Source organism: Streptomyces sp. NPDC002886 (assembly GCF_042888445.1).
Classification (GTDB): Bacteria; Actinomycetota; Actinomycetes; order Streptomycetales; family Streptomycetaceae; genus Streptomyces.
The window spans coordinates 57,227-281,018 of the sequence record NZ_JBIAPV010000010.1; the positions used below are offsets into that span (position 1 = coordinate 57,227).

Annotated in this window: 206 protein-coding genes, 1 tRNA gene and 14 pseudogenes (1 of these 221 only partly in view); 113 read left to right on the forward strand and 108 right to left on the reverse strand. The window is 69.5% G+C overall.

Annotated elements, in window-relative coordinates:
• Nucleotides 1–238: 238 nt before the first annotated feature.
• Both ACFYYB_RS32905 and ACFYYB_RS32910 read right to left on the reverse strand, forming a co-directional pair.
• Nucleotides 239–637 carry an STAS domain-containing protein gene (locus ACFYYB_RS32905; RefSeq protein WP_389440082.1) on the reverse strand — a complete coding sequence of 133 codons (399 nt, stop codon included), beginning with the start codon at nt 635–637 and terminating at the stop codon, nt 239–241.
• A gap of 79 nt (nt 638–716) precedes the next feature.
• Nucleotides 717–1,382: an HSP18 transcriptional regulator gene (locus ACFYYB_RS32910; protein ID WP_389440084.1), complete on the reverse strand. Its 666-nt coding sequence runs from the start codon at nt 1,380–1,382 to the stop codon at nt 717–719.
• Nucleotides 1,383–1,510: 128 nt separating this feature from the next.
• On the opposite strand from ACFYYB_RS32910, the gene ACFYYB_RS32915 reads away from it, so the two are divergent.
• The 3 genes from ACFYYB_RS32915 to ACFYYB_RS32925 all read left to right on the forward strand — a co-directional run bounded on the left by ACFYYB_RS32915 (nt 1,511) and on the right by ACFYYB_RS32925 (nt 2,958).
• Entirely contained in the window at nt 1,511–1,945 is a 435-nt protein-coding gene (locus ACFYYB_RS32915) for an Hsp20/alpha crystallin family protein (protein WP_389440086.1), read from the forward strand.
• A 113-nt stretch (nt 1,946–2,058) separates the two neighbouring features.
• Nucleotides 2,059–2,454: a DUF2267 domain-containing protein gene (locus ACFYYB_RS32920; RefSeq protein WP_389440088.1), complete on the forward strand. Its 396-nt coding sequence runs from the start codon at nt 2,059–2,061 to the stop codon at nt 2,452–2,454.
• Nucleotides 2,455–2,550: 96 nt separating this feature from the next.
• Nucleotides 2,551–2,958, forward strand: coding sequence for a DUF2267 domain-containing protein (locus ACFYYB_RS32925; protein WP_389440090.1), 408 nt, complete (start codon nt 2,551–2,553; stop codon nt 2,956–2,958).
• Between the two features lie 144 nt (nt 2,959–3,102).
• Here the strand turns inward: ACFYYB_RS32925 and ACFYYB_RS32930 are convergent, their stop codons facing one another.
• The 4 genes from ACFYYB_RS32930 to ACFYYB_RS32945 all read right to left on the reverse strand — a co-directional run bounded on the left by ACFYYB_RS32930 (nt 3,103) and on the right by ACFYYB_RS32945 (nt 6,052).
• Nucleotides 3,103–3,459, reverse strand: coding sequence for an STAS domain-containing protein (locus ACFYYB_RS32930; protein WP_389440092.1), 357 nt, complete (start codon nt 3,457–3,459; stop codon nt 3,103–3,105).
• Between the two features lie 6 nt (nt 3,460–3,465).
• On the reverse strand, nt 3,466–4,755 hold the full coding sequence (locus ACFYYB_RS32935; protein ID WP_389440094.1) for a PP2C family protein-serine/threonine phosphatase: 1,290 nt from the start codon (nt 4,753–4,755) through the stop codon (nt 3,466–3,468).
• Nucleotides 4,755–5,558 (reverse strand): alpha/beta fold hydrolase, encoded by an 804-nt coding sequence (locus tag ACFYYB_RS32940; RefSeq protein WP_389440096.1) that lies wholly within the window; start codon nt 5,556–5,558, stop codon nt 4,755–4,757. The genes ACFYYB_RS32935 and ACFYYB_RS32940 overlap by 1 nt, the downstream gene beginning before the upstream one ends.
• A 101-nt stretch (nt 5,559–5,659) precedes the next feature.
• A complete protein-coding gene (locus ACFYYB_RS32945) occupies nt 5,660–6,052 on the reverse strand; it encodes an ATP-binding protein (RefSeq protein WP_389440098.1) in 393 nt (130 codons plus the stop codon).
• An 898-nt stretch (nt 6,053–6,950) separates the two neighbouring features.
• Here ACFYYB_RS32945 and ACFYYB_RS32950 point away from each other — a divergent pair.
• Nucleotides 6,951–7,288, forward strand: a pseudogene (locus ACFYYB_RS32950) (MerR family transcriptional regulator).
• A 718-nt stretch (nt 7,289–8,006) separates the two neighbouring features.
• Here ACFYYB_RS32950 and ACFYYB_RS32955 read toward each other — a convergent pair.
• Nucleotides 8,007–8,480: an ATP-binding protein gene (locus ACFYYB_RS32955; protein WP_389440100.1), complete on the reverse strand. Its 474-nt coding sequence runs from the start codon at nt 8,478–8,480 to the stop codon at nt 8,007–8,009.
• A gap of 182 nt (nt 8,481–8,662) precedes the next feature.
• Here ACFYYB_RS32955 and ACFYYB_RS32960 point away from each other — a divergent pair.
• The 3 genes and pseudogenes from ACFYYB_RS32960 to ACFYYB_RS32970 form a co-directional block, all read left to right on the forward strand.
• Nucleotides 8,663–8,979 (forward strand): annotated as a pseudogene (locus ACFYYB_RS32960) (DUF664 domain-containing protein); the annotation flags it as partial.
• 324 nt (nt 8,980–9,303) lie between these two features.
• Nucleotides 9,304–9,831 carry a hypothetical protein gene (locus tag ACFYYB_RS32965; protein WP_389440102.1) on the forward strand — a complete coding sequence of 176 codons (528 nt, stop codon included), beginning with the start codon at nt 9,304–9,306 and terminating at the stop codon, nt 9,829–9,831.
• 254 nt (nt 9,832–10,085) lie between these two features.
• The gene (locus ACFYYB_RS32970) at nt 10,086–10,661 is read left to right on the forward strand and encodes a hypothetical protein (RefSeq protein ID WP_389440595.1); all 576 of its coding nucleotides are present in this window, start codon (nt 10,086–10,088) and stop codon (nt 10,659–10,661) included.
• A 111-nt stretch (nt 10,662–10,772) separates the two neighbouring features.
• On the opposite strand, the gene ACFYYB_RS32975 is transcribed toward ACFYYB_RS32970, so the two are convergent.
• Nucleotides 10,773–11,066 (reverse strand): hypothetical protein, encoded by a 294-nt coding sequence (locus ACFYYB_RS32975; RefSeq protein WP_389440104.1) that lies wholly within the window; start codon nt 11,064–11,066, stop codon nt 10,773–10,775.
• Between the two features lie 371 nt (nt 11,067–11,437).
• Here ACFYYB_RS32975 and ACFYYB_RS32980 point away from each other — a divergent pair, with 371 nt between their 5' ends.
• The 5 genes and pseudogenes from ACFYYB_RS32980 to ACFYYB_RS33000 all read left to right on the forward strand — a co-directional run bounded on the left by ACFYYB_RS32980 (nt 11,438) and on the right by ACFYYB_RS33000 (nt 18,168).
• On the forward strand, nt 11,438–11,659 hold the full coding sequence (locus ACFYYB_RS32980) for a hypothetical protein (protein ID WP_389440106.1): 222 nt from the start codon (nt 11,438–11,440) through the stop codon (nt 11,657–11,659).
• A 473-nt stretch (nt 11,660–12,132) separates the two neighbouring features.
• The gene (locus ACFYYB_RS32985; RefSeq protein WP_389440108.1) at nt 12,133–15,066 is read left to right on the forward strand and encodes a hypothetical protein; all 2,934 of its coding nucleotides are present in this window, start codon (nt 12,133–12,135) and stop codon (nt 15,064–15,066) included.
• An 833-nt stretch (nt 15,067–15,899) separates the two neighbouring features.
• Complete coding sequence (locus ACFYYB_RS32990) at nt 15,900–16,379, forward strand: transthyretin-like family protein (RefSeq protein ID WP_389440110.1); 480 nt, start codon at nt 15,900–15,902, stop codon at nt 16,377–16,379.
• 753 nt (nt 16,380–17,132) lie between these two features.
• Nucleotides 17,133–17,312, forward strand: a pseudogene (locus ACFYYB_RS32995) (transposase); the annotation flags it as partial.
• Between the two features lie 574 nt (nt 17,313–17,886).
• Nucleotides 17,887–18,168 (forward strand): hypothetical protein, encoded by a 282-nt coding sequence (locus ACFYYB_RS33000; RefSeq protein ID WP_389440112.1) that lies wholly within the window; start codon nt 17,887–17,889, stop codon nt 18,166–18,168.
• 140 nt (nt 18,169–18,308) lie between these two features.
• Here the strand turns inward: ACFYYB_RS33000 and ACFYYB_RS33005 are convergent, their stop codons facing one another.
• The 4 genes from ACFYYB_RS33005 to ACFYYB_RS33020 form a co-directional block, all read right to left on the reverse strand.
• Nucleotides 18,309–18,617, reverse strand: coding sequence for a hypothetical protein (locus ACFYYB_RS33005; RefSeq protein WP_389440114.1), 309 nt, complete (start codon nt 18,615–18,617; stop codon nt 18,309–18,311).
• 873 nt (nt 18,618–19,490) lie between these two features.
• A complete protein-coding gene (locus ACFYYB_RS33010) occupies nt 19,491–19,904 on the reverse strand; it encodes a hypothetical protein (RefSeq protein WP_389440116.1) in 414 nt (137 codons plus the stop codon).
• Between the two features lie 441 nt (nt 19,905–20,345).
• The gene (locus tag ACFYYB_RS33015) at nt 20,346–20,519 is read right to left on the reverse strand and encodes a CsbD family protein (protein WP_389440118.1); all 174 of its coding nucleotides are present in this window, start codon (nt 20,517–20,519) and stop codon (nt 20,346–20,348) included.
• 195 nt (nt 20,520–20,714) lie between these two features.
• Nucleotides 20,715–20,903, reverse strand: coding sequence for a hypothetical protein (locus ACFYYB_RS33020; RefSeq protein ID WP_389440120.1), 189 nt, complete (start codon nt 20,901–20,903; stop codon nt 20,715–20,717).
• Between the two features lie 176 nt (nt 20,904–21,079).
• On the opposite strand from ACFYYB_RS33020, the gene ACFYYB_RS33025 reads away from it, so the two are divergent.
• The 3 genes and pseudogenes from ACFYYB_RS33025 to ACFYYB_RS33035 all read left to right on the forward strand — a co-directional run.
• On the forward strand, nt 21,080–21,460 hold the full coding sequence (locus tag ACFYYB_RS33025; RefSeq protein ID WP_389440122.1) for an STAS domain-containing protein: 381 nt from the start codon (nt 21,080–21,082) through the stop codon (nt 21,458–21,460).
• 70 nt (nt 21,461–21,530) lie between these two features.
• Entirely contained in the window at nt 21,531–21,953 is a 423-nt protein-coding gene (locus ACFYYB_RS33030; RefSeq protein ID WP_389440124.1) for an ATP-binding protein, read from the forward strand.
• 409 nt (nt 21,954–22,362) lie between these two features.
• Nucleotides 22,363–22,729 (forward strand): annotated as a pseudogene (locus ACFYYB_RS33035) (transposase); the annotation flags it as partial.
• Between the two features lie 15 nt (nt 22,730–22,744).
• Here ACFYYB_RS33035 and ACFYYB_RS33040 read toward each other — a convergent pair.
• Nucleotides 22,745–23,290 (reverse strand): MOSC domain-containing protein, encoded by a 546-nt coding sequence (locus ACFYYB_RS33040; protein WP_389440126.1) that lies wholly within the window; start codon nt 23,288–23,290, stop codon nt 22,745–22,747.
• Between the two features lie 887 nt (nt 23,291–24,177).
• Nucleotides 24,178–28,644, reverse strand: coding sequence for an AMP-binding protein (locus ACFYYB_RS33045; RefSeq protein ID WP_389440128.1), 4,467 nt, complete (start codon nt 28,642–28,644; stop codon nt 24,178–24,180).
• Nucleotides 28,645–28,882: 238 nt separating this feature from the next.
• Between ACFYYB_RS33045 and ACFYYB_RS33050 the strand changes: the two genes are divergently transcribed.
• Nucleotides 28,883–29,428 carry an EF-hand domain-containing protein gene (locus ACFYYB_RS33050; protein ID WP_389440130.1) on the forward strand — a complete coding sequence of 182 codons (546 nt, stop codon included), beginning with the start codon at nt 28,883–28,885 and terminating at the stop codon, nt 29,426–29,428.
• A gap of 1,333 nt (nt 29,429–30,761) precedes the next feature.
• Entirely contained in the window at nt 30,762–31,091 is a 330-nt protein-coding gene (locus ACFYYB_RS33055) for a hypothetical protein (RefSeq protein WP_389440597.1), read from the forward strand.
• A gap of 1,021 nt (nt 31,092–32,112) precedes the next feature.
• On the opposite strand, the gene ACFYYB_RS33060 is transcribed toward ACFYYB_RS33055, so the two are convergent.
• The 3 genes from ACFYYB_RS33060 to ACFYYB_RS33070 all read right to left on the reverse strand — a co-directional run bounded on the left by ACFYYB_RS33060 (nt 32,113) and on the right by ACFYYB_RS33070 (nt 34,931).
• Nucleotides 32,113–32,565, reverse strand: coding sequence for a hypothetical protein (locus tag ACFYYB_RS33060; protein WP_389440132.1), 453 nt, complete (start codon nt 32,563–32,565; stop codon nt 32,113–32,115).
• A 775-nt stretch (nt 32,566–33,340) separates the two neighbouring features.
• On the reverse strand, nt 33,341–33,628 hold the full coding sequence (locus ACFYYB_RS33065) for a DUF6973 domain-containing protein (protein ID WP_389440134.1): 288 nt from the start codon (nt 33,626–33,628) through the stop codon (nt 33,341–33,343).
• Between the two features lie 472 nt (nt 33,629–34,100).
• Nucleotides 34,101–34,931: a helix-turn-helix transcriptional regulator gene (locus ACFYYB_RS33070; protein ID WP_389440136.1), complete on the reverse strand. Its 831-nt coding sequence runs from the start codon at nt 34,929–34,931 to the stop codon at nt 34,101–34,103.
• 347 nt (nt 34,932–35,278) lie between these two features.
• On the opposite strand from ACFYYB_RS33070, the gene ACFYYB_RS33075 reads away from it, so the two are divergent.
• Nucleotides 35,279–36,058: an SDR family NAD(P)-dependent oxidoreductase gene (locus ACFYYB_RS33075; RefSeq protein WP_389440138.1), complete on the forward strand. Its 780-nt coding sequence runs from the start codon at nt 35,279–35,281 to the stop codon at nt 36,056–36,058.
• Nucleotides 36,059–36,110: 52 nt separating this feature from the next.
• On the opposite strand, the gene ACFYYB_RS33080 is transcribed toward ACFYYB_RS33075, so the two are convergent.
• The 9 genes from ACFYYB_RS33080 to ACFYYB_RS33120 all read right to left on the reverse strand — a co-directional run bounded on the left by ACFYYB_RS33080 (nt 36,111) and on the right by ACFYYB_RS33120 (nt 50,373).
• Nucleotides 36,111–36,821: a 4'-phosphopantetheinyl transferase family protein gene (locus ACFYYB_RS33080; protein ID WP_389440140.1), complete on the reverse strand. Its 711-nt coding sequence runs from the start codon at nt 36,819–36,821 to the stop codon at nt 36,111–36,113.
• 11 nt (nt 36,822–36,832) lie between these two features.
• Nucleotides 36,833–38,101 carry an MFS transporter gene (locus ACFYYB_RS33085; RefSeq protein ID WP_389440142.1) on the reverse strand — a complete coding sequence of 423 codons (1,269 nt, stop codon included), beginning with the start codon at nt 38,099–38,101 and terminating at the stop codon, nt 36,833–36,835.
• Between the two features lie 35 nt (nt 38,102–38,136).
• The gene (locus ACFYYB_RS33090; protein ID WP_389440144.1) at nt 38,137–38,430 is read right to left on the reverse strand and encodes a hypothetical protein; all 294 of its coding nucleotides are present in this window, start codon (nt 38,428–38,430) and stop codon (nt 38,137–38,139) included.
• Nucleotides 38,431–38,570: 140 nt separating this feature from the next.
• A complete protein-coding gene (locus tag ACFYYB_RS33095) occupies nt 38,571–39,869 on the reverse strand; it encodes a glutamate synthase-related protein (protein WP_389440146.1) in 1,299 nt (432 codons plus the stop codon).
• The gene (locus ACFYYB_RS33100; protein WP_389440148.1) at nt 39,866–40,849 is read right to left on the reverse strand and encodes an asparagine synthetase A; all 984 of its coding nucleotides are present in this window, start codon (nt 40,847–40,849) and stop codon (nt 39,866–39,868) included. Before ACFYYB_RS33100 ends, ACFYYB_RS33095 begins: the two co-directional genes overlap by 4 nt.
• Before the next feature lie 131 nt (nt 40,850–40,980).
• Nucleotides 40,981–42,411 (reverse strand): methylaspartate mutase, encoded by a 1,431-nt coding sequence (locus ACFYYB_RS33105; RefSeq protein WP_389440150.1) that lies wholly within the window; start codon nt 42,409–42,411, stop codon nt 40,981–40,983.
• On the reverse strand, nt 42,408–42,848 hold the full coding sequence (locus ACFYYB_RS33110) for a cobalamin B12-binding domain-containing protein (RefSeq protein WP_389440152.1): 441 nt from the start codon (nt 42,846–42,848) through the stop codon (nt 42,408–42,410). The genes ACFYYB_RS33105 and ACFYYB_RS33110 overlap by 4 nt, the downstream gene beginning before the upstream one ends.
• Before the next feature lie 167 nt (nt 42,849–43,015).
• The gene (locus tag ACFYYB_RS33115; RefSeq protein ID WP_389440154.1) at nt 43,016–43,222 is read right to left on the reverse strand and encodes an MbtH family protein; all 207 of its coding nucleotides are present in this window, start codon (nt 43,220–43,222) and stop codon (nt 43,016–43,018) included.
• Nucleotides 43,219–50,373: an amino acid adenylation domain-containing protein gene (locus ACFYYB_RS33120; protein ID WP_389440156.1), complete on the reverse strand. Its 7,155-nt coding sequence runs from the start codon at nt 50,371–50,373 to the stop codon at nt 43,219–43,221. The genes ACFYYB_RS33115 and ACFYYB_RS33120 overlap by 4 nt, the downstream gene beginning before the upstream one ends.
• Before the next feature lie 190 nt (nt 50,374–50,563).
• On the opposite strand from ACFYYB_RS33120, the gene ACFYYB_RS33125 reads away from it, so the two are divergent.
• Entirely contained in the window at nt 50,564–50,950 is a 387-nt protein-coding gene (locus ACFYYB_RS33125) for a DUF4440 domain-containing protein (protein ID WP_389440159.1), read from the forward strand.
• Between the two features lie 80 nt (nt 50,951–51,030).
• Here ACFYYB_RS33125 and ACFYYB_RS33130 read toward each other — a convergent pair whose 3' ends face one another.
• From ACFYYB_RS33130 to ACFYYB_RS33155, 6 genes are all read right to left on the reverse strand, one after another.
• Nucleotides 51,031–56,382, reverse strand: coding sequence for a condensation domain-containing protein (locus tag ACFYYB_RS33130; RefSeq protein ID WP_389440161.1), 5,352 nt, complete (start codon nt 56,380–56,382; stop codon nt 51,031–51,033).
• A 12-nt stretch (nt 56,383–56,394) separates the two neighbouring features.
• A complete protein-coding gene (locus ACFYYB_RS33135; RefSeq protein WP_389440163.1) occupies nt 56,395–58,272 on the reverse strand; it encodes a non-ribosomal peptide synthetase in 1,878 nt (625 codons plus the stop codon).
• A 5-nt stretch (nt 58,273–58,277) separates the two neighbouring features.
• Nucleotides 58,278–59,318 (reverse strand): TauD/TfdA family dioxygenase, encoded by a 1,041-nt coding sequence (locus ACFYYB_RS33140; RefSeq protein WP_389440165.1) that lies wholly within the window; start codon nt 59,316–59,318, stop codon nt 58,278–58,280.
• A gap of 51 nt (nt 59,319–59,369) precedes the next feature.
• Nucleotides 59,370–60,197, reverse strand: a complete 828-nt coding sequence (locus tag ACFYYB_RS33145) for a thioesterase II family protein (protein WP_389440167.1) — start codon at nt 60,195–60,197, stop codon at nt 59,370–59,372.
• The gene (locus tag ACFYYB_RS33150; protein ID WP_389440169.1) at nt 60,194–66,595 is read right to left on the reverse strand and encodes an amino acid adenylation domain-containing protein; all 6,402 of its coding nucleotides are present in this window, start codon (nt 66,593–66,595) and stop codon (nt 60,194–60,196) included. Before ACFYYB_RS33150 ends, ACFYYB_RS33145 begins: the two co-directional genes overlap by 4 nt.
• Before the next feature lie 148 nt (nt 66,596–66,743).
• On the reverse strand, nt 66,744–68,141 hold the full coding sequence (locus ACFYYB_RS33155) for a helix-turn-helix domain-containing protein (protein ID WP_389440171.1): 1,398 nt from the start codon (nt 68,139–68,141) through the stop codon (nt 66,744–66,746).
• 304 nt (nt 68,142–68,445) lie between these two features.
• On the opposite strand from ACFYYB_RS33155, the gene ACFYYB_RS33160 reads away from it, so the two are divergent.
• Nucleotides 68,446–68,628 (forward strand): hypothetical protein, encoded by a 183-nt coding sequence (locus ACFYYB_RS33160; RefSeq protein ID WP_389440173.1) that lies wholly within the window; start codon nt 68,446–68,448, stop codon nt 68,626–68,628.
• Between the two features lie 287 nt (nt 68,629–68,915).
• On the opposite strand, the gene ACFYYB_RS33165 is transcribed toward ACFYYB_RS33160, so the two are convergent.
• Complete coding sequence (locus tag ACFYYB_RS33165; RefSeq protein WP_389440175.1) at nt 68,916–72,218, reverse strand: BTAD domain-containing putative transcriptional regulator; 3,303 nt, start codon at nt 72,216–72,218, stop codon at nt 68,916–68,918.
• Nucleotides 72,219–72,490: 272 nt separating this feature from the next.
• Between ACFYYB_RS33165 and ACFYYB_RS33170 the strand changes: the two genes are divergently transcribed.
• Nucleotides 72,491–72,823: a nuclear transport factor 2 family protein gene (locus tag ACFYYB_RS33170; RefSeq protein ID WP_389440177.1), complete on the forward strand. Its 333-nt coding sequence runs from the start codon at nt 72,491–72,493 to the stop codon at nt 72,821–72,823.
• A 114-nt stretch (nt 72,824–72,937) separates the two neighbouring features.
• Here the strand turns inward: ACFYYB_RS33170 and ACFYYB_RS33175 are convergent, their stop codons facing one another.
• On the reverse strand, nt 72,938–74,257 hold the full coding sequence (locus ACFYYB_RS33175) for an amidohydrolase family protein (protein WP_389440179.1): 1,320 nt from the start codon (nt 74,255–74,257) through the stop codon (nt 72,938–72,940).
• A 968-nt stretch (nt 74,258–75,225) separates the two neighbouring features.
• Here ACFYYB_RS33175 and ACFYYB_RS33180 point away from each other — a divergent pair.
• From ACFYYB_RS33180 to ACFYYB_RS33210, 7 genes are all read left to right on the forward strand, one after another.
• Entirely contained in the window at nt 75,226–75,519 is a 294-nt protein-coding gene (locus tag ACFYYB_RS33180; protein ID WP_389440181.1) for a hypothetical protein, read from the forward strand.
• A 9-nt stretch (nt 75,520–75,528) separates the two neighbouring features.
• Complete coding sequence (locus tag ACFYYB_RS33185; protein WP_389440183.1) at nt 75,529–75,672, forward strand: hypothetical protein; 144 nt, start codon at nt 75,529–75,531, stop codon at nt 75,670–75,672.
• Nucleotides 75,657–76,052 carry a hypothetical protein gene (locus ACFYYB_RS33190; protein ID WP_389440185.1) on the forward strand — a complete coding sequence of 132 codons (396 nt, stop codon included), beginning with the start codon at nt 75,657–75,659 and terminating at the stop codon, nt 76,050–76,052. Before ACFYYB_RS33185 ends, ACFYYB_RS33190 begins: the two co-directional genes overlap by 16 nt.
• A gap of 452 nt (nt 76,053–76,504) precedes the next feature.
• A complete protein-coding gene (locus tag ACFYYB_RS33195; protein WP_389440187.1) occupies nt 76,505–77,203 on the forward strand; it encodes a hypothetical protein in 699 nt (232 codons plus the stop codon).
• 561 nt (nt 77,204–77,764) lie between these two features.
• Nucleotides 77,765–78,148, forward strand: a complete 384-nt coding sequence (locus ACFYYB_RS33200; protein ID WP_389440189.1) for a hypothetical protein — start codon at nt 77,765–77,767, stop codon at nt 78,146–78,148.
• Between the two features lie 84 nt (nt 78,149–78,232).
• Nucleotides 78,233–79,216 (forward strand): ISL3 family transposase, encoded by a 984-nt coding sequence (locus tag ACFYYB_RS33205; RefSeq protein ID WP_389440191.1) that lies wholly within the window; start codon nt 78,233–78,235, stop codon nt 79,214–79,216.
• 57 nt (nt 79,217–79,273) lie between these two features.
• Nucleotides 79,274–79,397 (forward strand) — tRNA-OTHER (locus ACFYYB_RS33210).
• Nucleotides 79,398–79,529: 132 nt separating this feature from the next.
• Here ACFYYB_RS33210 and ACFYYB_RS33215 read toward each other — a convergent pair.
• The gene (locus tag ACFYYB_RS33215) at nt 79,530–79,754 is read right to left on the reverse strand and encodes a hypothetical protein (RefSeq protein WP_389440193.1); all 225 of its coding nucleotides are present in this window, start codon (nt 79,752–79,754) and stop codon (nt 79,530–79,532) included.
• A 186-nt stretch (nt 79,755–79,940) separates the two neighbouring features.
• On the opposite strand from ACFYYB_RS33215, the pseudogene ACFYYB_RS33220 reads away from it, so the two are divergent.
• The 3 genes and pseudogenes from ACFYYB_RS33220 to ACFYYB_RS33230 form a co-directional block, all read left to right on the forward strand.
• Nucleotides 79,941–80,147: pseudogene (locus tag ACFYYB_RS33220) on the forward strand (MerR family transcriptional regulator); the annotation flags it as partial.
• 681 nt (nt 80,148–80,828) lie between these two features.
• Complete coding sequence (locus ACFYYB_RS33225; protein ID WP_389440195.1) at nt 80,829–81,041, forward strand: hypothetical protein; 213 nt, start codon at nt 80,829–80,831, stop codon at nt 81,039–81,041.
• 695 nt (nt 81,042–81,736) lie between these two features.
• On the forward strand, nt 81,737–82,171 hold the full coding sequence (locus ACFYYB_RS33230; protein ID WP_389440197.1) for a DUF6892 domain-containing protein: 435 nt from the start codon (nt 81,737–81,739) through the stop codon (nt 82,169–82,171).
• Nucleotides 82,172–82,255: 84 nt separating this feature from the next.
• On the opposite strand, the gene ACFYYB_RS33235 is transcribed toward ACFYYB_RS33230, so the two are convergent.
• Entirely contained in the window at nt 82,256–83,065 is an 810-nt protein-coding gene (locus ACFYYB_RS33235; RefSeq protein ID WP_389440199.1) for a class I SAM-dependent methyltransferase, read from the reverse strand.
• A 185-nt stretch (nt 83,066–83,250) separates the two neighbouring features.
• On the opposite strand from ACFYYB_RS33235, the gene ACFYYB_RS33240 reads away from it, so the two are divergent.
• Nucleotides 83,251–83,439 (forward strand): hypothetical protein, encoded by a 189-nt coding sequence (locus ACFYYB_RS33240; RefSeq protein ID WP_389440600.1) that lies wholly within the window; start codon nt 83,251–83,253, stop codon nt 83,437–83,439.
• Between the two features lie 688 nt (nt 83,440–84,127).
• On the opposite strand, the gene ACFYYB_RS33245 is transcribed toward ACFYYB_RS33240, so the two are convergent.
• Nucleotides 84,128–84,466 (reverse strand): STAS domain-containing protein, encoded by a 339-nt coding sequence (locus tag ACFYYB_RS33245; RefSeq protein WP_389440201.1) that lies wholly within the window; start codon nt 84,464–84,466, stop codon nt 84,128–84,130.
• A gap of 74 nt (nt 84,467–84,540) precedes the next feature.
• Here ACFYYB_RS33245 and ACFYYB_RS33250 point away from each other — a divergent pair, with 74 nt between their 5' ends.
• Nucleotides 84,541–85,404, forward strand: a complete 864-nt coding sequence (locus ACFYYB_RS33250; protein ID WP_389440203.1) for a hypothetical protein — start codon at nt 84,541–84,543, stop codon at nt 85,402–85,404.
• Between the two features lie 114 nt (nt 85,405–85,518).
• On the opposite strand, the gene ACFYYB_RS33255 is transcribed toward ACFYYB_RS33250, so the two are convergent.
• Both ACFYYB_RS33255 and ACFYYB_RS33260 read right to left on the reverse strand, forming a co-directional pair.
• Nucleotides 85,519–85,959: a hypothetical protein gene (locus ACFYYB_RS33255; RefSeq protein ID WP_389440205.1), complete on the reverse strand. Its 441-nt coding sequence runs from the start codon at nt 85,957–85,959 to the stop codon at nt 85,519–85,521.
• A gap of 142 nt (nt 85,960–86,101) precedes the next feature.
• The gene (locus ACFYYB_RS33260; protein WP_389440207.1) at nt 86,102–86,956 is read right to left on the reverse strand and encodes a helix-turn-helix domain-containing protein; all 855 of its coding nucleotides are present in this window, start codon (nt 86,954–86,956) and stop codon (nt 86,102–86,104) included.
• 192 nt (nt 86,957–87,148) lie between these two features.
• Here ACFYYB_RS33260 and ACFYYB_RS33265 point away from each other — a divergent pair, with 192 nt between their 5' ends.
• From ACFYYB_RS33265 to ACFYYB_RS33280, 4 genes are all read left to right on the forward strand, one after another.
• Nucleotides 87,149–87,412, forward strand: a complete 264-nt coding sequence (locus tag ACFYYB_RS33265; RefSeq protein ID WP_389440209.1) for a hypothetical protein — start codon at nt 87,149–87,151, stop codon at nt 87,410–87,412.
• Nucleotides 87,413–87,566: 154 nt separating this feature from the next.
• The gene (locus ACFYYB_RS33270) at nt 87,567–87,959 is read left to right on the forward strand and encodes a DUF6193 family natural product biosynthesis protein (RefSeq protein WP_389440211.1); all 393 of its coding nucleotides are present in this window, start codon (nt 87,567–87,569) and stop codon (nt 87,957–87,959) included.
• 1,146 nt (nt 87,960–89,105) lie between these two features.
• Nucleotides 89,106–91,739, forward strand: a complete 2,634-nt coding sequence (locus ACFYYB_RS33275) for a CHAT domain-containing protein (protein ID WP_389440213.1) — start codon at nt 89,106–89,108, stop codon at nt 91,737–91,739.
• Nucleotides 91,736–92,131 (forward strand): hypothetical protein, encoded by a 396-nt coding sequence (locus tag ACFYYB_RS33280; RefSeq protein ID WP_389440215.1) that lies wholly within the window; start codon nt 91,736–91,738, stop codon nt 92,129–92,131. Before ACFYYB_RS33275 ends, ACFYYB_RS33280 begins: the two co-directional genes overlap by 4 nt.
• On the opposite strand, the gene ACFYYB_RS33285 is transcribed toward ACFYYB_RS33280, so the two are convergent.
• Nucleotides 92,128–92,265 carry a hypothetical protein gene (locus ACFYYB_RS33285; protein ID WP_389440217.1) on the reverse strand — a complete coding sequence of 46 codons (138 nt, stop codon included), beginning with the start codon at nt 92,263–92,265 and terminating at the stop codon, nt 92,128–92,130. The two genes, ACFYYB_RS33280 and ACFYYB_RS33285, sit on opposite strands and share 4 nt — an antisense overlap.
• A 135-nt stretch (nt 92,266–92,400) precedes the next feature.
• Nucleotides 92,401–92,721, reverse strand: coding sequence for a hypothetical protein (locus ACFYYB_RS33290; protein WP_389440219.1), 321 nt, complete (start codon nt 92,719–92,721; stop codon nt 92,401–92,403).
• 263 nt (nt 92,722–92,984) lie between these two features.
• Between ACFYYB_RS33290 and ACFYYB_RS33295 the strand changes: the two genes are divergently transcribed.
• Both ACFYYB_RS33295 and ACFYYB_RS33300 read left to right on the forward strand, forming a co-directional pair.
• Nucleotides 92,985–94,580, forward strand: coding sequence for an ISL3 family transposase (locus ACFYYB_RS33295; protein ID WP_389440221.1), 1,596 nt, complete (start codon nt 92,985–92,987; stop codon nt 94,578–94,580).
• 44 nt (nt 94,581–94,624) lie between these two features.
• Entirely contained in the window at nt 94,625–95,431 is an 807-nt protein-coding gene (locus ACFYYB_RS33300; protein ID WP_389440223.1) for a hypothetical protein, read from the forward strand.
• Between the two features lie 97 nt (nt 95,432–95,528).
• Here ACFYYB_RS33300 and ACFYYB_RS33305 read toward each other — a convergent pair whose 3' ends face one another.
• Nucleotides 95,529–96,815 carry an MFS transporter gene (locus tag ACFYYB_RS33305; protein ID WP_389440225.1) on the reverse strand — a complete coding sequence of 429 codons (1,287 nt, stop codon included), beginning with the start codon at nt 96,813–96,815 and terminating at the stop codon, nt 95,529–95,531.
• Between the two features lie 4 nt (nt 96,816–96,819).
• A complete protein-coding gene (locus ACFYYB_RS33310) occupies nt 96,820–98,721 on the reverse strand; it encodes a WD40 repeat domain-containing protein (protein ID WP_389440227.1) in 1,902 nt (633 codons plus the stop codon).
• A 412-nt stretch (nt 98,722–99,133) separates the two neighbouring features.
• Between ACFYYB_RS33310 and ACFYYB_RS33315 the strand changes: the two genes are divergently transcribed.
• From ACFYYB_RS33315 to ACFYYB_RS33335, 5 genes are all read left to right on the forward strand, one after another.
• Nucleotides 99,134–99,913 (forward strand): flavin reductase family protein, encoded by a 780-nt coding sequence (locus tag ACFYYB_RS33315; RefSeq protein ID WP_389440229.1) that lies wholly within the window; start codon nt 99,134–99,136, stop codon nt 99,911–99,913.
• Nucleotides 99,910–100,794, forward strand: coding sequence for a carbon-nitrogen hydrolase family protein (locus tag ACFYYB_RS33320; protein WP_389440231.1), 885 nt, complete (start codon nt 99,910–99,912; stop codon nt 100,792–100,794). The genes ACFYYB_RS33315 and ACFYYB_RS33320 overlap by 4 nt, the downstream gene beginning before the upstream one ends.
• A 1,139-nt stretch (nt 100,795–101,933) precedes the next feature.
• Nucleotides 101,934–102,143 carry a hypothetical protein gene (locus tag ACFYYB_RS33325; protein WP_389440233.1) on the forward strand — a complete coding sequence of 70 codons (210 nt, stop codon included), beginning with the start codon at nt 101,934–101,936 and terminating at the stop codon, nt 102,141–102,143.
• An 85-nt stretch (nt 102,144–102,228) separates the two neighbouring features.
• The gene (locus ACFYYB_RS33330) at nt 102,229–102,933 is read left to right on the forward strand and encodes a restriction endonuclease (protein ID WP_389440235.1); all 705 of its coding nucleotides are present in this window, start codon (nt 102,229–102,231) and stop codon (nt 102,931–102,933) included.
• 164 nt (nt 102,934–103,097) lie between these two features.
• Nucleotides 103,098–104,144 (forward strand): hypothetical protein, encoded by a 1,047-nt coding sequence (locus tag ACFYYB_RS33335; protein WP_389440237.1) that lies wholly within the window; start codon nt 103,098–103,100, stop codon nt 104,142–104,144.
• 30 nt (nt 104,145–104,174) lie between these two features.
• Here ACFYYB_RS33335 and ACFYYB_RS33340 read toward each other — a convergent pair.
• A pseudogene (locus tag ACFYYB_RS33340) lies at nt 104,175–104,648 on the reverse strand (Tn3 family transposase); the annotation flags it as partial.
• Between the two features lie 16 nt (nt 104,649–104,664).
• Between ACFYYB_RS33340 and ACFYYB_RS33345 the strand changes: the two are divergent.
• Complete coding sequence (locus ACFYYB_RS33345) at nt 104,665–104,826, forward strand: ATP-binding protein (protein ID WP_389440239.1); 162 nt, start codon at nt 104,665–104,667, stop codon at nt 104,824–104,826.
• 34 nt (nt 104,827–104,860) lie between these two features.
• Here the strand turns inward: ACFYYB_RS33345 and ACFYYB_RS33350 are convergent, their stop codons facing one another.
• On the reverse strand, nt 104,861–106,159 hold the full coding sequence (locus ACFYYB_RS33350; protein WP_389440241.1) for a helix-turn-helix domain-containing protein: 1,299 nt from the start codon (nt 106,157–106,159) through the stop codon (nt 104,861–104,863).
• A 432-nt stretch (nt 106,160–106,591) separates the two neighbouring features.
• Between ACFYYB_RS33350 and ACFYYB_RS33355 the strand changes: the two genes are divergently transcribed.
• The 3 genes from ACFYYB_RS33355 to ACFYYB_RS33365 all read left to right on the forward strand — a co-directional run bounded on the left by ACFYYB_RS33355 (nt 106,592) and on the right by ACFYYB_RS33365 (nt 113,426).
• Complete coding sequence (locus tag ACFYYB_RS33355; protein WP_389440243.1) at nt 106,592–107,737, forward strand: DUF6183 family protein; 1,146 nt, start codon at nt 106,592–106,594, stop codon at nt 107,735–107,737.
• A 257-nt stretch (nt 107,738–107,994) separates the two neighbouring features.
• A complete protein-coding gene (locus ACFYYB_RS33360; RefSeq protein WP_389440245.1) occupies nt 107,995–112,749 on the forward strand; it encodes an RHS repeat-associated core domain-containing protein in 4,755 nt (1,584 codons plus the stop codon).
• Nucleotides 112,746–113,426, forward strand: a complete 681-nt coding sequence (locus tag ACFYYB_RS33365; RefSeq protein ID WP_389440247.1) for a histone-like nucleoid-structuring protein Lsr2 — start codon at nt 112,746–112,748, stop codon at nt 113,424–113,426. The genes ACFYYB_RS33360 and ACFYYB_RS33365 overlap by 4 nt, the downstream gene beginning before the upstream one ends.
• 366 nt (nt 113,427–113,792) lie before the next feature.
• Here the strand turns inward: ACFYYB_RS33365 and ACFYYB_RS33370 are convergent, their stop codons facing one another.
• Complete coding sequence (locus ACFYYB_RS33370) at nt 113,793–114,134, reverse strand: hypothetical protein (RefSeq protein WP_389440249.1); 342 nt, start codon at nt 114,132–114,134, stop codon at nt 113,793–113,795.
• Between ACFYYB_RS33370 and ACFYYB_RS33375 the strand changes: the two genes are divergently transcribed.
• Together ACFYYB_RS33375 and ACFYYB_RS33380 are read left to right on the forward strand one after the other, a co-directional pair.
• Nucleotides 114,124–115,107, forward strand: coding sequence for a relaxase domain-containing protein (locus ACFYYB_RS33375; RefSeq protein ID WP_389440602.1), 984 nt, complete (start codon nt 114,124–114,126; stop codon nt 115,105–115,107). The genes ACFYYB_RS33370 and ACFYYB_RS33375 overlap by 11 nt on opposite strands.
• A gap of 77 nt (nt 115,108–115,184) precedes the next feature.
• Entirely contained in the window at nt 115,185–115,328 is a 144-nt protein-coding gene (locus tag ACFYYB_RS33380) for a hypothetical protein (RefSeq protein WP_389440251.1), read from the forward strand.
• Nucleotides 115,329–115,543: 215 nt separating this feature from the next.
• Here the strand turns inward: ACFYYB_RS33380 and ACFYYB_RS33385 are convergent, their stop codons facing one another.
• Nucleotides 115,544–115,978: a hypothetical protein gene (locus tag ACFYYB_RS33385; RefSeq protein ID WP_389440253.1), complete on the reverse strand. Its 435-nt coding sequence runs from the start codon at nt 115,976–115,978 to the stop codon at nt 115,544–115,546.
• Nucleotides 115,979–117,152: 1,174 nt separating this feature from the next.
• On the opposite strand from ACFYYB_RS33385, the gene ACFYYB_RS33390 reads away from it, so the two are divergent.
• From ACFYYB_RS33390 to ACFYYB_RS33405, 4 genes are all read left to right on the forward strand, one after another.
• Nucleotides 117,153–117,380, forward strand: coding sequence for a hypothetical protein (locus tag ACFYYB_RS33390; protein ID WP_389440255.1), 228 nt, complete (start codon nt 117,153–117,155; stop codon nt 117,378–117,380).
• A gap of 346 nt (nt 117,381–117,726) precedes the next feature.
• Entirely contained in the window at nt 117,727–117,867 is a 141-nt protein-coding gene (locus tag ACFYYB_RS33395; protein WP_389440257.1) for a hypothetical protein, read from the forward strand.
• A complete protein-coding gene (locus ACFYYB_RS33400; RefSeq protein ID WP_389440259.1) occupies nt 117,845–118,000 on the forward strand; it encodes a hypothetical protein in 156 nt (51 codons plus the stop codon). The genes ACFYYB_RS33395 and ACFYYB_RS33400 overlap by 23 nt, the downstream gene beginning before the upstream one ends.
• A 109-nt stretch (nt 118,001–118,109) precedes the next feature.
• Nucleotides 118,110–118,412, forward strand: coding sequence for a hypothetical protein (locus ACFYYB_RS33405; RefSeq protein ID WP_389440261.1), 303 nt, complete (start codon nt 118,110–118,112; stop codon nt 118,410–118,412).
• Between the two features lie 520 nt (nt 118,413–118,932).
• Here the strand turns inward: ACFYYB_RS33405 and ACFYYB_RS33410 are convergent.
• Entirely contained in the window at nt 118,933–119,427 is a 495-nt protein-coding gene (locus tag ACFYYB_RS33410) for a hypothetical protein (protein ID WP_389440263.1), read from the reverse strand.
• Between the two features lie 312 nt (nt 119,428–119,739).
• Here ACFYYB_RS33410 and ACFYYB_RS33415 point away from each other — a divergent pair.
• Nucleotides 119,740–119,939, forward strand: a pseudogene (locus ACFYYB_RS33415) (IS5/IS1182 family transposase); the annotation flags it as partial.
• A gap of 511 nt (nt 119,940–120,450) precedes the next feature.
• On the opposite strand, the gene ACFYYB_RS33420 reads toward ACFYYB_RS33415, so the two are convergent.
• Nucleotides 120,451–120,705 (reverse strand): hypothetical protein, encoded by a 255-nt coding sequence (locus ACFYYB_RS33420; RefSeq protein ID WP_389440265.1) that lies wholly within the window; start codon nt 120,703–120,705, stop codon nt 120,451–120,453.
• Nucleotides 120,706–120,916: 211 nt separating this feature from the next.
• Here ACFYYB_RS33420 and ACFYYB_RS33425 point away from each other — a divergent pair, with 211 nt between their 5' ends.
• Complete coding sequence (locus tag ACFYYB_RS33425; RefSeq protein ID WP_389440267.1) at nt 120,917–121,042, forward strand: hypothetical protein; 126 nt, start codon at nt 120,917–120,919, stop codon at nt 121,040–121,042.
• A 264-nt stretch (nt 121,043–121,306) separates the two neighbouring features.
• On the opposite strand, the gene ACFYYB_RS33430 is transcribed toward ACFYYB_RS33425, so the two are convergent.
• Nucleotides 121,307–122,347 carry a hypothetical protein gene (locus ACFYYB_RS33430; RefSeq protein WP_389440269.1) on the reverse strand — a complete coding sequence of 347 codons (1,041 nt, stop codon included), beginning with the start codon at nt 122,345–122,347 and terminating at the stop codon, nt 121,307–121,309.
• Nucleotides 122,348–122,458: 111 nt separating this feature from the next.
• Between ACFYYB_RS33430 and ACFYYB_RS33435 the strand changes: the two are divergent.
• Both ACFYYB_RS33435 and ACFYYB_RS33440 read left to right on the forward strand, forming a co-directional pair.
• Nucleotides 122,459–122,764: pseudogene (locus ACFYYB_RS33435) on the forward strand (hypothetical protein); the annotation flags it as partial.
• A gap of 197 nt (nt 122,765–122,961) precedes the next feature.
• Nucleotides 122,962–123,228 (forward strand): hypothetical protein, encoded by a 267-nt coding sequence (locus ACFYYB_RS33440; RefSeq protein ID WP_389440629.1) that lies wholly within the window; start codon nt 122,962–122,964, stop codon nt 123,226–123,228.
• Here ACFYYB_RS33440 and ACFYYB_RS33445 read toward each other — a convergent pair.
• The 4 genes from ACFYYB_RS33445 to ACFYYB_RS33460 form a co-directional block, all read right to left on the reverse strand.
• The gene (locus ACFYYB_RS33445) at nt 123,132–123,671 is read right to left on the reverse strand and encodes an STAS domain-containing protein (protein ID WP_389440271.1); all 540 of its coding nucleotides are present in this window, start codon (nt 123,669–123,671) and stop codon (nt 123,132–123,134) included. The genes ACFYYB_RS33440 and ACFYYB_RS33445 overlap by 97 nt on opposite strands.
• Nucleotides 123,672–123,774: 103 nt before the next feature.
• On the reverse strand, nt 123,775–123,975 hold the full coding sequence (locus ACFYYB_RS33450) for a DUF6233 domain-containing protein (protein WP_389440273.1): 201 nt from the start codon (nt 123,973–123,975) through the stop codon (nt 123,775–123,777).
• A 95-nt stretch (nt 123,976–124,070) separates the two neighbouring features.
• Nucleotides 124,071–124,457 (reverse strand): hypothetical protein, encoded by a 387-nt coding sequence (locus ACFYYB_RS33455; RefSeq protein WP_389440275.1) that lies wholly within the window; start codon nt 124,455–124,457, stop codon nt 124,071–124,073.
• Nucleotides 124,458–124,677: 220 nt separating this feature from the next.
• The gene (locus ACFYYB_RS33460; protein ID WP_389440277.1) at nt 124,678–126,042 is read right to left on the reverse strand and encodes an NAD(P)/FAD-dependent oxidoreductase; all 1,365 of its coding nucleotides are present in this window, start codon (nt 126,040–126,042) and stop codon (nt 124,678–124,680) included.
• A gap of 285 nt (nt 126,043–126,327) precedes the next feature.
• On the opposite strand from ACFYYB_RS33460, the gene ACFYYB_RS33465 reads away from it, so the two are divergent.
• Nucleotides 126,328–126,735: a DUF4190 domain-containing protein gene (locus ACFYYB_RS33465; protein WP_389440279.1), complete on the forward strand. Its 408-nt coding sequence runs from the start codon at nt 126,328–126,330 to the stop codon at nt 126,733–126,735.
• A 135-nt stretch (nt 126,736–126,870) separates the two neighbouring features.
• A complete protein-coding gene (locus tag ACFYYB_RS33470; protein WP_389440283.1) occupies nt 126,871–127,326 on the forward strand; it encodes a ubiquitin-conjugating enzyme family protein in 456 nt (151 codons plus the stop codon).
• 462 nt (nt 127,327–127,788) lie between these two features.
• Here ACFYYB_RS33470 and ACFYYB_RS33475 read toward each other — a convergent pair whose 3' ends face one another.
• The 3 genes and pseudogenes from ACFYYB_RS33475 to ACFYYB_RS33485 all read right to left on the reverse strand — a co-directional run bounded on the left by ACFYYB_RS33475 (nt 127,789) and on the right by ACFYYB_RS33485 (nt 131,676).
• A complete protein-coding gene (locus ACFYYB_RS33475; protein WP_389440286.1) occupies nt 127,789–128,877 on the reverse strand; it encodes a hypothetical protein in 1,089 nt (362 codons plus the stop codon).
• Nucleotides 128,867–129,337, reverse strand: a pseudogene (locus ACFYYB_RS33480) (acetate kinase); the annotation flags it as partial. The gene ACFYYB_RS33475 and the pseudogene ACFYYB_RS33480, both read right to left, overlap by 11 nt.
• A complete protein-coding gene (locus ACFYYB_RS33485) occupies nt 129,319–131,676 on the reverse strand; it encodes a phosphoketolase (RefSeq protein ID WP_389440288.1) in 2,358 nt (785 codons plus the stop codon). The gene ACFYYB_RS33485 and the pseudogene ACFYYB_RS33480, both read right to left, overlap by 19 nt.
• 290 nt (nt 131,677–131,966) lie before the next feature.
• Here ACFYYB_RS33485 and ACFYYB_RS33490 point away from each other — a divergent pair, with 290 nt between their 5' ends.
• Complete coding sequence (locus ACFYYB_RS33490; protein ID WP_389440291.1) at nt 131,967–132,509, forward strand: type 1 glutamine amidotransferase domain-containing protein; 543 nt, start codon at nt 131,967–131,969, stop codon at nt 132,507–132,509.
• Nucleotides 132,510–132,594: 85 nt separating this feature from the next.
• Here ACFYYB_RS33490 and ACFYYB_RS33495 read toward each other — a convergent pair.
• The 3 genes and pseudogenes from ACFYYB_RS33495 to mscL (ACFYYB_RS33505) all read right to left on the reverse strand — a co-directional run.
• Nucleotides 132,595–132,803: pseudogene (locus ACFYYB_RS33495) on the reverse strand (metallophosphoesterase); the annotation flags it as partial.
• Nucleotides 132,804–133,119: 316 nt separating this feature from the next.
• Nucleotides 133,120–133,518, reverse strand: a complete 399-nt coding sequence (locus ACFYYB_RS33500; RefSeq protein ID WP_389440605.1) for a DUF1622 domain-containing protein — start codon at nt 133,516–133,518, stop codon at nt 133,120–133,122.
• A 168-nt stretch (nt 133,519–133,686) separates the two neighbouring features.
• Complete coding sequence (gene mscL / locus ACFYYB_RS33505; protein WP_389440294.1) at nt 133,687–134,130, reverse strand: large conductance mechanosensitive channel protein MscL; 444 nt, start codon at nt 134,128–134,130, stop codon at nt 133,687–133,689.
• 513 nt (nt 134,131–134,643) lie between these two features.
• Between mscL (ACFYYB_RS33505) and ACFYYB_RS33510 the strand changes: the two genes are divergently transcribed.
• Nucleotides 134,644–135,000, forward strand: a complete 357-nt coding sequence (locus ACFYYB_RS33510) for a PRC-barrel domain containing protein (protein WP_389440607.1) — start codon at nt 134,644–134,646, stop codon at nt 134,998–135,000.
• Between the two features lie 523 nt (nt 135,001–135,523).
• On the opposite strand, the gene ACFYYB_RS33515 is transcribed toward ACFYYB_RS33510, so the two are convergent.
• Nucleotides 135,524–135,859 carry an STAS domain-containing protein gene (locus tag ACFYYB_RS33515; RefSeq protein ID WP_389440297.1) on the reverse strand — a complete coding sequence of 112 codons (336 nt, stop codon included), beginning with the start codon at nt 135,857–135,859 and terminating at the stop codon, nt 135,524–135,526.
• Nucleotides 135,860–136,170: 311 nt separating this feature from the next.
• Nucleotides 136,171–136,584, reverse strand: a complete 414-nt coding sequence (locus ACFYYB_RS33520) for an ATP-binding protein (RefSeq protein WP_389440301.1) — start codon at nt 136,582–136,584, stop codon at nt 136,171–136,173.
• Nucleotides 136,585–136,921: 337 nt separating this feature from the next.
• Between ACFYYB_RS33520 and ACFYYB_RS33525 the strand changes: the two genes are divergently transcribed.
• The 3 genes from ACFYYB_RS33525 (at nt 136,922) to ACFYYB_RS33535 (ending at nt 139,097) form a co-directional block, all read left to right on the forward strand.
• Entirely contained in the window at nt 136,922–138,169 is a 1,248-nt protein-coding gene (locus ACFYYB_RS33525; RefSeq protein WP_389440304.1) for a PP2C family protein-serine/threonine phosphatase, read from the forward strand.
• Between the two features lie 7 nt (nt 138,170–138,176).
• A complete protein-coding gene (locus tag ACFYYB_RS33530; RefSeq protein WP_389440307.1) occupies nt 138,177–138,590 on the forward strand; it encodes an STAS domain-containing protein in 414 nt (137 codons plus the stop codon).
• 174 nt (nt 138,591–138,764) lie between these two features.
• Entirely contained in the window at nt 138,765–139,097 is a 333-nt protein-coding gene (locus ACFYYB_RS33535; RefSeq protein WP_389440310.1) for an STAS domain-containing protein, read from the forward strand.
• 307 nt (nt 139,098–139,404) lie between these two features.
• On the opposite strand, the pseudogene ACFYYB_RS33540 reads toward ACFYYB_RS33535, so the two are convergent.
• Nucleotides 139,405–139,644, reverse strand: a pseudogene (locus ACFYYB_RS33540) (ATP-binding protein); the annotation flags it as partial.
• 217 nt (nt 139,645–139,861) lie between these two features.
• On the opposite strand from ACFYYB_RS33540, the gene ACFYYB_RS33545 reads away from it, so the two are divergent.
• The 5 genes from ACFYYB_RS33545 (at nt 139,862) to ACFYYB_RS33565 (ending at nt 142,930) form a co-directional block, all read left to right on the forward strand.
• Entirely contained in the window at nt 139,862–140,485 is a 624-nt protein-coding gene (locus tag ACFYYB_RS33545; RefSeq protein ID WP_389440312.1) for a flavodoxin family protein, read from the forward strand.
• Nucleotides 140,486–140,590: 105 nt separating this feature from the next.
• Nucleotides 140,591–141,547 carry a TIGR03557 family F420-dependent LLM class oxidoreductase gene (locus ACFYYB_RS33550; RefSeq protein WP_389440315.1) on the forward strand — a complete coding sequence of 319 codons (957 nt, stop codon included), beginning with the start codon at nt 140,591–140,593 and terminating at the stop codon, nt 141,545–141,547.
• A 20-nt stretch (nt 141,548–141,567) separates the two neighbouring features.
• On the forward strand, nt 141,568–141,786 hold the full coding sequence (locus tag ACFYYB_RS33555; RefSeq protein WP_389440317.1) for a hypothetical protein: 219 nt from the start codon (nt 141,568–141,570) through the stop codon (nt 141,784–141,786).
• Between the two features lie 168 nt (nt 141,787–141,954).
• Entirely contained in the window at nt 141,955–142,185 is a 231-nt protein-coding gene (locus tag ACFYYB_RS33560; RefSeq protein ID WP_389440320.1) for a DUF5133 domain-containing protein, read from the forward strand.
• 457 nt (nt 142,186–142,642) lie between these two features.
• Complete coding sequence (locus tag ACFYYB_RS33565; protein ID WP_389440322.1) at nt 142,643–142,930, forward strand: hypothetical protein; 288 nt, start codon at nt 142,643–142,645, stop codon at nt 142,928–142,930.
• Between the two features lie 348 nt (nt 142,931–143,278).
• Here ACFYYB_RS33565 and ACFYYB_RS33570 read toward each other — a convergent pair whose 3' ends face one another.
• The gene (locus ACFYYB_RS33570) at nt 143,279–143,914 is read right to left on the reverse strand and encodes an MFS transporter (protein WP_389440324.1); all 636 of its coding nucleotides are present in this window, start codon (nt 143,912–143,914) and stop codon (nt 143,279–143,281) included.
• A gap of 611 nt (nt 143,915–144,525) precedes the next feature.
• On the opposite strand from ACFYYB_RS33570, the gene ACFYYB_RS33575 reads away from it, so the two are divergent.
• Nucleotides 144,526–146,163, forward strand: a complete 1,638-nt coding sequence (locus ACFYYB_RS33575; protein WP_389440326.1) for an ABC-F family ATP-binding cassette domain-containing protein — start codon at nt 144,526–144,528, stop codon at nt 146,161–146,163.
• 88 nt (nt 146,164–146,251) lie between these two features.
• Nucleotides 146,252–147,090 (forward strand): IS5 family transposase gene (locus ACFYYB_RS33580; RefSeq protein WP_389440328.1). Its coding sequence is split into 2 segments (ribosomal slippage): nt 146,252–146,612 and nt 146,612–147,090, totalling 840 coding nucleotides; the frame shifts between segments, so codons are not numbered across the junction.
• Here ACFYYB_RS33580 and ACFYYB_RS33585 read toward each other — a convergent pair.
• The 3 genes from ACFYYB_RS33585 to ACFYYB_RS33595 all read right to left on the reverse strand — a co-directional run bounded on the left by ACFYYB_RS33585 (nt 147,087) and on the right by ACFYYB_RS33595 (nt 150,076).
• A complete protein-coding gene (locus ACFYYB_RS33585; protein ID WP_389440330.1) occupies nt 147,087–148,646 on the reverse strand; it encodes an oxidoreductase in 1,560 nt (519 codons plus the stop codon). The two genes, ACFYYB_RS33580 and ACFYYB_RS33585, sit on opposite strands and share 4 nt — an antisense overlap.
• 72 nt (nt 148,647–148,718) lie before the next feature.
• Complete coding sequence (locus ACFYYB_RS33590) at nt 148,719–149,243, reverse strand: hypothetical protein (RefSeq protein WP_389440332.1); 525 nt, start codon at nt 149,241–149,243, stop codon at nt 148,719–148,721.
• Between the two features lie 119 nt (nt 149,244–149,362).
• Nucleotides 149,363–150,076, reverse strand: a complete 714-nt coding sequence (locus ACFYYB_RS33595) for a transposase family protein (protein WP_389440610.1) — start codon at nt 150,074–150,076, stop codon at nt 149,363–149,365.
• Nucleotide 150,077: 1 nt separating this feature from the next.
• On the opposite strand from ACFYYB_RS33595, the gene ACFYYB_RS33600 reads away from it, so the two are divergent.
• Nucleotides 150,078–150,269 (forward strand): hypothetical protein, encoded by a 192-nt coding sequence (locus ACFYYB_RS33600; RefSeq protein WP_389440334.1) that lies wholly within the window; start codon nt 150,078–150,080, stop codon nt 150,267–150,269.
• 145 nt (nt 150,270–150,414) lie between these two features.
• Here the strand turns inward: ACFYYB_RS33600 and ACFYYB_RS33605 are convergent.
• Nucleotides 150,415–150,688 (reverse strand): annotated as a pseudogene (locus ACFYYB_RS33605) (HNH endonuclease); the annotation flags it as partial.
• A gap of 375 nt (nt 150,689–151,063) precedes the next feature.
• A complete protein-coding gene (locus tag ACFYYB_RS33610; RefSeq protein WP_389440338.1) occupies nt 151,064–151,669 on the reverse strand; it encodes a hypothetical protein in 606 nt (201 codons plus the stop codon).
• 96 nt (nt 151,670–151,765) lie between these two features.
• Between ACFYYB_RS33610 and ACFYYB_RS33615 the strand changes: the two genes are divergently transcribed.
• Nucleotides 151,766–151,990, forward strand: a complete 225-nt coding sequence (locus ACFYYB_RS33615; RefSeq protein ID WP_389440341.1) for a hypothetical protein — start codon at nt 151,766–151,768, stop codon at nt 151,988–151,990.
• A gap of 191 nt (nt 151,991–152,181) precedes the next feature.
• On the opposite strand, the gene ACFYYB_RS33620 is transcribed toward ACFYYB_RS33615, so the two are convergent.
• Both ACFYYB_RS33620 and ACFYYB_RS33625 read right to left on the reverse strand, forming a co-directional pair.
• Nucleotides 152,182–154,377 carry a SpoIIE family protein phosphatase gene (locus tag ACFYYB_RS33620; RefSeq protein ID WP_389440344.1) on the reverse strand — a complete coding sequence of 732 codons (2,196 nt, stop codon included), beginning with the start codon at nt 154,375–154,377 and terminating at the stop codon, nt 152,182–152,184.
• Nucleotides 154,322–154,765 carry an STAS domain-containing protein gene (locus ACFYYB_RS33625; protein ID WP_389440347.1) on the reverse strand — a complete coding sequence of 148 codons (444 nt, stop codon included), beginning with the start codon at nt 154,763–154,765 and terminating at the stop codon, nt 154,322–154,324. Before ACFYYB_RS33625 ends, ACFYYB_RS33620 begins: the two co-directional genes overlap by 56 nt.
• A gap of 351 nt (nt 154,766–155,116) precedes the next feature.
• Between ACFYYB_RS33625 and ACFYYB_RS33630 the strand changes: the two genes are divergently transcribed.
• Complete coding sequence (locus ACFYYB_RS33630) at nt 155,117–155,437, forward strand: isoamylase early set domain-containing protein (RefSeq protein ID WP_389440350.1); 321 nt, start codon at nt 155,117–155,119, stop codon at nt 155,435–155,437.
• 67 nt (nt 155,438–155,504) lie between these two features.
• Nucleotides 155,505–155,867: a hypothetical protein gene (locus ACFYYB_RS33635; protein WP_389440352.1), complete on the forward strand. Its 363-nt coding sequence runs from the start codon at nt 155,505–155,507 to the stop codon at nt 155,865–155,867.
• Between the two features lie 75 nt (nt 155,868–155,942).
• Here the strand turns inward: ACFYYB_RS33635 and ACFYYB_RS33640 are convergent, their stop codons facing one another.
• Both ACFYYB_RS33640 and ACFYYB_RS33645 read right to left on the reverse strand, forming a co-directional pair.
• Nucleotides 155,943–156,704 (reverse strand): hypothetical protein, encoded by a 762-nt coding sequence (locus tag ACFYYB_RS33640; RefSeq protein ID WP_389440355.1) that lies wholly within the window; start codon nt 156,702–156,704, stop codon nt 155,943–155,945.
• Between the two features lie 185 nt (nt 156,705–156,889).
• On the reverse strand, nt 156,890–157,210 hold the full coding sequence (locus tag ACFYYB_RS33645; RefSeq protein ID WP_389440358.1) for a nuclear transport factor 2 family protein: 321 nt from the start codon (nt 157,208–157,210) through the stop codon (nt 156,890–156,892).
• A gap of 464 nt (nt 157,211–157,674) precedes the next feature.
• On the opposite strand from ACFYYB_RS33645, the gene ACFYYB_RS33650 reads away from it, so the two are divergent.
• Nucleotides 157,675–158,115 (forward strand): hypothetical protein, encoded by a 441-nt coding sequence (locus ACFYYB_RS33650; RefSeq protein WP_389440361.1) that lies wholly within the window; start codon nt 157,675–157,677, stop codon nt 158,113–158,115.
• 217 nt (nt 158,116–158,332) lie between these two features.
• Nucleotides 158,333–158,677: a hypothetical protein gene (locus ACFYYB_RS33655; RefSeq protein ID WP_389440364.1), complete on the forward strand. Its 345-nt coding sequence runs from the start codon at nt 158,333–158,335 to the stop codon at nt 158,675–158,677.
• On the opposite strand, the gene ACFYYB_RS33660 is transcribed toward ACFYYB_RS33655, so the two are convergent.
• Nucleotides 158,674–159,126 carry a lamin tail domain-containing protein gene (locus ACFYYB_RS33660; RefSeq protein ID WP_389440366.1) on the reverse strand — a complete coding sequence of 151 codons (453 nt, stop codon included), beginning with the start codon at nt 159,124–159,126 and terminating at the stop codon, nt 158,674–158,676. The two genes, ACFYYB_RS33655 and ACFYYB_RS33660, sit on opposite strands and share 4 nt — an antisense overlap.
• Between ACFYYB_RS33660 and ACFYYB_RS33665 the strand changes: the two genes are divergently transcribed.
• The 3 genes from ACFYYB_RS33665 (at nt 159,094) to ACFYYB_RS33675 (ending at nt 160,189) form a co-directional block, all read left to right on the forward strand.
• Complete coding sequence (locus ACFYYB_RS33665) at nt 159,094–159,570, forward strand: HNH endonuclease family protein (RefSeq protein ID WP_389440368.1); 477 nt, start codon at nt 159,094–159,096, stop codon at nt 159,568–159,570. The genes ACFYYB_RS33660 and ACFYYB_RS33665 overlap by 33 nt on opposite strands.
• A complete protein-coding gene (locus ACFYYB_RS33670; RefSeq protein WP_389440370.1) occupies nt 159,567–159,899 on the forward strand; it encodes a hypothetical protein in 333 nt (110 codons plus the stop codon). The genes ACFYYB_RS33665 and ACFYYB_RS33670 overlap by 4 nt, the downstream gene beginning before the upstream one ends.
• 95 nt (nt 159,900–159,994) lie before the next feature.
• Nucleotides 159,995–160,189: a hypothetical protein gene (locus ACFYYB_RS33675; RefSeq protein ID WP_389440372.1), complete on the forward strand. Its 195-nt coding sequence runs from the start codon at nt 159,995–159,997 to the stop codon at nt 160,187–160,189.
• 158 nt (nt 160,190–160,347) lie between these two features.
• Here ACFYYB_RS33675 and ACFYYB_RS33680 read toward each other — a convergent pair whose 3' ends face one another.
• A complete protein-coding gene (locus ACFYYB_RS33680) occupies nt 160,348–161,424 on the reverse strand; it encodes an RNA ligase (ATP) (protein WP_389440375.1) in 1,077 nt (358 codons plus the stop codon).
• Nucleotides 161,425–161,692: 268 nt separating this feature from the next.
• Here ACFYYB_RS33680 and ACFYYB_RS33685 point away from each other — a divergent pair, with 268 nt between their 5' ends.
• Entirely contained in the window at nt 161,693–162,259 is a 567-nt protein-coding gene (locus ACFYYB_RS33685) for a hypothetical protein (protein ID WP_389440378.1), read from the forward strand.
• Nucleotides 162,260–162,481: 222 nt separating this feature from the next.
• Here the strand turns inward: ACFYYB_RS33685 and ACFYYB_RS33690 are convergent, their stop codons facing one another.
• The 4 genes from ACFYYB_RS33690 to ACFYYB_RS33705 are packed head-to-tail and all read right to left on the reverse strand — an operon-like array spanning nt 162,482 to nt 165,174.
• Nucleotides 162,482–162,997, reverse strand: a complete 516-nt coding sequence (locus ACFYYB_RS33690) for a hypothetical protein (protein ID WP_389440381.1) — start codon at nt 162,995–162,997, stop codon at nt 162,482–162,484.
• A 34-nt stretch (nt 162,998–163,031) separates the two neighbouring features.
• Nucleotides 163,032–163,532 carry a hypothetical protein gene (locus ACFYYB_RS33695; protein ID WP_389440383.1) on the reverse strand — a complete coding sequence of 167 codons (501 nt, stop codon included), beginning with the start codon at nt 163,530–163,532 and terminating at the stop codon, nt 163,032–163,034.
• A 29-nt stretch (nt 163,533–163,561) separates the two neighbouring features.
• Nucleotides 163,562–164,899 carry a hypothetical protein gene (locus ACFYYB_RS33700; RefSeq protein WP_389440385.1) on the reverse strand — a complete coding sequence of 446 codons (1,338 nt, stop codon included), beginning with the start codon at nt 164,897–164,899 and terminating at the stop codon, nt 163,562–163,564.
• Nucleotides 164,900–164,910: 11 nt separating this feature from the next.
• Complete coding sequence (locus ACFYYB_RS33705; RefSeq protein ID WP_389440388.1) at nt 164,911–165,174, reverse strand: hypothetical protein; 264 nt, start codon at nt 165,172–165,174, stop codon at nt 164,911–164,913.
• A 184-nt stretch (nt 165,175–165,358) separates the two neighbouring features.
• On the opposite strand from ACFYYB_RS33705, the gene ACFYYB_RS33710 reads away from it, so the two are divergent.
• Entirely contained in the window at nt 165,359–165,586 is a 228-nt protein-coding gene (locus tag ACFYYB_RS33710; protein ID WP_389440392.1) for a hypothetical protein, read from the forward strand.
• A 42-nt stretch (nt 165,587–165,628) separates the two neighbouring features.
• Here ACFYYB_RS33710 and ACFYYB_RS33715 read toward each other — a convergent pair whose 3' ends face one another.
• The 3 genes from ACFYYB_RS33715 to ACFYYB_RS33725 all read right to left on the reverse strand — a co-directional run bounded on the left by ACFYYB_RS33715 (nt 165,629) and on the right by ACFYYB_RS33725 (nt 167,715).
• A complete protein-coding gene (locus tag ACFYYB_RS33715) occupies nt 165,629–166,078 on the reverse strand; it encodes a lamin tail domain-containing protein (protein WP_389440394.1) in 450 nt (149 codons plus the stop codon).
• A gap of 328 nt (nt 166,079–166,406) precedes the next feature.
• Nucleotides 166,407–166,922 (reverse strand): DUF6086 family protein, encoded by a 516-nt coding sequence (locus ACFYYB_RS33720; RefSeq protein WP_389440396.1) that lies wholly within the window; start codon nt 166,920–166,922, stop codon nt 166,407–166,409.
• Nucleotides 166,885–167,715 (reverse strand): tetratricopeptide repeat protein, encoded by an 831-nt coding sequence (locus tag ACFYYB_RS33725; protein ID WP_389440399.1) that lies wholly within the window; start codon nt 167,713–167,715, stop codon nt 166,885–166,887. The genes ACFYYB_RS33720 and ACFYYB_RS33725 overlap by 38 nt, the downstream gene beginning before the upstream one ends.
• A gap of 247 nt (nt 167,716–167,962) precedes the next feature.
• Here ACFYYB_RS33725 and ACFYYB_RS33730 point away from each other — a divergent pair, with 247 nt between their 5' ends.
• The 5 genes from ACFYYB_RS33730 (at nt 167,963) to ACFYYB_RS33750 (ending at nt 171,498) form a co-directional block, all read left to right on the forward strand.
• Entirely contained in the window at nt 167,963–168,232 is a 270-nt protein-coding gene (locus ACFYYB_RS33730; protein ID WP_389440401.1) for a hypothetical protein, read from the forward strand.
• Nucleotides 168,233–168,432: 200 nt separating this feature from the next.
• A complete protein-coding gene (locus ACFYYB_RS33735; RefSeq protein ID WP_389440403.1) occupies nt 168,433–169,131 on the forward strand; it encodes an HNH endonuclease family protein in 699 nt (232 codons plus the stop codon).
• Nucleotides 169,128–169,460 (forward strand): hypothetical protein, encoded by a 333-nt coding sequence (locus ACFYYB_RS33740; protein ID WP_389440406.1) that lies wholly within the window; start codon nt 169,128–169,130, stop codon nt 169,458–169,460. Before ACFYYB_RS33735 ends, ACFYYB_RS33740 begins: the two co-directional genes overlap by 4 nt.
• A gap of 347 nt (nt 169,461–169,807) precedes the next feature.
• The gene (locus ACFYYB_RS33745; RefSeq protein ID WP_389440408.1) at nt 169,808–170,164 is read left to right on the forward strand and encodes a hypothetical protein; all 357 of its coding nucleotides are present in this window, start codon (nt 169,808–169,810) and stop codon (nt 170,162–170,164) included.
• 863 nt (nt 170,165–171,027) lie between these two features.
• A complete protein-coding gene (locus ACFYYB_RS33750) occupies nt 171,028–171,498 on the forward strand; it encodes a DUF5956 family protein (RefSeq protein ID WP_389440412.1) in 471 nt (156 codons plus the stop codon).
• A 27-nt stretch (nt 171,499–171,525) separates the two neighbouring features.
• Here ACFYYB_RS33750 and ACFYYB_RS33755 read toward each other — a convergent pair whose 3' ends face one another.
• The 3 genes from ACFYYB_RS33755 to ACFYYB_RS33765 form a co-directional block, all read right to left on the reverse strand.
• On the reverse strand, nt 171,526–172,356 hold the full coding sequence (locus ACFYYB_RS33755) for a hypothetical protein (RefSeq protein WP_389440414.1): 831 nt from the start codon (nt 172,354–172,356) through the stop codon (nt 171,526–171,528).
• A gap of 33 nt (nt 172,357–172,389) precedes the next feature.
• Nucleotides 172,390–173,145: an HNH endonuclease family protein gene (locus ACFYYB_RS33760; protein WP_389440416.1), complete on the reverse strand. Its 756-nt coding sequence runs from the start codon at nt 173,143–173,145 to the stop codon at nt 172,390–172,392.
• A 239-nt stretch (nt 173,146–173,384) separates the two neighbouring features.
• On the reverse strand, nt 173,385–174,236 hold the full coding sequence (locus ACFYYB_RS33765) for an aminoglycoside phosphotransferase (RefSeq protein WP_389440419.1): 852 nt from the start codon (nt 174,234–174,236) through the stop codon (nt 173,385–173,387).
• Between the two features lie 625 nt (nt 174,237–174,861).
• On the opposite strand from ACFYYB_RS33765, the gene ACFYYB_RS33770 reads away from it, so the two are divergent.
• Nucleotides 174,862–175,191, forward strand: coding sequence for a hypothetical protein (locus ACFYYB_RS33770; protein ID WP_389440422.1), 330 nt, complete (start codon nt 174,862–174,864; stop codon nt 175,189–175,191).
• Between the two features lie 2,248 nt (nt 175,192–177,439).
• Nucleotides 177,440–177,733 carry a hypothetical protein gene (locus ACFYYB_RS33775; RefSeq protein ID WP_389440425.1) on the forward strand — a complete coding sequence of 98 codons (294 nt, stop codon included), beginning with the start codon at nt 177,440–177,442 and terminating at the stop codon, nt 177,731–177,733.
• A gap of 415 nt (nt 177,734–178,148) precedes the next feature.
• Here the strand turns inward: ACFYYB_RS33775 and ACFYYB_RS33780 are convergent, their stop codons facing one another.
• The 4 genes from ACFYYB_RS33780 to ACFYYB_RS33795 all read right to left on the reverse strand — a co-directional run bounded on the left by ACFYYB_RS33780 (nt 178,149) and on the right by ACFYYB_RS33795 (nt 181,913).
• Nucleotides 178,149–179,246 carry a hypothetical protein gene (locus ACFYYB_RS33780; protein WP_389440427.1) on the reverse strand — a complete coding sequence of 366 codons (1,098 nt, stop codon included), beginning with the start codon at nt 179,244–179,246 and terminating at the stop codon, nt 178,149–178,151.
• A 219-nt stretch (nt 179,247–179,465) separates the two neighbouring features.
• Nucleotides 179,466–179,603 carry a hypothetical protein gene (locus ACFYYB_RS33785; RefSeq protein WP_389440429.1) on the reverse strand — a complete coding sequence of 46 codons (138 nt, stop codon included), beginning with the start codon at nt 179,601–179,603 and terminating at the stop codon, nt 179,466–179,468.
• 484 nt (nt 179,604–180,087) lie between these two features.
• A complete protein-coding gene (locus tag ACFYYB_RS33790; protein WP_389440431.1) occupies nt 180,088–180,624 on the reverse strand; it encodes a GNAT family N-acetyltransferase in 537 nt (178 codons plus the stop codon).
• Between the two features lie 11 nt (nt 180,625–180,635).
• Nucleotides 180,636–181,913 carry a hypothetical protein gene (locus ACFYYB_RS33795; RefSeq protein WP_389440434.1) on the reverse strand — a complete coding sequence of 426 codons (1,278 nt, stop codon included), beginning with the start codon at nt 181,911–181,913 and terminating at the stop codon, nt 180,636–180,638.
• 236 nt (nt 181,914–182,149) lie between these two features.
• On the opposite strand from ACFYYB_RS33795, the gene ACFYYB_RS33800 reads away from it, so the two are divergent.
• The 4 genes from ACFYYB_RS33800 to ACFYYB_RS33815 all read left to right on the forward strand — a co-directional run bounded on the left by ACFYYB_RS33800 (nt 182,150) and on the right by ACFYYB_RS33815 (nt 184,313).
• Complete coding sequence (locus ACFYYB_RS33800; RefSeq protein WP_389440437.1) at nt 182,150–182,407, forward strand: hypothetical protein; 258 nt, start codon at nt 182,150–182,152, stop codon at nt 182,405–182,407.
• Nucleotides 182,404–182,610 carry a hypothetical protein gene (locus ACFYYB_RS33805; RefSeq protein WP_389440439.1) on the forward strand — a complete coding sequence of 69 codons (207 nt, stop codon included), beginning with the start codon at nt 182,404–182,406 and terminating at the stop codon, nt 182,608–182,610. The genes ACFYYB_RS33800 and ACFYYB_RS33805 overlap by 4 nt, the downstream gene beginning before the upstream one ends.
• Nucleotides 182,611–182,873: 263 nt before the next feature.
• Entirely contained in the window at nt 182,874–184,055 is a 1,182-nt protein-coding gene (locus ACFYYB_RS33810; RefSeq protein ID WP_389440441.1) for a protein-L-isoaspartate O-methyltransferase, read from the forward strand.
• A gap of 12 nt (nt 184,056–184,067) precedes the next feature.
• The gene (locus ACFYYB_RS33815; protein ID WP_389440443.1) at nt 184,068–184,313 is read left to right on the forward strand and encodes a DUF6087 family protein; all 246 of its coding nucleotides are present in this window, start codon (nt 184,068–184,070) and stop codon (nt 184,311–184,313) included.
• A gap of 100 nt (nt 184,314–184,413) precedes the next feature.
• On the opposite strand, the gene ACFYYB_RS33820 is transcribed toward ACFYYB_RS33815, so the two are convergent.
• Nucleotides 184,414–185,664: a tetratricopeptide repeat protein gene (locus tag ACFYYB_RS33820; RefSeq protein WP_389440446.1), complete on the reverse strand. Its 1,251-nt coding sequence runs from the start codon at nt 185,662–185,664 to the stop codon at nt 184,414–184,416.
• A gap of 593 nt (nt 185,665–186,257) precedes the next feature.
• Between ACFYYB_RS33820 and ACFYYB_RS33825 the strand changes: the two genes are divergently transcribed.
• Both ACFYYB_RS33825 and ACFYYB_RS33830 read left to right on the forward strand, forming a co-directional pair.
• On the forward strand, nt 186,258–188,423 hold the full coding sequence (locus ACFYYB_RS33825) for an NACHT domain-containing protein (protein ID WP_389440449.1): 2,166 nt from the start codon (nt 186,258–186,260) through the stop codon (nt 188,421–188,423).
• A gap of 97 nt (nt 188,424–188,520) precedes the next feature.
• Nucleotides 188,521–188,688 (forward strand): hypothetical protein, encoded by a 168-nt coding sequence (locus tag ACFYYB_RS33830; protein WP_389440451.1) that lies wholly within the window; start codon nt 188,521–188,523, stop codon nt 188,686–188,688.
• 243 nt (nt 188,689–188,931) lie between these two features.
• On the opposite strand, the gene ACFYYB_RS33835 is transcribed toward ACFYYB_RS33830, so the two are convergent.
• Nucleotides 188,932–189,771, reverse strand: coding sequence for an IS5 family transposase (locus tag ACFYYB_RS33835; RefSeq protein WP_389440453.1), 840 nt, complete (start codon nt 189,769–189,771; stop codon nt 188,932–188,934).
• 368 nt (nt 189,772–190,139) lie between these two features.
• Here ACFYYB_RS33835 and ACFYYB_RS33840 point away from each other — a divergent pair, with 368 nt between their 5' ends.
• A complete protein-coding gene (locus ACFYYB_RS33840) occupies nt 190,140–190,616 on the forward strand; it encodes a DUF6924 domain-containing protein (RefSeq protein WP_389440455.1) in 477 nt (158 codons plus the stop codon).
• A gap of 65 nt (nt 190,617–190,681) precedes the next feature.
• Here ACFYYB_RS33840 and ACFYYB_RS33845 read toward each other — a convergent pair.
• A pseudogene (locus ACFYYB_RS33845) lies at nt 190,682–191,103 on the reverse strand (transposase); the annotation flags it as partial.
• 365 nt (nt 191,104–191,468) lie between these two features.
• On the opposite strand from ACFYYB_RS33845, the gene ACFYYB_RS33850 reads away from it, so the two are divergent.
• Nucleotides 191,469–192,710 (forward strand): IS110 family transposase, encoded by a 1,242-nt coding sequence (locus ACFYYB_RS33850; RefSeq protein WP_389440612.1) that lies wholly within the window; start codon nt 191,469–191,471, stop codon nt 192,708–192,710.
• A gap of 409 nt (nt 192,711–193,119) precedes the next feature.
• Here the strand turns inward: ACFYYB_RS33850 and ACFYYB_RS33855 are convergent, their stop codons facing one another.
• The 4 genes from ACFYYB_RS33855 to ACFYYB_RS33870 all read right to left on the reverse strand — a co-directional run bounded on the left by ACFYYB_RS33855 (nt 193,120) and on the right by ACFYYB_RS33870 (nt 196,333).
• Nucleotides 193,120–193,839 carry a class E sortase gene (locus ACFYYB_RS33855; RefSeq protein ID WP_389440457.1) on the reverse strand — a complete coding sequence of 240 codons (720 nt, stop codon included), beginning with the start codon at nt 193,837–193,839 and terminating at the stop codon, nt 193,120–193,122.
• Nucleotides 193,840–194,010: 171 nt separating this feature from the next.
• Complete coding sequence (locus ACFYYB_RS33860) at nt 194,011–194,643, reverse strand: sortase domain-bontaining protein (RefSeq protein ID WP_389440459.1); 633 nt, start codon at nt 194,641–194,643, stop codon at nt 194,011–194,013.
• 357 nt (nt 194,644–195,000) lie between these two features.
• Nucleotides 195,001–195,849 carry a restriction endonuclease gene (locus ACFYYB_RS33865; protein WP_389440462.1) on the reverse strand — a complete coding sequence of 283 codons (849 nt, stop codon included), beginning with the start codon at nt 195,847–195,849 and terminating at the stop codon, nt 195,001–195,003.
• A gap of 175 nt (nt 195,850–196,024) precedes the next feature.
• On the reverse strand, nt 196,025–196,333 hold the full coding sequence (locus ACFYYB_RS33870) for a hypothetical protein (RefSeq protein WP_389440465.1): 309 nt from the start codon (nt 196,331–196,333) through the stop codon (nt 196,025–196,027).
• Here ACFYYB_RS33870 and ACFYYB_RS33875 point away from each other — a divergent pair.
• The gene (locus ACFYYB_RS33875) at nt 196,317–196,559 is read left to right on the forward strand and encodes a hypothetical protein (RefSeq protein ID WP_389440467.1); all 243 of its coding nucleotides are present in this window, start codon (nt 196,317–196,319) and stop codon (nt 196,557–196,559) included. The two genes, ACFYYB_RS33870 and ACFYYB_RS33875, sit on opposite strands and share 17 nt — an antisense overlap.
• A 392-nt stretch (nt 196,560–196,951) precedes the next feature.
• Here the strand turns inward: ACFYYB_RS33875 and ACFYYB_RS33880 are convergent, their stop codons facing one another.
• Entirely contained in the window at nt 196,952–197,101 is a 150-nt protein-coding gene (locus tag ACFYYB_RS33880) for a hypothetical protein (RefSeq protein WP_389440470.1), read from the reverse strand.
• Between the two features lie 296 nt (nt 197,102–197,397).
• On the opposite strand from ACFYYB_RS33880, the gene ACFYYB_RS33885 reads away from it, so the two are divergent.
• The 8 genes and pseudogenes from ACFYYB_RS33885 to ACFYYB_RS33920 all read left to right on the forward strand — a co-directional run bounded on the left by ACFYYB_RS33885 (nt 197,398) and on the right by ACFYYB_RS33920 (nt 204,744).
• Nucleotides 197,398–197,634, forward strand: coding sequence for a hypothetical protein (locus tag ACFYYB_RS33885; RefSeq protein ID WP_389440473.1), 237 nt, complete (start codon nt 197,398–197,400; stop codon nt 197,632–197,634).
• 469 nt (nt 197,635–198,103) lie between these two features.
• Nucleotides 198,104–198,511, forward strand: a complete 408-nt coding sequence (locus tag ACFYYB_RS33890; RefSeq protein WP_389440475.1) for a PPOX class F420-dependent oxidoreductase — start codon at nt 198,104–198,106, stop codon at nt 198,509–198,511.
• Between the two features lie 142 nt (nt 198,512–198,653).
• Nucleotides 198,654–199,171, forward strand: a pseudogene (locus tag ACFYYB_RS33895) (hypothetical protein).
• Between the two features lie 589 nt (nt 199,172–199,760).
• Nucleotides 199,761–200,417, forward strand: coding sequence for a 2Fe-2S iron-sulfur cluster-binding protein (locus ACFYYB_RS33900; protein ID WP_389440615.1), 657 nt, complete (start codon nt 199,761–199,763; stop codon nt 200,415–200,417).
• Nucleotides 200,414–201,439, forward strand: a complete 1,026-nt coding sequence (locus ACFYYB_RS33905; RefSeq protein ID WP_389440477.1) for an FAD binding domain-containing protein — start codon at nt 200,414–200,416, stop codon at nt 201,437–201,439. The genes ACFYYB_RS33900 and ACFYYB_RS33905 overlap by 4 nt, the downstream gene beginning before the upstream one ends.
• Nucleotides 201,440–201,471: 32 nt before the next feature.
• Nucleotides 201,472–203,580, forward strand: coding sequence for a xanthine dehydrogenase family protein molybdopterin-binding subunit (locus ACFYYB_RS33910; protein WP_389440480.1), 2,109 nt, complete (start codon nt 201,472–201,474; stop codon nt 203,578–203,580).
• A gap of 582 nt (nt 203,581–204,162) precedes the next feature.
• Complete coding sequence (locus ACFYYB_RS33915) at nt 204,163–204,492, forward strand: hypothetical protein (protein ID WP_389440483.1); 330 nt, start codon at nt 204,163–204,165, stop codon at nt 204,490–204,492.
• A gap of 51 nt (nt 204,493–204,543) precedes the next feature.
• Complete coding sequence (locus ACFYYB_RS33920) at nt 204,544–204,744, forward strand: cold-shock protein (protein WP_389440486.1); 201 nt, start codon at nt 204,544–204,546, stop codon at nt 204,742–204,744.
• 105 nt (nt 204,745–204,849) lie between these two features.
• Here the strand turns inward: ACFYYB_RS33920 and ACFYYB_RS33925 are convergent, their stop codons facing one another.
• The 3 genes from ACFYYB_RS33925 to ACFYYB_RS33935 form a co-directional block, all read right to left on the reverse strand.
• Nucleotides 204,850–205,011 (reverse strand): hypothetical protein, encoded by a 162-nt coding sequence (locus ACFYYB_RS33925; protein WP_389440488.1) that lies wholly within the window; start codon nt 205,009–205,011, stop codon nt 204,850–204,852.
• 197 nt (nt 205,012–205,208) lie between these two features.
• Entirely contained in the window at nt 205,209–207,602 is a 2,394-nt protein-coding gene (locus ACFYYB_RS33930) for a SpoIIE family protein phosphatase (RefSeq protein ID WP_389440618.1), read from the reverse strand.
• Nucleotides 207,603–207,645: 43 nt separating this feature from the next.
• Entirely contained in the window at nt 207,646–211,947 is a 4,302-nt protein-coding gene (locus ACFYYB_RS33935; protein WP_389440491.1) for a HAMP domain-containing protein, read from the reverse strand.
• 167 nt (nt 211,948–212,114) lie between these two features.
• On the opposite strand from ACFYYB_RS33935, the gene ACFYYB_RS33940 reads away from it, so the two are divergent.
• Together ACFYYB_RS33940 and ACFYYB_RS33945 are read left to right on the forward strand one after the other, a co-directional pair.
• The gene (locus tag ACFYYB_RS33940) at nt 212,115–213,089 is read left to right on the forward strand and encodes an NAD(P)/FAD-dependent oxidoreductase (RefSeq protein ID WP_389440494.1); all 975 of its coding nucleotides are present in this window, start codon (nt 212,115–212,117) and stop codon (nt 213,087–213,089) included.
• Between the two features lie 26 nt (nt 213,090–213,115).
• Complete coding sequence (locus ACFYYB_RS33945; protein ID WP_389440497.1) at nt 213,116–213,340, forward strand: Rieske 2Fe-2S domain-containing protein; 225 nt, start codon at nt 213,116–213,118, stop codon at nt 213,338–213,340.
• Between the two features lie 235 nt (nt 213,341–213,575).
• On the opposite strand, the gene mscL (ACFYYB_RS33950) is transcribed toward ACFYYB_RS33945, so the two are convergent.
• The 8 genes from mscL (ACFYYB_RS33950) to ACFYYB_RS33985 all read right to left on the reverse strand — a co-directional run bounded on the left by mscL (ACFYYB_RS33950) (nt 213,576) and on the right by ACFYYB_RS33985 (nt 218,711).
• Entirely contained in the window at nt 213,576–214,019 is a 444-nt protein-coding gene (mscL, locus tag ACFYYB_RS33950) for a large conductance mechanosensitive channel protein MscL (RefSeq protein ID WP_389440500.1), read from the reverse strand.
• A 254-nt stretch (nt 214,020–214,273) separates the two neighbouring features.
• Nucleotides 214,274–214,588 (reverse strand): hypothetical protein, encoded by a 315-nt coding sequence (locus ACFYYB_RS33955; protein ID WP_389440502.1) that lies wholly within the window; start codon nt 214,586–214,588, stop codon nt 214,274–214,276.
• A gap of 135 nt (nt 214,589–214,723) precedes the next feature.
• Nucleotides 214,724–215,188, reverse strand: coding sequence for a DUF3618 domain-containing protein (locus tag ACFYYB_RS33960; protein WP_389440505.1), 465 nt, complete (start codon nt 215,186–215,188; stop codon nt 214,724–214,726).
• Entirely contained in the window at nt 215,185–215,607 is a 423-nt protein-coding gene (locus tag ACFYYB_RS33965; protein ID WP_389440508.1) for a phage holin family protein, read from the reverse strand. Before ACFYYB_RS33965 ends, ACFYYB_RS33960 begins: the two co-directional genes overlap by 4 nt.
• Before the next feature lie 92 nt (nt 215,608–215,699).
• On the reverse strand, nt 215,700–216,293 hold the full coding sequence (locus tag ACFYYB_RS33970; protein WP_389440511.1) for a phosphatase PAP2 family protein: 594 nt from the start codon (nt 216,291–216,293) through the stop codon (nt 215,700–215,702).
• A 24-nt stretch (nt 216,294–216,317) separates the two neighbouring features.
• Complete coding sequence (locus ACFYYB_RS33975) at nt 216,318–216,497, reverse strand: hypothetical protein (RefSeq protein WP_389440513.1); 180 nt, start codon at nt 216,495–216,497, stop codon at nt 216,318–216,320.
• A 40-nt stretch (nt 216,498–216,537) separates the two neighbouring features.
• On the reverse strand, nt 216,538–217,581 hold the full coding sequence (locus tag ACFYYB_RS33980) for a YihY/virulence factor BrkB family protein (RefSeq protein ID WP_389440515.1): 1,044 nt from the start codon (nt 217,579–217,581) through the stop codon (nt 216,538–216,540).
• A 125-nt stretch (nt 217,582–217,706) separates the two neighbouring features.
• Nucleotides 217,707–218,711, reverse strand: a complete 1,005-nt coding sequence (locus ACFYYB_RS33985) for a magnesium and cobalt transport protein CorA (protein ID WP_389440518.1) — start codon at nt 218,709–218,711, stop codon at nt 217,707–217,709.
• Between the two features lie 120 nt (nt 218,712–218,831).
• Between ACFYYB_RS33985 and ACFYYB_RS33990 the strand changes: the two genes are divergently transcribed.
• The 4 genes from ACFYYB_RS33990 to ACFYYB_RS34005 form a co-directional block, all read left to right on the forward strand.
• Nucleotides 218,832–219,236: a DUF1622 domain-containing protein gene (locus ACFYYB_RS33990; protein ID WP_389440521.1), complete on the forward strand. Its 405-nt coding sequence runs from the start codon at nt 218,832–218,834 to the stop codon at nt 219,234–219,236.
• Between the two features lie 380 nt (nt 219,237–219,616).
• The gene (locus tag ACFYYB_RS33995; RefSeq protein WP_389440523.1) at nt 219,617–220,462 is read left to right on the forward strand and encodes a hypothetical protein; all 846 of its coding nucleotides are present in this window, start codon (nt 219,617–219,619) and stop codon (nt 220,460–220,462) included.
• 505 nt (nt 220,463–220,967) lie between these two features.
• Entirely contained in the window at nt 220,968–222,926 is a 1,959-nt protein-coding gene (locus ACFYYB_RS34000; protein ID WP_389440621.1) for an amino acid transporter, read from the forward strand.
• A gap of 857 nt (nt 222,927–223,783) precedes the next feature.
• On the forward strand, nt 223,784–223,792 hold the 5' end (the start) of the coding sequence (locus ACFYYB_RS34005; protein ID WP_389440526.1) for a hypothetical protein. Its footprint extends 207 nt past the window's final position; 9 of the gene's 216 nt are visible here — the first part of the coding sequence; its start codon is at nt 223,784–223,786; the stop codon falls past the right edge of the window.

Genomic DNA, 223,792 nt, shown 5'->3' on the forward strand with positions numbered 1-223,792 from the left:
GGTGGGGCTGGCTAGGCGGTCTCGGGGTGGACCGGGTCCTGGCCGGGGCGCCGCATGCGCTCTTGCTCTTCGCGGCCCTTGCCCGGCTCCTGGCGCTTGTCCTTCATGCCGCCCATGACGGTGACTCCCTGATGCGTGGCGTGGGGGTTCCTCCTGCCCCCACACTGACACGGAGTGTGACGTCTTGCACCATTTTAGCTACCGTCCGTGGTGGCCTGGTGGTGCTGAGGATGTGCCGCTACTGCGGGAGCTCGTCCAGTCGTGGCGGGGGAAGGGCATCGGCCGGCGGCGGGTCCTGGTCCTGGGGGAACAGGGGGAGCGTGCCGGTGATCTCCAGGATGCGCTGGAGTTGGGCGTTGGGGGCGGCGAGGCGGATGACGGTGTTGGTCTGCTGTGCTTGGCGTCGTACCGCCAGGAGCGCGTTGAGTCCGGAGGAGTCGCAGAACGTGATGCCGCTGCAGTCGAGGACGACGTCCTTGGCGGGTGTGGCGTGGGCGAGTGCTTCGGTGAGGGCGAAGTGCAGGGCGGGGGCTGTGTCGATGTCGATTTCGCCGGTGGGCCTGACCGCGACGGCCTGGTCCAAGACTTCCACGGCTATGCCGCTGCCGGCGGTTCCCCGGTCTGGGTGTTCGGCCATGACGGTTCACTCCTTGGCTCTGCGGGTGTGCCCTCGGCCCCCCGGCTCGACGCCGGCGGCCGGCCCTAGGGGGAGTGGGTCAGGTGTTGCGCTGGTTGTGGGTGTCCTGGCGGAGCTGGTCGGTGTGCCGGGTCAGGGTGTCGATGCGTTCGGCGAGGTCGGCGTCCTTGGAGCGCAGGTGGGGCCGGGTGTCGGCCAGTGGGCGGACGAGGCGGGCGGCGTCGTTGTCGGCGAGGGCCTGGTTCAGGTCGCTGACCGCGCTGTCGGCGCTGGCGGGGAGGCCGGTGAGGGAGGTGACCTGGCCGGCGAGCCGTCGCAGGTCGGCCGCGTTGTCGCGGGCCCAGGCGGTCACGGTGCGGTCGGCGGCGCGGGTCGTACGCGTTGCCTGGACGCGCTGGTCGCCGGTGCTCCCGGCGGTGCCGGGGCGCAGACGCAGGTAGCGGCGTTCGGCGGCCTGGCGGCTGGCGACCCCGAGGGGCCCGGCGAGATCGGCCCAGCTCGCTCCGTGTTCGCGGGCGGTTTCGATCAGTCCGCTTTCCCAGCCGGCGAGCTCCTCGCGGATCTCGCGCAGCGTGAGCAGTGCGGCCAGAGCCGGGTGGTGGCCCGAGTCCGGCGTGGTCATCGCCGCGGCCGGGGTTCTCACGGAGGGATGCTGCGCGTCCTTGACGGCCTGCTGGATGGCCGCCAAGGCCGCAGCGGCGGCCAGGAAGGGGACTGATTCGGTCGGCTCGGCGGCCTCGTTCATGACACTCTCCCCGCTCCGTCACCCTCCAGGTGACATCCTGCTTGTCATCGTTTAGATGACATGTTACAACGGATGCACGTTGAAGCGCATTGGCAGTTTCTGCCTGAACCAACTGGAGGTGTTTCGCGATGTTGATGCGCACTGACCCGTTCCGCGAGATGGACCGGATCGTCCAGCAGCTGTCCGGCACGTCCGGCACGTGGTCGAAGCCGTCCGTGATGCCGATGGACGCCTACCGCGAGGGCGAGGAGTACGTGATCGCCTTCGACCTCCCCGGAGTGAGCACCGAGGCGATCGACATCGACGTCGAGCGGAACATGCTGACCGTGAAGGCCGAGCGCCGCCCGGTCGCGAAGGCCGACGGCATGAAGATGGAGCTCTCCGAGCGGCCCCTGGGTGTCTTCTCCCGCCAGATCATGCTGGCCGACACCCTCGACACCGAGCGCATCGCAGCCGACTACGACGCGGGTGTCCTGACCCTGCGGATCCCGATCGCCGAGCGCGCCAAGCCCCGCAAGATCAGCATCGGCGGCGAGTCCGGCCGCAAGCAGATCTCCGGCTGACCCTCCGCACCAGCCGACAGCGGAGGGCGGGGAGCCCCGATTCCCCCCTCCGGCACCCCGCCCTCCGCACCCCCCCTCTTTGACCCTTCACTCCTCTTCTCGGAGGTGACGTGATGTCGATGCGCAGGGAAGCGTTCCTGGCCCATGTCCAGGAACGAGGCGAGTACGAGAACACGGAAGAAGCCGACCGCGTTGCCCGCGTCGTCCTGGCACTGCTGGGCGCCCACCTCGTCGGCACCGTCCGCGCCGACCTCGCCGCCCGCCTCCCCGAAACGTACGCCCTGATCCTCCTCAACCCCCTCCAAGCCGCCGAACCCCTCTCCCCTGAGCGGTTCGTCCGCGCGACCGCGGCCTGGATCGAGGGCGCCACGGAGAAGACGGCCTTGTGGGACATCGGCGCTGTCCTGTCCACCGCGGCCGCCGCCGCGGGCGACGTCCTCACCCGCGAGGTCCTGCTCCAGCTCCCGCCCGGATACGACCTCCTCTTCGGCCACCCCCAGCCCACCTGACCGCACACCACAGCCGAGCCCCCGCCCCGACTTGATGGAGAAAGGCCAGCCCCCGTCATGTACGCCCAGACCAGTCCGGAACGCTCCCTGACGGCCATGACATACGACCAGCTCCTCGAACGTGTCCGTTACGAGGGCGTCTACCCCACCCGCGAACGCGCCGCGGAAGTCGTCCACCATGTCCTGGCGGCCCTCGGTCGCCAGCTCACCGGCGACGAGCGCTTCGACCTCGCCCAGCGTCTGCCCGTCGAGGCCGCTCTCACCCTGTCCGCGCAGATCCCGGATACCGAGCACCTCACCGGCTGGGGCTTCGTCAAGAACCTTGCCGCCCGTACCGGAGCCACCCCCGCCACCGCCCGTTGGGACACCGGCGCCGTCCTCGCCGCCGTCGCCCGCCTCGCAGGCCCCGACCTCCTCGCCCGCATCCTGCGCCGCCTCCCCGGCGGATACGCCCTCCTCTTCGGCCAGGCCGAACTACTCCAGCTCCAGCCGGCTTCCGCCTGACCCCTATGAACCGGGTTCTGGCTCGACCTGAGCCAGAACCCGTTCTCGTGAACGGAGCCACCCCAACGACCAGCTCGAAACGGAGCTGCTTCCGGACCGTCAGGTCCTTCCGAAGGGTCGACTACTGGCCGGGGCCGGGCCGGGTCAGCAGGCGGCGGAGCTGCGGGGGGTCGTGGCCGTCGAGGTGTCAGGGTGCATGGTGAAGACGCGGTCGAGGCCGACGATGCGCAGGATGCGGGCGGTGTTGTCGGGGACCGAGGCCAGGGCCATGGCGGCGTCCTGCTCGGTGGCCCTGTTGCGGGCTGCCAGCAGGGCGCTGATGCCGCTGGAGTCGCAGAACTCCAGACGGGCCAGGTCCACTACCAGGAGTTGCCCTGCGGGAACGATCAGGGCGTCTACCGCTGTGCGGAGTTCGGGTGCGGTGGCGTAATCGAGGTCACCGGTGATCTCCAGTACGGGACCAGTGGCGGCGTCTCGGAGGGCGATCGTCAGCGGGCTCATCAGGTCTCACTCCGCGGTGGGAAGGGCGGGCACGCCGAGGGCGAGCAGCGCGGTGTCGTCGTCGAGTCCGTCGCCGAACCCGGTCAGGAGTTTGGTCAGGGAGGTGATCAGCGCCTGCGGGCCGGCAGGCGGCAGGCCGGTGGTGAATGTGTGCAGGGCGTCCTCACCGTAGAGCTGGCGATCGGGTCCGGTGCGGGCTTCGGTGAGGCCGTCGGTGTAGAGGAGCAGGGTGTCGCCGGGTAGCAGGCGGGTGCGGGCGTCGGTGAACTGGACCTCGGGCAGAACGCCGATGAGCATCCCTCCGGGGGTGGGGAGGTAGTCGGCGCTGCCGTCGGCACGCTGGATCAGCGCGGAGGGGTGTCCTCCGGAGGCCAGGTGAACTTCCACATGATCGCTGCCCGGTTCCAGGGTGCCGAAGATGGCGGTGCAGTAGCGGGCGTCGCCGCTGGAGTACCGCTCGTGGAGGACCGTGTTCAAGGTGGTCAGCACGGTGACGGGGGCAGGGTCGTGGAGGGCGGCGGCGCGCAGGGTGTAGCGGGTGAGCGAGGTGACCGCTGCGGCCTGGGGGCCTTTGCCGCAGACGTCGCCGAGGAAGAACGCCCACCGGCCGGTGTCCAGGGGGAACAGGTCGTAGAAGTCTCCGCCGAGCAGGTCCGGCGAGGCGGTGTGGTAATAGGAAGCGGCATCCAGCCCCGGCACCGCCGGCAGCTGGGCGGGCAGCAGGTTCTGCTGGAGGACGGCCAGGGCTTCCTGGAGCCGTTCACGGTCGGCCTCCGCCTCACGGCGCGCGGCTTCGGCCTCACGTTGGGCTTCCTCGGCGGCCTGGCGGCCGCGCAGTAGCTCTACCTCGTAGGCGCGGCGGTCTCGGGCGTCGAAGACGGTGGTGCGGATCAGCAGCGGTTCGCCCTCGTCGCTGGTCTTCACCTTCGAGGTGACCAGCACCGGCATCCTCTGCTTGCCGGCCGCCTTGATATCTAGGGCGATACCGCTGATCTCGCCGTGCATCTGCAGCATCGGGGCGAAGTGCGTCTCGTGGTAGAGCTTGCCGCCCACCGTGAGCAGGTCAGTGAACCGCATCCGCCCCACCACTTGGGAACGCTCCAGCCCCAGCCAGTCCAGCAGAGTGGTGTTGATCTTCGCGATGGTGCCGTCCGTCAGCGTCGACAGATACCCGCACGGCGCCTGCTCGTACAGCTCCTCGGCGCTGTCCTCCAGCAGCGCGGTGAACGCCGCGTTGGTGGCGTCCACGTCCTGCTCCTCATCCGGTCCGGGCGCCGCCTGGTCGGTGCGGCACATCAGCGGGCCGCTCCGATGAAGTCGATGACCGCCTCCGCGGTGGCCTCCGGTGCGCTCAGCTGCGGGCAGTGACCCGTCGCCTCAAGGGTCACCAGCCGGCTGCCGGGGATCGCGGCGTGGACATAGGCGCCGACCTCGCGCGGGGCAATCACGTCCTGCCGGCACTCCAGTACCAGCGTCGGCACCGTCACCGTCTTCAGGTCCTGGCGGCTGTCGGACAGGAACGTCGTACGCGCGAAGACGCGGGCCATATCGGGGTCGGTCGCGCAGAACGACGCAGTCAGCTCCTCGCCGAGTTCGGGCCGGTCCGCGTTGCCCATGATGACCGGGGCCATCGCCGCCGACCAGCCCAGATAGTTCGAATCCAGCGACTCCAGCAGTTCGCCGATGTCCTCGGCGCTGAATCCGCCCCGGTAGTCCTCGTCGTCGATGTACCGGGGCGAGGGGGCCACCATCACCAGCCGGGAGATCCGCTCCGGCGCCTTCGCGGCTGCGAGCACGCCGACCATTGCGCTGACCGAATGCCCCACGAACGTCACGTCCCGCAGGCCCAGCTCCTCGCAGATTTCCAGCACATCTGCTGCGTAGCCGTCCAGGGAGCCGTAACGGCTCTCGTCCCACGCCGAGAGGTCCGCCCGGCCCGAGCCCACGTAGTCGAAGAGCACCACCCGGTAGCTCGCCGTCAGGGAAGGGGCCATCAGGCGCCACATGTTCTGGTCGCAGCCGAACCCGTGCGCCAACACGACCACGGGCCCGTCTGGGCGGCCGGTGACGGTGACGTTGTTCCTGCGACGGATATCCATACACGCCAGTTTCCCATCCCTCCCCGCGCCCCCGGCAGGGGCCCGGCGCCGCGCTGCCTCCTGCGGCTTCCTCGTGGCAGGTCCGAGATCACATGGGGGCTCTATCGGGGGAGGAGGGCGCGGACGGTCTTGCCGCCTTCGGGACCGGGCGTGACGACGACGTGGTGGGCGAGGTCGTTGACCATGTGCCAGCCGAATCCACCCGTCCCCTCCAGGAGGTCGGGAGTCCGCGCCCGCGGCATCCTCGGGCTGGGATCCTCCACGGCGACCTCGATGGCGCCGGGGCGGGCGGCGAGGCGCAGGGTGTAGGCGCCGCCACCGTGGCGCAGGGCATTCGTCACGAGCTCGGAAACGACCAGGACGACCGTATCGGCCTGCTCCCGGCCGATGGCCGGCTGCCCGAGGGCTGCGAGGAATGCCCGGGCGGCCCGGCGTGCCTCGGCCACGGCGGACAGAGGGCGAAGGGCTGTCGGCTCGGCGTGCATCGTGGTCATCGCGCGCTCCGTTCTGTTGTCGGTGTCCGGCCCTGCCTGCCCGGTCGTTGTGCCCGCGCCCGCAACAGTTCAACCCGACCGCACTCGATTACCTCCGAGACGCGCACACGAAAATCTGTGATGGCTGGAGTAGACATTGCGCTGTGACGTGGTTATGGTTTCTCTCGTGACCCAGTGAAGAAGGGCCCGGCAGGGACGAACTGCCGGGCAGCAGTACCCGCAGTTGCAGTGCGCAGGACGGTGCGGTGGTGGAGTCCCGGAGCCAAGTGGGTTGCATGGCGGCGACGGGACTGACGACCGGACCGGGTGGCCCGCAGTGATCAGGGGCCGCCGCAGGCATTACCGCAGTGAACGCAGTGATGCAGTACCCGCAGGTGAATGTGGTTCGCAGTACCCAGCAGTGAAGTAAGCGAGCGGTACCTCGGTGAGCGCGTCGAAGTATGGGCGCACCCACCGGGAGGTTCGGCAGTGGGGTTCTAAGCCAGAGCAGTTGCAGGACGGGCGACGGGGCTGGCTGCCGGAGCGTGGCGCTCGGACAGGCCACGAGCAGTACCAGCAGTGCGCAGTACCAGTAGTTGAGTGGAGTAGTACCCGCAGTTCGCAGTACCAGCAGTTCCCAGTGGTATGTAGTTGATCATCCGAGGGATGAACGGAGGGATTGGGCGCCATCAGGATCGCCCGGGCCGGCAGGTTGAAGCCTGGGTACCGCAGGACATCGAGATATGAGGTGGTCTCCGGTCAAGCAACCGCGATCCCCGCGAATCCCGTCCCCGATCGGACGGGCCAGCGGAAACAGAAGGCCGGCGCAGTTCCAGGGCCGGCAGATGGTGTAGTCAGTTCCTTCGGGGCCCTGGTGCCATAGGCACCAGGGCCCCTCCGCGTTCCAGAAGGAGGTGCGATGACCACAGACGACTCCTTCGGCCGTCTCGATGACGACGACTACCCCGCCTACACCATGGGCAGGGCCGCAGAACTGCTCGGCACCACCCAGGCCTTCCTCCGCACCATCGGAGACGCCCGCCTCACCACCCCGCTGCGCGCTCCACCGGCGGCCACCGCCGCTACTCCCGCTACCAGCTGCGCATCGCCGCCCGCGCCCGCGAGCTCGTCGACCAGGGCACGCCTATCGAAGCCGCATGCCGGATCGTCATCCTCGAAGACCAGCTCGAGGAGGCCCACCGCATCAACGCCGAGGCCCGCACCGCGGCCGCTGCGGTCCCCAAGGACATGGGCTGAGACCGTGTGGTCGTCGTTGCTCCGTTGCCAAGATGCGGCGGGGACGCAACGGAGCTCAGTTCCCTGGTGACGGTGGTGGCGTCTGGCTGCTGTGGCCGTCCTTCTGCGCTTGCGGCAGCGTCTTTATGAGGACATTCCCTGCTGGCCGAATCTCTGGGGGTGATGTCTTCGCTGCTCCTGTCCTGGCCGGTCCGGTTGTCGCGACCGATCAGGCTTGTTCCTGGGGACAGACCTCGGCCAAGAGCTCCAGAAGATGGGCGGTCACCAGCTCAGGCTCGCCCCGCCGTACCCAGGTGTAGACGGCAAGCCGCGATGCGGCGTCGGAATGCCGCAGAACGTACCCGTCCACCAGCCCACGCGAGCGGGACTGCCGTACATGGATCTGCCGGGGCTTTACGTCCCCTTCAGCCAGGACCTCGACGACCTGACGCTCCGGGCCATCCCGGAACTGGTACACCCAGCACGTCCGCATGCGGACCATTGTTTCCGGCACTCTCGGCCGCCGGGCGCCCGACACCCTCCGGCCCGCGCCGGACCACCGTCCTGGGGCTCGCGGCCACCGGACAGATGCCCCGATGGCCAGGGGCGCCCGGCCCCTCGGTTACCAGGAGGTCCTCCTGCGGCCTTCCCCTGACCGGGAGGGGAATCGCACACCAGAAACAGGGCGCGACCGGGTGGCGCGCTCCCCGCTTGTACGGCGAGAGCCTGGTCGGCAGCGTCAGGCAATACGGCCGGCTGGATGCCCGCCGGGGTCGTCGGCCAGCCCTATGGTCACTTTCACCCGCTTGCCCACCGGCTCGCGGCGCACCTCGAAACTGCGGCACACCGCCATCGCGATCTCCAGGCCGTGCCGCCCGATCCGGCCCGCGTCAGCCGGGCTTGCCGCGGGCAGCTGCGCGTCGGTGTCCCACACGCTGATCTCCACGGCGCCGTCGCGGACCTCCAGGTCCACCAGGCACGGCCCGGGCGCGTATTTGTAGGCGTTGGTCACCAGCTCGCTGACCACCAGCTCCACCATGCTCATCGCACGGTCCGACACCGGAATCCCGTGCTCGGCCTGTACCGCGGTCATGAAACCGCGGGCACAACGCCTGGCCCCGGCGATCGGCTCACTGCCGTCCAAGGCCATCGACGCCACGATCGGACGGCCGACCAGCGACTCGCACTCGTCTTGGGGCACCACAGCAGCCATACGTCACCCTCATCCTGAGCAAGCCACACGCGGCTGCTTCCAGCCTGATGCCCCCAAACGCTAGCCATATTCGGGAATACAGAACGAAGATCTGACCGCCTGGTGACGCGGAACAGCAGTACGGCTCCCAGCTCCCCCTCACCTGAGGGGGCGTACTGCTCGGGACAGGTGCCGGGTCGGTACGTGACCAGATCGTCGGGTTCTATCGCGCGTGTGGGAGCTCTCGGACGCGACGATCAGCGAGCTTGCCCTCGATGCCTCCGGCCCACGCGCCCTGGTGGTCGGAGCCTTCTCCCAAGACGAACCCGTTCGCCATCATGGTCCATGTCCTCGGCGAGACCATCCGCATGCCGGGCACGCCGACATCCTGCGCGAGGGCGTAGACGGCCGGACCGGGATGCGCGCCGCAAACGAGCAGCCGGTCGACGAGGAAGCCCGCGCAGCCTACTCCGCGAAGACCGAGCAAGCCGCCAGGACGGCCGCATCAACCATGGCTTAGGCCAGCGCTGCCTACGGGCTCAGGGGGTGAGCGTCGGGCTCCGCGGCGAACTCGCCCAGGGGTGTCCACGTCTGCAGCACACGCCTGGCCCGTCGGTCTCCCGGATGAGCCGGACAACCGCGGCCTGGCCTCCGTACAGCCCGACCCATCGCTGGTAGATACACCGCGGGGTGAGAAGGAGGTCGACGCCGCCGGTGGCACGAACCTACTAATGATCAATGGCCTGGGGAACTGCTCTCTTTTGAGCGACGCCGCATCATGCCGGTCGAGCCGGTGAAGGTAGGTTGACCACCAGTTGGCTCGAGGTCGCGGAGAGGAGCTGCTGTGACAGAGATCGAGGTCCCGGGGCCTGAGCCCGACTGGCAGCCTGCCACACGGCCGCCGTACTACACCGGGAAGAATCCCGCCTCCCAGTACAGCGTCTGGGAGCACTCCGCTCCGCTGTTCCAGATGATCGGAGCGCTGGCGCTGCCGGTGCAACCCGTGGCTCAGCGGCTACGTCTGCACGTGGAGCGGTCGTGGGACGGGCTGGACGAGCTCGATGTCGTTCTGTTCCGGCTGGAGGGTTTCAGCTTCGCGATCAGCAAGCACGATGGCAATCCGCTGGGCGTTTCGTATGTCTGGCTCACTCAGCCGCACGAGCGAGCAGACAAGGCCCTGGACACCCTTCTGGACGTCGTCGGGATCGAGGAGGACTCCGTCACGTTCCGCGGAGACGCTCACGATTTCCGAGCAGAGCGGATCGCCACACGAGAGACCGGCTCACCTGGCGAAGTTCCCAGCGGCACCTTGCCGATCTCTCTGTGGGCACGGCTCCGCAGTGCCGTCGGCATGACGTCAGCCACTTCGTAAGTACCCTCCACGCTTGACAGCGGGCGCTGGTGACAGCGGCCAAGATCTTTTCCCCGCGTACGGCCAGCGGTTCCCCGCTCGCGGTCCCCACCGGTGGCGAGTCGCACTCCCCGACGTAGAGGGACTAGTCACGCACCGTCACGGGAGTGGAGCGTCACGCCTTCTCCTTGGCAATCATCGAGACGGGCGCGGCGTGTGAGGCTCACCAAGGAAACCGGCCTGCGTTCGGGCGGGCCGACCGGCAATATGACGGGATGCCGGATCTGTTGTGGGATGACGTCAGGAACTTCTTCGACCCTGACCTGATGGGTGCTCTGCCGGACGTGTGCGTGCCTGACGCCTCGGCCGCCGACTGGGAGGCCGTGTTCGACCTGATCCGATCGAGCGGATGGACGTGGGAGTACTCGGAGGGCGGAGTCGCCGGGCCGCTGCCGTCCGCCGCAGAGGTGCTGTCACGTCCCGCCGATGCCGACACCGTCGAGCTGCGGGTCTGGCCGGTCCCGGACGTGCTGGCGATCTTCCGCCCGATGTCCGCCGACGAGATCGACTTTGACGTCGACCTCAACGAGCTGCAGGGCCAGGCCGGGGTGGACACTCTGTGCGACTTCTTGCGGGCGATCGGCCGGCGGCTCGGCAAGCCGGTGGTCATGACCGGTGAAGGCGACTACGCGAATCCGGTGCTCGGCTTCGACCCCACTGCCGACTGCGTGGTGCTGCTGGCAGATCCTCGGCTCATCGAGTTGGCCGGCCCCCCTGCGGGCCACCTGGACTCGGACGAAGCAACGTGCGCGGCCGAAGTCACGGAGCCGAACCCTGGTCAACCACAGTGATCACTTTCATGGTCGGTTGACTCCCCATCAGGTGGCCGCAAGGCGGGGAGATTCAACTGGCCACCGACAGTCGGGAATCAGTCAGCAATGTTGGGGGTCCTCCGACCTTGCTCAGCCGGTGAGCCTGATCTTGACCTGGTGGTTGTGCTCGGTATGCCAGATGACCTCGCCCGACACTCGCATCCCCACCAGAGGAAGGGTTTCGCATGGGGGCATAGCGATGACCTCGGCCAAGCCAATCGCCTCGGGATGACCGTCGAGGCGGATGAAGACACCGAAGGGTTGGCGCCCGATGACTTCACCAGCGACGCGAGTTCCGACCGGCAGTTCGGCAGCCGTACGGTCCCATGCGGTCCGGGCTCGGGCAGCGATCTGGGGGTAGTCGGGCCAGGAGTACTCGCTCATGGGTTGATGATGGCAGGTGCCTCGCGCACGCGTCAGGAGGGCTGAACTGTTCCGCGATGGTCGGCGCTGACGGCTGCTGAACCGGGGGCAAGCCGCAGGACGGCCTGCTGGAGCTCAGGCGTTCCCTGCATCTGTTTCATGGGGTTCAGCCGACATTGAACCTTCGGCGAAGCGGATGTGGAGCATCGTGATGGACGACATGGTCAGCCAGGTGCCGTGGTGGTCAAGGAATGAGCGCCATGACTCCGTGGGTCTAAGGCCCTGCATGTAGTGGTCCTGGATCCTTCGATAGGTGTCCTCGGACATGTGGGAGCGCGGGGCGGGCCGCGCATCGGTGGACTGCGGACTGGGACAACCCCGACACCCTGGCCTTGGCCGCGATCCACCTCGCCGACGGCCGCACCCTGCTCGCCTCCGGCGACCGGAGCGGCGTCCGCATCTGGGACCCCCTGACCGGCGAACTCCGGCACACCCTGCTCACCGGCGCCCCCGTCCACGCCTTGGCCGTCGGCACCGGCCCGACGGGCCCGGCCCTCCACGTCCACGGCCCGTCCGGCCTGGCGATACTGACGCTGGATCAGCGAGTGCTGTGACCGGCCGCGCCCTTGCCGTGCCAGGCCTGTCGGGCCGGCCGTACAGTGTGTCGGCCATGTGGGTGTCACATGGCCGACATCGCTCCGGGGGGAACGAGATGTTCAACTCCGCGCGCTCGCGCGCACGGTTCAGATCCGCGAGAACGCTACTGGTCCCCGCTCTGCTGGCGGCGCTGCTGACGTCCGTCGTCCCGGCCGGGAACGCGTTCGCCGCGACGCCACCACCGGCCACCACGGGCACGAGCGCGGTATCCGCAACCGCACTCACACCCGTTCCCGCGCCGCGGGCTGATCTGGTGCAGCGCCCTGCGAGGCCGGTCCGCGCGGACAAGGCCCCAGAGTCGGGACCGGCCCCGGCAGGGCCGGCCGCCGAACCCTGCGCGCCCCTCGCGCTCGCGCCGCTCGGCGATCCCGGGAGCGCGGTCGGCAGCGCCACGATCGAGCCCCGGGGTAGCGCCTGCTTCACGGTCGTCGTGACGAAGCGGGGCCTGCACCGGCTCCTCGTCTCCGACCAGCACGCCTACCCTTCGGTGAAGTCCGGTGGGAAGCAGGTCGACTGCGAGGCACCGCAGGGCTCCTGGTGCGAGCTCGCGGCCGGAACCTACACGCTCACGGTCTCCAACACCGGCTGGGCCACCATCACGAACCGGGTCACCCTCGTCCCGCTGATGGCCGCTCCCGGATGTCCGGCCGTCGCCGGCACCCGCTACGACTCCGCTCCGACCACGGGACTCGCGGCGGACCGCGTGCGCATCATCTGCTACACGTTCGCCGCCACTGCCGGCGAGCGGATCTCCACCGATTTCCGGCTGACCGAGTACGGAGACTACTGGCACTGGATCACCGACGGCACCGGCAAGCGCATCTGCGACAGGGCCGAGTGCGTCCTGCCCGCCGGAGTGGGCGGCTACCGCATCCTTGCCGAGGTTCGCAGCGGAGAGTTCCCCGCCGCGTACAGCCTGAAGGTCCGGCGCCTGTCGAACCCCGAGGGCTGCGTGCCGGTCACCCAGACCGCCTACGGCTCCGCGCCCGCGCAGGCCGCCCCCCAGACCGCGTGCAGGACGTTCACCCCGACCGTGACCGGCCGCTACGACGCGGACAGTCTCGATGCCGAGGGCCGCGTCTCCGGCATCGCGGTGCACGCGGCGGACGGCTCCGCGGTCTGCGCGAACGGTCAGGACTGCCCGCTCGCCGCCGGCGTTCCGTACACCCTGCTCACGGATGGCGCCGTGCGGATCCTCTCCCGGACCGCCACGGAGAGCTGCGAGAACGGGGTCGTGCTCGCGCGTGACCACAAGGGCACGTTCGCCGCCTCCGGTGAGGTCGATTGCCTCAACCTGCCGGTACCCCGAGGTGCCCACATCGCCGCCCTGTCCGACGGCGCCGCATCGATCACCATCGTCGACGCCAAGGGGGCCACCTTCTGCGAGCGCGAGAACGTCCTTAATGAGGGCACCTGTGTCCTGGGCGGCACGGCCCCGTACCGCGCCCTCGTCTCCAAGACCGACCCGTACGACAAGGAGGACGTCTACCGTCTCGTCGTGCACCGCACGGACGCGCCCAGTGCCTGCCGGACCTTCCTGCCCGGCGACTTCTCGGGGAAGCCGGCCCGGATGAGCGTGAAGACCGGCACGGAAGTCTTCGCCGACTGCCTGACCATTCCGGCCGGCGACCACTCCGCGCACGAGATCGTCCAGATCCAGCGGATCTCGGGCGACCCGGACGCCCGCGTCAGCATCCTCGACGAGAAGGGCAAGCAGGTCTGCTCCCTCAGCGCGGACTACGGCTCCTTCTCCACCTGCCCCCTGACGCCCAAGGCCGCACACAGCGTCCTCGTCCGGAGCCAGAACCTGCCCGCCGAGTTCGCCCTGACCCGCCTCGACGTCACCTCCACCGCGCGCGGCTGCCTCCCGACCGCGGCCACAGCGGTGGGCGGCCCGTCCACCAGAGGCGTGCCGGCCAAACCGGGCACGTTCCTGTGCCACCAAGTAGCCACGACCGACGCCACGGACACCCTGCACCTCAACGTCCGTGACACGCAGGGCTCCGCCCGGCTCCTGGCGTACACGGCGAACGGCGACGGCGTCTGCGACTACTTCGACGCGGGCTGCGCCGCCACCGGCTCCGCCCGCTACCAGGTCCTCATCCAGGTCCAGGAGGACAAGACCGCGGCATCCGCCTACCACCTCGACGCCCTGCGCATCGGCACGGCGGCCGGGCCCGCCCCCGAATGCGTCAAGGTCCCGAACGTCAGCTACGGATTCGGTCCCCTGACCGCCACCCTGAGTGAGAAGAAGACGGCGATCTGCGCCGTGCTCCCGACGGTGACAGGGGACTACTTCGACCTGCGGTTCACGCCTGCCGGGACCTTCGAGCAGTCGCCGACGCCCTGGCTGTACGACCGAGCCGGACTGAAGAACGGCTGCGGTGGTTTGTACTCCAGCGAGGGCGAGACCTACGAGTGCTCTCTCCCGAACGCCTCCCCGAAGGCCTCCCGGCCGAGCACGCTCGTGATCGGCCTGCCGGAGAACCCCGCGAAGGCTTCCACCGCGGTACGGGCCGAAGCGACGTGCACCATGTCCCTCTGCGGTCGGGAGGACCTGACCATCGGCACGGTGGGGCCGTCCACGGTAGGCCGGGGCAAGGTCACCATGACCGTCACGGGCACCGCTCTGCGTGAGGACACCGTGGTCGAGTTGGCCAACGACACCTTCAGCGTCCGCTCGACGACCGTCTCCGTCGCTTCCGACCGGCGCAGCTTGACGGTCGCCCTGGACGCCTCGAAGGCCCCGCTCGGACGGCTGTCCGTGAGCGTGCACACAAGCGGCTTGGAGTACGGCAAGGGCTCGGTCACGGTGGTCGCTCCGATCCGTTCCACCGCCGCCCCGACCGTGAAGGGCACCGCGGTCGTCGGCGGCAAGGTGACGGCGACGACCGGCTCCTGGTCCCCGGCCGCCGACTCCCACACCTACCAATGGCAGGCCGACGGGAAGACCATCGCCGGAGCCACGGCAGCCTCGTACACCCTGCCCTCCACGCTCCAGGGCAAGAAACTCACCGTGGTCGTGACCGCCCGCAAGGCGGGGCACCCGAAGGTGAAGGCCAGCAGCGCAGCCGTGCTCGTCAAGGGGGCCGCACCCAAGGCGACGAAGGCCCCGTCCATCACGGGAACGGCCAAGGTCGGCAGTGTGCTGACCCTTAGCCGCGGAACCTGGACCCCGGCCCCGACCTCGTACGACTACCAGTGGTACGCGGACGGAAAGGCCATTACCGGCGCCACCCGGACCACCTTCACCCCGGCCAGCGCGCAGCGCGGCAAGCGGATCACCGTGAAGGTGACGGCCCATCGGACCGGCCACCTGGCCGGCACCGCGACGAGCGGCGCACGGGGGCCGGTCACCGGTTGACCCCCTCCGCTCGAGGGAAATGCCCCACGAGGCAGCCGAACAGGCCGCCACGTGGGGCATTTTCGTCAGACGACGTACGAGCAACTCTTGCTGACCGCGACATTCCGCCTACTCCAGATAGAGGGCTGCTCAGCGGGGGAGTCGGCGAGTCATCTCGTCGCGGTCATCGAAATCGAAGTTCCAGGCGGGGGTCAACTTCGGGAAGCGGATGGTGCGTGGGCTCGTGGGGAGCTGATCACCGGTCGCCGCGATGTGTGCGTTCCAGGTCGTGACCAGTACGACCTCGCCCTCCAGATGGTTGACCGCCCACTAAACCCGGCGGTCAACCACTACAGCCCCAAATTAGGCAGTCACCCTCAGGCTGTGGGATTCAAGTTCAAACCCTGCCACTCCGTTGACTGCCCGAGAAATTCCCACAGTAACTCTGGAACAAGCAACCAGTGACGCGCTGGAACCGCCACTCAAAGACAGGACCAGGAGTCGGCGCCCCCTATTCTTCATGGCCTCGATTTCGGGAATCTCAGGCACATCCGCGAGAGCAATATAGATGCCATGAAATGTTTCGTCACTTGACCATCGAACGTTCTCATCCTCGACTTCACTCAAAAGGGTTCGACTCCTCTCTTCCGTTTCGATACCAAGTCACCCGATCCCACGCTCCACCTCGCAGTCTCTCCCCACCATTCGACCTCGTCGGAACCCGCGGGAACCGCCCCACCCCGCCCGTTCGGTCCACTGGGCTGGCACATGACTGAGGGGGCAACAGACTGGGAGCGGTACGAGCGAACCCCTGGTCAGGTGGTCGTCACCGTCGAGCCCGAAGGACATGGGAAATGAGCTTTGCACTCCGCCGTGCGGTCACTGTCGCAGCCGTCCTGCTGCTGCCGTGCATCCCTACAGCCGCCGCTGCGGCCGCCGAGTCCTCAGCGGCCATGCCGGACACCGCCAAGCGTGTCCAATCGGTCGGGGCCAGAGGAACCCTGCTCTGTCAGGGCCGACCTGCGGCGAATATCAAGGTGAAGCTCTTCGATCGGGACCTCGTCCTGATCGATGATCTGCTGAGTGAGACGCGCACGGACGGCCAAGGGCGATTCGAGCTGAGCGGCGCCACGGACGAAGTCGCAACGATCAACCCGCACTTCGCGATCTATCACGACTGCAACGACGGTGTTCGTCCGTGCCAGAGGAAGTTCTCCACCGACATCCCCAACGCGTACATCACCAATGGCCCGACCCCCTCCATGGTGTTCGACGCCGGAACGCTCGAACTGGAAGGGCGGCGCGCAGGCGAAACCCGGGACTGCCTGGGCTGAGCTCCTGCGGCGAGCGGTAACGAGCACTGGCCGGGCGCGATGTTGCGCCCGGCCTTCTCGACGATTTAGGCCTGCGCCCGGGTGGCCGCCGGGATTGAATCCGGCAGTGCCCGCGCTGCCAGGTCTGCACCCTTCTGAGCGGGCGAAGAATGCCTGGGCGAGGAACGTCGTGACCAGCATCGTCACGACGACCGCGAGGACCAAGCGCACGGGCACTTCCGTAGGCAAGGACCGCTGCAACGTGCCGGCCCGGTGCCGTCCTCCGGGCGCCGGGCCGGGGCGGTCCGCTGTCGGACGGCCCGTCGGATGGATCGGGGTACCCGCGGTGATGTGCCTGTTGGGGCGGGAGTATGCCCATCTGGCAGCGATTATCGGCCCCTTGTCGCTCTTCACCCCTGCCCACCACCGCTCGGTGGGTCCGGAGGGGTGGGTCCGCATGCCGCGGACACCGCGCGGAGATTGCTAAGCGGCTTCGGGACCGAGGCGGTGGGAAGGTGACCGGTCTCTTCTGCCCGCCCGCACGGTGTGCGCGGATGCTGCAGACCCCTTGGGAGCCTTCCGGAACGTGGTGACCTGTCCGTGATCCGCCAGCCCGGGCACCGGTCGGGCCGTGGCCGCTACGCGGTCGGCCGGCTGACCGGCGGGATCCCGGCGTTCCTCGCCATATATGGGTTACCGCTTTGGCCTGCCTCCCGCCGGCGCGCCTCGTCCAGCTGACCTCCCGGCCTCAGGTGTGTCACCCTGTTGCCCTTGTTCGACGCGGAGATCCGCCGGATCGTCTGCACGACGAACGCGATCGAGTCCGTCAACGCCAGGAACCGCCGGGCGGTCAGCGGCCGCGGCCATTTCCCTTCGGAGAACGCGGCCGTGACGTGCGTCTACCTCGCAGTGGTGTCCCTGGACCCGACCGGCGCTGGCCGCAAGCGCTGGACCACGACATCGCCGTCGAGGCCGGACGCTTCGCGCAAGGCGGTGAAACGCCAGTCGAGTAGATCCATGCACTCATAAATCCCCGGCCTCAGGCCGTCGGCGCACTCTCGCATCAGCAAGAGGGCCTGCACGTCGCGACCAGCGGTGATGAGGCGGTCCACCTCCCGCTGGCCCTCGACCGATAGCCGGCCCCATAGAGAATCGTTCATTCCTGTATTGAACCGCTCGACCCAACCGGCGGTTGCACCGCCGGCTTCGTCAGGTCAGAAGGGGGCGACGCTGGCGGATGCAGGACAGGCGGCTGTGGTGACGTACCCGAGGATTCCTGGTGCTAGGGGAGGGCTGTTACGTCCTCGTTGTCGCGGAACCCCTGCTGCGGCTGGCATATAGCCAGTGCATACAGGTGTCCAGCCGTGGCACGATGGCCTCATGTTGATCCGAAAGGGCGATGCCGCGTAGGCGTCCCAAAGCCGTCCGTGCAGAGCGGTGGCGGCCACGATGGCAGTATCCGGTTCTGAAGGTCCCCGATGTCTCCGCGCGAACGCGTGCCGCAATCCGCCGGGTCGAAGACCAGGAGATGTGGCTCAACGCGGTCGCCGAAGCGCTCTCGTGCTTCGAGCGATCCTTCAAGCGGCCAGGACGCTACCTGGATGCCTCTGAGTTCGAATCGCCCGGGGTGGGAGATGCGCGTGACGCCCTTGAGTGGGCGATGCTGCACCTTCCGCCCGGAGCCAAACAGGATTTGGGCCGCTTGATCACGCGTATCGATGAAGAATTCGAGCGCCGCACCTTGCCGGAGCCCAACGAAAACGAGTGGGCGACGACGCGCTGGTGGTGGACCAAAGTGCGTGAACGCTGACGGTCCCCCTGCCGCCGCCCCCTGTAATCGACAGGGTCTGTCACTCTCCGCGACGACTCCCCAAGACCTCGCTCTGTCGCATACTTGGGGGTCGCGGTCTCTTGATCATGCGCAGCAGAGTCCCCGGTGCTGGCCGGAATTCAGTACTCCTCGTCGGGATAGCCCCACTGAACCTTCCCGCTCGCACCGGCAGCCACCTCTGCGACGGTCGCTGCGAAGAGCCCTTCGAAATGCGGCCGCCACAGGTAGAAGCGGCTGATCCCCAGCGGAAAGTCGGATTCGCCGGACACGAAGAACGCGCCGTCGTCGTCCACCGCCACTCCCAACGACACCTGGAGGATGAGGGACTCCTCACGCAGCAGTTCCTCGAGAGCACGGACGATCTCCCAGGCCTGCGGCTCATCTGTGACACCGGTAACGGTGAAGGCGAGATCAATGTTGACTGACATGGAAGGAAGGGTAGAAGACGCCACCGACAGTGCCAGACGACGGTCCGACATATGACCTCAGCCGTCGAGGGGAAACGGGCAGCTCTGCTCCCGCCGTGATCGAGAAGCCACGACCTCCAAATGTGCGACAGAGCCCAAGACCTGTGCCAGAACCCACAACTCGCCGACAAAGCCAGCGAGAGCAGCGGCTGGAGGCAGCTGAGGGAGCGTCACCTACGGCTGTCGGACAGCAAGGCGTACGCGGTCTCACCCGAACCAGCGTCGTCGAGCGGAGCACACAGCCCACGACCGGGGCCCGCACACACTTCCAGGACCGCGCACCTGGCCTTCACCCTGCTCCTGCTCCTGGTGGTGGTCCGGGGCTACTGGGCACCGAAGGTTGCCGAGTGGCAGCGCTGGGCCGGCGGGGTGGTCGAGAGGTTCGCCGCCCGTCTGTCCGGGAGCTAGGCCGTACGTACACGGTCGGTCGAGACCGGCCCGACCGGGACCGAGGACTTTCGGAGCCTGTCCGAGAGGGTCTGACACACAGGCTGTGCAGGTAGACGGACCGGAGCACGTAGATAGTGCGGGCCCGTGCCCCCCTTCAGGGAGCGCGGGCCCGACGCGTTGGGGGAGGCCGGTGTCAGTTGGTGGTGCGGGCCTTGGCGAGCAGTCGTTCGGCGGTGCGGGTGCTGACGGCATAGCGAGCGGCGAGTGAGGCAGGGGTGACGGCCGGCCCGTCGCCGGTCTGTGCGGCGGTGATTTCGGCGATGCGGGAGTCGGGTGTGGTACGCCGTGGTCGCCGGTCGGTGGCGCCGGGGTGCGGCCTTTGTGCTGTGCGGGCCGCACGGTGCGGGCTTCGGCGGTCTCGCGCTTTCACCACAACCAGGTGCCTCACTGGGGTGTGATCACGATGTTGGCGGTGGTGGGCCGGACTGCCGGTGGGCCGCCGGCGTCGTAGAGAACTTTTCCGGTGACGGTGTTCACTGTCGTCGCGAACAAATGCTCGCGACCGCTGACCGCCGCCCTGACGAAGTACGCTCCGCTGGAGTCACGCTCTAGCGCGATGAACGTGATGTCGGCGCCTCCGGATACTTCAATTACGTCGTCGGCGCCGAAACTACCTCCGGCGTCGTGTTCGGTCGGCACGGACACGGCGGGCGCGACCGCTTCGTACACGGCCACGATCCGTCCGGACGGATCCACCACGCTGAGCTGGGCGGGAATCGACGTCCCGCCCAGCGCCACAAGCACAGGCCGCTCGTCGCGGTAGTAGAGAGCCAACGTCGCCACGCCATTGTCGGACACAGCTGCACCCCTCGGCAGTCGGGTAATCACGGGTAGATCCTGTCAACCGCTCGAACTTGGCTGGGCGCGCCCCACACGCCTACGCGCCCCCTGTCGGACCGCCGCTGACGGCTGGCCCGGATGCAGGTGTCGTCCGGTTGATGTCTGTTGTGCTCTGCTGCCCGCCGGCTTGATGTTCAACCGCCTTCGAGGCGTTTCTACGGCCATTATCGTGCTGGCATGGCCCGGTGCTGTTGGCGTAAACAGAAGCGCTTGGCTGAGCACTTCTACGAGTACGCCGACCATGCGCACGCGGACCCCCGGCCGGTGCAAGGCCGTACCTGAGGGGCCGGCGGCAGCTGGGTGCACGCACGGTCTTCCGCTCCTGCACGTGGCTGGGCCCCGACTCCGGGGGGAGGGGGTCGGGGCCCAGCGGGTGACGGTGGTCCGTCGTGGGTGTGGTTAGTGTCGGAAGGTGTCCTTGACGTCTTCCTTGGCCTGGCGGGCGTTGCCCTTGGCCTGGTCGGCGTGGCCTTCGGCGGTCATCCGCTTGTTGCCGGCGATGCGGCCCATGGCTTCCTTGGCCTTGCCCTTGGCCTGTTCGGCCTGTGCCTTGGCCTTCTCCGTGCCCGACATCGGGACCTCCTCGTGTAGTACCGGATTGGTCGTGACGCTCTTCTGCTCCCGATCCCGGACCGCAAACCCCGCCGTCTGTCATCGGCCTGTGCTGGCCGGCGGCTGGAGGTCGATGGCGCGGCGGCGGGCATCGGACGCTGTTGCTTCCGGCGCTCAATCCACGGATGAAGTGGGAAAGCAGTCTGGGGGCCGTGGTCAGCGGGCGTGGTGGTTGAGGCCTCGCTGGTGGGGGAGGCCTCCGGGGCGCGGTGTGGTGCCGCGGTGGGTGGCGCGGTGGCGTCGGCCGAGGAAGGGGTTGCGTCGGGCGGGCTGGCGGGGGGCCAGTGCCAGCAGGGTGACGAGGATGGCGACCGCGACGAGGATGAGCACGGTAACGAGGGTCATATTCCAGCCTTCCGTCGGGTTCTGACTGCCTGTAGCTACTTGCTGTTACCGGAATGAGGCCTTCTAAACACATTGGGTGATGGTGGCTCGGGTGGCGCTCTGAGCCGCACGGGGCGGCCAGGCTGGAGGCCGTCAGCTGCCGACGGGCCGTGTGATCGGGTCACTCGCCCGATTCCGTGGACGCCGTGGAATGTAGGAAGATGCCTGCTGTGATGGGAGACGAATCGGTGGTCATCACGGCCACGCATGAGGACATAGCGCTGATCCGTCTGCGCGGAGCCATCGACGAGGACAGTGCCCCCGGCCTCACCCGGGCGCTCGCGGAGGCCGCGGCAAGCGGTAAATCGCGTACGGTTGTCGATCTCTCGGAGGCCAGCTTCGCGGACTCCCATGCCCTGCATGCGCTGCTCGATGCCCAGAACCTGCACCGGGCGGCGGGGGTGTCCCTGGTCCTGGCGGGCCCGCTGCAGGCGGGCATCCGCCGCCTGTTCGAGGTGACCGGTACCGCGGCCGCGTTCCGGATCACTGACAGCCTGGAGAGCGCGATGACATGCTGACCACCACGCGCTTCCTTCGAACTGGAGTGTGTCCGCATGCCGTGTCCACGCCCGGGCAGGCGATGAGGCGATGAACCCGACCTCCGCCGACACCGCCGAAGGATCCACCCGCCGCCGTAGCAGCAGCGCTACGGCAGCCACCGCGCCGCGCTCCGCCGCCGAGGCCCGCGAGGAGGTCGGTGCCCTGCTGCAGCACGCGGGCATCGCCCTGGACAGCGTCACCGCCGCGGACGCGCTGCTCGTGACCTCGGAACTGGTCACCAACGCGATCCGGCACGGTGGCGGCCTCACCGCCTTCCGCACCGAGATCACCGGCGAGGCCCTGCGCGTAGATGTCAGCGATACGAGCCCGCACACTCCCACGGCCCGGGCGGCTGCCCCGGAGCAGCCTGGCGGGTTCGGCTGGCCGCTCATCCAGCGGCTCGCGGCACACGTGGACATCCACAGTCACTCCCGCGGCAAGACGATCACGACCGTTCTGCGTCTCACCTGATCCACCCCCACCGTCCTCCCAGGGCGCGAGCAGGCCGGCCCCGGGATTCCGCAGCCCTGCTCCGGCCCCCGTGCTGCGGCGCCGAACGAGCAAGCGTCCTGCCCCGCGGCCTCGCCTTCAGGGCCCGCGGACCTCGTTGGCCCCGGACGGCCCCCCACCACCTCCGACTTCCTGGCCGGCGCACTCACCACCGCCCGTCCATCCCCTGATCCGAACCCGGGCGTCGCCGACATGATGAGCACCGACGCAGCAACCGCGCCGCGAAGCTGCGCCTCGACCCAGCCGGCACGCAAGAGCCGCCCACCACTGCGTAGACCCCGCGTCCCTCGACCAGGCTTGGGCTCGCCCCGGGGGCTGATCAGGTGGGCTGTGGACGGCACCTGGGAACGTATCCTCGCCGCGGTCCTGCCGCCCCCTCGCCCTTTGCGTCACCGCAGGCCAGGCTGGCGACGCCCCGGCCTTCGCGACCGTCATGGCCTGCATCCGTGTTCCGCGAAGCGGGCCGGGAAGACCGAGGACCCGGCCGGATGCCGCCCTGGCGGACCGCGCGTACTCGTCCCGCGCGATCCGGAAACACCTCCGCCGACGTGGAATCCGCGCTGTGATCCCCCAGCCGTCCGACCAGGTCGGCCACTGTCTGCGGCGAGGACGCGGTCGAGCGATGCATCAACCGGCTGAAGCAGTGGCGCGGCCTGGCCATGCGAACGGACAAGCTCGCCAACGCCCATCAGGGCGCACTCCACCTCGCCGCCATCCTCAGCTGGGCACGCCGATGACCACGGAACAACAACCTAGACCCGTTCCAGCGGGCGGTGAGGGGGTGGCGGGAGCTCGACCTGGATGGAATCGCCGGGGCGGACGGTCCCTCCACGGCGGACCACAGCCATAACGCCACACTTGAACGTGAACTCGCCGGACAAGGGGTCCATGGCGAAGACCTCACCGAGCAGCCCCTTGCGGAAGTCGTTGATCTTCGAGCATGGGTTGCGCAGTCCGGTCACCTCAAGCACTGCCTGCTCCCCGAGATGGAGCAGGGCGCCGGCAGGCAGGCCCAACAGGTCCATCCCGCATGTGGTGATGTTTTCGCCGAGCTGGCCCGCAGAAACCTTGTAGCCCTTGAGCGCGAGTTCGTCGAAGAGTTCCTCGTGCATCAGGTGGACCTGGCGCAGGTTGGGCAGGTTCGGCTCGTAGGTCATGCGGAACTGGTGGCGGATCGTCTCACCTGCGTGAACGTCTCCTTCCACCCCGAGCCCCGTGAGCAGCCTGATGGAATCGCGATGGGGCTTGCTGAACGAGTACCCCTCGTTACGGCATACTGCGGTCACCTGACCAGGCATCACGCCCTCCACCTGTCGTCTTTCTGCGGCCGGTCGATCATAGAGGCGCTGCGAGCAGCCTTGTGAGGGAAGCGTGCAGCGAGCGAACCTCATCGGGCGGATGGGTCATGTCCGGATCCTGATCGACACCCTCCCGTCAACGAACACCAAAGAGACAGCTCCTAGCGCCGCTGCTCCGGGTGGAGGGAAGCCGCCGCGGCCGAGCGTGCAGTACAGGCGGTCACGCCGATGAATGGCAGATTCCAGTTTGCTGGTGCCGTGCCTTCCCCGGCGCCCGACAGCCCTTCCCGCCCCGGGCCGCCCACACCCGTCCACTACTGGTGTCGTTCCTGCCATCAGCCCCTCTACGCCACCGGCTCGTCGACGGCCGCGGCTGACTGGGGCTGGGAGGTCGATCACCAGCAGCCCCGAACCTGCGGCAACCAGCACCTGATGCCCCTGACCGGCACCGCACCAGCCCTCGAGAACCTCCGCGATGCCTCACGCGTCCTGCGTCACTTCGGCTCCTGACCGGTTTCACCGAGCTTGCCCGCCGACGGCGTGGGAGTGCCGCGCGCACGGCACCCGCGCGACGCCTGTGAGGTGACAGATGGATCACGGACCGCCACGGTGTCCCGTGGCGGGTCGTTGGGCTGGTCATGGACCAGAGAACCGTTCCAGCACCCAGGTGTTCCACGGGGCCGGGTGGTGGGTTGGTGTCGGATTCGCCGATCTACGATGCCGTGGAACGGCAATGGCTTCAGGAGGGGCGGGAGGTTCCCGCTCTGGGAGGATCCAGTGGGCTGGCGACAGGCCGGCACCGCTCACGCGATCCCGACCTCTTCCACCGCGGCTGACCAGGCTCCTGCTCGTTGGACCGCGACGACCTCTTGCCCGACACCGTGCGGTCACACCCTCCGGGACGTGACGTGACTGCGTTCGCTCTCCACACGGAGACCGCTGGGCGCATCGCAGTCGTTCGCATGGTTGCCTGGTTCAGGTTTCGTTTCCTGGTGGTCGGCTTCGGTGAGTGCGGTTTCGAGGGTGTGGCCGATCTGCTGGACGGGTCCGGGTTGGAGCATGTCGACGTGGGCGCAGTCGACGTCATGCGATGTGACCCGGCCGGCGATGTAGGGCTTCCACGCGGCCTCGGGACTGCCGCTGGTGAAGAGGCGGTCGGCCGCGGTGAAGTGCAGCAGGCCGCCCTGAATTCGGGGCGGGCTCCAGATGTCCTGCAGGCGGATGCTGTTGCGCATGACCTGGACCAGGGCGTCCACGCCGTCGGTGCCGAGCCCGGTCAGGGCACTGCCGGCGCCCTGCAGGAGTGAGGCGACCTCGGAGCGGCTGATCCGTGCGCCGGGCTGTGCACCTGCCGCGTCGGCGCATCCGGCGTCGCGGAGCAGGACACGGAGCAGGAGCTGCTCCAGGTGATCCGGGGACGGTCCATAGCCCGGGGAGGGCGGCCAGGTGTCGAGGACCGCGAGTACCCCGGTTCGGCGCCCTGCTTGTTGGAGGAGGCTGGTGATGGCGTGGGCGACGAGCCCGCCGAAGGACGCGCCCAGCAGGTGGAAGGAGCCGTCGGGGCGTACGGAACTGATAGCGGCGGTGTAGTCGGCGGCCATCTCCTCGATGGACGAGGCGAGGGTCTCGTGGCCGGTCAGGCCGCGGGCCTGGAGGCCGTAGAGGGGCCGGTCGGGTGCGAGGGTGTCCAGGAGGGCGGCGTAGGACCAGGCGGTGCCGCTGGCGGGGTGGATACAGAACAGCGGGGGCAGTGACCCTTCGGGGCGGATGGGCAGGAGTACGCCGCCGGGATCGCGTCCGGTGTCGGCCAGGTGTCGGGCCAGGCAGGCGACCGTGGGGTCCGCGTACAGGGCCTGGAAGGTCAGCTGGATTCCGAGGTGTTCGCGGATTTGAGCCAGCATGCGGGAGGCGAGCAGGGACTGCCCGCCCAGGGCGAAGAAGTTCTCGTGCGGTGCGATGTGCTCGCGGTTCAGCAACGCGCACCAGATCCAGGTCAGTGTCCGCATCGTCCCCGCGGCGGCCGCCGTGCTGGTGCCAGGGGCGGCCGCAGAGGCGGGTGTGGGTGCGGCCTCCTTGATCCGTGCCGACCCCGGCCGGTGGGGGTCGGCACCGATCAGGACGTGCGGTACGCCGGTGCGGATCGCGGGCTCGAGCATCTTTACAGCCATGGCGGGGGACAGGATGCGGTGGCCGCGGGCTTCGACGAGGTCGCGGAAGGGGTAGTCGCGGCTGATGCCGAGGTTGTCCCACATGCTCCAGGCCAGGCTGGTGGCCTGCATGTGGCATTGGGTGCGCTGGTGCACGGCGAGGGCGTCGAGGAAGGCGTTGGCCGCGCTGTAGGCGCCGATGCGCGGACCGCCGAGGAACCCGCCCGTCGAGGAGAACGACAGGAACAGCGCATCGGGGGTGGCCTGCAGGAGCTGGTGCAGGACGAACGCACCGCGGGTCTTGGCGTGCAGCACGATGCTCCGCTGCTCGAGGGTCTCTTCGTTGAGGGGGAATTCCTCGTAGTGGCCGGCCAGGTGCAGGGCGCCGGAAAGCCGGATCTGACAGACCTCCTCGGCAGTGGCCACGGCGGCGCGGACCTGATGTGCGTCGGTGATGTCGGCCGCGGCGTAGTGCACGTCTCCCAACGCGCGGAGCCGGCGCAGGGATGCGAGTTTCCTGCCGAGCTCGGTTCCTGCTGCGATGTGCTCGTCCCAGGTGGCCGCTGGCGGGAGCTGGGTCCGCCCGAGCAGCAGCAGCCTCACACCATGGGCGCCCAGCAGGTGGCGGGAGGTCTCCATCGCGAGAGCGCCGAGGCCGCCGCTGACCAGGTACAGGCCGCCCTCCCGGAAAACCGGCCCCGTCGGCGCGGACACTTCGTGGGCTTGAGAGCCGGTGGTGTCGATCGGGGTGAGCCGCCGGACCAGTCGCCAGCCCGAGCGGTGGGCGAACTCCACGCCACCTTCTCCTGTGACGGGGGTGCGGAGCTCTTCGAGGACGGTGAGGGCATCAGCGCGCGAGTCCGTGTAAGGCAGGTCGACGTGGCGGCAGGAGAGCCACGGCACCTCCTGGGCGAGGCTCTTGACCATGGCCGTGGCGGGTGCACGTTCGTACGCCAGCAGGTCACCGTCGTGGACGTACTGGCTGTGGCTGCCGATCACGAAGAGTCCGCGCGGCGCCCGCCCCGGGTTGAAGCGAGCCAGGGCCGCGGCCAGTTCCGCCAGGCAGTGCACCGACTCATCTGTGACCCTCTCAAGGTCCGCCTCGGTGGGCTCACCCAGATAGGGGCCGTAGGTCCGCAGATGCAGGACACGGGTGACCCTCTGGCCGCGGCCGGCGAGGACCTCCAGCAGGTGCTCGTACGCGTCGCGGTGGCCGGACGGCAGAATGAACCGGTCAGGCCCCAGGACGGCGAAGCCGGGCCCCGCAACAGCGACCGCGCACGCCTCGCCGCGCTCCCGCAGCGCTCGGGCCAGGGTTTCCGCCAGTCCGTGCTGGTCGGCGAGCAGCAACGTCATCCCCCGCTCCGGGCACTCTGATTCGATAACCGTCGGCGGGGGAGACTCGGCCGGCTCCCAGCTCTGCCGATGGAATCCGCCTTCACCGGAGGACGGGTCGACCACGACCCTCCCGGCCGCTCGCCGTCCGGCACGAGGCGGACGTACCGAGAGTGCGCCGGTTTCGAAGAGCTCCCGCAGCCGTGCCCGTTGGATTTTGCCGAGTTCGGTCTTGGGCACGTCTTCGCGCGGGACCGGGATCAGGTGGGCCGGGTTGATCCCGGCCTCGTGCAGGACCGTTTCGCGGATGCGAGTCAGGGCGCGGTCGGGGTCGGCGTCGTTCTTGAGGTGGAAGAACAGGGCGAGTTCGTCCGTGCTGCTGTCCGGGGTTCGGACCGCGCAGGCCGCGGTGAAGGAGCGTTCCACCTCGTCGAGGTCTTCGACGAGTGCCTCCAGGTCATGGCAGGCGTGGTTGACGCCGTTGACGATGATGATGTCCTTGGCCCGCCCGGCGAGCGTCAGCTCGCCCTCCTGGGTGAGCCCCAGGTCACCGGTGTCGAGCCAGCCGTCCTCGGTGAACGCGGCGCCGGCCGGCTGATCGTGGTATCCGAGAGTGACCGCGGGGCCGCGGACCTGGAGGGCTCCGACCGTCCCCTCCGGCACCACGTTGTGCTGCTCGTCCACGATGCGCAGGGCGAAGCCCGGATAGGGCCGCCCCACCGAGACGGCACCTGCCTCCCGCCCGCCCCGGCCGGCGCCGCTGTCCTCGCGGGTGAGTACGCCGTCGATCTGACCGGAGGAGGTCTCGGACATGCCCCACACGGGGCGCATCGCCGTCACCAGCAGACCGTGGGGACGCAGGAGTTCGGTGAACCGCCGGGCGGTGCGGCCGACGACCGCTTCCCCGCCGTTGAGGACGACCCGCACGCAGGAGAGATCCCAGCCGCGGGAACCCGCCTCCTGCGTGAGGCGGTCACTGACGAGGCCGAACGCGAAGTTGGGGGCCCAGGTCATCGTGGCCCGGTGCTCGTGCAGGGCGTCGAGCCAGCGCAGCGGATCAGCCAGCACCCAGGCGGTGGGGGCGTGGATCTGGCGGCAGCCGACGACGACGTTCCGCAGGTGGGACATGATCACGCCGCCGGCGTGATCGAGCGGCAGCCAGTTGAACCAGATGTCGCCGGCCGTCTGCTCGTGGTGCTGACGGCCCGCGGCGGCGTGCGTGAGGATGTTGCCGTGGCTGAGCCGCACCCCCTTGGGCACGCCGGTGCTCCCCGAGGTGAGCAGCACCAGCACCGGATCCTCCGGGACCGCCCGATGCCACTCCTCGCTGCTGTGACCGTCATGGCGTGCCAGGAGCTCGTCGAGGACGGCGATCCGAAGCTCCGGCCGGCCACGGTGCGCTGTGAGGGCGCGCAACCCGTCGGCCTCGTCCGCACCGGCTAGTAGCCAGGGGTCGCCCAGCAGCCGCCAGGCCGCCTCCAGCCTGCCGGTACCCGCCCGGTCGGTGCCGTAGTCCGAAGGCACGGCGACGGGCACCGCGACCAGCCCGCCCAGGACACAGGCCCACAGACCGGTGACGAACGCCCGCTGGCTGGCCAGCTGCAGGACCACATGGTCACCAGCTCGGGCTCCTGACCTGCGCAGGCCACCCAGAACGGTCTCTGCCTCAGCGCGGAGTTCGGCGTATGACTGCCGATCGATCCGCCCGCCCTCGCCGAGGAAGACCGTTTCACCTCGTCCGGGCCACCTGAGGTCCGTGCACAGACCGTGGGCAGGGTGGGTGACGCGAAGCAACGCGTCGCCGAGCGTCCGCGCCCGCTCATCCTTCAGGGACGGACCCTCAACGCGTGCGGGGTTGATCGGCTCGTGCAAGGTCTGGCAGTCCTTCCGTCCCCGTGCGTGGAGCTGCCGAGTATGCCGACGTCGGCGACCCCCGCGGACGACACCTCACACGATGGGATGATCTCCTCCCGGACAATGAGCCGAACGAGTGACAAGGAGGTAAGGCCGCCCTGGTGACGTCTGCGATGGTTCGTGCCGTCGATCGACCCCCGAGTCCCGCTCGGCCCTCGGCAGGCCCGGGCGGACACGGTCAGCGAAGGAGCACCGCATGCCCAACGTCATCCACGACAAGTGCGACCGTCTGTTCGCCCTCTACGACACCGACGGCAACGGCCGCCTCGACCACACCGATGTCGAGCTGATGGTCGGAAGGATCCTGGCCGGCAGCAACGTGCCCGCCGACTCGCCCAAGGCCGCTTCCGTCCGCGCGGACTACGACGCATGGTGGAAGGCACTCCTCGACCACGCCGACGACAACGGCGACGGAGTCATCACCCAGGACGAGTTCCGCGCCGCGATGACCGGCCTGTCGCCCGACGACCCGGCCATCAAGAGCACCGCCCGCAAGGCCGTGGACGCAGCATTCACCGCCATGGACTCCGACGACGACGACCAGATCCCCGTCGCCGCCCTGGTCGCCATGTTCACCCGCGGCGGCGTGCGCGAGGACGACGCTGCCGAAGCCGCGCGCGTCTTCGACCTCAACGGCGACGGCACCATCACCCGCGAGGAATACGCCACCGCCTGGCTCGAGTTCTTCGCCACCGAAGACCCCGACGCCCCCGCCAGCCGCATCCTCGGCAAACTCTCCTGACCAAGACGACCGCTGCCCCGGCTGCCCGCCACGGGCACCCGGGGCCGAGTCGCGCGAGTATGGACACGAAGCGCTCTTGAGGCCCGCTGACCCGGGGCCTGGCGATCCCCCCGCGACCTTGACCTCGGCGACCGCGCGAAGAGTCTGGAACAACCCGACGTCAACCGGCTCGCGCACGCCGCGATCGTGGGAATCGTCAAGGGTGTCCTGCGGGAGATGGAGGCGGGCACGCTGGTGGGCTCCCGCCAGCGGCCCCTGCTCGCGGCCCGCAAGGACGGGATCCGCGACCAAGGCGGCACCGGCCTCCCTAACGCGCACCTGGCCCGCATGGGCATGGGCATCTCCTGGAAGCGGGGTCTGGCCTTCGCGCTGGTGGGACGCCTGGTCGAGCAGACACAGCATGCTCTGGCCAAGCCGCCGCCGGGACCGGTCTCTGGGGTGAGGGTGTCCTTGCCCCGGCCGGGTGCAGCGTCGACGTCCTGTAGAACGTGCAGGAGAACTTGCTCCAGGCCGTGCTGCAGGGAGGCGGACGATCCGGGGCGTTCTTCCTCGGGGCCTTTCTCGGGGCCACGGGTGTCGAGGCCCGCCCGGAGAAGGTGGTGCGCGGAGCGAGCGGCCGGCACCTCCTGGCCGAGGATCGGCGACGGGGAACGCTTCGGCATCACAGCCGACGCTGCCGGCAAGCAATGAGGCTGTGCCGCAGGTGGGCACCATCATGGTCACGCCCTCGACGGTTTCAGGAGGGCGTTCCAGCCACCTAGTCGTTGCAACAAACCATGAAACGCGATCGCCGCAGGTGGACCTCTGGGTCATCCGCGCAGGCATCAACATCCCCTCCTGACAGGCGACCCCGATACGTGCACTGAGCGCCGTACTTGGTTCTGACCGCGCTTCCGTGACGGGCACGCCAAATGGGTGACCGCACAAGTCGAAGGGGAATCTCCCGGCCTCCCCGGCCGCCTGGTCCGCGTTCATCACGTCGACCAGGGCACTGTGCTTTCACCTGCTCCGACACGGCCCGCAGTACACGGGTTGGACTCCACGAAGAGCCCCCTCCCGACTTCGGTCAGAGGGGGCTCTCCACGCACCAGGCGGAGACCTTGATCCTGCGGTCGGTAAAGCCAAAGGTCCTACCGCGGTGCCGATCGTGTTCCCTCGGTTAGCAGGGTCCCACCTGGACGCTGTAGCCATTACCACTCCTCAAGGGCGGTCTTCCGTCCCAGCAGCAAGCCGGGACGTGATCCCCATGCGCCGAAGCTGACACCATCCGACGGGAATCGGCACGACACGATCAGCCGCTATTCACTACAGTCACATGGGAAGGGACGTGGACATGGCACTGGTCAAAAAGGGATCGCGGCTCATCACCGTGGACGGGACCACCTACCGGTGGCGGCTCCGCGGCCGGCCGACCTACGACCAAGCACTGGTCTGGGCCCCCCTCTCCTATGCGGTCGAACACGCCGAGACGCCCGGCACCAAACTGGTGATCACCACCAACCAGCCGCACCCGAGTAACTGGTTCGGAACACAAGGCAGCCCGATCCTGCCCGCCCAGGTCGCTGACAGCATCCGCACCGCGCTCACCGCCGGCTGGAAGCCCGAGAACCCGGGCTCACCGTTCCACCTCGACCAGTCAGCTGGCTTCGTCTCCTCCGATTGACCCCCAGACCTCCAGGACTCACCGGCCCAGCCATCGGTGAGTTCTTCTGCTTTACCCTCCCCACATTCCTCAGTTGGTTCACTCCGTGAACCAACTGAGGCGAAGAGCCGCAGTGAGGAAAATTCGGGATCTGACCGCAGTTCCGTGATTGATCTTGAGTGGATGCCTCGGTTTCCCGGTGTGCAAAGGTGTGGCGGCACGTCGTCACACGCGCTATACGAGCGATCTTGCTAAGGGCCCAGGGCCTGCGTGCGGCCGACGAGGCGCCGCGCCAGCTCACCTTCGACCCCGACGTCGACAAGTTGCTGGCCATCGAGGCCGTCACAGACCGAGCCCGAACCCGCTCGGGGATGGCGCAATCAAGCCCGCCAGCCTGGCGCACGCAGCGCGCTCAACTTCTTGGTCACCTGTATGGCCCGTGGCAGAGCTGCGTGATGGCCGGACTCGTGACCCCGTGCGAGGAGCGGCACAGCTCGGCCATGGAGACACGACCCCGATCCGGGACCGCAACCGGGCGGGAGCGCTGAGAACCGCGGGCTTCGACGTCCGCACCTTGCGCGGCTTCACCTTCACTTTGGCCTTCACCTTGGCTTTCGAGGCCGGGCGCTGCTGGCTGAACTGCTTTGCTTTCACCGGCCGCCGTAGCGTCCGCGTTCCCGTGCCCGATCCGTCGGCCTTCGTCGTGCGGAGCTGTTCCCGGCGAGGGGGCACGGCCGACGGGCTCTCCTCGGGCGCGATCACCACGGCAGAAGCGGGCGGCCGGCTGGCGGGCAACGGCGTCATCGGCAGCGCCCCACCGGTCCCACGCTGGGAAGCGTGGGCCGGGGCCTTCGTCCGGTCCTGCGGGGGCTTGTTGTCGACGGGGGCGACGGAGACGCACCCCGCCCTGGCCAGGAGGACAGCGAGGAGCGGGGGGAGGGTCCGGCGGTTCACATGATCACTGTCGCGCACACCGGACCCGGTACCACCGAAGGCACGCCCGGCCTCGCCCCCTACGACGGCCGCCAGCAGCGGCACACTGTCACCATGGCCGCGACCTGACTGCCCGCTCAGGCCGAGGCCCGCGTGGCCAGAGCGATGACGGCGGCGGAGGCCGCCCGGTCCAGGGCGGTCGAAAGGTCTTCGCGACGATCGCTGCCTCCGCGCTCATGGCCGCGAACTCCGCTACGGCCAGAGCGTCGGCCGCGGTACGGGCCAGAAGGTCGAGCTCCACCAGGCGCTGGATCTGCGGGAGTTCCCGGTAGCGCAGGTCGGCCTCGCAGACCTGCGCGGCGTAGTCCTCCAGTGCCGCGATGTGCTGCTCGACGCCGCCCCGGCTCACGCGCAGCGCCTGGCGGCGTGCTGCCTGCAGAGCGACGATCTTCGCGTCGCTGTCCGCCGCCGTGCTGTCGGACAGACGGCTGTACTCGCGCAGGGCGCTCGCGATCTCATCAGCTACCCGCCCGGACGAGAGGGCGTGAACCGAGACTCGCAATTTCGGTACCGGAAGTTCGTCCGCACTCTCGACCGCCCCTGCCGCCGCACAACGGCGGAACGGTCCGCCAGCATATCCGGCGGACCGTTCCTAAGATCCTAGGTTTGGCCTAGTGTAAATGTGGTTTGTTTTCGCGCATCAAAATTGAAGCGGTCGACCCTTTGTCTCCACATTTTGCGGCCGCGGGCTGCGTTAGCCTGACTGCCCTGGTGATCTCGAGTACTGCATACCTGTGTTGCTGTCGAGAAAGCCCTTACCGGCATTCCTTTCAGGGAATACTGTGAGGTAAATCTTGCATGATTTGACGGGGTTTGGTATTTGGAAGTCAAATCTTATCCCAGGCGCCTCGTCGGGGAAAGTGTCGAACTCCCAGGTAGCTGGGCCGCTGTAAGCATGGAAGGATGGCTCGACCGACATTCCGCAGTTTTCCTGGATGTCCCTAACGCCTAGCAGCTCCGCGGACCCATCTGAGCGGACCGTGAGGCGCTCTCCTGTGGCTGCGGACCAAGTCCCCTCTACGTCGGAAATCTGCAGTTTACGCCTGTGGCCATCTTCGGATCCGATAATGACAGCCGCCAGAGCCGTCAGAATTCCTAGAGATGCCGCCAGTATCCAAACGAACTTACGCAAGGGCATTTCCTGTCCCTTCTCTCACTTACTGGTCATCTCTTTTTTCCGAAGTCGAACTGTGTGGAAAAATCTGTTGCGGATCTCGCATACGTAGCCGATTTGTTTATGATTACCATCTGTAGGGCCTTTGGGCTCAGGATGCTGATCAGGTTTTTGCTACTCTCTCTGCCGATTTCTCTACCCTTTGCATTATTGTAGAGAGGTCTGACTTGTGATCCCTCTCCTGTCCGGCAAACAGGTATGCTTCGTGTGCATCGGCCCATGCAATTGCCCTGTTTTCGCCGAGTTCGGCTGTTAGTCTTGCTTGCCATAGTGTGTGTCGGTAGGTGTTTGTGTCGATTCCAGTTCTTTCGTGTTCGGCATCCGATATCCGCGTAGCCCAGTCTTTTATGATCATTGCTTGCACGCATTCTCTCGCGTTATTTACGCACAAGGTTCGCTCGGCAAGGTTCGGCTTTTCAATGACCGCCGCCCGCGCTTACTACGAGTTCCACGGGACGCTGGCCGCACCGGGCCATACTGTCGCCCTCGACCGCCCGGTCGGGTAAGGGCTGACGAGCCTGCGCCGCCCCGGCGCATGCGGGCGGACGGTGGACTGGCAGCGCCACCACGCCCAACTCTCACAGCTCCTCGCCGAAGGCGCGCGCCTCAGCGCGATGCTTCCGGGGTGACCCGGTATGAAGAGGACATCGCGGCATCCAGGGAGTGGGGACTCAAGCCACTGACCGGGGCCCAGCGGGGTTCTGCGGCGCCGGCCGGACGGAGCAGCCTGGGCGCCTCTCACGGACCGTGGTGTCCGCGCGCGCAGCGCCAGGGGCAGGGGCAGAGTGCTCGCCGCGCGGAGAAGCGCGGCCGGCACCCGTCTCGACTCCGAGGCACAACCGGAGCTCCGTTCAGGGCTCGCGTCAGCCGACGAGGCTTTGTGTCCCTACGACCGACAGGAGTGCGAGGCGTTCGGCGTCCTCGGTGCCAGGTTCGGCGGTGTAGATCATGATGTGCAAGTCGTTGCCGGTGACGTGGAGGATGTCGCAGTCCAGAGTGATCGCGCCGACCTGAGGGTGGTCGATGGTCTTCTGAGCGCCCGGCTGCGCCGTGGCGGTGCCCGATTCCCACAGCTGCTCGAAGAGGGGGCTGCGGGTGCGCAGGGTGGTGATGAGGTGCTGGAGCCTCGGGTCGGCGGGGTAACGGCTGGCCGTTGCGCGCAGATAGGCGGCCTGCTGGGCGCGGAGGTTGCCGAGGGAGTCGGGGGTGTGGCGCACGCGGGTGCCATTGCTGAGGAAGTTGCGCCAGACGGCGTTGAGTTCATCGCCGTGCCACTCGCCCATGAGCGCGGTGTAGAGCGCGTTGGCCGTCAGCTGGGTCCAGGCGGCGTCGAAGACGGCGACGGGGGTGTTGGTCAGCCGGTCGAGCATCCGCTGGACGCCGGGGGTGATGTACGCGGAGATCGTTCCGGGGCCGGGGACGGCGAGGCCGGCAAGCTCGAAGAGGAGTGCACGGGCGTCGGTGGGCAGGCGCAGGGCGCGGGCGAGGGCATCGACGACCTGGGCGGAGGGGTTCGTGGCGCGGCCCTGTTCGAGGCGGGTGATGTAGTCCACGGAGATCCCGGCGAGCTGGGCCAGTTCTTCGCGGCGCAGGCCCGTGGCCCGTCGGTGGCCGCCGGTGGGCAGGCCGACGGCGTCGGGTGTGATCTGGTCGCGCCAGCGTCGCAGGGCTACACCGAGTTCTGTCGTTGCCATGGCAGTCAGTGTGGCTTACGGGCGGGATGGTATGCCTGGTACTGGTAGTCCTATGAAGGCGGGTCTACTCCTTGATGTGGCGGTTTGTCGCCAGACTGGGGGCATGACGGAATCAGGAACGGCCCCACCTGTAGTGGGCTGGTTCGGGCTGGGTGATCAGGGCTGTCGGCCCCGTCGCCGCAACTGTGCGTTCCACGACCCAGCGGTCGGTGAGAACCGGGCCCTCCTCGCCGCCGTCCCCGCGGCCATCCGTCCGTAGCCGATCGTCCACCCCCCAACGAGTACACCGACCGTCTCAGCAGAGTCGATTGCGACCGTCCGAGCCGGACGAAGTAAGGACTTCCCTCATGAGCAGCCTCGCCCTCGTCACCGGCGCCACCTCCGGCATCGGCCTGGCCTTCGCCGAACGCCTCGCCGCCGACGGCCACGACCTGATCGTCGTCGGCCGTACGCAGGACAAGCTCGACGCGTTCGCCGACGCCCACCCCCACGTAAAGGTCCGCACCGTCGCCGCCGACCTGTCCACCCCGCAGGGAATCGACGCCGTCGCCGCGTACTGCGCCGACGAGCCCCTGGACCTGCTGATCAACAACGCGGGCGTCGCCCACTACATGCCGCTCGCCGACCTGCCCGCCGGCAAGGCCCGCGAAATCGTCAACGTCAAGGTCCTCGCCCCCACCCTCCTCATGAACGCCGCCGTCGGCGGGATGCAGGAACGCGGCAAGGGCACGATCGTCAACATCGCGGGCATGATCGCCTTCAGCGGCCCCGCCGGGCCCGAGGTCATGCCGCGCCGCGCCGTCTACGCCGGCACCCTCGCGCACCTCGTCACCATGTCCCAGACCCTCGCCGCCGAACTCGAAGGCACCGGAGTCACCGTCCACGTGGTCTGCCCCGGCATCGTCGCCACCAACTTCCACGCCGCCCAAGGCATCGACGCCAGTGCCATCCCGCGCATGAGCACCGACGACTTCGTCACCGGCACCCTGCGCGGGCTCGAACTCGGCGAAGTCGTCATCGCGCCCGGCATCGAAGACCGCACCCTCCTCCACGCCGTCTTCCAAGCCGACCTCGCCGCCTTCGCCGGCCAGAGCCCCACCCTCGCCACCCGGTACCAGAGCAACTGAGCCGTAGCCGTAGCCGTCCGCCGCGTCACTCAGGAGCGGGTGGCCGGGCCGGTCACGGCGTGCGCAGGGCGAGCGCCGCGCAGTGCCCGGTCGGGACCAGGACGTCGCTCAGGGTCCATCCCGGCAGACGGGCCGGTGCCGGGCCGGAACCGACGTAGTCCGCCGCCGGATTCTCCGAGAGGCCGACCCCCAGGCCCTTGAGGTAGGCCTCCTTGCGGGTCCAGACCCGGGTGAAGGCCTCCGAGCGCTCCCCCGGGGAGAGAGCCGCCAGTTCGGCGGCCTCCCGCGGGTGGAGTACGTCGGCCAGCTCCGGGATGGTGCGGGGCGCCACCAGCTCCTCGACGTCCACCCCGACCGGGGCCGTCGCGAACGCCAGCAGACTGATGTCGGTGCAGTGGGAGAGCGAGAAGTGCAGGGACCCGCCCGGGAGTACGGGGCGTCCGTGCGGCTCCTCGCAGTGTGCGCACGGAGCCCGCTCGACGGTGACCTCGCGCGGGACGATGCCCAGATAGGCGCCGAGGAGCCGCCGCAGCGCGACGTGCGCGCAGACGTACGCGTCACGGTCGGCGGCCTGGACGAACTCGGCGGCTCGGGCCAGTTCCTGGGCGTCCAGGGTGCCGGGGGCGTGCCGGGCGGCATGCACGCGGTACTCCGTCGTGTCCACGAGCCACAGTTGCGGGCTCGCGGCCACCAGGACGGCCTGTGCCGGGCCGGGGTCCGACAGCCTTTCCGGGAGCAGGAGCTGCCGGGTCAGTACGGACATGGGGAACCTCCTCAGGCGGCCGCGGGGACGGGGAGCTGCTCCACCGGCGCCGGCTCCTCGGCCCGCGCGGGGTGGCGCAGTGCCAGGACCGCCGCCACCGGGGAGACGAAGGCGATCGCACCGCACAGCAGCCACGTGGTCTGGATGCCGAGGACGAGCGAGAGCGAGCTGAAGACGGCGATGGAGATGGGGGCGGTGCCGATTCCGGCCAGGGCGAGGGTGGACATCGCCGCGCCCATCCGGTCCTCGGGGGCCGACTGCTGGTACAGGGTGACGATCGCGGGACCGTTGAGGCCGGACAGCAGCCCCACCCCGGCCGCGACGGCGGTGAGCGAGACCACGGACGGCATCAGGGCCATCACGAGGATTCCGGCGGCGAGCCCGGCGCCGGTGACGACGAGCCGTACGAACATCGGAATGCGGTGCGCCATCGCGGCGCCCACCGCGCTGGAGCCGAGCGCGCCCACGCTGAAGGCCGCCAGGACCACGCCGACCGCGCTCACGCCCCAGCCGCGTTCGGAGACCAGCAGCGGCAGCGCCACCTCCGCCGGCCAGCTGAAGGCCAGGTCGAGGCAGAGGGCGGCGACGAACATCCAGCGGAGCCGGGGGTGGGCGGCGAGCAGCCGGAAGCCGTCGCCGGAGCGCTTGACCAGGGAGACGCCGGGCTCCGGCGCGGGGCGGACGAAGCCGTGCGTGACGTGGAGCAGGCAGCCGAGCCAGATGGCCCCGGTGGCGGCGCCGACCAGCATGGCCAGCCACAGCTCCCCGACGCTGATCAGGAGCGCTCCGGCCGGTGAGCCGAGGATGGGGGCGACGCGCAGCACCATCGAGTAGAGGGAGTTCGCGCGGGCCAGCTGGTCGCCGCGGGCGAACATCGGGAGCAGGACGCCGGACGCCGGCCCGGCGAGGCCCAGGAGGATCCCCTCGATCAGCGCGATGACCACCAGCGGCCACAGCTGGTGGGTGGTGGCGGTGACGGCGGCGCCAACGGCCAGTAGGACGACGCGGGCGGCCGTGGTGCGCAGCAGGATGAAACGCGGCCCGAGGGTGTCGGCCACCGCCCCGCCGAAGATCAGCATCAGGGCGCGGGGCACCGTGGCGGCGAGCATCAGCAGGGTGACCGCGCGGGTCCCGCCCAGCTCGACGGCGGTCCAGTTCATCGCGATGAGCAGGGCGAAGCTGCCGAGCTGCACGGAAGCCTGGCCGCCGACGAGGGAGCCGACCCGGCCCCACTGGACCGGCTGTCCGGGCCGAGGAGTCTGCTGTACGGGGGTGTCCATGGTGCACCTGTTCTCTGTGGGAGGGGTGGGGTTGTTCATCGGTGATCGCCGTGCACATCGCCGTGCAGGTCGCCGTGTACGTCGCCGTGGTGGTGGTGGTGGTGCTGGCGCTCGGCCAAGGCCGCGGAGACGGCACGCCGTGCGGCGTTCGCCAGGTCGAAGCTGCGGGGAACGCCGCCGTACGTCCGCAGTTCCAGGCGGCCGCCGAGGTGGCCGAGGCCGGCTGCTCCGAGTGCCCGGTACGCGGCCGTGGCCGCGGCGGCGGTGGCGGCCGGTCCCGCCTGGGGGACGGCGGCCGCGCTGACCCCCGGTTCCTCCGAGAGCCACAACCGCGCCCGGACGCACGCCGCCCGTCGACGGCGCCCGGACGGCCCCGTGAGTCGGCCGCCCGGCACGGGCCGCAGGGCGGCCCGACCGGATGCCGGACCGACTACCGCGGGAACGACGGGCCGGGCCGGACCGGCCGGCCTCATGACGGGCTCCCGAGCGCGACGGCCGCCACGGCCCCCGGCACCGGGGTTTCGGGGGACCACAGGTCGGTTGGGTCCAGATCGGCGACGCGGTACTTCCCGAGGGCGCTGACCAGCAGCCGCAGCTCCAGCGCCAAGGCCTCGACCAGCCGGACCAGCCCCGCCTCGGGGTCCTCGTCCACCGCCAGCAGCGCCGCCCGGCCCAGGCCCACCGCGGTGGCCCCCAGGGACAGGGCCCGTGCCGCCCGGCCCCCCTCCCAGATCCGGCCCGTCGCGAGCAGGTCCCCGGCCGGACGGCCGATCCGGCGCAGGCACTCCCCGAGCGGCAGCCCCACCTGGTCGAGGAACACCCGCGGGGCCCAGCCGGTGCCCCCCTCGGCGCCGTCCACCGTCACCGCGTCGGCGCCCGCGGTCCAGGCGGTGGCGGTGGCCGCCGCGATGTCCCGGCCCGGGTGGAACTTCACCCAGGTGCGCGCCAGCGGGAAGTTGTTCCGCATGAAACGCAGTTGCTGGCGGACGATCTCCTCGGTGAAGGTGCCGGGCGTCGCACACCGCAGCCGGCTGCCGCCGGCCCCGCCGGCCTCGCCCAGGAGGTCCCGTACGGCGAACCGCCCGGCCAGCCGCTGGGCTTCCGCCGCCCCCACCACGGTCATTCCGCCGAGCCCGGGCTTGGCGCCCTGGCCCACCTTGAGTTCGAAGCCGAGGCGGCCCGAGTCGCGCAGCGCCCGGGTCCCCGGGTCGCTGTAGAGCAGGTTCCAGACTTCGGAGTCGGCGTCCTCGGTGGACTGCTGCACGACGACCCCGCCGACCCCGTCCGGGAGGGACTCGGCGTAGGCGGCGATCCGTTCCAACAGGGCGGAGCGGGTGGCGCCGCCCTCGCCGCCGCGGGCGTAGCCGTGGACCGGCACCATGTTCTCGCCGATCACCATGGGGATCCCGAGCCGCGCGGCCTGGCGGCCGGCCGCCACCCCGAGATCGCCGCTCCCGGCGCGGGTGGATCCGAACGCCGAGAGGTACAGCGGCAGTCGGGCGGTGAAGCCGCCGATCGAGGTGTCCAGGTCCACGTCCTCGTACGAGGGCTCGCGGCCCAGGTCGATCAGCTTCTCCAGCCGTCGCGGCATGAACACCGGCGGTACGATCCGCAGCGCGTCCAAGGAGTCGGGGGCGCCCTCCGGGGTCCCGGCCCCGAAGAGCTCCGCCCCGTACGCGTCCGCCGCCGGGAACACCTCGGCCGTGCCCGAACGGGCCCTCGCCCGTACCGCCCGCTCCGGGAAGCCCGGCGCACCCAGGGGGCTCATGGCGCGATCACCCCCGGCAGCTTCGGGTAGGCGCTGACCTGCCAGAGGGCGTCGAGCCCGGTCAGGAACCGCACGAGGCGCTGCAGCCCCATGCCGAAGCCGGCGCTGGGCTCGATGCCCTCACGGGCCAGTTCCAGGTACCAGGCGTACTTGGCCGGGTTCTCGCCGCTCTCCCGCATGCGGGTCACGATCGCCGCATACCCCGATTCCCGCTCGCTGCCGCTGACCAGCTCGCCGAATCCGCCGTGTGCGATGAGATCGAAGTTGCGCAGCACACCCGGGCGTTGGGGGTCCTCGCGGTCGTAGAAGCCGCGCGATCCCTTCGGGTAGTCGTCGATGAAGAACGGCCGGTCGGCCTCCAGGGAGAGCACCTTCTCGCCCTCCCAGTCGATCTCCGCGTCCGCGCTCTGCGGGTGCCCCGCGCCGATCAGCCGGGCCACAGCCTCCTCGTGGGTGCAGGAGTCGAACTTCCCGGACCGCAGTTCGGAGAAATCAAGCTCGTCCCGGCCGAGTTCACGCAGAACCTCGGGGACGGTCGTCCACACGTGATCCACCACGGCGGTCAGCAGGCCGGCCGCGATCTCCTGGGCGTCGGCCCGGCTGCCGCCGGCCATCTCCACGTCGATCTGGTGGAACTCCACCAGGTGACGGCCGGTGCCCGCGGTCTCGGGGGGCTCCACCCGGACGTTCGGGGCGATGTAGAAGAGGCGCGGAAAGCCCTTCAGGGAGGCTTGCTTGTAGAGGATCGCGCTCGTCATCAGCTTGTACGGCTGCCCGTAGTAGTCGACGTCCAGCGCCTTCGCGCCGCGTCCGCCCGGGTCGGTGACCGGGCCCACCAGGGGCGGCAGCAGTTCCACGAAGCCCTCGCCGCGGAGGAACTGCCGGGCCGCGTGGAGGGCTTCCTGCTGGACGATCATCGCGGAGCGGAGCTGCGGCGAGCGCAAGTGTTCACCCAGCGGGGGAGGGGTCGAGAGACTCATGTCGGGTCCTGCTCCTGTTCCTGGTCGTGTTCCTGGTCGTGGTCTTGGTCGTGTTCCGGGTCGTCTTGCCCGTGATGAAGGGGGGGCGCAGGTGCGGCGCAGAGGTCCGGGTGTTCCCCGGTCGGAGCGGCTCAGGCAGGAGCCCGGGCCGCTCGGGCACCCGCCCGGGCTCCGGCACCGGCAACGGCCGCGGAACCGGGGGGCGCCGACGGGCCGTCGTACTGGGAGGCCACCCGGCCCAGCGCCGCCAGCAGTCCGTCCGAAGTCATCGGCCGTACGGAAGCGCGTACATGACCACCCGTCATGCGATGGGGGGTGACCGGCATCGCGCCCGTATCGGACCAGCGGAGCCGTCCGCTCGCGTCGACGAAGCTGCGCGAGCGCCCCGCGTTGTCCGGGTGGAGGCAGTACGGGACGTCCAGGACTCCCCGCGCGAAGGCGGTCCGCAGGGCTCTCCCGAGGTCGTCGCCCAGTTCGAGGACGGCCTCCACGAAGGCCCGGGCTTCCCGGTAGACCTCGCTGTCCGCCGGCCGCGCCGCCTCGTGAGGCGGCGCGGCCAGTGCCGCCGTCGCGGCGGCCGTCTCCAGTGCGCGGACGTTCTCCAGCACGCTGGGGATCCGGTGCGCCTCGGCGGCCGTCTTGACGATCAACCGCTGCGCCCCCGAGGTCACGGCCAGCCGTGCCGAGGCCTCCAGCAGCCGGGTGGCGCCGCGCTCGGTGTGCGGGAAGACCCCCATGTAGGTGTAGAGGACGACGTGCCGGTCCACCTCCGCGGGCAGGAACTCCGCGGCGAGCCGGTGCAGGGCCCGCACTGCCTCAGCGTCCTGCGCGGGGTCGGTCTGCTGCGCGTAGCTGAGGGAGACGCTGCGGATGCCGTGCCGGGTGAAGAACAGTGCCTCCAGCAGGCTGATGGCCACCAGCAGCCCGGGCGGGCAGAGCTGGCCGAGCATGCAGCCTCCGAAGCTCTCCACGTGAGCCACCCGCGGCGCCCGGACGAGCGAGGCCAGCAGTTCGCAGCAGTGCGCCCAGTTCTCCACGGACTCGGCGAGCGGGGTGCGCCCGTAGGGCAGGCAGTACGAGACCGGTCCCCCCTCCGTGGCGTCCAGCCCGGCGGCGGCCAGCGCCCGGACGATGGCCTCCGGCCGCGACGAGCCGTGCCGCACCTGGACGGGGAACCCGGCGTCGAGCACGCCGGTGAGGAGGCCGCGGGTGAGCTCGGTGGAGTGGGTGGCGATCGGGTAGCCGTTGAGGGGGGTGCCCTCGGCGAGGGCTTCGCGTGCCGCGGCGTGGTCGCCGACCCGGGTGTAGCTGTCGATGGTCAGGGTGCCGACGGTGGTGGCCACGGCGGCCTTGGTGCGTTCCAGGCCGGCTCGCATCCGTTGCGGATCACCGAACCCCATTCGGGGCTGGACGACCAGTTGTCCGGAGGCGGCGGCGGCCGTGACGAACGCGCCGAAGGAGGTCGTCGAGGCGGACGGGGAGCGCGTGTCCGGGGCGGTCGTGTCCGGCGCGACCGGGTCGGTGGCGGCCCCGTGCGGTGCGGAGAGCGTGGCGGCGGTCATGCGACGGCCAGCGAGGCGGCCCCGAGGGAGGCGGCCCCGAGGGAGGCGAGGAAGGACTTCAGGGCTTCGATGTCGCCGTCGTCGAAGACGGCGTCGCAGCCCGCGTCGAGGAGCCGTGCCCGCTGCTCGGGGTCGGCCGAGCCGGCCACGCCGAGCTTGCCGCCGATGACGACGGGAAGGGACAGCCCGGTCCGGCGCAGCGCGCGCACCGCGCTCAACCCGTCCCGGTAGCCGTGCCCGTTGACGCTGCTGATGACCACGAGGCCGGGTTCCTCGGCCGTGCAGGCCGCGATCAGCAGCTCGTCCGTCACGCAGGGACCCAGATTGCGGACCGGGTGCCCGAGCTCCTCCAAGAGCAGCTGCAGATAGACCAGGTTCCATGTGTGGGAATCCGATGCCGTACCCGTGAGAAGGATGTTCACATTCCGTCGTCGCATACGGACGAATATAGATAGCGACAGGGCTGTCGAGGGGAAGTTGAACCGGCAGTTGGACGGTGCCCAAAGCGCCGCTCGGAGTATGGTCGGGGAAAGTGGAAAACCGTGCCCCGCGATGCGGGGCACGGTTTTCCTGAGACTGTTTTTCTGTGCTGCCCGCAAAGGGGTCAGGCGTATTGGGCCACCAGGCTCTTGGGGCGGATGTCCGTCCAGTTCCGCTCCACGTAGTCGAGGGCGTCCGCGCGCGTGCCGGCGCCCCAGACCACGTCCCAGCCTGCGGGAACCTCGGCGAACACGGGCCACAGGGCGTGCTGCCCCTCCGTGTTGACCGCGACGTGGAACGTGCCCTCGGTGTCATCGAAAGGATTGGTCATGACAGGCTCCTCAATTTCTCGGAAAGGATACGGCCGATCAGGGCGAGCGGTTCGGGTTCACCCATTCTGGTGTGCGGGACCCCGATGATGTGATTCTCGACGCTGCCTTCCACAAAGGGAATCCAGTGCTGCGCGAGAGTGTTTTCCGTTTCCCCGTCCTCGATGGCCGCCAGGAACAGCATGTCGGTGGCGACCGGACGCGGGGCGTACAGGTTCATGATTTCGGCGTGGTTGATGGAGGCTCCGATCACGGAGCGGATCTCCCCGTTCGAGAAGGCCCCGAGCACCGGGTCCTTGAGCCGTACGAGGCCGATCAGGGCGTCCACGTCGAACGGCGCGTCGGCCGGCTCGTCCGAGGCGTCGCCGACCAGCATGTCCCGCTTCTGCGCCGGGGTCATCGCGCGCCGCACCGGTTCGGTGGGCAGCAGGTGGACGTCCATCATCGCCAGCAGCTCGGTGCGCTCACCGAGTTCGGCCAGGCGCACGGCGAGCGCATGGGCCACCGTGCCGCCGAAGGACCACCCCAGGAAGCGGTACGGGCCCTGCGGCTGGACCTCCCGGATCAGCGGGAGGTAGTCCGCCACCATCTCCTCCACGGAGGCGGGGGAGTGGCCCAGCTCGCTCAGCGCCCTTGCCTGGATGGCGTACAGGGGCTGGTCCGGCCCGAGGTGCTGGGCCAGGCCGGCGTACGGCCAGCCGACCCCGGTTCCCGGGTGGATGCAGAACAGCGGCGGCCGCGTTCCGCGGGTGCTCAGCGGAAGCACCACGCCCATCGGGTCGAAGCCGCTGGGTTCGTCGCCCAGCAGCCCCGCGACGGTCGGGGTGCGGAACAGGTCCCGGACCCCGCGCTCCAGCCCGAGCACGGTGCGCATCCGGCTCACCAGCCGGACCCCGAGCAGTGAATGACCGCCCAGGCCGAAGAAGTTGTCGTCGATGCCGACCCCCTCCACGCCCAGCACCTCCGCGAACAGGCCGCAGAGGACCTCCTCGCGCGGGTTGCGCGGAGGCCGCCCGGCGGGGCGCGCGGCGAGAGCGGGCGCCGGCAGCGCCTTGCGGTCCGGCTTGCCGTTGACGGTGAGCGGAATGGAGTCGAGCAGCACCGCCGCCGACGGGACCATGTGCTCGGGGAGCTCGTCCGCCGCCCAGCGCAGCAGCGCCTCGTCCGTCAGGCCGTGGCCCGCGCGGGGCACGGCGTACGCGACGAGCCGCTTGCCGCCGGGGCCGTCCTCGAAGACGACCACCGCGATCTGCCCGACGCCGGGGTGGCGGGCCAGCGTCGCCTCGATCTCCCCGGGCTCGATGCGGAAGCCGCGCAGCTTGATCTGCCCGTCGGCCCGTCCCACGAACCGCAGTTCGCCCTCCGGCGTCCAGTGGACGAGGTCGCCGGTGCGGTACATCCGGCCGCCGTCGGCGGCGAACGGGTCGGCGACGAACCGCTCGGCAGTCAGCCCCGGCCGCCCGAGGTACCCGCGGGCCACCTGGGTTCCGGCGATGTACATCTCGCCGGCCACCCCGATCGGGACGGGGCGCAACCGTTCGTCGAGGACGTGGACCCGGGTGTTGTCCAGGGCTGAGCCCAGGAACACGCCGGGGAGCGTGCGTCGTCCCGCCGGGATCCGCTGCTGGTGCGAGGCGAAGGTGGTCTCGGTCGGGCCGTACGAGTGGACGAGCACGGTGTCCGGGCAGTGGTCCAGAACCCGCTGGAGAGCGCTCGGGGAGGCCACGTCACCGCCGGTCCAGACCTCGTCGAGGAGCTTGAGGGTGTCCAGGCCCTCGTCGGCCATGATGTGGAAGAGGCCCATGGTGAAGTAGGCCGCGCTCACTCCGTAGGTACGGACCGTGTGGTCGAGCTCGGCCACGTCGGTGCCGTCGCCCGGGGCGATGACCAACTGGCCGCCGTTCAGCAGCGGCACCCACAGCTCGTAGGTGGAGGCGTCGAAGCCGATCGCCGAATGGACCAGCATCCGGCGGTGGTTGGCACGGTTCCAGCAGCGGTCGGTGACCAGTTCCACCACGTTGCGGTGCGTGACGCCGACACCCTTGGGGCGGCCGGTTGAGCCCGAGGTGAACATCACGTACATCAGGGCGTCCTCGCCGACGGTGATCCCCGGATCGGAGACGTCCTCGTCGGCACCGTCGGCGTTGCGGTCCGCTGCTCGGTCCGCCGCCAGCACCGTCACCCCGGCCGCCGCCTCCTGGATCACGGCGGGCCGCTCCAGGTGCGACTCCTGTGTCAGGAGCACCCGCCCCGCCACGTCCTCCATGACCATGCGCACCCGTGCGTCGGGCAGCCGCGGGTCCAGCGGCACGTAGGCGGCCCCGCACTTGAGCACGGCGAGCGCCGCCACCAGCAGGTCCGGCGTGCGGTCCATCAGGACGCCGACCGCCCCGTCCCGGGCCACGCCGGCCGCGAGCAGCCGGTGCGCGAGGGCGTTGGCGCGGGCGTCCAGGGCCGCGTAGGTCAGGGTCTGCTCCTCGTACGAGACCGCGATCCGGTCCGGGGTGCGGCGGGCTTGGGCGGCGAACCGTTCGTGCACCAGCCCGCAGGCCTCCCGCGGGGTCGCCGTGTCGTTGTACTCGGTGAACAGGCGGAACTCCTCCTCGGCCGAGAGCAGGGGGATGTCTCCGATGCGCTGCCAGGGGTCGTCGGCGACCGCCCGCAGCGTGCGGGCCAGGTGCGCGGCCAACTGGGCCGCCGTCCCCTCGTCGTAGAGGTCGGTCGCGTACTCCAGTACCCCTTCCAGCCCCTCCGGTGCTCCGTCCGCCGTGCGCGTCTCGCGCAGCGACACGGTCAGGTCGAACTTCGTGAAGCCGGAGGCCGTTCCCAGCGGGGTGCCGGCCAGCGCCGCGTCCGCCGGAGCCGGCGCCTCCGCGGGATGGACCTGGACCATGACCTGCACCAGGGGGTGGTGGGCGGTGGAGCGCGCCGGGTTGAGCTGCTCCACCACCAGGTCGAAGGGGAGGTCCTGGTGGGCGTACGCGGCGAGGTCGGTCTCCTTGACCCGTTCCAGGAGGTCCGCGAACCGGGGATCGCCGGAGGTGTCGCACCGCAGCACCAGCGTGTTGACGAAGAACCCGACCAGGTCGTTCAGCGCCTCGTCGTCCCGTCCGGCCACGACTGTGCCCAGCGGCAGGTCGGTGCCCGCGCCGTGCCGGGTCAGCGTGGCTGCCAAGGCCGCCTGGACCACCATGAACACGGAGACGCCGTGCTCCAGGGCGAGGCGCTCCAGCAGGGCGTGAGTGGCGCGGTCCAGGGCGAGAGGTGTCGCCGCGCCCCGGTGGGTGGCCTCCGCGGGCCGGGTCCTCGCCGCCGTCAGCTCGAGGACAGGGGGCGCACCCGCCAGGGCCTCCTTCCAGTGCGCGATGTGTGCGGTGGCGCCCTCGCCGTCGAGGGCGGCCCGCTCCCACAGGGTGTAGTCCGTGTACTGCACGGGGAGCGGCGACCAGACGGGGGTCCGCCCGTCCTGCCGGGCCGCGTACGCGGCGGCCAGATCGGCCAGCAGCGGGCCGGTGGACCAGCCGTCGGCGGCGATGTGGTGGACGAGCAGCACCAGCACCTGCCCGCTCCCGCCCGGCTCCCTGCCGGCGTCCGTGTCCGCGTCCGTGGCCGCGGGGGCGATCAGCGTCGCCCGGAAGGGAAGGTCGACCGCCAGGTCGAAGACGTGTCCGGCCGCCGCGTCGACGGCCGCCTCCAGACCGCCGGGCGGAGCCGAGACCTGCTCCAGCACCGGTCGCGCCGAGTCCAGCACGTGCTGGTACGGCTGCCCGTCCACCGCCGGGTACACCGTGCGCAGCACTTCGTGGCGCCCGGCCACGTCGGCGAGGGCCTCGGCCAGCACGGCCGCGTCGAGCGGCCGGTCCAGGTGCAGGGCGAACGGGATGGTGTAGGAGCGGCTCGGCCCCTCCAACTGGTCGACGAACCAGAGTCGGCGCTGGGCGTACGAGAGCGGTACCCGCTCCGGCCGGTCGGCGTCCGCCACCGGGACCAGGGGCGCCCGGCCGATGCCCGCGCCGCCGTCCCGGGTGAGGCGCAGCGCCAGCCCTGCCGGCGTGGGGGCGAGGAACAGGTCGCGGATCCGGGCCTCCAGGCCGAGCACGGCACGGATCCGGTTCACCAGCCGCACGCCCATCATGGAATGGCCGCCGACCGAGAAGAAGTTGTCGTCCGGGGACACCTGTTCGATGCCTATGACCTCGGCGAACAGCGAGCAGAGCACCTTCTCCGGTGCCGAGTTCCCGGCGGGCCGGTCCTGCGCGGCGCGCACCGCCCGGGCCTCGGCCTCGGCCTCGGTGGCCCGGGCGAGGGCGACCCGGGCCCGACGCTCGGCGAGACCGCGCAGCTCCGCCCCGTCCAGCAGCGGGCTCGCGGAGGGCGGCCCGTACGGGTCGGCCGCGGCCCGGGCCAGGGCCCGTACGAAGACGTCCAGCAGCAGCTGCGCCGTCTCCTCGTCGAAGAGGTCCGCCGCGTACTGCCACCACACCTCCAGCGTGCCGTCCGACGCGGCGACGCAGGCGGCGCTGAGGTCGAACTTGGCCGCCGTCAGACCAGGTTCCACGAACCGGCCGGTGAGAGCGCCGGCCGGCTCCTGAGCCTGACCGTCCCGCGCGTCCTGCTGCTGGGCCGTCAGCATCACCTGGAAGAAGGGGTTGACGGCGAGCGCGCGGTCCGGGGCCAGGTGTTCCACGAGCAGGTCGAAGGGCAGTTCCTGGTGGGCGTATGCGGCCAGGTCCACGTCCCGGGCCCGGTCCACGAGCTCCGCGTACGGGACGTCGCCCGATACGTCGGTGCGCAGCACCAGGGTGTTCACGAAGAAGCCCACCAGGCCGTCGAGGGCCTCGTCGCCGCGACCCGCGACCGGGGTCCCGATCGCGATGTCCTCTCCCGCGCCGAGCGCGGCCAACGCCTGGGCGAGCGCGGGCTGGAGGAGCATCAGGAGGCTGGCGCCGCGTTCCTCGCCGAGCGCGGTGAGCCGTCCGAACGCCTCGGCGTCGAGCCGCGCGAGGAGATCGCCGCCCCGCCCGGTCGGCTCGGCGGGCCGGGGCCGGTCGGCCGGTAGGTCCAGCACGGTCGGCATCCCCTCCAGGGCGGGCCGCCAGTGCTCCAGCAGTGCGGTCGGGTCCTCCAGCAGCTCGTGCTGCCACAGGGTGTAGTCGGCGTACTGCACGGGCAGCGGCTCCCAGTCGGGTGAGGCGCCGGCCGCCCTCGCTTCGTACGCCCGGCCCAGGTCGCCGAGCAGCGGGCCGACCGACCAGCCGTCCGTGGCGATGTGATGCGTCAGCAGGGCGAAAGTGGCTCCGCCGTCATCCGTGATGAACAGGCATGCACGGATGGGGAGTTCGCAGGTGAGATCAAAGGTTCCGGCGTTGAACCGTGCGACCAGCGCGTCGAGTTCGCCGGGTCCGCATTCCCGCACCGTCAGCGGGACCGTCAGCGGGTCCAGGACGTGCTGGTAGGGCTCGGAGTCGACGGCCGGGTACACGGTCCGCAGCACCTCGTGGCGTTCCACGAGGTCGCCGAGCGCCGCCGTCAGCACCTCCCGGTCGGGTACGGAGTCCAGTCGCAGGACGAGCGGCAGGTTGTAGGTCGTCGAGGGGCCCTCCAGCCCGGCCAGGAACCACAGTCGGCGCTGCGCGAAGGACAGTGGGATCCGGTCCTCGGCGGGCAGCACCTCCCCGTCGAACACCGCCGCGGAGGGCAGGCGTTCACCGGCGGTCGCTGCCCGCAGCAGTTTCCGGTCGATCTTGCCGGAGGAGGTGCGGGGCAGGGCCTCCACGAGGGCCAGGACCGACGGCACGGCGGCGGCGGGCAGGTGCTCCCGTGCCCGGGCGCGCAAGGCGTCGGCGTCCACCCCCGGGTCCGCGACGACGAAGGCGGCCAGCCGCTTCACGCCGTCCGCGGTCTCCTGGGGCACCACGGCGGCCTCTCGGACCCCCGGGTGGGCGGTGAGCACCGACTCCACGGACGCCGGGTCCACCCGATGGCCGTTGATCTTGACCTCGTCGTCGGCCCGCCCCCGGAAGCCCAGCTGCCCGTCCTCCCGTACGAACACCACGTCGCCGGTGCGGTACGCGCGCTCGGGGCCCAGTACGGCGAAGCGCCGCCCGGTCAGCTCGGGCCGGCCGAGGTAGCCGAGGGCCAGACCTCCGCCGAGCAGCCAGAGCTCACCGTCCACCACGGCCGCGCGCACCCCCGGCAGCGGCTCCCCGATCGGCACCGGACCGCCCGGGTGCCGGGAGAGGTCCGCCACGGTGGCGACCACGGTGGCCTCGGTCGGGCCGTAGGTGTTGAGCAGCCGCACCCGGTCCGGGTCCACGGTGGCGCACCACTGCGCGACCCGCTCGGGCAGCGCGGCCTCGCCGCCGATGACGACCGTGCGTACGGAGAGCGGCAGTTCGGCGATCCCGGCGCTGAGGGCATGGGTCAACTCGTGCCAGTAGGCCGTGGGGAGGTCCAGAACGCTCACTCCGTGCGCGGCGCATCCCGCCAGCAGCCCGGGGACGTCCAGCATCTCCTCGTCCCGCAACACGAGGGTGGCGCCGGCCCCGAGGGTGAGGAACACCTCCTCGACGCTCGCGTCGAAGTGCAGCGGCGCGAACTGCAGGACCCGGTCCTCGGCGGTGATGCCGTAACGGACGGTCGCCCCGGCCGTGAAGTGGGCCAGGGCGTCCTGCCCGACCACCACCCCGTTGGGGGTGCCGGTCGAGCCGGAGGTGTAGATCACGTAAGCGGCATCCCGCGGCACCCCGGGCCCGGGAAGGGTGAAGTCACCCTCCACCGGGCGCACTTCCTGTCCGGCGCAGTCCGCGAGGATGGCGGCCGTCCGGGCGGCCGGGGCGGCGGGGTCCAGCGGCAGGTAGGCGGCGCCGGTCCGCAGGGCGGCGAGCAGCCCCACGATCGCGTCGATCCCGCGCGGCCGGTGCACGGCCACCAGCCGGCCGGGCCCGGCGCCCTCGGCGGCCAGCTCCTCGGCGCGGAACGCCACGGCGAGGGCGAGCTGCCCGTACGTCATCCGGCGCGCGCCGTGCACCAGGGCGAGCCGCTCGGCGCCGTCGGCGACCCGGGCGTCGATCCGGTCGAGCACGCGGGGCGCCGGGGTGATCGCCGGGCCGCCGTCCAAGACGGCGGAGGCGGTGGGGGCGGTCGAGGGCATCGCGGAGCCTCCAGGCGGGGGATGGGATGCGGAGCGGAGTCCGTGCCCCCAACCTAGACACCCCGCCCCACCCCACCGGGCAGTCCTCGCGGCAGCTCCCCGCCACCCCTTCTGCCGCTGCGAACTGCCGGTCGCCGGCAGCCGGCAACTCGGTTGCCAGGGGCCCGGTCACCCGGGCGAGAATGCCGGCATGAGCCGAGAGGCGGACGAGGTCCGCGAAGCGATCGCGGGCGAACTGCGCCTCATGGACCCCGGCGTGCGCGCATCGCGCACCATGGCCCGAGAGCTCCTCGACCCGGATTTCGTGGAGATCGGCGCGTCGGGGCGGCGGTGGACGTACGAGGAGATGCTCGCCGCGCTGCCCGAACTGGCCGGTGCGGCGGAAGGGAGCCCGCGCTACGAGGCCTCGCACTTCACCGGCGTCGTGCTGGCGCCCGGGCTGGTGCACCTCACGTACGAGACCACGCTGGACGGAAACAGGGCACGGCGGAGCTCGCTCTGGCGACGTCAGGGTGCGGCCGCGACGTGGCGGATGTACTACCACCAGGCCACGCCCGTCCCGCCCGGCGGCAGCTGACCGTCGCGGAGAGGCCCTCCCCGGCAGGCTGCCGGGAGGGCCTCACGAACGGTCTCCGGGGAGGTACCTGCCGCGGTCCCCTACGGCTGGCGGACCCGGGAGCCCGCCCGGGTGCGGCGGCGCAGGGCCGGCGGCGGGGTCGGGGGGACCGGGGGCGCCGCTGCGAGGAGAGCCGCCAGGCGGGCCGGCGTCGGGTGCCGGAACACCTCGCGCAGGGTCAGTTCCCGGCCCAGCTCCGCCTTGATCCGGTTGACGAGCCGGACCGCCAGCAGGGAATGCCCGCCGGACTTGAAGAAGTTGTCGTCCGGGCCGAGCTGTCCCCGGTCCAGCACCTCCGCGAACAACCTCAGCAGCGCCGGGGCCAGCCGGTCCTTGCCGTCACCACCGTTACCGGCGTCACCGTCGTCGAGGCCGGCACGCGTGCGGTCCGCGGCCCCGGGCGGGGCGGAGGCCCGGTCCGGATCCGGCTTCGCCTTGGTCTGCGACCCCGACAGGAGCCGCACCGCGGAGGGCACCGCGTACTCCGGCAGCCGGTCCGCCGCCCACTCCTGCAGGGTCGCCTCCGTCAGCGGACCGGCCCGCCACTCCCGGTCCAGCACCTCCGCGATCAGCCGGTCCTCCTCCACGCGGATCCGCGCCCCGGCCACCGCCGGGTGCTCCGCGAGGACCGCGGCGACGTGCTCCGCGTGGATCCGGTAGCCACCGGCCAGGAGCCGCTGCGGCCTCCGGTCGGCCGGCGCCGGGAGGTCCCCGACCCGGCGGCCCGGGTCGGCTGCGAACAGCTCCAGCGCCGCCACGAGCAGGTCGGCCAAGCGCTGGGCGCCCGCCTCCTCGTAAAGGTCCGTGGCGTACTCCAGCACCCCCGACAGGCCGCCGTCGGTGCGTTCCGTCAGTGCGAACGTCAGGTCGGACTTGGCGGTCGCCGACCCGTACGGCAGCTCCACGCCCGCGAGCGGGCCCCCGGCGGTGGTGTCGCCGCCCGCGTCCGCCCGGTTGACCTGGAGCATGACCTGCACCAGCGGGTGGTGCGCCGCGGACCGGAGCGGGTTCAGGTGTTCCACCAGCAGGTCGAAGGGGAGATCTTGGTGCGCGTACGCCGCCAGGCCCGCCTCACGGACCCGCCCGAGCAGCTCCACGAAGGTCGGATCGCCGCTCGTGTCGGTGCGCAGGACCAAGGTGTTCACGAAGAAGCCGACCAGCCCCGACAGGGCGTCGTCGCCGCGCCCCGCGACCGTCGTGCCGAGCGCGAGGTCCGTGCCCGCACCGAGCCGGGTGAGAGCCGCCGCGAGCGCGGCCTGCACCACCATGAAGAGCGTGGCGCCCTGACCGTGGGCGAGGCGGGTCAGGCGGGCATGTGTGTGTGGGGACACCGCGAAGGCGGTGAGTGCCCCGTGCCCGGAGGGCTCGGCCGGCCGGTGCCGGTCGGTCGGCAGATCGATCAGCGGTGGCAGGCCGGTCAAGGTCCTTTGCCAGAAGTCCTGGTCGGTCCGTGAATCGGCGAGCAGCTTCCGCTGCCACAGCGTGTAGTCGGCGTACTGCACCGGCAGCGGGGGCGCGTCGGGAGCCCTACCGGCCTGTCGCGCCTCGTACGCGCCGGCCAGATCGGTCAGCAGCTGCCCCGTGGACCAGCCGTCGGCCGCGATGTGGTGCAGCAGCAAGACCAGTGTCTGCGGTCCGTCCCCGTCCGGCAGGAACAGCCAAGCCCGCAGCGGCAGATCGCGCGTCAGGTCGAAGACGTGCGCCGCGGCCTCGTCCACGGCGGCGTCCACGTCCTCGGGCCGCGCCAGCTCCAGCTGGGGCCGTGCCCGGTCCAGCACCCGCTGGTACGGTTCACCGCCCTCGGCCCCGTACACCGTGCGGAGCACCTCGTGCCGCGCCACCACATCGGCCAGGGCGTCGGCGAGCACCGCCGGGTCCAGCGGACGGTCCAGACGCCGCACCAGGGCGATGTTGTAAGCCGGCGACATGCCCTCCAACTGGTCGACGAACCACAGCCGGCGCTGCGCGTACGACAGGGGAAGCCGCTCGGGGCGGGGGTCCGCGGGCGCCAGTACGGGCCGGGGGCCGGTGGCGCCCGCCGCGGCCAACCGCCGGTGCAGGCTCGTGGCCGTGGGGGCCAGGAACAGGTCCCGGATGCCCGCCTCCACCCCGAGCACCGCTCGGATCCGGTTGACGAGCTTGCTGGCCAGCAGCGAATGACCGCCGGATTTGAAGAAGTTGGCGTCCGCACCGATCCTCTCTCGGCCCAGCACCTCGGCGAACAGCCCGCAGAGGATCTCCTCCCGGGGCGAGAGCGCCGTCGGCGCGGGTGCGGCGGGCCGCTCCGCAGCCGCGGCCGCCGCGGCGAGCCGCTCACGGCGCCGCACGAGACCCGCCCGCTCCTGCGCCGTCACCAGCTCCAGCGCGCCCAGCCGGGTATCCGCGGAGTCCGCGAACGCGCGCAGCGCCCGTACGTACACCTCCAGCAGCAGGCGCGCCGTCTCGGCGTCGAAGAGGTCCTCGGCGTACTGCACGTGCACGTCCAGTCCGTCCGCCGTTCCGTCCGCGCCCCGCCGCGCGGCGCAGTGGAAGGAGAGGTCGAACTTCGCGGCGCCGAGGTCGGTGCTCGTCGCCCGTCCCCGGGTGCCGCCGAGCAGAACCGCTTCCTCCGCCGCCTCCTGCACGGTCAGCATCACCTGGAAGAAGGGGTGTTCGCCCAAGGCCCGCCCCGGCTCCGCCAACTGCTCCACCAACAGGTCGAAAGGCAGGTCCTGGTGGTCGAAGGCGGCCAGGTCGGCGTCCCGCACCCGCTCGACGAACGCCCCGACCTCCGGGTCACCGGACAGATCGGTGCGCAGGGCGAGGGAGTTGACGAAGCAGCCCACCAGGTCGTGCAGGTCTTGGTCCGGTCGGCCCGCCACCGGCGTGCCGATCGTCAGGTCCTCCCCGGCGCCCGTGGCCGACAGGGCCGCCGCCAGCGCGGCGCGGGCCACCATGAACAGGCTGGCCCGGCGGTCCCGCGCCAGGGAGAGCAGCGCCCGGTGTGCGGCGGCGTCCAGCCCGGCCGACATGGTCACCGCCCGCCCCGAGGGCTCGGCGGGCCGGGGCCGGTCCAGGGGCAGCGCGGTCCGGGCCGGCACGCCGTCCAGCGCCGTCTTCCAGAAGCCGAGCAGCGCCGCCGGGTCCGCCAGCAGCTCGCGCTGCCACAGGGCGTAGTCGGCGTACTGTACCGGCAGCGCCCGCCACGCGGGGGGCCGCCCGGTGAGCCGTGCCCCGTACGCCTCGCCCAGGTCCCGCAGCAGTGGGGCGATCGACCAGCCGTCGGTCGCGATGTGGTGCACCAGCAGGACCAGCACCGCGGTGCCGTCCCCCGGCAGGAACAGCCGGGCCCGCAGCGGTGGCCGCAGCGCCAGGTCGAAGGGCTCGCGGCCGAAACCGGCCACCAGTTCCTCCAGCGCCTCCGGGGCGCACCCGGTCACCTCCAGCGCCGCCGTCTCCAGCCAGGCCCCGTCCGGGCCCAGCACCCGCTGGTACGGCTCGCCGCCCTCGGAGCCGTACACCGTGCGCAGCACCTCGTGCCGCCCCACCACGTCACCCAGCGCGGCGGCGAGAGCCGACCGGTCCGGGACCTCGGTCAGGCGCAGCACCAGCGGCGCGTTGTAGGTCGCGGACGGCCCCTCGATGCGGTCCAGTAGCCACAGTGCCCGCTGCGCCGCCGACAGCGGCAGCCGCTCCGGCCGGTCGGCCGCGGCCGTCAGCGTCGGCCTGCTCGTGGCCGCACCGTCCAGTTCGGCGAGCCGGCGGTGCAGCGCCGTCGGGGTCGGAGCCAGGAACAGGTCACGGATGCCGAGCTCCAGGCCCAGCGCGCCCCTGATCCGGTTGACCAGCTTGCTCGCCAGCAGCGAATGCCCGCCCGATTTGAAGAAGTTGGCGTCGGCGTCCTGTGCCTCGCGGCCCAGCACCTCCGCGAACAGTCCGCACAGGATCTCCTCGCGCGGGGACAGCACGTCACGGCGCACCGGCCCGGCCGGCGCCGAAGCGGCCGCTTCGGGGACGGCCGCAGCGTGCCGGGCGGCCAGCGTCCGGGACTCGCCGGCCGTCACCAGGTCCAGCTCGCCGAGGAGCCGGCCCGGGTCCTGCGCCGCGGCGCCGAACGCGCCGAGAGCCCGTACGTACACCTCCATCAGCAGCCGCGCCGTGTCCGCGTCGAAGAGGTCTGTCGCATACGTCAGGGCGACGTCGATCCCGTCGGGGGCACCGTCCGCGGTGTGCCGCTCCGCGCAGTACCAGGTCAGGTCGAATTTGGCGGCGTCCAGGCCGACGTCCTGCAGGCGGCCGCCGATCCCGCCGGCCAGCTCCACCGGCCCCGATGGCCCGGAGTCCGCGTCCACCGTCAGCATCACCTGGAAGAACGGGTGGTGGCCCAGGGCCCGTTCCGGTGCGAGCTGTTCCACCAGCAGATCGAAGGGCAGCTCCTGATTCTCGTAGGCCGCCAGGTCGGCCTCCCGCACCCGGCCCAGCAGCTCGCCGACGGACGGGTCGCCCGACAGATCAGTGCGCAGGGCGAGGGAGTTGACGAAGAAGCCGACCAGGTCGTAGAGGTCCTCGTCGGGCCGGCCCGCCACGGGCGCCCCGATCACCACGTCCTCGCCCGCCCCGGTGGCCGACAGCACCGCCGCCAGCGCGGCGCGCGCCGCCATGGTCAGGCTCGCCCGGCGGCCGCGGGCCAGAGCGAGCAGACCGCGGTGCCCGGTCGCGTCCAGCCGGGAGGTCACGGTGGCACCCCGGCCCGAGGGCTCCGCCGGACGCGGCCGGTCGGCGGGCAGGGCGATGACCTGCGGAGCCCCGTCGAGGACCCCACGCCAGTGCGCCACCTGCTCGTGGGCGAGCCCGTCCGGGTCGGCCGGGTCGCCGAGCAGTTCGTGCTGCCACTGGCTGTAGTCCGTGTACTGGACCGGCAGCGGCTCCCGGTCCGGTGCCCGGCCCGCGAGGCGGGCCGCGTAGGCCTCGGACAGGTCGCGCAGCAGGGGGCGTACGGACCACCCGTCGGTGGCCACGTGGTGGATGAGCAGGACGAGTACCGAGGTCCCGTCGCCCGGGAGGAACAGCCGTGTCCGGAAGGGCGGTTCGGCGGTGATGTCGATCGTCTGCCGGGTGAAGGCGGCGACGGCCGCGTCCACCCCGCCGGCCGGCCGGTCCACGGTGGTCAGCCCCGGTATGGCGGCCGGCTCCAGCACCCGCTGGTACGGCTCGGCGTCGACCCCGGCCGGCAGCACGGTCCGCAGCACCTCGTGCCGCTCCACCACGTCGGCCAGCGCCGCGCCGAGGGCCGTGGTCTCGGGCACCCCGTCGAGGTGCACGACGACGGGGGCGTTGTAGGCGGCGGACGGTCCGTGGAGCCGGCCCAGGAACCACAGCCGGCGCTGGGCGAACGACAACGGGATCTCGGTCATGTCCTGACTGTCCTAACTGTCCTGGCGCGCGGTGTCGGCGTCGGCGGTGGCCCCGGCGGTCGCCGCGACGAGCGTGTCGAGGTGGGAGGCGAGGTCGCGCAGGCGGGGGTTGGCGTAGACCGCCTTGACCGGCAGGGCGACGCCCAGCTCGGCCCGGACCCGCGACACCAGCTTGATCGCGAGGAGCGAGTGCCCGCCCAGCTTGAAGAAGTTGTCGTCGGGCCCGATGCGGGGAGCACCGAGCACCGCCGCCCACACACCCGCGATCAGTTCCTGCGACCGGCTCAGCCCCTCGGTGACCGGCTCCGGCCGGGGGGAGGCTGCGGCCGGTGCGGGCAGTGCCGCCCGGTCCAGCTTGCCGTTCGTGGTGGTGGGGAAGCGGTCCAGGGCGACGAAGGCCGCCGGGAGCATGTAGGCGGGCAGGGCCACCCCCAGATGCTCGCGCAGCGTCCCTTCGGTGACCTCGCCGGAGGAGGTGCGGTAGTAGGCCACGAGTCCGGGCGCCCCGTGCACCTCGTCGAGGAGCAGGACGGCGGCCTCGGCGACCCCGTCGACCGCCGTCAGCGCGGCCTCGATCTCCGGCAGCTCGATGCGGTGCCCGCGCAGCTTGACCTGTCCGTCGGCCCGGCCCAGGTAGCCGAGACGGCCACCCGGCAGCAGCCGCACCAGGTCGCCGGTGCGGTACATCCGCCCGCCGTACGCGGCGTCCGCGCCCGAGTCGGCGGTGAACCGCTCCGCCGTCAGGGCGGGCCGCCGCCGGTAGCCGCGCCCCACGCGGGGGCCGGCCAGGTACAGCTCCCCGCTGCCGCCCTCGGACACCGGGTTCAGCTTCCCGTCGAGGACCCGCATCCTCAGCCCCGGCAGCACGCTGCCGATGTGGGGCTCGTCGGCGCCGTCGATCCAGCCCGCAGTGGAGTCCACCGTGCACTCGGTGGGCCCGTACAGGTTCACCGTGCGCAGGACGCCCTGGGCCCCCTTCTGCGCGAGGCGCCGCCACAGCTCCGGGCCGACCGCCTCGCCGCCGATGAGCAGCGTCAGCGGCCGGGGACCGCCGTCCGCGGTCAGCAGGTCGAGCAGCGGCTCCGCGTGCGAGGGGGTGATGTCCAGGTCGGTCAGGCCCTGTTCGTCGATGAAGCGGGCCAGCAGCGTCGGGTCGGCGCGGGTCTCCTCGTCGATCATCACGAGGGTGTCGCCGCGGCAGATCCGAACCCACTGCTGCACGGAGGCGTCGAAGGACGGCGAGGCGTTCCAGCCGACCCGGCCGCCGTCGGTGACGGCGATGTCCGCGCCCTCCAGCTCGGCGAGCAGCGCGGAGGCGGCGGCGCGGCCGATCTCGACCCCCTTGGGGCGGCCGGTCGAACCGGAGGTGTAGATCACGTAGGCCAGGGTGTCGGCGGAGACGGGCACCGGGCGGTACGCGGGGTCCGCGGCCCCGTCTGGCGCGGCCAGTTCGGCCAGGGAGACGTGCGCGGTACCGGCCGCGAGGGGCTCGTGCTCCGGGCCGGCCGTCACGACGAGGTCGGCTCCGGAGTCCTCGATCAGGTAGCGGCGCCGCTCGGCGGGCAGCTTCGGGTCGACCGGGAGGTAGGCGGCGCCCGCGGTCATGGTGCCGATCAGCGCGGCCACGAGACCGGCGCCGCGCGGCAGGGCCAGGGCGACCACGCTCTCGGGCCCGATGCCGCGGGCTGCCAGGTGGGAGGCGATCCTCATGGCCTCCGTCCGCAGGGTGCCGAAGGTCAGCTCGCGGTCCGCCGCGACGACGGCGGTCCGCGCGGCGGGAACCAGCGCGAGCCGGTCCAGCAGGTCCGCCACGGTGCGCGGGGCGTCGTGGGCGGCGTCCTGCGGGAGGGAGTCGGAGATACGGGAACGCTCGGGAAGCACGGCGGTCATGGTGGTCACTCCCCGGCGAAAACGGTGGTGGACGGCTGGGTGGCGGGCGCGCAGTCGGCCAGTGCGACCGGCTCACCCATGGCGACCAGGATCTTGCGGTCACCCTTGTAGGCCTCGCGGCCATGGGCGCAGAGGATGTTGTCGACGAGCATCAGGTCCCCCTGCTGCCAGGTCTCGCGGACCGTGACCCGGTCGTACACGTCGTTGATCGCGTCGACTTCGGCGTCGGTCAGGCGCGTCCCGTCGCCCAGGTAGGTGTTGAAGGGGAGGCCGTCCTCGCCGTACGTCTCCACGAGCACCTCGCGGATGTCGGGGTCCAGGGTGCGGCTGTTCCAGAAGGCGAAGTGGTTGAACCAGGTCCGCTCGCCCGTGGCGGGGTGGGTGACGATCGCCGACCGGCGCTGCCGGGTGATCATCGAGTCGTCCTCCTCGACCCACTCGTAGCCGACCGTGTTCTCCTCGCAGTAGGCCTCCGCGACGGCCTTGTCCTCGGTCGCGAACGTCTTGTACCAGGGCAGACCGGCGAGCTCCGAGTAGTTGCGCACGAGCAGCCAGCCGGCCCGGGCGAACCGCTCCACCAGCTCCGCCGGCAGCAGGCGCAGCGCCTCGCGCATGTCGCCGACCGTGGTCGCTCCGCCCTCCTCGGGGGCGATCACGCAGCCGAACAGCAGCACACCGGGGAAGTCCAGGGTGTAGCTGTTCTCGTTGTGGAGCCGGATCGGCTGTACGGCCGGCAGGTCGGTGGAGGAGAAGACGCCCTCGCCGAAGTCGGTGCGCGGGGTCGCCTTCTCCTTGTAGCCCGCGCGCCGCTGGATCAGCGCGTCGCGGGCGGCGGCGAAGCTCGCCGCGTCCGAGACGGGCAGCCCCCGCAGCAGGACCGCACCGGAGCGGTGCAACTCGGCCTGGATCGCGGCACGGTGGGTGTTCAGCCAGGCGACCGCCGATTCCAGATCGGCGCCGGGCGGGGTCTGGACGACGACGGGCTTGCCGGCCTCGCGGATCGGGCGGATGCCGGTGTCGGCGGGGGCGTCTGCGAACGTGGTCATGGAAGGTCCTTAAGAGGGTGCGGAGTCGAGAAAGGCGGAGGGGCGGGGTGCTCAGGCCGTGGAGCCGGCCGTGGCCCGGCCGCCGACGACGGAGCCGAGGCCGGAGTCGGGGCTGAGGACGGGGCCGAGGACGGCGAGGAACTCGGCCAGTTGCTGCTGGAAGTAGAAGTGCCCGCCGGGCAGCACGAACGAGGTGAAGGGGTGGTCGGTGAGCTGCGCCCAGCGCTCCAGCGAGGCGGCCGGTGCGACCGGGTCGGCGTCCCCGCCGATCACCGTCAGCGGGCAGTCGACGCGTGCCTCGGACTCCTCGCAGCGGTAGACGTCGTCGATCGCGAAGTCGGCGCGGATGGAGGGGATGATGATCTCCCGCAGCTCCGGCTCGTCGAGGATGCCGTCGTCGGTGCCGCCGCGCTCCTTGATCGCGGCGACCAACTCGTCGTCGTCCAGGCGCTCGGGGTGCACCGCGCACGGGTTGGCGAGGAAAGGGGCGCGGCAGGCCGAGGCGACCAGGGCCCGCGGGGTCCGGCCCGCCGCCTGCAGGGCCCGTACCACCTCGAAGGCGACCAGCGAACCCATGCTGTGCCCGAGCACCACCAGGTCGTCGGTGGTGCCCGCCGGCAGTGAGGCGACGACGGGACCGACCAGATCGGCGATGGTACGGGGCAGGTCCTCGGCGAAGCGCGCGCCGCGGCCCGGGTACTGGCCGATCAGCAGCCGGACGTCGTCGGGGAGGTACTGGCGCCATTCGGCGTACGCGTGGGCGTTGCCGCCGGCGTGCGGCAGGACCAGCAGCGAGGTCCGCTGCGGGCCGTCGCCCGGCAGGTCCCACACCACGTCGTCGGGCGCGGGCGTGAAGTCCGGGTACGTGTCGTAGCTCATGAGGAACTCCGTTCCTGGTCGGGGGTACGGCGGCGCAGCGCGGGGCGGGCCCGCCGGGGCGCCGCCGGGGCGGACCGGCGCAGGGTTTCGATGCGCTGGGCGAGGGTGGCGGGCGTGGGGTGCTGGAAGACGTCGCGGAGGGTGAGGGTGACGCCGAAGTCGGCGCCCATCCGGTTGGTGAGGCGGGCGGCGAGCAGGGAGTGGCCGCCGTGGTCGAAGAAGTCGTCGTCGATGGAGAGGGCCGCGCTCGTTCCCAGGGCCTCGGTGAAGTGTCCGAGGACCGACGACTCCAGCTCGGTGCGCGGAGCGCGCCCGCCGGCCGTGGCCGCCGCCTCCGGGACCGGTAGCGCCCGTTTGTCGATCTTCCCGTTCGGCGTGAGCGGCAGCCGGTCCAGCAGGACCACGAAGGCCGGGACCATGTGGTCCGGCAGCAGTGTGCGCAGCCAGAGTCGGACGTCCTGACCCGAGAGGTCGGGCGTGGTCGCGACGAGATAGGCCGTCAGCTGCGGCGTGTTGTGGTGGTCGGGGTGGGTGGACAAGGTCGCCTGGGCGATCGCGGGGTGGCCGGTCAGGACGGTTTCTATCTCCGTCGTCTCGACGCGGAAGCCGCGGATCTTGATCTGGGTGTCGGTGCGGCCGGTGTAGTGGAGATTGCCGTGGGTGTCCCAGCGGGCTTGGTCGCCGGTTCGGTAGAGGCGGGAGCCGGGGGGTCCATACGGGTTGGGGATGAAGCTGGTTGCTGTGGTGGTGGGTTGGGCGAGGTAGCCGTGGGCGATGCCGTCACCGGTGAGGTAGAGCTCTCCGGTGACGCCGGGCGGTGTGGGGCCCAGATGTGCGTCCAGGACGTAGGCGTGCTTGTTGGTGAGTGGTCGGCCGATGGACACGGTGGGTGTCGGACGGTCGGTGACGGGGATGGGGTGGGTGGTGGTGAAGCCCATGGATTCGGCGGGGCCGTAGCCGTTGGTGATGGTGAGGGTCGGGTGGAGGGTGTGGAGTCGGTGGACGTGGGTGGGGGAGGCGGGTTCGCCGCCGGTGTAGACGATCCGGGTGGTGGCGAAGGTGTCGGGGTGTTCGTCGGTCAGGTAGTTGAAGAGGCTGGAGGAGAGCTGGAGCATGGTGACGGCGTGCTGCTGCGACAGGGCTGCGATGGTGGCGGGTTCGGGGCGTTGTCCGGGTTGGAGGACGGTGGTGCCGCCGTGGAGGAGGGCGCCCCAGAATTCGAGGCTGAAGGCGTCCCAGGAAACGGGGGAGCACTGGAGGAAGACTTCGTCGGGTCCGAAGGTGGCGTAGGTCTGTGCGGTGAGGGTCGAGACGAGGTTGCGGTGGGAGGACAGGATGCCCTTGGGGCGTCCCGTCGAGCCCGAAGTGAACATCACGCACGCGACATCGGCGGGCGTCAGGACGACGACCGGCCTCGTGGCCGGCTGCCGGCCGATGGCCCCGGCCTCGGTGTCGACCAGCACGCAGTTCCACGACCCCGCCACCCGGGTGTGGTGGCGGGAGTCGGTGACGAGGATGCCCACCTCCGCGTCCCGCGCGGTGCCCGCCAGTCGTTCGTCGGGGAATTCGGGGTCCAGGAGGGCGTATCCGGCGCCGGTCTTGAGGACGGCGAGGATCGCTACGGCGAAGTCGGTGCCGCGGTCGAGGAGGATGCCTGCCAAGTCTCCTCTTGTCAGGCCTTGTTCGGCGAGGTGGTGGGCGAGGCGGTTGGCTCGGGCGTCGAGTTCGCCGTAGGTGAGTTCCTCGTCGCCGAAGACCAGGGCGCGCGCTCCGGGACGGGTACGGGCCTGCGTCTCGAAGCGGTCGACGAGGGTGTCCTCCCCGATCTCGACCCGCCGGCCCGTCCACTCCTCCACCACCTGCCGCCGCTCGGACTCCTCCAGCAACTCCAGCTCCGAGAGCGGCACTTCGGGTGCGTCCACGACGTGTTCCAGAGTGCGCCGCAGCATCCCCGCGAGTCGCTCCACGGTGGACCGCTCGTACAGATCCGAGCTGTACAGCACCACCCCCGTCAGGGGTCCGTCCGGCTCGGACCGCAGCAGGAACTCCAGGTCGAACTTGACCGCCCCCGTGGCCAGCGGCTCCGCGGCCCCGGCCCGTAGACCTGGCAGGTCCGCAGTGGCTGCCGGACCCGACTCCAGGGCCAGACAGACCTGGAACAGCGGGTGCCGGGCCGACGTACGCGTCGGATTGACGGCCTCCAGCACCAGATCGAAGGGGACGTCCTGATGGGCGAAGGCGTCCAGGTCGGCGACCCGTACCCGGGACAGCAGCTCCCGGAAGGCGGGATCCCCCGAGGTGTCGGTCCGCAGCACGAGGGTGTTGACGAAGAATCCCACCAGGTCCGACAGGGCCTCGTCCGTACGCCCCGCGACCGGCGAGCCGAGGGGGATGTCCGTCCCGGCGCCGAGCCTGGTCAGCAGAGCGGCCAGAGCGGCCTGCACCACCATGAAGGGCGTGCACCGCTCGGCGCGCGCCAGCTCCACGATCCGCTTGTGCAGCCGGCGGCCGAAGTCGAAGCGCACCGCGCCGCCGACCTGCCCCGCCACCGCGGGCCGGGGCCGGTCGGTGACCAGCCCGAGCTCCTCCGGGATACCGGCCAACGCGGACTTCCAGTAGGCCAGTTGCCCGTCCAGCAACTCGCCGTCCGCCTGCACCGCGCGCTGCCAGAGCGCGTAGTCGGCGTAGTCGACGGGCAGCGGGGCCAAGTCGGGGGCGCGGCCCTCGAGCCGGGCGGCGTAGGCGGTCGACAGGTCGTCGAAGAGCGGGCGCAGCGACTGGCCGTCGGTGGCGATGTGGTGGAGCAGGACGAGCAGGGTCGTCTCGGCCTCGCCGGTTCGCAGCAGGGTCGCGCGCAGCGGATGCTCGGCGGCCAGGTCGAAGGAGTGCCGTGCGGCCGCGAGCAGTTCGGTGTCCCGGTCCCGCGCAGGCACCGTACGGACCTCGAAGACGGCCGGCCCCGCCGGGTCGACGACCTGCCGGGGGTCGCCGTCCACGGTGGTGATCCGGGTCCGCAGCGGCTCGTGCCGGCCGACGAGGTCACCGAAGGCGGCGCGCAGCGCCGCCACGTCCACGGCACCCTCCAGCCGGACCGCCATCGGCACGTTGTACGAGGTCCCGTGCTCCTGGAGCTGCGACACCAGCCACAGGCTCTGCTGCGCGAAGGACAGCGGCAGCCGCTCCGGTCGCACGGAGGCCCGGGCCAGCGGAGGCAGCGAGGGCCGGCCCGAGGCGACCGTCACCTGGCGGGCCAGGGCGGCGGGCGTGGGGTGCTGGAAGACGTCGCGGAGGGTGAGGGTGACGCCGAGGACGGCTCCGATGCGGTTGACCAGCCGTGCGGCGAGCAGGGAGTGGCCGCCGTGGTCGAAGAAGCCGTCGTCGATGGAGAGCGGGACGGGAGAGCCGAGTACGTCGCTGATGAGGGTCCGGACCAGCTCCTCCAGTTCGGTGCGCGGTTGGCGCCCGCCGGCGGACAGCGGCAGTTCCACCGCCGGCAGCGCCCGTTTGTCGATCTTCCCGTTCGGGGTGAGCGGCAGCCGGTCCAGCACCGCGAACTGCGCCGGGACCATGTGCTGCGGCAGCCGCTCGCGCAGCCAGTCCTTCAGCTCGCCCGGGCCCAGCTCCGCGCCGGGGGCGAGGGTGACGTAGGCCGTCAGATGGGTGGTGTGCACCAGGGTGGCCTGGGCGATCGCGGGGTGTCCGGTGAGGACGGTCTCGATCTCGGTGGGTTCGACGCGGAAGCCGCGGATTTTGATCTGGGTGTCGGTGCGGCCGGTGTAGTGGAGGTTGCCGTGGGTGTCCCAGTGGGCTTGGTCGCCGGTTCGGTAGAGGCGGGAGCCGGGGGGTCCATACGGGTTGGGGATGAAGCTGGTTGCTGTGGTGGTGGGTTGGGCGAGGTAGCCGTGGGCGATGCCGTGGCCGGTGAGGTAGAGCTCTCCGGTGACGCCGGGCGGTGTGGGGCGCAGTCGTGTGTCGAGGACGTAGGCGTGCTTGTTGGTGAGTGGTCGGCCGATGGACACGGTGGGTGTCGGACGGTCGGTGACGGGGATGGGGTGGGTGGTGGTGAAGCCCATGGATTCGGCGGGGCCGTAGCCGTTGGTGATGGTGAGGGTCGGGTGGAGGGTGTGGAGTCGGTGGACGTGGGTGGGGGAGGCGGGTTCGCCGCCGGTGTAGACGATCCGGGTGGTGGCGAAGGTGTCGGGGTGTTCGTCGGTGAGGAAGTTGAAGAGGCTGGAGGAGAGCTGGAGCATGGTGACGGCGTGCTGCTGCGACAGGGCTGCGATGGTGGCGGGTTCGGGGCGTTGTCCGGGTTGGAGGACGGTGGTGCCGCCGTGGAGGAGGGCGCCCCAGAATTCGAGGCTGAAGGCGTCCCAGGAGACGGGGGAGCACTGGAGGAAGACTTCGTCGGGTCCGAAGGTGGCGTAGGTCTGTGCGGTGAGGGTCGAGACGAGGTTGCGGTGGGAGGACAGGATGCCCTTGGGGCGTCCCGTCGAGCCCGAAGTGAACATCACGCACGCGACGTCCTCCGGGGTCAACGGGATGGTGAGGGGGCCGGACGGCCGTCCGCCGATGAGGTCGGACCCGGAGTCCACCAGGACGGTCCTCCACGGCCCGCTGCCGACGCGGGCATGATGAGGCCCGTCGCTCACCAGCATCCGCAGGCCGGCCTCTACGGCCGTTCCGGCCAGTCGTTCGTCGGGGAATTCGGGGTCCAGGAGGGCGTATCCGGCGCCGGTCTTGAGGACGGCGAGGATCGCTACGGCGAAGTCGGTGCCGCGGTCGAGGAGGACGCCTGCCAAGTCTCCTCTTGTCAGGCCTTGTGCGGCGAGGTGATGGGCGAGGCGGTTGGCTCGGGCGTCGAGTTCGCCGTAGGTGAGTTCCTCGTCGCCGAAGACCAGGGCGCGCGCTCCGGGACGGGTACGGGCCTGCGTCTCGAAGCGGTCGACGAGGGTGTCCTCCCCGATCTCGACCCGACGGCCCGTCCACTCCTCCACCACCTGCCGCCGCTCGGACTCGTCCAGCAACTCGATTGCGGACAGGGGCACTTCGAGATCCGAGTCCAGAGCGACCGTCACGAACCGCACGAACCGGTCCTGGTGCCCGGCCACCGCGGCGAGATCGCAGACCTGCGGAGCCGCGTCGAAGTCGATCCGCAGCCCGCCCTCCGGCCCCAGATCGTAGACACCGACCGCCAGGTCATCCACGGGACCGTTGCTCAGGTTGTGCTGCATCGTCGGGAAACCGCAGAACCGCATGCCCGGGGTGAAGGCCATGATGTTGACCAGTGGCGCGGCGATCCGCCGCTCCGAATCGCCGACACCCAGGTCCCGGCACATGTCCTCGTACCGGGTCCGCTGGTGCGCCAGGGCCTGCCGGGTCTCCTTGACCACGTCCGTCAGGAGTTCGGCGAGCGTCCCGTCGGGGGCCACGGGTACCCGCAGCGGCACCACGTTCGACATCATCCCCGGTGTGCGCCGGGCCAGTTCGGTACGCCGCCCGGTCACCGGGAGTCCGAGCACGGGCTCGGTGCTCCCGCTCACCCGCTGCACGTACGCCGCGACGAGCGCGATCACCAGCATCGACCACGGCGCCCGCCGGTCCCGCGCCACCGACCGCAGCCGGTCCGTCCGGTCCGGCGGCAGCACCACGGTGCGCCGTACGAAGGGCAGCGCCTCCGGCGCCGGTCCGCCGGTGCGGCCTTCGCCGATCCGCGGGGTCTGCGGCAGCCCCGTGAGGTGCCCGGCCCAGTGCGCCCGGTCCGCTGCCGCCTCCGGCGACGCCTGGTAGAGGCCGTCCTCGGCGTACAGGGACTCCAGTGTGCCGAACGGGCTCGGCCCCCAGGGTTCGCCCGCCGCGCCCCGCTCGTACAGCTCCACCAGCCGCTGGTCCATCAGGGCGACGCCCAGGCCGTCGACGGCCAGGTGGTGGAAGGCGTGGAAGTAGAACCAGCGCCGTTCGCCGCCGGGCGCGGTACCCGCGTCGATCAGGAGGTGCCGGGTCAGCCATCCGTCCGCCAGGTCGAAGGGCCGGGCCAGCTCCGCATCCATCCGGTCCCGGGCGGCACGCGCGGGGTCCGCCTCGCCGCTCAGGTCCAGCAACTCCATGCGTCGGTCGCCCGGTTCGGCCCGCACGAGCTGCCACAGGCCGCCGTCCTCGTCCGCACCGGTTCCGTGGATGCGCAGCGCGTCCGCCTCGCGGGCCAGCTGGTACCAGGCCCGTGCCAGGAGCTCGGGATCGAGGTCGCCCAGGATCTCGCGGAACTCCCCGATGTTGTAGCGGCAGCCGGAGGCGTCCAGCCCGTGGGCCATCCAGATGTCGCGTTGCGCCGCCGACAGCGGCAGCCGCGCGGCGACCGGCACGTGCGCGGTACTGCTCGATTCAGCGGGCTTGGGGGACATTCCGGTGCTCCTCAACATGGTCTCCGTGACGGGGGGTCGAGCGGGGTCCGGACGCCGGTCCGGGTTCTGCCGTGCGGTCCGGCCGTACGCCATCCAACCGGCGGGCCCCAGGGGCCTGCGGCAGTTGATCCGGCACTCGGCCAGCAGTTCAGGCGGCAGTGGCAGTGGTGGTGGCGGTGCCGGTCCGGGGACGTGCGGTGGCGGCGGCCCGGACCATCCCCAGGACCCGGAAGCGGGAAGGGACGCCCTCGTGCGCGGCCCGTACCACACCGCTGAGCAGCAGCTCGCGCAGCAGTCGGCCGGTCTCCGCCAGGCCACCGCCGGTGAGGCCGGTGATCCCCGCGAGCTCGAACTCCTCCTCGGACCGGCCGCACAAGGCCTCCAGCAGCTCCCGTGCTGCGGGCGAGAGCCGGTCCAGCCGGTGGAGCAGGACACCGCGGAACCCGTCGGCCCCCGGTCGGCCACCCAGGTGGTCGAGCAGGGCCACCGGGTCCTCGTCGAGGCTGTCGCACAGGGCGGGCAGATCGCACACGACCAGCCAGGAGGCGGCCGCGGCCAAGGCTCCCGGATGCCCGTCCAGCCGCCGGCAGACCCGTGCCGCCCGCTGCGCGTCGGCCGCCGTCGGCGCGAACTCCGGCAGTACCCGCCGGACATGGTCGAGGAACATCCTGACCGCGGGCGCCGAGGTGTCGGCCGCCCCGGCGGCGGGCACCTCAAGCGGTGCCAGCAGGAAGATCCGCTCACCGGGCACCTCCCACGGCTGGTCCGAGGTCACCAGAAGCCGCAGCCCTGGGCAGGCGCGCAGCAGACCCATCAGCCGGTCGCACCGGGCCGCGCCGGCCCGCGCACCGTCGAGCACCAGCAGCACGTTCTGCTCGCCCAGCAGTTCCGCCAGCGAGTCGACCGCGCCCGGTGAACCCGGGGCGGCCACGTCCGCGGTACCGGGACCCGGGTGCGGCGCCCGGTTCACCGGCGCGAGCAGCTCGTCGACCGCCGCCGCGACCCGGACCGCGAGCTCGCCGTCCGCGCAGCCCAGGTGGTCGGCCGCCGCACCGGGGAAGGCGTGCCAGAGCACCGGCATCCCGGCCGCGTGCAGCCGCTCGGCCACCGCCAGCGCCAGCCGCGTCTTGCCCACACCGGCCAGTCCGACCAGGTGGACCAGCCGCTCCGCGCCCGAGGACAGCTCCCGCTCCAGCCCCGCGAGCTCGGCCTCCCTGCCCGTCATGGGGTGCAGGGCCTTCGGCGGAGCGGGCGGCTGCTCCCAGCCCGCACCGGTCGCCCGTCCCCGCTGGACGGCCGCCTCGAGCGAGGCCCTGGCCCGCGGACCCAGCCGCAGGGCGTCCGCCATCAGGCGCAGGGTTTCGGGGCGGGGCCGTCTCGCCTTGCCCTGCTCCAGATCGCGGATGGCGCGGACGCTGATGGTGGACAGATCGGCCAGCTCCTGCTGGGTGAGCCCGATCCGCAGCCGGTGGGCCCGGATCAGGACACCCAGCCGGGTGGCCTCCTGTGCGAGGGGGACTGCGGCGGCGACGGCCGTGCTGTGCATGTGCGCTCCCGGCGGTGGTGGGGGGAACGACAGGGCCTGGGGTGACGCGGCCCGGTTCCTGACTCCCATCGTCGGCAACGCGCTATCGCCCCGGCATCACCGGACGTACCGCCTCCGGTGGGCCGTCCTATCACCGTGCGGGCGCTATCACCCCGCGGGTTGGGCCGTGTTGGCCCGTGATAGCGCGTGATAGCGCGGGGTTAGGGCCGGGGACGGTGCGGGGATTCCGGCGGTTCCTAATGTCTGTCCCAGAACGAAGGAAGCGCCCCGGAAGGCCGGAGCGCACCGACGAAGGGACCTCGAAATGAAGCTCGCCACCGCCTTCCGCGCCGCGCTCGTCACCGTCGCCATCGCCGGCGCCGCCGTGTTCGGCGCCCAGGCCGCCCAGGCCGACGGGCCGGTCACACCCGCCACCACGGCCGGCAACCCGGCCCCGCAGGCCACCCCGTCGCCGAGCAGCACCACGAAGACCAACCCGTGGGACTGACGCCCCCGCAAGCCGGCGCCACCGGATTCCGCCCCGAGCGACGCGAGGCCCGTACCCACCTCGGGCGAGGCCCGTACCCCGCCCCGGCGTGAGCATCCCGCATCTGGCCCCGGCCCGAGCCCTCGTACCGGCCCCGGCGTGAGCATCCCGCATCCGGCCACGGCGCGAGCCCTCGTATCGGCCCCGGCGTGAGCATCCCGCATCCGCCCTCGGCGTGAGCCCTCGTACCGGCCACGGCACGAGCCCCCCCCCGCACCCGGGCCCCACCCCGGCGCCGGCCCATGGCGTCACACTCTGGCGGCGGCCCCGCTCGCCGGTGCGTGAGGAACTCCCGCCCCCGGCGCCGTTCCCACCGCAGGGTCCGCATGAGCAGCGCCCCCGATGGCCCCGCCGATGCGCCGGCCCCCCGCCTGCACCACGGCCGGCAGAGCCGGCAGCGCGGCAGACCCCAGCAGCCGCATCGCCTCGTCGAGTTCGGAGTCCATCCGCCGATCGCGGAAGACCCGTACCGCACTCTCCAGCAGCTCCCGCGAACGCGAGCGCTCACCGGCGCCCCCGCTCGCCATCAGCAGCCTCGCCAGGTCCAGCCGCACCAGCGCCGCCCCGCCCTGGTCCAGGATCTGTTCGCGGACCGACAACGCCTGCGCGTAGAAGCCCCGCGCTGCCTCACCCCGGCCGAGCTCGGCGTGCGCGTGGCCGAGGTCCCGCAACAGGTGGCCCTCACCGATCACGTCCCCCGAGTCCCGGCACAGCTCCAGCACCTCGGTGAACGTACGCACCGCGAGCTCGTGTTCGCCGCGGACCTGCGACAGCTGCCCGGCCCTGCGCAGCGTCCTGGCCTGTCCGCCCGTGTACCCCACCGCACGATAGATGCCGAGCGCCTCGTCCAGCCGGTCCTGCGCGGCCGAGACCTGCCCGCGCACCATCCAGATCTGCGCGCTCTGCGTCAGTACGATGGCCCGGCCCACCACGTCACCGACTTGGTCGAAATCCCGCAGCGCCCGGTCGTACAGGGTGAGCGCCCGGTCCTCGTTGCCCCGCATCCGCTCCAGCAGGGCCAGGTCGCGATGGCACAGCGCCAGCCCGTGGGCATCGTCCAGCTCCTGGAACAGTCCGAGCGCCGAGGTCAGCGCCGCCCGGGACTCCGCCTTCTGGCTGCGGCCGAGGTACAGCACGCCCAGCGAGCCGAGCAGGGCCGCGGTACCGCGCTTGTTGCCCGCCGCCCGGACGGCCTCCAGCGCGACCTGATGCGTGCGCTCCCACTCGTCGAAGTAGCCCCGTCCCTCGAACAGGGTCGTCAGCGTCGTCGCCAGGTCCCAGCAGAGTTCGTGCATCTGCGCCGCCGCCGCGTGCTCGACGGCCTGGACCAGGTTCGCGTGCTCGCTGTCGAGCCACTCCAGCGGATCGACGAGCAGTTCCTCCACGCACGGCTCGGGCGGCTCCCAGCGCGGCGCGCTGCCGTGGAGCACGGTGAAGTCCCCGCCGTAGATGCGCCGGTGGGCCTGCTCGGCCAGCGACAGCCAGCCGCCCAGCATCCGCCCGAGCGCCGCCGTCTGCGCGGCCGGCTCATCGTGCGCGGCGAGCTGTTCCCGCGCGAAGACCCGGATGATCTCGTGGAAGCGATAGCGGAAGCCGCCGGTGGACTCGACCCCCACGACGTCCAGCATCTGTACGTCGACGAGCGGTTCGAGGAGATCCGAGGGGAAGGGGCGGGCGTCGTCCAGCAGTGCTCCGGCCAGCCAGCCCGGAAGGGTGGGGCCCTTCGCGAGGCTCAGCAGCCGCAGCAGCCGACGGTCCGCCGCGGCCAGCCCGTCGTGCGTGAGGGAGAGACTCGCCCTCATCGTCATCTCGCCGTGGGTCAGTTCGTCCAGGCGATGCCGTTCGTTGGCGAGCCGGTGCACCATCGAGGCCAGCGTCCAGTGCGGTCGGGCCGCCAGCCGGGCGGCGACGATCCGCAATGCCAGCGGGAGTCCGCCCACCGTGCGGATCAGTGCCTCGGCGGCGACCCCTTCGCGCCTCACGCGGTCCTCGCCGATCACTCGTACGAGCAGTTCCAGCGCGTGGTCGTCGCTCATCACGTCGAGCTCGACACGGTGCGAGCCAGGCAGGCCGGTCAGCCGGACCCGGCTGGTGACGAGTACGGCGCAGTTGCGGCTTCCCGGCAGCAACGGGCGGATCTGGCTTTCCGACGCCGCGTCGTCGAGCACCACCAGTATCCGTCGCGACGCCATGAGCGTGCGGTACATCTCGGCACGCTCGTCCTGTGATTCGGGGATCACCGCGCCGGGAATGCCGAGTGCGCGCAGGAACCGGCCGAGTACCTCGGAGGCGGTGGCGGGAGTGCCGGTGCCGCGCAAATCGCAGTACAACTGCCCGTCGGGGAAGACGTCTTCGCTCAGGCGATGGGCAATGTGCGTCGCCAGCGTGGACTTGCCGGTGCCGGGCTTGCCGACGATCACGACGAGCCCGACCGCTCGTCCTCCCTCACCGCGCAGTGTCCGTTCGATCCGGCCGATCTGCGCCTCGTCCCCGACGAAATCGGATGTGTCCGAAGGAAGTTGACGCGGAATCTCTTCCCGGTGCGCGACGCCTCCGGGCGCGGGCGGCAAGGAGGAGGAGGTACCCTCCACCGCGCTGCTCGGAACTGCCGAGCGAGGGTGCACGGACGCCGAGGTGGAACCCGCGCCGGCGCCCCTGCCCGGACCCGCCTCCCCGCCGGCACCCGGACCCGCACCGGACTCCGGTGCTCCGCCGCCGTAACCACTGGCTCCGGGCCGGGACGGCGGAGCCACGTCGCCGGCGAGAATGGCTGATTCCAGTGCCCGCAGCTCGGACCCCGGCTCCAGGCCGAGCTCCTCCACCAGCAGCTCGCGCCCGACCCGGTAGCTCTCCAGGGCCTCTGCCTGCCGCCCCGAGCGGTATAGCGCGAGCATCAGCTGCCCGCGCAGCCGCTCCCGCAGCGGGTGGACCCGTACTAGCAACTGGATCTCACCGACGAGCTGGTGGTGCCGCCCCAGGTCCAGTTCGAGCCCGATCCGGGTCTCGGTCACCGTGAGGCGTTCCTCGTCCAACTGGAGGGCCTTGCTCTGAAGGGTCTCGCTCGACACCCCGCTGAGACAACGGCCCTGCCACAACTCGCTTGCTGTGCGAAGCAGTTCCGCAGCACTTCCCAAGGCGCCCTGTTTGGCCAGTGCGCGCGCCTCGGTGACGGCGCGGGCGAACAGCACGGCGTCGACGAGGTCGCCCTCCGTCTTGAGGACGTACCCCGGAGGCCGGGTGGTGATCGCGGCCGGGATGGCCGCCGTGCTGAACAGCTTGCGCAGCCGCGACACGCAGATCTGCACCTGGGTGCGGGCGGTGTCCGGGGGGTCGTCGCCCCAGATCAGATCGACGAGGTAGTCGGTGCTCACCACGCGGTTCGCCTCGAGCAACAGTGCCGCCAGGATGACCTCCTGTCGGCCCGGAGGCACACGCACCGGGCCACCGAGACCGTTCACCTGTAACGGTCCGAGGATCCGGAACACCGCTGAGTCGGGGGTTGGCGGAACCCCGCCGGGTGAAACGGTCATGAGACTCCCAGCTGGAGGCATGCCTATCCCGCTCGCAGCGCATGCACGATGCGGTGGAGCCGGGAGGGAAAGACGGGTGGAGCGGAGGTCAGTCTTTCCGAACACCTCTGCGGTTGTCCATGGTGTGGAGGTTTCGTGGCGATGAACGGGATCGTGCAGTTCAGGCCATCGCGCCGGGCCGATCCGCCCCGGCCCGGCTCCGGTGATAAGGCGGCGATAGCCCCGAGTTGCGCACGCGGAGGACGGTGTACTCGCCACTCCCGGAGGGGAGGCGGCCGTACGAAAGGACCTCCATGACCAGCCGGCACCCGAGGCGGATCCCGCCGAGCCCCGTCATCACCGACTCCGGGGTCGATCACGTCCGCCTCGCGTACCACTACCTCGACAGCGGGGACACCGATGGCTACGGGTCCCTCCTGCACGAGGGCAGCCTCGGCCCCGATCTGGAGGCTCCCCGGGGCGATGGCAGCCGGCACCACATCACCCGGATCGTCGCCGAGGGGGACTGCGTGGTCGCGATGGGCCGACTCGCACCGCAGCAAAGGGACTTCGTGGACGTGTTCACCCTCTCCGACGAGGGAATGCTCCGCGCCTGCCGGCGCTACTACTCCGCCCGCCCGCACTGACCGCGCGCGGCGGGGTCCCCACCTTGATCGCCGTCGTCGGCGTCGCGAACGTGCTCACGCCGGACGTCCGCCGTCGGCAACGGCGGCGGCCAGGGAAGAGGGAGGCTCGGCGTTTCAGAAGGAGTCGAGGTGAGCGTCCAGGTCGGGGTAGCGGGTGACGGATGGCCGGTCGATGATCGTGCCTCGTGCGACGACCATCAGCGGGTCGGTGAATGTCCGGAATCCGTCGAGCGGGTTCGAGTCCAGAACGACCAGATCCGCGGCCTTACCGGGCTCGACCGAGCCCGTGACGTCGTCGAGGCCGAGGATCCTCGCGTTGGTCGTCGTAGCGGCGTTCAACGCCTGCGCCGGTGTGAGCCCTCCGTAGCGCACCACGAGATCCATCTCGCGCCAGGCGTCGTAGTGGGTGACGAAGGTGAGCGCCGAGTCGGTGCCCATGCCGATGTGGACTCCGTGCTCCAGAGCAGTCCGGAGGCCTTGGATCATCTCGTCCAGGACGAGCACGGCGTTGGCTTTGCTGATGTCGCTGATGCCGGTGACCTCCTGATCGAGCTTCACCAGCGGCAGGCACGCCGCAAACGTGGGAATGAGAGCCGACGTCCCGTGCAGCGAGCGCGGATTGTCCAGGAACAGTTCGATGATCTCCGAAGTCAGTGCCGCGCCGTGCTCGATCGTATCGGCGCCGGCGCGCAGCGCCGCGAGGATGCCCTCCTTGCTCTGGGCGTGCGCGGCGACGAGGACGCCGGCGTTGTGGGCCTCCTCGCAGATCGCCGTCATCTCCTCCTCGGTCATCTCCGGCCGCCCGGCGTGACCGATCGTGCGGGCATCGGTGACCCCCGCGGTGGCCGAGATCTTGATCGCCTTGACGCCGTGCCGCAGGTTGAGGCGGGTGTTGCGGCGGGCCTCCCAGGGGGAGTCCGAGATCAAGGCGATCTGCGGAGCTCCGTGCCCTCCGGTCACCGCGAGCAACGGCCCCGACGCGAGCACCCGGGGCCCGACGTACTGGCCCCGGTCGATCTCGTCCGCGACCGCGACGACCTCGTAGGCGACGTCGCCCACGCTGCGAATCGTGGTGACACCCGAGCGCAGCTGCGTCAGGACGTTGGACTTCGTACGCCGTTTGAAGAACCGCCTGCCGACCGGACTGCGCGCGAACAGCGATACCAGCCCCTGCGTGGACTCGTTCACCAGGATCCCGGGGAGCGGTCTGCCGTCGGAGAACAGATGGGCGTGCGCGTTGATCAGACCGGGGACGACGAAGCGTCCGGCCGTGTCGACGGCCCGGTATCCACCGGGCACGGGCGTCGTCGCAGTGGGCCCGACCTGCTCGATGTCTCCTTTGGCGCCCACGACGATGGTTCTGCCGGGCAGCACGGTCCCCTCCGTGTCACCGGTGACGACCGTGGCGCCGGTCAGAGCGAACCGTCCTGCCATGATCAAACTCCTTGTGGCGAGGTCGAAGGACGTGAGCGGCCGCCTGCCCGATGGCGAGGCACTGAACCAGTCGACCTCAGTTCGGAAGAGCCCGCCATCGCAGGAGGAGCTCGCGAGCGACAGCCCTGGCCGGCCCGTCGCTCTTGGCCCAAGACGTCGAGGGGACGGACTCTCCGTCCGCGGGATCATGCGGGGGCGGTGGCCAGCTCCTCCGTGGAGGGCGAGGGTGTCGTGCGTACCGGGCGGCGACATCGCCGGCAGCGGGGTGAAGCCCATGATGCCCTTCCTCCATTCGGCCCGGTCAGTCAGCCTGCCCGAGGTTGCGGTAGGCGTCCTCGTTCGTCGATCCGGCAGCCCTAGCGGCGGGCGTCAGCAGTACCGCGCCCAGGGCGAGGCACGGCGCATCGAACCTGCCGGCGGCCGGGACCACCGGCGCGATCCTGCGCCGACGACGTCGGTAGCGGAGCGGGGCATGGAGCGCCTGTACGAACAGGCGGGGCGGTGGCGGCGTGGCCCACGCCGAGCAGGGGACGAATGCACGATGGGTACCGGCACACCGCCCGTCGGCGTTCTCGGCGAGCGTCCGCACGGCCTGCGGACCGGCGCCGGCCTCAACCAGGGAAAGCCGGCGCAAGCCACCGGGGACGTCCCCACTCGACTTCCGGCAGAGACGCGGTCGAGTTGAGGGGCACGCCCGATCCGCTGCCGCGCGCATCGCGCGGCTGTCACGGTCGGACGGCGGAACTCGCCGCTCTGTCCCGGGCCACTGCGGGCGGGGCGCCCGTCTGCCTGATCATCGGGCCTGCCGGGGTCGGGAAGACGGCCCTCGTCCTGCACTGGGCCCACGACGACCCTGCCGGACCGGCTGATGGACGTCTCTACGCCGGACCTGCGCGGCTGCAGCGACACGGACGAACCGGCCCTCATCGAGGTGCTGCGCGAGTTGCTGCCCCGGCCCTCGGCGTATCGTGCGGCCGCACACCGGAGTCGGCGAACGCCGCGGCCGCACTGTTCGGGTCGCTTCCCGCCGACCGCTGGTTCCTCGTGTCACGCACGAGGACGGGGCCACCGCCATCGGCAACGACCCCAACACCATGAAGGCGCTCGCCTTCGCCCCGCGTGAGGAGGGCGTGCACAACCTGGTCATGCACGGACACCCGAACGGCCTGCCCTTCAACACGCCGTTCGAGATCCCGGTTGCCGCGGTCCGGGCGAACCCCAGCTACCGGGAGGGCATGCCGGTCCGCCTCATCATGTGCTAAGGCGGCGGCATGGCGTTGCCCTTCTTCAAGCTCTTCCGGGCGGACATCGAGGGGTACGGTGCGTCGCTCATCGTGAATCCCGACGGCAGCTTCGCCGGTGGAGGCAAGTGGCAGGGCTTCACGATGGAATTCGACGATTGGGCACTGGACTGATGCAGTACTTCGGCTTCTATGAAGCAATGCCGTACAAACCGGGCGCGGGCATTCGGCCCGAGGAGTTGACCACGGGGCCGCTGGAGGTGGAGCGGGCCGCCCTGGCCCGCTACATGGACGCCTGCGAGACGCTCACGGTGGTGCCCGGGGTGGAGAGCGACCCGTTCGACCCCGCGCAGTCGGTCATGGGCGGCTTCAGCCTGAAGACCGACGGCGAGTGGATCTGGCCGGACATCGCCGGCCGCCTCGTCCGCGAGCGGGAGTTCGCTCCCCCCGCCGAGTTCGCCCGCCACGCGGCCGAACTGGGTTTCAGCGCCCCGGCACTGACACCCAAGGACATCGTCGAGGTCTTCCGCTCGGCCAAGTCCGACCTGTACTGAACCGCTGAACCCGAAGGGGCGGTGACCGAAAACCCGGTCACCGCCCCTTCGGCGTGCGTGCGGCCAGACGGCGGTCAGCACTCGATGACGTTGACCGCGAGGCCGCCGCAGGGGTCTCCTTGTCGGGCAAGATCAAGGCTTCCCTGGCCAAGCTCACCGGCGGGCTGGCTTGCCCACGAGCGACAGCCGCGAACGCCGAGAAGGAACGCGTCTGGCCCGCCCGCTTCCGCCCCGGGCGAGCCCCATGAGGCCCGGGCCAGCCGCCACCGAGAGCGCGGGCAAGCCCGTGCTGTCGGTGGCGGCTGGGAAGCTGGGATACATGGACAAGGATGAGGAGTCGCGGCTCCCACGCGCAGACGATGCACACATGACGACCTACGCTGATCCCGGCGCCGGAAGACACACCGCTTCCATCCAAGAAGTGCGCGCCTGGGCCAGGGTCTGGGACACCTATGACCCCGAGGTCCACGGCAGGCAAGACGTGCCTGGCTTTTACGCAGCCCCTCCGGCACGAGAACTGGTGGGGAAGCACCGTATCCCTGGAGCAACTTCTCGATCTCGCCCAGGTCCACGGCATTCCGGTTGCGTGGGTTCCCGACCGGGACGTTCTCCGGCAGCTTGCCGCGGCCGGCCCGACCCACGGTGAGAAGCTTGCAGTCCTTGTTGCCGCAGAGGAAGAAATCCGAACCCTGTGCCATGCACGTCTCGACGAGTGCCACGACGAGTGGCTCGCCGAGGAGATCGCTGCCGGGCACAAGGCGCTGGCAGCTTGGGATGACGGGCACCGGGAGGCCGCAGCGACCCTTGCCATCGCCGCGCTGGAACAGATTCTGTACACCCTGACCGAGACTGAGAAGCGTACGCACGTGGCCCTCGGCGAGATCGGTAGGCAGAAGCCCAACAACTACCTTCCAGCCCGGCAGTATGTCTTCGCGCCCCTGGCCACCCTCTTCGCGCGCTACTACCCCGAAAACAACGACCCGCTGCCTGACAACCTCTCTCGCCACGCCGTTCTGCATCATCTGCCCCTCAACCACCTCAGCCGGGGGCACTGCACGGTTGCCATCATGCTGTTCGTCTCCATCCTGCGTCAGTCTCAGGAACGGGCTCAGGGCATCCGCGACGACCTGATGATGGCAGCCGCGGATTGAGTGCCATGAGTCAGTGAACCGAAAACCAGGTGCTCGCGTAGACCACGATGGTTCCGCCGACGGCGGTCGCCGCTCCTCTGACGAGATGGATTCCTGCCTCACTGCGAAACCGCCGTGCCCGGTGCTTCCATCGGATGGCCGAGGACGGCGGCTCTGGCGCAGGGGGTTCCTCGCTGGCGCCGGTGTCCGTACGCTCGTTCAGGGACTTGAGATTCTCCTTCGTTGGAGGCCTCTCCTCTACTGACGGCTCCCTGGCCACCAAGGGGCCGTTGCCGTTTCCGGAGTCGGCCATGCCGCCGCTCGCAAGGTGAGATGAAATGATGTCTCGTAGGCGGACGGCATCAACGAAGCGCGACGAAAAACCCTCTGACCAGCGAAAACGCCTCATTGCTGAACCAAATTTACACCGGTCATGGCATCTTGATGCGGATCTCGAATTTTGGCTCTGGCCGGAGTTCCGTGAAGCTATGACGTCAGGCGGTAATTGGCCACTCCGATCCCGAGTCGGCCAGCGGGTGGCTGCATGATCGGGCGGCAGCGGCCTCTGGGAACATAGGGCTCGTGAACATCGCGAGCGCCTCAGACGACGGACTCCAACAGCTGATGGGCTTGGAGGTCAGCGCCGTCTCCTTCGTGCGCGACTACGTCGAGCTGCACTTCGACGGGCCGGTATTGCGGGCCTTGAGCGACCCACTGGGGGTGTACGGGGGCGCCGCGTGGCAATTCCCCGCACCGGGATCGCTGGACCTCATGCGCTGCTACATCGGCGAGACCGTCGACGGCTACGAAGAGGACCCGGAGCGGATCCTCGCCCTGCATTTCGGGGAGCATCGCTTCGTCATTCCGCTGGACGACGAATCAAGCATGGGCCCCGAGTCGGCCCACCTCGTCGGCGTCGACGAGAGCGGCCGGACCTCCCCCCGCGGCGGGATGTGGATTTGGTAGCGGGGTCTGGCCGGAGTTCCCTGAAATCCGAGGTCATGAGCCGTGTGAGGGATCGTTCCGGCAGGGCATGTCTCGCTGGATGATGTGCTGTTCTCGGACGTCAATGTGCGGTTGGAGGCCGTGGAGTTCACGGCCGAGATGTTGGTGGTAATAGCGGCTGCGTGCGGTCCGCCGCCCAGGTGCCCGGAGTGCCATGCCCGGGCTCGGCGGGTGCATTCCTGCTACGAGCGGCATCTTGCCGAGCGGCCGTTGTCTGGGAGGAAGTTACTGGTCAGGCTGCGGGTCCGGCGGTTCTTCTGTGACCGGGACTCGTGCCGGCGCCGGACGTTCGTCGAGCAGGTCAGCGGGCTGAGCGAGCGGTATCGCCGCTCCAGTCTCGGCCTGAAGGCCTGGCTCCGGCAGGTCGCGGTCGAGCTCGGTGGGCGGGCCGGCGAACGGCTGTGCCGCCGCATGCACCTCGCCGCCGGACGCACGCGACTGCTGGAACTGCTGGTTCCTCCGACGGTGCTGGAGGGGTCCCCGCGGGTTCTCGGTGTCGACGAGTTCGCCTTTCGCAAGGGCCGCACCTACGGAACCATCCTCGTCGACGTGGAGGCAGGCCAAGTCGTGGACGTCCTGCCCGACCGCACCTCCGACACCTTCGCCACCTGGCTACGCGAGCATCCAGGCGCCGAAATTATCTGCCGAGACAGGGCCTCGGCCTACACGCGGGCGATAAAGGAAGCGGCGCCCAACGCCGTGGAAGTCGCCGACCGCTGGCACCTGCTCCAAAACCTCGCCGCCGCAGTGGAGAAGACCTGCCACCAGCACCGCGCCTGCCTGCGCAAACGCGTCGATGAGGTGACCAGCCGCATCCCGGAGGCACCGCCGCTGATGCAGCTCCCACTCCACGAACTACCCCGGACGCCGATCACCGACCGGACCCGACACCGCCACGCTGACGTTCAAAAGCTTGTCGCCGCGGGCAGCCGGCCATTCAGTTATCGCTGCGCGCCACCAGGTCGAGGCCATCGACGAAGAGGTAGGTGTGCAAGGCAGCACACACTGGCGGCCCAGAACATGCGCTGATGAACAGCGTTGTTACCGTATGAATTTGGCTTTCGGGCGCGATGGCCCTCAGCTTGCGCGGTGGTCTACGAGGCATCCGCCTGATGTGACGTCATGAGCCGATCGTAGCTGCTACGCCGCACCGGTTTGGAAAACCGTCGTGGCGCGAGTCACCGTGGGTTCAAATCCCACACCCACCGCAGCTGAACGGCCCCTGACCAGGATGAACGGTCAGGGGCCGCTTCCATGTCCCCGGCCGGGCGCGACCGCTATTCCCCGTGATTCCCCAGCAGATCGGGCACTGGTAGGGCACGCGCCCCCGCAGATGATGCCGTCAGTCGTGGTCGACGCACCCGTCCCCGTGGAAGTGGGTGAAGCGGAGATGGCGGGCCATCGCGTTGACTGCGCGTTGCGACGGCGTGGTTTCTGGCAGGTCCGGAAGGTAGCTGAGCCACCCCTCCTGGGCCGCTGCCTCGGCGACTGCGTGCGCCATTCGTTCGACACGTCGCAGGTATTCAAGTTCATCGGCCGATGGCGGCTCGCCTATGTTGTCGTCCACGGGCGTCAAGGTAGCTCAGTGCTCGTCGGGCTACCTGCCACCTGCTTGTACCCACGACTGTTGCTGAGGTTTTCGGGTTGTCGTCGGGTGGTGACGGGTCATGATCCCTGCGGTCTTCCCCGATGAGGAGACCGTGGACTGGGACATCTCACCCTGAATCGGAGAGAAGCCATGACCTCAGATCACCCCGCGGGCTCCGCTGGCGGCCACCGGCGTTACTCCCGCTACCAGCTGCGCATCGCCGCGCGCGCCCGGGAGCTCGTCGACCAGGGCACCCCCGTTGAGGCCGCCTGCCGGATCGTCATTCTGGAGGACCAGCTCGAGGAAGCGCAGGGCGCCAGCGCTGAACACCGCGGCGCTGCCGACGGTACGGTCCCCGGGGCCGCGGCCTGAGGTGGGGAAGCCGCTCTCGCCCGGCCGTCAGGCCCGCACGGTGTCTGCAGCGCGTGGGCCGGGTCGCTTTGTGCGTCGGATGTTTTGGCCTCCGGGACCGTCCAGCACCATCTTGCATGAGCCTGCCCCGGCACTGTGTGCCCGCCTCGGCTGTGCGGCAAGCTGGTCTGCGTGGCTGTCGCGGCGCTGTTTCTGTTGTGTGGCAGCACCTGTGTGCTCTGGTGGTACCCGCGGCACGTAAGGATCGGCAAAGGCCTTGGGGCACGGCTGCGGAGGGTTGAATCCTGTGCAGGGGATGAGATTTTTCGTGTCGGGGTGGGGAGTGTCAGAGCATGCTCGATGAATTTCTACTTCCCGTTTCGTGTGTCTTCTGTGGTGCCACGGGCCGGCAGGGTGATTCCCGTACGGTGTGTCGCGCTGTCGCGCAGGGCCGGGTGTCGGCGACCTGGCACACGGATGCCCGTCCGCATCTTGTGGCGGACCGCATCCTGGCCGAGCGGGAGTGAACGCCGGCTCTCGGGCTGGTGACCTAGGGCGAAGCCGGATCGTTTCAGCTCTTGTGAAAGACCGTTTCCGTCCACAGGGCCCCGGCCCTGGCTGCCCGGCCACCGGCTGCATGCCCCACCGGCTTCCGCCGTTCGCCGCCATTCGTCTCGTACGGGGCTCTCGTCAGGGGGCGCCGTGAACGGGCGGTCGTTCTACTGGTGCCGCTCCTGCCGCCAGCCCCTTTACGCCACCAGCTCGCCCTCGACCGTGGCCGGCCGGGACTGGGAGATCGACCATCAGCAGCGTGCGGCGTGCGGTAACGGGCACCTGATGCCCCTGACCGGCACGGCCGCAGTCCCCGAGGACTTGCCGGGCGCTCCGGGTGTCCTGCGCATCTTCGGGTCCTGAACCCGGCCCGATGTTCCGCGCCGGGCCCATGGGCTCGCATTTCCTTGATGTCCCGCTCCAGGGCGCCGACATGCTTGGCGCGTTGCCATGGCCTGCGGGCATGCGCCGGGCCGGCGGGAGTTGCGGGGCGGTATGGAGGCCTGGGCGGTGACGGATGGGTCACGGACCGCCACGGCTTCGAGGTGTGGGTCGTTGGGCAAGGCATGGACCAGAGAACCGTTCCGGCACCGAGGTGTTCCACCGATCCGGGCGCGGGCGGCGTGCAGGTCTCGGATTGGCCGATCTACGACGCGGTTGAACGGCTGTGGCTCCAGGAGGGCCGGGAAGTTCCCTGCCCAGGAGGATCCGCAAGGACTTCGGCCGGCCGGCACCGGTCCGTCGATCCAGACCTGTTCCACCGTGGCTGACCGGCCCCAGGGTGCTTCACTCCTTGTCTCCCGTAAGGACACGGCCGGCTGCGGTGTGGGGCAGGACAGCAGGTGCCGGTCACCATGAGGTGGTCTCCGGCGCCGACGTTGGTCCTGGCCCGGCCATCGGCCGGCCCGGCTACACAGTGCCGGCATGCGAGGATCCGGGTTTTCGGCTTGGCCGGCTCGATGGTCGGCGGGTCGTCGTCGGCCAGGCGGGGGCCGGGCACTGGGCCTGACCGGGGGTCGGGCTCCGACCCGTCGTCTTACCTCTGGTACTCATCTCCCATGAACCAGTTCCGCGACTTCAATCTCAAGCTGCTCGTCATCGAGGAGCTCATGTACGGCCCCGAGCCGCTCTTGCCGGTCTATGACCTCCCCGCGCGGCTGGCCGAGCAGGGGATCGGAGATCCCGCGTCCTACGTCTTGGAGAACGGCCTCCATGCGCAGGTGCTGCCGGAGTCCCGGGCCTATTTCGAGGCTCTGGAGATCCCGGCCGAGCTGCTTGCCGGTGTCGAGGAGTTGTGCTTCGACGCGGGGGTGAATGTCTTTCGGCACTGTGCCCCCGCCTGGGATGGCGAGGATGACCTGTTCGACGTCCGCTCGCTCGACGACCTCGCCCTGCTGCCCAACCTGCGGGAGGTCACTTTCGTGGAGGACGGCGTCTTGGCGGTGCCGGATGCCGCGGACGTCTTTGCCGCGCGCGGCATAGACACCGACTGAGCCCCGCTACCCCGGCAGCCCCTGCCAACACCATGCCAGCAGACATCAGATCGCAGGTTCTCGAACAGCTTCTCACCTTGTTCTTTACGGTGTGGCCTCGTATGTCCCGTTCCATGCAGTCAGCTGGAAGAGCCGGGCTGTGTGCATGTAGGGCGGAAGCGCAGTGGTGGCGAGCTCCAGTTGCTCAAGGTCGGCGTAGAACGCCGGGTCGTACTTTCGCGCGTCGTCGGTGATGTAGTCACAGAAGCTGCGGATGCCGTAGTGCTGGACGTCGAGACAGCCAAGGCTTTGAAGGAGAGGGGTGATCTCCTCGGCCGTATGAAGCGTCAACGTTGAGTCGAACATCTGGGTCCGGAGTTGATCGGTGCCGAGCGCAGCCAGCGCGGCGGCAGGGTCCATATCGCGAATGGCGACGTTCAGGGCCGCCGAGTGCCGGTTGATCGCCATCACCGAGAACAGCCCGCCGCTCTTCAGCGGGGTGAGAACCGTGGAGAGGGTTCCCGGTACGTCGTCCACGTACTGAAGGAGGTTGTGGCACAGGACCACGTCGAACTCCCCGTCGGCGAGGTCGGCGGGCAGAGCAGTCACGTCGGCCTGTACGCAGGTGATCAGTTCCGTCAGGCCGGCCGCCGAGGCCCGCTCGGTCGCAGCAGCGAGCATGGCGGGCGCATAGTCGACGATGGTGACGTGGTGCCCGCGGCTGGCGAGGCGCATGGCGTCGCCGCCGTCGCCGCCGGCAACGTCGAGTATGCGCAATGGCCCGCCACCCAGGCTGTCGAGATGACGGGCCAGGTTCGCCTCGGCGATCGCGTAGCGCAGGCGGCCCCAGGGGGCGTCCTGCCATTCCTGCCAGGTGGTCATCGCGGTGTTGAACTTCTCGGGAGCTTCAGGCATCTGGTGACGATAGCTGCCGGACTCACCCTCCAATGGAGCTCCGGCAGCATTGAAGGTGCCGTCAACAGCATCAAAAAGATCAGGAGGTAGCTCTACGGACGAGCCGGCTTCTTCCTGTTGCGGAAGATGATCCAGCTCCAGTAGCAGCTTGTACTGTGGGGAGACTGTCTCTAGGGGTGATCAATATCAGCAGGCGACGATACGTAGCCAGGGGGGTACCCGGCGGGTATCGCATTTGGGACAACAAAGGGCAGCGGTGGTGGGGCGACCACTACGAGCTCTGTCCTGATGCTCTCCTGACGGAGCTGAACGGCGCAGCCCAACCCGCGAAGCTCACCGCTCTCCTCAAGCAGTACCGAGCACAGAAACGCTGACGGAGCGTGCGCCCGGTTTGGTGCACGGTCGGGCGGGCGTGGCCGAACTGGCTTCGGTCGACTTGTCCGACCGCTCGATGAGTGGCGGCAGCGTCCAGCTCAACACCTCGCCTCCTGAACGGCCGACCCGCTCACCTCATCTCCAGCAAGTACCATTTCGAACAACGAATCGGCATCGACCGCACGATCCCGCTCGCTGAACTCCACGACTGGCGGCTATGGCTGGACGACGGAGCAGCGCCGTCGGTACGCCGACGACCTCGGCTCTGAAGTGACTCTCGTAGGGGTCACGGCTCGTTCGAACCGGCAGTAGTCCGACCAGGATCCGGCTACGTGGATGCCGGCTCCGGCGGTGCATTGCGGGTGCATCGGGGAGTGGGTGGCGGCCAAGCACCGGTGGGCGTTGTCGGTGGACCAGGCCGAGTGCGAGGCGCTGCTGTGGTAGGCGGCCGGCTGCCCGAACGCGGTGCGGGCCTTCGACTGGGCTGCCTGATCCCGGGCCGACACTCTTCGCTGCGGACATTTGAGGGGGCCGCCGCCCCATCGGTGGCGGCGGCCCCCGCTGTCCTGTGCTCGCACGGCGAGCTCTACGGCGGACAGGTCCTCTGCGGCGCTCTGGGCACCGTGCGTACTCGGGGGCCGCGCACCATCGTGGTGCGGGCCGGGCGGTGGGGCGCCCGGGGGCTGGTCAGGTGTCGGTGATGGGGAAGAGGGTGTCTGCGCCGGTCATCTCCAGGAGCCGCAGGAACTGGGGCTGCGGGTTGCGCAGGCTGATGTGCCGGTCGTGGTCGGTCGCGGTATGGCGGGCGCCGATGAAGACGTTGAGGCCGGAGGAGTCGCAGAAGGACAGGTCCGCGAGGTCGATGACGATCTCGTCCGGCCCATTGGGCTGGGTGATCGCTGTGTACAGGGCGTCGCGCAGCATCGGGGCGCGGTCGACGTCCATCTCACCTCCGACGTGCACGACCAGGCGCTGGTCCTCCGTGTCCGCCCAGACGTCCTGCTCGGGTCTTTCTTGATCTTCCATGCTGCCCATGCGGCCGTGCCGCCTATCGGGGCGTCGGGTGGTTCCTCTCTGAGTTGGCGTCGTACGCTCGGTCGATGCTGATCAACGCCGCCGAGCCGCGCAGACTTGGAACACCGGATGCCGGGACTCCACGGCTCCGCTTCGAGACCGAGACGCGTACGACGGCCACCGGTACCTTTCCGACGCGTCGGCTGATCAAGATCGACGGTGAGCCGGCGTTCGAGCTCGGCGTCTGGTGCGGTAGCTGTTCGTTCCTCTTCGAGCGCTTGGAAGGATCACGCGAGACCCTGTCGCTGGAGGAGGTCCAGGATCGCCTGACGGGCACGCTCACGGACGCTGACGACGAGGACCTGCTGCGGGCATTCGGCGAGGTACTGCCCGAAGGGCAGTACCTGCCGCTCCTCCTCCACATTGAGCCGCGCCTGGCCGTTCCTGGGTCGGAAGGCGACTACTTCAGCGAGGAGCAGGTGGCCACCTGGGGGGTCAGCCAGTTCTGGGGCATCGCGGAGTCCCCGCGTACCCCCTACTACCGGACCTTCGAGACCGAAATCGACGCGTCCGCGCACCTTTACGAGTTCGTCGTGCCCATGGTTCCCCCGACCTGGAACGACGAGGAGCGAGTCGAGGAGTACGTCGAACTCATGGGCCGGGGCACGATCCCGACCGCGGTGGCGGTCTCGACCTTCGGCGTGTTCGAACCTGCCGTCAGCCCGCCTGACAACGACCAGTACGCCCACTGGTGCCTAACCCACTTCCTGCTCGACGGCCACCACAAACTAGAGGCCGCGGCGAGGGCCGGCCGCCCCATCCGACTCCTGTCCTTGCTGGCCCTGGACGAGGTACTGGCGACACCCGAAGAGTGGGCCCGCTTGCCCGAGCTGCGCAGCCGGCCCCGCACGCCGCGCCCTGCGCGATGTGCTCGACGAGTCCGCGACTGATCCGGCCGGAGTATGAAAACGGAGTGGGGCGGGCTCGCTTTGCGATGCCCGCCCCACTCCGGTTTTCGGGCCGCGATACCGGTGCCCCGTACAGCCCGGCGGCCGTGTCGAGTGCTAGACGGCGGCGAAGGTGAAGGTGCCAGCGGCGCAGGCGCTGATGTACGGCACTCCCTGGGAGTTCTTCGTCATGGTGCATTCCTGGAGCTGTATGTACCGCAGGCTCGACGCGAAGTTGTACTCGCCGATCGGTACGACCGACCCGCTGCTGTTTGCGTTCTTGACTTCCTCGTACCGGGTGCCGTTGTCGGCGTAGATGGCCACGATCTTGAGAGCCGCACCCTTGCCGTCGCTGGCGGTGTCCTTGAGTTCACCGTTCAGGTGCCAGCGGCCGTCTGAAGTCTTCCAGAACGTTCCATGGGCCCAAGCGCCCGCGATGTCTCCACCCGTGTGGGTGACGTCGTAGGTGCCACCGGCAGCCTGCGCGGGCCCTGCGACAAGGGCGAGGATCGCGGGTGCCACGGCAAGAGCGAGAGCGTACTTGATTCGGGACTTCATGGAGTTCCCTCGTTTTCGGATCGGGATCGGCCTGACTGGTCTGCCGGGAACGGTGGCAGACGTTGATCCACTGGGTATAGGAAAAAACCGCCATGCCCACGGGCTGCCGGCATGGAAGGCGGGGGAACGGGGCGGTGCGGGGCTATTGCCCGGCCCCCGGCAACAGCACGCTGGTCGGCTGCCCCGCGAGACGGTCCAGGGGCCGAGGCTTGTGGACGCGGTGGGTGACGAGCGCACCGGGGGCGCAGCCGATCACGGCTTTGAAGTCCCGGTTCAGGTGGGCTTGGTCGTAGAAGTCACAGGCGGCCGCGACCTGGACCGGTGGGTGGCCTTCTTCCAGCAGCCGCAGCGCCCGGCGTAATCGGGCCATACGGGCGACGCGCCGCGGCGGAAGGCCGATCTGTTCGCGAAATCGGCCCTCAAGATGGCGCTCGCTCCAGCCCACGGACCGGGAGATTTGGCTGATCGGTTCCGTACTTGAGGCACGGGTCAGTTGCTGCCAGGCGTGGACGACCTGGGCGGCCGGCACGCGGCCGCGTGCACGGCGGTCCAGGAGGAAAGCGTCGATCAACGCGAAGCAGGTGGACCAGTCCGGGGCTTGGGCGAGCTGTTCCTCAAGCAGGACGCCGGCGGGGCCTGTGACGTCGGCCAAGGGCAGGATGAGGCTCTGGATCTCGTGCATCGCCTGGTCCAGGACCGTAAAGGCCAACCAGGGTTCGAGCAGGACCTCGATGCCCCTGATGCGGCCGCCGTGCTCACCCACCGCGGCGCGGGTTTCCAGGCCGGCCACCAAGGAGGTGCGTGGTGTCCAGACTTGTTCGGTGTGGCTGGCCGTGGGGAGCCTCGTGATGCGCAGCGGGTCGCCGAAACTGAAAATCATGGAGACCGCCCCGATCGGCATCTCGATGCGGCGCTGCGGACGGTCCATGGCGAGCCGGTAGCCGCGGTAACCGCGCACACCGTCGCCCAGCCGGGGATCGGCGCGGGCGGTGACCAAGGTCCATGTCCCCTCCGGGGAGATCCCGGAAGTACGGCGGTAGCGGGGTCTGCCGAAGGATCCGGAGCCGAGCACCTCGGAGTGGGTCTGGGATCGGATCTTGGTCATGATGCGCTCCTTCGCCGGGCCGTGTCCTGCATCGAATCAGCTTGCCGTTTAACCTCATGGGTGGTTCGCGCTTACCGTAGGCACGTGAACGACATGAACACCGAAACCCTTGGATGGGAACTCATCGGCTGGGACAGTGACGAGCAGGCCGTACATGTCGCTGGCCTCAACCGAATTGAGATCTTGAGGATCAGGGACCTGTTCCCCGGCCGGGACGATGACTTCCTTGAGACACTGGGCTACGAGGTGCCATCCGAGCTGTACTCGGCGATGCGGAGTGCCATCCCGCACCTGGAGTTCCGCGAAGGGCTGGAGTATCAGATCGGTGGATTCCTGCTATCAGTCTGAGCTTGCCGACCCGCCACTCCGTAGGGGTTTGGAGCCGACCTTGTGGTGGGCGAGCCCTATACCCACCCCCCACCACAAGGTCGGCTCCAAACCCCTACGAACAAGCCCCACCCCCCACGCAGTGAGCCTCAGGGATGGCGGTCATGATGTCCCAATGACACTGGGGCCATCGAGCGATGACGCTGTCGAAGCAGGCTGGCAGAAGGCCCGCGCTGACGGACGCGTGCGCCCCGAGCTGCTGGAAGCCGCGTACGCCGAACCCCGCCTGCGGCAGCTGTTCCCCTGGACCGGCATGGGAGAGCTGCACTTCAGCCGCTGCACCGAACAACGGTGGACCTGGGACATCCCCTACATCCAGCCTGCTGCCGGCGGCAGCTACTGGGTGTCAGGTCCTCTCCGTTCGCAGGACGTGGGGCCTGCGGAAACGGTCTCGCAAGCCGTCACCATGGTTTTGGAGCGCCTTCCGGTTGACTGCGGGCTGGCCTTCCTGGGCACTCCAGAGGAACTCGCAGCCCACGAGGCGATGCAAGAGCCGCTCGACGGTTAAACGGCAAGCTAAGACTTCAGGCCGACCAGGGTTTTGTAGGCGTCGCAGCTGTTGCAGGCATCTGTGGTCGGGTCATCGGCGATCATGCGCCGGGCCCGCTCGGTGGTGAAGGTGCGCCGAGGGGCCCTTGGATCATTCCGCAGCCTGGTTCGTGGACGAGGACCCCGCCCGACAGGCCGGGGATTGGCACGCGCTCGCAGATCCATCCGCGCGCGCCGGGCGGCGGCGATCCGAGCGGGGCCGTACCCGGGTCAGGCCACCCCGCCCGGGGCGGGGGTGGCCTGCGGTGCAGGTTGGGCACACCGCCGTACGAGCCGGCCCGTGACCTCGCCGTCGGGCAGGAGAACACGGACGGGTGCGGGCGAGGTGCTCGTCGCGCTCGTCCTGACAGCCCCGGCAGAGGGGGTTCCCACCGTGCCCGTAGCGGCACGTGGCCTGGCCAGTTGACTGCACCAGCTCGGTGATCGACTCGACTCGGTGGCGGCCGTTGTAGAGGGCGTCTGGGCACGTCATATTCGGTGATGAGGTGAGGCACCGGCTGCGATCATGCACGGCATGTTGTCTCTGAAAATGAACGACGCCGCGATTCGGGCGCTGGGAGTTCTAGCTGGGCCGGCCGCCATGACACCGCCCGGAGGGCTCGCACCGGGTCTGCGGAATACCGCTTCCCGAACGGAGGTCCCAGAGCCGCCTAACGTGCTCGGCCCCCTGCCGGACGAAGCGCTACCGAACACGGAGAAAGGAACGGCTCGGCATGACTGCCTGAGCGGTCCAACTTGACTGACAATCCATCCAACTTCGTGGCAGAGGACACGCGCCCTCCCGTTCGCCGCCGCCACCGCCCTCGGCTCCGTCCCCGGCGCCGCGGCCTACATCACCGCCGAAGCCACCGCGAACGACCCGACCTCCTTGACCTTCCTGATCTCCGCCTCCGTCATCGCCCTGTTCTGCGCGGGCAGCCTCTACACCCTCTGGCACACCTCCCGCCGGGCCCGCTCCGCACTGGCTGGTACGGCCAGTCCGGCCGAATGCACCTCAGTCAACGCGCGCCCTGTATAGGGTAGTTGTCACCGAGCCGACGCCCGGCCTGTCCCGCACCGGCCGTGACGATCCGGCCGGCACCTCTTCCTCAAAGGAGTGGCCAGAGTGCACGGGGGACCGTTCTACGATCTGCTCCCCGCTGAGCATCTCGCCCAAGACGTGCTTCCCGCACTGTCTTTCGACGCCCAGGTTTACTTCTTCTGCGAGGGCTGCGGGATGTTCCTGCGATCGAATCCCTTGCACGGCGCGGTCCCTGACGCACTCCACCGGCCGCCGCGCTGCCCGAGCTGCGGCACCGCCGTCCTGGAGCAGAGGCTCTTCGTCTACCGGATCCGGCTGTCCTGTGACGACTGCGGCCACGGGTTCGGCGCGCTGACCACCCGGTTCTTCTTCACGCCCGTGTGCCCGGAGTGCGGATCGGAGCGCTGCACCCAGACCTCGGCCGAACCGCATACGGACCTGCCGCAGGCCGTCCTGGACCTGAAGGACGCCCGGGCAGGGGAATCACGCGCCTGGGGTCTGGATGCGGCCGCCGACGAGGCCGAGCTGAGCCGGGAGCTACGAGTGCTGCTCTCCGCACCGGCGAACCCCGACGCGATCCGATACCTGGTCCCCGCCGCGCTCTTCGCCGGGCGCCTCGCCACCTGGAACCACTACCGCTCCCAGACCTGGCGCCTGCGCAACCTCGAAGGCATCCTGCTCCACCAGTTCCACCGGCGCACCGGGGTCGTCCATGCGGGCCTGCATGCCTTCGGCACCCTCGCGGCGCTGGCCGAGGGAGCGGACGCGCCCGAGGACCCGGTGTCCCGGGGCATGGTCAGCTACAACGCGGCGGCCGCGGGTTTCACCCTTCTCAACAACGTCCACGGCGCCGTCCTGTCCGAGGATCCGGAGGAGATCCGGTCGCGGTCGCTCAGTCTCGCCGAAGACGCGCGGGCGTCCTTCGAAGCGGACAGCTCCCTCGATCCCGAGGTCCGATCCGTCGAGATTGCGCGCATCAACTACCTGCTGGGCGACATCACCCGCAAACCGACCGCCGGGCCCGACCGGCTGCGCAAAGCGGTGCGGCACTTTGACGCGGCCCTGGCGGAACCGGCGATACCCGCGCCCCTGCGCACCGACATCGCGGACTCACGCGCCAACACCCTGGAGGACCTGCACCGGCTGGACCCCGGCGGCACCGCACCGGTCCGCCGGGAGATCGACTACAGCGGCCCGGACTGGGCGGCCCTTCCCGTCCTCGACCGGTGCATCTGGCTCCACCGGGCGGCGAACCAACTGGAGGTGGACGGCGACGACGCGGCGGCCGAGGAGGCGCTGCGCCGGGCCGCGGACCTCGCCGCGACCGAGCTCAGGACCACGCCCGACGCCCTGCTGGTCCCCGCCGTCCGCCACTACCACCGGTACTTCGACGAACTGGCCCGGGTGAACATCCGGCTCGGACGCCCGCTGGTGGCGTTGGAGGCCGTCGAGGAGGCCCGCGCGCTGATCGTCCTCCGGCAGACCACGCCGGCCGAACAGGCCAGGAAGGAGCTGGCCAAGGCCTCCTTCACGAAACTCCTGACGAACCTGCTGACGACCCCGCCCGACGCACCCCGGTTCAGTGCCTTTCGGGCGCCGCGCAGGCCGGAGCGCCGGCCCCGTCCGCTCACCGACGCCGCGCTCCGGGGCCTGACGGACTCGGGCTGGCCGGCCGACACCGCGATCTGCTCCTACGTCTTCGCCTCCGGCACGGTCAGCGTGGTCATCGCCGTTCCGGCCGGGGACGGCTGGCGGGTCGAGGGCGCGCAGTGGCCGGTGAACGTCGACGTGCTGCTGGAGAGCTCCGCCGTCAGCGAGATGGCGCATGCGGCCAGGTTCCGCAGACGGCGGATGGCCGCCTACTGCGCCAAGGCATCGCCGGTGCTGCTCAAGGGGCTGGTGCCCCTGCTGAGGGACTCCGGTGTGCGCCGCGTCGCGATCTCGGCCCCGGGCGTCTTCAGCCAGATCCCCTTCGAAGGCCTCGAGGTCGACGGCGTCCCGTTCGGGGAGGAGTTCGAGGTCTTCCTGACCCCGTCGCTGCGCTCCGCCGCGGCGTTGGCCCGCCGGTCCACCCCCGGGACCGGGCCGGGCCGCGTGTTCGTCGCGAACTACCGGGGGGCCGACCTGCCCGAGTCCTCCGCCGAGTCCGAGCAGATCATGACGGTGTGGGGAGACCGGGCCGATCTGCTCGATCCGGGCGTGCAGCGGAAGGCCGAGCTGCTGGACAGCATCTCGGCGGACCCGTACGAACTGCTGCACTTCGCCTGCCACGGCTCCTTCGACCCGGCCAGCGAGACCCGCTCCGCCCTCCACTTCGGCGCGCCGCCCGGTGGGCGTCCGCTCGTCCTGGAGGCCCGGGAACTCGCGGGCCGGGCGCTTCCCCGCTCTCCCGTGGTCGTCCTCTCCGCCTGCCAGTCCGCCCTCACCTCCTGGAGCCTCAGCGGCGACTGCATCGGCCTGACCGGAGCCCTCCTGCGGATGGGCGCCCGGGGCGTGGTCGGCAGCAGGTGGGCGGTGTTCGACGATTCGGCCCGTGTGTTCATGGATCACCTGCACACGGAGATCAGCCGGGGTGCGAGCCCGCAGCGGGCCGTGACCCTGACCCAGCGGAGAATGCGGGCCACCCATGCGATCGACGACTGGGCCGCCTTCTCCTACCTCGGACTGCCCGACCTGACGAAAACGAACCGACCGACGAAAGGACCTAGCCGACGATGACCAACGTCGAACTCGAGATCAGCCTCACCGGCGACGACGCCGACCTGCTGGCCCTCATCGAGAAGACCCTGGCGGACGACGACCGCACCACCGTCGTCAGGTCCCGCACGATCCGGAGCAACCAGCTGCTCACCATCATCGAAGTCGCCGGAACGGTGATCGGGCTCACCGACGGACTCCTCGGTCTCCGCGAGCGCGTGCAGGCCTTCCTAGCCGGTCGCCGCGCCGCCCCCGACCCGGGCCCCGCCGTCATCGAGGTGGCGAACACCGAAGGCGAGCCCGTCACCCTCCTCGAAGCCACCGATGACCAGATCCGGTCCGTCGTTTCCAACCCGGCCCCGCCGGACGACGATCCCACCACGGCGCCCGAGAGCACCGGCCCCGAGAGCTAGCCCGTCTCGGCGGCGGTCACCTCGGCCGCCGCCCCGGGGCGGGGCACGCCGTCGACCGAGACGCAGATGCCGGCGACCCGGTCGTGGCGGCGCGAGCCTATCGCCGTCGACGAGCGGCGCGACTCGCCGCCCACTCACCAGATCCCTGATCCAACTTCACTGGCAATCGGTCCGACTTCACTGTCAGAAGACACCCGGCACACTTTTGAAGACGTCGGTCAGGGTGCTTGAGGCGAAGCGCGAAAGGTGTCACGCAGGCAGGCACGGTGTCACCGGCGTAGTGGCGTACGCGCGGTTCCGGGGAGCGCTGAAACCTTGGCACCAGCATCTCGGCAGGTCGGTGGGAGGCGCTCGCCGTCGGGCATCCAGGCCACGGAGTTGATGTCGTCGGTGTGGCGGGCGAGGACGTTGACGAGGTCGGCCGGGCCTTCGTCCGGTATCCGCCACACGGCGACCGACTTGTCGGCCGAGGCGGTGGCCAAGAGGGCGGGGTCCACGGGGTTCCAGGAGGAGGCGTTGACGAGGCGGCGGTGGTGCAGCCGGGTGGTCTGGATCGGTTGCGTGGGGTCGGTGGTGTCCCAGATCAGCACGGTGCCATCTCAAGAGCAGCTGGCGAGACGTCGGCCGTCGGTACTCAGTGCGACGTGGGTGATGGGTGCGGCATGGCCTCTCGGGTTGGCGGCTGGCGAGTTGATCGTGCGCATGGCTGTGTCTGGCTTTGTCAGCGAGTTACGGCTCTGGTCCACTTCTTGTGGTGACTCACGCAGCGTGACTGCTGCTCCTCGCCAGGTGGCTGCCGAGGTCGCCCGAAAATCGCCCCGCCCGGGCGGAGTGGGGTCGACAGTTCTGCATCGTGAACGGAGTGCGGCCGCAGCTGGATGAGTTGTTGTTCTGGTCGGTGGAGAACGTGTCGGTGGAGTCGGTCGAGGTCGCCGACGCCGTCGTGCGGGTGGAGGCCCGGACCAAGGCCCGTGGGGCGACCTGCCCCGACTGCGGGCGTTGGTCGGAGCGAATGCACGGCTCCTACCTGCGGTTTCCTCGTGACCTGCCAACCGCTGGCAAGCTGGTCTTGGTGTCTTTACGGGTGCGTCGGTTCGTGTGTGCGGAGGACTCCTGCCCGCGTAAGACGTTTGTCGAGCAGGTGCCCGGGCTTACTCGTCGGTTCGGTCGGCGGACGGAGCGACTGCGATCGACCCTGATTTCGGTCGGTCTCGCGCTCGCAGGACGTGCCGGCGCCCGGATGTCGGACGCATTCGGGGTGCGGGTCAGCCGGAACACGCTCCTGAGGCTGATCACCTCACTGCCCGATCCGCCCAGCGCCACGCCCCGCGTGGTCGGCGTGGACGAATTCGCACAGCGCAAGGGCCGGATCTACGGAACCGTGCTCGTCGACGTCGAGACGCGTCGGCCGGTGGACCTCCTTCCGGACCGCGAGGCGGACACGCTCGCGGCCTGGCTTTCCGAGCGGCCCGGAATTGAGATCATCTGCCGTGACCGCGCCGCCTTCTACGCCGAAGGCGCTACCCGCGGCGCCCCGCAGGCCCTCCAGGTCGCCGACCGATGGCACCTCTGGCACAACCTCGGCGAAGCCGCCGAGAAGTGCGTCTTCCGACACCGCGCCTGCCTCCGCCCGGCACCGGCGCCACCGGAGGAGCCCGCGCAGGCATCGCATCCGCCTGCGGCCTCGCCGTGGCCGACAGGGCACCGGTTCGCTGAGCGAACCCGAGCCAAGCACGCAACCGTCCACGCACTCCTGGCCGCCGGCCACAGCAAGCGGTCCATCGCCCGCCAGCTCGGCATGGGCTTCAGCACGGTCCTCCGATTTGCCCATGCCACGGAGCCGGAGCAGCTCTTCACCGGCCAGTGGCAAAGCCGCCCTACCAAGCTCGATGCCTTCAAGCCCTACCTCGACCAGCGATGGCAGCAGGGCTGCACCAACGCCTGGAAGCTATGGGAGGAGATCAAGGAACAGGGCTACCCGGACGGCTACGGCAACGTTCGCGCCTACGTCAGCCGGAATCTACGTGGCCAACCCCAGCCGGTCGGCCCCCGGCCGCCATCCGCCCGCGCCGTTACCCGCTGGATCCTCACTCGCCCCGAGGCTCTGGCCGAGGGCGACCGGCTCCAGCTCAAGGCCGTACTGGCAAACTGCCCCGAACTTGACGCACTCGCCGAACACGTCCGTTCCTTCGCGCACATGCTTACTCAGCTGCAAGGCCACCAACTGCCGGCATGGATCGAGGCCTCGACCAACGCCGACCTGCCAAACCTCCAGCGATTCGCCCGGCACCTGGAACGCGACCTCGACGCCGTCACCGCCGGACTCTCGCAGCCATGGAACTCTGGAGTCGTCGAAGGTCATGTCAACCGGATCAAGATGCTGAAGCGCCAGATGTTCGGCCGCGCAGGCTTCGAACTCCTTCGCAAACGAGTCCTGCTCTACACGTGACACCCGCGCACAGATCTGGCTGGTCAACGCAATAGCCTCGTCCTGTGACCCACAGCAGCAGCCAGAACGAGCAGGCTCACCCTGCCTCCCTCCCGCCGTTCCAAACACTGCTGAACAATACGAACTGGGGGGCACTCGACACAGCCTTCGGGACCGGCGAAGACCTGCCGGCGGCGCTGACACTTCTCACCGATCCCGACCCGGTCATCAGGGAGTCCGCTCTCCAGGCCGCGCTGGGGCCCGTGACCCACCAGAACAGCATCTACGAGGCCACCGTGCCCGTGGCGCTCTTCGTCGCGGCCATCCTCAACCATCCGGCCATCACTGCGGGCGACGACAACCCTGGCGTCGGGACACAGCACTACCCGACTCTTGTGCGGTTGCTCGACTGGCTCGGCGATACCGCCTACGACGCCGACGACGAGTGCGTCGCTGCCGGCGAACGCGTCTTCGACGGGGGTTTCCTCGACGAGTACGACGCGATGCGGGCGTTCCGGGACACACGCCCGGCGATCTTCTCCGCTGTTCGTCCCCTCCTAGGTCATGACGACACCACCGTCCGCCACACTGCCCTGGTCACCGCCATCCCCCTCATCGAGCACCCCTTCCTCACCCAATACCAAGCCGATTTGGCCGACCACGCTCGACGCCTACTGGCTACGAGCACTGACCGACACCACCGGGACCGCGTCCTGGAGACGCTGATGGCCTGGGGCCACGACACCAGCGGACTGGAGAACGCGTCCGACATCGCGGCCCGCGAGCACTACGCCCATCTCAGAGCCGCCCGCGCTTCCTGGGACGGTAACTGGACAGGCGGCGGCAGCTACAGCGACGACCCGCCGTTCTGAGACAGGTCCCCCCAAACACCCCTTGACTACCCCGCGTGGCCGCACCACAAGAAGTGGACCAGAGCCCGTTCTCACCTACGAAGCTACTGTGTTCTTGCTACTTGACGGGTACGTCGCCGCTGACGGGTGTGTCGGTGCTGGTGCGGTCCGGGTCGCTCCAGTGCGGCCAGAAGCGGGCCAGGCACAGCAGTGACAGGCCTGCCGCGGAGCCGAGGAACATCAGGACGGCGGTGCTGCCGAAGGTGCCTTGGACCAGCGGGATGAGGAGCGGGGCGAGCAGCAGGGGTGCGCCGCCGATGAGGTTGAACAGGCCTTCGGCCCGGCCGACGACCTCGGGGGGTAGATATTTCACGATGATCATTGCCGAGACGGCGGTCATGGCCGAGCGCATGGTGAAGAAGGCCACCATGCACGCCACGAAGCTCCAGGTGGAGGGGATGGCCATGGTGAACAGCGCGGCGGTCATGATGGCGGCTGCCAGTGCGAGGACCGTCCGTGGGCGGGTGCGTGCCCGGGCCGCGATGTAGACGCTGCCCGCCAGGGCTCCGATGTTGGCCACTGCCTGCGCGGTGCTGACCCCGCTCGCGGACATCCCCCAGTGGTCGCGCAGGTACCAGATCATGAACGCCAGGACTCCGATACCACTGGCGAAGTGCAGGGGCAGCGCGGTGAGCTGCACGTACATGACTCGCTTCTCGGCCCTGATGATGTGCCAGCCGTCGATGATGTCGCGACCGAGGCTGGGCCGGTTCAGGCTGGGGCGGTCGATCGCGCTGTGCTGCTTCCTTTCCGGGGGGTGCACCCCGAGAAGCCACACGATGATCGGGGCGATGAAGGTGGCCGCGTTGAACCACAGCAGTCCGAGGTAGCCGACCAGGCCGACACCGGCGGCGACGACGAGCGGGCCGGCGATGTTGGAGGTGACGAACAGGCTGCTGAGGACGGCTCTGGATTGCGCGGCGTTGCGCGGGAACATCCCCGGTACTCCGGTGATCCAGCCGGCCCGGTACATCTCGCCACCGAGCTGCACCAGCGCTGCCAGGCAGAACAGCGGCACGTTGGCGATGTCACCGGTGAGTGCGATGAGGTTGAGTGCCACTGCCGCGACGAGCTGGAGGAGGAGCCCGGGGACGACGAACACCCGAGGCCCCCACCGGTCCACGATGGCTCCCAGCCAGGGGCTGAGGAGCAGCATCGCCGGGGAGAGGGCGGCCAGGAGTGACATCGTGGTCAGGGAGCCCGTGAGCTCGTAGACGTACAGCGGGAGGCCTACCTTGTAGGCCGCCTCACCAAGGTTGTTCGCGAAGTTCCCCGAAGCGAAGATCAGGAACTTGCGATCCCGCCACGGGGGGAGGTCAGTGATCGCTGTGGTCTCTCGCGCCATCGTGTCACGCCCGACCAGTGGTGGGGTTGTCGTGGTGGGTCAGGGTGTAGTGGGCGGACCTGCGGGGTAGCCAGCGGTCCTCAAGTTTGGCGAACGTTCCGTCTTCCGCCGGCTTGTCGAGACGGTAGAGCGAGAGCAGACCGGTGCGGAAACCCGCCAGGAGGTGTGCGGCGCCGTCGGTGTCGCGCACGATGGTGAGCGCCTTCGGGTAGTCCGGCAGGTCTTCGAGGAAGCCCACGAACTCGTCGTCGTAGGTGTAGGCGGCGATTTGCATGCCGTAGGAACTCACGCAGACCAGACCATCGTTGATGGTGGCGTTCTCGGCGGTGTTCGACAGCAGGTCCGTCCACTGCCGTGTGACGCCGCGCCCCGTCTCGATCTCCTTCAGTCCGCCGTCGCCCACCACGTAGACGAATCCGTTCTGGGCCCACATGCGCTTGGGGTACTCGCCTTGGGCGAGCCGCCAGGACGGCTCGGCCGACTGCTCCGCGAAGACGGCGATGACTCCGTTGCGGGTAGCCAGCACACGGTCGCCGCTGGGGAGGTAGGTGCAGGCCCAGACCGGCAGCCCGTCCAGCGTGAGGGTCGCCAGCTCCTCTCCGGTGACGGCGTCGAGTTCGACGGCCCCCGCATTGCCGGCGATCAGTGTGCGCGAGCGGTCGGGGGAAGTAGCGACGGTGTGGAGGAGCGAGGGCAGGCGGCGAGTCCACAGCACTTCCCCGCCCCGTGCCGCGCGGAAGACGTGGCGGTCCCGGGTGATTCCGATCCAGCCGCCGTCGACGGGGGCGACGCGGCGCGTGAACCCGTAGCCGGTTGCGTGGTCCTCCAGGATGCGAAGGGTCGGTCCGCTCGCGGTGTGGTGGACTTCGGCGACCGCAACGCCCGAGTCGGTGGCGCAGTACAGGGTCTCGGGGTCCTCGACCGAGGGCTGGATGTCCCAGACGGCCTGGCGTCGGAATCCGAGACCTCGGACAAAGGTGCCGTCCGGGGCCAGTTGTACGATCTCGCCGTCCTGGCACAGGACGAAGACGTCACCGGACGCGCTGAGCGTGATGTCGCTGAGCTGGTGCGAAAAGCCGCTGACGGTACGTTCGATGTGCAGCTCACGCTCCGAGTTGTCGAAGATGTGCAGCTCTCCGTCGAATCCTCCGGAATAGGCCCGCGAATAGTCCGGAGAGAAGATGACGAATTCCACGTCATCACGGGCGAAGAGGCATTCGTCCAGCTTCTCACCGTCCATGGACACGATGACGACGCCGTTGGCGACGTCCGCGGTCTCACCTTCACCGAAGTCTTGAGTACACCAGAACCGATCGTGCCGGGCGTCGTACCGCACTCGGTGGATATTCCCGTCATCGAGCTTCACGAGCTCCGGGAATTCGAGCGTGGAGAAACTCCCGAACCGGAGGTTCCCATTCTTGTCCGACACGGCGTGCCGCGTCGGGTGGTCCGTTGAGGCCCATTCCATGGGACTGTCGTCACAGATGTTGGGCCTGATTTCGAGTACGTCGAACGTCTCAAGATCGAGGACCAGCATTTGCTGGTGATAGCCGCTGGTGATGAATACGCGCCCCTCCCAGATCCCAATGCCCCGGGAGCTTACGGGAGAGGGCTCTTCGCCTTCGATGAGCATGGAGGGATCGCACACCGTCGCGGGGTCCAGCCGGTTGACTATGTCAAGTGTGTCCAGGGACCAGCGCATCACGGCGCCCATGCGGTCCTTGCCGATGACCCATCCGTCGGCGAACGCCAGCCCGTACAAGGGACGCCCTTGCTGCACGCGCGGCGAGGACCTGATGACCTGCAGCTCTTCGTCGAGGAGGTGCACGCGGCCGAACGCGTCGGACGCCAGCAGCCCGACGCCGTCAACATGCAGGATCCGGATGATGCGGTCTGTCAACTCCACGACGATTATCCCTCGCGTAAACGGTACGGTGACGGGAAAGGGCCGGCCGAGCGAATAAGAAGACCACATCGACCGGCCCCTAACCTGACAAACTCAGGCCTCGGGATACCTTTCAGGCTTGCTGCTTACTTGTTGTTGCGCACGTTGCGGCGAACCGGCTTCTTCATGATGAACACCTCCCACCCAGATTTAAGGGCGACTGATCTGTAATTCAGCGCTCCAACGAGATCCACTAGATATGGAAGGAAAATTCTACGCAAGTGAATCCGCCGGTGACGTAGGTCACGGATCCCATTGCTTGACCATGGGTAAGTCCATGATAAAAGTGCGGCAGGGGGGATTTGGGGCGCAGTGTTTCCGGCATGCCCAGAACCTCCGACATTCGGCAACAACGCTATCAGGCAGGGTGAAAATGTCCTCTACCGTCCCAGCTCAGCTGTGGAAGACGCTGACAAGCACCATCGGGATCGTCAGCGTGCGCCACGAATCCGGCGTAAATGTCATGTCAGCGGAGTGGTCGTACTTCGTGAACAAGGAACCGCTGTACGTGGCCGTGGTGCTCAGCCCGCGCGCCGACACACGCGACCTGCTGCCCACGGCCAAGGAGTTCAGCCTCACTTTCTGCGCCGAGGAACAAGCCGAACTCGCCGACTTCGCCGGCAGCTTCTCCCTCGGCGACATCGACAAGACCAGCAGCGAGCTCATCGAGTTCGGCACGCCGGAAGCCACCCGCACCCCCTGGGTCACCGGTGGCGTGACAGCCCTGGAGTGCGTGCTGCGCGACACCGTCGACTTTCCCGTCCACCGCATGTACGTCGGCGAGGTCGTCGCCGTCCACACCCCCGCGACCGCACGCAAACCCCTGGTCAAGCACGGGGCGATGCACTCTCTGGGAGCTCCGGTGCAGCGCACCGCCGTCGTCGCGGCAGCCCAGTTCCTTTCGGAGCACGCGCTACGGATCGCCGCCACCGGACCCGGCGCAGCAGGCGCCGACGAGTGGCACCTCAGCCTGCTGTCGTCCGACGGCCAAGAAGTCCCCCTGGGCACCTACCCGTCCGCCGAGTACGGGGACTTCCTCCTCGACCTGCCCCTGCCCCAGGTCCCGTTCCCGCTCTCCGATGCCCGGGTCAAGGTGGAACGTCCCGGAGCCAAGCCCGGCTACGCCCGCTTGTCGCCCATGACCTCCCGATGAGCGCGTCACTGCCCACTGCACCCCTGCGTCTCGCCGCCCTCCAGACGGAGGCGGTACCCGGGGATGTGGCCGACAATGCCCTGCGCGCCGCGGAGCTGGTCTCCCGGGCCACCCGTCTTGGCGCCCGGGTAGCGGTCCTGCCGGAGCTCTACCTGACCGCCTACGATCTACCGACCATCGCCGGCGCCCCTGAAACCTGCCAGATCGCGGCCGACGCGGCCGGCCACATCACCGACGCCCGGCTGAGGGCCCTCGCCACCGCCGCCTCGGAGGGGGCAGCCGTCGTCCTCGTCGGCGCAGCGGTGCGCAGGCCCGACGGCACCCTGACCAATTCCGTCCTGGCCGCGGACCCGACCGGCCGCATCACCGTCGTCTACGACAAGCAGAACCTCTGGCACGCCGACGAGGCGCGCCTGTTCACCCCCGGTTCCCGCGGAGGATGCGTCGAAGTCGACGGCTGGCGCCTCGGAATCGGCGTCTGCTACGACATGTCCTTCCCCGAACACGCCAGAGCCGCTGCCGCGGCGGGCGCTCACGCCTACGTGTGCCTCAGCGCGTTCGCCACGGGAAACGAACACAGGGCAGCCGTCTACCTTGCGGCCCGTGCTCTCGAAAACACCGTCTACACCGTGTTCGTCAATCCCGTCGGAGGCCCCGCGGACCGGCCGGCCAACGGCGGCAGCGCCATCTACGGGCCGGACGGCAGCACCCTGGACCGTGCGACGGCGCCCCGCACCGCCACGCTCATGGCCGAACTTCACCCCTCGGCCATCGCACACGTTCGGGGCTTCCTCCACATGCTCGCCGAGTACCAGACCCAACACCCGAGCCCCGCCGTCCGCGGCGCCGGCGCCGCGCACACGGTCCTCAGCATCCTCTGACCGCGCCGTGCTTCACCACCCCGAGGGATGGGCAGCCCTCGGCAAGGGAGCATGAACAACGTCTCCCGGCAGGAAAGGCCGACCCCCAAGATCGAAGAGGGCCGCATCCCCCAAGTCGGCTGGAGCTGGAGCTGGAGCTGGAGCTGTACGGGCTGAAGCCGTCGGAGTTCACCGCGGCCCGGGACGCGCACGTGGCTCAGGCGCGCAAGGCCGGAGACAAGCAACTCGCTACGGTGATCGCCGCACTGCGGAAGCCGACGCTCGCGGCGTGGACCGCCGGGCTGCTGGCCCGCCACCTATGACGGGCCATTGATGTAGTGCCTGGGCTGGCCTTGTGAGGCCTATGACGATGCTGGCGCCCCCCACCATGAACGGTCCGGCGATCGCCGAGGCACCGACGAGCACGGATGCGTGCTCCTCATCGAATACCAGCGCCGGAATTGCGGCGGAGCTCTGACCAGTCATTCGCGCATCATCGTCGACCACCACTGGGCATCCCTAATTGCAGGAGCGTCCACAGGCGGGCGGTCGGAGCCCGGCACCTCCTTGCCTTGCACAGCGTCCGCCGGACGTGCAGCAGCTTGGCCGTTGCCCTCCGAGCGCCAGCACCCACTAGGTGGGGCTGGTTCAGAGAAGTGACCAGGCCAAACGAGATCGCACCAGACCAGACCGGACGCATCGCCGCTCCCTTCCAGTCCCCGCTCCCTCCAGCCTGCCACCGCCCCCGAAGGTGGGCGATCGCGGAGCCGCTGGACGAGCAGGCCGCCGAACCGGATCGACTTCCATGTCCGATGATCTGAAGGAAGCGGTCAAGCCGAGGCCGTCCAGGCTCGGGCTGCAGCTGCGTCACCGAAGCGTCCACGACGAAAAGCGTTGTTGGGGCTGAGAACTGACAGGGCGTCGGTGAAGGTACAGACCTGCCGTATCTGGCAAGAGTCAGTGGTTGCCGCCCGGCCGGCTACCCGCCCAGGGCCTTGGCCTCCCTGAGTACTTGAACACCAGCCCTGCCAGATTTGGCCAGTGCAGTGGATTGCCGCCAATCCCTGGTGATCTGGTCACAGCCCTGCTGGCCTCCAGCTACACAAGACCAGGGGGCTGTCGTCCGCTGCCCCGTGGGTTGTGGCGGGGGGACCGGGCGCTTGCTGACGATCAATGTGGCGGTACTGCTGGTGGTCATCGTTGCGCTGCGGCTTCGCCGTCGCACCGAGGCCCGGAGCAGGTTCGACGAGAAGATGACCGTGCTCATCGTCCTGGCCTTGGGCATCATGCTCGCACCCACCGAAGTCGGTCAGGGCATCGCCAACTTCATCGGGCAACTCGTCAGCAGCGTCTCCGAGGCCACACTGTGACCGGGCCTGGCCGGCTCCCGTCCCGAGCCGCACAGGGCACCGCTGTCCAGAAGCCCTCCCGGGCTTCGCACCTGGGGAGCACGCGGTGAGCGGGCGTCGTCGTCCTGTCCGACGTTCCGGCCGGCGGTACCGGCGGCGTAAGGAGCAGGGCCTGGAGCAGTTGCTCTTGGCCGCTCTCGCGGCTGCCGTCGTGATCAGCGTGGTGGCCGCCGCCCTGCGGTGGCTGGCCGCCCACCCGTGGACCGTGGCCGTGATCCTGCTGGCGGCCGCCGCTGGGGCCGGGTTCTGGGTGTGGCGGCGCAGGGAGGCCGCGCGGTGGGAGCAGGTGAGGGCGAGTGGTCTGCGCTTGGCACTCGGGCAACTCGACGCGCTGCATCACCGGGCGTTCGAGTTCGCGGTGCGGGATCTGATGCGCCGTGACGGCTGCGCGGATGCCCGGCAGGTCGGCGGGCGGGGCGACAAGGGGGCGGACGTGAAGGCCACCGACCCGTACGGGCGTCGGTGGGTGATCCAGTGCAAGCACAGGAAGGACGGCTGGTCGGGCAAGCCCGTCGGGAGCCAGGACCTGCAGGTCCTCAACGGCACCGGAAGGCAGGTCCACAACGGGGACGTCGTGGTCATGCTCACCAACGGCCGCATCACCGCCGACGCCACCCAGTTCGCGAAGTCCCAGAAACTTCACCTCGTCGACCGCCACCTCCTCGCTGAATGGGCCAGCGGGTCCCGGCCCCTGTGGGAACTGCTGCGCGCGCTTCCTCCAGGCGGTCGCCGGGCCACTTCGGCGCCATGAAGCCGACTGACGGCTGGCCCATCCCAGAGCTGAACAGCGGCTCTTCCTAGCCCGGCCACTCAGCCAAATGAGGACATGGCCGTTCCGGATGTACGGTCTGAGAGACAGTTGCCCCGAGGTGGCGGCGAGCTCCGTTGTCAGAGTCACTTGACAAGATCGCGGCTATGAACAGCACTCCGACGACGCCTCCCCGACCGTACGACGTCACCGCGATCTTCCCTCAGCTCGCTCCGCTGGCCCGCACGGCCACCCGGCTGCACCCCCGCCGGGGGATCCCGTCACCGCAGGACAGCTCCATCGGCGGACCGCTGCTGTGGCCCGCCGGCGAGCCGTGGCCGCACTGCGAGGGACCTCATGTGGTGGACGGGAACGACCTGGCCCCGTCGCCGGCGGACATGAGGCTAAAGCGGCGAATCACTACCGCTTCCCGCGGACGGATCCTGACCGAGCAGGAACGAGAAACCCTGGAGCGGATCATCCCTCCTCGGAAACACCCCGTGAAGGTCGCGATCGGTCCGTATGAGGGTTCCATCGCGATGCTGCCGGTCGCGCAGCTGTACAAGCGGGCCGTGCCCGATCTGCCCATACCCGAAGGAATGGACCTGCTCCAGGTCCTGTGGTGCCCCTTCGACCACCCGATCATGCCCAAGACCGCGCTGTTCTGGCGGCCGGCAGCCACGGTCACCGACATCCTCGCCACGCCCCCCGAACCGCCCGCGATGCAGTACGACAGCTACCTGCCAGAGCCGTGCCTGCTCCACCCGGAGCAGGTCACCGAATACCCCGACCACCTGGAGGTGAGCAAGGAACTGCAGGAGCAGCTGGGGAACCTGAGCGTGTGGCAGGCCGGCAACGTGGAGATGGACAGCGAAGAACTTCCGTGGCCGGAGGAGTTCTACGACAAGGAATTGGCCGGCGCGCCCGGCTGGAAGGTCGGCGGCTGGCCACGGTGGACTACCACAGACCCGGGCCCCCGGCCCTGCCCGGCCTGCGGCAGAGACATGGACGCCCTGCTCACCATCGCCACGTACGAGGACAACGACGACAGCAGTTGGCTCGCGCACCAGGAACCGGAAGATGCATCACTTCCAGGCTTCGACCCCTACGAACGGAGCCAGCCCACTGCCGTCCAGATCGGCCGCGGCTACGACCAGCAGCTCTACGTCTGCCCTGCGGCGCCCGAGCACCCCCACTCCGAGCTGATGCACTAGCCATCTACACGAGACCGGGTCTGTCCCTCCCTACCCGTCGTCGTCCTCGTTGAGCTCGACCGCATCAGGGTCCCGTAGTGGCCGCAAGCCGCCGGCGGCTGGAGTGGAGGCGGTGAAGCTGTAGCGGCCGAGGACGTTGAGGTTCGCGTGCTTGAGCGGGGAGAGCCGGGCGATGTCCTCGTCGCGGATTTCTTGGCCCTCGGCGCGGAGCTGGGCGACGGCGGCGTCGATGTACTTCGTGGTCCACAGCACGATGGCATTGAGGACCAGGCCGAGTGCGCCAAGCTGATCCTCCATCCCCTCCCGGTAAGCCTGGTGGATGGTGCCGCGCTTGCCGTGGCACACTTCCCGGGCGAGCTTGTGGCGGGACTCCTGCACGGTGAGCTGGCGGTTCATCTGCCGGTGGTAGGTGTCATCGACCGGGTCGACCATCCGCAGCAGGTGCTCGGTCTTGCCGATCCGCCCGTACTCGGCGAAGGCCTGCCCCAGCGGCGTCGGATGGCCCTCGCGGCCGACCGCCGTGGCCACGAACTCACCGTTCGCCGAGTGGGACAAGACCTTCGGCGACCCCCGTCTCTGCGCGTCCATCGCCGACCGGATCACCTTCCGCTGCACCCTCATCCAGACCGGCATCGAGTCCTACCGGTTCCGCGTCACCGAGGCCGAACGACGCACACCCTGACCGGCGCCCCGAGATCGTCGTGTTCGGCGTGGACTCACATGCCGCGTTCTGGGCCGTACACCTCGCGGGTCCGCTGGTCCGGTCCTGTGGGCAGATATTCCAGGAGGACGGGGCCGGGGTATAGGGCCGTGCTGTCCCAGCCGGCCATCTCTTCGCCGATCAGGTAGCGGTACAGCCACTCGGCGAAGTTCATGGGGTGGCCGGCCCAGTCGCCCTCCGAGCCTTGGACCACTATTCCGTCGGGGAACCCGTGGACCTCTGGGGCCAGGAAGATGGCGGCTCCCTGGTCCGTGTTGGCGAGAGGGATGAGGCCGTTGGGGGTGCCGAAAGTGATCTGCGGGCGGTTACAGATGACGCGGGGGTCCTCATCGTGTTCCAGGTCGTCTTCCTCCCACGCCCGCGACTCGTTCCAGCCTTCCGCATCGGACCGGATCTCCTCGCCCAGGTTCCGCCAGGCGCAGGCTGGGTGGGACGAGAGGCTGAGGTGCCCGTTGAGCTGGACGGGGGCGTACGCATCGACGATCGCTTTGTAGTCCGCGGGCAGGCTTCTGCCGATCTCCTGCTCCAGGCGGATCCAGGCAGCAGGATCGGTATAACGGTTCTCCGCTGGGCCGAGCATGTCGAATACGGCCTGCAGGTAGTCGGTCATGGCTGCCCAAGGTGCTCGTTGGTGAAGGTCCAGGACAGCATCGACCACTTCGCATGGGCACTTTCGGCCGGGGCCCTGGTTGTGAGGATCCTGCGGTGCCAGAACACGCAGCGCAGGCCGTGCTGGCTCTCCCGCCTCTGACTGTGCCCGCGACTCCAGCGCGTCGCGATCTGCCCACGCGCACGCCTCGCGCAACTCGGCGGTGAGGTCGAAGCCGATCTCCTTGCCGACCCAATCCGCGATGACCAACGCGTCGGCCACGATGGTCGGATCGGTGGCAATTTCCGGCCCGAGCAGAGAGAGCCCGCCGTCATTGGAGCCGCGGGCGAGCGCGAACGCCACAAGCGTGCACCGCGCTTGCCCAGGACGGTCGGGCGGGGTGGTGGCCGTCAGGACGACGAAGTCCTCGTCGTCACGATCGAGAAGGCGGGGACGGCCTCCCGCCCATCGAGGGTTCAGGCATGCGAGCCCGATCTCGTTGAACTTGTGGATCACATCGCGGACGGTGTCCTCGTCCGCCTGGACCAGGCGGGCTATGACCGGGACCGTGCTGCCGCCGGCCGAGGCCAGCAGCATCATCGCCCGCCGGAACCGCACCGAACTCGTGCTGCCCCGCCGGACGATGTGCTGGAGTCTCTGGCCCTCTTGCTCCGTCAGCCCGCGAACCCGGACCGGTTTCGCCATCCCGCCTCCCCGGTGGTCCGGGACAGCATTTCCAAACGGCACGACGAGCAACCCGGCGAACGTTCCCGGTCACAGCACTAGACGGGCAGCAGATGACGGCCATACGCCCGCCGACGACAACCAAGACAAGCTGAGCCAGTCCAGAAACACTCCTCGAGTGCCCCCTGCTGCTCCGGGAACCACCTCCAATACCCGTGTGCCGGAGACGGTCAGCTGCACAGAAAGGGAAACGCTTCGCCGGACCAAGGGTGCGCTATCGACTTCAGGCAGCGCGCCGCATTACCCCTGAGGGGCCGTTGAGAGGCCGTCGCCGTCGCCGTCGCCGTCGCCGTCGCTGAGCACGCCGCTCTGGAGTGGCTCGCGGTGGGAGCCGTCGGCGTTGAGGGCTGCCCGCCACCGTTGCGTCCGGCGGCGTTCACGTAGGGTCGAACCGTGACTGAGCGCATACCGGACATCGTGGATCGATTGGTGAGCCGAGAGCATTACGTCGATGTCAGACCTCTTGCGGCGGAGCGCTTCGCGCGGGGCGACATCGGCTTCGCAGCCGATCTTGGTACGGCGATCCTGAGCCGGACGGACGGGTCGCTGGCCCCTCGGATCCACCCTGTCACCGGGGAGGCCCTTCGGTCCACGTTCGGCGAATACTGGACGCGTAGTCTCCTGGACTTCCTCATCGATACGGCGCCGGAGCACCTGGACGAGTTCGTGCGTCTCGCCTGCCACCCCGCCGGTGGTCGGTACGATCTCGCGGCCTACGCCGCGCACCTTCTGGTGCTCGAGCACCGCAAACGCCCCGAACAGCTCGATGCGGTGTTCCAGACGGGTGCCTGCGATGACCTGTGTGCCTGCCTCGTCCACGAATTCCTCATGCAGGACGGTGACCTCGACGACGTACCGGCTGCGCGGCAGTGGGCGGGCGGAGCTCGCGGACGCCATCATCCACTCGGCTCTCTTCCGCTCGCCCTCACCGACCTGGAACGGGTCGGCAACCACATCCCCTACCGTCATGCCATTGAGTCCGCGCAACGCACCCGTGTCACCGGAAACCCCCTGCCCGTCCTGAGCGACACCACCGTCGACCCGGACCTGGTCCACCGCCTCGTCCGCGTCGCACGATCGTGGACCGCGCAGTCCAACGCCACTACCGACACCGGGCGATTCCACTCCACGGTGCCGATCGACCCGGCGCTCGTCCCGGACCTGCTGCGCACTCTTGGGCGCGCATGCATCGAGGAGTACGGCACGGCGTGCGACCCCGGCTGGACCCTGCCGGCCTGTTCCCTCACCCCGGAACAGGTATGGCGCTCCCTGGCATGGTCGAGCAGCCGGGGAGGCTGCTACGGACCGGGCGAGCACAACGCCTACGCCCGCCTCGCGACCTGGGAAACCCTGCGTGCCCTCACCGACAGCCCCGAAGACGCCCCGGTGCCGGATGTAGAACGGCGGGTCCGGCAATGCCTCTGGTTCACATTCGACAATCCCTCCTGGTTCTACAGCGCCGGCCGCGACCTCTCGGTCATCGCTCTCACCCCAGATCGCCGCACACTGACGCTCTTCGCCGCCACGGACACCGACTGAAACCAGCGAGGCGCCCCCCCTTGGTACGGGCTTGCCACCTCGAGTTCCCGAACACCAGGCCCTGCCAAATCTGGCCAGTGAAGTGGAGTGCCGCCAATCTCCGGTGATCCGGTCACGACCCTGATGACCTAGCAGCTTCCCTGTGCTTGCGCAGCGGCCGATGCGCAGGCCGGTTTTATATGGCCGGCGAGTCGGGTCGACGTCGAGCGTGGTAGGACTGGTTGTTTGTTTGATCATCATGTGGGGGATTCGCGATCGTGGCTGTGACGGTGCCTGACTGGGCGGACACACTGCTGGACTTGATCGGTGTGGCCTGGCCCAACGTGGACGAGGACGCTTACCGCGACATGGCGGATGCGCTCCGGGAGTTCGCCGATGACCTGCTGGATGACGGGCAGCTCGCCAATAACCACGTCGAGCGGCTGTTGTCGGCCAGCAGGGGCGAGTCGATCGAGGCGCTGAACAAGCACTGGAACACGGTCAAGGCGAAGCACTTCAGAGATCTCGCGGATGCGGCCAGGACCATTGCCGGCGCTATGGACTTGGCCGCAGGTGCCGTTGTAGGTATGAAGACCGCTGCGCTGGTCCAGCTCGGCTACCTCGCCGCCGAGGCGGGTATCGCGATGTCCCTCATACCGGTCACCGGCGGTCTGTCCTTGCTGATTGGCGCGGGCGCGATGCGGGCCACGCAGGAGGTGATCAAGCGCCTGATCAAGGAGTGCATGGAGGAGGCTGTTGGGTACATCGTCGCTGCGATGGCCGAACCGGCCGTCGCGGCTCTGGAGGGTCTGGCCGCGGATCTCGTTGTGCAGCTCGGTTCGATGGCGCTTGGGTTCCAGGACGGTGTGGATCTCGATCAGGCCGCGAGTGCGGGCAAGGACGGCTTCAGGGACGGTGTTCAGGGCGGCAAGGACGCCCTGCACCTCGCCTCGGCTGGTCCCGGCAGCAGTGGGATCGGGACGGGCCTGGGTGACCTTCACATCGAACATTCCGAGCATGACCGTGCCGGTACGAACCTCAACATCGTCAGCACCGGGATCCACGGCAAGACCACTTCCAAACTCAGCAAGGCCAAGTCTCACCACGGACGCACTCGGGGTCGCGACTCCATCGCCCAGGCCATCGACCCCGTCGCCGACAAAGCGCTTGCCGCCCTCACCAAGGCAACCAAGGCGATGGGTGACCACGTCGGCACCACCCTGCCCAAGGCCGTCAAGCAGATCTCGACCGACCACAAGAAGAACGACCGGGCCATCCATGACGACTTCAACCGTCTTAAGGGCAACAGCCACAGTGGCTCAGAACGCCCTGGCGGCACGAAGTCTGAGGGCTACCGCAAGTCCGAGGACTCCGCACGCACCAAGCCCAACTCGCTTCGTGATGCCAAGGACGACCCTCGCCGCAACGCGGTGCCGCTGACGAGGAAGACGTGCAGGAACGATCCGGTTGATGTGGCCACAGGCGAGATGATCATGCCGCACACAGATCTTGCGCTTCCTGGGGTGCTGCCGCTGGTCCTGCGGCGCACGCATCTGTCCGGCTACCGATTCGGTCATTGGTTCGGGACGAGCTGGGCATCCACGCTCGACGAGCGGATCGAGGCCGATCCAGTTGGCGCCGGGGCGATCTGGGCTCGCGAGGACGGGTCGTTGCTCATCTACCCGCAGCTACCGCGGCCAGGCCACGAACCTGTTCTGCCGGTGGAAGGCGAACACCTGCCTCTCGCCTGCGACGGCGAGGCGGACGGCGTGACTACCTACACGGTCAGCGATCCCCGAACCGGTATCCGAAAGTCGTTCGCCGGCAGCCCGTACCACGCCTCGACCGCCCTGTGGCTGTGCGAGATCGAAGACCGGCACGGCAACACCATCAGCTTCTCCCGTACGACCGACGGAGCGCCCACCGCCCTGTCCCACAGCGGTGGCTACCTCGTCACCATCAACACCGACGACCACCGCGTAGCTGCCATGAGCGTCAGGACGCCCCAGGGACCTGTCGAGGTACGACGATTCGGATTCGACCGGCGAGGCAACCTCGATGCCGTCACCAATGACTCAGGCCTGCCGCTACGCCTGAGCTACGACGACGCAGGGCGGGTCACCTCCTGGACCGACCGCAACATGTCCACGTTCCACTACGTGTACGACACCGAAGGCCGGATCGCGCGGACGGAGGGGCCGAACGGCTTCATGTCCTCGTCGTTCACCTACGACGAGGTGCACCCCAAGACAGGCCACCGCATCACCCGATACACCAACTCCATCAGCGCCACCACGGTGTACCACGTAGACGACCGGCTGCGGATCGTCGCGGAGACCGACCCGCTGGGCCACATCACGCAATTCGAGTTCGACTCGGCTGACCGCCTGGTGGCCGTCACCGACGCTCTCGGAGCAGTCACCCGCCTCGAACGTGATTCGGCCGGCGACATCATCGCCATGATCGCCCCGGACGCCCAGCGCACGACAGCCGCCTACGACTCCGCCCACCGGCCTATCGAGATCGCCGAGCGCAGCGGGACCTTCCGGTACGCCTACGCCGACGATGGCAGCTTCGCTGTCACCGATCCCGCCGGTTCTCGTACCCTGCGCTCCTTCGACGCCGCCGGCGCACTGGCCCAGCACGTCGACGCCACTGGCCTGGTCACGCAGGTCGTCAACGATCCTGCAGGGCTCCCGCTGGAAGTATCGGCTCCGGACGGATCAACCGCGGTCTGCACCCGGGACGCGTTCGGCCGCATCGTCAGCGTGACCGATGCCATGGGAGGCGTTCTCACCCAGGGATGGACCACAGAAGGCCTCCTGGCATGGCGCGAACTGCCCGACGGCACCCGGGAGGAGTGGGAATGGGACGGTGAAGGGAACCTGCTGACTCACACCGACCGGATGGGCCGCACCCGCAGGTACACCGTCACCCACTTCGACCGGCCTGCCCAGAGCACCGGACCGGCCGGATCTCAGTACCAGTACACCCACGACACGGAGCTGCGGCTTACAAAGGTCACCAACGCGGCCGGCCTCAACTGGACCTACCGCTACGACACCGCAGGACGCCTCGCTGAGGAAACCGACTTCGACGGCCGGACCCTCCAGTACGAGCACGACGCGGTCGGCCGTCTCACCCGGCGCACCAACGCCGCGGGTCAGAGCCTTGGCTACACGCGTGATGCCTTGGGCCGGATCACCGGACTGGCACACGACGACGGCAGCACCTCACATTTCTCCTTCGACGCGCATGGCCACCTCGACCGGGTGACCAACGACCACGCGGAAATCCTGTTCGAGCACGATGCCGCCGGCAGGGTGATATCCGAGACCGTCAACGGACGGGCGATGACCTTCGCTTACGACGCCCAGGGGCGGCGCGCCTACCGGCGAACACCGTCAGGAGCCGAGAGCCGCACTGCCTTCGATGAGACCGGGCTCTCTTCCTACAGCGCAGGCGAGCACACGTTCACTTTCGGCCGAGATCCGATCGGGCGGGAGACATCCCGAACCCTCAACGGTTCTCTCACCCTGCGCCACGCATGGGACCCAGTAGGACGCGTCACGCACCAGTCGCTGACCGCGTCCGGCGCTGACGTCATCGAACGATCTTTCACCTATCAGGCCGACGGCACACCGACCGCCATAGACGACAACAGTCTCGGACAGCGCCGCTACCTCCTCGATGCCGCATCGCGCATCACCGGAGTCCTCGCCCAGGGATGGCGTGAGCAGTACGCCTACACCGTCACTGGAGACCAGGCACACGCACAGCTCCCCGCCCGTACTCCCGGCCAGGACGACACAGGTGAGCGCAGCTACACGGGGACCCGCCTCACCCGGTCGGGCCGCACACGGTACGTCTACGACGCACAGGGCCGTCTCACCGAGCGAGTGACCACCAGCCTCAGCGGCAAAACGCTCACCACCGCGTTCACCTGGAACGCCGAGGACCGGCTCACTCACGTGGTCACGCCGGGCGGAGCACGGTGGCGCTACACCTACGACGCCCTCGGCCGCCGTATCCGCAGAGAGCGAATTGCCGGCGACGGAACCACGGCCGAGCAGACCACGTATGCCTGGGACGGCCTACAGGTCGCGGAAGCCGACGACAACCACACCACCATGGTGTGGGACTACACCGGCCTGTTCCCCCTCGCCCAGAGAGAAATCAAGAAAGACGCTCGCCAGCAGGAGGTCGACCGGCGTTTCTTCGCGATCGTCGCAGACCTCACCGGCGCCCCAGCGACCCTTATCACCCCCGACGGCACGATCGCGTGGCGTGCCCGCAGCACAGCCTGGGGCGCCACCCAGTGGAACCGCGATGCCGAGGCCTATACCCCCCTGCGATACCCCGGCCAGATCCTCGACCCGGAAACCGGCCTCCACTACAACGTCAACCGGTACTACGACCCGGCCACCGGCAGATATATCAGCCCCGACCCCCTCGGCCTTCAGCCCTCACCGAATCACTACACCTACGTACCGAACCCGTTCACTCTGTGGGACCCCCTAGGTCTCGCCGGCTGCGAAGCGGATCCGACCTGGGGCGGACGCGTCGCCTTCGTACGCGACGAATACGGCCGCGTCTACGAGATGCACGCAACGATCAGCCGCGACATGCTCGACGAAGGCACGCACGCACGCAACACCCTTAAGCCGCCAGGCTTCATCCACGGCACCGACCACAACCAGGCCCGCGCACACATGCTGGCGCGCATGCTCGGTGGCTCCGGCGACACCCTCGACAACCTCTTCTGCGCCACCCAGAACCCCACCAACAGCCCAGAGATGCGGGACGACGAACAACGGATCTACGACGCTGTCCTGGGAAACCCCGCCACGAACGATCCAGGCCAGACTGTCCAGTACAGCGTCTACCTCGACTACCCCGACACCAGAGCAGACTCCGTCCCCAAGTGGATCCAGCTGGAAGCCCACGGTCAAAACGGCTTCCAGCTCGGAACGAGCCTTCTGAACCCCGACAGTGCCGCCCAGCAGATCCGCCGCCGCCAAGGAATCCAATGACAGACCTCGCCGCCATCCGTCGCATCTGTCCCCCGCCCAGCACAGGGCAGACGACTCCCATCGACTGGAACGCCGTGGAAACCGAACTCGGGATGAACCTTCCCGAGGACTACAAGCAGCTTGCCGACATCTACGGGCCCGGTGAGTACTGCGACTACATCAACATCTACCACCCGCACGCGGCGACACCCTGGGTCAACCTCACCGGCCCGATGCCCGCACGCATCCGCGGCCAGCTCCAGCACGACTCCGATCAGGGAACCCACCCGGTCCCGTACCCACCGCAACACCTATTCGCCATCGGTGTCACCAGTAACGGCGAGTACCTCTTCTGGATCACAGACCCCCAGCAGACCCCCGACAACTGGCGCATCGCCGTCAACGAAGCCCGCGGACCACTCTGGTACACCTACGACGGAACTCTGACCGAATTCCTCACAGCAGTCATGACAGGGCAAACCACCGTCCCCCAATTCCCCCGGGACCTCCTGGACCCGCCGATCAGCTTCAAGCCCTCCACGGCCCCGCCCACCGACTACCCCCAGAACCCGCCCAGACCAGCCGTCGACACGGAGACCATCCGAGAATGGGCACGCGCGAACGGCTACGCCGTACCACCGCACGGCCGGATCCCCCTCGACATCAAGGACGCGTGGGAGCAAGCCAACCGACCGTAACCGGGCACGGGCCGCAAGCCCGCAGTGCTGGGCAGTCATGGCGCACGCTGAGCGCCGGCCGATGTCTGCGCCTCGCGCGCACCCTCAGAAGCCGCTCAACCCCGGCCTGTGAACGACTGCTTGGCTTACGGCCGGGTTCTTGCCGCAGACTCCCGATGTGTTCACGACGGCCTTCGTCGTCGGTGCCGCGATCACGATCACGGTCCAGCTCGTGATGGGAATCCTTCCAACCGCCGGTGACGGACAGGGCCCCCCATGTACGCGGGGTTAACCCAGGCGGGCCTTGATCGGCGGACTGCTGGGGTTGCCGTTCGTAGAGTCCCCGGGAATGAAACACGAGCATGCTGGAATGGTTGCTCTCCTCGGTTACCCGGCTTCCGGCTTCGCGAGGTAGAGCAGAGCGTGCTGGCGCCCGGGCCACGTAGCGACTGTCCCACCAACATGGACCTCGGTAGTGATCTCCGAATGTTGTTCGGGTCCGCCGCCGAGGAACGCCTTGAGCTCGAAGACGATGTCGTCAATGTCTTCTTCCACCTCAGCAGTGCGTGCGGTGATGGCGAAGTGGAGGACGATCGCGTTCGGTCGAGGCTCTACCGCGATGCCGGGAAGGATCGGCCCGATGAGTCCCAGCGCCGCTTGCGAGGCGCTGGGGCTGGCGACCGAGCCGCGCACCGTCACCCCGGGTCGCCGGCCCGTGATGGAGATCACCGGGGTGCCCCACGAGCTGATCCGCTGGACTGCCCGGCGCAGCGACCAGATCGCTGCTTGCCTGGCCGAGCTGGAGCACGAGTACGTCACCGCCGTCGACGACGACGGCGAGCTGAAATTCCTGCCCGTGGTCTCCGAGACCGCCCGCGCCAAGCTGAACCAGATAGCCGCCCGCAAGACTCGCCCGCCCAAGCAGAAGACCCGGCCGCTCGCGCAGCTGCGGGTCTGGTGGAAGGCGAGCGCAATTCACAACTCTGGGGTGGCCGTCGACGTCATTAACTCCCTCTTGGAGCACGCCCGCTCCGCGGCCGCGGCGATCCGGGCCCGGGTAGCCGCTGTCCTCGACGTCGGCTTGGCGGCCGTCGACGTCGCCGCGACGGTGTTCGTGATGAACGAAGGCGGCCGCTTCCACCGCTGGCACCTGCTTGCCGAGGCCCGCCGTCACCTCGCCCTCGTCCTGCGCGGTCGCCGCCGAGAGCCGGGCCTGGACGAGGAGATCGTGGCCACCGCCATCTCCACCTACTGCCTGGACATCAGCGAGCCGAAGACCACGATCGGCCTGCTGAAGGGCTACCGCCTCTACACCGCCCGCTGGGCCCTGTCCGACCTCCCGGCCCGCCGCCGCCCACCCACGCCCGCACCCGACCCGGACCGGCTGCCCCTGGGCGATCCCGGCGAGCCAGCCGAGCTCCGACCTCCAGACTCGGACGCGGGGGAGGGGGACTGGGACATCCCCCGGATCCCGCTGCAGTACGAGCGAGCCGTCCTCGCCGATGCGGCGGTGCGGGAGAGGCTGCGCACCACCGTCGTGCGGGGCCGGGCATACGACGTCACCGCGCACCAGCAGGCCGCGATGCCCGAGCAGCGACTCGCACCCCCGGACACCGACCTCGAGGACGAGGATGAGGACCAGGAGCTGGAGCCGGAGGCCGGCCCCCGGGAGGCGATAGACACGAAGGCGCTGCGGGCCTGAGGGAATCCCGCACGGACCTGGAAGCCCTCGACCTCACGGCAGAGCGGCTGCGCCACCTCCAGGATGCATTCACCAAGGTGGCCGACGACTCCCGCACCCGCGCGACCCGCTACGCCGAACCGGACGACGCCGACGCAGCGCACCCGGTGCGCCGGGACGACCAGCAAGTGCACCATCCACAGCAACCGGGACCGCACTGCGGCCGGGAGGCCGGCCACTGAGCGGACCCGATGCCATGGAGCAGGTGTGGTGGTGCGCACCGACGATGTCGAGCACGCTCTGCAGGGATGCTCGGCATCGTCCCAAAGCGGGCAGCAAAAGGCGCGGTCACAGCCGTGACCGTGAGTCGCTTACTGCCGACATCAGCTGATTTCGTCCAGTTGAGCGGTCCGGTGGGCTCGTTCCAGCTGGCGGACCGGGTCTGGTGGCCGACGCGTCAGAGGGTCCCGGACGTCCGGGCTAGGTAGAGCCCGACGATGGCTCCGGCCACGGCGAGCACCACCAGCCACGAGCTTGAGCCGGTTTGGCGGCCCTTTCGGGGACTACGTCGGCCACGGCCCGGCGGGGGAGCGGTGGTTGCATCGACCGACGCCTCGGCGAGTAGCCGACGGCACACCGTGGCCAGTTCCCCCGGCCCGGCGGACAGGCTCGCGACGGCCTCGGCGCGGGCGGGGGCCGTCGTGCCGCCCTCCAGGATCCGGCCGACCCGCACCCGGATCTCACCTGGTCCGCCGGCGGGCGCCAGGCTGATCCATCGCCGCACGTGCTCGCCGCGGATTACGACCCCGCCCTCACGGTCCCGGTACATGGTGTGCTCCCGCCACAGCACCCCCGCCAACTCCGATGCGATCCCCCGCAAATGCACGCTCATCCCAGCCCCCACCGCCGACCCACCCCGTCCGATCGAACAACCGAACAGCGGATCCTAACCGCCCACACTGACATCGCCGCGTCTAGGACCTGTGCTCAAGAAGCACCGGAGCCGCAGGACCGCCCGCCCGGTCACTGAGTGGACCCCGATGATGCGCACCGAGCGCGCCGACGGGCCCAGGGATGCGCACGGGCGACCGCGCGGATGCGCACCGACCGCACCGGTGCGCCGCACGATGCGTGCCAGCTCCGGATGGCGCGCACCGACTGCACCGGTGGTGTGCACGCCGGAGCGCACCCGATGCGCGGATCGGTGCTGTGCACCTGACCTTCCGGCACGCCGCAAACGGCGGGCCCTGGCCGCCGGTGGAGGCTACGTAGGCACGCAGGAGCGCCAAGAGCCGGCGCGTGGCGGGGTGGATTGGTACGGCTTCCCGCGTGTTGCGCGCCGTCTTGTCTGTACCGACTGCGGCGCCATGTTCACCGATGAACGGTGGAAGGCGACCGGGCGCGTCGGCTGGGGCGTTACGCCGGAGCCTCGCCCGTCTCTGTGTGGGGACTGCGACCGGCAGTTCGTTACCGATTACAGGAGAACGGAGCAGGCCCAGGCCCAGGCGGTGCCCGTCCAGAAGACAGGTCGCTGGTTCTCGCGCCGCACCTGAACCGGGCAAGCTGCCCACCGGCAGCGGGGGCAAGCCTGAGGTGACCCTGGGCAAGCCCACCGAAGGGCAGGCTTGCCCAGCCTGACCGACCGCGCTGTGCCATGGCGGGCAAGCGAAGAGGGGGCGCTGGGCAAGCCGTCCCAGGCGGTGGCTTGCCCGGTCCGCAGTAGGGCTTGCCCAGCCGTTCTGCGCGGGCGGTCTGCGGCTCTGGCCGTGTCGGTGGATTTGGGCGTACTGCTGGCCATGACGCCGCCGCTGCCTGTCCGCCTGCACCTCATGATCATGTTTGTGGTGGCGTCGGCCGGGACGCTGGCCGGAGCTCTGCTCGGGATGGCGCTGGCCGGCGGCTGCTGGCCGTGGCCTGCGCCGGTGGGCTCGGAGCAGGAACCTGGGTCCTGCTCTCGAGGCGTCAGATCGTCGCCTTGTTCGAGGAGCTCTCCGGCCTGCCGACGAGCTATGCCAGCCGCTGGATGGGGCCGCGGAAGCTCTCGCCGACAACGTCGTGGCGGGCCTGTGTGCGTACCGGGCTGCGAGGTTCCCCCTGGCGCGGGGAGGGGGGGGAGCGCCGCCGAGCTCGCCGCGCGCCGGACGGTGGCCTACCGGCTCTCGGCCTACGAGGGCCTGCCGCGCCAGATCCAGGTCTCGGCGGCCGCGGCGCCGGAAGCCATAGACCAGGGGAACGACGAAGCACGGGCGGCCGTGGCGATGAGTGGCTTGCGGATCACGGTCTACGACCACTGAGGCAGCCGATAGAGGTTGCAGATGGGGTTGCACCGGAAGGGGGCTGCACAGGTGCTTGCACGGTTGCTTCCAGCTGGGCACCGCAGGTGTGACCGGGAGTGGGAGCCCGACAAAGCGGACACCCCTCATTTGTGCTGGTCAGCACTGCTGGGCAAGCCTGCCCGTGCCGACGACACCTCTTTCCCCACGCAGTAGCCGTGGGGAAGAGGTCCCCTTCACTTCCCGGGGCCAGCGGCGAGCACGCGACGCTAACGAACTCGGTGCTCTATGTTCCCGCCCACTCGGTCCCACGACCGCGTCTCCAACCGGGAGACCACGCGCGGCCGAGCGGAAAGGAACCTCGACCATGAGCCTCATCGAGCCCGGCCTGTACGTCCGTAACGGCAACGCCGAAGGACCGCTCGCCGACGCCGCGCTGTCCCGCGTGCGCCGCGCACCTCCTCGACGAGCTCCAGGCGCCCACGGTGACCTACTGCCAGCTCCGTGACGGCGTGTACCGGGCGCTGCGCCACTACACCCAGGACCAGCCGCCCACCTGCCATGTCGACAGCATCACCGCGCTGATCCGCCGCAGGGTGCTCATCGACTGGGCCGGGCTCGACGGTCTGCCCTGCGCCTGACGCCCGCCGGGCGGGAGAGCCCCTACGGCCTCTCCCGCGGGGCGGGAGGGGCCGGACTGTCTGATGCCGCCGGCCTTCCGCTGTCGGTGGTGGCTGGGAGGCTGGCCGGATGAACGAGGGTGACGCGCAGCTGCTGCGAGGCCGGGTGTACGGCCGCGACCACGACGACCCCAACCCGGGCCCGCTCCCGCACCAGACGTACGCCGCTCTCGTCGGAGGGCCGCTGGACGGACTGCTGCTCGACATCACGGGCTGGCGGCCCGAGGAGATCGAGGACGGTGTCGCGCTGATCACTGAACTGGGGCGGTGGCCCGGCGGCAGGGCCATGTACGACCCTCGCCCCGGCGAGCCGCGCCCGGCCGGTGGCCCGGGTGTGGTGTGCCGCTTCCACCACTCCGGCGACACACCCTGAGCGCTCCCCACGACGCGGGTGGGACGTCCACGGGGTTCGCGGGCTGACGAAGCCGGCGCCTACGGGTCCGCTGTCAGGCCGATCCGGTTTTCCGGACTGCAGAAGGGGCACGCCTCGACGCCCTCGGTGATCAGCCGGGGGGCCTAGTCACGGCTGATCGCCCCACCCTCGCCCATGGTGCAGTCACCCACGTGCACGGCCATTGGCACCGGCCCGTTCCGACCCCGGCGCAGCTTTACCGTCCAAGTCCGGAACCGTGTTCGCGGCAGGCTCTGCAGGGCGGTTGGGCGCGGTCCGGGCCGGGTCCTAGCCGCCGCGGCCAGCTGTGTCTCCAGCGCGCGGATGGCCTGCTCGGCCGGGTACTGATGCAGGCGAGGCAGGTCCGTACAGTCCGCCAGCTTTCGAGACTAGCCTCCAGCTCGTCGTTCTTGCCGACCGAGCCCCGGGTGCCGAGGTGCTATGTGTCAGCAGTGGCCCTCGAAGGTCTCTCCTGGATGCTGTTCGGGTGTTCGCGCGAAGGTCAGCGGCTGGGGTGGATGTCTCCGCATGTCTGTGCGTCGGCCGGCTGGTGTCTGGCCAGGGCCTCGGTGACTCGCTGGGTGGCGCGGCTCAGGCGTTCGAGGGCGAGCTCGCCTTTGTCGTCGGCGGAGTGAATCAGCACTTTGATCAGGTTGGTGAAGTACTGCTCGTCGTCGCTGATTGCGGTGGTCTCAAGGCCGGCGAGGAGCTCGTGTTTGGGCCACTTGTTCACTCGGTCGGCGGCTGCTGTGAGTGTGGTGGTGCTGATGGCCTGCCATGGGGCCGGGTGGCCGGCGGCTTTAGCGTCCTGGGCAAGGGAGTGCAGGGCCAGGGCCAGGAGTGTGCGGATTGATCCTTCGCCGATTTCCTGGGCGATGCCCCAGGTGGTGAAGGCTCTTGTGCGGTCGTCGCGGAGTTCGGGTATCCGCTTGTCGTGTGCGTCGATGACGGCAGTGGCCGTGGCGAGGGCTGCTTGCCACAGAGGCTGTGGGGTCATGGTTCTGATTGTGGCTACCCCCAGTGTGGAACTGGGAGGGAGGCGTGATGACTTCAGAGGCAGCGGGCCAGGGTGCGGGAGCTGGTGGCGGTGGAGCTTGTTGTCTGGCCGTAGGTGATGGTTCCGAGGGTTTTGGTTCGGTACGAGTACTGGGGGTCGAAGCTTCTGTACTCGCAGGTGTAGTAGGCGGTTGCGTACCTGAAGGGGGGTGGGCAGCCGAGTACGCGGAGGGAAGCTGCCACGGTGAGCCAGCGGCCGGGACCGGGGTTGAACCACTCGATGTCGGTTTCTCTGTTGCAGTCGAAGGGCTGGGCGCGCCGAGGAACAGGGCACGGCTCCGGGCTGGGAACTGAACGCTGGGTCGTCGAGCGCGCGTTGCCCACCTGCACTGGTTCCGCCGTCTACGGATCCGCTGGGAGATCCGCGACGACATTCACGAGGCCTTCCTGAGCCTGGGGTGTGCACTGATCTGCTGGCGACGCCTTACCTCACTGCCCGGCCAGACAGGCTGACAGCGGGAGGCCAGCTGTCGCTCTCACTCCCAGCTGGTCTCCGGGATGTGGCTGTGAGCATGCGTGCCCCACCCTTCGCGATCATGCCGGGCACAGTGGTCGGCAACCATGCCTTCCCAGGACCGATCCGGCCACCACAGAGCTCCATGTTCCTCATGAAGATGGTCGTGGAGAGCCGTCAGCGCGACCGGATCCGTGACCCGGGTGAACACGTAGAGCGGCCACTTCTTCCGCCCAGTGAAGATCCGGGTCGGCCTGATCTCCCACCTACCCACGAACACCCCTCACGGTCGACGTCGCCATGATGCGGCATACGTCAGGGCCTCGTTCGGCAGTTGATCATTCCGTTAGGAGTTCTAAGTGCATCGCCACACCCGTCCTCGCAGCCTGGTCGACCACTGGCGGCAGCCTGCGCGAGATCACCACCGCCCAGGTTCAGGAGGAACTCGACCGCCACCGCGGAGCCAAGGCCCGGGACATCCACCACGTCATGCGCAGCATCTTCCGAGCCCTAAAACGGGAGGGGATCATCTTCCGCAACCCGATGAAGGACCTCTCCCTGTCCACGCCCGTCCAGCTCCCGGTCAACCTGCCCAGCGACCAGCTGCGCGGCCTGCTGAACCGCGTCCCCACCGCCATGGGACGCCTTGCCGTCGCCCTTGTCACCATCCACGCTGTCAAGGGTGAAGAAGTCCGCCGCCTGCTCTTGTCCGACTACCTGCCCCAGCGCGGGACCTTGGCGATCCGTCGGGGCGATGACGCCCATACCGTCTTCCTCGACCGCCTCACCCACAGCCTCTTGAACGACTGGCTCGAGGAACGCGCCCGCCGCTGGCCCGCCTCATCCAACCCCTATCTCCTGATCACCGCGCAGAGCGCCCACCATCCGGCCGCACCACCACTCAGCGACTGCGGCCTGCGTGCTCCGTTCGACCAGGCTGGGGGCGTCCCCCGGGCAGTTGTGGCGAGACCGGGTCTTGGACGAGGCCCGCGCGAGCGCCGACCCGGTCCACCTGGTCCGGCCCTTCGGGATCCACCCGTCCACTGCCGTCCGCTACGTCCAGGCCGCCCACCCCGACAAGGCCCTGCCGCAGATCCGGTGACCCCGGTCAGTGGCTATGGGGCCGCTGGCGGGTCGGCGACCGCCATGTCGCCTTCCACGCGCGGGCGGAGGCGCAGTGCCTCACGCACAGAGTGGCGTTCTGCTGGCATGTCGCGGCTGTACCGAGAAACCGAGCATTGGCCGTTCTCCTGCTCAGAGCTGCGCTCCATGCGACCCTCCGTATATCCGCCGCGGTCAATGTCCTACTGGGTTTCGCCCGCGAAGCGAGCGAAACCCAGCAAGTAATGACGACATCAAGCAGGTCCTAGTACGTCATGACGGCGCTGGGAGTCTCACCGCTCTGTGCCTGCTGGGCGCGGGCGGACGTGGTCGCTGCGAAGGATTGGAGGACGTCGAGATCCGTGCCGCCACCGCCTTTTTTCGCGATGCTGATTCTGATAACGGCCGTCCCGACGCGGACCGCTGCGAATGCGCCACTTCCCCTGGATATGCCGGGTGATTGATTATCCCTCCAGCTGACAGCGGCGGACTCGTCACCAGCCACGTTCGGCATAGCAACGGGCGTAGGTGCAAGCCTCGCGTTGTCCTGCTTGAGGGCGGCGTATCCGGCAGCAGCTGTTTCGACGCTTTCATAGGTGGCCAATTCGATCGTTGCCTCGTCGAAGTCGAGGGTCGGGGCGTAGGAAGTGTTGGCGAACACCAGGATTCCCTTGCCGCATTTCGCGGCCCCTTCCCCGCATACGGATGCCTTGGGATTGTCCGCAAGTACCCTCCAGCCGGTCGGCAGGCTGTCCAAGCCGGGAAGGATCTCCTTGGCCCGCGTCGCGTCCTTGATCGTCATCAAGGACTTTCCGGATCCGCCTCTGCCCTGTTCAGGAGAATCATCTTGGTTGAGGAGCTGCACCCCGCCATACAAGCCCAGGATCACGAGGGCGACCAGTACAAGAGCCCCTGCGAGCAGGGAGAAACGTACGTTGCGGGTATTACTGATGGTGACAGCCGCTGTCGAGATGATGGGCCGGCCTCGTACTGGGCTGTTGTCGAACGAGATGCCCGTGTTGATGCGTGGTACATACGCGGGCGGTGGACCTGCGAGAGCCAGGGCGAGCCGCTCAGCGAAGTCCGGGTCTGCGTCCACCTCCGACTGGATCACGTTCCGCAGCTCCTCAACAGCCACCGGATCGGCGGGGCTGGTGTCGAGGGTGCCGATTGCCGTGCGGCCCCGGTCGGTCGCCCCTAAACGATCACGCACGATCGTCGAGACGGCCTGTCCCACCTCGGCCCCGACCACTGCGGCTGTTCCGCCTGCCATCTGAGTGAAGATCGCCAACACCTGCTCGACCATGTGTCGCCCCCCGGAAACAACACCAACGAAGGCCTCATTGTCGCCGCGGACACGCCAAGAGCGAAGAAGTATCGCGGATCTCGTGGCCATCCGTCCTGCGCGATACACGCCGTGTACGTACTGCCTCGGCGTCGCCGAACTCGCCCGCAGAGGCATCTCAGCCTCCACTTGTGGGGCGAGTTTCCGTGTTCGGCCGTCCCGGAATCCACGAACCCGCGCGCTTCCGCCTTCGACGCTCTGCAGATGGACGGCATCGAGCTGTTGTCCCTGCCTTACCGCGAGCGGAGGCGGCGCCTCGAGGTCTTGTTCGCGGCCCGGCAGCTGGCCGCGCCGTGGACGCTGTGCCCGATGACCACAGACCCCGCCACAGCCCAGGAGTGGCTGGAAGAGTGGACGGACATCTCCGGGGTGGAGGGCCTGGTCCTCGAAAAGCTGAACCAGCGCTATCTCCCAGGATCCCGCGGCTGGACCAAGATCAGGAGCAGAAATAGCACGGAAGCGGGCATCGGCGCGATCGCAGGCACCCTCGTCCGACCTCAACTCCTCGTCTCGGACGCCACGATGCGACCGGCCGCCTCCGCCCCATCGGCCGCACCGTACCGCTGCGCCCCGACGTGGCCCGCCAGCTCGGCGAGCACCTCACCCTCGCCGGCCCCGGCCATCCGTGGACCGGCGCGAAGTTCTCCTCGGCCTGGGGCACCCGCGACGTCCTCGACACCACCCTGGTGGTGCCCGACCTCGTCGCGGAGATCAGCACGGACACCTCCATCGACCGGGGCGGCGTCTACGGGCATCCGATCCGGTACGTATGCCTGCGCCTGGACGCGACCGTCGATGACGCGCTGCGGTTCGGCGGAGACTCAGCCCAAGCCGAGGGATGAGCGGCCATCACCGGCCTGCAGGCGTTGCCGTGCGCCTGCCCGCTACGCGGGAGTGGACCGGCGAGGAAGCCGGCGTCCTGGGCGCGCTGTGCGCGTTGCTCGATGAGGCGGCGGAAGCCTGCGACGGCGTAGCGCTCGCCTGTGGAGGATCCGGGCCCGGGAATGCCGGCGACCTGGGCCATGAGCTGCTGGGGCTGGGGCTGCCAGCCGACGGTCAGGACGCGCAGGCCAAGGCATTCCGCGCGCCGGTGCAGGTCCAGCAGGTGGAGCAGACCGGAGGCGTCCATGGCCACCACGCCGTGCAGATCGACCATGAGGTCCCGTGCATCGACGGCGACGTCGTCCAGCGCCTGCTGGAACACCACCCCCGCGTGTGCGTCGAGGTTGCCGCCGACGCTGATCAGGACCGAGTTGCCGCAGTGCTGGACGTCCGTGGTGATCACGCGAACTCCTTCCCCCGCAGGCGCCAAGGCCCACGGGCCCCCATCCTGGCCCGGCGCTCACCAGCGGGGTGCGAGACGCGCTGACCAGCTCCCAGCTCGGCACTCAGCCGAGGCCGAGCGGATTCTCGGGGCTGCAGAACTGGCACGCCTCGACGCCCTCGGTGATCAGCCTCCGGGCCTCGTCGCGGCTGATGGCCCGGCCCTGGCCCATGGTGCAGGCGCCCACGTGTACAGAGATCGGCACCGGCCCGTTTCGGCCTCGCCTTGTCTGCACCTTCCAGGCCGCAGACGCGGCCGTGCCCACAGCTCCCGACGGCGGTGCCGCTCGGCGGGGGACCGGCCCATGGCCCGGTCGCTGTGGTGCGTGCCGACGGGGCGACGCCGCGGCCAACTGCGCCTTCAGGGCGCGGATGGCCTGTTCGGCCTGGCGCTGCTGCCAGGCGAGATAGGCCCGTGGTTTCCGGCTCGCACGGTGAAGTCCACGGTCCGGCCGGCGGCGTCGCGGACGGGCACGAGCAGCGCCGCGGAAACCGGGATGGCGGGCAGCGTGGCGCATACGCACGCCCACGGATCGTGGCCCTCCGGCCCGTCGCCGCAGGAGTGCCTGCGGCCGTCGCCCCCGCCGCAGGCGCACGTCTGCGGCGCACCGTCCGCCGGATCGGCCGCGGGCACCGCCTCATCCGGCCGCACACCCGCGGCACCGACGGCGGCCTGGCGCAGGGCCGCGATCTCACGCGCGAGGAGTTCCTTCAGCGAGCCCGGGTCCTGCGGGATCAAAGGCGGCATCGTTCCTCACAGGGAAGCGGACGGATAGGGGCGACTCCCCAGGACCTTGTCACTATGCGCTCCCGTCGCCCGCCTCAGCCGACGGGGCACCGCGGTCGTTCGCGCCCTGCGCTCCCCGGGTTCCCCGATCAGTCCAACGCCGCCCAGAGGCCGGTGGCGGTTGTCCCGCGGTGGCAGCGCGGCGGCTCCGCTGGGTGCCCCGTTGGGCCCGCCGGAACCGTCAGCCTCCATCTGCCGTCGTACGGGCCCGTACCTGCTCCGCGGTGAGGTAGTGGTCGGTGTACTCGAAGTCGCGCAGCGTGCCCGGCTTGTAGGTCTGGAAGCCGGTCCGGACGAAGTCGTCGCCGGCCACGGCATTCAGGAGCCAGTTCGTCATCACCCGGGTCTTCGCGGCGCCGGTGCGCAGCGCCGCCCAGTGGTAGCCGCGGGCGACGGCCTGGGCGGGCATGCCGCGCAGGTCGATGCCGAGCGGCCGGGAGACGCCGTCGCGGCCGCCGAGGTCGACGACGAGGCCGAGGTCCTTGTGGACGTACGGGCGCAGCGGCGTACCCCGTAGCGTGGCGACGAGGTTGTCGGCGGCGACCTTGCCCTGGCGCTCGGCGTGCTGCGCGGTGGGGGGACACACCGCGCCGTCCCCGCCGCCGGCCAGGTCGGGCACCGCGGCGGCGTCACCGAGTGCGAACGCGCCCTCCGCCCCCGGCACCCGCAGATCCGGCGCGACGACGAGCCGGCCGCTCTTGGCGGTTTCAGCGCCTAGCGTGGCGATGAGCGGGCTCGCGGTGACGCCTGCCGTCCAGATGAGGGTGCGGCAGGGCAGCACGCGCCCGTCAGTGAGCGTGACGTCCTCGGAGCCAGCCTTCGCGACGGAGACGCCGAGCGAGACCTCGATCCCGCGCCGGCGCAGCACGTCGAGGGCTGCCCGGCCCAGTCGGTCGCCGAGCTCGGGCATCAGTTTCGGAGCCATGTCGACGAGGTGCCAGGTGATCTCGCGCCGTTCCAGACGCGGGTAGCGGCCGACGGCGTTCTTGGTGAGCCGCTCCAGGGAGGCGGCCGTCTCGGTGCCCGCATAGCCGCCTCCCACCACGACGAAGCCGAGCCGTGAGGCCCGTTCTGCCGAGCCCGGTGCGGCGGCATCGGCCAGGTCGAGCTGGGCGATGACGTGGTCGCGCAGGTGGGCCGCCTCGGCCAGCGTCTTCATGCCGCGGCCGTGCTCCGCCAGGCCGGGGATGTCGAAGGTGCGGGTCACGCTGCCCGGGGCGAGTACGAGGTGGTCGTACGGCTGGTCGACCAGCTCCCCGGTGATCTTCTGGATGACGCAGACCTTGGCCCGGGTGTCGACGCCCACGGCCCCGCCGGGCACGATCTGGGTCCGGTGGCGGCGGCTGCGGCGCAGTGACACCGCCACGGACTGGGGGGTGAGCACCCCGGAGGCCACCTGGGGGAGCAACGGCAGGTAGAGCTGGTAAGAGAGCGGCGTGACCAGGAGGATCTCCGCCTCCCCGGGTGACAACGTCCGCTCCAGGCGGCGTACGCAGGCGACGCCGGCGAAGCCCGCGCCGACGACCACGATCCTCGGTCGTGCCATGGTGTCCGTCCCTCCTCGGGTGTACTGGTTTCCCGGTGCGCTTTCCCCGGCAGGCCGTTCCATGCACGTCGATCCGGGGGAGAGCGCCTGCTGATGCCCTCAGCTCCCGATTTCCGGCTCCCGGCGCGGCGGCCGCCGGGCATCATCCTCACTCCGTCCCCACCCCTCTCCGGGAGGGCCCCGCTGGGAAAGCGGGTTTGCCATGGGTGGAGCCGTGGCAGAAGCGCGGAACGCCACATCTTGGCAAGGGAGTTGTCCAGAGGGCGTTCAGAAAGGGATCATCTGATGACCGACGTATACCACTCTTCCGACAGCCCCGCTGGCGCCTACCCCGGTCCGGCTCCGGCCGCGAGGCGCAATGGCCTGGCTGTGGCCGCGCTCGTCACGGGTATCGCCTCGCTGCTGCTCTTGTGGCTGTGGTTCGTCGGCATCCCGCTGGCGCTGGTGGCCATCGGACTGGGCATAGCCGCCCTCCGCAAAGCCCGAGGCGGTGCAGGCGGGCGCGGCATGGCGATCAGTGGTCTGGTCCTGGGTGCTGTGACCGTGGTCATCGCGGGGATCCTGGTGGTGGTCGGGGTGTCGATCCTGAATTCCGACGAGGGCAAGGACCTGCGTTCCTGCCTGAACAATGCACAGACGGAGCAGGACAAGCAGGACTGTGCGAACCGGTTCAACGACGACATCAACAGCTGACGCCGGCGCTGCACCAGGCCCACATGCCGGTGCAGGGCCTCCGCCGCCGCATGGCTTCGGTGAACAGGGGCAGGTGGACCGACAAGCATTGGATTGCCGGCCACACGCGGCAACGGGCGGGGAGGCTGGGACGCGATGAGTACGACGCGGAGCACCACCGTGAAACGGGCGACAGCGGACTGGCGACAGGTGGAGACGCTTCTCGCGGACGAGCCGATCAGGGGCGGGCACAGGGACGGTGACGTATTTGCCGGCACGGTGCTGCTGGTCCCGCCGCCGGACTCGCTGTACTACGGGGCCCGGCTGAAAGTCTCCGTCACGCTCCCGGCCGACTACCCCCGCTCGCCGCCCGACCTCGTTTCCCTCACACCGGTGTTCCACCCCAACATCAGTAACACCGGCATCATCTCCTTCCCCCTGCTGGCCGAGAAGTGGAGCCCGGACGTCACCCTGTACCAGGGCCTGATCTCGCTCCTCGCGCTCCTGGACGAACCCGACGTCCACGACCCCCTGCGCCCGGAGGCGGCCGAGGTGTACATCCTCGACCGTGATGCCTACCTCAGACGCGTCCGTCAGGCGGCGAGTGGCTGAGGAACCGACGCGGAGGACGCCCTGTGCCACCTGCTCGGCAACGGGCGCCCTCACGAGAACGTCCGGCCTCCGACAGGGTCCGCAGGAGGCCGGACAAGCCGCCTAGGGCCGCAGCGGCCCCGCCGCTGCGGCCCTCGAAGGTGCTCGCGCACTCGTGGGGGATGGAATGACAGTGCACAGGTCCGGACTGCCGCAGGATCTGCCCGCGCCGGAGGTCCTGTGGGCCCGGTGGAGCGCGGTCGCCATGCGGGAGGCGACGACCGAGGCGGAGCAAAGGCCGCCGGTCCGCCGCACGTGCTGCTGGATCGACGACGGTGGCCTGCGGCTCGACGACCTGCACCTGATGGACGTTGAAGCCGCTGGGCAGGGACCGGTTCGTGCTCTTCGGCGAGGATGAGTCCAGCGGGGTCATGTGGCACGAGCCGCCGTCGACATACTGGTCGAGGCTCCGGACTGGGTCCCTTACGACGAGCTCCGTGAGCTGATCGCGGGGAACGAGGTGGGGTGCGTGTACTGGTCCGAGAACGGGTCCTGGGCACGGGCTCCGTATCCGGCGGACCTCGATGACGACGGTCTCGACTGCGGGTTGAGCCGTTTCGGCAACGAGGACGAGCTGCTGCGGAGCTCGACGGCGGGGCGGTCCTCGGGGAGGGTCGCGCGAAACCGGTGCGCCGCGCCGAGTGATACGAATCGGCGCCGGAGCTGCTGGAGGCCCTCGTCCGTGGTTCGGGCTTCGAGCCCGCTGACCTGCCGGCCATGCTGCGCGCCCAGCGGCGCTCGGGCCTGTCCCACGGGAGCCCGCAGTTTGCCGCATGACATCAGGGGCTTTCCGGGCCAAGGGACGGCGGGACGGTTCAGCCGGACGGAGCGGCCGAGGGTGCGCTTACCGTTGCCGCATACCGGCAGGCCGTCCATTTCGGACAGCTGAAGCCCGGCCAGGGCCGTGCCATGTCGGTCCACAGGACAGCCCTTGCCGACTCCAAACCCGTCAGCACACGGCTGCGTTCTTCTGGCGCAGGAGATCCGCCAGATCGGGGTGGCTTCCCAGGGGATCCGATGTAGCGGAAACACCGCCGCGTTCGGCAGTGTGAGGGGAGCCCATGTGTTGAGGGATACCCACGGCGACGCGCAAGGCAGGCCACCCCCACCCGGGTGCGGCAGCCTATTGCCCAGGGTGAACACGTCGAGAGCGAGGGCCGCGTCGGCGTCGCCGGCCTGCCAAGCTCGGACGAGTTTGCGGGTGTCCCCCGAGGAGCCCGACACCCCGAAGAGGCCCGACTCACGCATGAGCACCTCAGCCAGCCGGCGCGGCCCCATGCCCGCCTCGGTCTGAAGCCAGAGGAGCATGCCGGGGTCGACGCTGCCGCTCCGGCTGCTCATCGGGCGTCCTTCCAGCGGGGGCATTCCCATGGTGGTGTCGACGCTCACGCCTTCGCGGACGGCGCAGGTGGAGCAGCCCCCGCCCAGGTGGGTGAGGAGCCTGGAGCTCTGTGGCGGGCCGGCCGAGCAACTCGGCGGTGCGGCGCAGCGTGTAGGCGTAGGAGAGGCCATGGAAGCCGTACCGGCGCAGGCCGTGCCTTCGTGTCCATTCCTTGGGAAGGGCGTACGTGCGGGCGGGCTCGGGCAGGCCGTCGTGGAAGGCGGTGTCCGGGCAGACGATGTGCGGGAGGTCCGGCAGGAGCTGGCGGGCCGCGTCGAGGGCGGTCAGCGCCGGCGGGACGTGGAGCGGGGCGAGGCTGGCGGCGGCCTCCACGGAGCGCCGGACTGCAAAGTCCAGGAGAGTAGGACGGCGGATGTCCGGGCCCCCGTGGACCAGCCGGTGGCCGCAGGCCGTCACCGAGGGGGCCCGCGCGAGGAACCCCTCGATCGCGGCGGCGGCCCTGCTGTCGGGCGGCCCGTCCAGGTCACGCTGGTCGAGTACCTCGTCGTGGTCATCCACGACGGCGAGGTGGAAGCTGGCGGAGCCCGCGTCGAGTACGAGGACGGGGCCTGTCACGGCCTCCACTTCCACTCGGTGATCTCCGCCGGGTCCACACCGGTGCTGCGCAGTTCCTTCAGGAGCCGGTCTCGGTGGTCCGCGTACCGCGCGGCGAGTCGGCCGGTCCTGCCCGCGTGGGCGGGAAGGTGCTTTAGTACGGCGACGGCGATGTCGTGGCGGGTCGTTCCGTTGAGCGCGAGCAGGTCGTACGGGGTGGTCGTGGTTCCCTCTTCGACGTACCCGCGGACGTGGAACCGGTCGGGGTGCGGCCGGCCGTGGAGCAGCTGGTGGACGGCCGAGGGGTAGCCGTGGAAGTCGAAGACGACCGGGGTGGTGTCGCCGAAGAGGGCGTGGAAGGCCTCGTCGGACAGGCCGTGGGGGTGGTGGATCGGTGGCGCGAGCGCGCAGAGGTCGACGACGTTGACGAAGCGGATCCGGGCTTCGGGCAGGTCGCGTCGCAGGAGGTCGGCAGCGGCCAGCGATTCGACCGTGGGGATGCCCCCGGCGCAGGCGAGCACGACCTCCGGGTCCCGGCCCGCCTGGGTGCCGGCCCACTCCCAGGCGGAGGCGCCGGCCCGGCAGTGCGCACGGGCGGCCTCCAGATTGAGCCACTGGGCGGCCTCGTGCTTCCCCGCCACCACCGCGTTGATCTTTCCGGTCTCGTCGAGGAGCCGTTCCATGGTGACCAGCAGGGTGTTGGCGTCGGGCGGCAGGTAGACGCCGGTGACGGTGTTCTTGCGGTTGAGGAGGTTGCTGATGAATCCCGGGCCCTGGTGGCTGTACCCGTTGTGCTCCTGGCGCCACCCCTCGCTGCTGAGGAGGTAGGTGAGGCTGCTGACCGGGGCGCGCCAGGGGATCTCCCGGGACATCTTCAGCCACTTGGCGTGCTGATTGGCCATGCTGTCGACGATGGCTGCGAACGCTTCGTAGGTGGGGAAGAGGCCGTGCCGTCCGGTGAGCAGGTAGCCCTGGAGCCAGCCCTGGCAGTTGTGCTCGGACAGCATTTCCATCACCCGGCCCGACCGGGTCAGGTCCTCGGAGTACTCCTCGACGGGCCACTGGTACGCGCGCCTGCTCGTGGCGAGGACGGCGTCGAGCTTGTTGGAGGCCAGCTCGTCGGGCGAGACGATGCGGAAGTCCCGGCTCACGGCGGTGTTCCGCATGAGGTCGGCCAGCCAGCCGCCGAGGACCCGGGTGGGGCTCGCCGTCGCCGACCCGGGGCCGGCGGTTACGTCCACGGCATGCCTCGCGAGCGGCGGCAGATCGAGCGGCCGGCGCAGTTTCCCACCGTTCGCGGCGGGCTGCGCTCCGATCCTCGCGTCTCCTTCGGGGATGCCGGCGAGGACCTCCGGCACGGGCCGCCCCTGTGCATCGAACAGCTCCCGGGGCCGGTAGGAGGCTAGCCACTCCTCAAGGGCCCGCAGCTGCACCGGGTCCTCACGCGCTTCCGGGAGGGGTACCTGGTGGGCGTGGAAGGTCCCCTCGATCGCCGTGCCCTCGACCTCGGCGGGGGCGCCCTGGCCCTTGAGGCTCCGCAGGACGATCATCGGCCAGGTGGGACGGGCCGGTCGGTCACCGCTGCGGGCACGGTGCTGGAGCCCGCGGATGACGGTGTGGGCGTCCAGGACGGCGGCCGTCAGGGGCTCCTCGGAAGGATCGTCGCTGACGTCGACGATCCGGGGGTCCCAGCCGTAGCCCCGGAAGAGGTGCGTCAGCTCCTCGTCCGTCATCGTCGCGAAGACCGTCGGTGAGGAGATCTTGAATCCGTTCAAGTGCAGAACGGGCAAGACTGCGCCGCAGGACACGGGGTCGAGGAACTTGTTCGAGTGCCATGCTCCGGCGGTCGGGCCGGTCTCGGCCTCGCCGTCCCCGACGATGCAGGCGGCGATCCTGTCCGGGGCGTCCAAGACCGCACCGAAGGCCGTCGCGAGCGCGTACCCGAGCTCTCCGCCCTCGTGGAGGACGCCGGGTACGGCTGGGGATAGGTGGCTCGGGAAGCCGTCCGGGGCGCAGTAGCGACGTGCGAGCTCGCGCAGTCCGGGCCCGGTCCGGGCCAGGGCGGGGTCGCAGTCCCCGTGCGTGCCTTCCAGCCACAGATTGGCGTGGAGCGCGGGCGCACCGTGCCCCGGCCCGGTGACCAGCAGGACGTCCGCGCCGCGCTCGCGAACGAGGGTGTTGAGGGCCTCGTAGACCGTGGTGATGCCGGGGCAGGTCCCCCAGTGGCCCAGCAGCCTTGGCTTGACGTGTTCGGGGCGCAGCGGTTCCGTGAGCAGGAGGTTGTCCTGGAGGAAGATCGAGGCCGCCGCCACGTAGTCGGCGGCCCGCGCGTAGGGGCTCCGGGCCTTTTGGCGGGGCTGTGCGGAGGGGGTCACGGCGCTGCTCCGAATCCTCGCGAACGAACTGGGCACCCCCGCGCCTGCCCCGGCCGCTCCCCTGCCGAACCCGACGCCTTCGAGCCCGTCACGATGCGGCACCCGGCTGGAGGGGCGGTAGCGGGACGTCCACAGGCGCGGCTCCTGGTTTGGGACGCGCAGCCGGGGAAGGCGCGAAGGGAGACGGAACGCGCCGGTCCGCCACGCGGGCGAACGGGCGCGACCGCCGTCGTCACGAAGTTCTGAAGAGCCGAAGTTCCGACGAAGGAAGAGGAAGGAAGTGAAACCCCATGCGCATCGCGTTTCTGACTGCCCCCGAAGGCGTCGAGGAAGTCGAGCTCACCGCGCCCTGGAAGGCTGTCGAGGCCGCTGGCTGGAACCCGCAGCTCGTATCGACGGAGCCTGGGCGGGTGCAGGCATTCAACCACCTCGACAGGGCCGGCACCTACCCCGTCGACCACTTGCTGGCGGGCGACACCTCGGACGCCTTCGACGCACTCGTCCTGCCCGGTGGCGTCGCCAATCCGGACGCGCTGCGCACGAACGAGCGGGCCGTCGGATTCGTCCGGAGCTTCTTCGAAGCGGGCAAACCGGTCGCGGCGATCTGCCACGCGCCGTGGATCCTGGTGGAGGCCGATGTCCTGCGCGGCCGCACCCTCACCTCCTGGCCGAGCCTTGCGACCGACATCCGCAACGCGGGCGGCACCTGGGTCGACGAGGAGGTGCACGTGTGCCGCGCGGCCTCGGCCACGCTCGTCACCAGCCGTAAGCCCGATGACCTCAACGTCTTCTGCGCCACCCTCGTGAAGGAGTTCGACCTCGTGCGAGGCTGACGGCTGCCCGAGGGCGTGCCTGTGATGGGCAGGTCACTTCGGGAGCTGTGCGTCGTCTTACCGCTCCGCCGGCGAACCCCGGTGACAGGTGGTAGACGGGGCAGGCCCGGTCGATCACGAGCAGGGCGACGTTGCGCGCCCTAACTCCCACGACTGTCATACCGCGTTTCGTGCCGGGGTGGCGTGTCCGTGGACCGCGAGGCCTGCTCCGGGCCCATCGATGGGCTCGGCCAGGAGGTAGCTGCCGAGAAAGGGGTAGATCTCGACGGGCTCGCCGGCCAGCATGTCCGGCACCGCACGGCTGGAACCCGCGTCATCCGTATGCCTGTGCTGCGTGTGGGTCAGGGGCTGTTGCGGTGGCGTCCGTGGCCCGGGGAAGGTTTCGTGGCGGCCAAGGCGAGGGCCGGTGCGGGTAGCGGCAGGAGGAACGGCAGCAGGAGCTTGAATCCCCTCGCCTGCTCCACCGGCCGGCGGTTGACGCGGACCGTGCCGCCACGCGGTATGCGCTGTTCGCCTGTTCGCCTGTTCGCCGGCCACTGAGCCGACAGGGGCGCGGGAGAAGCTCGCGTGCCCTGCCCGCCTGGGGCAACGCCCGGGCGACGTGTCGGGCTCAGGCATTCACGGGATACGACGCATCCTTCTTCTGGTCGTGCTCGATCTCGGCTCGCTCCTGTGCGATTTCGCGGGTGAGGAAGAAGTTGAGGACGGTGCGGATGGCGGCGATGGCGGCCAGCTGACCGATCTCGGTGAAGCTCGGTGCGACCGCCGTGCGCAGGACATCACCGGCGAGTTGGAACTCGAGTCCGAGGACGAGGAACCGTCCGAGGCTGAGGCGGATCTTGTTGAACTCGCCGATGAGGGAGCGCTTGCGCAGACCGGTCACGGCAAAGCCCGTGAACGCCCAGACCGCGCCCGTGAAAATGATCAAAGCGCCGGCCGCCTCGATGACGTGGACCAGCCACCCGATCAGTTCCCGCACCCCGAGCTCGGACACCAGTTCCTTCGTCATGTTCATGCAGCGCATCTACCCCGCCCCACGCTCCGACACCGTGGAGGGTGGACGGTGGACGTTGCTTGCGACGGGTCGGGAGGCCGTTGCTGCCCGTGGCCCGGTGCCGTCACCCGGGCCGGCGCGGGCGGCAGCAACCGATGGCTGCCCTCGAGTGCCGCGGCTGGATCAGCTCACGCGCTGGGTCTCGGTGCCGGCCCGTGCGGGGACAGGGGGCAGCGCGACGGTGCAGGAGGCGCAGCGGCGGGCCTGTGCGGGTACGGGACTGAGGCATTCGGGGCAGTCGCGTTTGGGAGCCTGGACGTCCTGGTGGGGGGCGAGGCGCTCGTGGAGCTTGTTGATGGGCAGGACCACCAGGAAGTACAGGGCGGTGGCGAGGAGCAGGAAGCTGATCGTCGCGTTGATGAAGGCCCCGTAGGGGAAGGGGGTGGAGCCGATGGTGAACGTCTTGCGGTTCATGTCGCCCGCCGCTCCGGTGGCGAGCCCGACCAGCGGGGTCAGGAAGGCGCCGACGAATCCGTTGACGACCGCCGTGAAGGCGGCGCCGATGACGATGCCGACTGCCAGGTCGACGACATTGCCTCGAAGGATGAAGCTACGAAAGCCCTTCACCTGTGTCTGCCCCTCCTGTGCGAGGCTTCGCCTCGACGGCCTGTGGTGCTACGGCCGCTCGGTGACGGCCTTCCTGCCTTGCTCGGGTGCCCACCAGCCTGCTCGTTGATGCGCTCACGTAGCGCTGATGCCCGCCAGGCACCGCCGGCCCGGCACGAGCGCACTCGATGACTACGCGCTCGACTCCCCCTGATCGCGCGGCCGTTGGGATCCAGGGGTCGCCGGTGGTAGAGGCGCGTGTTGCCGCTGATGCGACCGGAATCCCACCGGGCAGGTGCGAGATCGGCGACTCCGGTGAAGCATCCTGCGGTGCCCAAGGCTCCATGCTCCATGTGCACTCCTCGCCGGCAGCGGGGCTCCAGACGGCCGGCCTGTCACCGTGCCCCTCGACCAGCGGTTCTGCGGCTGTCTGGGTGACATCCGGGGCGGCTGGCATGGCCGCGGCGTGTTGGGGGAGTTGGAGCGGGCAGATGTCGCGAGGACACTGCACTCCTACCTCGTTGAAGGAGCTTCATCGTGAGCAACCTCTGGGACTACCACCTGGTCGCGCACCCCGGCGCCGGTCTGAAGCTGGTCGGGTTCGACGTCGAGGCCACCGACGGGAAGATCGGGAGCGTGGATGAGGAGACGACGGAGGTCGGCTCGGCCCACATCGTCGTCGACACCGGCTTTTGGATCTTCGGCAAGCACGCCGTCCTGCCGGCGGGCACGATCAAGCGAATCGATCAGGAGGAGCGGAAGGTCTACGTCGCTCTGACGAAGGACCAGATCAAGGACTCTCCCGAATACGACAAGGACAAGCACCGCGGGGACGCCGGTTACCGCACCGAGCTTGGCGAGTACTACCGGGGCCAGAACATCGCTATCTGAGCCGCTCCACCCGGGAATGCCCCGACGCGCCCCGCATGGGTGGCAGTTGGACCACGGAGCGGCGCCGCCGGTACACCAACGACCTTGGCTCAGACGTGACCCTGGTCTGGGTGACCGCGCGGTCGAAGCGGCAGAAGTCCGACCAGGTCCGGCGACGTGGACGCCTGCGCCGGTAGTGCACTGCCGGTACGTCGGGGAGTGGGTGGCGACCAAGCACCGGTGGGCGCTGTCGGTGGACCAGGCGGAGCGTGAGGCGCTGCTGCGCTACGCGGCCGGCTGCCCGAACATGCTGCTGGTCTTCGACCGGGCCGCCTGACCCCGGGCCGACATCCTTCGCTGCGGACATGGGCGCGGGCCGCCCTCACATCGGTGACGGCGGCCCGCACCGTCCTGTGCTCGACATCGCTGGCTACGGCGCGCTCTCTTGGCGGGCAGGTCCGCCGTGGTCCTTTGGGCGGCTTGCGTATCCGGGGGGCGTGCGTTCTCGTGGAGCGACCGGCGGGTGGGGTGCCGGCGGGGCCGGTTATGTGTCGGTGATGGGGAAGACGGCGTCGGCGCCGGTCATCTCCAGGAGCCGCCGGAAATGGGGCTGTGGGTTGAGCAGGCTGATGCTCCGGCCGTGGGCGGTCGCGGTGTGGCGGGCGCGGACGAGGACGTTGATGCCGGAGGAGTCGCAGAAAGACAGGTCCGCGAGGTCGATGACGATCTCGTCGGGTCCATCAGGCTGGGTGATCGCCGTGTGCAGGGCCTGATGCAGCATCGGGGCCCGGTCGGCGTCCATCTCGCCTCCGACGTGCACGACGCACCGCGCCTGCCCGCCCTCCCAGACGCCCGGCGCGGTTTTCTCTCGCTCTTCCATGCCGTCCATGATGCTGCAGGCTGGGAGCGGGTGGAACACCCGAAACGGACACCTGGCGTGACGCTGCACCCCCCGGTGGAGCCAATGCTGGCACAGGCCGCCGAAGCGATTCCGCCGCCGCATTTGCTGGAGGCCTGGGTGGCTTATGCGCAGAGGTCCGACGGCGACCGCGTCTTGCTGTTCACCCCGCCCGCCCTGCCTGTCCCGGGCGGGGCGAGTTCTGATCGACGTGGTGCCGGCGTCAGGTGTCAGGGCCGGCCCGCACTGCCGCCCGCGGGGGCTGGGTTCTGCCGTCCCTTTGTTCAGGGCGTTTAGTCGTCGGTGAGGGGGATGGTTGCGGTGATGCGTTTTCCGGTGGGTCCGCGTTCGATTCCGAAGGTGCGGGCGGCGCCGATGACGATGCCGAGTCCTTGCTGGCCGATGCGCAGGGGGTCGGGGGGCAGGAGTGCGGGCGGGTTGGGGTTGCTGTCCCAGACCCCTACTTCCACGCACCCGTCGCGGACTTCCAGGTCGAGCCGGCTGGGGCCGGGGGCGTATTTGCGGGTGTTGGTGACGAGCTCGCTGACCACGAGTTCCACCAGGTGCAGGGCGCGGTCGCTGACCGGCAGGAGGTGAACGTCCTGGATCTCGGCGAGGAAACGGCGTGTGAGGTGGCGGGCCTGGGCGATCGGCTCGCTGCCCGTGTAGAGGGCGGAGCACGCTATGGGTGTGGGGCGGGTCACCACGGGCTGTTCGGCCTCCTATGCCCTCTTGGACGGTCCACGCTGCGGGCGCGGCCACCAGGGGACTCTAACCGCCTGCCCCCGATGGGTTCCTCCAGACCGCGTAGACCGGCCCGGTCCGGCCTGGGCCGTGGTCAGGCGTAGAGGCGTTTTCTGTGGTTTCCGTCAGCGGAGCGGGGTTGGTCGGGGGTGTACGGCGTGATTGGCTGTATGCCGGACAGATGAGCGACGGCTGCTGGGGCAGCCTTCCGAGGACGGTGGGGGAGCTGTGGGAGTGCTGGCACAACGGACGGCTGCGCCCTTGCCTCGGCAGCTCCGTGATCGTGCGCGTCTGGCCGCGGTGCGGGCGACGGGTCTGCTGGACACCGGCTCGGAGCAGGTTTTCGAGGATCTTGCGGGTCTGGCGGCGCGGGTGACCGGTTCGGGGCGGGCGTTCATCACGCTGGTGGACGAGTCCCGCTCGTTCTGGAAGGCCTGTGTCGGCGTGGACGCCGTCGCGGTCGCGGACCGCCAGAACCCGGTCGAGGAGAGTTTCTGCTACTTCCTGGTCGGTCTGGAGGGTGAGCCGTTCATCGTGGACGACGCCGCCAGCGATCCCAGGACCCGCGAGCATCCCTCCGTCGGCCCGATGAATATCGGCGCCTGGGCCGGCTATCCCCTTCTCGGCTCCGGCGGGGAGGTACTGGGGAGTTTCTGTGTGATCGACGACAGCCCCCGTGCTTGGACTTCGGCTGACCTGACGACGCTGGAGACCCTCGCCCGTTCGGTGGGGGCGGAGATAAGCCTGCGCCAGTCGCTGACGGCCGCGCAGAAGGCGCACAGTCTTTCCGCGGACCTCGCGCACTCTCTCCAGCAGGGCCTCCTGCCCCCGACCCCGCCGGCAGTACCGGGCGTGGAGGTCGCGGCCTCCTACACTCCCGCTTCCCGGCCGGGACGCTCCGACATCGAGGTCGGCGGCGACTTCTACGACCTGTTCCGCACCCGCGGGACTTCCTGGGGCGCGGTGCTGGGTGACGTGTGCGGCAAGGGCGTCCAGGCCGCGCAGGTGTCTTCCATGGCCCGGTACACGATCCGGGCGATCGCCAGCGAGAACTGGGCCCCGGCCGATGTCCTTGCGCACCTGAACGCGGCGATGCTCGCCCAGGACGAGCCGCGGTTCCTGACCGCCGTCTACGCCCGCTTCCGCCTTACCCCCGCCGGCATCGCCGGGACCCTTGCGCTGGCCGGGCACCCGCCGGCCTTCGTACGCCGCGCTGACGGCACCGTCCGTGAACTGGGCACCCCCGGCCAGCTCCTCAACGTCTTCGACCCCATCCGTCTCGTGGACACCCGCTTCCGCCTCAACCCGGGCGACCTTCTCCTGCTGTTCACCGACGGCGCGACCGAGGCCCGCGCCCGCCCCGGACGTCCCGGCCGGGACGTGTTCGACGACGCCGACCTCGCCCGCACCCTGGCCGCCACCGCCGGCATGAGCGCCGCCGACACCGTCGACCACATCACCAACGCCCTCGCCGTCCGCCACGCGGGGTGGGCTAGCGACGACACCGCTCTCCTGGCCCTGCGCGTCCCCGACCACCACCGGCGCTGACCGCGCCATGACTGACAGCACCGGCGCCGACCCTCCCGACCGACTGACCATCCTCCAAGCACCCATACCCGAGCCCCCGGCCACGGTCCTGGTCCTGCGCGGGGCGGCGAACCACGGGGACGAGCGGGTACTGCGGGCGGCATTCATCCGCGCCGCGCTCACCGGTCTGCCCTTCATCGTGGACCTCGGCTCCCTCGAGCACGCCGACGAAATCCTCCTCGGCCTCCTCCTGACCGCCAGGACCCACAGCAGCCTCCACCTCGTCGGCCCCCTCAGCCCCGCTCTGGCCCGCCGCCTGGACGTCACCGGCACCCGCGATGTCTTCCGTATCCACCCCACTCTGACCGCGGCTCTCGCCGCGATCACCGCCGCCGGCCCCGGCTGCGGGGACGACGGGGGAGCACCGTCCGACCGCAACTAAGAGCTTCAAAGGGCAATCGGCCTGGAATCGCCTGAATGGCCAGGACGGGTCGCGTGAACACCCGGGAGAGCCTGCGTTCGAGACCGTTGACAACATGTGTTGTCTGCGCCGGTATGTTGAGCAGCTACGGTGACCGCGACAGCAGGCGGCAGGCAGATAGTGGGGAGTTCGCAGGTGGAGCAGCAGGTCCGGGTCCTGCCCGATGAGGACGGTGTCCGCGTCATCGTCTGCGCCGGCGACTTCGACCAAGACACCCTGGCACCCCTAGACCAGGCCTGTACGCAAGCCGCGGACGACCCCGGTGTACGGCGGATCGTCCTGGACGTCACTCGGGTCGCCTTCGCCGACTCCTCGATGCTCAACCTCATGGTGCGCATGCTGCACACGGACCGCCTCGTCGTGGCCGGCCCGGTGCCCGAGCAACTGGGCCGCCTCCTGGACCTCACCCAGGTACGAGGCATCCTCCGCATCACCGACGACGGCATCGACGCGGCACGCACCCTGTAGAGGGAGCCGCTGTCCGGCGCTCGTCCTCGCCACCTCGCGGTAACCTCTGCGGCCTGCGCCGCGTTGGGTGTGCCCTGTGCCCTGTGCCCTGTGCCCTGTGCCCTGTGCTCTGTGGAGGCGGGGCAGTGGTGTCAGCGGCGGTGGCGGGCGCGTTGGTGAGGCTCAGGGTGGTGGGGTTCGGCGATGGCCAGGAGGACAAGCGCGAGTCCGAGGGGCAATACGAAGAGCACGAGGAGATGCATGCGGCTCTTGTGCCCCGATGAAGGTGTCGGATGCCGGTATCGGTGTCCTGGCTCCCGGACGGTGGTCACCTGGCCCATTTGGTGATGGTGACGGTGGTGCCTTCGCCGGGTGCGGTGTCCAGGAGGAAGCTGTCGACGAGCCGGCGGGAGCCGGAGAGCCCGAGGCCCATGCCGTTGCCGGAGGTCCATCCGTCGGTGAGGGCGAGGCCGGTGTCGGGGATGCCGGGGCCTTGGTCGGTGAAGACCAGACGCCCGCCACGCCGGCCGCGTTCATCGACGAGGGTGGCGGTCATAGTGCCGCCGCCGGGGGCCCTGTACCCGGCCAGCTCCTCGGTGCCCGCGGTGGTTGCCGCGAGGCCGTCGACGAGATCGAAAAGCGTCCATGGTGCCGGTAGGCGCGGCGTCGACGAGCCGCTTCGCCGCCCCGGTCCTGGTCCCTGGCGCCTGTCGAATCCGCGCCTGGGAGGGTGGATCTTCGTGTCGCGGTGATAGCGGGCGGCGAGGCCGGGTAGCCGGGGTTACATGGAATCCACCGAAACCACCCCACTGCGCGCTGTCGCCCTCGTCTGCACCCTGTCTCCGTCTCCGAAACCGTCCAGCTCTCTGCTGCTGGCCGAGCAGACGATGACCGCGCTCGCCGAACACGGAGTCGTGGGCGACACCATCCGGATCGCCGATCACGACGTGAAGACCGGAATCAGCACGGACCTGGGCGACGGCGACGCCTGGCCTCAGATCCGCGACACGATCCTCGGCGCCGACATCCTCGTCCTGTCCACGCCGATCTGGCTCGGACACCCCTCCAGCATCGCCCAGAAGGTCATGGAACGGCTCAACGCGGAGATCTCCGAAACGGACGACGAGGGCCGCATGCTCACCTACGGCAAGGTCGCCGCGGTCTGCGTCGTCGGCAACGAGGACGGCGCCCACAAGGTGAGCGCCGACCTCTTCCAGGGCCTGAACGACGCCGGGTTCTCCCTCGCCCCCAACGCCGTCACCTACTGGGTTGGCGAAGCGATGCAGCACACCGACTACCAGGACCTCGACAAGACCCCCGAGAAGACCGCCGCCACCACCAAGACCCTGGCCGCGAACACCGCCCACCTCGCCCGCCGGCTCAAGGCCAACCCCTACCCGCCGAGCTAGACCCAGGCACGGGCCCCGGAACCCCAACCCGGCCGCCGTCCCCCTTCCCCGGCTGGACAGGCCTGTCCGGCCGAGCCGCCAGCACGCTGAAGAACGGAGCGCACCATGACGGAGTTCGGCTATTTCCTGTCCTGCGAGGAGTTCACCCCCGACCAACTGCTGGACCAGGCAAGGCGGGCGGCGGACGCGGGGTTCACCCGGCTGGCGATCTCCGACCACTTCCATCCGTGGAACGACGCCCAGGGCAGCAGCCCCTTCGCCTGGTCCATGATCGGCGCCCTGTCGCAGACCGTCGACCTCCCGGTGACCACCCTCGTGACCTGCCCCACCACCCGGCTCCACCCGGTCATCACGGCGCAGGCCGCAGCCACCTCCAGCGTCCTGCTGAACGACCGTTTCACCCTCGGCGTGGGCACGGGGGAGGCACTCAACGAACACGTCCTGGGCGACCCCTGGCCCCGCCACGCGGAACGCGCGGACATGCTCGAAGAGGCTGTGGAGGTCATGCGGAAGCTGTTCACCGGTGAACTCGTCAACCACCAGGGCCGGCACTACACCGTCGACAACGCCCGCCTCTACACCGTCCCTGGGACGCCGCCCCCGGTCTACGTATCCGGCTTCGGGCCGAACGCCGCGGAACTGGCCGGGCGCATCGCGGACGGTTTCGTCCTCATGGGCCCCGAGCAGGAGCTGATCGACGCCTTCCGCCAGGCGGGCGGTTCGGACAAGCCGGTGATCGGCGGGCTCAAGGTGTGCTGGAACACCGACCGCGACAAGGCCATCGACACCGTCCACCGCCTGTGGCCCAGCGAGGTCCTGCCCGGCGAACTCGGCCAGATCCTGCCGACCCCCGCCCACTTCGAGCAGGCAGGCCAGCTCGTCACCCGCGATCAGGTGGCCGAGAACACGCCGTGCGGGGGTGACCCCGACGAGCACGTGACCGCGATCCGCACATACATCGACGCCGGCTTCGACGAGGTCTATGTCGGCCAGATCGGCCCCGAACAGGACGCCTTCTTCGACAACTACCGTAAGACCGTCCTCCCGGCCCTCAAGGCCTGACGCGACGGGAGGAGCGGAACATGTCCGACAGCATTCCGGGGACGGGTCAGCAGGCGCGGCAGAAGGCCGTACTGATCGCCGACCAAGTCCTTGAAGCAGCCACCGGTGCCCGAGCGGAGATCTCCAACGGCGTTCCCACCTCGACCGCAGTCCTGGCGCGGCCGGCGGTCCGGTACGGCCTGCTGCTGGCCCTCGCCACGCTCGCGGTCTGCGGGTGGCGCAGCCGCAGACACCACTGAGGACCGGCGGATATCGGCGCGCGCCCCTCGCGGCCAGCCTCATCTGGCTCCGCAGTCTGGGGTCCCCGGTCAACGCCTCAATGGGGGCGTGCGAGGGGCCGGATTCATCCGTGATCGGCAGGGTAGGCGACGGCCACCTGATGGAACGGTTAGCGGAAGGCGAACTCCATGTTGATGGCTCACCCGGCGGTGCTCCCCGGTCTCGTCGATCGCTACTGGGCGTTGTCCGTCCTTGCTGCTGCGGATGGCCAGTCGCCCGTGCACAAGGAGATCAAGGACGTCGAGTACGCGCTGTGTGTGGCCACTGGCACGGCGGACGTGCATGCCGCGCTGATAGCCGCTCGCCACCGGCTGCCCGGCGCCGGCGTCCTCGACGACTCCGTACTTGCCTCCCGCTGATCCGCTGCCGCGGGGATCCGTATGCCCGGCGACGGCGGTCTGGGCGCAGTGGCCGGGGACTCGCCGGGGTTGCGGTGAATGCCCCGGCCGGGGAGGAGGCCGGGGCTGTGGCGCCCGGTGCCGTCCGGATCCCGAACGACAGGTGAAGAGCCTGGCGGCCCGGGCCGCACCTCGGGGAAGTGCGGCTCAGGCGCCGGACGAAGCCCTGCCCGCGAGGGCCACGGACTCCGCTAACCCATCGTGTGACCGGACACCACATCGGCAAACGTTCCGTAAGAAGATCTTCTGAGGTCGCGTCAATGCGCTTTAATCGCAGCGCATTTGTGCCGACATAGGCCGGTGGGCGGCGAGGCACTCATTGATGGTCCAAGCGGTCGCGACCCGGCAGGTGTTCCAGGACGGGCCCACAGTCCGTCCGTCCTGTGGATCTCCGCGCCTTCGGGGTAGGCGTCCGCGCATGGTAGCCGAACGCGAACTCCTCACGTCTTTGCGGACCGCACGCCAACTGCGCCGCATCCGCTCCCACTACGCGGCCGGAGCCCTGCTGTGGGCGGCCGCGGCCGCCTGGACAGGATGGCTTGACCCGGGAAGCCGGCAGATGTGGGTCTGCGCCCTCCTGCTCGGCGTGTTCACCGCCCTGCTGGCCACCGCCGTCCACCAGCTCCACCACCTCCGACCCGCCACACCGCCGACGCACCATGCCGCGCCCCGACGATCGCCCACCCCTCTTCGGGGGAGCGCGTGATCCAGGAGTTCCCGCGGTCGTTGACCTGGAGGGCCGACGCGCGGGAGTGATCGTCCATGTTCGGGCCATGCGTCCGCTCGACAAGGCCGGCAGGTCGGCTTCGGTGAGACCTAGGGCGCTTCTTTCGGATCACCACTGACCAGACTATGAGGCCTGTGTGGTGGCTTCGAGACGGCCTGGATCGTCCCGCACGGGTCCGCTGCCTGGTGCTGGGGGAATTTGTCCTGTCTCCGGGGAACCCAGTCGCTATGGTCGTCATGATCACGCAGACCATGAACAGGGGGAGCGATGGGCCGGACAGGCAGAACGAGACGACCGGTCTCGGTGTCGATCGCCTCCAGTCCCTCCTCAGCGGAAGCCGTGGGCCCGCGGCGCGTTCGACTCCGGGAGGCGGCGGAAGCCGAGGACGAGGTTGGCCAGGCCGATCGGCAGGTTGATCAGGAGAATCATCTGCCAGCCCAGACCGGCGATGTCCGCAGCGGTGAGCACGGCGCCCAGGGCGGGGCCGAGGACGCCGCCGAGCGACATGACCATGCCGTACAGGCCGAACGCCTTCGCCCGGGACGGTCCTTCGACGGTGACCGCGATGGTGGCCAGGACCTGCGGCACAATCACTGCGACGCCGACGCCCTGCACCGCCCGTGCCGCCACCATGAGTTGTGGGCTGGTGGCGATCCCGCACAGCAGTGAGGCCAGGGTGAAGAGGACGGTCCTGGCAAGGAAGACGCGTTTGCGGCCGTAGAGGTCGCCGAGGCGACCACCGGTGATCAGGCCGAGGGCGAAGGTCAGCGCGTAGGCGGCGGGGATCCACTGCATCGCGGCGCTGGAGGCGCCGGTGTCCGCCTGGATCAGGGGCAGGGCGGTGTAGACGATGGAGGCGTCGAGCGCGTTCATCAGCTCGGCGACCAGCACCACGGCCAAAGTGATCGCGGCGCTACGGCCGGTGCGCACGGTGTGCGGCCGGAAGGGGGTGTGGGTGGGCATGGAGGTGGGTTCCTGTTCGCGTGCGAAGGGGGGTGGGGGCAGGGGCGGGCCTGGGCAGGCCCCCTGTACGCCGGCAGCGCGACAGGGTGGAGCGAGGAAGGTGCAACGGGCCCAGGCCATGGGAGGGCGCCGCCATCGAGGCATGCGTCAGCGGTCCGGCATCGCGGACGGCTGGGGATGAGCCTCAAAACGAGCGGCTACAGGGCCTGGGATCGAAAGTCACTTCGCGGTCGGGACGGACGGCCGGGGAGCGAAGACACCGGCGTATCCTCCTCGCGTCCGACCCCGCCAGGGAATCGGGTGGCACGGCTGCGGGGTCGGTGTGTACCGTAGTGAACGGTCTTGTTGTCACCGATTGAGGTGGATTTTGCGCATCTGAGGTACCTGCCCCCGCTCGACAGCACGGTGTCATCGCCCGTGCCGTCCCGCCACGCCCGGTTCACCCGGCGATGGCGGTGGTGTGCCTGTGTCCTCTGCGCGTTTCCCGGCCCTTTGTGCCGGTCCGACCCCGTAGACATTCACCGCGCTCCCGCCTGCCGTCGCGTACCGAGCTGGTACCTCCCCTCACAATTGTCACCACAGGTGACCGATTGCTTTCGATAGGTGACCATATGGCCGCAACCCTGACCATCAAGAACCTCGCCGCGGGCCACAGCGACCTTCCCTTGTTCACCGACCTCGACCTCGTCGTGCCCCCGGGCGAGGTGATCGGCCTCGTCGGCGCCAACGGGGCGGGCAAGTCCACCCTGCTGCGCATCCTCGCTGGACTCGACCAGCCCGGGGAAGGACAGGTCTACACGGCCCCGGCCGGCGCGACCGTCGGATACCTGCCCCAGGAAGCGGACCGTCGCCCGGGGGAAAGTGTCTATGCCTTTCTCGCCCGCCGCACCGGTGTCGCCGCAGCTCAGCACGCGCTGGACAGTGCCGCGCAGGCCTTGGCCGACAACGTGGCCGGGGCGGATGATGCCTACGCCAGCAGTCTGGAGCGCTGGCTCGCTCTGGGCGGCGCCGACCTGGACGCACGCGCGGAACAGGTCGCCGCCACGCTCGGTCTCGGGGTCCACCTGGAGCAGGACATGACGTCCCTGTCCGGTGGACAGGCCGCCCGCGCTCAGCTGGCGTCCCTGCTGCTGTCCCGCTACGACGTCTTCCTCTTGGACGAGCCCACCAACGACCTCGACCTGGCCGGCCTGGAACAACTCGAGCAGTTCGTCCGCGGGCTGCGGGCCGGCGCGGTCGTGGTCAGTCATGACCGTGAGTTCCTCACCCGCACCGTCACCCAGGTCCTCGAACTCGACCGCGCCCAGCAGCAGGTGCGCCTGTTCGGAGGCGGCTACACGGCCTATCTGGAGGAACGCGAGCGCGCCAAGCGGCACGCCCGCGAGGAGTACGAGGAGTACGCCGAGCGGAAGTCCGCCCTCCAGGAACGGGCCAACGTCCACCGGTCCTGGGCCGACAAAGGAGTACGCACCGCGCAGCGCCGCAGCCGGGACAACAACAAGCTCGGCCGCAACGCACGCACGGAGAACAGCGAGAACCTGGCCGCCAAGGCCAAGCAGGCAGAGCGCCTGATCGAGCGTCTCGAGGAGGTGGAGGAGCCCCGCAAGGAGTGGCAGCTGCGGATGCACATCGCCACCACGTCACGGTCCGGCGCGGTCGTGGCCACCCTGCGCGACGCCGTCATCCGGCGCGGCGACTTCGCTCTCGGTCCCGTCTCGCTACAGGTCGACCGGGGCGACCGGATTGCCATCACTGGCGCCAACGGCACCGGAAAGTCCACCCTGCTGGGCGCACTCCTTGGCCGTATCCCGCTCGACTCCGGCCACCACCGCCTCGGCACCGCAGTGGTGACCGGCGAGATCGACCAGGCTCGCGCCCTGTTCCACGGGGCCGAAACCCTCCTGGACGCCTTCGGCGCCGGGGCGTCCTTCATGGAACCGGCCGAGGTCCGTACCCTGCTGGCGAAGTTCGGCCTCGGCGCCGAGCATGTCCTACGGCCGGCGACCACGCTCTCCCCCGGCGAGCGGACCCGGGCCGCGCTCGCGCTGCTCCAGGGCCGCGGGGTGAACCTGCTTGTCCTGGACGAGCCCACCAACCACCTCGACCTCCCGGCAATCGAACAACTCGAAGCCGCCCTCGACTCCTACGACGGCACCTTGCTGCTCGTCTCCCACGACCGCCGGCTCCTGGAAGCAGTACGGGTCACCCGTCGAATGCACCTGGAGGACGGCCAGATCACCGGCACCTGAGAGGAGAACGAATCCTTCGCTGCCTTGATCCACTGCCCGAGCCGCTAGGAACTCCTAACGAAAAGATGGTTGGATCACTCCGGGACTGATGATCCGGGGGTGCTGGGTGGCTCGACCGAAGCCATGGAACGTCGACGATGAGCTGTGGGCGGTGGTCGGGCCACTGCTGCCGAAGGTCGAGCTTCGGGCCCGGCACCCCGGGCGTAAGCGGCGTCCTGACCGGCTGGTGTTCCAGGGCATTCTGTTCGTTCTGCACACCGGGATCGCATGGGAACACCTGCCGCAGGAGCTCGGCTTCGGGTCGGGCATGACCTGCTGGCGGCGTCTCGCCGAGTGGACTGAGGCCGGTGTGTGGCCCCGGCTGCACGAGGTCCTCCTCGCCAAGTTCCGCAGCGCGAGTGCTCTGGACTTCTCTCGGGCGGCGGTCGACGGCTCCCACATCCGGGCGTTAAAGGTGGCTCCGAGACCGGACGAAGCCCCGTTGACCGGGGCAGGACGGGCAGCAAACACCACCTGATCACCGACGCCGCCGGCATTCCGCTCGCTGCCACCCTGACTGGCGGGAACCGCAATGACGTCACCCAGCTGATCCCACTCCTCCAGGCTGTGCCGCCGGTCCGGGGCAAGCGCGGCCGGCCCCGGCGCCGTCCGGACATGGTGCTCGGTGACCGCGGCTACGACCACGACAAGTACCGCCGTCTCGTCTGGGACCTCGGTGTGAAGCCCGTGATCGCCCGCCGCGGCACCGGGCACGGCTCCGGTCTGAGCAAACAACGCTGGGTCGTGGAGCGCGCGTTCACCCACTTTCACTGGTTCCGCCGCCTGCGGATCCGCTGGGAGATACGCGATGACATCCACGAGGCCTTCCTCACCCTGGGATGCGCACTCATCTGCTGGAGGCGCCTGGACTCGGCTGTCGCCCGCTAGCTCTTCTGCAGGGCACGGGTGACACCCGAGATGACGGCGGTCGTCAGCACCCAGCCGAAGGCGATCAGGAGGTAGGCCAGCGCCTGAAGGCTGTCGTTCGACCAGTACCAGGCCGTGCGCTGACCCAGACCACCGATAGGGATCAAAAGGTCAAGTGTGTAGACAAGGGGCTGGAAGGGGGCGCCCTCACCTTGTTTGACTGGGTTGGGGGAGCGGGTGCCGAAGGACAGCGTGCCCAGCAAGCTCAGCGCGAGGAGCCAGACGCCGGCCAGCCAGGGGCGGTAGCCGTACCCGACGGTCGCGTCCAGCAGGTGCCCCCACGCGCGCGCGGCCAGGGGCAGAGTCTGACGCCGGTGGCGCTGTTTGGCCAGGAGCACGCGGCGGGCGTCGTCGTCGTGGCCGGCCTTCCGGTACCAGCTCGCCAACTGCTCATAGGGCTGGGGGTTGTAGCCCGGGCTGCGTCGTATCCACGCCACGCGGCGGGCCACGGAGTCCCGCCGTCCCACCGCCTCCCGCCGCTCGCCCGCCCCATTCCCCTTGATGGAGCCGTAGACGAAGCCGTCCAGCTCCACCACCTTCGGCCAGCTGTGGTCGCTGTCGTGGAGGTAGGAGACCTGCGCGCCCCGCAGGTCCACGGCGGCGGACGGTTGCCGGGCGAGGGTGAAATCGAAGTCGACCGCCTGCATCAGCAGGGCGGCCAATGACGGGCCGCGGCCGTCGGGCGTCCCGTTGAGGACGGCTCCTTCAAAGGTGAGTTTGTCCGAGATCCGGGCACCCCGCAGCCGTACGGTCCCGTTCGCGACGAACCCGTCGGAGAAGTCGAGCGTCGAGGCCACGGCGTTGTCCAGGGCGAGCGCCACCCCGCGCCGGCCGGGGCGTTCCAGCAGCGCGCCCCGCATGTGCAGTCCGCCCGGCAGCTGTGCCCCCATGAGGCGGACTTCACCGTGTGCCACGAATCCGTCGTCGCAGTAGACACCTCCCTCCGCCACCAGTCCACCGGCGGACACCGCCCATGCCTCGGGTGCCGTGATCTCAGCGCCGCTGAGATTCACGGCGCCACTCACGTGGGCGTTGATGAGCGACAAGGCGGTGACCTTGCGGTGGAGGGGCGAAGCAGAGCCACCCCCCAGGCGGGAACGCCGCAAGTCAAGGCGTCCCTCGATGCGGATCAAGCCGGCTTCCACGCCGCCCGCCACCCGGCTGCCCACTATCGCAATCGACTGGGTCGACGCTCCGGAGAGGTCCACGCCCTCCTCGAACCAGCAGTCCTCCAGCCAGAGTGCGTGAGCGATCTGGGCGCCGGCCAGGTTGAGGTGCCCGGATACCCGCGCCCCGGCGAGCCGCAGGCAGGCGACAGCGCCCGTCTGCGTGGTGTTCGCACCTTGGAGGAGCGCCACGATCACGGCGGCCCGGACCGTCCGCCCGGGGCCCCACTGCCCACCCCCGTCGACGCGGTCGTCCTCGGGCACGCCCGTGCGCAGGTCCACGCGGGATCCCTCGGGGAACAGGTCCCACAGCTCACGCTCGGGTGAAGTCAACTGGTCGTATGAGAGCACTCGTGCAGAGTAGTGATCTTCCTTCGCACTCGCCTGCCCTATCGCACACGGATCGGAGGGCGGCCCATTCTGTTAGGAGTTCTTAGACCGGCGTACCGTGGCCTCCAGCAGAACACCCGCCAGTTCGGTCTGGCTGGTCTGGTTGAGTAGTCGTTTGGGCACGATCAACAGGCTGGCCTTCCAACCGAGGCGGCCGGTCACCACGTAGGCCCGCTCCGTCTCGTAGTAGCGGTACATGGTGCGCCACGGCACCCGCATGAGTTCCTTGGAGCCTTGGGAGACGACGCAGCCTGCGTGGTCGATGACGGCCTGCTTCTCCCCAGTGGCCTGGTCGGCACGGAACATACGGCCGGCGAGCATCGGGGGAAGGAACAGGCCGAGCGCACCGTAGAAGAGGGCGAGCGCCAGCAGACCCGTGTTGATCGGGTCGCCGCTACCGGGCTTCAGGCTCAGCGCCGTCATCAGGGCCGCGGCCACGAGGATGAGCCAGCGCAGGTATCGGAACCATCCGGTTGCTGCGAGGGCTTCGTCGAATTCCTCCCGCGTCAGGCTTCCGCTGAAGGTGATGGGTGTCTGTGTCTGCTGTATGTCGTCCACGGGCGCGGAGCCTACAGGCCCGTGCCCGGCCCGCTGACGGACGAGTCCGCAGCCCACTCGCGTGGAACTCCGTCAATCGCTCTTCCGGTAGTTCATGAACCAGTGAGCCTTCTCCAGCCTCATGTTGAGGCGTGGTGAAGGACGAGAACAGCCTTCACGACATCGGTGATCCGGTTGGTGCTGCAGCGGAGCTTCTGCGGGAGGCGCCAGCCTTTCAGGGCGGCCATGGCCTGCTTGCCCACGCACCGGATCTTGGCATGGCTCTTGTTGTGCCGTCGCTTCCAGTGCTTGAGCCGGCGGCCCCGGAAGGGGACTTGGATGTGCCGGCCAGCACCTTGGTACGCCTTGTCTGCCCAGCACTTCACTCGCGCGGTGGCGAGCGCGTCGACGATCCCGTGGTTGCGGGCGGCCGTCAGGTCGTGGGTGGCTCCGGGCAGGGCGGGGGAAGCCCAGAGCAGTCGGCCGAACGGGTCGGTGAGGACTTGCACGTTCATGCCGTGGCGCTTGTGTTTGCCCGAGTAGTAGGGGGTGTCGGCGGCAATCCGGTCGATCGGCAGCAGGGTGCCGTCCAGGATCACGAATGCCTTCGCATGGGCGGTCTCCACCGCCTCGGCCAGACTCGGTGCGCGAGCGGCCAGGACTTCGATGGCCTCGCGTATGTACCGGTAGACGGTCGCGATGCCGATTCCGAACCCGGCGGCAAGCTGGGCGCAGGTGTCGCCGCACCGTAGATGTGCCAGCGCAAGCAGGGCCTGACGGCTGGCGGGCAGCCGTCGCCACCGCGTACCGATCTCCCGTTGCCGGATGGCGAGCTGCTCGGTCAAGTGCCGCAGGGTGACTTCCCCGGTCGCTGGGGTGCGGGCGGCCCGCCGTCTGGAGGTGGTCGCCGAGCGGGTCGGCTACTGGGCGGCCCGCGGCACCGCCGCCGACCTCGACACCGCGCAGGCAGCCACCCACCTCGGGCTCAACGAGGACGCGGCACGCAAACTGATGGCCCGCTTCGGACGGTGGAGCCCGTACCGCTGACCACGCTGCTCCGGGCGAAGCGGGGCGGCCCGCCCGGACCGACGTGCGAAGGAAGCCCCGGACGAGCTCGACCAACCAGCCTGCCAGGACACCAACCCGTACGCGGCGGCCACGCAGGTCCGGGAAGAGGGTCCCGCCCCGAGGGCTACAGGGCGCTTTCGTAGACGACGGTCGTGGTTGGGCAGTCCTCAGCGAGCCCCGAGGAGCGCCTGGACCTCAGCCTCGTCGGCCGCGAGATCCCACCGGAGCTTGGTTCCGACCCAGGTCGCGGTGTACGTGCAGTGGTAAGAGCCGTCCGAGGGCAGCCACTCCGCCGGGTCCTTGTCGGACTTGCTCCTGTTGGAGGCGGCGGAGACCGCGATCAGGGTGTCCGGGCTCGCCTGGTCGTTGGCGTACGCCTCACGCCGCGCCGCCGACCAAGGCGCTTGTTCAGCTGGCGAGGAGCGTCATTCGAACCGTGCCGTATTCCAGCCTGAAGCTGGTGATTGAGCGGTCAGAGCCTGCATCCCTACTACCCGGTCAGGGGTGCCCTGATGGCGTTGCGGTCCGCGGGAAGGCCGACGTGCTCGAACCCCAGGTGGAATAGTTCTCATGGCTAGCCAGAGTGCGGGGGTCGTACAACGCTGGTGCTACGTATAGCGCAGCCGGCGCCGCCGCCCTTTACAGGGACGCCTGGTGCAGTACGGATATGTCCAGCAGCCCCAGCACTCCCGCTGGAAACCTCGGGTCGTCGGCCAAGAGCTGGAGCAGACGAAGTGGTGTGTCCACCGCTGCTCCGCGCCTCATGCATCCGGCTACGTCCGCTGGTCAGCCTCGTCCATCAGCTCGTCCAGGGCCGCACGCGCGAGAGGAACGAAGCGCCGCTGCAGGTCCTCCACGAGAGGGCCGGTTTCCGCAGCGGAGGAGCGATAGCGATCCTTCTGCTCATCAGTCAGCGGCCCTCTGCTCAGTTCCATCAGATACTGGATCGGCGGGTGGATGTGCCGATCTATCGCCTCCGCGTACTCGGCACCAGCCTGCGCCACACCAATGGGTCCTTCGAGCTCAACCGTGTTCGCTGCCTGGCGAGTCGCCCGAACCGCGTCGATGGCTGCACCACGCAGTACGTCATAACGATGCTGGTCATAGGGCTCCAGCGTCAGCCGTGCCAGTTGCCAGATAGCCCCCTGCGCTTCATGAGCTGCATCCATCAAACCCTGGTAGGCAGCCTGCCGATGATCCCGGCGCCACTTGTGGTGCTCGACGCGCAATTCACGAAGCGCAGCACGATCTTGTGCGGCCTCTTGGCGTATCTGCTGCCGTTCCAGAGCCTCGTTCCTACGCCGCTCAGTCCGAGAAGTTACGAACGCCGTCAGTCCGCTGCCCAGCAGCGTGCCGACAATCGCAATGGCCGTGGTCATCCATGTGCTTGTCACAAGCAGACATTGTGAAGCACAGGCCTCGCACCCATCCGGGCGATCAGCGCAGAGAGCAACGCGATACGTCACGCCGGCGGTATGACCGGCTTCAGCGTCCGCTGCCGGCCGGACGCGGTGGAGATCGCGGTCTCCGACGCCTCCCCGGATCTCCCCCGCACACCGGGCACACTCGCCTTCGTGCCGGGAGGTTTCGGCTGGCTGGTGATCAACCGCCTCGCCGCCCGCACGGAAATCTCGGCCAGCCACGAGCGCAAGACCATCACCGCCTACGTGACACTCGCAGGCGCCGCCCCCGACGCGTGACCGACCATTGCTGCTTCGCCGTCGAACGTACGCTTCCCGCGGGTGTCGAGCAGGCCGGTGGCCACTACAGCCGTTAGGCGCTCCGGGTCGAGGACCACCTGCGACAGCTCGCCAGGAGAAACGGCGGATCGGCCCACTGGATGCGTAATGCTCGTGGTGGGCCGTTGTCCTGCTCCGTAGGGCTGGTTGGTTCAGGTGGCGGTCAGGACCAGGACGGCCTGGTCGTCGTCGATGTTGTGGCCGTGGGTGAAGGTGCGGACAGCCTCGACGAGGGTGTCGATGATGTCCTGTGCGGCTGGCTGAAGCGGTATGTCGTCCAGGGCTGTGGCCAGTCGTTCTTCACCGAACTGTGCACCGCTGTCGTTGCGGGCTTCGGTGATGCCGTCGGTGTAGAGCAGCAGGCTCTCCTGCGGGTTCAGGTGGAGGTGGTGGACACGTGCGCCGGGGTCGGGGGTGACCCCGAGGAGGAGCCCGGGTGCTTCGACGGTGTGCGCGATGCGTTCGGTGTCGAGGTGGATGGGGTGGGTGTGGCCGGCGCGCACCAGGTCGATGTCGAGTCCGTGGTCGGTGGGGGTGAGCTGGCCGTAGACGAGGGTGACGAAGCCGGTGCCGTGGCCGGCGGGGCGTTTGATGAGGGCGGTGTTGATGGCCTGGACGACGCTGTCGGGGCCTGGCAGGAGGGGCGCGACGGCGCGGGCGGTGTGGCGGACCAGTGCGGTGGTGGTGGCTGCGATCGCGCCGCGGCCGCAGACGTCGCCGAGGAGGAAGGCCCAGCGGCCGTCGTCGAGGGGGAAGACGTCGTAGAAGTCGCCGCCGATGTTCAGGCCTTCGCCGGCGGGGTGGTAGTAGGTCGCGACGTCGGTGCCGGGCACGGCGGGGAGTTCGGGTAGGAGGAGGCCGGCTTGCAGGTCGCGGGCGAGGGCGGCGCGCTGGGTGTACTGGCGGGCGTTGCGGACGGCGGAGGAGGCGCGCCGGGCGAGTTCCTCGGCCAGGGCCACAGCGTGGCCGTCGAAGACGTGTACGCCGGTGGACAGCAGTGTCATCGTGCCGAAGACGGCGCCGCGATCCATCAGGGGGACGCACAGGTATCCAGTGACGCCCAGGTCCTGCCAGGGGCCGGGACCGGTGGGCGTGCGCCGGGCCACCTCGCTGGTGCCCGAGGCCAGGACGCGGGCGACCGCGTCGTCGGCGGCGTCGTAGACGGGGATGTGGGTGGCGAGGAGTTCGCGCTGCCGCTGGTCGGCGGCGGCAGTCGCGACACGGTGCACCCGTCCGGCATCGATGGTGTCCACCGCGCACAGCGGGGCCAGCCGGGGGACGCAGGAGTCCGCCAGGCGGGCCAGGGCCTGGCCGGCGTCGAGGTCGCTGGACAGGGCGGTGCTGGCGTCGAGGAGGAACGAGAGGTCGTCGCGGGCGGCCATCTCCCGGTCTTCGGCGGCCTGGCGGGCCTGTTCGGCGTGCGCGCGCTCGATGGCGAGCGCGGCCGTGTCGGCGAACACTCGGGCCAGAGCAAGGTCGGCTTCCTGCGGGGTGCGCGGGGTGCGGTGGTACATCGCGAAGGTGCCCAGCAGCGACCCGTCGCGGGCCAGGATCGGAGTGGACCAGCAGGCGGCCAGCCCGGCCTTGAAGGCCAGGTCCCGGAAGTCGTCCCAGAACGGGTCGGTGGCAATGTCCGAGACGCTGACCCGCTGGCGGCGGTGGGCGGCGGTGCCGCAGGAGCCGACACCTTCCCCGGTCGCGATGCCGTCGATGGCCTCGTTGTAGAAATCGGGCAGGCTGGGAGCAGCACCATGGCGAAGGTGACGGCCGTCGGAATCGGCCAGGAGAACGGAGACCAGTACTTCCTCCGGCGCAAGGTCCTCGATGGCGCGGGCCATGCCGTCCAGGACGTCGGGCAGGGGGGCCTGGCGGGCGATCTGCTCCAGCAGGACACGGTGCTCGGCGGTCAGCCTGGCGGCGTGCCTGACCTGGGTGGTCTCCACCCCGATCACCTGGACGCCCATGGTGTTGCCGCCGGCATCGACTCGGGGCTCGTAGGTGAAGTCGAAGAAGGCTTCGACGGGTCCGGTCTCCTGGTCGAGCAGGATCCGGGTGTTGAGTGCGGTGCAGGCCGTGCCGGTGCGGTAGACCCGGTCGAGGAAGCCTATGACGCCCTGCCCGAGGAGGTGGGGCATCAGCTGGCCCAGCGGCACCCCGGTCGCGGTGGGCTCGGTACCGCCGAGGGCGGTGAAGAACGCGGTGTTCGCCGTCTGCAGCATGTGCGCGGGACCCGCGAGGGAGGCGAATACCGCCGTCGACTCCCCGAACAGCACCCTCAGGTCATCTGCAGGCTCAGGTGTCACCGGTCGGCGCTCCGCCTTGGGCTGCTGTCCCGGTACGACCGTCATGTGCGAGTCCTTCATTCGGTTGTACCGGAGGGGTGGCGGTGTCGGAGTCCGCTGCCAGGGCCTGGGTGGCGTCGGGGTACAGGGTGAAGAGCTTGTCCAGGCCTGTGATCTTGAACAGGCGGGTGGTCGTGGCGGGCACCGCCGCGAGCCGCAGTACCCGGCCATCCGCCGACAGCCACTGGTGGAGCTGGACCAGAGCGCCGATTCCGGTGGAGTCGCAGAACGTCAGAGCCGAGCAATCGACCACCACCGGCGGCCCCGCCTGACGGCCGCCGGCCAGCTCCTTCTCGCCGGCCTCACGCAGCTGCACCACGCTGTCGAAATCGAGGTCCCCGCGCAGCGCGAGCACCACACCCAGGGCTTCCTGCCGTATATCGACCGAGAACATCCCCAACATCCTCCACGTGGTACGCCTGCAACAGGATCCCATGGTAGAGACCAACGGATGCAGGGCTACGGTCACCGGGCAACGAGGAACCTGGGCGGCCGAGGCTGGAAGGAGGCAGGGAACGAGGAGGGCTGCGCCCCATCCGATCCGGTGCGATCGGCGTCGGCCTTGAGGCTCAGGCCGACCTCCCGGCCTGGTTACCCACCGCGTGCTTGCCACCCGCGTTTACCGGGCGACTTCAATAGCTTCCCGCCCGGCCGGGAATCCCGGTGGTGGCCGCGGTTCCAGTCGGATGATCCGCGCGCGGCGCGCCGCCGCCAACCACCCCAGCCGGCCCGACCACGGGTGAGGATGCACTCGCTGCCCTTCCTCGACTCGTCACGGCGGGAGAACACCGTGCTGGAACGCAAGCTCCTCAAGAACCGGATTCAGGTCACCTTCGTCCTGCCCGAGGACCAGCCGACGGCCCCGGTCAGCGTGGTCGGGGACTTCAACCACTGGAACCCCGCCGCGCACCCCCTGGAATCGCGCGGCGACGGCACCCGAGCCACCGCAGTGTCCCTGCCCTCGCACAGCGCGCACTCCTTCCGCTACCTCGCGGCCGGCGACTACTGGTTCGACGACGACACCGCGGACAGCCACGACGGCATCAACGGCAGCATCCACACCTGACGCAGGAGACGGATCCTGCGGGCCCCAACACCTCACGCCCCGGCCCCGCACCTCTACAGTGCCGACCATGAATGATCACGAGGACCTTTTTCTGCGCGTCCGCGCCGTGCTCGCGGAGGCCGGATTCGAGGAAATCTCCTCTGGGGCCGGGGGCGTCCACCTCATCCACCATGCCCGCGGGATCATGGTCGGCTGGATGCCCACCGAGCTCACCCACCCTTCGGCCCGCGGTCGCGGAGCACGCCGGCCCGGGCCCGTGCAGCCGGACCTGCACGGGCTGCGCCGCGCTTTCGGCCTAGCCCTCGCGGCCGCCCTGCGCGGCGCCGGCGTCACGGTCAAGACCCGCGGCGAAGAATGGCTCCTGGTCGCTTGTCGTGCGGTGTTGGGGTGTTCACGAGAGCTTCTGACCAGTGGACTTACTCGCCCGTGAAGATCGCTTTCCTTTCGCGGGGTGATCGTTTCCCGGCTGCTGCCGGCCACAGCGCTCGGGGCACCGAATCGACTACTACCGGTTGCCATGGGTGTCGTGGACAACGTGAACCCCGAGCGGAGGCACCTCGTAGTGGAGGCGCAGTCCCGGACTGTGTTCCGGAGCGAACCAGCTGTAGGCCCACAGGGCCTGTTCGCCACCTAGGACGGTCGTCGACGTTTCGAGAAGGGACCCGCCGGACTCGGCCGTGATCCTGAGCGGCAGCTGGGCATTCTCGGAGCGATTACCCAACTCCCACCCGATACCGAGGAGTTCAGCTTCCGCCCCACCTTCCGCGCGGACCTCCAGGGAGGCGAACAGCCCGCTCGGACCCCGCACTACACCCGGGTGCCAGGCGACCCGGCCCTGCCCCCGGTACAGCACCTCGGGCTCGACCACGAAGGGCAGCTTCCGCCCGGTCGGCGCCTCGCCGATGAAGCTGATCAGTTGCAGGCCCAGCGGGCGTACCCAGAACTGCAGCCAAGCCTCATCTACTCGGACTTCGCCGAACCGTCCAGTGGCTCGGTAGCGCCGCACCTCACGCTCCATGTCCTGGAACGGCACGAGGAATCCCGGGCTGTCCGGCCCACGGAGAGTCATCCCGGCAGGGCCGAGCGGGTCGAGTGCCTCCCACTCGGCACCCTCGATCAGCCCCTCCGGCGCATCCACGACAAGGGTCAGGACCAAACCCACGGGCCCGCGAACCAGCCCGGTGTGCCAGATGCAGATCCCGTCCGCCTCGTGCAGAACCTCCGGGTCCCGCAGGATTTCCGGCGGGGGCGGCGCATCAGAGCTCACGGCTTCTCTCCGATTCAGGGTGAGATGTCACAGTCCATGGTCTTCTCATCGGAGAAGAAGCGCACGCGAACGAGGCCCCACCCGGAGGGATGGAGCCTCGTTTCGGTGTCCGAGCTGAGGAGAGGCACGGGCGCTGTGAGCTGCACTGGGCCAAAGCAGCTGAGGGGCGGTGGTTGTCGCCCTACTCAGGCCTGGCCTGTCTCGAAGCGGACGATGTGGCCGTCGGCGATCTCGAATCGCCAGGCGGTGCGCATCTCGCCCCAGGTGTCGTTGCGGTAGTCGACCACCAGAGAGCGGCCCCCGTCGGTTTCGGAGTCGACCGACATGTGGCCGTGGCAGGACCAGATCTCCCGCTCCGTCCAGTCGTCGACGTCCCGGTCGGAACCGTCGTCGGACATCGTCGCGCCGGGGGTCAGGACCGCGTGGAAGGCGGTGCGGTCCCCGGCGTTGACGGCGGTGACGAAGGCGCGGACGGCCGGGTCGGTCAGCTGGGTGGGGTCGATCACCGGGGCTCCTTGTGGGCTGGGTGTGCTGTTAGCCATTCCAGCCCAGAAAACACCATGGTCAAGTCCAGCGGAGCGACCTTCACACGTTCGGCGCCCTGCCGGTGGCGTCGGAAACCCGGTGGACGGGCATGCCGCCGCTCTGCCGAGCGGGTGTTGCCTTTGGGTGGAACAACCGCTTGGCCTCAGTGCCTCCCGAAGCCGTGACTATTTGCTGCTCGCCCTCGTGCACCAAGCCACACCCGTCAACCCGAGACTGCCCGCAGGGGCCCGAGGTAGAACGCATGAACCGCAGGGGACGGCTGGTCGACTGAAGCCCCAGGAGGCCGATGGTGTCGCCGCGGTCCCGCGCATGGTGGGGAGTTCAGAAAGCCCCCTGCGAAGGGGGTACATGCACCGGTATAGGTGGTACTCGGAGGCGGGTTGTGGCCTCCAGGTCGGCCGCGAACTCGAGGGAGGACACTCCGATGGACGATGTGCCTTGTGAGCTGGCGCAGGACCAGGGCGAGGAGCACCCGGAGGTGCTCATGGATCCGCCGGGCGGTGTGTACGCCGCCTCGCCGCGTCAACTGCTGACGGTGGCGAACCACATGCTGCGCTGGTCTACCCGTATGACGGTGCTCGCGCACCAGGGCGGCGTCACGGCCGAGGAGGAGCGGTCTTACCGCCTGCACCGCGCGGTGGTCGCGGACCGGGTGGCGCTGCTGACCGGGATGCCGGCTGACCTGGACGACGCGAGCTTCACCGCGGTCGCGCTCCTGTCCCTCGACGACGCGTTCATCGCCCCACCGGAGGCCGGGGACGTGCTTGCGCCTCGCGAATACGCCAGGGCGTCCTACCGGGTCTGGATCAATGCAAACCCCACTTTGGACCCACTGACCCCGGGCGACTGGGGCGCCGCCGTGTGATCGGAGACCGGTTCCTGCCAATGGTCACCGACGGCTGTCATGGGTCGCGAAGCGGACCGGCTACCTCGATCCGCAGGCCGGAGTTCATTACCGGGTCGGCGGCGAGGACGTGGCGTCGCGGCGTCCACGACTCGTCCGCAATCCGGCCCGCCTCCAGGAGGAATGACGGCGGTGACGTGCCGCTGAGGCAGAGGGACGAAGGTGCGATGATCTGTTCGTGGTGACAGATGTCGAGTGGGCTCGGATTCGGAGGGACCTGCGCTTCGGGCAGGTCTTCGAGGGCACCGTGGTGAAGGTTCCCCGGCCCGGTGCGATCGGGATCTTCGTGGACATCGGCCTGTGCGTGGGAGGTTTTGTCGACGTTCTGCTGCTGCCGAGCGAGGGCGAAGACTGGCCAGCGGAGGGCACGATTGCCGATTTCGAGATCTGGTGGGCAGACAGCCGCCAGCAGATCCGGCTGAAGCCGACCGACTCGCGATATCTGCGGACCCACTTCACAGACTTCGTCGAACGCTTCCGTCCCAGCTGGCCTGCCGACGTCGGCCAGCCCATTCGTGACTAGCAGGTTTTGTAGTCGTAGCGGGTGGAGTTGTATGCGCAGGTGTGGTGGACGGTCTTGTTGGCACGGCGCAGGGTCGCGGTGTCCTTGTCGTTGTTGCAGACGTACCCTGCGCGCTGCTGGAACAGGGTCGTGGCTGTGTTTGTGCCCTTCCCCGTCTTGACCGTGACCGTCTTTCCGGCCTTCAGGGTGAACGTGGCAAAGGTGTAGACGTGGCTGGAGGTGTCGGTCAGTGTCCAGCCCTTGAGGTTGACCGCGGTACTGGTGCCGTTGGTGATCTGTACCCATTCACCGTTGATCGAGGGGTTGGTGCGGGTGTCGCTGCCGGGGGAGTCGTACCAGATCTTCGAGATGCGCAGGGCGCCGGCAGCGTGGGCCTGGCTGGGGAGTGCGCGCTGAAGGTTGCTGTCCAGAAGGCGATGACGGGCTACTCCCGGGAGAAGTTCACGCACTGGGCCGGGCAGGGTGACAGCTGCGACACCCGCGAAGCTGTCCTGGAGCGTGCGGGCAAGGGCGTGAAGCGCGATGCCGCGTGTAAGGCCGTCTCCGGGACCTGGGTGTCGGTCTATGACGGGATCACCGTCACCGACGCGGGGAAGCTCGACATTGACCACATGGTCCCGCTCGCGAATGCCTGGCGGTCGGGGGCTGGGTCGTGGACGGCGGAGCGGCGTAAGGAGTTCGCGAACGACCTGACCCGACCGCAACTGCTCGCGGTGTCGGCGGCGACGAACCGGTCCAAGGGTGGCCAGGGCCCCGATGAATGGCAGCCCCCGGCCAAGGGCTACTGGTGCACCTATGCCACGGCGTGGACGAACGTGAAGAGCACCTACCAGCTGACGGTGACCAACGGCGAGAAGACGAAGCTGACCGAGATGCTGGAGACCTGCTCATGACCGACACGCCCACCGACGGCGCCCCTCAGCCCGACCAGAGCGCAGTCCCGGACGGGTCGGTCCCGTTGACCGACCACCTGAAGGCAGGGCCGGGCGGAGCGATGACCGATGAGGTCGGCGTCGTCACCGGCGACGTCACCGTGATGACCGAGGCTGGCCCGGACGGAACAGCCTCGGTCCGGATCCAGTACACGGGCGCCGAGGAGTGGTACACCCTCACCGGCAGCCCCGCGCCCCTTCCACCCGGCGGCCTCGCCGCGTTCCACAAGCTCGTGGTGGAGGCCGTGAAGGCCGGAGGCGCCGCTGAGGTCCCCGCAACCACTTCGTGAAAACTCGCCTGCGACGCGGACTGGCTGCGGCATCGTCGTGTTCAGGCGGTTCCGCATCGTGGGCTGCCTGAATGCGGGGGCGAGGGGGTGGGGCCGTGGTGAGTAGGCGCGAGACCTGGACGACCGAGGAGTTCGGCACCTCCCACACCGGATCGGTCGAGGCTGTCTTGGGTGACGGCAGTGTGCCGGCCCCGGTGTATTTCGACAGCGGCTCCGGCGGGGGAGGGGACCCGGTCTCGCAGTGGAGCCTCTATGTCGGCCACTGGCCCCACGTCCCGCCCCAGCGCTGAGAGCTGCCCCCGTGCAGCCTGAGCCTTCGCCGCCCTCCGGAGATGAAGCTCAGACTGCATGCGGACACCACGTCAAACTGCAAGCGCTCTCCACGGCCCAGGTCATCAGCGAAGATCATCGGATCAGCGTACGCGGATGGCCCCCGCCCCGGTCGGTGTCACTCGTACTCGGTGCCGCCCTTGCGGGTCAGGTAGGCCGGGCTGACCGCCTTCGCGATGGCGCGGCCGCCCACGACTGGGCTGTAGCGCTCGGCCGTCGGTCGGATGACGACCCCCTCGCGCAGGTGCGCGGCCTTGCCGGAGACGGTCTCGCGGCCGCTCGCCAGCTCCAGGACGGTGTCGAGCGCGTACGGACCCTCGTACAGCTTTGGCACCAGCGGCAGTTCGCCGTTGTCCAGCACCGCGGCCGGGTCCAGCCAGCGCAGCTGTCCGCCGATCTCGGCGGACACGTCGAAGACGGCGTAGCCGGGCGGGGCGTCGGCGGTGCGGGCGTCCGTCCCGTACGCGAGGTCCTGGACGCCCGCTCCGTAGACCTCACCGAAGATCCCGACCCGGCTCGCGCCGAGCCGGGCAGCCAGTTTCGCCGCGACGGCCGGGACGTCATGGCCCTGGACGGCACGCCAGTAGAGGTTGCGCTCGTCTTCCTTGAGGGCCAGCCCCTTGGCACCGAAGCCCTTGGATGTGACCAGCGTCCGCTCGCCCTCGGCGACGTAGGTGAACAGGCAAGCTGTGCCGTGCAGTTTCTCGGTGAGCACGACCGGCTCGCCGCTCTCGAAGATTTGCGGGTAGCGCTGGAGGTTCTCGATGTCCACCCACGGCATCAGGTCGGGGGCCGATTCGACCTCCCCGCTCATGGTGGTCGGGATCGGCGGCGCCCATTTGGTGATGCCGAGCACCTCCGCGAAATCCGTGCCCTCCGCGGCCGCCCGGGCCAGGTCGACTCCGGCGAGGGCGCGCGGCCGGCAGACGATCCCCTGCGAGAGTTCGCCGCGCAGCCGGACCGCCTTGACCCGGTCGGCGGAGCCTCCAGCGAGCCGGCCGGTCAGTCCCAGTTCCTCGATCAGTTCGGCGGGCAGCACGGACTGTTCGGGTATGTAGAGCGCGAACTCACCGGCTCGGTAAGCCCCCTTGGCGATGACGGCACGGTAGAGACCCACCTGGGCCAGCTCCAGCGCGTCGGCGTTCGGGTGTTCGTGGACGGTCAGTTCCTCAGCGGTGACTCTCAACGTCGACATGTGCGGCTCCGGTGGCAGGGTCGGTGGCTGCCCACTGTCCATCGCGCCATATGCGCTGGTCCAGTGGAAATCCGGGTGTTAATCTGCCGCGCCGTCACATCCGACTGTATGTACCATGTACCGCGCCCAGTCGTCGGAGGCTCATGTGTCACCTCGTCCGTCCGGCCCCTGATGTCGATCGCTCTCAGCTAGCCGGCCCGCCGCGAGCAGGCGATCACCACTTTCGAAGACTTCACCACGCGATCCCGGCGCGCTCTCGGACGCGGTGGTGTCGGCGCGCCGCGAACGCTTCGACATCCCGGTGGGCGCGCAGGAGTGGGCGCGGGCGGAGGCCCGTATCCGGGAGGCGGCCGGTCTGCTTGGGCGGGCCGGGCAGGCGGAGGGCGCGGGGGATGTGGCCGCGCTGGACTACCTCCTGGTCGCCGCCGCCGTCCACGCCCCCGCTCTGGTCCGGGCACGGTTGCAGGCGGCGGCGGAGGCCTTCGAGCAGGCCGGCCGCGCACCGGGCGAGCGCTCCCTGACGGGGCGGGCGCGGGCTGGCTGGCGGGCTTCCGCGCGCGCGTTGGAACGCGCCCCGCGCACCGCACGCGGCGGCAGCGCCGCCGTGGTCCTGACGCTGCTCCTGGCCCTGGTGGAGGCGGTGGAGGCCGCCCGGCTGTGGCACGAGGCGAAGGAGTACCGGGCGCAGGCGAAGGCGGCGGCCGCCGCCGGTCTGCTGCTGCGCGAGGCTGCTGTCGCGGCGGGCGCCCCCGCTGCTCGTACGGGCGTACGGCGCCTTCGCGTGCACGTACCTCGGGCCGTGGCCCGGGGCCGTCGCCGCGCGTTGGCCCGGTAGCACCGCGCACGCCGCCCGGTCCGGAGCGGCCGGGCCCGTCCCGGTCCCGCTGAACGCGCAGTCCGCCGAACTTCGAGGAGCCTCCTAGGTCGGCTGCCGCGGGGTCGGGGAGGCCTTCGCGGGCGGGCCGGGGGCGGCGTGGAGGCTGACGCATCCGGGGGCCGCGAGCAGTGTGATGACGAACAGGGGCCCGCGGTCTTGGTTCGCTGTCGGAGCCCGCCGTCAGAGCTTGCCGAAGGCGACCCCGCGCCAGGTCCATCCGGCACCGAGGACGGTGTCCCGCAGTGGATCCTTCATATCCGCGGGATCGAAGCGGAACGTCTCCGTCTTCTCCAGCTTGCCGTCGGCCCCCCGCCCGATCTCCCAACGGCGCGAGACCGCGGTCACCTGCCCGCGGGAGTGCTCGCGCGAGGCCGCCAGGCTGGGGGTGCCCCCGACCCAGGTGATCTCCCACTGCTCGTCGACGGTGCGTACCTCGTGGTTCCCGGGGACCAAGCGCATCCTTGTTTTGAGCGTCCGGTCCAGCTGGGTCCTGGCGAAGAAGGTGCGCCAAGCCGGCTCCAGGATCCGCCACTCGGCCACCAGGTCGGCGCCCTCCGCGGGGGTAGCGGCGCGTACCAGGTACGGCACGTCTGGCCCGTTGAGCGAGAGCAGCGCTTCCCGGACCTCTTGTGCGGAACGCGGTGCGACACCGCTGTCGGGGTGCCTGGTGCCGGTCAGTCTGTCGAAGAGGCCCATCGGGGCAGCCTGCCTTCCGCGTCGGCGTGACGCACTAGGACGCCGTCCCGGTGATGTCCGGGCGGACCGTGCGGAGGAAGTCCTGGAAATCGCCCAGGACATGGTCGTGCTGGTTCGCGGTGGCGGTCAGGACCAGCTGGATCACCGCTCGCCTGCGCCGGTCCGCGAGGTCCAGGACCGTCAGGTAGACGTGGGACTGGACGAGGTCGCGGGGGGTGCCGTCGATGAGGACTGAAAAGCTCAGCCGCTGGGCCAGGCCGGGTGCGTCCGCGGTGCCGGTCTCGCGGCGGGCGGTCAGCACCACGGATTGCGCGGCCCCGTGCAGCCGCTCCACCGACTCGTCAGCGATGTCGTCCAGTGTCGCCGGGTCCGGCCGGAAGTCCCCGTCGACGGTGATGTTGGCGGTGAATCCCGCGTCCGGCTCGGAGTGCAGGGCGACGAAGGCCACGTCGGCGGCGGCCACCTCGTCCAGGGGTGCGGGGCGCCAGTTCTCCGGGAGGGCGAACTCGATGGGGACCGGCAGTGTCGTGGGCACCTCGGGCCTTCCTTCCAGGGGGTCGTGCATCAGTCGAGCCAGCGGCCGACGGTGCCCTTGACTGAGCCGGCGAAGTCGCCGACCGCGTCGGCCGCGTTGCCGACGGTGTTCACGACCTTGTCGGGATCGACGGTGAACTCGAGCCCCACGGCGCCGCCTTTACCGGGGGAGAGGCCCACCTTGCCGCCGAAGTGGTATTTGCCGTCGTCCTCCTTGCCGAAGGTCAGTTTCGCCTCGGCACCCGGACCGTACCAGCCCTCCGCCGTCGAGCCGAAGCCGATCCCGCCGACCTCCGCTCCTCCGGCGACCGAGCCCTTCGCCCCGGCGAACGCCTTCGCGTTGAGGGTGACCCCCTCCTTGCCCGCACGGGCCCCGAGCTGGGCCTCGGCGCCGGCGAATCCCTCGGCCCGGCCGTAGGCGCCGACATGCCCGTAGTCGACGCGCCCCTCGACCAGGCCACGTGCTCCCAGGGAGGCCTCGGCCTTGGCGTTGACGCCCTTGTCGGTGAATCCCCAGTTCGCGGAGGCCCTGGCGCCCGCGTAGCCGTCGGCGATCCCGGACAGTTTCAGGTCGCCGTTGGTCAGGGAGCCCGTCGCGGTGGCGTGGAAGAGGTCGGCGTACGCCTTGGCCGAGGCCTCCTTGCCGTACTTGGTCCCGGTGGCCGAAGCTCCCAGGTCGGGCCCCGTGAAGGTGGCCTCGCCCTCGGCGGTCCACCCGTCCGTCTTCGTGCCGACGTCCTTGTCCGGCCGGGGCGCCCCCGCCTTGGCCAGGTCGGTCTCGGGATGGGCGTTGAACCCGCCCAGCGTCTCGTCGCCCCGGCCCAGGAGGTCGCGGTTGCTGTCGAGGACGGCGGAGGCGAGGGCGGTCCTGACGCCCTCGTCGAGCACGGTGAAGGCCTTCACCCAGTCGTCGATGTGCGCCTGCCACCGGCTGACCGCGTCGCTGATGGAGGCCTGGCCGTCGGGGTCGTGGTGGTAGGCGCTGCGCTCGGCGGGAGTCAGCTTCCCGTAGTCGAAGGCGACGCGGCCCCCCTCGGAGACGGTCATGCCGGCGGCGATGGCGTCGCCGCGGGCACTTTCCAGCTTCTTCCTCAGCTCGGCGAACTTCTCGTGCGACTGCCGCAGCAGGCTCGCGACCGCCTTGGCCTGGGTCTGGGCGGCGGCGTATTCGTACCGGGTCGCCGCGAAGCCGGTGTGGGCGGCCTGGGCGCTGACACCGACCCAGGTCTGCTCCGTGCCGATCTTCTGGACGGTGTCGCCGTAGCGGGTCTCGACCTTGTGCAGCTCGGCCGCCATCTCGTCCCATGCGCCGGCCGCCGTCGTCAGCAGGCCCAGGTCGATGGTCATGACTTCGTGGTACGTCGGCATCGCCGTTCCCCCTACAGACCGTTCAGCTTCGACTGCGGCGCCAGAAACTGGTCGCCCAGCCCGGTGTCGTTCCGGGTGAAGAGCGAGGAGGCCCCGCGCAGCGAGTTCTTCTCGACCGACAGGCGGCCCATTAGGGTCTTCACCTGCTGGTGCCAGGTGTCCGTGACGGTCTTCAGGCCGTGGGCGGTCTCCCAGCCGGCGAAGGCCTTCCGGGCGGTGGCGGTGTCCTGGTCCGCGCGTGCCCGGCGCGACTCCTGGCCGAATGCAACTGACATGGCTACGCCCCCCGATGGATCGGGGTCGATCATATGTACAACGGAGGTTCGGGGGCCAAGCGCCCTCGGGTTCCGCTACAGGGGGCGCTTCCCAGGTCAGGGTGGTTCCGTGCCGGCCGTGACGACGCCTGCGCCGGGTTGGTGCCGTTGACCGCCCACATCAAGGCCGGGCTGGGTGGGGGCGATGACCGACGAGGCCGGCGTGATCACCGGTGACGTCACCCTGACCACCGAGGCTGGCCCGGACGGTACCGTGCATGTCCGTATCCAGTACACCGGGGCCGAGGAGTGGTACACCCTCATCGGCAGCCCCGCCCCACTGCCGACCGGCGGCCTCGGCGGGTTCCACACGAGCGTCGTCGACGCTGTGAAGGCCGGCGGCGCCGCGAACGTCCCCGACACCGTCTCGTGACGCCCGGGCAAAGGCGTTGGGGCTCGGCATGGGTGGGCGAGTTCAGCAGGTTTTGTAGTCGTAGCGGGTGGAGTTGTAGGCGCAGGCGTGGTGGACGGTCTTTTTGGCGCGGCGCAGGGTCGCGGTGTCCTTGTCGTTGTTCCAGACGTAGGCGGCGCGCTGCTGGAACAGGGTCGTGGCGGTGTTGATGCCCTTGCCGGTTTTGAGCGTGACTGTCTTTCCGGCCTTCAGTGTGAACGTGGCGAAGGTGTAGACGTGGCTGGAGGTGTCGGTCAGTGTCCAGCCCTTGAGGTTCACCGCGCTGGTGGTGCTGTTGGTGATCTGGACCCACTCGCCGTTGATCGAGGTGTTGGTGCGGTTGTCACTGCCGGGGGAGTCGTACCAGATCTTCGAGATGCGCAGGGTGCCCGCGGCGTGGGCCTGGCCGGGAAGGAGAAGGAGCGCTGCGGCGGTGATCGCGGTGGCGGCGGCGAGGTGGCGGGTGCGGGGCATGAGCAAGGTAGGGCACGTCCTGTCCGGTGAAGGGCCCCCGCCACGGTGGCGGTGGCGGTGCGGATCTCGGACATTAGGGTTCGTGCACCGTGGGTAGGGCTCTCGTGACAGCCTCGTGACACAACGTCACCCTTTGGTGTCTGATCCCTGCCATCACTGAACCGAGAGACCAGCAGGCCAACCGCCAACGCCCCGAAGCAGAACGCGGATAGGGCCCCCGCGATGCCGGTACCGCCTGCTCAGCGCGACGTAAAACGTTCGTCGCGCGTAGAGGATGTGAGGCCATCGTAGGCTTCTTCGGCGAGCCGCCATCTCATTCACGGGGTCGTCAGTCCTCCGCCCACATCCCGCGTCTGTAAAGGTCGTGGCTGTCCAGTAGTCCTGCTTCACGCTCCGGGGTGCGGGTGATGGTCCCGCCGCCCTTCTCCAGCATCACGATCGAGGCGAGCAACATGCCACGCATCAGGTCGTGCATGATGAAGTTGTTGGTGGAACAGCAGGTCTCGTAGACCCTCTGCGTGAATGCCTTGAACGTCTCGATGTCGACGTCGGCACCGCCGCGTTCGTTAGGTGTCACTCCGGTAGGCAGTCCCAGCAGCTCGCCGGCATCATGCGCGATGGACACGTAAAACTGGCCCACTCGCAGTGCTGGGTCCCAGATGGTCTTGGTCCTGTTTTCTGTCTCAAATGGGTAACTCAGCGGTCGTTCCTCAGATGGGTCCAGGCAGTCTGGATGCGGGTGTGTTCCGGCCAGTGACCGTATCAATCGTCGAACCTCGTTCGAGGCTGGACCACAAACGACAAGGTCAGGCCCCGTCGATGCGGTCGAGGAGTGCTTTGGCACTGCAGGTGCCGTAGTGGTCCGGGCCGAAGAGCGCCAAGCGGGCGTCGTAGGCGGCCACGGCCCGCGGCCGGGCCTCGGCGGTACGGCCCAGCCCGAAGAGGACCATCGCTGCGGCCTTATCGACAGCGCCGGTCGCCGGCCGGGAGTCCCCCTGGGACAAGTTGCGGCACAGCACGTCGGCACGCTGCACCTCGGCGAGGGCCTCTGTATGGCGGTCCTGGCCACTGAGGGTGTAGGCCAGGGTAAGCCGCAGGCCCAGTCTGGTGAGGTCGGGTTCGTGGTGGGTGGCGAGTACCTGGCGCGCCAGCGCCTCGGCCTGCGGATGGCGGCCCAGTTGGTCGAGAGCGGCGGCCTGCCCGGCACGGGCTACCGCCGCCCTGAACGGCATGTCCGGTCCCGTGGCGCGGTCCGCGAGCTGTACGACGGCCGCGAACTCCGCCTCGCTTTCGACGTCCCGGCCGACCGCGCCCAGCGTATCCGCGCGGTCCGAGCGTATTTTCAGGGTGTGCCGGTGGTCGGATCCGTAATCCCTGACGGCGGCCTGGAACACCTCGTCGTACATGGCGAGGGCATCGGCATGACGGCCCTGGGCAGTCACCGCGAGCGCGGCGATGCCCATCGCCACCTGTCTGTAGACCTCGTCGCGCCGCCGGAACGGGCCCGCGGCCACGGAGCGTGCCTCCGCCTCGGTCTCGGCATAGCGCCCCGCCTGGTACAGGACCGCGGTTCGCGCGAAGGGGGTGCCGGCCAGCGGACCTGCATCGTTTCGATCACGCCGACGAAAGAGCCTCATGCCCGGAGCATACGAACAGCGTTCACCGGCACCGGCACAGCCCCCGGGCTAACCGCCCTCGTCACCCCTGCTGCCAGGGGTTTCGAGGCGCGGGCACAGCTAAGCGAAACGACGTCGTAGAGCCAAGCGCGCAACGCAGGGCACGGCCCGCACACACTTCCACGCCTCACCCTCTCCTCCGGATTGAGCGACGGTGGCCGGTGGCAGGCTCCGACGGGTCGAACACGGCACGTCGGAGGGACAGGGCATGAGGTTGAGCCGTCGGGAACGGATCGCCTTGGACGGCCTTCTCCTCGCCGCCGCGGTCACCGCGGTCGGCTGGGGTGGGGCCCACTACGGCTTCGACTGGACCGCGCACCTGGCCTTCACCCTGAGCCTGCTGCTGGTGCTCGTAACGGCCTGCCGCACTGTGTTCCATGGCCTGACCCTCGTACGGCTCCCGCAGCCACGCATTCCCGCGTCGGAGGAAGTCCGCTGTCACGCGGCCCGTCAGGCCGGCCTGGACCCCGACGCCTGATACGACCTGCGCGCCACCGCCACCCCTACGGTCCACCCTGCTTCCGGGCCGCGGTGCTTCCGGCTCTGGAGGTCGCAAGGGCAGCGGGTGCGCCGGGATTTTGGCTGGCGGGGACCGGGGTGGTCTTTGCGGGGTATGCGCGGTGGGTAAGGTCGCGGAGGTACTTTTCAAGAGGGTTTGGGGTGGTTATGCATCGTCAGATGCGTGTGGGTGTCCGTACGGTGACGGCTGTTCTGCTGGCGGCAGGTCTCGCGGCCTGCAATCCAGGGGTGTCCGCCGGCGGAGACGGCAAGGCGTCCCCGCCCGCTCAGGGCAAGGGCGGAGCACAGGGTGCGCCGGGAGCTCCGGCGCTCCCGGGCCTGTCGACGACGGCGGTCGCCCGCAGCCAGCTTGCGGGTCTGAAGGTCGCGGGTCAGAAGGCGATGACGGGCTACTCGCGGGAGAAGTTCACGCATTGGACTGGGCAGGGCGATAGCTGTGACACCCGCGAGGTCGTCCTGGAGCGTTCGGGGAAGGGTGTCAAGCGCGATGCCGCGTGCAAGGCCTTCTCCGGGACCTGGGTCTCGGTCTACGACGGGATCACCGTCACCGACGCGGGGAAGCTGGACATCGACCACATGGTCCCCCTAGCTAATGCCTGGAGGTCTGGGGCTGGGGCGTGGACGGCGGAGCGGCGTAAGGAGTTCGCGAACGATCTGACCCGCCCGCAGCTCCTCGCGGTGTCCGCGGCGACGAACCGGGCCAAGGGTGATCAGGGCCCCGACGAGTGGCAGCCTCCGTCCAAGGGCTACTGGTGTACGTACGCGACGGCGTGGACGAACGTGAAGGCCACCTACCAGCTCACGGTGACCGAGGGCGAGAAGAAGAAGCTGACCGAGATGCTGGGGACCTGCTCATGACCGACCACCAGCCCGACACCACCCCCCAGCCCGACCAGAGTGCCGTCCCGGAGGGGGCGGTCCCGTTGACCGACCACGTGAAGGCGGGCCCCGGCGGCGCGATGACCGATGAGGTTGGAGTCGTCACTGGTGAGGTCACCGTGACGACCGAGCCCGGCCCGGACGGAACGGCCACGGTCCGGATCCAGTACACGGGTGCGGAGGAGTGGTACACCCTTACCGGCAGCCCCGCCCCGCTCGCACCTGAAGGCCTCGCCGCGTTCCACAAGCTCGTGGTGGAGGCCGTGCAGGCCGGAGGCGCCGCTGAGGTCCTCGCAACCACTTCGTGAAAACCCGCATGTGATGCGGATGGGCTGCGGCATCGTCGTGGTGAGGCGGCCCCGCACCGTGGGCTGTCTGAACGCGGGCAGGGGAGAGGTGGGCCGTGGTGAGTAGGCGCGAGACCTGGACGACCGAGGAGTTCGGTACCTCCCACACGGGTTCGGTCGAGGCTGTCTTGGGCGACGGGACCGTTCCGGGCCCGGTGTATTTCGACACTGATTCCGGCGGGGGAGGGGATCCGGTCTCCCAGTGGAGTGTCTACGACGGCCGCTGGCCCCACGTTCCGAGGGCTGCTGAGGTGCGCGCGGTGTGTTCCTGCGGTTGGGCCGGCCCTGAACACCGCCTGGACTGGGAGATGATCGGTGACCGGGATCTGGCTGAGGCCGGGGATGAGCAGGCGGACGCCTGCGACCGGGACTGGTACGGGCACATCGACCAGGTCGAGGCGACCACCGTCCCCGTGCCCGAGACCGTCACCGCGCTGCTGGCCCGATTGGAGGAGGAGGTCGACAAGCTGACCAAGACCTCCCCGGTGGCCGCGGTACGGGCAGCCCGCCACTTGGAGGTCACCGCGGAGCGGGTCGGCTACTGGGCGGCCCGCGGCGCCGCCAACGACCTCGACACGAAGCAGGCCGCCGCCCAACTCGGCCTCAACGAGGTGGCAGCCCGCAAGCTGCTGGCACGATTCGGACGCTGGAGCCCGTACCGCTGACCGCGCCGATCCCGGCGTAGGAGGCGGCCCGTCCGGAACCGACGTGCGAAGGAAGACCCGGACGAGCTCCACCAACCAGCCTCCCAGGACAGCGACCCAGGCATGTGGCGGCCACGCTGGTCCGGGAAGCGGGGCCCGTCCCTGCGGCCTACAGGGCGCTCTTGTAGACGACTGTGGTGGTGGGGCAGTCCTTGGCGAGTCCGAGGAGCGCCTGGACCTCAGCCTCGTCGGCCGCGAGGTCCCACCTCAACTTGGTTCCGACCCAGCTTGCGGCGTACGAGCAGTGATACGAGCCATCCGACGGTAGCCACTCCGCGGGGTCCTTGTCGGACTTGGATCGGTTGGAGGCGGCGGAGACCGCGATCAGCGTGTCGGGGCTCGCTTGGTCGTTGGCGTACGCCTCTCGCCGGGCCGCTGACCAGGGGGTCTGTTCAGCTGGCGGGGAGCGCTTTTCGACCCGTGCGGTATTCCCGGCTGCGGGGCACGTGACAACAGGATCCGGCTGACGTCAGATGCCGTCGCGGCGCCACTCGTACCGCCACGCCACGTCTAGGTAGCCCATCTCCTCGTCACGGAAGCCGGGCCGCGGTGGGCCCAGACGGCGTCCGACAACGCCCAGTCTTCTGCTGATGAGGGAGCATGCACCTGTTCTCCGAGGAGGGGCCGCCCTAATGACGGCCGGCCCGTGGCGCCGCACGGTCACGGCTGGCCGAACGATCGCCACCACTGCATCGATCAGGCGAGGTGCGGCCTGGCTGCCGGGGGTTGGGAACACGGCCGCAGAGTCCGGGCAAGTACTGTGTGCAGGTATGTCATGGGATGTGAATGGTCGTCCGCATCGGTTGGCGGAGCGTAGGTCCGGGGTGAGTGAGCTGGAGCCGGACCGGTTGCCGGAGGTACGGGAGCTGGGGGAGTGGGGCTGGTCGTTGGCGCCTGATGCCCCGATGTGGGTGTTCTTGCCCTTCGTGTGGCCTTCGGGCGCGCGTACGTGGGTGCCCGACCGGTCGACTCGCTGGCAGATCGAGACGATCCTGGACACGACGCATCAGCTGCTGGACGTAACCTGCCTGCCCATCTCTGAGGCCGAGCGGGAGGTCCAGGAGAGGGATACGGCCGCGGACCTGGCCCACGTCGGCATCCCCCCTCGCCCAGCCGGCCGCCTTTGGCTGCTGCGCCCGGTGGGCGGATTCGAGGATGTGGAAGGCGTACTCGACCACTTGTGTGCCAGCGCAGAGACCCGAGGGGTGCCCGCGGGTCTGTCCGCGGGATTCGCCGAGCGGTGCGCGCACGAGCTCAGGATTCTCTCCAGGACGGACGATCAGTCGTCTGCCTGAGGCATTGAGCAGGTTGTTCAGCTGAGCTCAGGGCTTCCAGGGCACTTGGTAGTACTGGCAGCCGGTCCTTGAGTTGCACTTGGACCAGCGGCCGGTGTGCAGCACGCCGGCTTTGAACAGCTGCCGGTGCCCGAAGGCGGTGAACTCTCCTTCATGGTCATCGTGATAGTTCCCGCCGCCCGTCAGCCGCTGGTCGTTGTAGGCCCACCGCTCGCTGCTGGGCCACCAGGAACGTGAAGCCTTGGCGTTCACCGACGCGAGGTGGACGTCGTTCTTGCCGCAGTAGTCGTCCGGCCGTCCACTGAGGTTGACCCGGCAGTTGTTCCTCCAGATCCCGGGATTGATCTCGGGTCCGCTGTCCCATTCGATGAGGGTGCGCCAGCGAGGCAGCTTTCCGTCGAAGGACTGCCTGTAGACGATGTCGAACGTGCCGATCACGCCCTTGCTGTCTCCATAGGCACCGTTTCCCTTCACCTCGGCCGTGAAGGCGTTGATCTTCCGCCCGCAGATCGTGCCGTTCTCGCACCACGAGTCGTAGTCGTCCTTGGCCGGCGCCATGGCGCGTGGCGCCGGCGTCACGGTGGTGTCCTCGGCGACAAGGTAGGCGGCATCGGTCACCCGGCCGCGATTGTCTTCGGTGACCCGGAGCGTTCCACCCATACAGGTCCAGGCCTCGGACTGCTTGTCCTGGGCTTCGTTCACGCATGCCTGCAGGCCGTCGCCCCGGTCCTGCGCACGACTCAGCGCCCTCCAAGGAGCCGTGCCACCGAGAGAGAAGGCAGGAGAGGGGAACGCATTGAGCACGGCCAGGGCCAGAGATGCGGCCAAGACCATCGGGATGCTCCGTGCCGTCTTCATGGCGGCTTTTCTGGGAGTTCGCCGGATCACGAATCAGAGGGCGGGTTCGTAGACGACGGTCGTGGTGGGGCAGTCCTCAGCGAGCCCAAGCAGGGCTTGGACCTCAGCGTCGTCAGCGGCCAGGTCCCACCGGAGCTTGGTGCCGACCCAGGTGGCTGCGTACGTGCAGTGGTAAGAGCCGTCCGAGGGCAGCCACTCGGCCGGGTCCTTGTCGGACTTGCTGCGGTTCGAGGCGGCGGAGACCGCGATCAGGGTGTCCGGACTCGCTTGGTCGTTGGCGTACGACTCCCGCCGGGCTGCCGACCAGGGGGTTTGCTCGCTGTCGAACACCTCTGCCAACGGGATGAAGTGATCGACGTCGAGTCGTCCGGCGTCGATGACGACGAGGTTGTCGTACGGGCTGCGCCAGGAGCCCCCGGTCAGCTTGCAGCCGATCGCGACCTGAGGCGCCGTCACCGCTTCCGACAAGATGACCTCCCGCCTCGTGTCACAGCCATCCCCAGAGTTCAGGCCTTTGTTCCAGTGCTTGTAGAGGTCGCGCTTGTAGCCCTCGCGGTGTTCGGCGGCGACGGGGAGTCGGTCGATCGCCTCGAACAGCGGCAGCGGCGCCCGTACCCCGGCCGCGCCCGGCGCCGCGCCGCCCGTGCTGCGGGCAGGGCTGTGCGTGGTGGGGGAGCTCGCCTGCGTGGGCCGGGTGCTGGCGGAGGCCGGCACCGCGGTGGTGGTGAGCAAGGGGAGGGCGGCGAGGGCGAGCGCGGGCAGGCCGCGGCGCAGAAGATTGTTGATCATGCACCGGTTTGTAGCCGGGCCCGTGACCTGCCTGGAAGGGGGTATCGGGGCAACTCACCCGGCCGGGTGGCCGGTTTCACCGGAAAAACGGATCTTCTTCCTCCGGGCCGCGCACCCCGCTTCCCCCGCGTGATGGACGTCGTGGGCCAGATGATGGACCGGGCTCTCGGTCTTGTCCGGCCACCGGTACCGACCGGCGGCCGGGCCGCTCTCGACGTGGCGGCCAGGGGTGTTCGGCTCTACGGGTGTTGTGCGGGGGCGATGCCGGTGAGGGTGCGTACCGCGTGCTCGTACCTGCGGGCCTCGGAGGCCGTTCCTTGGGAGTTGCCGGTTGGCAGGGACCGGAGGTGTTCGCTGGTGGTGACGAGGCGGAAGATGACGGCGCGCACGACGTACTGGGTGAACCCGGGCCCGTTGGCGGGCGCGGCTTGGTGGAGCAGTTCGGCGCTCGCGCCGTGCCAGATGAGTGCGTCGGCCACGACGATCGCCTCGGCGTAGACGGGTGGGCGCCAGTATGGGGAGAAGTCGATGACGGCCGGGGCCTGTCCGGGGGCGAACAGGACGTTTCCCGTGAGGTCCCCGTGAATCAGCTGCGCCCTGGCCCGGGGTGTCGGGCCGAGCAGTGCGGTCAGCTCTCTATAGGCCTTGCGCAGAGCCGGGTGGAGGTCGGCTTCTTGTTCCTGCCAGGCGACGAGGTCGGCGGTTGCCCACCTGTCGTTGCGGTGGTCGAGCAGGCCGGGGCGGGGGACGTGGGCCAGGGCGTGGTGGAAGGCGCGTCCCGCGGTGAGGATGTCGAGCCAGCGGGGTGCCGCGGTGTGATCGGGGTCGGTGCCGGGAACGAAGCGGGAGGCGGTCCAGCCGCCGTAACTCCAGGCGCCGGTACGGGCCCGCAGGGGTCGGGCGAGGCGGAAGCCGTCCTCGGACACTGCGGCCATGGTGCCGGCCAGCCACTCGGCGAGCTCGATGTCGGGGCCGGCGGGCTTGAGTACCACGTTCCCCACCCGCACGCTGCGTCCCTCACCGCCCGGGAGGCGAAGGGGGCTCCCGGCGAGCTCGAAGGCGGCCAGTACGTCTGGTCCGGGCAGGCTCATAGGTGCTCGTTCGCGGTTGGAGGGCAGGTGCGGCCCACGGTAGCGGGCCGCACACCCATGACCCACGACGCGCGGCCCGTCGCACCCCGATGCACCGCCCGCAGGTCGCACCCCACCATGAGGTCGAACATCTGACGGCTGACCAGCTCCGACCTGGCCCAGTCGCCCGGGATACAGATACCGGGTGACTGGTTGCGCTATCGGGATCCCGAGTTCCTTGAGGGCGGCTGCTACCAGCAGGTGCGGGAGCACGCCGTTGTCGATGGCCCGGTCGATGAACCCGTTGAGGCGGCAAACGACCTCGACAGCCTTCCCGTTCTCCCGCTGATACAGCGCTGGCGCGGAGCATGCAGGGCACACCGCAGTGCCGCTCGTGGCGTGCAGAGGGATGAAGTTGTTCAGGCTGCACTGGTCGCAGTCCAGACTCAGACCGCGCTCCGCCCAGCCCTGCGCACACGCTGTCTCCAGCGCCGAGGTCACGTCGGAGCTGGTCCAGTGGTTCAACACGTTCGTCGCCGAGCGAAACTTCCTTTCCTGGCGCCCCCAAACTCTCGGGTAAGCTCCTTCGCGTCCTCGACCGGAAGCCAGTCGGGGTACCTGCCGTTGTGGAGGCGACACGGCTCCCGTGCAGCTTCACCTCATCTCGGCGGAGAACACCGCGGGTGACCCCTCAGCCGCCATCGCCGCCGCCGACGCCCTCGCCCCCCAGGCCCTCCCCACCACGGAACGGCGCGCGCTCTACTTCACCGACCGCGCCAAGGCCTTCGCCCAATGGGGCCGACGCGACGAATGCATCCGCGCCCTCCTCCAAGCCGAGTACTGGGCACCCCAAGAAACCCACGCCCGCCCCGCCGTGAATCCCTCGTCTCCGGCCTGCTGCTCTCCGGGCACACCACAGCCGAACTCCGAGGCATCGCCGCGCACACCGGAGTGCTGCACAGCTAGCCAATCCTGAACCTCTCCTCGTGCACGTGACGGCCCAGGCGAGGTCGGTCGCCGGGAGCGCAGTCTCCATTGCCCTTCCGGGGTGTTGAGGCGGGGGCGCGGTCCCGGTCGCGGCCTCTGAATGGCCATGGCCGCAGCCGTACTACGCACGTACCTGCTACCCCGGCCACGCCTCAGCCCCGACCCAGCGGTTCAGCCAGCCATGCCGCGCGCGTTAACTGGACTGTAGATGGACAGGGCTCCGCACTTTCAGTTATCAGCCTAGGGCACTTATCACGTCTGATCGCCTTCCCGTCGTCCCTGGTGCAGTCGCCGTACTGAACAGGAAGAGCCGCCCACGGAGGGCGGTGGCGTCATGGGTGACGCCACCCCTCCAGGGGGTTGAATCCGAGGGGGGTAGCGTCATGTATGACGCTACGGGTGGCGTCATACATGACGCGCTTCTTTCAAGAGCCAACTACAGAAAGAACAGCGCCTTTGGCGCGTAGCGCTGCTGACGCCCGTAGGGCTGGTGCGGGTAGTAGCGCGCGGATGGGGAAGCGGCTTCGCCGCGGCCTGCGGCGCCTAAGCGCCGAACCAGGGAGCGCAGCCGGGGAAGTCCAACGGGAGCAGGAGCACTCGGTTGTAGTCAGGGCAGGCCGGCGTGGTGGGCAAGGTGGAGGCTGCCTGGCCCGGGGCCCTGGCGGACTGTTGCCGAAGTTCCGTCCTGCGGAGATCATGAAGGCGATCTTGGCCGCGCTGGAAGGCGGCCGGACGGCCGAGCAGCTGGCGGAGAGGGTCCGGCGCCGGCGGTGGGAGCACGGCGGTCGGTGTTGCGGTCGGGCTCTGCGCCCGGCGAGGGACTGCCTGGATCCGATGTGTGAGGACGGCGCCCGAATCCACGTGGGCCCCCGAGGTGTCTGCCCGAAGTGCGGGGAACGCGGAGGGCAGTGGCGTACAGACCGGCGCCGGGGTCTGGAATCCGGACCGCGCGGCGGTGCCGGGCCTGGTGTGGTGGGACTGCGCGGGAGAGGGCTGTACCGCAACCGGCAAGGGCACCCGGCCCGGGGACGGCTTGTGCTGGGCCTGTCGCGATCGGGCCGGGGCCGAGGAGATGGATTGGGCCACGGCGGGCCTGCGCGCCGAGCGGGACGCTGAGTACTCCGCGTAGGCCGGGCAGGTGAAGGCGGCGGCAAGGCGGGTGCTGCTGGATGAGGCCTACGCCGAGCACGCCGAGCGGCCGGTGTGGAGGAGACCCGCCGGATCTGTGAGCAGCTGTCCGGCGAACAGCCCGAGTTGGCCGTCTACGCGCAGTTCGGGGAGTAAGCCTCCGTGGCACTTGCTCTGGCCCCCTGTGCGCGGTTCTGAGCGCCTCGCAGCCGAAACCTGCCCCCCATTACGGCTGGCGGGCTGAAAGGCGCTCAGGGGGACTTCTGTGGGTTTCAGGTTGGGGGAGGGGCGAGAGTGGCAGCGGTTCAGGGCGTGGTGGGAGACCGCCGGTTCGACGGGTAGCCGTGGGCGGCACCGAATCGTTGGAAGGCACATGACGAGGACTCGAAAGGGTCAGTCCACGCCGAGGGGAGGGGCCTCGGTAAACCTGCTCCGACCATGATCAGTGTCTGTCGGCCAACCACACTCCCCAACAGGGGAGCGAGTGGGTGTACGGCGATCAGGTGACCTCGAGGCCCGTACTGCCCTGGCCTGTGTTGGGGAGTTTCTTGGGGAGGTCCGGCCCCGGGGTGTAGCCGGAAGCGCCCGAGGAGGCCTGGATTCGGTGTGGCCCCGTGACCTGCGCTGGGGAGGTTTGTGGTGAGGTTCGCTGCTCGAGTGTGGCCGGGCGTGAAGAGCTCGCCCGGAGCAGCGGCGCCGACGGTGAGGGTCGGCGGGTCCGTACGGGACCGGGCCTGTCCGGCCGACGGACGCGGTCGTCCGGCACACGCTCTCTGTGCTCGCGGACCGGGTCCGTGGTCGCTCTCTCACATACCCTTCGTGGGAGGCCTACTGCGGAGTTCGGGATCGGCCGCGCTCAGGCATACCGGCTCCTCGATGTTGCCCGCGGCCTGGCTGCCATCCAGGCCGGGGTCACCGCCGGCACCCTGGTGTCCCGCACACGAAGACACCCCCCAAGTCGCTGCGGCCGTGCTGGACTGCGGGTCCTCCCAGCGGCACTGATCGCCGTCGCAGCCCGCAGCGGGGACATCGCAGTACTGGTCACCGGTCGGCTCACCGCGTGCACCCGCTATGGCGCCCAAAACCTCGATGGGGCCACGGTGTGCGTTGTGGTCCACGAGGCCGCCCGCGAAGTGCGTGCTGTTTCAACCGAATTTCCGGATGCTCCGCCGGCAGACACCCGGCTCGTGGTGTTGCGCCGGGTTGTCGACGACGTGGTGGCCGGCGCGCGCGCGATGGGTGAGCTGATCCTCGAAGTCGCCCCGACTTGCCTTTCTGGCAGCACCGTCTTCGATGGCCTGGGGCCACTGTGCGACGCGATCGGTGAGGACATCGACATTGGCCTCGCTACCCGCCGCTACGCACTCACCGGAGACGGCCGTGCCCGGCACGGCACCCGGTAGCCGGAAACATAGGGGGAAAGGTGGGGTGAAGTATCGAGGGAAGGGTGGGGGGAAGAGTCCGGGGAGGTATGGGGGGAAGGTGCACGGGCGGAGGTTGCATATTTTGCCTGCTGAGGGCCTGTTTTCCGGCCGGTGAGTGCCCGGACTTTCTTGTGTGGGTGTAGGGGGTCGGGTCGGTGTGGTGGCTGGGTCTGTGGGGCGCGGGCCTGGGCGGCGAGCGTGTTGTACGTGGTTCTCGGCGTATGGGTTGGGGTGGGGTATGAGCGTCGGGGCTGCTGCCGGGTGCGGGTCTCGTGGACGAGGAAGCGGCTTGGTTGGAGGCTGGGGTTCCTTGAACGGTGTTCGGGTTCTGACAGGCGGACACATTGGGGATTGCGTCGCTTGGTTGGGGGCCCGCAGGGTGTTGTCATGCGGATCACCTGGTTTGTCTCGGGGTGGGAGTCGTGCGCGGTGATCCACTGGCAGACGTGCTTTGCGGCGGATTCCACTGTCTGGGCGCGGTGCCGAGAACGTATGTGGCCGGCGCCCACTTCCGCGTGAGCGGGTGGCAAGGGCGCTGGCAGCTCGCCCTGGGTCCCCGTCCCGGCCCCTTGGCAGAGCTGACGAGGCTGGGGCCAGGCGTCGGAACCGCCACTCCGGCGGAGGAGACCGCAGAGTCCTGAGCGTGGGCCGCACCGGCATACGCGGGGCTGTCCCAACGCCGACTGGACACCGACGACGTCTCGTTGATGGGCCGGTGGCCTCCAAAGTCATCGGGATTGATCTTGTGGTGGGTTGCAGCCGTCGGCTCCATTGCCCGACCGGCGCCCGCCCAGGCATGGACAGCGGGTGCGACTGCGGGAGAGTTGGTGGGCCCGGGCGGCGCGCTGGTCCCGTACTTCCTGCCGGCCTCGGCGGCGGCGAGCTGTTGGTCCAGCCACGGCCCTGCCGCGTACCCCTTGATCACCTCGGGGTCCTGGCCTTCATACTCGGCACGCTTGTCGACCTCCTCGGCCAGGTGGCGTGCCTCGTCCGCCGTCAACGGCTTCGCAGCGGTCGGGGAACCCTTGCTTCCCCCGGCGGCGGTCGCCGCACCGGAGTCCTTCGTGGCCGACCTGAGGGTGTCGAGGTCGTGGAGGCGTGCGTCGAGGCCGTCGAGGGTATGACGCGAGGTGACCAGAGCCGCGGTGATGCCGTCGGTGGGGAGCAACGGGCCGGCCTGGGCGGTGGTGGAGGCGTTGTCGACGACCACGAAGATTCGCCGGCCCTCGCGGGCGTAGGCGGCCAGCACGCTGCGGTACAGCCGCTGCCGGTCCTCCAGCCCACCCGGGATGTGCTCGCTGGGAATGCCGAGGGGGCGCAGAAGCCCTTCCAGAGCGCGTTCTGGTGAGAGGCGGCGTTCGAGGTCGTAGCCGGCGAGGTCGGTGACATCCCGCCGGGGAACCAGCCCGGCCGTGAGGGCCTGGGTGGCGGTCTGGACGGCGAGTTCGGTCTTGCCGATGCCGGCCAGTCCCAACACCGCGCTCACCAGCACCGCGCGCTGGCCACCCGCACCCCGGCGGCGGGGGCCAGATCCGCCAGCAGCTGCTCGACGTGCCCGGCGCGGCCGGGGACGGCAGTCCGGACAGGGCGGGAGTGATCGCCTGCGGCAAGTGCACGGTGATGTCCCGGCCCTGGACGACCGCCTGGAAGAAGATCCCCCCGGTGATCGTGTTGCTGTTCGAGCCGCCACTGAGGGTCTCACCTTCGCGGTTCACTGCGTCGTGTTGGCCCCGCTGCGCCCGGCAGCTCCGGGGGCGGACGGTGGCGCGGTGTTGAAGGTCAGGCCGGCGAAGTCCCTCCCCTGGAGGAGCGGCCCGTTCAGGGTGCCGCCGCTGACGATGTTCGTCACGGCCCCGTCCCCGCCGCGTACCCGCGTGGCCGTTTCCTGCCATGCTGCAAGACCTGCACGGAAGTCCTCATCCACCGCGGCCCGCACCGCCAGCGCCGTACTCAGGGCGTGCGCCCCCCCCCTGATCGCCCGGATCCGCGGCAGGGCGACCAGTTCCGCCTCTCCGGAACTGACTTCGGGGACCTCCCCGCCGCTATCCCGCTGAACAGGCCGCCGCACCAGCGCACTCAAGCCCGCCCAGAGCTGTCGGCCACCCCCCCCCCGCTGACCCGCCGGCCCGCGCCGCCAGCAGCCCCACCGTTATCGGGTCCATCCCCACCATCCCCATCGCCAACAAGTTGACAATTGTGTTGAGTGACGAACAAAGTGCACGGATGGTTCCCGAGCGCTGCTCCCAACTCATCCCCTGCACAATAAGATTGCTCCACGTCCTCGCGCAGGCGACCACGGACCTTGGCTCGGTCCTCTGCTGGCCCTACGTGCCTTAGCGCTGAAGCGGCTTGATCATGGATCGGTATGTGGGTGCGCCGTCCCAGGGCTGCGTGAGGCCCACCAGCCCGTATCCCAGGCGCTCGTACCAGGCGGCGGCCGGTGCCTCGGGGCGGACGGCGAGCGTGACCCGCTCGGCGCTCACCCCGTCGAGCAGCGCGGCGTGCAGGGCCCGGCCGACGCCGTGGCCGCGCCGGTCGGCGAGGACGGCAAGCTCCATCACGACGAACGTGCGGCGCCCGTCCTCGCGGGTGAACTCCTCCGGCAGCTCCGTGTCCAGGAAGCCGGACCACCACCCGGTGGTGGACGCGAGGGGCAGACCGTACGCGAAGCCGACGAGCCGGCCGTCGTCGTGTGCGAGGACCAGGCGGAACCCGGGCGTCTTGTGCTCGCGCTGGTAGCGCTCCAGGAAGTCGGCGACGTCGCGGGGGCCCTCGTTGTAGGGGGCCTCGGCGAACACGGCCTCGTAGACGGGGGCTAGGTCGTCTAGCTCTCGCCCGGCGGCGGCGGCGGTGACGGTGGTGAACTCCACGGGGCTCCTCATCAGGCGGGGCGAACACGCTGTAGTTCGCGACGGGCCACGGCCAACGACTCCCGCGCCCGCCCCGAGGACACTTCGGTGAGCAGGGCCTCGCCCTGCTCGATGTGGTGCGCCGCCTCCTCGGCCTCGCCGGATCGGGCGAGCGCACCGGCCAGTCCGGCCCGCTGGAGTACCTCGTTGCGGGCGTAGGTGGTCTCCTGGCGCTCCAGGGCGCGGCGCAGCCATGACACCGCCGCGCGGTGGTGCCCGGCGGCGGTGAACAGCTCGGCCTGCGCGGCGGCGAGTTCGGCCGGGCCGTGGAAAGTCGTCCAGTCCGGTGCCGGCCGGGACCCGCGGTCTTTCTCGTAGAGGCGGGCCGCGTTCGCCAGGGTGGAGCGCGCGGACGCGGAGTCGCCGAGCATCGCCAGCGCACGCGCCTCGCGGGTGGCGAGGATCGACAGCAGCGAGGGCGGCGACCACGAGGCAGCGAGCATGGCGGCCCGCCGGGCGTGGTCCAGCCCGAGGCGGGGCTGCTGCTCCCGCAGCTCCAGCAGCGACATGGAGGCGAGGACGACGACGGCGAGGGAGTCGTCGCGCAGCTGCGTGGCGGTGTCCTGGGCCTGGTTCCAGTAGGTGCGGGCGCGGGTGTGGTCGCCCGCGTCGAAGGCGAGCCACCCGACGTGCTCGGCGGTCTCGCCGGAGATGAGCCGTAGCTGGCGGCCGATCGTCTCGGGGTAGGACCCGGTGTCGATCAGGCGCCGGATCCGGGTGTGGTGGGCGGCGGCGAGCGGGCCGACCGTGGCGCCGCCGAACCGGTCGTCGAGCCCGTAGAGGGAGGCGAGGCCCTGGCGCAGGTCGGTCACGGTGTCGGTACCGACACGGTGGCCTTCGTAGGCGGTGGCGGCGGGCGCTCCTATCCCGGCCAGGGCGAGGGCGGCGCCGCCCACAGCGGCCAGGGCGGTTCGGCGCTCCATGGGATTGGGCCTCTCGCGCAGTTCGGGGATCGGGTCCAGTACCGGCACGGGGGTGGTGACGGGGTTGCGGCGGTGCTCCGGCACCCGGAAGCCGGCCTGCTCAAGCGGGATGCCCAGCATGGCCTCTAAGACGCGCTGACGGCCCGGCTGCGGGCACGGCGGCGAGGAAGCTCGCCAACGGCGCACCTGCCGGTCGGTGACGTCCTCTCGCTCACCGATCCGCCGCGCCACCGCCGCGTACACGCGGATGAACTGGGCCGGGCTGCGCCACCCGAACCCGTCCACCAGCCCGGCGAAGATGCTCAGTTCTCCTGGCGGTTCGAACATCAGCAGCCCCCTTCTTGTCGCCTCGCCGTGGCCTCACTGGCACGGTAGAGGCAGACCTCCCGGACTTTCAGGCGTACCGGGTCAGGAAAGTCCGGCACAAAGTCCGGTATAGCCCAAGCCTGCTGGACTGGGTAACTAGTTGACTACCCACTGCACATCCCCCCCGGGGAGTGCGCCCCGGCCTAGCAGCGGGGCGCACTCCCACCCCGATACCGACACCGGCAGGAGGCACGGACGTGAGCGACGCGAACGTGTTGGTCCGGGAAGACGCCGACCACCCTCTTGTGGGGCGGGAGGTCATCCACTGCGGTACCGGCCGCACCGGCACTGTCGGGACCGTGCTCGTGCGCACCGCGAAGGCGACCGCCCGCACCATCAGGCGGACCGCGCACATGCGGCCCTTGCACGGATCGGGCGGGGAGTGGCCGGCCGACCCCCGGGAGCTGGAACCGCTGCGCCACCTCGCGCCGGACATGCCCGCAGGCGCCCGGTGAACGGGCTGTCCCTGGGCTGGGTAGGCGACGAGGTCACCGACGGCGACGGGCGCGCCGCCATGGTCACGGACGTCCGCGCGGGCGGGACCGTGTGGGTGCTGCGCCCCGTCTACACCGGGAACTTCACCACCCGGTGGGAGACCGAGCACCCCGAGACCCTGGGCGTGGTCAAGCGCCGTTCCGAACGGATCGCCAACCCCTGAGACTGCCCTGCGACGGGTCCACCGCGCGCAGGGCCGCCGGCCCGGCACCCCGCCCGGCCGGTACCGCACCACCGACGAGAGGAGACCGTAATGTCGAAGAACAGCGGAAGCGGAGGAAGTGGCGGGAGCGGCGCAGGGAGCGGGAGCGGAGGCAGCGGGGGGAGCCACGGCGGCGGGTCCGCGCCGATCTCCACCCCACCCCCGCCACCGCCGTCCAACCCCGACACCAGCACCCCCAGCGGCGGCGGGAAGCACCGGTAGCCATGACTGCCACCGCACGCCAGCAGCGCCCCAGCCGTACCGAGCTGGGGCGCTGCCTCATGGAATCCGGCGCCCTCACCTCCGACTGGGCGCCCACGTTCGCCGCCGTCGACCGCGCTGCGTTCCTACCGCCCCTGATGTGGCCCTTCCTCCCCGGCGACGAGGCCGCGGTGGCCCAGGCCGTCACCGTCGACCGGCGTACGGACCCGGCGGCCTGGTACGGGTACGCCGACAGTGACCTGTCGATCGTCACGCAGTGGAACGACGGGCATCATCGCGGCACCGACCCGGGCACCGTGGCGACCTCCTCCAGCTCGCAGCCCACCGTCGTGTTTCAGCTCCTCGACGCCCTGGACGCCGATACCGGCATGCGGGTCCGCGACGAGGGCACCGGCACCGGAGAGACAGCCGGACTCCTCGCCCACCGCTGCGGCGCCGAGAACGTCGTCACCATCGACGTGGACCCGGCCATCTCGGCCACCGCGAGGGAGAACCTGTGCAGACTCGGCCTGTACGTCGAAGTCCTCACCGGTGACGCCCTCGCCGGTCACCCGACCGGTGAGCGGTGTGACCGGGTGCTGTGCACGTTCGGAGTCCGCGCCATCCCCCGGGCCTGGATGGAGCAGGTCCGCCCCGGCGGGATCATCGCCGTCCCCTACGGCACCCACTACAGCAACCGTGACGCGCTGCTGCGCCTCACCGCGTACGGCGACGGCACCGCGTCCGGCCGCTTCAGGGCGGGGCTGGAGTTCATGCGGGCCCGGTCGCACCGCACCGTGTGGCCGACCCACGAGGACTACGTCACGGCCTGGCCCGGTTCGGCCGGCACGGTCGTCCAGCCGGGCCAGATCGCCCACTCCGATGCCGAGTTCGTCATCGGCCTCGCCGTACCCAAGATCACCCACACGGTCTTCCGCGAGGAGGACGGCACCCGGGCCGCCTGGTTCTACTCCCTTGCTGACCGGTGGTGGGCGGCCGTGCGCTGGCCGGAGGAGAGCGGGCCGGGCGTCGTCTACCAGCACGGGCCACGGCGCCTGTGGGACGCCGTAGAAGCCGCCTGCGGGTGGTGGGAGGAGCAAGGGCGCCCCGGTCTCGAATCCTTCGGCCTTACGGTCACACCCCACGGTGAGACACCATGGTTGGACGAACCGGGGAACGTGTTGCCGGGGGCGCAGTGGCGATAAAGGAGGACGGCCGTGAGCGAGCGTGAGGAACCGCTGGAGCAGTGGGCGGCCCGCCGCGACCAGCGGCGCGCATCCGACCGGCAGATCACCGGCCGTCGCCGCGCCGAACCCCTCGACCCCGATGCCCGAGGCCGCGCCGCACACCTTGCTCCAGACGCCCCCCGAGTCCTCCTGGAGCTCGACGTCGAGTCCGGGGAATGGGTGCCGGTCGGAGTTGCCGAGGACGCAGCTGCGGCAGCCCAATTCCTTGGCGGCTGACGCTGGTCCCGGAGGGCGTGTTTTCCCAGGTTGACGGGGTCAAAGGTATGGGCACGTCCAGCGCAGAAGACCCCGCACGATTGACGTGCGGGGTCCCTTGCTACCGGGTCTTGCGTGGCACCGGCTTGATCACCGGAGCAATGTCGTTGCGCTCCTTCTCGCCGGCGGTGGTGTTTCCGGCGTTCACGGCCTGGCGGTAGATCTTCTCGGCTTCCTCTTTGCGCCCTGCCTCATCGAGCAGGACCCCGAGGTTTACGGCGGCGTTGGTGTGTCCGGCGGCTGCTGCTTGCCGGTACATCTGCTCGGCTTCCTCGTTGTGCCCTAGTTTGGCGAGCAAGAGCCCGAGGTTGGAGATGGCGGCGGTGTCGCCGGTGTCTGCGCCCCGCCGGTACACCTCCTCGGCTTCCTCGTTCCGCCCCAGCCGGGCAAGCAGCACGCCGAGGTTGACGGCGGCGTCGGTGTTTCCGGCGTCTGCGGCTTGCCGATACATCTGCTCGGCTTCCTCGTTCCGTCCCGCCCGGGAGAGCAGGACTCCGAGGTTGACGGCGGCGTCGGTGTTTCCGGCAGCTACTGCTTGCCGGTACATCTCCTGGGCCTCTTCGCTCCTCCCCGTCTCGGAGAGCAGGAGCCCGAGGTTGAATGCAGCACTGGCGACGTGTTGGGCTAAGGGGCGCCAAGCGGCTTCGGCGATGTGGGGTGCCGTGTCAGCAGCGTGTACGCCGATGGTGAAGTTCTCCTCCTCATCGGCGGCGTAGTTCGGGGCGCTTTGCCAAGCGTGCTCCGTGACGGGGTTGATGGCGTGATCAGGTAGATAGTCGAACATGCGCCCCCGGCCTGGCCCAGGCCCTCGCCGAGGCCGCGGCAAGCGGTAGCTCGCGTACGGTCGTCGATCTCTCGGACGCCGACTTCGCGGACTCCCACGCCCTACACGCCCTGCTCGACGCCCAGAACCTGCACCAGGCAGCAGGGAAGCCCCTATTCTTAGCGGCCCGCTGTAGGTGGGAGTCCGCCGCTTCTTCGAAGTCACCGGCACCGCGGCCGCGTTCCGGATCACTGACAGCCTGGGCGGCGAGGGCCTGGCCCACTCCACCGCCTCCAGCTGGCGCAGGACCTCGGCGACGTCCTCGTGGTCGTCGGTGAGGAACTGCAGGACGAACTCGGCGACGGAGCGGGCGGTGCCCTCCGCCGTATCCGGACCGGTCTGTGCCCACATCCGCAGGGAGGTCACCAGGACCCTCCCGAGGGCCTCCAGGGCGAACATCTCCGTGGACGGCTCGCCTTCCTCCGGGCCGGGCAGGGCGGTGACGGGGACGACGATCCGCTCGAAGACGTCGACGAGCAGCTTTGCCATCCGCGGCTCGGCACCGGCGAACTCCCGGGCTACTTCGACGTCACCGGCCTCGACGGCCCGGAGGTAGCCGAAGGCGCTGATCGAGGTTGGCCAGGGTGACTTCCTTGCCACCCTGCGCGACGGGCGCAAGGAAGCAAGGGCCTTCGCACTGAGGTCTGACCTCAGACGTCAGCTCAGTCGATGTCGTTCCAGGTCCACGTTGAGGCTGCACTCCCGTCAGGTTCACGTCCGAATCGGAATTCCTCCCGGTTCCCCGCAAGGGTCCTGAACAGTTCGAAATGTCCTGCGGAGGGGAGCCGCTCAGCCAGAGCCGTGACCTCCTCATCCGCACCGGCCTCCCGCAACGCCTCCAGCAACTGCGCGGGCTCCGTGCGGCGGCCGGGCTGACCTACGCCGCGCCGGCCGAGCGGACCTGCCAGCGCCCAGGCCGGGCATGGTGCTGCTCCATCGGGTTCATGCGTCACGGGTAGCGCTACGCCGGGTCGTCCCGCGGTGGGTTGCGGTTCGGTGAAGTCGGCGACGAGTCCAGCGCTGGGGCGGCAGGATCGGGAGGTATGGGGATGCGGGGGCGTGGCGGGCGGATGTTGGCTGGTGTGCTGGTGGGCGCCGGGGTGGTGGTGCTTCTCGTGTTGCTGGGCCTGGGGGTGGGGGGCGGGTTCGGCGCGGGTGACCCTGTGGCGAGCGTGGTGGGAGGCCTGGCCGGTGTCGGCGCTCTGGTGCTGGGTTGGCGGCAGTGGCGGGCGCAGGGGCCGGAGTCGGACCCGGACGCGGTCGCGGTGCGGTTGGCGCGGAAGGTCGCGGTCGTGGAGCAGCGGGCGCTGCGGGCGCTGCTCGGTGGTGATCTGGAGGGTGTCATCGACGTCGGGTTCGACGTCGAGGCGGTCGGCGCGGTCGACCTGCCGGCGGTGCCGCCGGGCGGGTGGGGGGTGGCGGGGATTGCCAGCTTCTACCGGCAGGTCGAACCTGGTCGGTTGGTCATCATCGGTTCCGGCACCGGTCGTGGGTGGGATACGGACGCGGGTGCGGGCAAGACGGTTGCTGCGGTGACCTTGTGCGCGGACCTCGCCCAAGGACATCGGGATCGCCCGGGTCCGGTGCCGGTGCGGCTGTCGGCGGCGTCTTGGTCCGGCGGCTCCTTGGAGGAGTGGCTGCAGGAACAACTGGTCGGTGTGTGGCGGCTGAGGCCGCGCGAAGCTGCGGCCGTGATCGAGGCACAGTTGGTGCTGCCGGTTATCGACGGTGTGGACGAGATGGACCGCGACCCCTCCCCTGGCCTCTCCGGCGCGGTTGTGGCGGCGGAGTCGCGTGCTGCGGCACTTCTGAACATGGTCACCGCCTACGCGCCCGGTCCGGTGGTGCTGACTTGCCGCACCCGCCATTACGCGGCTCTCGCTGATGTGGGCAAGGAGGTTCGGCGCACCGCCGTCCTCACACTGCTCCCGGTCACCGGGGCGCAGGCTGCTGCCTATCTGGAAGACCGGGTCGCCTACAATCCCCGCCACTACGCCCGCTGGCTCCCGGTCCTGGAGGCCCTCACTCGCGCCCCTGTCCCCGGGGCCCTGCAGGATGCGGGGACGGCCGGGCTGCGCACCGCGCTGACCAACCCCTGGCGGCTGACCCTGGCCGCGCTGGTCTACCAGGACACCGACCCCGCGACCGGCACCCTCCGCGACCCGGCCCGCCTCCTTGCTTACGCCGCCGCGGGCACCCTCCAGGCGCATCTGCTGGACGGGTTCGTCACCGCGGCCATCCATGCGCATGCCCCCCGCCTAGGGCAGGCCCCGCCTGACACGGCCCGGCACGCACGTCGCCAGGACCCGGAGGCGACGTGGCGGTACCTGGCCGTGCTGGCCGCCCACCTCGACGACAACGCCCCCACTCCGCAGCGCCCAGCCCGTACCGTGGCCGGCCAAGTCCTGTCCGCGAGCGACATCACCCTCCACCGGCTGTGGCCCCTCGCCGGCGAACGACGCGTCCTGCGGTGCCACGCGGCCGGGGGTATTGCTGCCGCGGCGGTCTCCTGTCTCCCCGCGCTGGTGATGATCTGGATTGGCTCCGATGCTCAGGCCCGCGCCCTGACCGCCGCATTGGTGGGGGTGGTGTTAGCCGGCCTTGCTGCGCTGGCCGTGGCCAGCGCAGCAAAGGGCTGGCCAGAGCTGTTCCGACTGAATCCGGGCGGCCTCCGCACAGTCGAGGGCCTGCTCTACGGCATCCTCATGATTGAGTGTATGTCCGGAATTACGCTCTTCATCACGTTTGGGATGTTCCACGCTTACGGAATACCCGTCGGACGCGGACCTCTCTTCGGGGTCAGTTCAGGGGTCGGACTTGTCATAGGACTCGCATTTGCAGTCGTCCGTGATGGCGGCGACGCCCGTGCCCTCGGCCCCCTGGACCGGGTCCGTCTCGCCCTTGCGGCCTCGCTTGTCTTCGGGCTCGTGCTCGTACTGACCCTCGTGTGCACGGCCGCTCTGGGATTCCTGAACAGGGCCGGGCTCGCTTCTGTCATCGTGGTCCTCACAACAGGCGCCCTGGCCCCTTGTCTTATGGCCGGGCTTTTCATCAGCGGTGTGCCGTGGCGGTACGGGGCGTTCCTGGTATGTATGCAGGGACGGCTGCCGTGGCGGTTGGGCAGGTTCCTGCACCGGTGTGAGCGGCTGGGGATCCTGCGGGTGGCCGGGGACTCCTGGCAGTTCCGCCATGCCGAACTGCAGCACCACCTCGCTACCCGACCCCAACTACCCGCCGCACCGTGGTGACCCCTACGACACCTCCGACCGTACCTCGCGAAAGCCGAGGGGAGAGGTCTATCCGTATCCCGGTGCTCGGCGGCGGCGCGGAAGGGCCCAGTGGGAAGTGGAGGCGCTGGAGTCGGACGAACTCCAGCGCCTGGTCCTCACCGCCGTCGACCCGAACATCGACCGCGACGTCCTCGCGCAGCAGATCGCCCGCGAAGAACAGCAGCGCCGCGCCCTGGAGGAGTTCGCCGGCCGGTGGGGAGCGGCAGGCAACGGACCGTCCTAGCGCTGAGATGCGCCCCGTGTTCTGGCGAAGTGAGGCGTGGGTCGGCGCAGCCGTGGGTGCCGGTCAGGTATGGGGTGCGGCTGTCGGGACCGTTAGACGGTGGGTCTTGCCGAAAAATCTAGGGCATTGACTGCTCCCCTCCGTGTACGAAGGACCCGTACAGGCAGGCACGAAAGGGGCGCCAGTGGGTAAGAGGGCGTTTCGTCCCGTTGTTTCATCCCGGATTGCCGGGTTGAGTGCGATTCATAGGCCGCGCCATGTGGGGGTGGATTCGGCGGTGAGTCTGCGGGTCATGAGGTTGATCATCGCGAGGTGGATCATGGCTTCGGAGCGATGTGAGTGTGCTTCGTAGTCACGGGCCAGACGCCGGTGGTTCATGAGCCAGCCGAGGGTTCGTTCGACGGTCCACCGGCGGGGCAGGACGGTGAACCCCCTGGTGGTGGGATCTCGGCGGACGATGTGCATGTCGATGCCGAGGGTGGCGGCGTGTTCGACGAGGTGCTGGCGGTAGCCGCCGTCGACCCAGGTCTTGCGGACTGTGGGATGGTCGGCGGCGACCTTCTCGATGAGGGTCTGGCCGGCGATGGAGTCCTGCACGCTGGCCGCGGTGACCAGCACGTGGAGGAGGAGCCCGACGGTGTCGATGACGATGCTCCGCTTGCGGCCGACGATCTTCTTCCCGGCGTCGATGCCTTGCTCGCCGGCGGGCACGTTGGTGGACGTTTTGATGCTCTGGGAGTCGATGACGCAGGCGGTCGGCTCTTCCTCCCGGCCTTCCTGCCTGCGAACTTGGCGTCGCAGGAGGGTGTTGAGCTGGTCGAAGACGCCCTCTTCCTGCCATCGGGCGAAGTAGGCGTAGACGGTGTTCCAGTGCGGGTAGTCGTGCGGAAGGTAGCGCCAGGGGATGCCGGTCCGGTTCACATAGAGGACCGCGTCCAGCAGACTGCGCAAGTCGTGGTCGGGTGGCCGGCCGATGTCCAGGCCGCGGCCGCGACGCTCGGACCGCCAGGCGGTCAGTACCGGCTCGACGAGCTCCCACCGGGCATCAGACAGATCGCTCGGATAGCGACGGCGTTCAGGCATGATCCCGGACTACCCAGCCGGCCCGGGCTCGCTTACCGGCGCTCGAAGCACACGGCGCGAAGTCCGGCGCCTTGGGATGAAACAGGAGCAGGCGGGCCAAGACACCCACCTGGCAGCCACTCCCACCTCATGGTTCACACCAACCCCAACAGCCCCGACCGGCCGCGAGTCCATACCCACTCAAAAAAGCTCAATCAGGAGCTAAACGCCCTCTAAGTGGTCGTTTTTGAAGCCAACGGCCGTCGGTGGCAGAGCGCGGGACCTGTTCGCGGAGTTGAGCGACCGGGTGGTTCCGAGCCGGTGGAGACTGACCGATGGTGTCGTGAGACAGTCGCACCAAAGATCGTTGATCCCGGGGAGTCATATCCATGAGACCGCTGCCGGCCGTCCCTGAACGCGACGAGTTCCAAGCCTTGATCGTCAGGACCGACTACGCCGACGAGCAGGCATGGCAAGCCGTTGCCGTCGCCCTGATGCAGCCGTGGGGAGACAGGGACTACGACGCTCAGGTCTGCTTCGTCGACGATCCCGTCTGGGCTGGGGCGACTGCCGACGAGGTGCTACGAGCCGTCTCCGCTGACGAGGAACTGAGCGTTGTCTTCCTTGCCGACCAGGCGACGATGGGGTCCGCTCGCCAGGCGTTGCTGGCGGTGACCACCATTCCCCGGGAGGAGTACGAACGGTTCGAGGAGTACGAAGGAATCCGCGAATTCGGAAGCGAATTTCGCACGACCCCGGCCGGAGTCCACGACATCCACGCGAATCTGTCTATCGCCAACATGGACTTCGATGAGTTCGCGGCAGCAGCTCACGAGGCTCCCGATCAGGTGTACTCATCGTTCTGAGGCACCTTGTGGGAGTCTTGCCGAAGCGTCTGGCCGGGTCAGGCTCCGCCGTCGGCTACTGAGATCTTCTTGGTCCACCGGGTCGGCTTGCGGGTGAGTCGCCTGGTCATGAGGGTGATGAGTGACCAGTTCAGGTGCGCTTCGCTGTTCTGGGGCAGGCGTTCGTAGTCTCTCGCGTTGCGGCGGGCGTTCATGATCCAACCGATGGTCCGCTCGACGCGCCAGCGCCGTGGAAGGACGACGAACCCCTTTGTTCCCTTGGGTCGGGAGACGGTTCGCAGGGTGATTTTGAGGAAGTCCCGGGCCCAGTCGACGAGCTGGCCGGCGTAGGCGGAGTCCGCCCATAGGTGATCTGCGGCTGGGTGAGGCGAAGGCGCCAGTGGAGTTCGCGGGCGGCGTCGCGGTCGGTCATGTCTGCCGGGGTGACCATGATCATGACGGGCATGCCTTTGGTGTCGACCACGATGTGTCTCTTGCGGCCGTTGATCTAATGGGCGAGAACTGAGCTCGCAGAAGCACCTCCTCGATGCCCATCGCCGGCGTCAGCACGACGTCCTCCGTTGATCCGGGCCGTGAGCCCTTAAAGAAGACTGACGTGTGCTGACGCTCGCCGTCGGCATCGGGAGCGATCACTTGGTCACCGATGATGATCGTGGTCCAAGCCCCCTGCGGGGACTACCTCTTACGTACTCGGGAGCTTCCAGCTCCGATCAAGACCGAGGGCCCGCAGGTCGCTGGGGTCATGAACGGCTAATCGGATGTCGGGCCACCGAGCCCTTCCATTAGAGAGACGCATGCCCTGCACGGCTGTGACCAGCCACAACACAGATTCGATGAGAAAGCGTGAGGCGAGTGAGAGCGTTCTGCGGCATCGACTGGGCCAGCGACCACCACGACATAGCCGTCGTCGACGAAACCGGGTCGCTGCTGGCTCGCGCTCGCATCGATGACTCCGCGGAAGGGCTCGACCAGCTGCTTCAGATGCTCACCGAGCACGGCGATAGTCCGCAGGATCCCATCCCGGTGGCCATTGAGACCTCCCGCGGTCTTCTGGTCGCCTGCCTTCGGGCAACGGGCCGCCCCGTCTACGCCATCAACCCGATGGCCGCCGCTCGGTATCGGGACCGTCACACGGTCTCCCGGAAGAAGTCCGACCACCTGGACGCCATGGTGCTGGCGAACATTCTCCGCACCGATGCCGCCGCTCACCGCATGCTTCCCTCGGACTCGGAGCTGGCCCAGGCCGTCGCGGTCCTTGCCCGTGCCCAGCAGGACGCCGTCTGGGACCGAACGCAGGCCGGCAACAAGCTGACCTCCCACCTGCGCGAGTACTTCCCGAGTTACCTGGCCGCCGTCGGGAACCGCCGCGAGGGCATCTACCACCCCATAGCCCGGGCGCTCCTGGCCGCGGCGCCGACTCCGCTTCAGGCGGCCCAGCTGACCCGGCCGCAGCTGCGGGCCGTGCTGAAGAAGGCTGGGCGCAAGAACACCATCGACAGAGAGATCGAGCGTCTGCACAGCGAACTCCGGGTACCGCAGATGCGCCATCTTCCCCTGGTCGAAGAGGCCATGGGGCGCCAAGCACTCGCACTGCTCCGGCAGCTGGAAGCCGCGTGCACGAGCGCCGAAGATCTTGCCGAGGCCACAGTGCAGGCGTTCGAGGCACATGCCGATGCCGAGATCATCACCGGTTTCCCAGGGCTGGGACCGCTCAGCGGAGCTCGGGTCCTGGCCGAGATCGGCGACGACAGGACTCGGTTCGCCGACGCCAGAGGTCTCAAGGCGTACGCGGGTTCTGCCCCGGTCACCCGGGCCTCCGGCAAGAGCGTGTCCGTCACGGCCCGCAGAGTGAAGAACCAGCGACTGGCCGGCGTCGGCTATATGTGGGCCTTCTCAGCGATGGCCCATTCAGACGGAGCACGGGCCCACTACGACCGTCGGCGTGAGGCCGGGGACCGGCACACGGCCGCTCAGAGGAACCTCTTCAACCGGATGATCGGCTGCCTCCACCACTGCCTGACTCACCGGGTCCCATTCAACGAGGCCGTAGCCTTCCCAACCTCGCAAGAACCCCGTCTCGCCCTCGCTGCTTGACACGTTCTTCGCATCGGATGTCTTCTTCGCCGCGTCGTAGCCGCGCGAGTCCTTGCCGACGGTCTCGGCAGCCTTGACGGACTGTGAGAAGTTGATGGTGGCGACTGCTCCAGGGGAGCGGCCCAATTCCCTGCGGACGCGTTTGCGGAGATGGGCTCGGATCTGCCCGATCACCCCGGCGGCGGCCCAGCGGGCCATGAAGTTGCGGCCGACGATTGGATCTCCGCCAACGAGCAGGGGGGGGATACTCCGCGTCCACACCCTGCCGGTCTCGGACCCCTTCGGCCTCGCGACCCATCGACACCGCTACCCGGGTGAACACCGTCCACCACATCCAGCTGATGGGGGACAGAGCGCCTCCCGGGCACGCGCAGGGGCCCGCCTGCGCCCCTGCGAGGGCTGGGCGGCGCTATCCGGCAGGCGGCGCTGCGGTCGTCCTGCGGAGAACGCCTATCTTGTCGATGCGGTGCTCGGGATTGCCCTGGGCATCGCTCCAGAAGTTCCCTTCGGCATGGTCTTCCGGGGTGGCGCAGGTTGAGATCGTGATCATGGCCTGGGTTGGGGCCGCCCCCGGCTTTCCGGGGACCGCGGCGCGCTGCTCGCTCAGCGAGCGTTCTGACCGGAAGGAGGTCTTGCGGCTCGCGATGATCTCGTACGTGTACACCACATCGCCCACGGTCACGAGCACCGAGTCACCCTTCGCCACGGCGGGCAGGTCATGCAGCGGGCCGCCCGCGGACAGGCGGTGCGCGGTGACCAGGAAATTGCCCGCCTGGCCGGGCCCGACTCCGCCACGCTTCCCGTACGGGCTGGCCGCCACACCCTTGTCCTGAATACGGGTGCCGGGCGCATCGTCGGTGGTGCCCTCGTACGGCATCACGCGCAGCCCGGTTATGCCCACCGAGGGTATGGACAGGACGGAGGCCTCGGTCTGCACGGAGGTAACCAGTGGCTCGGACGGCCGCGCGGCGGTGGCGGCCGGGGCCGAAGCGGGTGCCGCTGCCATCGTCGGCGGTGCGGGAGCCGCCGCGCCGGCGGCAGCCTGAGTGGTGCTGCACGCCGCCAACAGGACGACCATGGCGCCAGCCGCCACGGCGGATGCGGCTCGGGACGGGAAATGCAGGGGCATGGGCGTTTCCGTACTGGTCGGCGGGGTCGTCGGGGCAGGGGCGCGAGCCGGTTTGCCCGCCAGAGTGACATACGGAGCAAGAGGTTCATAAGGGCCGGACCTGTGACCTTCGTCCTCCCGGGGGCGGGACGGGACGGGATGCGGTGTGGACGGGGCAGGACGTGGTGACGGTCAGGACGTGGTTGCCGTGAGGACGCCTATCTTGTCGATGCGGTGTTCGGGGTTGTTCTGCGCGTCCCGCCAGTGATTGCCTGCCGCATCGTCCTCGGGCGTCAGGCAGGTGGTCACCGTGATCATCGCGCGGGTAGGGGCGGTGCCGGGGAAGCCGGGGACAGCGGCGCGCTGTGCGGCCATGGAGGACTGGGAGCGGAAGGAGGTCGTCCGGGTCGTGGTGATCGTGTACTTGTACGTCACACCGCCGGAGGTCACGACGACGGACGCGCCCGTCGGCAGTGACGGCAGCGTCCGCAGTGGCCCGCCCGCCACGATGCGGTGTCCAGTGACGATGTAGTTGCCCACATCGCCGGGGCCGACGCCACCGGCGGGACCATGCGGGCTGGCGGCCACGCCCCGGTCCTGGATTCGAGTGCCCGGCGAGTCGTCGGGGCTTCCGTGGTACGGGACGACAGGCAGCCCGGACACGCCGATGGCCGGAATCGACAGCACGGCTGGCTGCGGGAGTGTCGCTGCGGCCGGCCCGGTCGCTGCCGCGGGCGCGCCGGGCGTCGTCAGCAGGAGGGCGAGGGCGGCGCTGGTGAGCACCACCGACACGGCATGGGGGGCGAGGAACGCGCGCTGAGACATAGCGGTATCCCTGGTCGGCCGGGCCGCGCGGGGTCGAACAGGCCCGGTTGGCCCTTCCAGGGTCGCATTACGGGGCAGGTGCGGCAGGGTGGCGTCCGACAGCAGAAACCAGGAGGCGCAACAGGCGTGTTCTCACGGGCGGAACCGTGTACCGCACTCCTCGCGGGTCACCACGGCCGGCCGAGCTGGGCCCTGCTCGGTCTGTGCTCCCGCTCCACCCGGTGCGTGAGGGCCGCCAGGCCCCTTTGGAATGCCTGTTGCGCTTTGCTCGGGGCTTTTCCGCCCGTACGCGGCGCTCCCAGGGGTGGGAGGCGGGGCCTGGGCGGGTTGTACGCCCAGAGCGGTAGCTGTCCGTGCTCAGTACGGCGGTGTGAGCGCGACGACGCGGCAGACGTGGTCGGCGTCCTGCGCCCACGCGAGGAGGGCCTCTCGGTCGACCAGCAGGATCCCGTGCCGCTTTCCCCAGGCGGCGGCGTCGCGGGTGAAGGACCCGTTCGTCACGACCATTGACTGGGCGGCCCCGTACACGGGCCCGGCCGTTCCGTTGATCCGGTACAGGACCTCGGAGCCGACCCTGCGGCCCCGGGCCGTGTGCTTGCACTGCACCGCGAGAGTGCGGTTGGCGGCGTCGACCGCGAGCACGTCCACCGCTTGGTCGCCGCGGCCGCCGACGACCTCGGCCTGCAGGCCGTCCCGCTCCAGCAGCCGCCGCACCATCTCCTCGAACCCGGCCGGCGAAGCCCCGTCTATAGCCCGGGCGTCGGGGCTGAACTCTGCCTTCCGGACACTGCTGCTGCCTTCGAGACCGGCCTCCCACGCCTTCCGGCGGGCCGCACGCTCCTGCTGGCGCAGCAAGCGCTGGGCTTCCGCCTCCCGGATCCGCGCGAGCCGCAGTAGCTCCTTCCGCCGCAGCAGCTCCTCTTCCAGGCTCCGCTGCCGGGCGCGGAGCCGCTCCGCCTCCGCACGCAGGCGCCCGGCTTCCTCCTCGTACCGTCGTACGCGGCGCCGGAAGGCGGCGCGGGCGGCGAACTCGACGGGCAGGGCGAGCAGTAGCCCCAGCGTCAGCGCGGCGGACACGTCCTGGATCCGCATGGCCCCGCCCGCCAGGTTGTCCAGCACGGGCACCGCGAGCGCCCCCAGCACGATGAGCCCCAGCTTCCAGCCGGTGACCACCCCGTACGGATACTCAGGCCGAAGCCGCCCCACGCCCGCCTCCCCCCACGACCCCGCCACCAACTTCCCGAGACCCTACGACCCCCCACTGACACCACGATGCCGTCAGGGTGCACGCAGCGCGCTTCGAAAGACTGCGGGCGCCCCGGACACCCTTGGGAAGGAGTCCAGTTCGCGGCCTCCTGGGGCTCCTGCGACGTTCTGGACGTCACCTCGTCCGCCCGGACCTGGTGGCCGAGGGATCTTCCGTCACCCAGTGCGCTTCAAGCGCCTGCGCCTGGAGTGCCGAGTCGGGGCCCGTGCCGATGCTGATCCCGTGCTCCTGAGCAGCCCGGATGCCCTGGATCATCTCGCCCAGGACGATCACGGCGTTGGCCTTGATGGTGTCGTTGATGCCGGTGACCTCCTGATCGAGCTTCACCAGCGGAAGGCACGCCTGAAACGTCGGAATGAGCGCCGACGTCCCGTTCAGCGAGCGCGGATTCTCCAGGAACAGGCCGATGATCTCCGAAGTCATTCCCGCGCCGTGCTCGATGGTCACGAATGCGACCGAGTGGAACGCCATCTGCGGGAGCTGGACCGGCGCAGACTCCTACCCCCTCTGCTATTTCGCGCCTGACGGCGAGGCGAACTTTGCGAGCTTCGAAGCCTTCGGGGGCTGGAACAAGCCGTACGCAAAGATCTACGCCCAGGACGCTGCCCTCGGCGGCACTGAAGTCGACCTGATCCACTGGGGCGACTGAGGCCCTCCCCCTGCTCTACGCAAAGGAACTCAACCCAGGGCTCACGCCCGGCGCCGATATCCGCGCTGGGCGCCGTGGCGGTGATCAGCCGTTGGCCGCGCGTACCCCGCAGGAGCGATGAGAGCGATCAGGCCCCTCCCCCGGGAGGGGCCTGATCACTCTGGGCCCGATGCCTGGCCATGGTGAGCCGGGCACAGTCGCTCACCATGATCGTGCTGAGTGCCCGGCCTTGGGCCCAGATCACCGATTTCCGCCCGCTGTTCGTGGCCGGGAGGTCAGAGGGTGCGGTCGAGGTAGGCGGCGAGTCGGTCGGCTGCCGGGGCGTTGTCGGCGGTGGGCTGGGAGGGGGCGAACATGCCGGTGGCGGCGCGGATGTAGTCGGGGAAGCTCTCTTAGCGGCCGGCGAGGGCGGTCTGGACGGTGTCGGGGTTGCCGGTGTGGTCCTGGCCGGTGGCGGTGGCCAGGTCCGAGTTGTGCAGGACGGCTTCGAGCAGGTGCAGGTGCACGATCCGCGCTACCAGGCCGCCGCCGGGTGGGTTCACTCACGGGCGCCGGGACCGGCTGGCCGGGCGAGTCTTGCGGAGTTCGAACGGATCGTCCAGTGCTGGCCCGCCGGGCTGCCAGGCCCGGGAATGACCTGCTGGCCGGGGCCGGACCCGCGCGTTGGTCATGGCGAGGCGATCACGAGGATCCCCCTGCGGGGCCCAGTTGACGCCGAGGCCGGCGAGCGCGGTTGCCTGTACTCGGCCCGCCTCGGTCGAGCCTGGGCCTTGGCGTAGCACGCGCCGCACGGCCTACGGGGTCGTGTCCCCGAGCGCCGGCTGTCGTTGCTCAGGCCATGAAGAAGATCATCACTGCTGCCGCTCTCGTCGTTGCCTCCGTCGGCCTGGCCGCCCCGGCGCATGCCGACAATGACTCGAACTTCGGTGGCGGCGTCAACGCCGCGAACAACTGGAACTTCACGGCCGCCGCGGCGTGTCTCCAGGAAACCGCTGTCGTGCCCGTCATGGGGGACTGGACGGGTGACCACGCCAACAACTGCTCCAACGGCAACGTCATCGACCACTCGAAGTAGCCCAGCAGCCGGCACCCACCAGCAGCGCCGGTGGACGCAACACGCTGCGCGGCGCTCTCTGCCGGCTCGAGTGCCCGGGCGGGCGAGGGAGTCTGTGACCGGGCGCCCGTTCGCGCCTGGGGCGGGGAGGTGGATGTCGCGCCCACGGGCATGGGGCGGACACGATCGTCGGCGAGGGCTTCGCAACCCTCGTGGCGGCGGCCGAGGGGTGTGATGTGGTGCTGGCGAACGGCATGATGGCGGCCGCCAGAGCGCGGTGTGGGGCCGACCGTGGGGCATCCCCCGCGTGTACGCGTGCTACCACGTGCGCGGACTGCCTTCTCGGAAGGCCGCTCCGCAGGCGGGCGGGCAACCTGAAAAGGACGCGGTCGACAAGGCCGCACTGGGAGCAGGGACAAAAGACGATCGCCATGTCATCTCGGGGCCAGTCGGCCCGGGACGGCAGTTGGCCGAGGGAAGGAAGCACTCTGTGTCCGTCGTACTCTCCGAGGACCTGAAGAGGCTCATCGACGACACCCCGGTCTTCGCGACCGTGGCCACGATCCAGCCGGACGGCAGCCCGCAGCTGTCGATCACCTGGCTCACCCGGGACGGTGATGATCTGCTCGTCTCCACGACGGTCGGTCGCCGCAAGGAGAAGAACCTGCGTGCGGACCCACGGATCACGGTCATGATCAACCCGCACAATGCGCCCTATAGCTACGCGGAGGTCCGCGGTTGGGCCTCGATGACCACCGAGGGCGGCTATGAACTGATCGACGCGCTGTCGCGTAAGTACACCGGCAAGGACTACGCGGACTTCAACCCGGCCTCGAAGGACGACGCCGAGCGCGTCGTCGTCCGCATCACCCCCCGCAAGGTCGTCGGCTCGATCTGACACTCTTCCTGGCCCAGGATTTGATCGAAGTAGCCGGGCCCGGTGTGGCCGCCCCGAGACGGAGCTGCAGCTGCTCCTCACCCACCTCGGCGGGGGTTGCTCCGCATGAGCCGTCCGCAAGGGGGTGAGCGTCGACACCACCATGGGCGTGACCCCGCTGGAAGGACTTCCGATTAGCACCCGCAGCGGCAGTGTCGACCCCGGCATGCTCCTCTGGCTGCAGACGGAGAAGGGCATGGCCGCGCGACGGCTGGCAGAGGTACTGACGCATGAGTCGGGCCTCCTCGGGGTGTCGGGCTCCTCCGGGGACACCCGCGAACTCGTCCGTGCCCGACGGGCCGGCGACGCCGCTGCGGCTCTGGCTCTCGACGTGTTCACCCTGGGCGTCCGTCGAGGTGTGGCGGGGTTGCGGCCTTCCTGGACCGGATCGATGCCCTGGTCTTCACCGGGGAGATCGGTGAGGACCAGCCCGAGGTGCGGGAGGCGGTGGCGGGCGGCCTGGGCGTGCTGGGCATCCGCGGCGGACTCCGGCGGGACAACCCGCGGCAGCTGGCCCTGATCAGCCCGCCTGGCGCAGGCGTGCCCGTGCTGGTCGTACCCACCGGGGAAGTTCCCCAGATCGCCCGGGAGACCCGGACATGCGTGGCGGGTGACTCCTGACAGGAGCTGCTCCGGATCCCGGGGCCGTACGTCGCCGTCCACGTCGCCCGCGTCTTGCGCGAATGTCGCCCGCCTCCTGCGCGAGCGAGGGCCCCCGATCGGGGCAGGCGCAGCAGGAAGGACGGCGGCGGCTCCCCGCTCCCGTCCACTGTCCGTGTAGCACCCCGATTGCAAGGAGACCTGTCATGCGAAGCGCCCCGTCGGAGCCCAAGCTTCCGGACCGTGTGCCGGAGAGGCCCGACGCCGTCCCCCCGAACCTGCCGCCCTTCGGCCCGGGAGCCCCCGACATCCCGGACGTAGGGCGCGGAGGGACCCGGCGCGTAGGCCCTGAGTAGCGAGTAGGCACTGAGGAGGACGGCAGCGAGGCGAACAGCGAGGAGAAGGAGGGCGCGGGGAGCAACAGCGAGGCCGCGGGCCAGGCGGCCGGTCCTGGCAACGCCGAGCCCCCGGAGTCGACCGACTGACGCGCCCATCCGGTGATGAAGGGCGATTCGACGTATGGAACGGCTGGGGGCGGGGAAGCCGACGGGATGGAACAGATGTAAACGGGCATGGAGGGCAAACCATGACATCACGTGCAAGTGGTCCGATGGAACAGGCCGCCCCCGAGCCCGCGGCGGGGCGCCCGTCAGCACGCGGTACGCCGACGCCCGGTGCCCACCGCTCGCGCGTCGGGCTCCACGTCAACGGCCGGGACCACGTCCTCGACCTGGACAACCGCGTCACCCTCCTCGATGTCCTGCGCGAGCGGCTGGATCTGACCGGGTCGAAGAAGGGGTGCGACCACGGACAGTGCGGAGCCTGCACCGTCCTCGTCGACGGCCGGCGCGCCAACAGCTGCCTGCTGCTCGCCGTGGCCCAGGACGGATCCGAGATCACCACCGTCGAGGGTCTCGCGGACGCCGACGGCACGCTCCACCCCCTCCAGCAGGCCTTCCTCGACCACGACGCCTTCCAGTGCGGCTACTGCACCCCCGGCCAGCTGTGTTCCGCCGTCGGGGCCCTGCGGGAAGCCGCCGCCGGGCACCCCTCGTACGCGACCTGCGCCGCGACCGCCGCCGACACGGGCCGGCCGGCCGTCCTGACCGCCGAGGAGATCAGGGAACGGCTCAGCGGCAACCTCTGCCGCTGCGGCGCCTACAACGGGATCGCCGATGCGGTCGCGGACTTCGCGGGCGTGGCGGACGTCTCGGAGACCCGGAGCCCCGCCTCGGTATCCGGCCGTGGCCCGGACGTGATCGCGTGAAGCCCTTCGCCTACGTCCGGCCCACCAGCCTCCAGGAAGCGGCGGCCGCCCACGCGAGCCACCCCGGCGCCCGCTACCTCGGCGGCGGCACCAACCTCGTCGACCTCATGAAGCACGGCGTCGAAACCCCGGACACCCTCATCGACCTCACCCGGCTTCCCCTCCACGACATCGAGGAGCTGCCCACGGGAGCGCTCCGGGTCGGCGCCGGCGTCGCCAACACCGATCTGGCCGCGCACCCCCTGGTCCGGACCCGCTACCCCGCCCTGTCGCAGGCCCTCCTCGCCGGCGCCTCCGGGCAGTTGCGCAACATCGCCACCACCGGCGGGAACCTGCTCCAACGCACCCGGTGCCCGTACTTCCAGGACGTGTCGAAGCCCTGCAACAAGCGGGAACCGGGCACCGGGTGCAGTGCCCGGGACGGCGTGCACCGCGACCACGCGGTCCTCGGCCATTCCGGGCACTGCATCGCCACCCACCCCTCCGACATGGCGGTGGCCCTCGCCGCCCTCGACGCCGGGATCGAGCTGTACGGCGGCGAGCACGGCACCCGGGAAGTGGCGGCGACCACCTTCCACCGGCTTCCCGGCGAGCACCCCGAACGGGACACCGTCATCTGCCCGGGCGAGATCATCACCGCCGTCCTCCTGCCCCCGACCGCCCCCGGAGCCCTCTCCCTCTACCGCAAAGCCCGCGACCGGGCCTCATACGCCTTCGCCCTTGCCTCGGTGGCCGCCGTGCTCGAACTCGACGGCGGCCGCGTACGGCACGTCGCCCTCGCCTTCGGCGGCCTCGCCCACCGACCCTGGCGCGCCACCACAGCCGAGGAGCTGCTCACCGATGCCGAGCCAACCGACGAGGCGGTACGGGAGGCCCTCGACGCGGAGCTGGCCGCGGCACGGCCCCTGCGCGATAACTCCTTCAAGGTCGACCTCGCCCGCAACCTCGCACGCGACGCGCTCGGCACGCTGATCCGCGCCGGCGGCGGTGTGCCCCCGAGGGTCGCCCCTTCCCAGCCGTGACCGTGCCCACCCGAACTGGAAGGCGACCCGCGATGCGCTCCACCCCCGACGGCCCTCCCGCCCTCGGCAGCCCCGCTCCGCGCCGGGAGGGGCGCGAGAAGGTCACCGGTTCCGCCCGTTACGCCGCAGAGCACACACCGCCCGGCTGCGCCTATGCCTGGCCCGTACCCGCCACGATCGCCCGCGGACACGTCACCTCCGTCGACACCACGGCCGCAACCGCCCTGCCCGGAGTGATCGGCGTGCTGACCCCGTACGACGCGCCCCGGCTGGGCGAGGCGGACGATCCCACCTTGCGCCTCCTCCAGGACCTTCGCGTCCCCCACCGCGGCTGGTACGTGGCCCTGGCCGTGGCCGACACCCTGGAGGACGCCCGGGCCGCCGCCTCCGCCGTACGCGTCGCCTACGAGAGCGACCCCCACGATGTCACCCTCACCGTCGGCCACCAGGATGCCTACACCCCCGAGGTGGCCAACGGAGGCCACCCCGCCCACCGCGAGCAGGGCGACCCGGACGCGGCGCTCGCCGCCGCCCCCGTACAGGTCGACTGCGCCTACGCGGTGCCGCCCCTGCACAACCACCCCATGGAACCGCACGCCGCGACTGCCGACTGGGACGAGGAGAGCTACCACCTCACGGTGCACGACTCCAGCCAGGGTGCGGGCCCCGTCCGTGCCGCGCTGGCCGCACTGTTCGAACTGGCCGAGGAGCAGATCACCGTCGTCTCCGAGCACGTCGGCGGCGGATTCGGCTCCAAAGGCACCCCGCGCCCGCACGTGGTCCTGGCAGTGATGGCCGCACGTCACTACGGCATGCCCGTGAAACTCGCCCTGCCGCGCGCCCACCTGCCCGCCACGGTCGGGCACCGCGCACCCACCCTGCACCGCGTCCGGCTCGGCGCCCGGGCCGATGGAACCCTCACCGCCCTGACGCACGAGGTCACCACGCACACCTCGCGCGTCCGCGAGTTCGTCGAGCAGGCTGCCGTGCCCGCCCGCGTCATGTACGCCGTGCCCGACATCCGCACCACCCACCGCGTCGTCCCCCTCGACGTGCCCACCCCGTCCTGGATGCGTGCTCCCGGCGAGGCCCCCGGCATGTACGCCCTGGAATCGGCGATGGACGAGCTCGCCGACGCCCTCGGCATCGACCCGGTCGAGCTGCGCGTGCGCAACGAACCCCTCACCGAGCCCGACAGCGGCCGCCCCTTCAGCAGCCGCCACCTCGTGGAGTGCCTGCGGGAGGGCGCGGAGCGGTTCGGCTGGGCCGATTGCCGCGAGCCGCGCCGGGAAGGCCCGTACCTCACCGGGAGCGGAGTGGCCGCCGCCACCTACCCCGTCCTCGTCGCGCCGTCCACTGCCCGGGCGCACGCGCTGTCCGACGGCAGTTATCTCGTCGAGGTCAACGCCACAGACATCGGCACGGGTGCCCGTACCGTCCTGGCCCAGGTGGCCGCCGACGCCCTGCGCGCCCCGCTCGACTCCGTGTCCGTGGCCATCGGGCACACCGGTCTTCCCGCGGCCCCGCTCGCCGGAGGCTCCTCGGGTACCGCCTCTTGGGGGTGGGCCGTCCACGACGCCTGCGAGGCTCTGACCGCACGCATGGAGCGCCACCACGGGCCACTGCCGCCCGAGGGAGTGTCCGCGTCCGCCGACACCACACAATCGGCCAAGCAGAAATCCCCCTATTCCCGGCACGCCTTCGGCGCGCACTTCGCGGAGGTACGGGTCGACCCGGTCAGCGGGGAGGTCCGCGTGCGCCGCATGCTGGGCGTCTTCGCCGCCGGCCGCATCCTCAACCCCCGCACCGCGCGGTCGCAGTTCAAGGGCGCCATGGTGATGGGACTGGGCATGGCGCTGACCGAACACAGCACGATGGACGCGGCGTTCGGTGACTTCGCCGAGAGCGATCTCGCCGCGTACCACCTACCGGCGCACGCCGATGTGCCCGCCATCGAGGCCCACTGGGTCGAGGAGCACGACAAGCACCTCAACCCCATGGGCAGCAAGGGGATCGGCGAGATCGGCATCGTCGGAGCGGCGGCCGCGATCGGGAACGCCTTCTGCCGCGCCACCGGGCGCCGCCTGCGCGAGCTCCCCCTGACGCCCGACCGCGTCCTGGCGGCACTCGGGCACCCGTAGCGTCATGCCATTCGGATCTATGGGAGGGGGCGGCGCGGCAGGCGGTGGGTATGAGCAAATCCGTTGAGAACACCTCCAGCAGTTACTACGTACCTGCGCCGAGGTGACGGGCCTGGGCCCACAGGGGGATCTCGGCCTGCCCGGGCAGGATTTCACGCTCACCCTCGGCGACTGCGTCTTACGACGTGCCCGAGGCGCGGGAATGGGTTCTGTCCGCGGAGGCGGCCGCCGAGCCGTGCAACATCAAGATCAAGGAAATGAGGAAGGGTCGGCGGCCCCGTCCACGACGTGGTAGTCGCGCCGGGCGTCGAAGTGACAGATGATGGCCGTCTCGGCTGCCAGATCGCCGCAAAGAAGTTCGTTGAGCCATGTCGTCAGCTGGCCGGCGTGGGCTCCCGGCGCATGGGGAGGCCGGCCAGGGCGTGTCGCTGCTGTGCCGTCCGGGCGACGGCGCCGAGTCAGTGCCGCTGGCGTCGCCGATGGCGAGCAGGCCCCGGGCCGTCGGGCAGTAGCCGGCACTCGGAACTCCTAACGGAATGACCTCATAGCGCCGTTGGTAAGCACGGTTGGTACTGTCCGACCGTGACTTTGACTGACCTGCGGGATGGCTTTCGCGATGATGACCAGCGGCAGTGCGTCCAAGCAGTCGTTCACAGTCGACTCGCGGATGACCGGGAGCCGCAGGAGTGTCGCTACCTGATGCGCTTCTGGTGGCAGCTGAGCATGCCGTACCAGGAAGTTTCGCTTGAGGAACTGCGCCTGAACGTCGGCCGGCAGAAGCTGAACGCCCTCATGGAGCTGATCAGCGCCATCCGGTCCTCCCACGACGAGATCGATGCGTGGCTTGCCGATGCGCAGAAGACGTTTCTGGTGATTCAGGACCGCGGCTTCCGCTCGGACCGCGGTGACTGAGGCACGAGCTTCGTCAGGCGCCGCCAGCAGATGATGCAGCAGGCGATCGATATGGCTACGGGAACTGTGAAGTGGTTCAACGCTGAGAAGGGCTTCGGCTTCATCGAGCAGGAGGGTGGCGGCCCGGACGTGTTCGCCCACTACTCGATCAACTCCTCGGGCTTCCGCGAGCTCCAGGAGGGCCAGGTCGTCACGTTCGACGTCACCCAGGGCCAGAAGGGCCCCCAGACCAAGAACATCAACCCGGCCTGACCCCCCTTTCCGCTCTGCCCCCGGGATACCCTGAGTGCCCCGGGCGCAGCGGCCCAAACAGTCAGCTGGCCGCGATGCCAGCGGCCACGATGACGCCCCTCACGCTCACCTCATTCCGACCTTGGACAGCTGCTCGACGCGCTCCAGTGCAAGCGTGGCGCCGCGGCGGCGCTGGTTGTCGGTCCACATTCCGGGCTTCAGCGCCAGTGTCTGCTGGGCCTGGCTGTCGCCGCCGGTGGTGATCGTCTCGACGTGCTTGTGCGGCACCGTCAGGTGCCCCTCGCGCGCAAACGGGTGTGAGTGGGGGCGCCCTGGGATCAGACGGGAGCGAAAGGACCGAAACGGATCCTCGACCGTCGTCACTCGCCACAGCTGCCGCGAGGACGACCACCCGCCTCAGGCTTCACAGGAAGGTCACCCACCAAAGAGGCCACAAAACACCTTCCCAAGGCCAAGACGTTCTTTCAGCGAACCTGTACCCCGATAAGGCATGTGTCGTCGTCCGTGTCCGACGCGCTGTAGGTCAGCAGGTCGTCGAGTCGCCTCTCAAGCGAGTCGAGGGGGCGTGCCGCTACGGCAAGGAGGTGCGTCAGGGAGTCCGTCACTGAGAGGTCTCGGCGTTCGACGAGACCGTCGGTGTACATGAGCAGGATGTCCTCGTGCTCCAGCTGTACCTCCTGTTCCTCGAAGTCTGCGTCAGGGATCGCTCCGAGAAGGATGCCGGAGGTCATGGGGAAGGCTTTGGCGTTCGCTCCACGTACCAGTACGGGCGGCAGGTGTCCGGCGCGCGCCCACCGAAGGGAGCGGTTGGCGGGGTCGTAGATGCCGCACACTGCGGTTGCTGTGAGCTGGCTGGTGAGGTGGTGGGCGACGCGGTTGAGCCAGGAGAGGATTTGGGCGGGGCCGGCGCCGGTGACGGCGAGACCGCGCAGGGCGTTGCGGAGGATCACCATGCCGGTGGCCGCCTGGATTCCGTGGCCCGCGACGTCGCCGACGCTGATGAGGATCTTGTTGTCTGGCAGGACGACGGAGTCGTACCAGTCGCCTCCGACCAGGGACTGCGTTTCGGCTGGGCGGTAGCGCACGGCGATGCGGATGCCGGGAACCTCGAGCGGAGCGGGGGCGGGGGGCATGATCGCTTGCTGGAGCTGCAGGGCGAGTTGTGTGCGGTCGGCGGATTCGGCTTCGCTGTCGGCGAGCTGGTCGCGGGTGGCCGCGAGGGCGACCTCGGTCCAGTGCTGCGAGGATATGTCCTGGCAGGCTCCGCGGACGGAACTCAGTCGTCCGTGATGGTCGAGTACGGGTTCGGCGACCATGCGGATGTGACGGATGATGCCGTCGGCCCGTTTGAGCCGGAAGTCCACTGAGGATTCCCGGAGTCGGTGCAGGACGGTCCGCAGGAAGCGGCCGACCGCGTTGACGTCGTGGGGGTGGACGTGAGTGGTCAGTTCCTGGAGCGGGATCGGCGAGGCTGTCGAGGGCATTCCGAACAGGGAGAACAGCTGGCTGTTCCAGCTGGTCTCGCCGGTGGTGGTGCTTTCCTCGAAGCCGCCGACGCGGCCCAAGCGTTGAGCGTGCTGCAGGAGGGCGGCCAGCCGTGCGGTCTCGTCTTGGATCTTCCAGATGAGGAGGAGGGCGGTTCCGTGGCGGGTGATGCTGACGTCGGCGATCGTGCGGAGGGGGACCTGGCCGACGATTGTTTCCAGCGTGGTGCGGGGTGCGTGGCAGGGTTCGCCGGTTGCGTACACGCGTTCCAGCATGGAGAAGAGGCCGTTGTTTTCGGCAGCCGCTGGGAAGGCCTCCAGGAAGTGCGTTGCGGTGAGCATCGATCGGGGGCGTCCGGCGGGGTCGGTGAACCTGTGGTTGGTGTGGTGGATGCGAAAGTCGGTCAGGTTGCCGGTCGAGTCGAGGCTGGGGGTCAGGATCAGTACAGGGTCGTCGAGGTGGTCGACCAGGTCGGTCAGTTCTGCGACGCCCGCCAAGTGTGCGGCGTTCGGGGGCAGGGACGTGGGATGGGCGGGCTGTTCTTCCAGGGTGTGCGCGCACAGTTCGGCCAGTGCTTCCAGCTGGCGCAGGACCGGGGGCTGCTGGGGCGGTAGGGGAGTCGGCCAGCTGACTTCCAGGACACCGACGATGCGTCCGCCGGTCCCGGTCGGGACCATGACGCGCCCGCCGTCCGGGCACTGACGCCTGCCGATGGTGGGGACGCCGACGGAGGAGAGGCTGTCCACGACGGTGAGTTCTCGGCTGGTGATGGCCAGCCGGGCGCACGTGGCGACTTCCGGCGGGACATAGCGCCAGCGGTCGGCTTCCTGCGGAGTGAAACCGGCCTGGCCCACGAGTGCGAGCGATGCGTCCGGACCCGCCGACCAGATTGCCACCCCGTTGGCCCCCAGGGCTTGAAGCGCATTGTCCAGCAGGGCGGTGGCGACGGCCTGCGAGTCGCCCGCGGCGAGCATGCGGCTTTCCGCCGCCCGCAACCGCAGGAGAGGTGCTGAGACGTCGGTGTTGACGGACTCGGTGTCGGCGGCCTGGATGAACTGCTGTGCAAGTTCACTGACGTGGTCGCGGGCGGCCTGGTTGATGACGTCGACTGCCAGGGCGAGAACGGTCGCGTTCGACTGCTCGGCCAGCTTGGCGAGCTGTCGGGAGGCTTCGCCCGGTCCGCAGCCCAGGCGTCCCACGAGGATGCCTTTGGCCAGTTCGATCAGGGCACGGCCGTCGGCGGCTTCCTGGGCCTCGAGTGCCTCCTGGCGTAGACGCTCCACGGTAGCGGCCAGCCGGCCGACGTCGCCCGGCTGGCCGATTCCGCACGGGGCGGCTGCGTGCTGCGGCTCCGCATCGGGCCTGCGGCGCATCTCCGGGACCTCCATGGCACCAGTGCGTTCGGAGGGAACATGCTCAGGCACGGGAGGCTCCGGCAGTGTCCTGGGGAAGGAGCCACTGGCGCAGTCGCGCCACGAGGTCGTTCGCGTCGACGGGCTTGGTGATGTAGTCGCTCGATCCGGCGGCGAGGCTCTTGTCGCGGTCACCGGGCATCGCCTTTGCGGTGACCGAGATGATGGGAAGGTCGGCGTATTCGGGCATGGCCCTGATCTCGGCTGTCGCCGCGTATCCGTCGAGTTCGGGCATCATCACGTCCATCAGGATCAGGTCGATGCCGGGTGTGCTGATCAGTGCTTCGATGCCCTTGCGGCCGTTCTCGGCATGCAGGACGCGGATGCCGTGAAGCTCGAGGATGCCGCTGATGGCGTACAGGTTGCGCGGGTCGTCGTCGACGACGAGGACGGACTTGTCAGCCAGATTCGCATCGGCAGGCGCTTGATCGGCGGAGCTCATCCCCATGTCGGGCCGTAGGAGAGGCAGCACGTCCTCCAGGCCGTCGACCGACAGGTGCAGGGTGATTCGCTCGCGCAGTTCGTCGAGGCTGGCGAGCACCTCCAGGCGCCGACCGGACGCGTACCGGGCGACTTCGTCAGCCAGTTCCGCCGTCATACGCCGGTTGTCGTGCGCGAGCACCGGCAGGGCCGCCAGCGCGCCGTCTCCCTCGAGAGCCCGCAGGAAACGTAGGGCTTCATCCCCACCTCCCAGGTCAAGGATCACGCAGTGGAACGGGGCCTGGGCCAGGACGGTGGCCGCCTCCGCGGCGGTCAAGGCTGTGACGACCTCGACCCGCTCGGCCGGATCCGTCGCGCCCTGCCCGACGACGAGATCCGCGGCGGCACTCTCGGCGACCAGGCTAAGCAGGCCGTTGCTGCGGGCCTCGATCACCAGAAGCCGGCGGGGATGACTCTCGGCGCCCGGATCGGGTGCCACATCCTCCGGCGTCCCTGCGGCGTCCATCGCCTGTCCCTCCAAGGCCGGCACTGGAGCGTGCCGGTCGGAGAGGTCGCCGGCGCGGGTGACGGGCAGGTACAGCGTGAACGTCGAGCCGGCACCAGGCATGCTGGTGGCAGTGACCACGCCGCCGAGAAGACGGGCGATTTCCCGGGTGATGGACAGGCCCAGCCCGGTGCCGCCGTACTTGCGACTGGTCGTACCGTCGGCCTGCTGGAACGCGGCGAAGATCACCTCCAGCTGCTCCTCGGCGATCCCGATGCCCGTGTCGGAGACCCTGAAAGCCACGACTGATCCCGCACCTGCCAGCTCGGGCGGGAGCTCTGCTGTGTTCGCCGGCTCGATCTGCACCTGGACCCTGCCGCTTTCGGTGAACTTCACCGCGTTCGACAGCAGGTTGCGCAGGATCTGCTGCAGCCGCGCGTCATCAGTGAGCAGGTCCACCGGGACACCAGGCGAGGTCGTGATGTCGAAGTCCAAGCCCTTCTGGGTGATCAGCGGGCGGAAGGACGCTTCCAGGTAGGCGAGAAGCTTCTTGAGGGAGACCCGTTCCAGGTTGACGTCCATCTTTCCCGCCTCGACCTTCGAGAGGTCGAGGATGTCGTTGATGAGCTGGAGCAGGTCGGATCCGGCCGAGTGGATGATGCCCGCGTACTCGACCTGCTTGGGGGAGAGGTTGCGCGACGGGTTCTGGGACAGGAGCTGGGCGAGGATCAGCAGACTGTTGAGCGGAGTGCGCAACTCGTGGCTCATGTTGGCCAAGAACTCGGACTTGTACTTCGAGGCCAGTGACAACTGCTGGGCCCGGTCCTCGAGCTCCTGGCGCGCCTGCTCGATCTCCAGGTTCTTCGTCTCGATGTCCCGGTTCTGGGTGGCGAGAAGGGCGGCCTTCTCCTCCAGCTCGGCGTTGGAGCGCTGCAGCTCGTCCTGCTGATCCTGCAGCTGCTCGGACCGGGCCTGAAGTTCGCCGGTCAGGCGCTGCGACTCTCCCAGGAGTTCGTCGGTCCGGGCGTTGGCGACGATGGTGCTCACGTTGACGCCGACGGTCTCCATCAGGCGGGCAAGGAAGTCGCGGTGCACAGGGGTGAAGGAGTTGAAGGAAGCGAGCTCGATGACCCCGAGGACCTGGTCCTCGACGAGGATGGGCAGCACGATGAGGTTGGCCGGGTTGGCGGCGCCCAGCCCGGAGGAGATCAGATAGGTGGGCGGCACGTTCGTGGTGGTGAGGATGCGGCGGCTGCGGGCCGCCTGCCCCACCAAGGTCTCACCGTTGCGTACCCGCTCAGCGGCGGGGCTCTCGGCGGGCCGGCCGAAGGATCCGATCAGGGTGAGCCAGGTCTCGCGCTCACTCTCCTCGGCGAGGTAGAAGGCACCGTAGCTGGCTTCGACGAGCGGAGCGAGTTCGTCCATGACGAGTTCGGCAACGACGGCCAGGTCCCGGTGGCCCTGCATCAGGCCCGAAATCTGGGCCAGGTTCGACTTAAGCCAGTCCTGCTCCTGGTTGGCCCGGGTCGTCTCGCGGAGCGAGCCGACCATGGAGTTGATGTTGTCCTTGAGTTCGGCGACCTCGCCCGAGGCGTCGACCGTGATGGAGCGGGTCAGGTCGCCCTCGGCGACCGCGCTGGCCACCTCGGCGATGGCCCGGACCTGGCGGGTCAGGTTGCCCGCCAGCTCGTTGACGTTCTCCGTCAACCGCTTCCACGTACCGGACACGCCCTCGACCTCGGCCTGGCCGCCGAGCCGGCCCTCGCTGCCCACCTCGCGGGCCACTCGGGTGACCTCGGCGGCGAAGGAAGAGAGCTGGTCGACCATCGTGTTGATGGTGGTCTTCAGCTCCAGGATCTCCCCGCGGGCGTCCACGTCGATCTTCTTGGACAGGTCGCCGTTGGCGACGGCCGTCGTGACGAGGGCGATATTGCGGACCTGGCCGGTGAGGTTGTTGGCCATGGAGTTGACGTTGTCGGTGAGGTCCTTCCACGTCCCGGCGACATTGGGAACCCGGGCCTGGCCACCGAGCCGGCCCTCGGTCCCGACCTCGCGCGCGACACGCGTGACCTCGTCGGCGAAGGCCGACAGGGTGTCGACCATCGTGTTGATAACCCCGGCCAGAGCCGCGACCTCGCCCTTGGCCTCCACCGTGATCTTCTGCGACAGGTCCCCGCGAGCCACCGCCGTCGCGACCTGGGCGATGGAGCGCACCTGACCGGTCAGATTCGATGCCATCACGTTGACGTTGTCCGTCAGGTCCTTCCAGGTACCCGACACACCGCGAACGGTCGCCTGACCGCCCAGATTGCCCTCGGTACCCACTTCGCGGGCGACACGCGTGACCTCGTCGGCGAACGCGGACAGCTGGTCGACCATCGTGTTGATGGTCTCCTTCAGCTCCAGGATCTCCCCGCGGGCATCGACACGGATCTTCTGCGACAGATCCCCCTGCGCCACCGCAGTGGCGACCTCCGCGATCGAGCGGACCTGCGCCGTAAGGTTGTCGGCCATGAAGTTCACCGAGTCGGTGAGGTCACGCCAGGTGCCGGAGACCCCCTTGACGTCCGCCTGCCCGCCGAGCCGACCGTCCGTACCCACCTCGCGCGCCATACGGGTGACCTCGTCGGCGAACGCGGACAGCTGATCGACCATCGTATTGATGGTGTTCTTCAGCTCAAGAATCTCGCCCCTGGCATCCACCGCGATCTTCTGCGACAGGTCACCCCGGGCCACCGCAGTCGTCACCTGCGCGATATTGCGGACCTGGTCCGTCAGGTTGCCGGCCATGAAGTTCACCGAGTCGGTGAGATCACGCCACACCCCAGCCACACCGGGCACCTCGGCCTGACCGCCGAGCCGGCCCTCGCTACCGACCTCGCGCGCCACCCGGGTGACCTCGTCCGCAAAAGACGACAGCTGGTCGACCATCGTGTTGACGGTGTCCTTCAGCTCCAGAATCTCACCGCGCGCTGCCACGTCGATCTTCTGCGAAAGGTCACCGCGCGCCACCGCGGTGGCGACCTGAGCGATATCGCGCACCTGAGTGGTCAAATTGCCCGCCATCGCGTTGACCGAGTCAGTCAGATCGGCCCACGTGCCGGACACGCCCGGCACCTCCGCCTGCCCGCCCAGAGTCCCCTCCGTGCCGACCTCACGGGCGACGCGGGTCACCTCCGAAGTGAACAGGGAGAGCTGGTCGACCATGCCGTTGAAGACCGTGGCGATCTCCCCCAGCAGGCCATCGGCCTCCTCCGGCAGACGCGTACCGAAATCACCGTCGCGCACAGACGTCAGACCCGCCAGAAGCTGCCGAAGCTGCTGCTCCCCCACCGCCCCCGAAGCTTTCGAGCTCCCCGTAGCATCCACCGGCTTGACCATCCTTGCCCCATCTCCGTCCGATCGGCACAAGATCGAATCCTCAGCGTCGCCCGGTTAGGCTAAACGAAGAACTGCCGCAGATGGCCCGCGATACCGCTGGAGCGCACCGGGCCCTCGAACCTACCGACCATGAAGGAGCGCGGCGGCTGCCCAGTGGAGAGTGGCTGATGCGCGGACGCTTCGTCGGTGACGCACCGTGCCGTGACGGATACACTGGCGTACGCCCCGCCTATACGTACGGGCGCGATCCCGACGGCGTAGGGGCCTTGCGCGCGGAGGCCGGGGCGGCCCGGGCAGCCGGTCTCGACGCTTCGTTCGTCACCGCGACCGGCCTGCCGTTCCCGGTCGCCGGAGCCGTGAAGGTGGAGGACCAGGCGCAGTTCCATCCGCTCAAGTACCTGCGTGGCCTCGCCGCCGACATCGTCGCGCGCGGCGGCAGCATCCACGAGGGCACCCGCGTGACCACCCTCGACGACGGCGATCCGTGCCGTCTCACCACCGACTCGGGTGCCACCGTCTCCGCCCGGCACGTCGTGGTGGCCACCCACCACCCCGTCTTCGACCATGCCCTACTGGCCGCTCGACTGACCCAGCACCGCGACCTCGTGATCGCGGGCCCCCTGCCCGCCGGCCTCGATCCCCATGGCATGTACGTCACCGAAGAGGGCGGCAAGCGGTCGGTCCGCACGGCGCCACTCGACAACGGCAGCCGTCTCCTGATCGTCACGGGAGAAGCGTTCACCCCCGGCGAGGGCGAAGACACCGAAGCCGGATACGCACGCCTGCAGGCCTGGACCGGCCAGCACTTCCCCGGCTTCACTGTCACCCACCGGTGGGCGGCACAAGACAACAGCGTCACCGACACCCTGCCCCTCATCGGCCGACTGCCCGGGAGCGGCCAGAACGTATACGTCGCCACGGGCTTCGCCGGCTGGGGCATGACGGGCGGGGTCCTGCTGCGACGGTCATCGCCTCCCTCGTCGGCGGCGAGGAGCAACCGTGCGAGGGGCTCTACGACCCCGCCCGACTCGGCTCCGCGCTGCGCTCCGCCCCAGAGCTCCTCAAGGCCCAGCGGGACACCGGCAAGCACTTCGTCAAGGACCACCTGGACACGCTCGGCGAAGGCACCAACGGACCCGTAGGGAGCCTTCGGCTGGGCGAGGGGACGGTGGTCAGGGCCGGTGGCAAACCCTGCGCAGTACACCGCGACGACCGGGGCGGGCTGCACGCCGTGTCCGCCGTCTGCACCCACCTCGGATGCCTCGTCGCCTTCAACAACGCCGAACGCACATGGGAATGCCCCTGCCACGGCTCCCGCTTCGGCATCGACGGCGCAATCCTCCAAGGACCGGCACTCGAGCCCCTCGAACAGCCGGATCCCGGAAAGTTCTGACTCTCGCCGGGCCCCCGACCACCGCACCGGCCGCGGGCCCGGATCAGCCGAGGTTCAGTTCCAGACAGTCCGCCGCGGCACGCCGGTACAGGCGCCGTTATCCGCCCGCAGGAGCTCGTGGCCCTCATCCTTCAGCGCCAGCAGCCGAGCCCGGACACCCTGGTCGCACCCGGCGCGGACGAACTGCTCGGATTCCACCGGCGGGAGGCCTATGGATGCAAGGGCATCCGTTTGGCTACCCGGCGCGCTGGGTGATTTCCCCTGCCTGGGCGGGTACGGCGGGCAGGGGGACGGTGCAGGACGCGCAGCGCCTGGCCTGTGCCGGGACGGGGCTGAGACATTCGGGGCAGTCCCGCTTGGGGGCTTGGACGTCTTGGTGCGGGGCGAGACGTTCGTGGAGCTTGTTGATGGGCAGCACGACGAGGAAGTACAAGGCGTTGGCCAGGAGGGTGAAGCTGATCGCCGCGTTAATGAAGGCGCCGTAGGGGAACTGGGTGGCGCCCACGGTGAAGGTTTTGCGGCTCATGTCGCCGGTGGCGCCGGTGGCCACTCCTACCAGCGGTGTCAGGAAGGCGCCGACGAAGCCGTTCACCACGGCGGTGAATGCGGCGCCGATGACGATGCCGACGGCCAGGTCGACCACGTTGCCGCGCAGGATGAAGCTGCGGAAGCCCTTCACCTTCTCACTCCTTGAGGTACTCGACATTGACGGACAAAACCGGCTGTGTGGTCCGCTGCTGATAAGCACGGAGATCAGGCGGCGGCCGGTATGCGGGGGGACAGCACCCGTCAGCCGCGATCGGGGTGGCACATCCGGCGCAGGAGATCGCCGGGCCGAACAGAATGCTTGTGGGGCGCGCACGTTGTGAGTGTCCGCCGGGACGCGCTGCCGAGGAGCGGCGCTTGACGGGGGATTGCGGGGTGCGCTCGGTTCTACCGGTGGCGGTGCTGGCCGTCGCGGTGCGGGTACAGGGAGGTGAGCTTGTTCCAGTACTGCTCGAGGTGGGTGTCGGTTTCCCGCAGAGCCGGGTCCAGGAACGAAGTGTGCAGCTCCGCCACGTGATTGTGGGCGGTGCCGGCGCCGGCCGGTGGGGGCGCTGTCCGTCGCCAAGGAGCCCTGGCGGCGCTGGCACCGTGGGTGTCGCGGGCCGCGCGGGTGACCCACCAGCGGGCGAGCAGCACGGCGGTGCTCAGAGCGGCGGCTGTGAGGGCATGCAGCCCGTGGTGCGCGGCCACGACTTCCTCCATCGTTTTCGGACTACAGGGGCCGGTCGGCTCCGGTCGTGAGGGTGAGGCCGACGCCCCTTGAGGGCATCGGAGGAGATCATGCCGCCCGTGGCGCCGTGCGCCAGGCCGACCGGCCTCAAGAGGTCGTGGGTGCTTTCACCTGTTCCGGCGGCTGCGACGCAGGAGGAGGAGAACGACGAACGCGGCAGCTGGGGCAAGCAGGGGAATGCGGTTGGCCTTCGCCGTGATCGCGGCCGACTCGACCTTCTCACGGAGGGGGTCCGGGGTCTTCTCGGCGGCGAGCTGTCCGGCCCGGGCCGCGGTGTCGCGGACCTGCGTCGCGGCATAGGCCGTCTTGTCCAGGACCGGATCGGGCGTCTTGTCCGTGACCAACTGGGCGGCCTGCGTCGCCTTGTCCCGGATCTGGTCGCTCACCAGGGTGGCCTTCTCGGCGGCCTGCTCCTTGATCTCGGCCGCCTTCTCCTTGGCCTGCGCCTTGACGTCAGCCTTGGCCGCCAGCGCCTCCACGGTCTGGCCGAGTTCCTCGCGGGTGTGCTCCACCTGCTCGCGCAGCTCCTCGGTGGTGGGCGATTCCTTGTCTCCGTGCGAAGGGGTGTTCATCGGTGTGCTGCCTCCTTGATCTCGGCCAGGTCGGCCTTGACGCTGCCGATGGCCTGCTCGGGTGCGGGGGTGCCGGCCTTGACGATCTGCTTCTTCCCGGCCGCGGCCATCCCAGCGGCGACCGCTGCCAACAGGGCGGCGATGGTCAGAGCCGAAGCCCAGACCGGAAGGAGCAGGGCGAGGGCTGCGATCACAGCGCCGACCAGGGCCTGCGCCGCGAGGATGCCGACTACGCCGGCCCCGCCGAGCAGGCCGCCGCCCACACCGAAGCGTTTGCCCTTCTGGGTCATCTCCGCCCGGGCCAGCTGCATCTCCTCGCGAACCAGCTCAGAAATCTGCTGCGACGCCCGCGAAACGAGATCGCCCAACGATTCTTCGGTACCGCTGCCCTGGTTCGGGTGCCGTCCAACGGCGCTCATCTACTCTTCACCTTCTCCGCATACTTGGAGCGTTATGGCGCGATGGCTGCACGATGGCCGCCATCCGAGTCGCCCGTGGGGTGACGCGCCGGTCAACAGCCCCAATTCGTACCAGTGGTGCCCGGGATGGGGGCCTCAGCGTTACGCTTGACGGAGTCGACGCTCTCCCGGCAGGACCGATAGCTCTCGTAGTACTTCCTCGCCGAGTGATAGCCCTTGGCGCTCCGGTGCCCCGGACCTCGAGACGAGCCGCCCTGGCGAATCTTTTCCTCCTTGAAATGTGCACGCTGCTGCACGGCGCGCTTACCCCGCGACCCGGCCGTCACTCGCCAGCCGGCCGGATCAGTCCAACCGGCGCAGAAGGAGGCGGGGCGCTGTCCGGACCAAGCCGTGGCAGCCAAGCCAATACAAGCGCCGGCCGCTACGTCGGAGGGGTAGTGGACGCCGCTGTGGACCCGTTCAAGGGCCAGCAGCACGGCCGGGACGGCGCACGCGGCACCGGCCCACGGCCAGGAGGACCCTACGGACGCAGTGAAGGCCACGGCGGCGGCGGTATGCCCGGAGGGGAAGGATGAGCTCTCGGGCCGGTCCTCGACATCGTCGTGCGGGATCCACTCCTTCGGCGGCCGGCGCCGCTCCACGAGCTGTTTGACGACCCCGTTCGACAGCAGTTCCGCCACCGCCATGGCCGTGATGCCGGGGACCGCGGCCTAGCGGCCCCGCCAACCCCCGCCGGCCGCCATGATCATGGCGGCGGCCCACCACAGTTTCGTGTGCTCGGCAGCCTCCTCGACCGGCGGGAGTACCCGACGGGCCCAGGCCGAGTCCCAGGCGGCCATCCGTCTGGCCAGGCGGTGATCACCGCCGCGCATGGACTGCAGGATGTCCATGCTTCGCCGCCTTCCCACCCAGGCCTGCTGCACTCGCCGCTCACTCCATCCGGCGGCGGTCGCCGTCGCTCCATGCACGGGTGTCGCGGGGCTCCACATAAGGCTCCTCGTCCGCCGGCAGGCCGCCGGCGATCGCGCGCTGGCGACTGAGTTCGGCGTCGAACTCCAGGCCGAGCAGGATGGCCAGGTTGGTGATCCACAACCACACCAGGAACACGATGACGCCGGCGAGCGTGCCGTAGGTCTTGTTGTAGGAGGCGAAGTTGGCGACGTAGAGCGCGAAGCCTGCCGAGGCGGCCATCCAGATGGCCAGGGCCAGGAAGCTGCCCGGCGTCACCCACTTGAATCCGCGGCCCTTCGCGTTGGGCGCGGCCCAGTAGAGAATCGCGATCATGATCGTGACGAGGAGCACCAGCACGGGCCACTTCGCGATCGACCACACGGCCAGAGCAGTGTCCCCCACCCCCAGCGCGGAGCCCGCCTGCCGGGCCAGCGACCCTGAGAAGACGACGATGAGCGCACTGGCGCACGCCAGGACCATCAGGGTGACGGTGAGGGCCAGGCGCAGCGGGAGGACCTTCCACACCGGGCGGCCCTCGGGCACGTCGTAGACCGCGTTCGAGCTGCGGATGAACGCCGCGATGTAGCCGGACGCCGACCACAGGGCGAGGACCAGCCCGACGATCGCCAGCAGCGATCCGACGCCGGAGCGTCCCTGGAGCTGCTGCACCGCGTCGCTGACCACGTCCCGCGCCGAGCCGGGAGCGAGCTTTTGCAGGTTGTCCATGACCCGCTTCGTCGCGGACTCCCCCGCGATGCCCAGCAAGGACACCAGCACCAAGAGGGCGGGGAAGAGGGCCAGGACCCCGTAGTAGGTGAGCGCCGCGGCCCGGTCGGCGAGTTCGTCGTCCTTGAACTCTTTCACGGTGCCGCGCAGCACCGCCTTCCATGACCGCTTCGGCAGCTCGGTGAGCCGGTCGGGCGCCCGCTCCTCCACCTGCCGGTCCGGTCCCGCCGTGCTCTCGGGGCCGGTGTCCCCGCGCGCGTCGTCCTCACCCGGGCCTGGCTTCGATGTGCGTGTCATACCCCACGCCTTTCCAGCGCCGCCGCACTCATGTCAGCGAAGGCACGGGAGAAGCCGGTAGCCCTCTCATTGCCACCGTGCCTCGATGGTGGCCAGCGCCCTGCTCGACCCGGGCTCGCAAGGACCTACAGCCAGCCGTTGCGGCGGAAGGCCCGGTAGAGGGCTCCTGCCGCGAGTGCCATGAGGCCGACGGCGAGGGGGTAGCCGTAGGTCCAGCCGAGTTCGGGCATGTGCTCGAAGTTCATGCCGTAGACGCCGGCGACCATCGTGGGGATCGCGAAGATCGCCGCCCAGGCGGAGATGCGCCGCATGTCGTCGTTCTGCCACGTGCCCACGCGGGCCTGCTGCGCGCCGAGGACTGAGTCCAGCAGTTCGTCCAGGGTGCGTACCTCGATGTCCGTTCGGTGCAGGTGATCGGCAACGTCACGGATGTACGGGAGGACCTTCGGCTGGTTCGGCTGGTGCCTGTCCTCGCCGGGGCCGCTCAGGAGGCCCTGGACCACCGGGACGAGGGGCTGCACCGCGTCACGGAATTCGCGGACCTCCCGCTTGAGGGAGTAGATGCGCTCCGTGTGATCGATGCGAGAGGTCGAGAACACCTCGTCCTCGAGCCGGTTGAGCGTGGCGCGCACTCTGCGGGCGGCGTCGCTGTACGCGTCGACGGTCACGTCCAGCACCGCGTGCGCTACGGCCCAGGGTCCGTGGCGCAGCATGTCCGGGTCGGCGGCCAGCCGACTGGCGGCCTCGGTGCAGGGGTCCATTGGCCCGTGGCGCACGGTGAGAACACTGCGAGGTCCCACGAAGATCATGATGTCGCCGGTCTCCACCGCCGTCCCCTCTTCCACGTACCTGAGGGTCTTCAGTGCTACGGCCAGCACGTCGCCGAACCGCTCGCGCTTGGGACGCTGCCGTCCGTGCAGCGCGTCCTCCACGGCCAGCGGGTGCAGGCCCATCTCCTCGGCCAACTGGAGCAGTTCGCTTTCCGAGGGGTCTGCCAGCCGGACCCAGGCGAACTCGCCGTCACCCAGGTCCCGCAGCCGCTTGAGGGCCGACTGGCAGGCGTCTTCGGGCAGCTCACACTCGACGTGCTCCGAGCGGCCCGAGTCCTGGTCGTATATGACGCATTCCATCTCCCGCGCATGCTTCGCCAGCCTGTTTTCATGCACCGGCGGCCGGCTCTCTTTCGCAGTGTGGTGGGAGACACCGACAAGGGCCCGTGTAGGAGCGTGCACGCGGGTAAGAGCGGATCCATGAACGCGGTAGGGGAGTTGCTGTCCGAGTCCGGCGTCCGGGAGATGATCGGCTGGCTGGTGCACGTCATCGAGGCTGCCGGCGCACTGATCATCTTCGCCGGCACTGTGTGGGCCTTCGCCCGGTTCGCCACGACCGGTCTGCGCCGGCGTTCCCTCATCGGCGAGTTCAACAAGATCCGCCTCAGTCTCGGACGTTTCCTCGTTCTGGGGCTGGAGTTCCAGCTGGCGGGCGATGTCCTGCGCACGGCGGTAGCCCCCAGTTTCACCGAGATCGGCCAGCTGGCGGCCATCGCGGCCATCCGCACCGTCCTGAACTTCTTCCTCACCCGGGAGATCGCACAGGAACGCGCCGAGATCGAACGGGACCAGAAGGAGCCCGCGCCACGGCCCGCGACCCCCTGAACATCCGCCTCCGGGCCACCGGTGTGTGATGCGGGGCGGTGGGGAACACGGGCTGACGAGGTGATCGACTGTGCCCAGACCGGGCGAGGTAGCCGACCGCGTACGGGCGGCCGTGACGGAACGAATCGAATACCTGCGGCGCGCCGCACGAGGCCCTGGAAGTGAGCGGGACGATCTGATCCTGGGGGTCAAATCGGTGGTCGCGGCGATGGCCGCGTGGGTGATCGCCCGCTACCTGCTGCCGCCGACCGTGTCCACGTTCGCACCGTTCACTGCGCTGGTCGCCCTGCAGGCCACGGTGTACCGCTCGGTCCGCGACTGCGTCCAGTACCTCGCGGCGATGGCGGTGGGGGGCCGCACTCGCAGGCTCCCTGGCCGCTGTGGCGGGGATCCACTGGTGGACCTTCGGCCTCCTCACTCTGACCGCGCTCGGTTTGGGAAGGATCGAGCGGTTCGGCCAGCAGGGCACTCAGGTCGCCATCGTCGGCTTCTTTGCGTTCTCCTCCGGCCAGGGACGCATCGACTACATCGGCTACCTGGCCGCTTCGGTGGCCGTCGGTGCGCTGTGCGGTCTCAGCGCGCACCTCGTCCTCGCGCCCGCCCGCCACGTCCACCACCGGCAACAAGCAGTCGCCGACCTCTACACCGCGATGAGTCGACGTCTCGAAGACCTGGCCGAGATCTTCGCAGGAAACGATCCTGACACTCAGCGCATCGGGCACTGGCGCCGCGACTGGCGCAAACTCGCCGCCGAATGCGAGTGCATCCAACACGCCATCGCTACCGAGATCGAGAACACCCGCCTCCGGCCCCGCCGCCCCGCTAACCGCGCCGATACGGTCCTGCCCCGCGCCCGTGACGCCGTCACCGTCGCCGAACGCACCATGGACCACCTCCGCTCCCTGACCCGCACCCTCCACTACGCCCTGGACAGCGGAGAGATCCAAAACCTCCCCGCGTCCTTCCGGAACGCGTCCAGCTCGCTATTGCGAAGGGCGGCCACCGCGATGCAGGAGATCGGCCAAACCTCCCTCACCGACACCGGGCATCTGGACGGCCTGATCGACGACGCCACGGCAGAACTCAACCGCGTCGAACAACATGAACGAGCAGCCTCCGAAGACGCGCCGGCAGTCCACACCCTCCAGGGCACCCTCCTCACGGACATCGCCCGCCTTCTGACCGAACTCCGCTCCGGACACCAAGCCCTCACCCCGAAGGCCTGAACGAAGACGGCCCGCACCAAGGACCTCGCTCTCGCACGAACCAACGGACTTCGCTCGCTGCACCCCCGGCCCAGTCTCCCGCGCAGGGAGCGGCTAGGTATGGCAGCGGCAGCATGCCCAACGCACCTCGTTGTCGCGCAGAGCCGAGGGGGGGGACCTTCCGCGTTAGGGATGCGTCAAGGTTTCGTGGGTGAGGTCCCCGGCCGCAAGCTCGTCCACGTTCTGGAGGCGCAGGCCGGGGGGCCCGGCGGGGAGGTCCACGTCTGAGGTTTTGTCTCATTCGTGCTGATTGGTGGGGGCGCTAAGGGCCGAGGGCTGCTGGGGGACTGACCGGGCACAAGGGTGGGAGGCGTGCGCGGAGTCGGCTTGAGGGTGCGGTGTGCTTCGGTTGCAGCCCCATACTCGGTGCTCGTTGTGAGGCCCTGAGCTAGCGGCCGTCGCGCGGATACGTCAGGCAGGCCAGGAAGGGTTGATGGGGGACATGACGACAGCGAGCGATCCGGTGATGCCGGAGGTGGTCGACAGCCCCGCACCGCAGCCGCAGCCCACAGGCAAGCTGGCACAGTGGATGCTGCGCCATCAGGTGCAGCCGGTAGGGCCGGCGGCGGGTGAAGGGCACGGCGAGCCGCAGGCGTGGTGGAAGGTGATGTGCCTGACGGGGGTGGACTACTTCTCCAGCCTGGCCTACGTCCCCGCGATCGCAGCCCTTGCGGCCGGGGCGGTCTCACCGCTGGCAACGCTGATCATCGTGGCCCTAACTCTGCTGGGGATGCTGCCGATGTACCGGCGAGTCGCCAAGGAGAGCCCGCACGGTGCCGGTTCGGTGGCGATGCTGGAGGACCTGCTGCCGTTTTGGTGGGGCAAGCTGTTCGTGCTCGTCCTGCTCGGCTTCGTCGCCACCTCGTGGATCATCACGATCACACTGTCCACGGCGGACGCCGCCGTCCACGTGGTGGAGAACCCCTTCTTCCCCGCGGCACTGCACGGCCACGAAGTCGCCCTGACGGTAGTCTTGCTCCTAGTCTTGGGCGGGGTGTTCCTGCTGGGGTTCAGCGAAGCCGTCAGCGTGGCCATCCCTCTGGTCGCGGTCTTCCTCCTGCTGAACGCGGTCGTCATCGGCGTCGGCCTGGTCCACGTCTTCACCACCCCCGGCGCATGGTCGGCATGGACAGACGCGCTGGTGGGAGGCGGAGCAGGCTTCGGCGACCTGGCGGGCCCCGCGCTCTTGGCCTTCCCCCTGCTGGTGCTGGGCCTGTCGGGCTTCGAGACCGGCGTGAGCATGATGCCGCTCATCGCCGCCGAAGGCGCCGACCCGCAGCAGCGGCTGCGTTCGCGGATCCGCAACGCCCGCCGCCTGCTGACCACCGCAGCCCTCGTCATGAGCGTCTACCTGCTCTCGGCGAGCTTCGTCACCACCCTCCTCATCCCGCACGAGGCATTCGAACCCGGAGGGGCGGCCAACGGCCGCGCACTGGCGTGGCTCGCCCACGAGCACGTCGGGGAGGCCTTCGGCACCGTCTACGACGTCAGCACCATCCTAATCCTCTGGTTCGCCGGCGCCTCAGCCATGGCCGGGCTCGTCAACATCGTCCCCCGCTACCTGCCCGACTACGGCATGGCCCCCGAATGGGGCCGCGCCGTACGCCCCGTCGTCATCGTCTACACCGCCCTGTGCATCCTCATCACCATCGCCTTCAACGCCGACGTCGACAAACAAGCCGGCGCCTACGCCACGGGGATCCTGGCGATGATGGTCTCCGGCGCCTTCGCCGTCACCGTCTCCGTCGCACGCCACCGCCGCCGCGCCACCACCATCGGCTTCGCCCTCCTCACCGCGGTCCTGCTCTACGCCCTGGTCGCCAACATCATCGACAAGCCCGACGGAATCGTGATCTCCGGATTCTTCATCGCCGGAATCATCGCGGTGTCCCTGATCTCCCGTGTCTCACGCACCACCGAACTGCGCGCCGACCGCATCGTCTTCGACGCCGACGCCCGCCGGTTCATCGACGACACCCTCGCCCACGACAACTCGATCAACATCATCGCCAACCGCCGCCAGGCCGGCGACGTCGACGAGTACAGCGGCAAGGAACGCGAACAGCGCGGCGTCAACCCGGTCCCCGGACAGGCCGACGTCCTGTTCCTGGAGATCGACGTGGTCGACCCCTCCGACTTCAGCGACACCCTCACCGTCCGCGGCGTCGAAGTCGACGGCTACCGGATCCTGCGCGCCGACGCCCCGGCAGCACCCAACGCCATCGCCGCCATCCTCCTGGCCCTGCGCAACGCCACGGGAGTCCAGCCGCACTGCTACTTCGCCTGGGCAGAGGGCAGCCCGCTGGTCCACATGGTCCGCTATTTCCTCCTGGGCCGCGGCGACACCGCCCCGGTCACCCGCGAGATCATCCGCAGCCACGAACCCGACCCCGAGCGACGCCCCGGCATCCACGTCGGCGGCTGACCCGAACCCATGTGCCGCCCCAGGACGGGCAAGACCAAGAGGCCGGCCAGATGACATCCACGCCGGAACGTCGGAATGCGGCGCAGGGTCCTCATCCTCACCGTTGTCGCGGCCCTCATGGCGCAGCGGGAGCAGTCACCGGCTGGTGGTGGCTGCTCGGGATCGGTGTCTGGGTCCTGATCACCGAGTTCCTGATCGAGATGATCTACCGGCCGTAGACGTGGGCCCGGGCCAAATCTGTCCGGAGTAGCGATTACCCAACCATTTGCGGGCTGGCGCCCACCGACCAGGAGAACCGGTGAGCGCCACCTGGTGACGTGATGCGGGTTTTGTTCCTCGGAGAGCGGCTGACGCCGGGGTCCGAGGCCCGGGGACGGTGGTCTGAGCGCCATCGCCGGGGGCTGCCGGCAAGCCATGACGCTGCCGTGGCCGGGGAGGAGGCCTGGGCGTCGGACTTCCCGGTGCCGCGCGGACCCCGTGCGGCAGTCGTCGTGCCGGTGGCCGGAGCCGCGTCAGCATCGTTCTCCCGCACGGCCCCTGCCGACGAAGCCTCGCTGCAGTCCGGGCTGCGTGCTCCGCTGCCCATGCGTCTGACCCACTTCCGCCCGGACAAACGCCCCCTGCGAAAGGGACTCTGATTCGTCGTCAGAACTCTGACCAAGCCTCGGCGTACTCGGCGCTGCCGTTGCGGCCCTGGAGTCCGTGCGGGCCAGACGGTCGAAGTTCCCCTCCAGAACCGCGGGCCTGACGTCGGAAAAGCCGCGATAGGAGGCAGACTCGGCACTCGCGGGCAGGAGCGCTCGTCAGGGATTCAGCCGGGCCGCGGATGCGCAGATCACAGGCAAGGACACAGAGGCATGAGCCAG

What these genes read in the sequence shown, in the direction of transcription:
- ACFYYB_RS32905 (WP_389440082.1), bottom strand. Translation starts at nt 637, where the DNA reads ATGGCCGAACACCCAGACCGGGGAACCGCCGGCAGCGGCATAGCCGTG.
- ACFYYB_RS32910 (WP_389440084.1), bottom strand. Translation starts at nt 1,382, where the DNA reads ATGAACGAGGCCGCCGAGCCGACCGAATCAGTCCCCTTCCTGGCCGCC.
- ACFYYB_RS32915 (WP_389440086.1), top strand. Translation starts at nt 1,511, where the DNA reads ATGTTGATGCGCACTGACCCGTTCCGCGAGATGGACCGGATCGTCCAG.
- ACFYYB_RS32920 (WP_389440088.1), top strand. Translation starts at nt 2,059, where the DNA reads ATGTCGATGCGCAGGGAAGCGTTCCTGGCCCATGTCCAGGAACGAGGC.
- ACFYYB_RS32925 (WP_389440090.1), top strand. Translation starts at nt 2,551, where the DNA reads ATGACATACGACCAGCTCCTCGAACGTGTCCGTTACGAGGGCGTCTAC.
- ACFYYB_RS32930 (WP_389440092.1), bottom strand. Translation starts at nt 3,459, where the DNA reads ATGAGCCCGCTGACGATCGCCCTCCGAGACGCCGCCACTGGTCCCGTA.
- ACFYYB_RS32935 (WP_389440094.1), bottom strand. Translation starts at nt 4,755, where the DNA reads ATGTGCCGCACCGACCAGGCGGCGCCCGGACCGGATGAGGAGCAGGAC.
- ACFYYB_RS32940 (WP_389440096.1), bottom strand. Translation starts at nt 5,558, where the DNA reads ATGGATATCCGTCGCAGGAACAACGTCACCGTCACCGGCCGCCCAGAC.
- ACFYYB_RS32945 (WP_389440098.1), bottom strand. Translation starts at nt 6,052, where the DNA reads ATGACCACGATGCACGCCGAGCCGACAGCCCTTCGCCCTCTGTCCGCC.
- ACFYYB_RS32955 (WP_389440100.1), bottom strand. Translation starts at nt 8,480, where the DNA reads ATGGCTGCTGTGGTGCCCCAAGACGAGTGCGAGTCGCTGGTCGGCCGT.
- ACFYYB_RS32970 (WP_389440595.1), top strand. Translation starts at nt 10,086, where the DNA reads ATGCCGGATCTGTTGTGGGATGACGTCAGGAACTTCTTCGACCCTGAC.
- ACFYYB_RS32975 (WP_389440104.1), bottom strand. Translation starts at nt 11,066, where the DNA reads ATGAGCGAGTACTCCTGGCCCGACTACCCCCAGATCGCTGCCCGAGCC.
- ACFYYB_RS32990 (WP_389440110.1), top strand. Translation starts at nt 15,900, where the DNA reads ATGAGCTTTGCACTCCGCCGTGCGGTCACTGTCGCAGCCGTCCTGCTG.
- ACFYYB_RS33000 (WP_389440112.1), top strand. Translation starts at nt 17,887, where the DNA reads ATGTGGCTCAACGCGGTCGCCGAAGCGCTCTCGTGCTTCGAGCGATCC.
- ACFYYB_RS33005 (WP_389440114.1), bottom strand. Translation starts at nt 18,617, where the DNA reads ATGTCAGTCAACATTGATCTCGCCTTCACCGTTACCGGTGTCACAGAT.
- ACFYYB_RS33015 (WP_389440118.1), bottom strand. Translation starts at nt 20,519, where the DNA reads ATGTCGGGCACGGAGAAGGCCAAGGCACAGGCCGAACAGGCCAAGGGC.
- ACFYYB_RS33020 (WP_389440120.1), bottom strand. Translation starts at nt 20,903, where the DNA reads ATGACCCTCGTTACCGTGCTCATCCTCGTCGCGGTCGCCATCCTCGTC.
- ACFYYB_RS33030 (WP_389440124.1), top strand. Translation starts at nt 21,531, where the DNA reads ATGAACCCGACCTCCGCCGACACCGCCGAAGGATCCACCCGCCGCCGT.
- ACFYYB_RS33040 (WP_389440126.1), bottom strand. Translation starts at nt 23,290, where the DNA reads ATGCCTGGTCAGGTGACCGCAGTATGCCGTAACGAGGGGTACTCGTTC.
- ACFYYB_RS33050 (WP_389440130.1), top strand. Translation starts at nt 28,883, where the DNA reads ATGCCCAACGTCATCCACGACAAGTGCGACCGTCTGTTCGCCCTCTAC.
- ACFYYB_RS33055 (WP_389440597.1), top strand. Translation starts at nt 30,762, where the DNA reads ATGGCACTGGTCAAAAAGGGATCGCGGCTCATCACCGTGGACGGGACC.
- ACFYYB_RS33070 (WP_389440136.1), bottom strand. Translation starts at nt 34,931, where the DNA reads ATGGCAACGACAGAACTCGGTGTAGCCCTGCGACGCTGGCGCGACCAG.
- ACFYYB_RS33075 (WP_389440138.1), top strand. Translation starts at nt 35,279, where the DNA reads ATGAGCAGCCTCGCCCTCGTCACCGGCGCCACCTCCGGCATCGGCCTG.
- ACFYYB_RS33080 (WP_389440140.1), bottom strand. Translation starts at nt 36,821, where the DNA reads ATGTCCGTACTGACCCGGCAGCTCCTGCTCCCGGAAAGGCTGTCGGAC.
- ACFYYB_RS33085 (WP_389440142.1), bottom strand. Translation starts at nt 38,101, where the DNA reads ATGGACACCCCCGTACAGCAGACTCCTCGGCCCGGACAGCCGGTCCAG.
- ACFYYB_RS33095 (WP_389440146.1), bottom strand. Translation starts at nt 39,869, where the DNA reads ATGAGCCCCCTGGGTGCGCCGGGCTTCCCGGAGCGGGCGGTACGGGCG.
- ACFYYB_RS33100 (WP_389440148.1), bottom strand. Translation starts at nt 40,849, where the DNA reads ATGAGTCTCTCGACCCCTCCCCCGCTGGGTGAACACTTGCGCTCGCCG.
- ACFYYB_RS33105 (WP_389440150.1), bottom strand. Translation starts at nt 42,411, where the DNA reads ATGACCGCCGCCACGCTCTCCGCACCGCACGGGGCCGCCACCGACCCG.
- ACFYYB_RS33110 (WP_389440152.1), bottom strand. Translation starts at nt 42,848, where the DNA reads ATGCGACGACGGAATGTGAACATCCTTCTCACGGGTACGGCATCGGAT.
- ACFYYB_RS33115 (WP_389440154.1), bottom strand. Translation starts at nt 43,222, where the DNA reads ATGACCAATCCTTTCGATGACACCGAGGGCACGTTCCACGTCGCGGTC.
- ACFYYB_RS33120 (WP_389440156.1), bottom strand. Translation starts at nt 50,373, where the DNA reads ATGCCCTCGACCGCCCCCACCGCCTCCGCCGTCTTGGACGGCGGCCCG.
- ACFYYB_RS33125 (WP_389440159.1), top strand. Translation starts at nt 50,564, where the DNA reads ATGAGCCGAGAGGCGGACGAGGTCCGCGAAGCGATCGCGGGCGAACTG.
- ACFYYB_RS33130 (WP_389440161.1), bottom strand. Translation starts at nt 56,382, where the DNA reads ATGACCGAGATCCCGTTGTCGTTCGCCCAGCGCCGGCTGTGGTTCCTG.
- ACFYYB_RS33135 (WP_389440163.1), bottom strand. Translation starts at nt 58,272, where the DNA reads ATGACCGCCGTGCTTCCCGAGCGTTCCCGTATCTCCGACTCCCTCCCG.
- ACFYYB_RS33140 (WP_389440165.1), bottom strand. Translation starts at nt 59,318, where the DNA reads ATGACCACGTTCGCAGACGCCCCCGCCGACACCGGCATCCGCCCGATC.
- ACFYYB_RS33145 (WP_389440167.1), bottom strand. Translation starts at nt 60,197, where the DNA reads ATGAGCTACGACACGTACCCGGACTTCACGCCCGCGCCCGACGACGTG.
- ACFYYB_RS33150 (WP_389440169.1), bottom strand. Translation starts at nt 66,595, where the DNA reads ATGTCCCCCAAGCCCGCTGAATCGAGCAGTACCGCGCACGTGCCGGTC.
- ACFYYB_RS33155 (WP_389440171.1), bottom strand. Translation starts at nt 68,141, where the DNA reads ATGCACAGCACGGCCGTCGCCGCCGCAGTCCCCCTCGCACAGGAGGCC.
- ACFYYB_RS33160 (WP_389440173.1), top strand. Translation starts at nt 68,446, where the DNA reads ATGAAGCTCGCCACCGCCTTCCGCGCCGCGCTCGTCACCGTCGCCATC.
- ACFYYB_RS33165 (WP_389440175.1), bottom strand. Translation starts at nt 72,218, where the DNA reads ATGCCTCCAGCTGGGAGTCTCATGACCGTTTCACCCGGCGGGGTTCCG.
- ACFYYB_RS33170 (WP_389440177.1), top strand. Translation starts at nt 72,491, where the DNA reads ATGACCAGCCGGCACCCGAGGCGGATCCCGCCGAGCCCCGTCATCACC.
- ACFYYB_RS33175 (WP_389440179.1), bottom strand. Translation starts at nt 74,257, where the DNA reads ATGGCAGGACGGTTCGCTCTGACCGGCGCCACGGTCGTCACCGGTGAC.
- ACFYYB_RS33185 (WP_389440183.1), top strand. Translation starts at nt 75,529, where the DNA reads ATGGCGTTGCCCTTCTTCAAGCTCTTCCGGGCGGACATCGAGGGGTAC.
- ACFYYB_RS33195 (WP_389440187.1), top strand. Translation starts at nt 76,505, where the DNA reads ATGACCCCGAGGTCCACGGCAGGCAAGACGTGCCTGGCTTTTACGCAG.
- ACFYYB_RS33230 (WP_389440197.1), top strand. Translation starts at nt 81,737, where the DNA reads ATGAACCAGTTCCGCGACTTCAATCTCAAGCTGCTCGTCATCGAGGAG.
- ACFYYB_RS33235 (WP_389440199.1), bottom strand. Translation starts at nt 83,065, where the DNA reads ATGCCTGAAGCTCCCGAGAAGTTCAACACCGCGATGACCACCTGGCAG.
- ACFYYB_RS33245 (WP_389440201.1), bottom strand. Translation starts at nt 84,466, where the DNA reads ATGGAAGATCAAGAAAGACCCGAGCAGGACGTCTGGGCGGACACGGAG.
- ACFYYB_RS33250 (WP_389440203.1), top strand. Translation starts at nt 84,541, where the DNA reads ATGCTGATCAACGCCGCCGAGCCGCGCAGACTTGGAACACCGGATGCC.
- ACFYYB_RS33255 (WP_389440205.1), bottom strand. Translation starts at nt 85,959, where the DNA reads ATGAAGTCCCGAATCAAGTACGCTCTCGCTCTTGCCGTGGCACCCGCG.
- ACFYYB_RS33270 (WP_389440211.1), top strand. Translation starts at nt 87,567, where the DNA reads ATGACACTGGGGCCATCGAGCGATGACGCTGTCGAAGCAGGCTGGCAG.
- ACFYYB_RS33280 (WP_389440215.1), top strand. Translation starts at nt 91,736, where the DNA reads ATGACCAACGTCGAACTCGAGATCAGCCTCACCGGCGACGACGCCGAC.
- ACFYYB_RS33305 (WP_389440225.1), bottom strand. Translation starts at nt 96,815, where the DNA reads ATGGCGCGAGAGACCACAGCGATCACTGACCTCCCCCCGTGGCGGGAT.
- ACFYYB_RS33315 (WP_389440229.1), top strand. Translation starts at nt 99,134, where the DNA reads ATGTCCTCTACCGTCCCAGCTCAGCTGTGGAAGACGCTGACAAGCACC.
- ACFYYB_RS33320 (WP_389440231.1), top strand. Translation starts at nt 99,910, where the DNA reads ATGAGCGCGTCACTGCCCACTGCACCCCTGCGTCTCGCCGCCCTCCAG.
- ACFYYB_RS33335 (WP_389440237.1), top strand. Translation starts at nt 103,098, where the DNA reads ATGAACAGCACTCCGACGACGCCTCCCCGACCGTACGACGTCACCGCG.
- ACFYYB_RS33350 (WP_389440241.1), bottom strand. Translation starts at nt 106,159, where the DNA reads ATGGCGAAACCGGTCCGGGTTCGCGGGCTGACGGAGCAAGAGGGCCAG.
- ACFYYB_RS33365 (WP_389440247.1), top strand. Translation starts at nt 112,746, where the DNA reads ATGACAGACCTCGCCGCCATCCGTCGCATCTGTCCCCCGCCCAGCACA.
- ACFYYB_RS33375 (WP_389440602.1), top strand. Translation starts at nt 114,124, where the DNA reads ATGGAGATCACCGGGGTGCCCCACGAGCTGATCCGCTGGACTGCCCGG.
- ACFYYB_RS33385 (WP_389440253.1), bottom strand. Translation starts at nt 115,978, where the DNA reads ATGAGCGTGCATTTGCGGGGGATCGCATCGGAGTTGGCGGGGGTGCTG.
- ACFYYB_RS33395 (WP_389440257.1), top strand. Translation starts at nt 117,727, where the DNA reads ATGAGCCTCATCGAGCCCGGCCTGTACGTCCGTAACGGCAACGCCGAA.
- ACFYYB_RS33405 (WP_389440261.1), top strand. Translation starts at nt 118,110, where the DNA reads ATGAACGAGGGTGACGCGCAGCTGCTGCGAGGCCGGGTGTACGGCCGC.
- ACFYYB_RS33410 (WP_389440263.1), bottom strand. Translation starts at nt 119,427, where the DNA reads ATGACCCCACAGCCTCTGTGGCAAGCAGCCCTCGCCACGGCCACTGCC.
- ACFYYB_RS33420 (WP_389440265.1), bottom strand. Translation starts at nt 120,705, where the DNA reads ATGGGCGTCATCGCCCCGACGGATCGCCAAGGTCCCGCGCTGGGGCAG.
- ACFYYB_RS33430 (WP_389440269.1), bottom strand. Translation starts at nt 122,347, where the DNA reads ATGGTCGAGCAGGTGTTGGCGATCTTCACTCAGATGGCAGGCGGAACA.
- ACFYYB_RS33455 (WP_389440275.1), bottom strand. Translation starts at nt 124,457, where the DNA reads ATGCCGCCTTTGATCCCGCAGGACCCGGGCTCGCTGAAGGAACTCCTC.
- ACFYYB_RS33460 (WP_389440277.1), bottom strand. Translation starts at nt 126,042, where the DNA reads ATGGCACGACCGAGGATCGTGGTCGTCGGCGCGGGCTTCGCCGGCGTC.
- ACFYYB_RS33465 (WP_389440279.1), top strand. Translation starts at nt 126,328, where the DNA reads ATGACCGACGTATACCACTCTTCCGACAGCCCCGCTGGCGCCTACCCC.
- ACFYYB_RS33470 (WP_389440283.1), top strand. Translation starts at nt 126,871, where the DNA reads ATGAGTACGACGCGGAGCACCACCGTGAAACGGGCGACAGCGGACTGG.
- ACFYYB_RS33475 (WP_389440286.1), bottom strand. Translation starts at nt 128,877, where the DNA reads ATGGCCTCTCCTACGCCTACACGCTGCGCCGCACCGCCGAGTTGCTCG.
- ACFYYB_RS33490 (WP_389440291.1), top strand. Translation starts at nt 131,967, where the DNA reads ATGCGCATCGCGTTTCTGACTGCCCCCGAAGGCGTCGAGGAAGTCGAG.
- ACFYYB_RS33500 (WP_389440605.1), bottom strand. Translation starts at nt 133,518, where the DNA reads ATGACGAAGGAACTGGTGTCCGAGCTCGGGGTGCGGGAACTGATCGGG.
- ACFYYB_RS33515 (WP_389440297.1), bottom strand. Translation starts at nt 135,859, where the DNA reads ATGGAAGAGCGAGAGAAAACCGCGCCGGGCGTCTGGGAGGGCGGGCAG.
- ACFYYB_RS33530 (WP_389440307.1), top strand. Translation starts at nt 138,177, where the DNA reads ATGACTGACAGCACCGGCGCCGACCCTCCCGACCGACTGACCATCCTC.
- ACFYYB_RS33545 (WP_389440312.1), top strand. Translation starts at nt 139,862, where the DNA reads ATGGAATCCACCGAAACCACCCCACTGCGCGCTGTCGCCCTCGTCTGC.
- ACFYYB_RS33550 (WP_389440315.1), top strand. Translation starts at nt 140,591, where the DNA reads ATGACGGAGTTCGGCTATTTCCTGTCCTGCGAGGAGTTCACCCCCGAC.
- ACFYYB_RS33555 (WP_389440317.1), top strand. Translation starts at nt 141,568, where the DNA reads ATGTCCGACAGCATTCCGGGGACGGGTCAGCAGGCGCGGCAGAAGGCC.
- ACFYYB_RS33560 (WP_389440320.1), top strand. Translation starts at nt 141,955, where the DNA reads ATGTTGATGGCTCACCCGGCGGTGCTCCCCGGTCTCGTCGATCGCTAC.
- ACFYYB_RS33565 (WP_389440322.1), top strand. Translation starts at nt 142,643, where the DNA reads ATGGTAGCCGAACGCGAACTCCTCACGTCTTTGCGGACCGCACGCCAA.
- ACFYYB_RS33570 (WP_389440324.1), bottom strand. Translation starts at nt 143,914, where the DNA reads ATGCCCACCCACACCCCCTTCCGGCCGCACACCGTGCGCACCGGCCGT.
- ACFYYB_RS33575 (WP_389440326.1), top strand. Translation starts at nt 144,526, where the DNA reads ATGGCCGCAACCCTGACCATCAAGAACCTCGCCGCGGGCCACAGCGAC.
- ACFYYB_RS33610 (WP_389440338.1), bottom strand. Translation starts at nt 151,669, where the DNA reads ATGACCACGGCCATTGCGATTGTCGGCACGCTGCTGGGCAGCGGACTG.
- ACFYYB_RS33615 (WP_389440341.1), top strand. Translation starts at nt 151,766, where the DNA reads ATGACCGGCTTCAGCGTCCGCTGCCGGCCGGACGCGGTGGAGATCGCG.
- ACFYYB_RS33620 (WP_389440344.1), bottom strand. Translation starts at nt 154,377, where the DNA reads ATGACGGTCGTACCGGGACAGCAGCCCAAGGCGGAGCGCCGACCGGTG.
- ACFYYB_RS33625 (WP_389440347.1), bottom strand. Translation starts at nt 154,765, where the DNA reads ATGTTCTCGGTCGATATACGGCAGGAAGCCCTGGGTGTGGTGCTCGCG.
- ACFYYB_RS33630 (WP_389440350.1), top strand. Translation starts at nt 155,117, where the DNA reads ATGCACTCGCTGCCCTTCCTCGACTCGTCACGGCGGGAGAACACCGTG.
- ACFYYB_RS33635 (WP_389440352.1), top strand. Translation starts at nt 155,505, where the DNA reads ATGAATGATCACGAGGACCTTTTTCTGCGCGTCCGCGCCGTGCTCGCG.
- ACFYYB_RS33650 (WP_389440361.1), top strand. Translation starts at nt 157,675, where the DNA reads ATGGACGATGTGCCTTGTGAGCTGGCGCAGGACCAGGGCGAGGAGCAC.
- ACFYYB_RS33665 (WP_389440368.1), top strand. Translation starts at nt 159,094, where the DNA reads ATGACGGGCTACTCCCGGGAGAAGTTCACGCACTGGGCCGGGCAGGGT.
- ACFYYB_RS33670 (WP_389440370.1), top strand. Translation starts at nt 159,567, where the DNA reads ATGACCGACACGCCCACCGACGGCGCCCCTCAGCCCGACCAGAGCGCA.
- ACFYYB_RS33680 (WP_389440375.1), bottom strand. Translation starts at nt 161,424, where the DNA reads ATGTCGACGTTGAGAGTCACCGCTGAGGAACTGACCGTCCACGAACAC.
- ACFYYB_RS33690 (WP_389440381.1), bottom strand. Translation starts at nt 162,997, where the DNA reads ATGGGCCTCTTCGACAGACTGACCGGCACCAGGCACCCCGACAGCGGT.
- ACFYYB_RS33700 (WP_389440385.1), bottom strand. Translation starts at nt 164,899, where the DNA reads ATGCCGACGTACCACGAAGTCATGACCATCGACCTGGGCCTGCTGACG.
- ACFYYB_RS33705 (WP_389440388.1), bottom strand. Translation starts at nt 165,174, where the DNA reads ATGTCAGTTGCATTCGGCCAGGAGTCGCGCCGGGCACGCGCGGACCAG.
- ACFYYB_RS33710 (WP_389440392.1), top strand. Translation starts at nt 165,359, where the DNA reads ATGACCGACGAGGCCGGCGTGATCACCGGTGACGTCACCCTGACCACC.
- ACFYYB_RS33715 (WP_389440394.1), bottom strand. Translation starts at nt 166,078, where the DNA reads ATGCCCCGCACCCGCCACCTCGCCGCCGCCACCGCGATCACCGCCGCA.
- ACFYYB_RS33725 (WP_389440399.1), bottom strand. Translation starts at nt 167,715, where the DNA reads ATGAGGCTCTTTCGTCGGCGTGATCGAAACGATGCAGGTCCGCTGGCC.
- ACFYYB_RS33730 (WP_389440401.1), top strand. Translation starts at nt 167,963, where the DNA reads ATGAGGTTGAGCCGTCGGGAACGGATCGCCTTGGACGGCCTTCTCCTC.
- ACFYYB_RS33735 (WP_389440403.1), top strand. Translation starts at nt 168,433, where the DNA reads ATGCGTGTGGGTGTCCGTACGGTGACGGCTGTTCTGCTGGCGGCAGGT.
- ACFYYB_RS33740 (WP_389440406.1), top strand. Translation starts at nt 169,128, where the DNA reads ATGACCGACCACCAGCCCGACACCACCCCCCAGCCCGACCAGAGTGCC.
- ACFYYB_RS33745 (WP_389440408.1), top strand. Translation starts at nt 169,808, where the DNA reads ATGATCGGTGACCGGGATCTGGCTGAGGCCGGGGATGAGCAGGCGGAC.
- ACFYYB_RS33755 (WP_389440414.1), bottom strand. Translation starts at nt 172,356, where the DNA reads ATGAAGACGGCACGGAGCATCCCGATGGTCTTGGCCGCATCTCTGGCC.
- ACFYYB_RS33760 (WP_389440416.1), bottom strand. Translation starts at nt 173,145, where the DNA reads ATGATCAACAATCTTCTGCGCCGCGGCCTGCCCGCGCTCGCCCTCGCC.
- ACFYYB_RS33765 (WP_389440419.1), bottom strand. Translation starts at nt 174,236, where the DNA reads ATGAGCCTGCCCGGACCAGACGTACTGGCCGCCTTCGAGCTCGCCGGG.
- ACFYYB_RS33795 (WP_389440434.1), bottom strand. Translation starts at nt 181,913, where the DNA reads ATGTTCGAACCGCCAGGAGAACTGAGCATCTTCGCCGGGCTGGTGGAC.
- ACFYYB_RS33810 (WP_389440441.1), top strand. Translation starts at nt 182,874, where the DNA reads ATGACTGCCACCGCACGCCAGCAGCGCCCCAGCCGTACCGAGCTGGGG.
- ACFYYB_RS33820 (WP_389440446.1), bottom strand. Translation starts at nt 185,664, where the DNA reads ATGGCAAAGCTGCTCGTCGACGTCTTCGAGCGGATCGTCGTCCCCGTC.
- ACFYYB_RS33835 (WP_389440453.1), bottom strand. Translation starts at nt 189,771, where the DNA reads ATGCCTGAACGCCGTCGCTATCCGAGCGATCTGTCTGATGCCCGGTGG.
- ACFYYB_RS33840 (WP_389440455.1), top strand. Translation starts at nt 190,140, where the DNA reads ATGAGACCGCTGCCGGCCGTCCCTGAACGCGACGAGTTCCAAGCCTTG.
- ACFYYB_RS33855 (WP_389440457.1), bottom strand. Translation starts at nt 193,839, where the DNA reads ATGCCCCTGCATTTCCCGTCCCGAGCCGCATCCGCCGTGGCGGCTGGC.
- ACFYYB_RS33860 (WP_389440459.1), bottom strand. Translation starts at nt 194,643, where the DNA reads ATGTCTCAGCGCGCGTTCCTCGCCCCCCATGCCGTGTCGGTGGTGCTC.
- ACFYYB_RS33875 (WP_389440467.1), top strand. Translation starts at nt 196,317, where the DNA reads ATGATCTCCGAAGTCATTCCCGCGCCGTGCTCGATGGTCACGAATGCG.
- ACFYYB_RS33870 (WP_389440465.1), bottom strand. Translation starts at nt 196,333, where the DNA reads ATGACTTCGGAGATCATCGGCCTGTTCCTGGAGAATCCGCGCTCGCTG.
- ACFYYB_RS33885 (WP_389440473.1), top strand. Translation starts at nt 197,398, where the DNA reads ATGAAGAAGATCATCACTGCTGCCGCTCTCGTCGTTGCCTCCGTCGGC.
- ACFYYB_RS33900 (WP_389440615.1), top strand. Translation starts at nt 199,761, where the DNA reads ATGGAACAGGCCGCCCCCGAGCCCGCGGCGGGGCGCCCGTCAGCACGC.
- ACFYYB_RS33910 (WP_389440480.1), top strand. Translation starts at nt 201,472, where the DNA reads ATGCGCTCCACCCCCGACGGCCCTCCCGCCCTCGGCAGCCCCGCTCCG.
- ACFYYB_RS33920 (WP_389440486.1), top strand. Translation starts at nt 204,544, where the DNA reads ATGGCTACGGGAACTGTGAAGTGGTTCAACGCTGAGAAGGGCTTCGGC.
- ACFYYB_RS33930 (WP_389440618.1), bottom strand. Translation starts at nt 207,602, where the DNA reads ATGCGCCGCAGGCCCGATGCGGAGCCGCAGCACGCAGCCGCCCCGTGC.
- ACFYYB_RS33935 (WP_389440491.1), bottom strand. Translation starts at nt 211,947, where the DNA reads ATGGTCAAGCCGGTGGATGCTACGGGGAGCTCGAAAGCTTCGGGGGCG.
- ACFYYB_RS33940 (WP_389440494.1), top strand. Translation starts at nt 212,115, where the DNA reads ATGCGCGGACGCTTCGTCGGTGACGCACCGTGCCGTGACGGATACACT.
- ACFYYB_RS33955 (WP_389440502.1), bottom strand. Translation starts at nt 214,588, where the DNA reads ATGGAGGAAGTCGTGGCCGCGCACCACGGGCTGCATGCCCTCACAGCC.
- ACFYYB_RS33960 (WP_389440505.1), bottom strand. Translation starts at nt 215,188, where the DNA reads ATGAACACCCCTTCGCACGGAGACAAGGAATCGCCCACCACCGAGGAG.
- ACFYYB_RS33965 (WP_389440508.1), bottom strand. Translation starts at nt 215,607, where the DNA reads ATGAGCGCCGTTGGACGGCACCCGAACCAGGGCAGCGGTACCGAAGAA.
- ACFYYB_RS33970 (WP_389440511.1), bottom strand. Translation starts at nt 216,293, where the DNA reads ATGGCGGTGGCGGAACTGCTGTCGAACGGGGTCGTCAAACAGCTCGTG.
- ACFYYB_RS33975 (WP_389440513.1), bottom strand. Translation starts at nt 216,497, where the DNA reads ATGGACATCCTGCAGTCCATGCGCGGCGGTGATCACCGCCTGGCCAGA.
- ACFYYB_RS33980 (WP_389440515.1), bottom strand. Translation starts at nt 217,581, where the DNA reads ATGACACGCACATCGAAGCCAGGCCCGGGTGAGGACGACGCGCGCGGG.
- ACFYYB_RS33985 (WP_389440518.1), bottom strand. Translation starts at nt 218,711, where the DNA reads ATGGAATGCGTCATATACGACCAGGACTCGGGCCGCTCGGAGCACGTC.
- ACFYYB_RS33990 (WP_389440521.1), top strand. Translation starts at nt 218,832, where the DNA reads ATGAACGCGGTAGGGGAGTTGCTGTCCGAGTCCGGCGTCCGGGAGATG.
- ACFYYB_RS34000 (WP_389440621.1), top strand. Translation starts at nt 220,968, where the DNA reads ATGCCGGAGGTGGTCGACAGCCCCGCACCGCAGCCGCAGCCCACAGGC.